Origin of the sequence: Serratia sp. AS12 (assembly GCF_000214195.1) — a bacterium.
GTDB lineage: Bacteria > Pseudomonadota > Gammaproteobacteria > Enterobacterales > Enterobacteriaceae > Serratia > Serratia plymuthica.
This window is the reverse complement of record NC_015566.1, coordinates 1,093,078-1,323,763: the sequence shown is the minus strand read 5'-3', so window position 1 is coordinate 1,323,763 and position 230,686 is coordinate 1,093,078. Positions and strand designations below refer to the sequence as shown.

General features: G+C 54.0%; 210 protein-coding genes, 7 tRNA genes, 1 other RNA gene, 7 pseudogenes, 1 riboswitch and 1 other annotated feature (2 of these 227 running past the window's edge). Of the genes and pseudogenes, 112 read left to right on the top strand and 113 right to left on the bottom strand.

The window, feature by feature from the left end:
- The 8 genes from SERAS12_RS06125 to nagE all read right to left on the bottom strand — a co-directional run.
- Nucleotides 1-323: the 5' end (the start) of a glycosyltransferase gene (locus SERAS12_RS06125; protein ID WP_013811899.1), read on the bottom strand. Its footprint begins 1,639 nt before the window's first position; 323 of the gene's 1,962 nt are visible here — the first part of the coding sequence; its start codon is at nt 321-323; its stop codon lies off the left edge, out of view.
- A 2-nt stretch (nt 324-325) separates the two neighbouring features.
- The gene (gene galE, locus SERAS12_RS06120; RefSeq protein ID WP_013811898.1) at nt 326-1,357 is read right to left on the bottom strand and encodes a UDP-glucose 4-epimerase GalE; all 1,032 of its coding nucleotides are present in this window, start codon (nt 1,355-1,357) and stop codon (nt 326-328) included.
- Between the two features lie 48 nt (nt 1,358-1,405).
- A complete protein-coding gene (locus tag SERAS12_RS06115; protein ID WP_013811897.1) occupies nt 1,406-2,560 on the bottom strand; it encodes an MFS transporter in 1,155 nt (384 codons plus the stop codon).
- Between the two features lie 70 nt (nt 2,561-2,630).
- Entirely contained in the window at nt 2,631-5,288 is a 2,658-nt protein-coding gene (locus tag SERAS12_RS06110) for a beta-N-acetylhexosaminidase (RefSeq protein ID WP_013811896.1), read from the bottom strand.
- Between the two features lie 18 nt (nt 5,289-5,306).
- Entirely contained in the window at nt 5,307-5,633 is a 327-nt protein-coding gene (gene chiQ, locus SERAS12_RS06105; RefSeq protein ID WP_013811895.1) for a ChiQ/YbfN family lipoprotein, read from the bottom strand.
- Nucleotides 5,634-5,681: 48 nt separating this feature from the next.
- Nucleotides 5,682-7,085: an OprD family outer membrane porin gene (locus SERAS12_RS06100; RefSeq protein WP_013811894.1), complete on the bottom strand. Its 1,404-nt coding sequence runs from the start codon at nt 7,083-7,085 to the stop codon at nt 5,682-5,684.
- A 577-nt stretch (nt 7,086-7,662) separates the two neighbouring features.
- On the bottom strand, nt 7,663-9,327 hold the full coding sequence (gene glnS / locus SERAS12_RS06095; RefSeq protein ID WP_013811893.1) for a glutamine--tRNA ligase: 1,665 nt from the start codon (nt 9,325-9,327) through the stop codon (nt 7,663-7,665).
- A 242-nt stretch (nt 9,328-9,569) separates the two neighbouring features.
- A complete protein-coding gene (gene nagE / locus SERAS12_RS06090) occupies nt 9,570-11,606 on the bottom strand; it encodes an N-acetylglucosamine-specific PTS transporter subunit IIBC (protein ID WP_013811892.1) in 2,037 nt (678 codons plus the stop codon).
- A gap of 334 nt (nt 11,607-11,940) precedes the next feature.
- Between nagE and nagB the strand changes: the two genes are divergently transcribed.
- The 12 genes from nagB (at nt 11,941) to SERAS12_RS06030 (ending at nt 20,392) form a co-directional block, all read left to right on the top strand.
- The gene (gene nagB / locus SERAS12_RS06085; protein WP_013811891.1) at nt 11,941-12,741 is read left to right on the top strand and encodes a glucosamine-6-phosphate deaminase; all 801 of its coding nucleotides are present in this window, start codon (nt 11,941-11,943) and stop codon (nt 12,739-12,741) included.
- An 18-nt stretch (nt 12,742-12,759) separates the two neighbouring features.
- Nucleotides 12,760-13,899, top strand: a complete 1,140-nt coding sequence (gene nagA, locus SERAS12_RS06080; protein ID WP_013811890.1) for an N-acetylglucosamine-6-phosphate deacetylase — start codon at nt 12,760-12,762, stop codon at nt 13,897-13,899.
- Between the two features lie 27 nt (nt 13,900-13,926).
- The gene (locus SERAS12_RS06075) at nt 13,927-15,147 is read left to right on the top strand and encodes an N-acetylglucosamine repressor (RefSeq protein ID WP_013811889.1); all 1,221 of its coding nucleotides are present in this window, start codon (nt 13,927-13,929) and stop codon (nt 15,145-15,147) included.
- A gap of 67 nt (nt 15,148-15,214) precedes the next feature.
- Entirely contained in the window at nt 15,215-15,967 is a 753-nt protein-coding gene (locus tag SERAS12_RS06070; RefSeq protein ID WP_013811888.1) for an HAD-IIA family hydrolase, read from the top strand.
- 201 nt (nt 15,968-16,168) lie between these two features.
- Nucleotides 16,169-17,614 (top strand): carbohydrate-binding protein, encoded by a 1,446-nt coding sequence (locus SERAS12_RS06065; protein ID WP_013811887.1) that lies wholly within the window; start codon nt 16,169-16,171, stop codon nt 17,612-17,614.
- 288 nt (nt 17,615-17,902) lie between these two features.
- Nucleotides 17,903-19,567 (top strand): asparagine synthase B, encoded by a 1,665-nt coding sequence (gene asnB, locus SERAS12_RS06060; RefSeq protein ID WP_013811886.1) that lies wholly within the window; start codon nt 17,903-17,905, stop codon nt 19,565-19,567.
- A 220-nt stretch (nt 19,568-19,787) separates the two neighbouring features.
- Nucleotides 19,788-19,864, top strand: a tRNA-Met gene (locus tag SERAS12_RS06055).
- A gap of 8 nt (nt 19,865-19,872) precedes the next feature.
- Nucleotides 19,873-19,957: transfer RNA gene (locus SERAS12_RS06050), tRNA-Leu, on the top strand.
- A gap of 29 nt (nt 19,958-19,986) precedes the next feature.
- A tRNA-Gln gene (locus SERAS12_RS06045) sits at nt 19,987-20,061 on the top strand.
- A 47-nt stretch (nt 20,062-20,108) separates the two neighbouring features.
- A tRNA-Gln gene (locus tag SERAS12_RS06040) sits at nt 20,109-20,183 on the top strand.
- 38 nt (nt 20,184-20,221) lie between these two features.
- Nucleotides 20,222-20,298 (top strand) — tRNA-Met (locus SERAS12_RS06035).
- A gap of 19 nt (nt 20,299-20,317) precedes the next feature.
- Nucleotides 20,318-20,392 (top strand) — tRNA-Gln (locus SERAS12_RS06030).
- 108 nt (nt 20,393-20,500) lie between these two features.
- Here the strand turns inward: SERAS12_RS06030 and ubiF are convergent.
- Entirely contained in the window at nt 20,501-21,682 is a 1,182-nt protein-coding gene (gene ubiF, locus SERAS12_RS06025; RefSeq protein ID WP_041416540.1) for a 3-demethoxyubiquinol 3-hydroxylase, read from the bottom strand.
- Nucleotides 21,683-21,879: 197 nt separating this feature from the next.
- Between ubiF and miaB the strand changes: the two genes are divergently transcribed.
- The 12 genes from miaB (at nt 21,880) to SERAS12_RS05965 (ending at nt 33,632) form a co-directional block, all read left to right on the top strand.
- A complete protein-coding gene (gene miaB / locus SERAS12_RS06020; RefSeq protein WP_013811884.1) occupies nt 21,880-23,304 on the top strand; it encodes a tRNA (N6-isopentenyl adenosine(37)-C2)-methylthiotransferase MiaB in 1,425 nt (474 codons plus the stop codon).
- Nucleotides 23,305-23,434: 130 nt separating this feature from the next.
- Nucleotides 23,435-23,770 (top strand): zinc ribbon domain-containing protein YjdM, encoded by a 336-nt coding sequence (locus tag SERAS12_RS06015; protein WP_013811883.1) that lies wholly within the window; start codon nt 23,435-23,437, stop codon nt 23,768-23,770.
- Nucleotides 23,771-23,972: 202 nt separating this feature from the next.
- Complete coding sequence (locus SERAS12_RS06010; RefSeq protein ID WP_004949638.1) at nt 23,973-25,028, top strand: PhoH family protein; 1,056 nt, start codon at nt 23,973-23,975, stop codon at nt 25,026-25,028.
- Complete coding sequence (ybeY, locus tag SERAS12_RS06005) at nt 25,025-25,498, top strand: rRNA maturation RNase YbeY (RefSeq protein ID WP_004949634.1); 474 nt, start codon at nt 25,025-25,027, stop codon at nt 25,496-25,498. Before SERAS12_RS06010 ends, ybeY begins: the two co-directional genes overlap by 4 nt.
- A gap of 83 nt (nt 25,499-25,581) precedes the next feature.
- Nucleotides 25,582-26,460: a CNNM family magnesium/cobalt transport protein CorC gene (gene corC, locus SERAS12_RS06000; protein WP_006319913.1), complete on the top strand. Its 879-nt coding sequence runs from the start codon at nt 25,582-25,584 to the stop codon at nt 26,458-26,460.
- A 7-nt stretch (nt 26,461-26,467) separates the two neighbouring features.
- Nucleotides 26,468-27,997 carry an apolipoprotein N-acyltransferase gene (gene lnt / locus SERAS12_RS05995; RefSeq protein WP_013811882.1) on the top strand — a complete coding sequence of 510 codons (1,530 nt, stop codon included), beginning with the start codon at nt 26,468-26,470 and terminating at the stop codon, nt 27,995-27,997.
- Between the two features lie 385 nt (nt 27,998-28,382).
- A complete protein-coding gene (locus SERAS12_RS05990; RefSeq protein WP_013811881.1) occupies nt 28,383-29,279 on the top strand; it encodes an amino acid ABC transporter substrate-binding protein in 897 nt (298 codons plus the stop codon).
- Between the two features lie 211 nt (nt 29,280-29,490).
- Complete coding sequence (locus SERAS12_RS05985) at nt 29,491-30,231, top strand: amino acid ABC transporter permease (RefSeq protein ID WP_013811880.1); 741 nt, start codon at nt 29,491-29,493, stop codon at nt 30,229-30,231.
- Nucleotides 30,231-30,905, top strand: a complete 675-nt coding sequence (gene gltK / locus SERAS12_RS05980) for a glutamate/aspartate ABC transporter permease GltK (RefSeq protein ID WP_013811879.1) — start codon at nt 30,231-30,233, stop codon at nt 30,903-30,905. The genes SERAS12_RS05985 and gltK overlap by 1 nt, the downstream gene beginning before the upstream one ends.
- The gene (locus SERAS12_RS05975) at nt 30,905-31,630 is read left to right on the top strand and encodes an amino acid ABC transporter ATP-binding protein (protein ID WP_006319906.1); all 726 of its coding nucleotides are present in this window, start codon (nt 30,905-30,907) and stop codon (nt 31,628-31,630) included. Before gltK ends, SERAS12_RS05975 begins: the two co-directional genes overlap by 1 nt.
- A 307-nt stretch (nt 31,631-31,937) precedes the next feature.
- Entirely contained in the window at nt 31,938-32,870 is a 933-nt protein-coding gene (rihA, locus tag SERAS12_RS05970) for a pyrimidine-specific ribonucleoside hydrolase RihA (RefSeq protein WP_013811878.1), read from the top strand.
- Nucleotides 32,871-33,017: 147 nt separating this feature from the next.
- Nucleotides 33,018-33,632 carry an FMN-dependent NADH-azoreductase gene (locus tag SERAS12_RS05965; protein ID WP_013811877.1) on the top strand — a complete coding sequence of 205 codons (615 nt, stop codon included), beginning with the start codon at nt 33,018-33,020 and terminating at the stop codon, nt 33,630-33,632.
- Between the two features lie 130 nt (nt 33,633-33,762).
- On the opposite strand, the gene SERAS12_RS05960 is transcribed toward SERAS12_RS05965, so the two are convergent.
- Nucleotides 33,763-34,245, bottom strand: a complete 483-nt coding sequence (locus SERAS12_RS05960) for a zinc ribbon-containing protein (protein WP_004949608.1) — start codon at nt 34,243-34,245, stop codon at nt 33,763-33,765.
- A gap of 266 nt (nt 34,246-34,511) precedes the next feature.
- On the opposite strand from SERAS12_RS05960, the gene leuS reads away from it, so the two are divergent.
- The 13 genes from leuS (at nt 34,512) to lipA (ending at nt 48,072) form a co-directional block, all read left to right on the top strand.
- Nucleotides 34,512-37,094 (top strand): leucine--tRNA ligase, encoded by a 2,583-nt coding sequence (leuS, locus tag SERAS12_RS05955; RefSeq protein WP_013811876.1) that lies wholly within the window; start codon nt 34,512-34,514, stop codon nt 37,092-37,094.
- 14 nt (nt 37,095-37,108) lie between these two features.
- On the top strand, nt 37,109-37,669 hold the full coding sequence (gene lptE / locus SERAS12_RS05950) for an LPS assembly lipoprotein LptE (RefSeq protein WP_013811875.1): 561 nt from the start codon (nt 37,109-37,111) through the stop codon (nt 37,667-37,669).
- Nucleotides 37,666-38,700, top strand: coding sequence for a DNA polymerase III subunit delta (gene holA / locus SERAS12_RS05945; RefSeq protein WP_004949603.1), 1,035 nt, complete (start codon nt 37,666-37,668; stop codon nt 38,698-38,700). The genes lptE and holA overlap by 4 nt, the downstream gene beginning before the upstream one ends.
- A complete protein-coding gene (gene nadD, locus SERAS12_RS05940; protein WP_013811874.1) occupies nt 38,690-39,352 on the top strand; it encodes a nicotinate-nucleotide adenylyltransferase in 663 nt (220 codons plus the stop codon). Before holA ends, nadD begins: the two co-directional genes overlap by 11 nt.
- A 188-nt stretch (nt 39,353-39,540) precedes the next feature.
- On the top strand, nt 39,541-39,858 hold the full coding sequence (rsfS, locus tag SERAS12_RS05935) for a ribosome silencing factor (protein WP_013811873.1): 318 nt from the start codon (nt 39,541-39,543) through the stop codon (nt 39,856-39,858).
- A gap of 3 nt (nt 39,859-39,861) precedes the next feature.
- Entirely contained in the window at nt 39,862-40,332 is a 471-nt protein-coding gene (gene rlmH / locus SERAS12_RS05930) for a 23S rRNA (pseudouridine(1915)-N(3))-methyltransferase RlmH (RefSeq protein WP_004949595.1), read from the top strand.
- 38 nt (nt 40,333-40,370) lie between these two features.
- Nucleotides 40,371-42,266 (top strand): peptidoglycan DD-transpeptidase MrdA, encoded by a 1,896-nt coding sequence (gene mrdA, locus SERAS12_RS05925; RefSeq protein WP_013811872.1) that lies wholly within the window; start codon nt 40,371-40,373, stop codon nt 42,264-42,266.
- An 8-nt stretch (nt 42,267-42,274) separates the two neighbouring features.
- A complete protein-coding gene (gene mrdB / locus SERAS12_RS05920) occupies nt 42,275-43,387 on the top strand; it encodes a peptidoglycan glycosyltransferase MrdB (RefSeq protein ID WP_013811871.1) in 1,113 nt (370 codons plus the stop codon).
- A gap of 10 nt (nt 43,388-43,397) precedes the next feature.
- Complete coding sequence (gene rlpA, locus SERAS12_RS05915) at nt 43,398-44,483, top strand: endolytic peptidoglycan transglycosylase RlpA (RefSeq protein WP_013811870.1); 1,086 nt, start codon at nt 43,398-43,400, stop codon at nt 44,481-44,483.
- A 241-nt stretch (nt 44,484-44,724) separates the two neighbouring features.
- Nucleotides 44,725-45,936 (top strand): D-alanyl-D-alanine carboxypeptidase DacA, encoded by a 1,212-nt coding sequence (dacA, locus tag SERAS12_RS05910; RefSeq protein ID WP_041415955.1) that lies wholly within the window; start codon nt 44,725-44,727, stop codon nt 45,934-45,936.
- Between the two features lie 111 nt (nt 45,937-46,047).
- The gene (gene ybeD, locus SERAS12_RS05905; protein ID WP_004949579.1) at nt 46,048-46,311 is read left to right on the top strand and encodes a DUF493 family protein YbeD; all 264 of its coding nucleotides are present in this window, start codon (nt 46,048-46,050) and stop codon (nt 46,309-46,311) included.
- Nucleotides 46,312-46,445: 134 nt separating this feature from the next.
- Nucleotides 46,446-47,114 carry a lipoyl(octanoyl) transferase LipB gene (lipB, locus tag SERAS12_RS05900; protein ID WP_013811868.1) on the top strand — a complete coding sequence of 223 codons (669 nt, stop codon included), beginning with the start codon at nt 46,446-46,448 and terminating at the stop codon, nt 47,112-47,114.
- Entirely contained in the window at nt 47,107-48,072 is a 966-nt protein-coding gene (lipA, locus tag SERAS12_RS05895; protein ID WP_004949576.1) for a lipoyl synthase, read from the top strand. The genes lipB and lipA overlap by 8 nt, the downstream gene beginning before the upstream one ends.
- Nucleotides 48,073-48,167: 95 nt before the next feature.
- On the opposite strand, the gene tatA is transcribed toward lipA, so the two are convergent.
- Entirely contained in the window at nt 48,168-48,377 is a 210-nt protein-coding gene (tatA, locus tag SERAS12_RS05890; RefSeq protein WP_006324068.1) for a Sec-independent protein translocase subunit TatA, read from the bottom strand.
- A 219-nt stretch (nt 48,378-48,596) separates the two neighbouring features.
- Between tatA and SERAS12_RS05885 the strand changes: the two genes are divergently transcribed.
- Nucleotides 48,597-49,658, top strand: coding sequence for a diguanylate cyclase (locus SERAS12_RS05885; protein ID WP_013811867.1), 1,062 nt, complete (start codon nt 48,597-48,599; stop codon nt 49,656-49,658).
- Here SERAS12_RS05885 and SERAS12_RS05880 read toward each other — a convergent pair.
- The gene (locus SERAS12_RS05880; RefSeq protein ID WP_013811866.1) at nt 49,655-50,086 is read right to left on the bottom strand and encodes a GNAT family N-acetyltransferase; all 432 of its coding nucleotides are present in this window, start codon (nt 50,084-50,086) and stop codon (nt 49,655-49,657) included. The genes SERAS12_RS05885 and SERAS12_RS05880 overlap by 4 nt on opposite strands.
- A gap of 82 nt (nt 50,087-50,168) precedes the next feature.
- Nucleotides 50,169-50,231: riboswitch (Fluoride riboswitch) on the top strand.
- 77 nt (nt 50,232-50,308) lie between these two features.
- Here SERAS12_RS05880 and crcB point away from each other — a divergent pair.
- The 3 genes from crcB (at nt 50,309) to SERAS12_RS05865 (ending at nt 52,780) form a co-directional block, all read left to right on the top strand.
- Nucleotides 50,309-50,692, top strand: coding sequence for a fluoride efflux transporter CrcB (gene crcB, locus SERAS12_RS05875; protein ID WP_013811865.1), 384 nt, complete (start codon nt 50,309-50,311; stop codon nt 50,690-50,692).
- Nucleotides 50,693-50,986: 294 nt separating this feature from the next.
- Complete coding sequence (locus SERAS12_RS05870; RefSeq protein WP_013811864.1) at nt 50,987-51,583, top strand: TetR/AcrR family transcriptional regulator; 597 nt, start codon at nt 50,987-50,989, stop codon at nt 51,581-51,583.
- 6 nt (nt 51,584-51,589) lie between these two features.
- Nucleotides 51,590-52,780: a multidrug effflux MFS transporter gene (locus SERAS12_RS05865; RefSeq protein ID WP_013811863.1), complete on the top strand. Its 1,191-nt coding sequence runs from the start codon at nt 51,590-51,592 to the stop codon at nt 52,778-52,780.
- A gap of 68 nt (nt 52,781-52,848) precedes the next feature.
- Here SERAS12_RS05865 and cspE read toward each other — a convergent pair whose 3' ends face one another.
- Nucleotides 52,849-53,058 (bottom strand): transcription antiterminator/RNA stability regulator CspE, encoded by a 210-nt coding sequence (cspE, locus tag SERAS12_RS05860; RefSeq protein WP_002210315.1) that lies wholly within the window; start codon nt 53,056-53,058, stop codon nt 52,849-52,851.
- 345 nt (nt 53,059-53,403) lie between these two features.
- Here cspE and SERAS12_RS05855 point away from each other — a divergent pair, with 345 nt between their 5' ends.
- The 5 genes from SERAS12_RS05855 to SERAS12_RS26530 all read left to right on the top strand — a co-directional run bounded on the left by SERAS12_RS05855 (nt 53,404) and on the right by SERAS12_RS26530 (nt 58,516).
- The gene (locus SERAS12_RS05855) at nt 53,404-54,567 is read left to right on the top strand and encodes a M20 peptidase aminoacylase family protein (RefSeq protein WP_013811862.1); all 1,164 of its coding nucleotides are present in this window, start codon (nt 53,404-53,406) and stop codon (nt 54,565-54,567) included.
- Nucleotides 54,568-54,764: 197 nt separating this feature from the next.
- Nucleotides 54,765-56,090 (top strand): LLM class flavin-dependent oxidoreductase, encoded by a 1,326-nt coding sequence (locus SERAS12_RS05850; protein ID WP_013811861.1) that lies wholly within the window; start codon nt 54,765-54,767, stop codon nt 56,088-56,090.
- Between the two features lie 132 nt (nt 56,091-56,222).
- Nucleotides 56,223-56,750, top strand: a complete 528-nt coding sequence (locus SERAS12_RS05845) for a GNAT family N-acetyltransferase (RefSeq protein ID WP_013811859.1) — start codon at nt 56,223-56,225, stop codon at nt 56,748-56,750.
- A 41-nt stretch (nt 56,751-56,791) separates the two neighbouring features.
- A complete protein-coding gene (locus SERAS12_RS26535) occupies nt 56,792-57,679 on the top strand; it encodes an amino acid ABC transporter permease (RefSeq protein WP_013811858.1) in 888 nt (295 codons plus the stop codon).
- A gap of 9 nt (nt 57,680-57,688) precedes the next feature.
- Nucleotides 57,689-58,516, top strand: coding sequence for an amino acid ABC transporter ATP-binding protein (locus tag SERAS12_RS26530; protein WP_004949541.1), 828 nt, complete (start codon nt 57,689-57,691; stop codon nt 58,514-58,516).
- A gap of 34 nt (nt 58,517-58,550) precedes the next feature.
- Here the strand turns inward: SERAS12_RS26530 and SERAS12_RS05830 are convergent, their stop codons facing one another.
- Entirely contained in the window at nt 58,551-59,063 is a 513-nt protein-coding gene (locus tag SERAS12_RS05830) for a VOC family protein (protein ID WP_006324061.1), read from the bottom strand.
- Nucleotides 59,064-59,352: 289 nt separating this feature from the next.
- Between SERAS12_RS05830 and SERAS12_RS05825 the strand changes: the two genes are divergently transcribed.
- Nucleotides 59,353-59,832: a cold-shock protein gene (locus SERAS12_RS05825; RefSeq protein WP_013811857.1), complete on the top strand. Its 480-nt coding sequence runs from the start codon at nt 59,353-59,355 to the stop codon at nt 59,830-59,832.
- 172 nt (nt 59,833-60,004) lie between these two features.
- Nucleotides 60,005-60,166, top strand: coding sequence for a YnfU family zinc-binding protein (locus SERAS12_RS26410; RefSeq protein ID WP_013811856.1), 162 nt, complete (start codon nt 60,005-60,007; stop codon nt 60,164-60,166).
- Between the two features lie 5 nt (nt 60,167-60,171).
- Here SERAS12_RS26410 and SERAS12_RS05820 read toward each other — a convergent pair whose 3' ends face one another.
- From SERAS12_RS05820 to SERAS12_RS05810, 3 genes are all read right to left on the bottom strand, one after another.
- Nucleotides 60,172-61,620: a GGDEF domain-containing protein gene (locus SERAS12_RS05820; protein ID WP_041416537.1), complete on the bottom strand. Its 1,449-nt coding sequence runs from the start codon at nt 61,618-61,620 to the stop codon at nt 60,172-60,174.
- 631 nt (nt 61,621-62,251) lie between these two features.
- Nucleotides 62,252-62,803, bottom strand: a complete 552-nt coding sequence (locus SERAS12_RS05815) for a flavodoxin family protein (RefSeq protein ID WP_013811854.1) — start codon at nt 62,801-62,803, stop codon at nt 62,252-62,254.
- 130 nt (nt 62,804-62,933) lie between these two features.
- Nucleotides 62,934-63,845: a LysR family transcriptional regulator gene (locus SERAS12_RS05810; protein ID WP_013811853.1), complete on the bottom strand. Its 912-nt coding sequence runs from the start codon at nt 63,843-63,845 to the stop codon at nt 62,934-62,936.
- 97 nt (nt 63,846-63,942) lie between these two features.
- Between SERAS12_RS05810 and SERAS12_RS05805 the strand changes: the two genes are divergently transcribed.
- Nucleotides 63,943-65,007 carry an aldo/keto reductase gene (locus tag SERAS12_RS05805; protein ID WP_013811852.1) on the top strand — a complete coding sequence of 355 codons (1,065 nt, stop codon included), beginning with the start codon at nt 63,943-63,945 and terminating at the stop codon, nt 65,005-65,007.
- Between the two features lie 168 nt (nt 65,008-65,175).
- Entirely contained in the window at nt 65,176-65,481 is a 306-nt protein-coding gene (locus tag SERAS12_RS05800) for a YnfU family zinc-binding protein (RefSeq protein WP_013811851.1), read from the top strand.
- 71 nt (nt 65,482-65,552) lie between these two features.
- Here SERAS12_RS05800 and SERAS12_RS05795 read toward each other — a convergent pair whose 3' ends face one another.
- From SERAS12_RS05795 to SERAS12_RS05750, 10 genes are all read right to left on the bottom strand, one after another.
- A complete protein-coding gene (locus SERAS12_RS05795; RefSeq protein WP_013811850.1) occupies nt 65,553-67,097 on the bottom strand; it encodes a glycosyltransferase family 39 protein in 1,545 nt (514 codons plus the stop codon).
- A 256-nt stretch (nt 67,098-67,353) separates the two neighbouring features.
- Entirely contained in the window at nt 67,354-68,250 is an 897-nt protein-coding gene (locus SERAS12_RS05790; protein WP_013811849.1) for a PhzF family phenazine biosynthesis protein, read from the bottom strand.
- A gap of 181 nt (nt 68,251-68,431) precedes the next feature.
- On the bottom strand, nt 68,432-69,349 hold the full coding sequence (locus tag SERAS12_RS05785) for an alpha/beta fold hydrolase (RefSeq protein ID WP_013811848.1): 918 nt from the start codon (nt 69,347-69,349) through the stop codon (nt 68,432-68,434).
- A gap of 26 nt (nt 69,350-69,375) precedes the next feature.
- Nucleotides 69,376-70,530, bottom strand: a complete 1,155-nt coding sequence (locus SERAS12_RS05780) for an alkane 1-monooxygenase (protein WP_013811847.1) — start codon at nt 70,528-70,530, stop codon at nt 69,376-69,378.
- The gene (locus SERAS12_RS05775) at nt 70,524-71,594 is read right to left on the bottom strand and encodes a 2Fe-2S iron-sulfur cluster binding domain-containing protein (protein ID WP_013811846.1); all 1,071 of its coding nucleotides are present in this window, start codon (nt 71,592-71,594) and stop codon (nt 70,524-70,526) included. The genes SERAS12_RS05780 and SERAS12_RS05775 overlap by 7 nt, the downstream gene beginning before the upstream one ends.
- A 1-nt stretch (nt 71,595) precedes the next feature.
- The gene (locus SERAS12_RS05770) at nt 71,596-72,612 is read right to left on the bottom strand and encodes an arylesterase (RefSeq protein ID WP_013811845.1); all 1,017 of its coding nucleotides are present in this window, start codon (nt 72,610-72,612) and stop codon (nt 71,596-71,598) included.
- Nucleotides 72,612-80,450 carry a type I polyketide synthase gene (locus SERAS12_RS05765; RefSeq protein WP_013811844.1) on the bottom strand — a complete coding sequence of 2,613 codons (7,839 nt, stop codon included), beginning with the start codon at nt 80,448-80,450 and terminating at the stop codon, nt 72,612-72,614. Before SERAS12_RS05765 ends, SERAS12_RS05770 begins: the two co-directional genes overlap by 1 nt.
- Before the next feature lie 55 nt (nt 80,451-80,505).
- The gene (locus SERAS12_RS05760; RefSeq protein ID WP_233527631.1) at nt 80,506-81,180 is read right to left on the bottom strand and encodes a hypothetical protein; all 675 of its coding nucleotides are present in this window, start codon (nt 81,178-81,180) and stop codon (nt 80,506-80,508) included.
- A 192-nt stretch (nt 81,181-81,372) separates the two neighbouring features.
- Nucleotides 81,373-81,783: a hypothetical protein gene (locus tag SERAS12_RS05755; protein ID WP_013811842.1), complete on the bottom strand. Its 411-nt coding sequence runs from the start codon at nt 81,781-81,783 to the stop codon at nt 81,373-81,375.
- 121 nt (nt 81,784-81,904) lie between these two features.
- The gene (locus SERAS12_RS05750) at nt 81,905-83,803 is read right to left on the bottom strand and encodes a beta-ketoacyl synthase (protein ID WP_013811841.1); all 1,899 of its coding nucleotides are present in this window, start codon (nt 83,801-83,803) and stop codon (nt 81,905-81,907) included.
- A 181-nt stretch (nt 83,804-83,984) separates the two neighbouring features.
- Between SERAS12_RS05750 and SERAS12_RS05745 the strand changes: the two genes are divergently transcribed.
- On the top strand, nt 83,985-85,049 hold the full coding sequence (locus SERAS12_RS05745) for a GlxA family transcriptional regulator (RefSeq protein WP_041415948.1): 1,065 nt from the start codon (nt 83,985-83,987) through the stop codon (nt 85,047-85,049).
- Nucleotides 85,050-85,099: 50 nt separating this feature from the next.
- Here SERAS12_RS05745 and SERAS12_RS05740 read toward each other — a convergent pair.
- Nucleotides 85,100-85,379, bottom strand: a pseudogene (locus SERAS12_RS05740) (transposase); the annotation flags it as partial.
- A 497-nt stretch (nt 85,380-85,876) separates the two neighbouring features.
- Here SERAS12_RS05740 and SERAS12_RS05735 point away from each other — a divergent pair.
- The 4 genes from SERAS12_RS05735 (at nt 85,877) to SERAS12_RS05720 (ending at nt 90,522) form a co-directional block, all read left to right on the top strand.
- Nucleotides 85,877-86,956, top strand: a complete 1,080-nt coding sequence (locus SERAS12_RS05735) for a PAS domain-containing sensor histidine kinase (RefSeq protein WP_239440979.1) — start codon at nt 85,877-85,879, stop codon at nt 86,954-86,956.
- On the top strand, nt 86,941-88,278 hold the full coding sequence (locus SERAS12_RS05730; protein WP_013811838.1) for a sigma-54 dependent transcriptional regulator: 1,338 nt from the start codon (nt 86,941-86,943) through the stop codon (nt 88,276-88,278). Before SERAS12_RS05735 ends, SERAS12_RS05730 begins: the two co-directional genes overlap by 16 nt.
- A 150-nt stretch (nt 88,279-88,428) precedes the next feature.
- Nucleotides 88,429-89,115, top strand: a complete 687-nt coding sequence (locus SERAS12_RS05725; RefSeq protein ID WP_013811837.1) for a hypothetical protein — start codon at nt 88,429-88,431, stop codon at nt 89,113-89,115.
- A gap of 174 nt (nt 89,116-89,289) precedes the next feature.
- Complete coding sequence (locus tag SERAS12_RS05720) at nt 89,290-90,522, top strand: MFS transporter (protein ID WP_013811836.1); 1,233 nt, start codon at nt 89,290-89,292, stop codon at nt 90,520-90,522.
- A gap of 87 nt (nt 90,523-90,609) precedes the next feature.
- On the opposite strand, the gene SERAS12_RS26405 is transcribed toward SERAS12_RS05720, so the two are convergent.
- Both SERAS12_RS26405 and SERAS12_RS05710 read right to left on the bottom strand, forming a co-directional pair.
- Complete coding sequence (locus SERAS12_RS26405) at nt 90,610-90,786, bottom strand: hypothetical protein (protein WP_168157927.1); 177 nt, start codon at nt 90,784-90,786, stop codon at nt 90,610-90,612.
- Between the two features lie 664 nt (nt 90,787-91,450).
- Nucleotides 91,451-92,026, bottom strand: a complete 576-nt coding sequence (locus SERAS12_RS05710) for a hypothetical protein (RefSeq protein WP_013811835.1) — start codon at nt 92,024-92,026, stop codon at nt 91,451-91,453.
- Between the two features lie 757 nt (nt 92,027-92,783).
- On the opposite strand from SERAS12_RS05710, the gene SERAS12_RS05705 reads away from it, so the two are divergent.
- Nucleotides 92,784-93,053: a hypothetical protein gene (locus tag SERAS12_RS05705; RefSeq protein WP_013811834.1), complete on the top strand. Its 270-nt coding sequence runs from the start codon at nt 92,784-92,786 to the stop codon at nt 93,051-93,053.
- A 324-nt stretch (nt 93,054-93,377) separates the two neighbouring features.
- Here the strand turns inward: SERAS12_RS05705 and SERAS12_RS26170 are convergent.
- Nucleotides 93,378-93,516: pseudogene (locus SERAS12_RS26170) on the bottom strand (integrase); the annotation flags it as partial.
- A 224-nt stretch (nt 93,517-93,740) separates the two neighbouring features.
- Here SERAS12_RS26170 and SERAS12_RS26575 point away from each other — a divergent pair.
- Nucleotides 93,741-93,863: pseudogene (locus SERAS12_RS26575) on the top strand (DUF4400 domain-containing protein); the annotation flags it as partial.
- A 109-nt stretch (nt 93,864-93,972) separates the two neighbouring features.
- Here SERAS12_RS26575 and SERAS12_RS05700 read toward each other — a convergent pair.
- The 16 genes and pseudogenes from SERAS12_RS05700 to SERAS12_RS26565 form a co-directional block, all read right to left on the bottom strand.
- A complete protein-coding gene (locus tag SERAS12_RS05700) occupies nt 93,973-94,668 on the bottom strand; it encodes a lactate utilization protein C (RefSeq protein ID WP_013811833.1) in 696 nt (231 codons plus the stop codon).
- Nucleotides 94,668-96,089 carry a LutB/LldF family L-lactate oxidation iron-sulfur protein gene (locus tag SERAS12_RS05695; RefSeq protein ID WP_013811832.1) on the bottom strand — a complete coding sequence of 474 codons (1,422 nt, stop codon included), beginning with the start codon at nt 96,087-96,089 and terminating at the stop codon, nt 94,668-94,670. The genes SERAS12_RS05700 and SERAS12_RS05695 overlap by 1 nt, the downstream gene beginning before the upstream one ends.
- Nucleotides 96,090-96,099: 10 nt before the next feature.
- Nucleotides 96,100-96,819 carry a (Fe-S)-binding protein gene (locus tag SERAS12_RS25370; RefSeq protein ID WP_013811831.1) on the bottom strand — a complete coding sequence of 240 codons (720 nt, stop codon included), beginning with the start codon at nt 96,817-96,819 and terminating at the stop codon, nt 96,100-96,102.
- Nucleotides 96,820-96,872: 53 nt separating this feature from the next.
- Nucleotides 96,873-98,429 carry an L-lactate permease gene (locus SERAS12_RS05685; RefSeq protein ID WP_013811830.1) on the bottom strand — a complete coding sequence of 519 codons (1,557 nt, stop codon included), beginning with the start codon at nt 98,427-98,429 and terminating at the stop codon, nt 96,873-96,875.
- 546 nt (nt 98,430-98,975) lie between these two features.
- The gene (locus SERAS12_RS25360) at nt 98,976-99,605 is read right to left on the bottom strand and encodes a ParB/RepB/Spo0J family partition protein (RefSeq protein WP_071880440.1); all 630 of its coding nucleotides are present in this window, start codon (nt 99,603-99,605) and stop codon (nt 98,976-98,978) included.
- Nucleotides 99,590-100,816 carry a phosphoadenosine phosphosulfate reductase gene (locus SERAS12_RS25355; RefSeq protein WP_013811827.1) on the bottom strand — a complete coding sequence of 409 codons (1,227 nt, stop codon included), beginning with the start codon at nt 100,814-100,816 and terminating at the stop codon, nt 99,590-99,592. Before SERAS12_RS25355 ends, SERAS12_RS25360 begins: the two co-directional genes overlap by 16 nt.
- Before the next feature lie 340 nt (nt 100,817-101,156).
- Nucleotides 101,157-102,113: a fimbrial protein gene (locus SERAS12_RS05680; RefSeq protein ID WP_013811826.1), complete on the bottom strand. Its 957-nt coding sequence runs from the start codon at nt 102,111-102,113 to the stop codon at nt 101,157-101,159.
- Nucleotides 102,106-102,591: a fimbrial protein gene (locus SERAS12_RS05675; RefSeq protein WP_013811825.1), complete on the bottom strand. Its 486-nt coding sequence runs from the start codon at nt 102,589-102,591 to the stop codon at nt 102,106-102,108. Before SERAS12_RS05675 ends, SERAS12_RS05680 begins: the two co-directional genes overlap by 8 nt.
- Before the next feature lie 8 nt (nt 102,592-102,599).
- The gene (locus SERAS12_RS05670; protein WP_239440978.1) at nt 102,600-103,073 is read right to left on the bottom strand and encodes a fimbrial protein; all 474 of its coding nucleotides are present in this window, start codon (nt 103,071-103,073) and stop codon (nt 102,600-102,602) included.
- A gap of 72 nt (nt 103,074-103,145) precedes the next feature.
- A complete protein-coding gene (locus SERAS12_RS05665) occupies nt 103,146-105,731 on the bottom strand; it encodes a fimbrial biogenesis usher protein (RefSeq protein ID WP_256377445.1) in 2,586 nt (861 codons plus the stop codon).
- Nucleotides 105,732-105,821: 90 nt separating this feature from the next.
- A complete protein-coding gene (locus SERAS12_RS05660) occupies nt 105,822-106,520 on the bottom strand; it encodes a fimbria/pilus periplasmic chaperone (protein ID WP_013811822.1) in 699 nt (232 codons plus the stop codon).
- Nucleotides 106,521-106,588: 68 nt separating this feature from the next.
- A complete protein-coding gene (locus tag SERAS12_RS05655) occupies nt 106,589-107,131 on the bottom strand; it encodes a fimbrial protein (RefSeq protein ID WP_013811821.1) in 543 nt (180 codons plus the stop codon).
- A gap of 75 nt (nt 107,132-107,206) precedes the next feature.
- Nucleotides 107,207-107,752: a type 1 fimbrial major subunit FimA gene (gene fimA, locus SERAS12_RS05650; protein ID WP_013811820.1), complete on the bottom strand. Its 546-nt coding sequence runs from the start codon at nt 107,750-107,752 to the stop codon at nt 107,207-107,209.
- A gap of 123 nt (nt 107,753-107,875) precedes the next feature.
- Nucleotides 107,876-108,163: an adhesin biosynthesis transcription regulatory family protein gene (locus tag SERAS12_RS25350; protein ID WP_311196266.1), complete on the bottom strand. Its 288-nt coding sequence runs from the start codon at nt 108,161-108,163 to the stop codon at nt 107,876-107,878.
- 561 nt (nt 108,164-108,724) lie between these two features.
- Nucleotides 108,725-109,038: pseudogene (locus tag SERAS12_RS25345) on the bottom strand (transposase); the annotation flags it as partial.
- Nucleotides 109,039-109,187: 149 nt separating this feature from the next.
- Nucleotides 109,188-109,283: pseudogene (locus SERAS12_RS26565) on the bottom strand (DUF1016 domain-containing protein); the annotation flags it as partial.
- 6 nt (nt 109,284-109,289) lie between these two features.
- Between SERAS12_RS26565 and SERAS12_RS25340 the strand changes: the two are divergent.
- The 6 genes and pseudogenes from SERAS12_RS25340 to SERAS12_RS05620 all read left to right on the top strand — a co-directional run.
- Nucleotides 109,290-109,469, top strand: coding sequence for a hypothetical protein (locus SERAS12_RS25340; protein WP_013811819.1), 180 nt, complete (start codon nt 109,290-109,292; stop codon nt 109,467-109,469).
- A 119-nt stretch (nt 109,470-109,588) separates the two neighbouring features.
- Nucleotides 109,589-110,206, top strand: coding sequence for a TetR/AcrR family transcriptional regulator (locus SERAS12_RS05640; RefSeq protein WP_013811818.1), 618 nt, complete (start codon nt 109,589-109,591; stop codon nt 110,204-110,206).
- A 37-nt stretch (nt 110,207-110,243) separates the two neighbouring features.
- Nucleotides 110,244-111,173 carry an amidohydrolase family protein gene (locus SERAS12_RS05635; protein ID WP_013811817.1) on the top strand — a complete coding sequence of 310 codons (930 nt, stop codon included), beginning with the start codon at nt 110,244-110,246 and terminating at the stop codon, nt 111,171-111,173.
- Between the two features lie 156 nt (nt 111,174-111,329).
- On the top strand, nt 111,330-111,650 hold the full coding sequence (locus SERAS12_RS25335) for a LysR substrate-binding domain-containing protein (RefSeq protein ID WP_071880437.1): 321 nt from the start codon (nt 111,330-111,332) through the stop codon (nt 111,648-111,650).
- 426 nt (nt 111,651-112,076) lie between these two features.
- The gene (locus tag SERAS12_RS05625) at nt 112,077-113,000 is read left to right on the top strand and encodes an alpha/beta hydrolase (protein WP_013811816.1); all 924 of its coding nucleotides are present in this window, start codon (nt 112,077-112,079) and stop codon (nt 112,998-113,000) included.
- Between the two features lie 339 nt (nt 113,001-113,339).
- Nucleotides 113,340-113,744, top strand: a pseudogene (locus SERAS12_RS05620) (tyrosine-type recombinase/integrase); the annotation flags it as partial.
- A 15-nt stretch (nt 113,745-113,759) separates the two neighbouring features.
- Here SERAS12_RS05620 and SERAS12_RS05615 read toward each other — a convergent pair.
- The 3 genes from SERAS12_RS05615 to SERAS12_RS26560 form a co-directional block, all read right to left on the bottom strand.
- A tRNA-Arg gene (locus SERAS12_RS05615) sits at nt 113,760-113,836 on the bottom strand.
- A 146-nt stretch (nt 113,837-113,982) separates the two neighbouring features.
- The gene (locus tag SERAS12_RS05610) at nt 113,983-114,279 is read right to left on the bottom strand and encodes a hypothetical protein (RefSeq protein ID WP_041415932.1); all 297 of its coding nucleotides are present in this window, start codon (nt 114,277-114,279) and stop codon (nt 113,983-113,985) included.
- The gene (locus tag SERAS12_RS26560; protein WP_237402099.1) at nt 114,276-114,650 is read right to left on the bottom strand and encodes a hypothetical protein; all 375 of its coding nucleotides are present in this window, start codon (nt 114,648-114,650) and stop codon (nt 114,276-114,278) included. Before SERAS12_RS26560 ends, SERAS12_RS05610 begins: the two co-directional genes overlap by 4 nt.
- Before the next feature lie 35 nt (nt 114,651-114,685).
- Here SERAS12_RS26560 and folD point away from each other — a divergent pair, with 35 nt between their 5' ends.
- Both folD and ybcJ read left to right on the top strand, forming a co-directional pair.
- On the top strand, nt 114,686-115,552 hold the full coding sequence (folD, locus tag SERAS12_RS05600) for a bifunctional methylenetetrahydrofolate dehydrogenase/methenyltetrahydrofolate cyclohydrolase FolD (protein WP_006324012.1): 867 nt from the start codon (nt 114,686-114,688) through the stop codon (nt 115,550-115,552).
- A gap of 10 nt (nt 115,553-115,562) precedes the next feature.
- Nucleotides 115,563-115,775 carry a ribosome-associated protein YbcJ gene (gene ybcJ / locus SERAS12_RS05595; RefSeq protein ID WP_006322341.1) on the top strand — a complete coding sequence of 71 codons (213 nt, stop codon included), beginning with the start codon at nt 115,563-115,565 and terminating at the stop codon, nt 115,773-115,775.
- Between the two features lie 61 nt (nt 115,776-115,836).
- Here ybcJ and cysS read toward each other — a convergent pair whose 3' ends face one another.
- The gene (cysS, locus tag SERAS12_RS05590; RefSeq protein ID WP_013811813.1) at nt 115,837-117,222 is read right to left on the bottom strand and encodes a cysteine--tRNA ligase; all 1,386 of its coding nucleotides are present in this window, start codon (nt 117,220-117,222) and stop codon (nt 115,837-115,839) included.
- A gap of 302 nt (nt 117,223-117,524) precedes the next feature.
- Between cysS and ppiB the strand changes: the two genes are divergently transcribed.
- The 4 genes from ppiB to purK all read left to right on the top strand — a co-directional run bounded on the left by ppiB (nt 117,525) and on the right by purK (nt 120,507).
- A complete protein-coding gene (gene ppiB, locus SERAS12_RS05585) occupies nt 117,525-118,019 on the top strand; it encodes a peptidylprolyl isomerase B (RefSeq protein WP_006322339.1) in 495 nt (164 codons plus the stop codon).
- Nucleotides 118,020-118,029: 10 nt separating this feature from the next.
- Nucleotides 118,030-118,752 (top strand): UDP-2,3-diacylglucosamine diphosphatase, encoded by a 723-nt coding sequence (locus tag SERAS12_RS05580; protein ID WP_013811812.1) that lies wholly within the window; start codon nt 118,030-118,032, stop codon nt 118,750-118,752.
- Between the two features lie 166 nt (nt 118,753-118,918).
- A complete protein-coding gene (gene purE / locus SERAS12_RS05575) occupies nt 118,919-119,443 on the top strand; it encodes a 5-(carboxyamino)imidazole ribonucleotide mutase (RefSeq protein ID WP_013811811.1) in 525 nt (174 codons plus the stop codon).
- The gene (gene purK / locus SERAS12_RS05570; RefSeq protein ID WP_004949418.1) at nt 119,440-120,507 is read left to right on the top strand and encodes a 5-(carboxyamino)imidazole ribonucleotide synthase; all 1,068 of its coding nucleotides are present in this window, start codon (nt 119,440-119,442) and stop codon (nt 120,505-120,507) included. Before purE ends, purK begins: the two co-directional genes overlap by 4 nt.
- 65 nt (nt 120,508-120,572) lie before the next feature.
- On the opposite strand, the pseudogene galE (SERAS12_RS05565) reads toward purK, so the two are convergent.
- Nucleotides 120,573-121,528, bottom strand: a pseudogene (gene galE, locus SERAS12_RS05565) (UDP-glucose 4-epimerase GalE).
- Here galE (SERAS12_RS05565) and SERAS12_RS26555 point away from each other — a divergent pair.
- Nucleotides 121,485-121,634 (top strand): hypothetical protein, encoded by a 150-nt coding sequence (locus SERAS12_RS26555; RefSeq protein WP_239441017.1) that lies wholly within the window; start codon nt 121,485-121,487, stop codon nt 121,632-121,634. The pseudogene galE (SERAS12_RS05565) and the gene SERAS12_RS26555 overlap by 44 nt on opposite strands.
- 27 nt (nt 121,635-121,661) lie before the next feature.
- On the opposite strand, the gene SERAS12_RS05560 is transcribed toward SERAS12_RS26555, so the two are convergent.
- The 3 genes from SERAS12_RS05560 to ybbA form a co-directional block, all read right to left on the bottom strand.
- Nucleotides 121,662-123,068: a sugar porter family MFS transporter gene (locus tag SERAS12_RS05560; RefSeq protein ID WP_013811810.1), complete on the bottom strand. Its 1,407-nt coding sequence runs from the start codon at nt 123,066-123,068 to the stop codon at nt 121,662-121,664.
- Between the two features lie 419 nt (nt 123,069-123,487).
- Nucleotides 123,488-125,920 (bottom strand): putative ABC transporter permease subunit YbbP, encoded by a 2,433-nt coding sequence (gene ybbP / locus SERAS12_RS05555; protein ID WP_013811809.1) that lies wholly within the window; start codon nt 125,918-125,920, stop codon nt 123,488-123,490.
- A complete protein-coding gene (gene ybbA, locus SERAS12_RS05550; RefSeq protein WP_013811808.1) occupies nt 125,917-126,603 on the bottom strand; it encodes a putative ABC transporter ATP-binding protein YbbA in 687 nt (228 codons plus the stop codon). Before ybbA ends, ybbP begins: the two co-directional genes overlap by 4 nt.
- On the opposite strand from ybbA, the gene tesA reads away from it, so the two are divergent.
- The 3 genes from tesA (at nt 126,574) to SERAS12_RS05535 (ending at nt 128,948) form a co-directional block, all read left to right on the top strand.
- Nucleotides 126,574-127,212 (top strand): multifunctional acyl-CoA thioesterase I/protease I/lysophospholipase L1, encoded by a 639-nt coding sequence (gene tesA / locus SERAS12_RS05545; protein ID WP_042437248.1) that lies wholly within the window; start codon nt 126,574-126,576, stop codon nt 127,210-127,212. The two genes, ybbA and tesA, sit on opposite strands and share 30 nt — an antisense overlap.
- 25 nt (nt 127,213-127,237) lie before the next feature.
- The gene (locus SERAS12_RS05540) at nt 127,238-128,014 is read left to right on the top strand and encodes an SDR family oxidoreductase (RefSeq protein ID WP_004949412.1); all 777 of its coding nucleotides are present in this window, start codon (nt 127,238-127,240) and stop codon (nt 128,012-128,014) included.
- 79 nt (nt 128,015-128,093) lie between these two features.
- Nucleotides 128,094-128,948 carry a co-chaperone YbbN gene (locus tag SERAS12_RS05535; protein WP_041415927.1) on the top strand — a complete coding sequence of 285 codons (855 nt, stop codon included), beginning with the start codon at nt 128,094-128,096 and terminating at the stop codon, nt 128,946-128,948.
- 129 nt (nt 128,949-129,077) lie between these two features.
- Here SERAS12_RS05535 and cfa read toward each other — a convergent pair whose 3' ends face one another.
- The gene (cfa, locus tag SERAS12_RS05530; protein ID WP_013811805.1) at nt 129,078-130,229 is read right to left on the bottom strand and encodes a cyclopropane fatty acyl phospholipid synthase; all 1,152 of its coding nucleotides are present in this window, start codon (nt 130,227-130,229) and stop codon (nt 129,078-129,080) included.
- Nucleotides 130,230-130,491: 262 nt separating this feature from the next.
- Here cfa and SERAS12_RS05525 point away from each other — a divergent pair, with 262 nt between their 5' ends.
- Together SERAS12_RS05525 and SERAS12_RS05520 are read left to right on the top strand one after the other, a co-directional pair.
- A complete protein-coding gene (locus tag SERAS12_RS05525; protein ID WP_013811804.1) occupies nt 130,492-131,397 on the top strand; it encodes an SPFH domain-containing protein in 906 nt (301 codons plus the stop codon).
- 2 nt (nt 131,398-131,399) lie between these two features.
- The gene (locus SERAS12_RS05520) at nt 131,400-131,870 is read left to right on the top strand and encodes an NfeD family protein (RefSeq protein ID WP_013811803.1); all 471 of its coding nucleotides are present in this window, start codon (nt 131,400-131,402) and stop codon (nt 131,868-131,870) included.
- Nucleotides 131,871-131,902: 32 nt separating this feature from the next.
- On the opposite strand, the gene SERAS12_RS05515 is transcribed toward SERAS12_RS05520, so the two are convergent.
- The gene (locus tag SERAS12_RS05515; protein ID WP_013811802.1) at nt 131,903-133,672 is read right to left on the bottom strand and encodes a hypothetical protein; all 1,770 of its coding nucleotides are present in this window, start codon (nt 133,670-133,672) and stop codon (nt 131,903-131,905) included.
- 135 nt (nt 133,673-133,807) lie between these two features.
- Complete coding sequence (gene cueR, locus SERAS12_RS05510; RefSeq protein ID WP_013811801.1) at nt 133,808-134,215, bottom strand: Cu(I)-responsive transcriptional regulator; 408 nt, start codon at nt 134,213-134,215, stop codon at nt 133,808-133,810.
- Between the two features lie 107 nt (nt 134,216-134,322).
- Between cueR and copA the strand changes: the two genes are divergently transcribed.
- The 3 genes from copA to ybaK all read left to right on the top strand — a co-directional run bounded on the left by copA (nt 134,323) and on the right by ybaK (nt 138,724).
- Nucleotides 134,323-137,043 carry a copper-exporting P-type ATPase CopA gene (copA, locus tag SERAS12_RS05505; RefSeq protein WP_013811800.1) on the top strand — a complete coding sequence of 907 codons (2,721 nt, stop codon included), beginning with the start codon at nt 134,323-134,325 and terminating at the stop codon, nt 137,041-137,043.
- A 169-nt stretch (nt 137,044-137,212) separates the two neighbouring features.
- Nucleotides 137,213-138,016, top strand: coding sequence for a TraB/GumN family protein (locus SERAS12_RS05500; protein ID WP_013811799.1), 804 nt, complete (start codon nt 137,213-137,215; stop codon nt 138,014-138,016).
- A gap of 228 nt (nt 138,017-138,244) precedes the next feature.
- A complete protein-coding gene (ybaK, locus tag SERAS12_RS05495) occupies nt 138,245-138,724 on the top strand; it encodes a Cys-tRNA(Pro)/Cys-tRNA(Cys) deacylase YbaK (RefSeq protein WP_004949396.1) in 480 nt (159 codons plus the stop codon).
- A gap of 35 nt (nt 138,725-138,759) precedes the next feature.
- On the opposite strand, the gene ushA is transcribed toward ybaK, so the two are convergent.
- Nucleotides 138,760-140,412 carry a bifunctional UDP-sugar hydrolase/5'-nucleotidase UshA gene (gene ushA, locus SERAS12_RS05490; RefSeq protein WP_013811798.1) on the bottom strand — a complete coding sequence of 551 codons (1,653 nt, stop codon included), beginning with the start codon at nt 140,410-140,412 and terminating at the stop codon, nt 138,760-138,762.
- A gap of 184 nt (nt 140,413-140,596) precedes the next feature.
- Here ushA and SERAS12_RS05485 point away from each other — a divergent pair, with 184 nt between their 5' ends.
- Entirely contained in the window at nt 140,597-141,811 is a 1,215-nt protein-coding gene (locus SERAS12_RS05485) for an MFS transporter (RefSeq protein ID WP_013811797.1), read from the top strand.
- Nucleotides 141,812-142,061: 250 nt separating this feature from the next.
- On the top strand, nt 142,062-143,753 hold the full coding sequence (gene ybaL / locus SERAS12_RS05480) for a YbaL family putative K(+) efflux transporter (protein ID WP_013811796.1): 1,692 nt from the start codon (nt 142,062-142,064) through the stop codon (nt 143,751-143,753).
- Nucleotides 143,754-143,804: 51 nt separating this feature from the next.
- Here ybaL and SERAS12_RS05475 read toward each other — a convergent pair whose 3' ends face one another.
- The 12 genes from SERAS12_RS05475 to SERAS12_RS05420 form a co-directional block, all read right to left on the bottom strand.
- On the bottom strand, nt 143,805-145,109 hold the full coding sequence (locus SERAS12_RS05475) for an inosine/guanosine kinase (protein ID WP_013811795.1): 1,305 nt from the start codon (nt 145,107-145,109) through the stop codon (nt 143,805-143,807).
- Nucleotides 145,110-145,185: 76 nt separating this feature from the next.
- Complete coding sequence (hemH, locus tag SERAS12_RS05470) at nt 145,186-146,148, bottom strand: ferrochelatase (protein ID WP_013811794.1); 963 nt, start codon at nt 146,146-146,148, stop codon at nt 145,186-145,188.
- Between the two features lie 134 nt (nt 146,149-146,282).
- Nucleotides 146,283-147,431: a glycerate kinase gene (locus SERAS12_RS05465; RefSeq protein ID WP_013811793.1), complete on the bottom strand. Its 1,149-nt coding sequence runs from the start codon at nt 147,429-147,431 to the stop codon at nt 146,283-146,285.
- A 9-nt stretch (nt 147,432-147,440) separates the two neighbouring features.
- A complete protein-coding gene (locus tag SERAS12_RS05460; protein WP_013811792.1) occupies nt 147,441-148,706 on the bottom strand; it encodes a GntP family permease in 1,266 nt (421 codons plus the stop codon).
- A gap of 118 nt (nt 148,707-148,824) precedes the next feature.
- Nucleotides 148,825-149,958 carry a sugar diacid recognition domain-containing protein gene (locus SERAS12_RS05455; RefSeq protein ID WP_013811791.1) on the bottom strand — a complete coding sequence of 378 codons (1,134 nt, stop codon included), beginning with the start codon at nt 149,956-149,958 and terminating at the stop codon, nt 148,825-148,827.
- Between the two features lie 167 nt (nt 149,959-150,125).
- Nucleotides 150,126-150,770: an adenylate kinase gene (gene adk / locus SERAS12_RS05450; RefSeq protein WP_013811790.1), complete on the bottom strand. Its 645-nt coding sequence runs from the start codon at nt 150,768-150,770 to the stop codon at nt 150,126-150,128.
- A gap of 202 nt (nt 150,771-150,972) precedes the next feature.
- Entirely contained in the window at nt 150,973-152,838 is a 1,866-nt protein-coding gene (gene htpG, locus SERAS12_RS05445; protein WP_013811789.1) for a molecular chaperone HtpG, read from the bottom strand.
- Nucleotides 152,839-152,979: 141 nt separating this feature from the next.
- Nucleotides 152,980-153,585, bottom strand: coding sequence for a recombination mediator RecR (gene recR, locus SERAS12_RS05440; protein ID WP_004949381.1), 606 nt, complete (start codon nt 153,583-153,585; stop codon nt 152,980-152,982).
- A complete protein-coding gene (locus SERAS12_RS05435; protein WP_004949379.1) occupies nt 153,585-153,914 on the bottom strand; it encodes a YbaB/EbfC family nucleoid-associated protein in 330 nt (109 codons plus the stop codon). Before SERAS12_RS05435 ends, recR begins: the two co-directional genes overlap by 1 nt.
- A 41-nt stretch (nt 153,915-153,955) precedes the next feature.
- Entirely contained in the window at nt 153,956-155,905 is a 1,950-nt protein-coding gene (gene dnaX / locus SERAS12_RS05430) for a DNA polymerase III subunit gamma/tau (protein WP_013811788.1), read from the bottom strand.
- Nucleotides 154,559-154,623 (bottom strand) — a sequence feature (DnaX frameshifting element). (Overlaps the previous gene by 65 nt.)
- A 92-nt stretch (nt 155,906-155,997) precedes the next feature.
- Nucleotides 155,998-156,549, bottom strand: a complete 552-nt coding sequence (apt, locus tag SERAS12_RS05425; RefSeq protein ID WP_013811787.1) for an adenine phosphoribosyltransferase — start codon at nt 156,547-156,549, stop codon at nt 155,998-156,000.
- Nucleotides 156,550-156,796: 247 nt separating this feature from the next.
- Entirely contained in the window at nt 156,797-157,177 is a 381-nt protein-coding gene (locus SERAS12_RS05420) for a DUF454 family protein (RefSeq protein WP_013811786.1), read from the bottom strand.
- 150 nt (nt 157,178-157,327) lie between these two features.
- Here SERAS12_RS05420 and priC point away from each other — a divergent pair, with 150 nt between their 5' ends.
- On the top strand, nt 157,328-157,864 hold the full coding sequence (gene priC / locus SERAS12_RS05415) for a primosomal replication protein PriC (RefSeq protein ID WP_013811785.1): 537 nt from the start codon (nt 157,328-157,330) through the stop codon (nt 157,862-157,864).
- A 109-nt stretch (nt 157,865-157,973) separates the two neighbouring features.
- Nucleotides 157,974-158,153 (top strand): pleiotropic regulatory protein RsmS, encoded by a 180-nt coding sequence (gene rsmS, locus SERAS12_RS05410; protein ID WP_013811784.1) that lies wholly within the window; start codon nt 157,974-157,976, stop codon nt 158,151-158,153.
- A 39-nt stretch (nt 158,154-158,192) separates the two neighbouring features.
- On the opposite strand, the gene mscK is transcribed toward rsmS, so the two are convergent.
- The 3 genes from mscK to acrR all read right to left on the bottom strand — a co-directional run bounded on the left by mscK (nt 158,193) and on the right by acrR (nt 162,727).
- The gene (gene mscK / locus SERAS12_RS05405) at nt 158,193-161,579 is read right to left on the bottom strand and encodes a mechanosensitive channel MscK (protein WP_013811783.1); all 3,387 of its coding nucleotides are present in this window, start codon (nt 161,577-161,579) and stop codon (nt 158,193-158,195) included.
- A 100-nt stretch (nt 161,580-161,679) separates the two neighbouring features.
- Complete coding sequence (locus tag SERAS12_RS05400; protein WP_006322283.1) at nt 161,680-162,033, bottom strand: DsrE/DsrF/TusD sulfur relay family protein; 354 nt, start codon at nt 162,031-162,033, stop codon at nt 161,680-161,682.
- Nucleotides 162,034-162,046: 13 nt separating this feature from the next.
- Nucleotides 162,047-162,727 carry a multidrug efflux transporter transcriptional repressor AcrR gene (gene acrR, locus SERAS12_RS05395; protein WP_013811782.1) on the bottom strand — a complete coding sequence of 227 codons (681 nt, stop codon included), beginning with the start codon at nt 162,725-162,727 and terminating at the stop codon, nt 162,047-162,049.
- 142 nt (nt 162,728-162,869) lie between these two features.
- Here acrR and sdeX point away from each other — a divergent pair, with 142 nt between their 5' ends.
- The 4 genes from sdeX (at nt 162,870) to ykgO (ending at nt 167,809) form a co-directional block, all read left to right on the top strand.
- Entirely contained in the window at nt 162,870-164,057 is a 1,188-nt protein-coding gene (gene sdeX / locus SERAS12_RS05390; protein ID WP_013811781.1) for a multidrug efflux RND transporter periplasmic adaptor subunit SdeX, read from the top strand.
- A gap of 17 nt (nt 164,058-164,074) precedes the next feature.
- Complete coding sequence (gene sdeY / locus SERAS12_RS05385; RefSeq protein WP_013811780.1) at nt 164,075-167,221, top strand: multidrug efflux RND transporter permease subunit SdeY; 3,147 nt, start codon at nt 164,075-164,077, stop codon at nt 167,219-167,221.
- Between the two features lie 180 nt (nt 167,222-167,401).
- Nucleotides 167,402-167,656 (top strand): type B 50S ribosomal protein L31, encoded by a 255-nt coding sequence (locus SERAS12_RS05380; protein ID WP_004949355.1) that lies wholly within the window; start codon nt 167,402-167,404, stop codon nt 167,654-167,656.
- 12 nt (nt 167,657-167,668) lie between these two features.
- The gene (gene ykgO / locus SERAS12_RS05375) at nt 167,669-167,809 is read left to right on the top strand and encodes a type B 50S ribosomal protein L36 (protein ID WP_013811779.1); all 141 of its coding nucleotides are present in this window, start codon (nt 167,669-167,671) and stop codon (nt 167,807-167,809) included.
- Nucleotides 167,810-167,924: 115 nt separating this feature from the next.
- Here the strand turns inward: ykgO and SERAS12_RS05370 are convergent, their stop codons facing one another.
- The 4 genes from SERAS12_RS05370 to SERAS12_RS26400 are packed head-to-tail and all read right to left on the bottom strand — an operon-like array spanning nt 167,925 to nt 170,542.
- Nucleotides 167,925-168,803, bottom strand: coding sequence for a metal ABC transporter substrate-binding protein (locus SERAS12_RS05370; RefSeq protein ID WP_013811778.1), 879 nt, complete (start codon nt 168,801-168,803; stop codon nt 167,925-167,927).
- Nucleotides 168,804-168,828: 25 nt separating this feature from the next.
- Nucleotides 168,829-169,686 carry a metal ABC transporter permease gene (locus tag SERAS12_RS05365; protein WP_013811777.1) on the bottom strand — a complete coding sequence of 286 codons (858 nt, stop codon included), beginning with the start codon at nt 169,684-169,686 and terminating at the stop codon, nt 168,829-168,831.
- Nucleotides 169,683-170,396: a metal ABC transporter ATP-binding protein gene (locus SERAS12_RS05360; protein ID WP_013811776.1), complete on the bottom strand. Its 714-nt coding sequence runs from the start codon at nt 170,394-170,396 to the stop codon at nt 169,683-169,685. Before SERAS12_RS05360 ends, SERAS12_RS05365 begins: the two co-directional genes overlap by 4 nt.
- Nucleotides 170,393-170,542: a hypothetical protein gene (locus tag SERAS12_RS26400; RefSeq protein ID WP_168157926.1), complete on the bottom strand. Its 150-nt coding sequence runs from the start codon at nt 170,540-170,542 to the stop codon at nt 170,393-170,395. Before SERAS12_RS26400 ends, SERAS12_RS05360 begins: the two co-directional genes overlap by 4 nt.
- 333 nt (nt 170,543-170,875) lie before the next feature.
- Here SERAS12_RS26400 and SERAS12_RS05350 point away from each other — a divergent pair, with 333 nt between their 5' ends.
- The 5 genes from SERAS12_RS05350 to SERAS12_RS25330 all read left to right on the top strand — a co-directional run bounded on the left by SERAS12_RS05350 (nt 170,876) and on the right by SERAS12_RS25330 (nt 175,618).
- On the top strand, nt 170,876-171,202 hold the full coding sequence (locus SERAS12_RS05350) for a hypothetical protein (protein WP_013811775.1): 327 nt from the start codon (nt 170,876-170,878) through the stop codon (nt 171,200-171,202).
- A gap of 159 nt (nt 171,203-171,361) precedes the next feature.
- Nucleotides 171,362-171,730, top strand: a complete 369-nt coding sequence (tomB, locus tag SERAS12_RS05345) for an Hha toxicity modulator TomB (RefSeq protein ID WP_004949348.1) — start codon at nt 171,362-171,364, stop codon at nt 171,728-171,730.
- A 50-nt stretch (nt 171,731-171,780) separates the two neighbouring features.
- A complete protein-coding gene (locus tag SERAS12_RS05340; protein ID WP_006322256.1) occupies nt 171,781-171,984 on the top strand; it encodes an HHA domain-containing protein in 204 nt (67 codons plus the stop codon).
- Between the two features lie 710 nt (nt 171,985-172,694).
- Nucleotides 172,695-174,704 carry a right-handed parallel beta-helix repeat-containing protein gene (locus tag SERAS12_RS05335; RefSeq protein ID WP_013811774.1) on the top strand — a complete coding sequence of 670 codons (2,010 nt, stop codon included), beginning with the start codon at nt 172,695-172,697 and terminating at the stop codon, nt 174,702-174,704.
- Between the two features lie 239 nt (nt 174,705-174,943).
- Nucleotides 174,944-175,618: a DNA N-6-adenine-methyltransferase gene (locus SERAS12_RS25330; RefSeq protein ID WP_013811773.1), complete on the top strand. Its 675-nt coding sequence runs from the start codon at nt 174,944-174,946 to the stop codon at nt 175,616-175,618.
- Nucleotides 175,619-175,710: 92 nt separating this feature from the next.
- On the opposite strand, the gene SERAS12_RS05330 is transcribed toward SERAS12_RS25330, so the two are convergent.
- The 11 genes from SERAS12_RS05330 to SERAS12_RS05280 all read right to left on the bottom strand — a co-directional run bounded on the left by SERAS12_RS05330 (nt 175,711) and on the right by SERAS12_RS05280 (nt 183,717).
- Nucleotides 175,711-177,594, bottom strand: a complete 1,884-nt coding sequence (locus SERAS12_RS05330; protein WP_013811772.1) for a hypothetical protein — start codon at nt 177,592-177,594, stop codon at nt 175,711-175,713.
- A gap of 294 nt (nt 177,595-177,888) precedes the next feature.
- Complete coding sequence (locus SERAS12_RS05320) at nt 177,889-178,920, bottom strand: major capsid protein (protein ID WP_013811770.1); 1,032 nt, start codon at nt 178,918-178,920, stop codon at nt 177,889-177,891.
- Between the two features lie 30 nt (nt 178,921-178,950).
- A complete protein-coding gene (locus tag SERAS12_RS05315) occupies nt 178,951-179,331 on the bottom strand; it encodes a hypothetical protein (RefSeq protein WP_013811769.1) in 381 nt (126 codons plus the stop codon).
- Between the two features lie 8 nt (nt 179,332-179,339).
- A complete protein-coding gene (locus tag SERAS12_RS05310; protein ID WP_013811768.1) occupies nt 179,340-179,567 on the bottom strand; it encodes a hypothetical protein in 228 nt (75 codons plus the stop codon).
- A 562-nt stretch (nt 179,568-180,129) separates the two neighbouring features.
- Entirely contained in the window at nt 180,130-180,474 is a 345-nt protein-coding gene (locus SERAS12_RS05305; protein WP_041415922.1) for a hypothetical protein, read from the bottom strand.
- Nucleotides 180,467-180,823 carry a hypothetical protein gene (locus SERAS12_RS05300; RefSeq protein ID WP_013811767.1) on the bottom strand — a complete coding sequence of 119 codons (357 nt, stop codon included), beginning with the start codon at nt 180,821-180,823 and terminating at the stop codon, nt 180,467-180,469. Before SERAS12_RS05300 ends, SERAS12_RS05305 begins: the two co-directional genes overlap by 8 nt.
- Before the next feature lie 138 nt (nt 180,824-180,961).
- A complete protein-coding gene (locus tag SERAS12_RS05295) occupies nt 180,962-181,489 on the bottom strand; it encodes a helix-turn-helix domain-containing protein (protein WP_013811766.1) in 528 nt (175 codons plus the stop codon).
- Nucleotides 181,440-181,619 (bottom strand): hypothetical protein, encoded by a 180-nt coding sequence (locus SERAS12_RS25325; protein WP_013811765.1) that lies wholly within the window; start codon nt 181,617-181,619, stop codon nt 181,440-181,442. Before SERAS12_RS25325 ends, SERAS12_RS05295 begins: the two co-directional genes overlap by 50 nt.
- A gap of 41 nt (nt 181,620-181,660) precedes the next feature.
- Entirely contained in the window at nt 181,661-181,840 is a 180-nt protein-coding gene (locus SERAS12_RS05290) for a hypothetical protein (RefSeq protein ID WP_013811764.1), read from the bottom strand.
- A 169-nt stretch (nt 181,841-182,009) separates the two neighbouring features.
- On the bottom strand, nt 182,010-182,222 hold the full coding sequence (locus SERAS12_RS05285; protein ID WP_013811762.1) for a hypothetical protein: 213 nt from the start codon (nt 182,220-182,222) through the stop codon (nt 182,010-182,012).
- Nucleotides 182,223-183,285: 1,063 nt separating this feature from the next.
- A complete protein-coding gene (locus tag SERAS12_RS05280) occupies nt 183,286-183,717 on the bottom strand; it encodes a hypothetical protein (RefSeq protein WP_013811761.1) in 432 nt (143 codons plus the stop codon).
- A 744-nt stretch (nt 183,718-184,461) separates the two neighbouring features.
- Here SERAS12_RS05280 and SERAS12_RS05275 point away from each other — a divergent pair.
- Entirely contained in the window at nt 184,462-185,013 is a 552-nt protein-coding gene (locus tag SERAS12_RS05275) for a tyrosine-type recombinase/integrase (RefSeq protein ID WP_013811760.1), read from the top strand.
- Between the two features lie 22 nt (nt 185,014-185,035).
- Nucleotides 185,036-185,392, top strand: a complete 357-nt coding sequence (locus SERAS12_RS05270) for a hypothetical protein (protein ID WP_013811759.1) — start codon at nt 185,036-185,038, stop codon at nt 185,390-185,392.
- Between the two features lie 205 nt (nt 185,393-185,597).
- On the opposite strand, the gene SERAS12_RS05265 is transcribed toward SERAS12_RS05270, so the two are convergent.
- From SERAS12_RS05265 to ffs, 4 genes are all read right to left on the bottom strand, one after another.
- A complete protein-coding gene (locus SERAS12_RS05265; protein WP_013811758.1) occupies nt 185,598-186,176 on the bottom strand; it encodes a hypothetical protein in 579 nt (192 codons plus the stop codon).
- Between the two features lie 59 nt (nt 186,177-186,235).
- On the bottom strand, nt 186,236-187,045 hold the full coding sequence (locus SERAS12_RS05260; protein WP_013811757.1) for a DUF4393 domain-containing protein: 810 nt from the start codon (nt 187,043-187,045) through the stop codon (nt 186,236-186,238).
- Between the two features lie 132 nt (nt 187,046-187,177).
- Nucleotides 187,178-188,257, bottom strand: a complete 1,080-nt coding sequence (locus SERAS12_RS05255) for a site-specific integrase (RefSeq protein WP_013811756.1) — start codon at nt 188,255-188,257, stop codon at nt 187,178-187,180.
- 106 nt (nt 188,258-188,363) lie between these two features.
- An RNA gene (gene ffs, locus SERAS12_RS25180) (signal recognition particle sRNA small type) lies at nt 188,364-188,460 on the bottom strand.
- A gap of 158 nt (nt 188,461-188,618) precedes the next feature.
- Between ffs and SERAS12_RS05250 the strand changes: the two genes are divergently transcribed.
- On the top strand, nt 188,619-188,933 hold the full coding sequence (locus tag SERAS12_RS05250; protein WP_013811755.1) for an MGMT family protein: 315 nt from the start codon (nt 188,619-188,621) through the stop codon (nt 188,931-188,933).
- 55 nt (nt 188,934-188,988) lie between these two features.
- Here the strand turns inward: SERAS12_RS05250 and SERAS12_RS05245 are convergent, their stop codons facing one another.
- A complete protein-coding gene (locus tag SERAS12_RS05245) occupies nt 188,989-189,480 on the bottom strand; it encodes a YbaY family lipoprotein (RefSeq protein ID WP_004949342.1) in 492 nt (163 codons plus the stop codon).
- Between the two features lie 230 nt (nt 189,481-189,710).
- Between SERAS12_RS05245 and tesB the strand changes: the two genes are divergently transcribed.
- Nucleotides 189,711-190,574 carry an acyl-CoA thioesterase II gene (gene tesB, locus SERAS12_RS05240; protein ID WP_013811754.1) on the top strand — a complete coding sequence of 288 codons (864 nt, stop codon included), beginning with the start codon at nt 189,711-189,713 and terminating at the stop codon, nt 190,572-190,574.
- An 87-nt stretch (nt 190,575-190,661) separates the two neighbouring features.
- Here tesB and amtB read toward each other — a convergent pair whose 3' ends face one another.
- The 5 genes from amtB to SERAS12_RS05215 form a co-directional block, all read right to left on the bottom strand.
- The gene (gene amtB / locus SERAS12_RS05235) at nt 190,662-191,948 is read right to left on the bottom strand and encodes an ammonium transporter AmtB (protein WP_013811753.1); all 1,287 of its coding nucleotides are present in this window, start codon (nt 191,946-191,948) and stop codon (nt 190,662-190,664) included.
- Nucleotides 191,949-191,984: 36 nt separating this feature from the next.
- A complete protein-coding gene (gene glnK / locus SERAS12_RS05230) occupies nt 191,985-192,323 on the bottom strand; it encodes a P-II family nitrogen regulator (protein WP_004949337.1) in 339 nt (112 codons plus the stop codon).
- 299 nt (nt 192,324-192,622) lie between these two features.
- Nucleotides 192,623-194,401 carry a SmdB family multidrug efflux ABC transporter permease/ATP-binding protein gene (locus tag SERAS12_RS05225; RefSeq protein ID WP_013811752.1) on the bottom strand — a complete coding sequence of 593 codons (1,779 nt, stop codon included), beginning with the start codon at nt 194,399-194,401 and terminating at the stop codon, nt 192,623-192,625.
- A complete protein-coding gene (locus SERAS12_RS05220; protein WP_013811751.1) occupies nt 194,394-196,169 on the bottom strand; it encodes a SmdA family multidrug ABC transporter permease/ATP-binding protein in 1,776 nt (591 codons plus the stop codon). Before SERAS12_RS05220 ends, SERAS12_RS05225 begins: the two co-directional genes overlap by 8 nt.
- 94 nt (nt 196,170-196,263) lie before the next feature.
- Nucleotides 196,264-196,725, bottom strand: coding sequence for an Lrp/AsnC family transcriptional regulator (locus SERAS12_RS05215; RefSeq protein ID WP_013811750.1), 462 nt, complete (start codon nt 196,723-196,725; stop codon nt 196,264-196,266).
- Between the two features lie 123 nt (nt 196,726-196,848).
- On the opposite strand from SERAS12_RS05215, the gene SERAS12_RS05210 reads away from it, so the two are divergent.
- On the top strand, nt 196,849-197,889 hold the full coding sequence (locus tag SERAS12_RS05210) for a PLP-dependent cysteine synthase family protein (RefSeq protein ID WP_013811749.1): 1,041 nt from the start codon (nt 196,849-196,851) through the stop codon (nt 197,887-197,889).
- A 58-nt stretch (nt 197,890-197,947) separates the two neighbouring features.
- Here SERAS12_RS05210 and cof read toward each other — a convergent pair whose 3' ends face one another.
- Nucleotides 197,948-198,772, bottom strand: coding sequence for an HMP-PP phosphatase (cof, locus tag SERAS12_RS05205; protein WP_013811748.1), 825 nt, complete (start codon nt 198,770-198,772; stop codon nt 197,948-197,950).
- Nucleotides 198,773-198,875: 103 nt separating this feature from the next.
- On the opposite strand from cof, the gene SERAS12_RS05200 reads away from it, so the two are divergent.
- Complete coding sequence (locus SERAS12_RS05200) at nt 198,876-200,600, top strand: SgrR family transcriptional regulator (protein WP_013811747.1); 1,725 nt, start codon at nt 198,876-198,878, stop codon at nt 200,598-200,600.
- Nucleotides 200,601-200,722: 122 nt separating this feature from the next.
- The gene (gene queC / locus SERAS12_RS05195; RefSeq protein WP_013811746.1) at nt 200,723-201,421 is read left to right on the top strand and encodes a 7-cyano-7-deazaguanine synthase QueC; all 699 of its coding nucleotides are present in this window, start codon (nt 200,723-200,725) and stop codon (nt 201,419-201,421) included.
- A 150-nt stretch (nt 201,422-201,571) separates the two neighbouring features.
- Here queC and SERAS12_RS05190 read toward each other — a convergent pair whose 3' ends face one another.
- The 9 genes from SERAS12_RS05190 to bolA form a co-directional block, all read right to left on the bottom strand.
- Nucleotides 201,572-201,985 carry a thioesterase family protein gene (locus tag SERAS12_RS05190; protein WP_013811745.1) on the bottom strand — a complete coding sequence of 138 codons (414 nt, stop codon included), beginning with the start codon at nt 201,983-201,985 and terminating at the stop codon, nt 201,572-201,574.
- A 157-nt stretch (nt 201,986-202,142) separates the two neighbouring features.
- Nucleotides 202,143-202,532: a helix-hairpin-helix domain-containing protein gene (locus SERAS12_RS05185; RefSeq protein ID WP_013811744.1), complete on the bottom strand. Its 390-nt coding sequence runs from the start codon at nt 202,530-202,532 to the stop codon at nt 202,143-202,145.
- 138 nt (nt 202,533-202,670) lie between these two features.
- Nucleotides 202,671-204,554 (bottom strand): peptidylprolyl isomerase, encoded by a 1,884-nt coding sequence (gene ppiD, locus SERAS12_RS05180; protein ID WP_013811743.1) that lies wholly within the window; start codon nt 204,552-204,554, stop codon nt 202,671-202,673.
- Nucleotides 204,555-204,736: 182 nt separating this feature from the next.
- On the bottom strand, nt 204,737-205,009 hold the full coding sequence (gene hupB / locus SERAS12_RS05175; protein WP_006323936.1) for a nucleoid-associated protein HU-beta: 273 nt from the start codon (nt 205,007-205,009) through the stop codon (nt 204,737-204,739).
- 216 nt (nt 205,010-205,225) lie between these two features.
- Nucleotides 205,226-207,580, bottom strand: a complete 2,355-nt coding sequence (gene lon / locus SERAS12_RS05170; protein ID WP_006323935.1) for an endopeptidase La — start codon at nt 207,578-207,580, stop codon at nt 205,226-205,228.
- Nucleotides 207,581-207,773: 193 nt separating this feature from the next.
- Complete coding sequence (clpX, locus tag SERAS12_RS05165; protein ID WP_004949303.1) at nt 207,774-209,045, bottom strand: ATP-dependent protease ATP-binding subunit ClpX; 1,272 nt, start codon at nt 209,043-209,045, stop codon at nt 207,774-207,776.
- A gap of 162 nt (nt 209,046-209,207) precedes the next feature.
- The gene (gene clpP, locus SERAS12_RS05160; RefSeq protein ID WP_004949301.1) at nt 209,208-209,831 is read right to left on the bottom strand and encodes an ATP-dependent Clp endopeptidase proteolytic subunit ClpP; all 624 of its coding nucleotides are present in this window, start codon (nt 209,829-209,831) and stop codon (nt 209,208-209,210) included.
- Between the two features lie 438 nt (nt 209,832-210,269).
- The gene (gene tig / locus SERAS12_RS05155; RefSeq protein ID WP_013811742.1) at nt 210,270-211,574 is read right to left on the bottom strand and encodes a trigger factor; all 1,305 of its coding nucleotides are present in this window, start codon (nt 211,572-211,574) and stop codon (nt 210,270-210,272) included.
- Between the two features lie 366 nt (nt 211,575-211,940).
- Nucleotides 211,941-212,255: a transcriptional regulator BolA gene (bolA, locus tag SERAS12_RS05150; RefSeq protein WP_004940361.1), complete on the bottom strand. Its 315-nt coding sequence runs from the start codon at nt 212,253-212,255 to the stop codon at nt 211,941-211,943.
- Nucleotides 212,256-212,620: 365 nt separating this feature from the next.
- On the opposite strand from bolA, the gene SERAS12_RS05145 reads away from it, so the two are divergent.
- The 8 genes from SERAS12_RS05145 to SERAS12_RS05110 all read left to right on the top strand — a co-directional run bounded on the left by SERAS12_RS05145 (nt 212,621) and on the right by SERAS12_RS05110 (nt 221,529).
- Entirely contained in the window at nt 212,621-213,199 is a 579-nt protein-coding gene (locus tag SERAS12_RS05145) for a lipoprotein (protein ID WP_006323933.1), read from the top strand.
- Nucleotides 213,200-213,250: 51 nt separating this feature from the next.
- Nucleotides 213,251-214,729 (top strand): muropeptide MFS transporter AmpG, encoded by a 1,479-nt coding sequence (ampG, locus tag SERAS12_RS05140; RefSeq protein WP_013811741.1) that lies wholly within the window; start codon nt 213,251-213,253, stop codon nt 214,727-214,729.
- 442 nt (nt 214,730-215,171) lie between these two features.
- A complete protein-coding gene (cyoA, locus tag SERAS12_RS05135) occupies nt 215,172-216,119 on the top strand; it encodes a cytochrome o ubiquinol oxidase subunit II (protein WP_004949290.1) in 948 nt (315 codons plus the stop codon).
- 4 nt (nt 216,120-216,123) lie between these two features.
- The gene (cyoB, locus tag SERAS12_RS05130) at nt 216,124-218,115 is read left to right on the top strand and encodes a cytochrome o ubiquinol oxidase subunit I (protein WP_013811740.1); all 1,992 of its coding nucleotides are present in this window, start codon (nt 216,124-216,126) and stop codon (nt 218,113-218,115) included.
- Nucleotides 218,105-218,722 (top strand): cytochrome o ubiquinol oxidase subunit III, encoded by a 618-nt coding sequence (locus tag SERAS12_RS05125; RefSeq protein ID WP_013811739.1) that lies wholly within the window; start codon nt 218,105-218,107, stop codon nt 218,720-218,722. The genes cyoB and SERAS12_RS05125 overlap by 11 nt, the downstream gene beginning before the upstream one ends.
- A complete protein-coding gene (locus tag SERAS12_RS05120) occupies nt 218,719-219,057 on the top strand; it encodes a cytochrome o ubiquinol oxidase subunit IV (RefSeq protein WP_004949284.1) in 339 nt (112 codons plus the stop codon). Before SERAS12_RS05125 ends, SERAS12_RS05120 begins: the two co-directional genes overlap by 4 nt.
- 18 nt (nt 219,058-219,075) lie before the next feature.
- Nucleotides 219,076-219,966 carry a heme o synthase gene (gene cyoE / locus SERAS12_RS05115; protein WP_004949283.1) on the top strand — a complete coding sequence of 297 codons (891 nt, stop codon included), beginning with the start codon at nt 219,076-219,078 and terminating at the stop codon, nt 219,964-219,966.
- A 198-nt stretch (nt 219,967-220,164) separates the two neighbouring features.
- On the top strand, nt 220,165-221,529 hold the full coding sequence (locus SERAS12_RS05110) for an MFS transporter (RefSeq protein ID WP_013811738.1): 1,365 nt from the start codon (nt 220,165-220,167) through the stop codon (nt 221,527-221,529).
- 203 nt (nt 221,530-221,732) lie between these two features.
- On the opposite strand, the gene SERAS12_RS05105 is transcribed toward SERAS12_RS05110, so the two are convergent.
- Nucleotides 221,733-222,224, bottom strand: a complete 492-nt coding sequence (locus SERAS12_RS05105; RefSeq protein WP_013811737.1) for a YajQ family cyclic di-GMP-binding protein — start codon at nt 222,222-222,224, stop codon at nt 221,733-221,735.
- 182 nt (nt 222,225-222,406) lie between these two features.
- On the opposite strand from SERAS12_RS05105, the gene panE reads away from it, so the two are divergent.
- Together panE and yajL are read left to right on the top strand one after the other, a co-directional pair.
- Nucleotides 222,407-223,318: a 2-dehydropantoate 2-reductase gene (gene panE / locus SERAS12_RS05100; protein ID WP_013811736.1), complete on the top strand. Its 912-nt coding sequence runs from the start codon at nt 222,407-222,409 to the stop codon at nt 223,316-223,318.
- A complete protein-coding gene (gene yajL / locus SERAS12_RS05095; protein WP_006323929.1) occupies nt 223,281-223,871 on the top strand; it encodes a protein deglycase YajL in 591 nt (196 codons plus the stop codon). Before panE ends, yajL begins: the two co-directional genes overlap by 38 nt.
- Nucleotides 223,872-223,948: 77 nt before the next feature.
- On the opposite strand, the gene thiI is transcribed toward yajL, so the two are convergent.
- Nucleotides 223,949-225,397: a tRNA uracil 4-sulfurtransferase ThiI gene (gene thiI / locus SERAS12_RS05090; RefSeq protein ID WP_013811735.1), complete on the bottom strand. Its 1,449-nt coding sequence runs from the start codon at nt 225,395-225,397 to the stop codon at nt 223,949-223,951.
- Nucleotides 225,398-225,629: 232 nt separating this feature from the next.
- On the opposite strand from thiI, the gene xseB reads away from it, so the two are divergent.
- The 4 genes from xseB to SERAS12_RS05070 all read left to right on the top strand — a co-directional run bounded on the left by xseB (nt 225,630) and on the right by SERAS12_RS05070 (nt 229,802).
- Nucleotides 225,630-225,893 carry an exodeoxyribonuclease VII small subunit gene (gene xseB, locus SERAS12_RS05085; protein ID WP_013811734.1) on the top strand — a complete coding sequence of 88 codons (264 nt, stop codon included), beginning with the start codon at nt 225,630-225,632 and terminating at the stop codon, nt 225,891-225,893.
- Nucleotides 225,894-225,898: 5 nt separating this feature from the next.
- Nucleotides 225,899-226,819, top strand: coding sequence for a (2E,6E)-farnesyl diphosphate synthase (gene ispA, locus SERAS12_RS05080; protein ID WP_013811733.1), 921 nt, complete (start codon nt 225,899-225,901; stop codon nt 226,817-226,819).
- Nucleotides 226,820-226,853: 34 nt separating this feature from the next.
- Nucleotides 226,854-228,719: a 1-deoxy-D-xylulose-5-phosphate synthase gene (dxs, locus tag SERAS12_RS05075; RefSeq protein WP_013811732.1), complete on the top strand. Its 1,866-nt coding sequence runs from the start codon at nt 226,854-226,856 to the stop codon at nt 228,717-228,719.
- A 108-nt stretch (nt 228,720-228,827) separates the two neighbouring features.
- A complete protein-coding gene (locus tag SERAS12_RS05070) occupies nt 228,828-229,802 on the top strand; it encodes an aldo/keto reductase (protein ID WP_013811731.1) in 975 nt (324 codons plus the stop codon).
- 46 nt (nt 229,803-229,848) lie between these two features.
- Here SERAS12_RS05070 and pgpA read toward each other — a convergent pair whose 3' ends face one another.
- Both pgpA and thiL read right to left on the bottom strand, forming a co-directional pair.
- On the bottom strand, nt 229,849-230,403 hold the full coding sequence (pgpA, locus tag SERAS12_RS05065) for a phosphatidylglycerophosphatase A (protein ID WP_174270190.1): 555 nt from the start codon (nt 230,401-230,403) through the stop codon (nt 229,849-229,851).
- Nucleotides 230,345-230,686 carry the final stretch of a thiamine-phosphate kinase gene (gene thiL / locus SERAS12_RS05060; RefSeq protein ID WP_013811730.1) on the bottom strand. The gene runs 642 nt beyond the window's last position, so the window shows 342 of its 984 coding nt (coding positions 643-984); the start codon falls outside the window, past its right edge; its stop codon occupies nt 230,345-230,347. Before thiL ends, pgpA begins: the two co-directional genes overlap by 59 nt.

Genomic DNA, 230,686 nt, shown 5'->3' with positions numbered 1-230,686 from the left:
CCCCATTGGGAGATAACCTCTCTGGCATCGTCGGGAATCGCACCGCCCAGCCAAATGCGGTGCAGCAATTTTTCCTGCGCGGCCAACGGATGAGTAGGAACGCAGAATAACGAGGAGCACTGCGCGGCATCGAATAAATGCCCTTGCTCAGCCAGCCACGCCCGCAGTTGGCTGACCCCTCGCTGGTACTGTTCCAGCAACGCCGGGGAACGCTGGCGCTGAAATTTCACGAACGCTAACTTCAGGTTATTAATCCAGGCCTCATAGTTGGCACGAAACAGGTGATGCTGCATGAATCTCAAATGCTCGTCATCAAGCTTCATCGTCAGCCTCCCACCAGCGGTGTGCAATGGCCGTATCCCTGTGGATTTTTGCTCTGCCAATGCCAGGCGTCGCGAACCATTTTTTCCAGGCTTCTTTTGGCTTTCCAGCCTAATTTTTCCGCCGCCAGCGTCGGGTCAGACCAGCACTCGGCAATATCTCCTGCACGGCGCGGATTAATTTGATAGGCGATTTTAAATCCGCAGGCGCGTTCAAATGCCTGGATAATCTCCAGCACCGAATAGCCTTTGCCGGTGCCCAGGTTATACACGTTAAAACCCGGCCGCAGATTATCCAGCGCTTTCAAATGCCCTTCGGCCAGATCCATAACGTGAATATAATCACGCACCCCGGTGCCATCGCTGGTGGGATAGTCGTTGCCATACACCGGCAACACCGCAAGTTTGCCAATAGCCACCTGTGCCAGATAAGCCAGAAGATTATTGGGAATGCCTGCGGGATCTTCACCGATCAAACCAGACTCGTGCGCCCCGGCCGGGTTAAAATAACGTAGCGCGGTGATCGCCATCTGCGGTGCGGTTCTGGCAAACTCCGCCAAAATCTGCTCCACAATAAACTTGGAGGTGCCATAAGGATTCGTCGTCTGCCCGACGCGGCAACTCTCCGTCAGCGGGGTATATTCCGCCGGCCCGTAAACGGTGGCGGAAGAGCTGAAAATAAATTTCCGAACACCGGCATGGCGCATTCTGTCCAGCACGATCAGCGAGCCGGAAATGTTATTTTGATAATATTTCAGCGGCTCTTCGGTGGACTCTCGAACCGACTTCAACCCGGCGAGATGAATAACCGCATGAATATCATGCTGGCGAAAGAGGTGATCCAGTAAATGATGTTCTTGAATATCCCCTTGATAGAAAATCACTTTTTTACCGGTCAGCCTCTCCACCCGAAACAGCGATTCTGGTGAACTGTTGGACAAATTGTCCAACACGACAACGTCCTCCCCCCTTTCCAACAGCGCCAACACCGTATGCGAACCGATATAACCGGCACCGCCCGTCACTAATATAGCCATCATGTATCCTTGTTTGTGTTTAAAAATAAACGACTCACTCAGAAACCACTAAACTTCCCGGACTTTCCCCCCCACGGGCAAAGCAATTAAAAGCAGTACTACGGCTAACAAATAAACGGAGAAATGCGGCCCATATTCGGTCAGAAACCCTTGTAATATTCCGGCCAGGATCACGCCGGTTGAAATACTGTTGGTAAACAACGTGGTGGCCATTCCCGCCCGATCCGGCATCAGATCCTGAAAATACAGCATGCCGACGGTGGCGATAATGCCGATAAATATCGCGTTAAACACCTGTAAAGCCAGCAACCCGCCGGCCGAGGTAAACCACAACATGCCGGCGTAAAACACGATGCCGGCCACCATGGCTCCCGCCATCATCGGGCGTTTGCCTATTGTGTTCACATAACGCCCGGCCAGAATCATGATCGGGATCTCGACTGCGGCGGCAACCCCCATGATCCAACCGGTCAGGCTATGCGGCAGCCCCAGCTCGGCTGTGATATACAGCGGCACGTCGATCAAATACATGGCGCTGCAGGTCCACATCAATACCGAGGCGCAAAACAGCAGGCCAACGTCTTTATCGAAGGCCCCTTTTTGCCGCAACGGCGGATCAATTCCGACGCTGCTCTCTTCGGCTCGCACCACCCCGGGCAATATCCGCCAGGCCAGCAACGTGACCAACAGGAATATCCCAGCGGCAAACAAAAACATGGCCGTAAAGCCGTAATTCACCACCAGCATAAAAGCCAATGGCGGACCAAAGACCCAGGCAAGCGAAAGCTGGGCGCGCATCATTGCGCTGAACATCGCCACGTTATGCGACGTTTTCTCTCCATACTCACGCGCAAGGGCAAATAATTGCGGTATCGCCGTATTGGCGATGGAGGTTAACAACACGCCCGCCGTAATTAACGTCAAATAATTGCGATTAAACGCAAACAGCAGGCAGTTGCCCGCCGCCAATAAATAACAGATTAAAATCAGATTGCGCCGATCACGCCGGCGATCTGATTTTTTTGCCAGCAAGAAACTGACAACAATGCCCGTACCGGCGTTAACCGCGTAAAAAAGCCCGACCCATAACGACGTGACCTGCACTTCAGTGGTAAGAAACAGGCTCAGCGTCGGTATTTGCAGTGCGCCGGCAATACCGGAGCAAAAAGCGACCACCAGAAACGTCAGCCGTATCGAATTCATGATTGATTACCGCCGAACGTTACCGTTGAAAAAATGGCCCACCTGCAATCAGACGGGCCACGGTTAAGCCTTACACTTTCTCTGCGCGGCTATAACGCTTGCCATCCGGGCTTACCGCCCGGATCTGCACTTCGCCGGCTACCGCAGGTTTGGCTGTGGCGTCATAACGCTGCCAATGTTTGCCGCCATCGATGGAATACTCAATGCCCAGGCCCGGCAGCGAGATATTGGCTTCGAGCTTGCCGCCCACCACGCGGGCGCCCGGCACCGGCAAGCGATAGCTCACCCCGCCCTTGTCCAGCTTCGCCAACTCGCGCTGCCCCAGGATATTGGCAAAGCGCAGCCAGTCCTGATCCAGTTTCTTGCCGTCGACAAAGTGAGTTTCCCCGCCTTTATACTCACGCCCCGCCTTGTAATCCTGTTCCCAGCCGGCGCGGTGCCATGCGCGTTCGGCCACAGACAGTGAGCGTGGGAAGATCATGTATTCCATTTGCGGATCGGTGCGTTGGGTTTCACTCCACATCTGCGCTGAGATGCCGTAAGCCCCCGGCCACGGCTTGTCGCTCTTGGCGGTAAAATGGTTGCCGTCGCGGTCAACCGAGGTTTCGGCGTTCTGCGGCAGGTTATTCGGCGCGAAGCTGAACATTTTCCGTTCGTCGCTGAAGCGAGTCCCCCAGTAGTAGCCGCGCTCGTCCGGGTTCACCTCATACGGGAAGTCCATGTAGACGTAATCCGGGTTGGAAAGGATAACTTCGTAACCTTTGTTCGCCCAATCGTTCGCGCTATCAAAACCGCCCCAATACAGGGTATCCCAGAAGTTCACCCCAACGCGTTGGGTAGCGAATGCCTTGGCGTCTTTCGCATCTTTCAGGCCATCCTGCCAGGCCTGCATTCTGTCAATGCCGTGCGCCTTCACCCGTTGACTGACTTCCAGCCCGAAGTAGCTTGGCAGGTGCTCCATATCGGCCACTTTGCCTTCTTTAATCATCGCTTGGCACACCTGAGATTTCGCCCAAGGTTTGTCTTCCTTGCTCTGATCGATGATGCCTTTGCCCGCCTCCGGCTTGGTCTGATTGGTATAGCCCGCGCCCAGACGAATATTTTTCGCCTCATCGCCGCCAAAGTGCCAGGTGCGCAGCGGCTGCCCGGCCTCTTTGTGCATCTGGGCAATCTCGCCAATCACCTTGTCGACAAAGCGCTTGGATGAGTCCAGGCACGGATTCAGGTAACTTTGACGGTTGAAGTACTGCACCGAGGTGGTATTTGAGGTATCGGTCGGATCCACCAGACGGAACTCGTCAGCCTCTTTCTCTTTCCCTGCGGCATGCAGCTTTTTGTAACGCGCCTCCATCGAAACCACCGCCGCACGGGCATGCGCCGGCATATCGATTTCCGGGATCACTTCAATCTGGCGCGCCTGGGCATATTTGATAATGTCGATGTAATCCTGGCGCGAGAAGAACCCGCCGTACACGTCAGGCCCCTGACCGTATTGCGGCAGCAGGCAGGTGGTTTCGCTCAGGTCATGACAACGTTGGCCCCCTACGCCGGTCAACTCCGGCAGGCCAGGGATCTCAATGCGCCAGCCTTCGTCATCGCTCAGGTGGAAGTGGAATTTATTGAGTTTGTAAGCCGCCATCTGATCGAGCAAACGCAGCACCGCATCCTTCTGGTGGAAGTTGCGCGCTACGTCGAGGAAAATGCCGCGATACTGGAAGCGCGGTGCATCTTTAGCGTCCAGCGTGGCAATATTGGCGCTGCCGTCTGTCGGGACAAGCGACAAAATAGACTGCAGGCCATAGAACACCCCGACCTGATCGAAGCCGATGACCCGCGCTTCCTTATTGCCAATCTTCAGCTCATAAGCGCCCGGCACCGCCAGCTCACCTTTAAATTTACCCGGCTGGATATCGGTTTTTATTGGGTAGCCGCCCGCATTATTGGTCACCCCCAGCAGCGCAAAGCGTTCAGCAGCCGCGTCGGCAGCAGGCTTGCTCAACGCGCTCAGTTCAAGCGCCACGCCTTTGCTCAGATCCACATCCTGCGGGTGCACTTTCACTTCCAGCGGCGTCGGCACGATTTGGCCACGCAGCGACGCTGCCGGTAAGGTTTTCAGTTCGGCGTTTTTAGTGAAACGAGAGGCCGGCGTCATCAGGATATTGTTGTCATCCTTGGTGCGCTTCCACTGGTCGCCGGTAAAAGGCGCGACGAACTGATTCAGATCTTCGGTATCGGTATTAACCAGAATTTTTGGCTTGGCATCACCGGAGGTCGCGTACCAGCGCGGCACGAAGTCGGTTTTAAACAGCTGCCAGTATTCCGCAATAATCGGAATGTCCACCGTTTTACCGGCTGGGAACCCGGTAAATTTATCGGTCGGCTCCAGTTTGTACAGATCCCCGGTCAAATGAGAGACAGTAAACTGGTCGTTATCCACTCTCATGGTCTGGCGAGCACTGTGAAAATAAATCGCCCAGTCTTGGCCTTTAATGTCCTGATTATCGTTGGTCAGGCTGATCACGACTTTATTGCAGGCCGCCCAGTCGGCGCCCAGCTTGCCACAATCCAGGCCGCTGTCGGCCGCACGGTTGTCCACCATCTTTAAATTCAGTTTTAACTGGCTCAGTTGATCCACCAGCTGTTGATCGGCCATTGCGTTCCCCACGCCGCCAAACAATCCAACGGTCGCCGTCAGGGCAGCAAGCGCGTTCAATTTAAATTTGTTCATCGTTAACATCATCCTTAATTAATTGTTATTTTGGCGGATCTCTTTCCAAATCTTGCCGCATTTGGCGTCGTAGGCCTGGCCGTTACCGCTGTGGGCTGCCTGAATGCAGCTTTGATAATCCATCACGCGCACCGTTTCCTGTGCGGCAAACTGTTGGTGCTGCTTTTCTTGCCGCAGCACGTTCAGTACCGCCTGGCACGACTGCAGTTTTTCCGGCGAACCTTCCGCAGTGTTAATGCAGGCGCTGTACGCCTGTTTCAATTTGGTATCTTCCGGCGGTGCGGCGGGCTGCACACAGGCATTCAGCGTGACCACGGCGGCCAACGTCAGCATCATTTTTTTCATCGTTATATTCCCTTTTAAGCATCCCCGGCGTCACCGCCGGGGAAGGCATCAGAAGATGGTGAATGGCGCGATAACCATGAATTTGACGTCTTTCTCGTCCTGGAAGATGTTGCCGTAACCCCCGCCCCAGCTTGGGATATTGGTGTGGTTGTCGTATTGGGTGTAGTGCAGTTTCAGCAGCGTGCCTTTGGCGCGACCTTCCTGAACGGTGTACATGGCGTCCAGGCTCCAGGCGCTCTCTTTCAGGCGCTGGCTCTGATCGTAGATCGGGTTGGTGCTTGGTTTGGCATCCCAGGCATACACGTAAGAACCGCCCACCGCCATGCCCGGCAGGTTCCAGTTGCTCAGGTCGTACATCACCCCGGCATAAACCGCTTTTTCGCCGTTGGCGTTAAAATCGGAACGGTTATCCCACCACACGTCGAGGCGGCCGTTAGAAGAAGCGTAGGTTGGCGTCATGCGCTGCAGGAAGTAGCCCTGGTTGCCTTCGGCCTTGACCATGGTCCCTTCCAGCCGCCAGTTGAACTGGCCAGTGGTATAACCAAAGGTCAGCGCCTGCAGCCAGGCCAGGCCGTCGTAAATACTGTTCGGGTCGTTCTTGTCGTTAATGCGGTCTTCCGTGCCGTAGAACTGATAGCTGGTGGTCAGCGGGTTGCCTACCAGATCGAATTTATAAGACGCCTTGGTGAAGTACTGATTCACATAGCCCTGGGCTTGGCCGAATGCCGCCTCCAGCACCAAATCGTTTTTGAAGTCGTATTTGGCACCCAGCGAGTGCAGATAGGAGACACCGGTTTTTTTATCGTTCTGACGGAAGTCGTCCATCTCGATATGCCATGGCGCTTTATATTTATTGGTCCACATATAAGAGAAGCTCAACTCACCGGCATCGCCGTAGTCAAACTTGGCACCGGCCTCTGCACCCTGATAGGTACCTGGCATAAAGCTCCAATGCGGCGCCAACAGAGTTTGGCCACTTGGCTGGATATAACCGCCACGTGCCCAGACGGGGCCATATTTGAATTTACCGGCGGCTTTATACAGGCTGATGCCGCCTTTGTCGCCGGAGTAGTCTTCATCGTAGGTACGGTTTTTGGAAGAGAACGCGATTTCATTCGGGTGGCCGCTGGCGCTGGATTCAGCCAGCTCGATGGCGGTAAAGGCGCCGACGTCCAGGCCGAACATATCCCAGGCATAGCCCGAAGCGAAATCCAGGCTCAGGTTAGCCGTCGAGTGCGACAGGTTGGTGGTGTATTTATTGTAATCATCACTGGTCGGATTGAGATCTTTACGGTCGCGCTCACGTTGCCAGTAATAAATGCCGCCGGTCAGCGTGGAATCATCGACAAACCCTGCGGCTTTCGCCTCAGGGGCCATGGCAAACCCTGTTCCCAACAACGCACCCGCTATAGCGAGCGCCAGCGTTTTACGCTGAGCACCGTGCGTACCCATAATGAAATTCCTCTTTGACTTAACTTTAAAAGTTGCAGCCGCCCGTGTTCACCACTGCCCTGCACGACTGCCAATAAAAACCCAATCGGGTAAAAAAATATTGCGGCAGGGTGAAATCCCCGCAGCACTTATTGCTACAGACAGACTATTTTTCGCGACGCGAATTATCAAATGAAAAATGAGAGAGATTTGTCAAAGTATGACAAAGAGCACATATCGATGAGATATCGTTACGTCGCTATGCAATGAGGGTGTCGAATAAAAAATTCAATAAAATCAGAATAAATACTGATACGAGGTCAATCAGAGACGATTAATGGTTTCAGCTTAATAAAAACCGTCAGCCAGAAAGGAAACTATGAGAGCGCTCTCCAAATGACATTAATTCGCATCACGAATATATAAGATAATATTAACTGAAGGATGCTTTATATCAAGGAATTGATGATTAACCGCTGTGATGAAAGTTTACAATCAGATTGATGAAATGAGGCATGAACCGAGGGGGGAAAAGAGGGGAACACCAAAAAAAAGCGCAACCGACGTTGCGCTTTCATCCATCAGCGGTGTATCACGCTCAGGCGTCGATTTTCGCCCAGGTGTCACGCAAGCCAACGGTGCGGTTAAACACCAGATGCTCAGCCGAAGAGTAACGGCTGTCGGCGCAGAAATAGCCTTCACGTTCGAACTGGTGGGCTTTTTCCGGCTGTGTGGTAGCCAGGCTTGGTTCCACGAAGCCATGCTTGATAACCAGCGACTCCGGGTTGATGGTAGCGAGGAAGTCCTCTGCCGCCGCCGGGTTCGGTACGTTGAACAGGCGATCGTACAAGCGGATTTCCGCCGGCAGCGCATGTGCAGCGGAGACCCAGTGGATCACGCCTTTCACCTTGCGGCCATCGGCAGGATCCTTGCTCAGCGTGTCCGCATCGTAGCTGCAGAAGATGGTGGTGATCTCACCCTCGGCATCCTTCTCAACGCGTTCAGCCTTGATCACATACGCATTGCGCAGACGCACTTCCTTGCCCAGCACCAGACGCTTGTATTGCTTGTTGGCTTCTTCGCGGAAGTCGGCACGATCGATATAAATCTCACTGCTGAACGGCACTTCGCGGCTGCCCATTTCCGGCTTGTTCGGGTGGTTTGGCATGGTGACCATTTCCACACCTTCCGCCCGGTTCTCGATGATCACTTTCACCGGATCCAGCACGGCCATCGCACGCGGCGCGTTCTCGTTCAGATCCTCACGAATGCAAGCCTCCAGCGCCACCATTTCAACGTTGTTATCCTGCTTGGTCACACCGATGCGCTGGCAAAACTCACGGATTGAAGCCGCGGTATAACCACGGCGACGCAGACCAGACACGGTCGGCATACGCGGGTCATCCCAGCCTTCAACGATGTTCTCGGTCACCAACTGGTTCAGTTTGCGCTTCGACATGATGGCGTACTCAAGATTGAGGCGCGAGAACTCGTACTGACGCGGATGACAAGGGATGGTGATGTTATCCAGCACCCAGTCATACAGACGGCGGTTGTCCTGGAACTCCAGCGTACACAGCGAATGGGTGATCCCTTCCAGCGCATCGGAAATGCAGTGGGTGAAATCGTACATCGGGTAGATGCACCACTTGTTGCCGGTCTGATGGTGTTCCGCAAATTTAATGCGGTACAGCACCGGATCGCGCATCACGATGAACGGTGAAGCCATGTCAATTTTGGCTCGCAGGCAGGCAGCGCCTTCGGCAAACTCGCCCTTGCGCATTTTCTCAAACAGCGCCAGATTCTCTTCCACGCTGCGGCCGCGATACGGGCTGTCTTTGCCAGGCGCCGTCAGGCTGCCGCGATATTCGCGGATCTGCTCAGGCGACAGTTCGTCGACATAGGCCAGACCTTTGTTGATCAGCTCAACCGCATAGTGGTGCAATTGATCGAAGTAATCCGAGGAGTAACGGACGTTGCCGCTCCACTCAAAGCCCAGCCACTCCACGTCGTGCTTGATTGACTCAACGAATTCGATGTCTTCTTTTACCGGGTTGGTGTCATCGAAACGCAGGTTGCACTGCCCCTGATAATCCTGGGCGATGCCGAAGTTCAGGCAGATGGATTTGGCATGGCCGATATGCAGATAGCCATTTGGCTCCGGCGGGAAACGGGTATGTACCGACGCGTGTTTCCCTGACGCCAGATCTTCATCGACGATCTGACGGATAAAATTGGTTGGGCGGGCTTCAGCCTCACTCATTTGACTATTCCTCAATGCAAAGCGCTACACATAACCGCCTATGATCCAACAAGCCACGCCCGGAAACAACCGTTTGTTTCACGAAAAATGCGCCGCGCTGCACCGCAATAGACCACAGCACCACAACGGGGCAAATTGCGCCCATAAAAAAGCGGGAAGAGATCGCTCTCTTCCCGCCAAAGGTAGGGTGTGCTCCGTCATGACTCGTTAAACACCCTGGGTACTACTCAGGTAAAAACACTTTACTTCTGGATGTCGAACAGCTTGGTCTGGCCGGCCACCACGGAACCGGTCGCCAGCGCCGCCAGACCTGCGTAGTCGTCAGAGTTGCTGACCACCACCGGGCTTATCATCGAACGGGCATTGGCGTTCAGGTAGTCCAGATCCAGCTCAAGAATCGGCTGGCCGGCTTTCACCTCAGCGCCCTCTTCTACCAGACGTTTGAAGCCCTGACCGTTCAGCGCTACGGTATCGATACCCATGTGCACCACGATCTCCGCGCCCTTGTCGGTTTCCAGGCAGAAGGCGTGGTTGGTGTTGAAGATTTTCACGATGGTGCCGTCAGCCGGCGCCACGACGGTTTTATCCGTTGGGCGAATCGCCAGGCCATCGCCTACCGCTTTGCTGGCAAAGGCTTCGTCAGGTACCTGATCCAGGGCCACGACTTCACCGGTCACCGGGGCCACCAGCGTCTCAAAAGCCACCTTCGGCGCATTAGGCACTGCTTGCGGCTTGGCTTCAGCAACAGGCGCGGCAGCCGGCGCTACAGTGGCAGCTATCGGACCTGCGGCGACCACGTTGCGCATGGCGCTGGCAATCAGCTCCGCACGGGTGCCGACAATCACTTGCACACTTTGTTTGTTCAGGCGGATCACCCCGGAAGCGCCCAGACGTTTCGCCACCGCGTCGTTCACCAGCGCAGAGTCTTTCACGTTCAGACGCAGACGGGTGATACAAGCGTCGATGCCGGTCAGGTTGTCAGAACCGCCGATGGCGCCCACGTAACGGCGTGCCAGGGTAGTGGTTTCGTTTTCGTCTTTACCGCCGTCGGTACCGACGTTGACGTCATAACCGTCGGTTTCGTCACCGGCAACCGCCAGTTCGCGCCCTGGGGTCATCAGGTTGAACTTGTTGATGGTGAAGCGGAACACCACGTAGTAAATGGCGAAGAACACCAGGCCCTGCGGGATCAGCATGTACCAGTGGGTCGCCAATGGGTTACGTGACGACAGCACCATATCCACCAGACCGGCGCTGAAGCCGAAACCGGCAATCCAGTGCATGCTGGCGGCGATGTATACCGAAATACCGGTCAGTATCGCGTGGATCACATACAACACTGGAGCCACGAACATGAAGGAGAATTCCAGCGGTTCGGTGATCCCGGTGAAGAAGGCGGCAAAGGCGCCCGCCATCATGATACCCAGCACTTTGGCTTTGTTTTCCGGACGTGCGCAGTGATAGATAGCCAGCGCCGCACCCGGCAGACCGAACATCATGATAGGGAAGAAGCCCGCCTGATAACGGCCGGTGATGCCGACAACCGCTTTACCGGATTCGATAGACTGCTGGCCGCCAAGGAAGTTAGGGATGTCGTTAATGCCGGCTACGTCGAACCAGAACACCGAGTTCAACGCATGATGCAGGCCGACCGGGATCAGCAGACGGTTAAAGAACGCATAAATACCTGCACCGGCGGAGCCCAACTTCTGAATGTGTTCACCGAAGTTAACCAGACCACCGAAGATCATCGGCCAGAGATACATCAGGATGAAGGCCACCAGGATCATCAGGAAGGAGATCAGGATAGGCACCAGACGGCGGCCGCTGAAGAACGACAGCGCCTTCGGCAGCTCAACGCTGCTAAAGCGGTTGTAGACTTCGGCGGAGATGATACCCACCAGAATACCGACGAACTGGTTCTCAATCTTGCCAAACGCGGCAGGCACCTGGTCGAGGGGAATTTTCTGAATCATCGACACGGCGGCCGGTGAACACAGGGTGGTTAATACCAGGAAGCCGACAAAGCCGGTCAGCGCAGCGGCGCCGTCCTTGTCTTTGGACATGCCGTAAGCCACACCGACGGCGAACAGCACCGACATGTGTTCGATAATGGCAGAACCGGATTTAATAAAGAAAGCAGCGAGAGCGTTAGAGGCGCCCCAACCAGTAGGGTCAATCCAATACCCGACGCCCATCAAGATCGCGGCGGCGGGCAGCGTGGCGACCGGCACCATCAAGGCGCGGCCCACTTTTTGCAAATAACTAAGAATGTTCACCTTTTCCCCCTATGTTGTCCGCGGACGGACCCTATTAGTAGTTTATTTAACTCTCTCACTACCTTTTAGAAATAACGCATGGCACGTATCACTCATGCGGAGTGTAAAAAAATTATTTCGTATCGCAAATTAAAAGCTCCTTTTTTGTGATTTATATCACCAAAAAGTAGTCTTAAGCTGCCACATTGCTAGCCATCACACAAAACTTATTTTATCATTCGAAAAATCATCGGGACTGACGCTTCACGTGAGAATCATAAAGTTGGATTACGCTTAGACTCTTATTCAGGCCCGTACAGTATAGCTTTAGTTTACTTACCCAAAGAGGTGTTAGATGAGACTTATCCCACTGAAAGATACCGCACAAGTCGGCAAATGGGCCGCCCGCCATATCGTCCAGCGCATCAACGCATTCAAGCCCACTGCGGAGCGTCCCTTTGTGCTCGGCCTGCCAACCGGCGGTACTCCGCTCGAAGCCTACAAACATCTGATTGCGATGCACAAAGCAGGTGAAGTAAGCTTTAAGCATGTTGTGACTTTCAACATGGATGAATACGTTGGCCTGCCGCAGGAGCACCCGGAAAGCTATCATACCTTCATGTACCGTAATTTCTTTGATCACGTTGATATTCCAAGTGAAAACATCAACCTGCTGAATGGCAATGCACCGGACGTTGACGTCGAATGCCGTAAGTACGAAGAAAAAATCAAATCTTACGGTAAAATCCACCTGTTTATGGGCGGCGTCGGCGTTGACGGTCATATCGCGTTTAACGAGCCGGCTTCATCACTGGCGTCGCGTACCCGCATCAAAACGCTGACTGAAGATACCCGCATCGCCAACTCTCGCTTCTTCGGCGGGGATGTTAGCCTGGTGCCGAAATACGCGCTGACCGTGGGCGTGGGTACGTTGCTTGACGCAGAAGAAGTGATGATCCTGGTGACCGGCCATGCCAAGGCACAGGCGTTGGAAGCCGCAGTGGAAGGCAATATCAACCATATGTGGACCATCAGTTGCCTGCAGCTGCACGCCAAGGCGGTTGTGGTGTGCGATGAACCTTCCACCATGGAACTGAAAGTCAAAACCGTTAAATACTTCCGCGAATTAGAAGCGGAAAGCGTTAAGAGTCTTTAATTTTTACAGGGGGCTACGATGTTCGCTTTAACCCAATGCCGGATTTTCACCGGCCACGACGTGCTTGACGACCATGCGGTAATCATCGCTGATGGACTGATTGAACGAGTCTGTCCGCTGGCTGAACTGCCGGCCGGCATGGAAACGCGCGATCTGGGTGGCGCTATCCTGGCCCCCGGATTGATCGACGTGCAGCTTAACGGCTGTGGCGGCGTACAATTTAACGATTCGCTGGAGGCCATTTCGGAAGAAACGCTGGAGATCATGCAGCGCGCCAACGAAAAATCCGGCTGCACCAGCTATCTGCCGACGCTGATCACCAGCAGCGACGAGTTTATGAAGCACAGCATCGAGGTGATGCGTACTTATCTGAAAAAACACCCGAATCAGGCGCTGGGTCTGCATCTGGAAGGGCCGTACCTCAGCCCGCTGAAAAAAGGCACCCACAACCCGGCGTTTATCCGCAAACCGACCCGCGAGATGATCGATTATCTGTGCGCCAACGCCGATGTGATCACCAAAGTCACGCTGGCACCGGAGATGGTGGAGCCGCACTTTATCAAACAGCTGACCGCGGCGGGCATCGTGGTCTCCGCCGGCCACTCGAACGCCACTTACGAGCAGGCCCGTACCGGCTTTGCCGCCGGCGTGACCTTCGCGACCCATCTGTATAACGCCATGCCGTATATCACCGGGCGCGAACCAGGGCTGATGGGGGCGATTTTCGATACGCCTGAAGTGTATACCGGCATCATTGCCGACGGGCATCACGTGGCCTGGGCGAGTATCCGTAACGCCAAGCGCATGAAAGGTGATAAATTGGTGCTGGTCACCGATGCCACCGCCCCGGCGGGCGCAGAGATTGACCAATTTATTTTTGCCGGTAAAACAATATACTATCGCGACGGGCTGTGCGTGGATGAGAACGGCACCCTGAGCGGCTCTGCGCTAACCATGATCGACGCGGTGAAAAATAGCGTAGAACATGTCGGCATTGCGCTGGACGAAGCGCTGCGGATGGCAACGTTGTATCCGGCGCGCGCCATCGGCGTAGACCACCTGTTAGGCACAATCGAAGCCGGCAAGGTGGCAAACCTGACCGCATTTACCCGTGATTTTAATATCACCAAAACGCTCGTTAACGGTAACGAGGTTTAACTTAATGAACAGCGAGTAAAATTATTGATGAGTACTGGCGGACAGGCACAAATAGGGAACGTTGACTTAGTCAAGCAACTCAACGGCGCAGCAGTGTACCGCCTGATCGACCAGCAGGGTCCGATCTCGCGCATTCAGATAGCCGAACTCAGCCAGCTAGCGCCCGCCAGTGTCACCAAGATTACTCGCCAGCTGTTGGAGCGCGGGCTGATCAAGGAAGTCGATCAGCAAGCCTCCACCGGCGGCCGTCGCGCCATTTCCATTGTCTCCGAAACTCGGCACTTCCACACCGTGGCGGTGCGTCTTGGGCGTCACGACGCCACCATCACCCTGTACGACATGAGCGGAAAATCGCTCGGTGAAGAACACTACCCGCTGCCGGAACGTACCCAGGAGACGCTGGAAAATGCGCTGTTCAACGCCATTGCGCAGTTTATCGAAAGCTACCAGCGCAAGCTGCGCGAACTGATCGCCATCGCGGTGATCCTGCCGGGCCTGGTTGATCCTGCGCTGGGCGTGGTGCGCTATATGCCGCACATCAGCGTCAACCACTGGCCGTTGGTAGATAACCTGCAGCAACGTTTCAACGTCACCAGCTTTGTCGGGCACGATATCCGCAGCCTGGCGCTGGCGGAGCATTATTTTGGCGCCACCCGTGACTGCGAAGACTCTATTCTGGTCCGTCTGCACCGGGGTACCGGTGCCGGCATTATCGTCAATGGCCAGATTTTCCTCGGCAATAACGGCAACGTCGGTGAAATCGGGCACATTCAGATCGATCCCTTGGGCGAACGCTGCCACTGCGGCAACTTCGGCTGCCTGGAAACCGTGGCCGCCAACGCCGCGATTGAACACCGCGTGCGCCATTTGCTGACCCAGGGTTATCCAAGCAAGCTGACGCTCGACGATTGCAGCATCACCGCCATCTGCAAAGCCGCCAACCGTGGCGATCTGCTGGCCAGCGAAGTGATCGAACACGTTGGCCGCTACCTCGGCAAAGCGGTGGCTATCGCCATTAACCTGTTTAATCCGCAAAAAGTGGTGATCGCCGGGGAAATTACCGAAGCCGAAAAAGTGCTGCTGCCGGCGATCCAAAGCTGCATCAATACTCAGGTACTGAAGGACTTCCGCAAAAATCTGCCGGTGGTCACTTCCGAACTCAATCATCGCTCGGCGATCGGCGCTTTCGCCCTGGCCAAGCGGGCGATGCTCAACGGCGTGCTATTGCAGCGATTGCTGGAAAGTTGAACCGCCGCTTCAGGCAGGTGTGCATCTTCGCTTTTTTGCCTGCCGTAAATCATGAGAAACAGCAACGATGACAATCAAGAACGTTATATGTGATATCGATGGCGTGCTGCTGCATGACAACACGCCGGTTCCCGGTGCCGATCTTTTTCTGGCGCGCATTCAGGAACAGGGCATGCCGCTGGTGGTGCTGACCAACTACCCGTCGCAGACCGCGCAGGACCTGGCGAACCGCTTTGCCGCCGCCGGGCTGGAAGTGCCTGAGAACGCGTTTTATACCTCCGCGATGGCCACCGCCGATTTTCTGCGCCGCCAGGAAGGCAAAAAAGCCTACGTGGTCGGTGAAGGCGCGTTGATTCACGAACTGTATAAGGCCGGTTTTACCATTACCGACATCAACCCGGACTTCGTGATTGTCGGCGAAACCCGCTCCTACAACTGGGATATGATGCACAAGGCCGCCTACTTCGTGAACAACGGTGCGCGCTTTATCGCCACCAACCCGGATAGCCATGGTCATGGCTTCACGCCGGCCTGTGGTGCGCTGTGCGCGCCTATCGAAAAGATCACCGGCCGCAAGCCGTTTTACGTCGGCAAGCCAAGCCCGTGGATCATTCGCGCTGCGCTGAACAAGATGCAGGCGCACTCGGAAGAAACGGTGATCGTGGGCGACAACCTGCGCACCGACATTCTGGCGGGCTTCCAGGCGGGTCTGGAAACCGTGCTGGTGCTGTCCGGCGTCTCGACGCTTAACGATGTCGAAACCATGCCGTTCCGTCCAAGCTATATTTTCCCCTCCGTAGCCGACATCACTATTTTTTAATGCCTGCGGCGGCCTCAATGGCCGCCTCTGCCCCATTACCTCAATAATAAAACCTTCGCCAGCGTGAATTTAATTTATTCATGAGCGCAAAAGGTTTCAGCCTGCCCTCGTTAAAAATCCGCACTATGTATTTACACCCCGCCAATCACTGAATTGCCGGCGAGTGAAAATACCCTTACTCAAAAAGATAACGAGGCCACAATGAGCACGAATAACATTATCAACGTACAAGCCGCAGACGCTGCTGCCGCAATGCCAGACCTGACCGGTAAAAAAATCCTGATGGGTTTTTGGCATAACTGGCTCGCCGGCGCCAGCGATGGTTACAAGCAAGGCAAATTCGTCAATATGGATCTGACCGATATTCCGCCTGAATATAATGTGGTGGCGGTCGCCTTTATGAAGGGTGAAGGCATTCCTACCTTCAAGCCTTACAACCTGTCCGACGCCGAGTTCCGCCGCCAGGTTGGCGTGCTGAACAGTCAGGGCCGGGCGGTGCTGATTTCACTGGGCGGCGCAGACGCGCACATCGAGTTGAAAACCGGCGATGAAGATAAGCTGAAAGATGAAATTATTCGTCTGGTAGAAACCTATGGCTTTGATGGCCTGGATATTGACCTGGAACAAGCAGCGATTGGCACAGCCAATAATAAAACCGTATTGCCCGCCGCGCTGAAAAAAGTTAAGGATTATTATGCTGCACAAGGCAAAAAATTCATTATCAGCATGGCGCCGGAATTCCCTTATTTGCGTACCAACGGCAGCTATCTGGATTATATTACCGCGCTCGAAGGCTATTATGACTTTATCGCGCCGCAGTTTTATAACCAGGGCGGCGATGGTATTTGGGTTGACGAACTCAATGCCTGGATCACCCAGGTTGACGATGCCAAAAAAGAAGAGTTTCTTTATTACCTGACCGAAAGCCTGGTTACCGGCACTCGCGGTTATACCAAGATCCCGGCGGCCAAGTTTGTGATCGGCCTGCCAAGTAACGTGGACGCAGCAGGAAGCGGCTATGTGATCAATCCGCAGGCGGTGTTCAACGCTTTCAAACGTCTGGATGCCAAAGGGCTGTCGATCAAGGGGCTGATGACCTGGTCAGTCAACTGGGACAACGGCAAAAGCAGCGCCGGCGTTGCCTATAACTGGGAATTCAAAACGCGCTATGCGCCGTTGATCCAGGGCGGCGTCACCCCGCCGCAGCCGGGAAAGCCTGATGCACCCACGGCGCTGACAGCCTCAGAACTGGCGGCTACCTCGCTGACACTGAGCTGGCGCGCTGCAACCGGCACCGCGCCGATAGCCAGTTACAGCGTTTACCGCAACGGCAACGCCATCGGCCAGACCGGCGGCCTTTCGCTGCAGGACAGCGGTCTGACCCCATCCACTCAATACAGCTATTTTGTCACCGCAACCGACAACCAGGGAAATACCTCACTGCCAAGCAGCGCGCTGGCGGTGAAAACCGCCGACGGCGGTACACCGCCTGAACCGGGCGTGACCGAGTGGCAGAGCAACCACAACTACAAGGCGGGCGATATAGTGACCTATAAAGGCAAAAAATACGCCTGCCTCCAGGCACACACCTCGAATCCCGGTTGGACGCCGGATGCCGCCTTCACCCTGTGGCAGTTGACCGCCTGATAGTCGGCAACGAGTCGCCGGTAAAATTGGCCGGCGACTCACTCATCCACCAAAAAAATGAACATTCTCTAATTAAAAACGATAAAAACTGAACATCCGCTAAAAATCGACATACCCCAAACAACTATTTTTCTGCGTAACGCTAAAACGCTTGCATCCCCTGCCGGTTTTGACGCATTTTCATAAACACAACGCAGCAAAACCGCGTCATCACTGATGAACCGGCCGCGCCGCCCATAACAGCAAATCAACATCACAGTCTAAAAAAGTCGTTAGGAGAGTCGTTATATGTGTTCTATTTTCGGTGTGCTCGATCTGAAGTCCGATCCCGTTGAACTGCGTAAGAAAGCGCTGGAGCTGTCTCGTCTGATGCGCCACCGCGGCCCGGACTGGTCCGGCGTTTACGCCAGCGATAAAGCCATTCTGGTGCATGAGCGCCTGTCGATTGTCGACGTCAACAATGGCGCCCAACCGCTGTACAACGCTGCGCACACCCACGTTTTGGCCGTAAACGGTGAGATCTATAACCACCAGTCACTGCGTCAAGAACTGGGCGAGCGCTACGAGTTCCAGACCGCTTCCGACTGTGAAGTGATCCTGGCGCTGTATCAGGAAAAAGGCATCGATTTCCTCGACGATTTGCAGGGCATGTTTGCCTTCGCCCTTTATGATTCAGAGAAGGACGCTTACCTGATTGGCCGCGATCACTTGGGCATTATCCCGCTCTACATGGGTCATGACGAATTCGGCAACCTGTATGTCGCCTCCGAAATGAAAGCGCTGGTGCCGGTCTGCCGCACCATCAAAGAATTCCCGGCGGGCAGCTATCTGTGGAGCCAGGACGGTGAGATCCGCGAATATTACCAGCGCGACTGGTTCGACTACGACAATGTCAAAGACAACGTGACCGATGCCAACGCATTGCGCAACGCGCTGGAAGATTCGGTGAAAAGCCACCTGATGTCCGACGTGCCGTACGGCGTACTGCTGTCTGGCGGCCTGGATTCTTCCGTGATCTCCGCCATTACCAAAAAATACGCCGCACGTCGTGTGGAAGATCAAGAGCGCAGCGAAGCCTGGTGGCCACAACTGCACTCCTTCGCCGTCGGCCTAGAAGGTTCACCGGATCTGCGCGCCGCGCAGGAAGTGGCCAACCATTTAGGCACCGTGCACCATGAAATTCATTTCACCGTGCAGGAAGGCCTGGATGCCATCCGCGACGTGATTTATCACATCGAAACCTACGACGTCACCACCATTCGCGCCTCCACGCCAATGTACTTGATGTCGCGTAAAATCAAAGCGATGGGCATCAAGATGGTGCTGTCCGGCGAAGGTGCGGACGAAGTATTCGGCGGTTATCTGTACTTCCATAAGGCGCCGGATGCGCGTGAGTTCCACGACGAGACCGTGCGTAAGCTGCTGGCGCTGCATATGTTTGACTGCGCACGCGCCAACAAGGCGATGTCCGCCTGGGGCGTGGAAGCCCGCGTACCCTTCCTGGATAAAAAATTCCTCGACGTGGCGATGCGCATCAACCCGAAAGATAAAATGTGCGGTAACGGCAAAATGGAAAAACACATCCTGCGCGAGTGTTTTGAATCCTATCTGCCGGCCAGCGTAGCCTGGCGCCAGAAAGAACAGTTCTCCGACGGCGTGGGCTACAGCTGGATCGACACGCTGAAAGAAGTCGCAGCGAAGCAAATCAGCGATCAACAGCTCGAAACCGCACGTTTCCGTTTCCCGTACAACACGCCGAGCTCAAAAGAAGGCTACCTGTATCGCGAAATCTTCGAAGAGCTGTTCCCACTGCCAAGCGCGGCCGAATGCGTACCTGGCGGCCCGTCAGTGGCTTGCTCTTCAGCGAAAGCCATCGAATGGGATGAATCCTTCAAAAAGATGGACGATCCTTCTGGTCGTGCAGTCGGCGTTCACCAGGCCGCCTATAAATAATCACTGTGAGTTTTATACCCAAGGCGGGCCTTCTGGCCCGCCTTTTTGTTGATGTTTTCAACCATTAATTGCCTGAATTGATGATTTTATCGCCATACTGTTCACAACCCAAACAAACGACGCATCCGGTCGCTTTTTCGGGAAAAAAATTGTTGACGCAAAACGGCCATATACGCATAATGCGCCCCGCAACGCCGATGAAGGTTGCGCGAAAAAAGATGGCTACGTAGCTCAGCTGGTTAGAGCACATCACTCATAATGATGGGGTCACAGGTTCAAATCCCGTCGTAGCCACCATCTTTTTTGCGGGAGTGGCGAAATTGGTAGACGCACTAGATTTAGGTTCTAGCGCCGCAAGGTGTGCGAGTTCAAGTCTCGCCTCCCGCACCATTTCTTTTCATCGAGTTGCAGGCATTAGATGGGGTATCGCCAAGCGGTAAGGCACTGGTTTTTGATACCAGCATTCCCTGGTTCGAATCCAGGTACCCCAGCCATTTTTTAAATGGTTTGATGCAGTAAGAAGAGGTTGAAAATTTGTTGATGGGGTATCGCCAAGCGGTAAGGCACTGGTTTTTGATACCAGCATTCCCTGGTTCGAATCCAGGTACCCCAGCCATCAACACTGTTGACTTTTAAGGTAAAATATCGAAAAATGGCTACGTAGCTCAGCTGGTTAGAGCACATCACTCATAATGATGGGGTCACAGGTTCAAATCCCGTCGTAGCCACCATATTTTACTGTTATACCATTGGGGTGTCGCCAAGCGGTAAGGCTCTGGTTTCTGATACCAGCATACCCAGGTTCGAATCCTGGCACCCCAGCCACATTTAGAAAAGCCCGCTTCGGCGGGCTTTTTGCTATCCTGCGTTCGTTGAAATCTCGTTAATGCGGGCGCAGCCTGTTGCGCCCGTACCAAGAAAATACCCCCTCGGCTACAGCCCCAATGCGTATTTCAGCGCATGTTCCTTCAGTTTGCCTGCCCGCTGGGCCGCCATCAGCGCAACATTACGCACCACGCTCAACGGTGCCAAATTATTGCTGAACGCGGTATAAAACAGATCCATGCCGCTTTGCATCAGCAGGTTATCGGTACGACGACGGCGCTGGTAGCGCATCAGGACCACTTCACTGCTCCAGTCCTCACCCTGCTCCCGGGCATCACTCAGTACCGCCAGCAACGCTTCCACATCGCGATAGCCCAGGTTCACCCCCTGCCCCGCTAACGGGTTGATGGTGTGTGCTGCATCACCGAGCAACGCCAACCCCGGAAGTACATAGCGCTGTGCGTGGCGGCGCACCAGCGGAAAGGCCCCGGCGGCATGTACTTTTACCGCTCCCAGGCGCGCCGGAAATGCTTCGGCAATTTCCCTCTCAAGCTGCGCCGGCGGCATCGCTTGCAACTGGCGGATGCGTTGCGGGCTGTCATACCACACCAGAGAAGCCCATTGATCATACAACGGCAGGAAAGCGCGCGGCCCGGAAGGGAAAAACTGCTGCCAGGTCACATCCTGTTGCGGCGCGCCGGTATCTACGGTGATCAACATGCAGGACTGGCGATATTGCCAACCGCTGGTACCGATGGCCGCCAAATTACGCACCTGCGAATTCGCACCGTCGGCACCCACCACCAACCGCGCCTGCAGCCTCTCAGAAGAGTCCAGCTCCAATTGCCAGTGGTGACCTTCCCGTTGCAGAGAACGCAGCCTGGCGGGGCAACAGAGTGTCAAATTGTCGCACTGTTCCATTTGCTGCCACAGCGCCAATTGCAAAATCCGATTTTCCACCATAAAGCCCAGTTCAGGCAGCCCCAGCGAAGCCGCGTCAAACGCCACGCGTGAAGACGCCCATTCCCAGGTTTCCAATCGGCGATACGGTGCCACGCGCATACCCGCCACCGCTTGCCAGACGCCAAGCTGCTTGAGCAACCCTACCGAAGTGCAGCCAATGGCTGAAATACGCAGATCCGGCGGGCTTTGGGCATCGAATGCCTGCGGCGGCTGATGTTCCAGCAACGCCACCGACCAACCGGCCTGCGCCAATCCCAGCGCCGCCGCCGCGCCGACCATCCCGCCGCCTACCACTACGGCGTCATACCTTTTTTGAGATGTGTTCATTTTGGCCATGTTTTCTTAGTGAATTATCGCCATCCCAACGGGCACGGCGTTTGGCATCAGTGTACCGGATTTTTAATTGCGCATCAGGTCGCATACCGTTTTCCCCGCGCTGGTCACAACGGCGCCAAATGATTACAATACGCCCCCTGCATGTCGCGTATCGCAACTTTCGCTCCGCACTGAATAATGGCAAGTCAATGACCAAAAAACTGCATATCAAAACCTGGGGCTGCCAGATGAATGAATATGATTCATCAAAAATGGCAGACTTACTGGGAAGCACACACGGTTTCGAATGGACCGACAACGCTGAAGAAGCGGATGTACTGTTGCTGAATACCTGCTCAATCCGTGAAAAAGCGCAGGAAAAAGTTTTCGCCATGTTAGGGCGCTGGAAACTGCTGAAAGAAAAGAACCCGGCGTTGATCATCGGCGTTGGCGGCTGCGTGGCTTCTCAGGAAGGCGAACACATTCGCAGCCGAGCACCTTGCGTCGACGTTGTGTTTGGCCCGCAGACCTTGCACCGCCTGCCGGAAATGATCAACCACGTGCGCGGCACCCGCAGCCCAATCGTCGACATCAGCTTCCCGGAGATCGAGAAGTTCGACCGCCTGCCGGAACCGCGCGCCGAAGGCCCAACCGCCTTTGTCTCCATTATGGAAGGCTGCAACAAATACTGTACTTTCTGCGTGGTGCCTTACACCCGCGGCGAGGAAGTGAGTCGCCCAAGCGATGACGTGCTGTTCGAGATCGCCCAACTGGCGGCGCAGGGCGTGCGTGAAGTGAACCTGCTCGGCCAGAACGTCAACGCCTACCGTGGTGCCACCTACGACGGCGGCATCTGTTCGTTTGCCGAACTGCTGCGTTTGGTGGCAGCGATTGACGGCATCGACCGTATCCGTTTCACCACCAGCCATCCGATCGAATTCACCGACGACATCATCGCGGTGTATCAAGACACGCCAGAACTGGTCAGCTTCCTGCATCTCCCGGTACAGAGCGGCTCAGATCGCATACTGACCATGATGAAACGCGCACACACCGCATTGGAATACAAAGCGATCATTCGCAAGCTGCGCAAAGCGCGCCCGGCTATCCAACTCAGCTCTGACTTTATCATCGGCTTCCCGGGGGAAACCCAGGCCGACTTCGAACAAACCATGAACCTTGTCGCCGAAATTAACTTCGACGCCAGCTTCAGTTTTATCTATTCGTCACGCCCGGGCACCCCGGCGGCCGATATGGTGGACGACGTCAGCGAAGACGAAAAGAAACAGCGCCTGTATATCCTGCAGGATCGCATCAACCAGCAGGTGATGCAGTTCAGCCGCCGCATGCTCGGTACCGTGCAGCGTATTCTGGTTGAAGGCACCTCACGCAAAAGCGTGATGGAGCTGGCCGGTCGTACCGAATGCAACCGTATGGTGAACTTTGAAGGCACACCGGATATGATCGGCCAATTCGTTGATGTGGAAATCACCGAGGTAATGACCAACACACTGCGTGGCGCAGTGGTGCGTACCGAACAGCAGATGGATCTGCGCGTACATGAATCCCCGCAGTCGGTGATCGCCCGTACCCGCAAAGAAAATGCGCTGGGTGTCGGCACTTACCAGCCCTGACGCCGTTTCGGCATTGCCGTAAGCCGTGGCGCCCGTCGCCACGTTAACGTTTATCCTTATTATTTCTCCGCCGGGCGCTTGCGTCCGGTGATGTTCTTTTTTGTTTTTTATTATTAAGAGGCGACATAGCATGCAACTCCCACACTGCCCGAAGTGCAACTCCGAATACACCTATCAGGACAATGCGATGTTTATCTGCCCTGAATGTGCCCATGAGTGGAGCGACAGCGCGCCTGCAGCGGACAGCGATACCTTGATTGTCAAAGACGCCAACGGCAACCTGCTGGCCGACGGCGATGCCGTGACCGTAGTGAAAGATCTGAAGGTCAAAGGCAGTTCCTCGATGCTGAAAATTGGTACCAAGGTGAAGAACATTCGCCTGGTGGAAGGCGACCACAACATTGACTGTAAAATCGATGGTTTTGGCCCGATGAAGCTGAAATCCGAATTCGTGAAAAAGAACTGATCCCCACACAATTACGCGGCTGTTTTTGCCGCGTTTTTTCCTCTCCCGGCCCTTGAATTACGCCGCCGGCGCACAGATAGATCATGGGTAAACTTGCGCCAGTGCGGCGCACCATGAATAATTCAAGGTAGAAACGTCAGGGTTTGCCCTGAATGCGCGTACCGAAAATCAACCAGGCCCGATGTGAGCCTTGAGGAATAGTTTGAACGTCGCAACACAAGAAATTTTGTTAGAGCCGGCAGACAATAAGCGATTGCTCAGCCTGTGCGGCCCATTTGATGACAATATCAAACAGATCGAACGCCGGTTGGGGATCGAGATCAACCGCCGTGACAACCGTTTTAAATTGGTTGGCAAAAACCCGTGCGTGGTTGCCGCCGCCGATATCTTGCGCCACCTGTACGTGGACACCGCGCCCATTCGCGGCGTGATCCCGGATATCGACCCGGAACAGATCCATCTGGCGATCAAAGAAAGCCGGGTGCTTGAGCAGGTAGCCGACAGCGTACCGGATTACGGCAAAGCGGTGACTATCAAAACCAAGCGCGGCATGGTGAAACCGCGCACGCCGAATCAGGCGCAGTACATCGCCAATATTCTCGATCACGACATCACTTTCGGGATTGGGCCGGCGGGTACCGGGAAAACCTATCTGGCCGTCGCCGCTGCGGTAGACGCCCTGGAGCGCCAGGAGATTCGCCGCATTCTGCTGACGCGCCCGGCGGTTGAAGCCGGTGAAAAACTGGGCTTCCTGCCGGGGGATCTGAGTCAGAAGGTCGATCCTTACCTGCGCCCACTGTACGACGCCCTGTTCGAAATGCTGGGCTTTGAGCGCGTGGAGAAGTTGATCGAACGCAACGTGATTGAGGTTGCGCCGCTGGCATACATGCGCGGCCGCACCCTGAACGATGCGTTTATCATTCTCGATGAGAGCCAGAACACCACCATCGAACAGATGAAGATGTTCCTGACGCGCATCGGCTTCAACTCGAAGGCGGTGATTACCGGTGACGTGACGCAGATTGACCTGCCGCGTAACCAGAAATCCGGCCTTCGCCATGCGATAGAAGTCCTGTCGGATGTCGAAGAACTGAGCTTCAACTTCTTCCATAGCGAAGACGTGGTGCGCCACCCGGTGGTAGCACGCGTGGTTATCGCCTATGAAGCCTGGGAAGCCGCCGAACAAAAACGCAAAGACGCGATTGCCGAACAACGTAAGCACGAGGCCATCATCGCCTCCGGGCAGGAGACACTATGAGCCAGGTGATTTTGGATCTGCAGATTGCCTGTGCAGACAGCAACGGCCTGCCGGACGAAGCCACCTTCCAGCGTTGGCTGGAAGGCGTGCTGCCGCAGTTTCAGGAAGAGGCCGAGGTCACCATTCGCCTGGTGGACGAAGCCGAAAGCAACGAACTGAACCTGACCTACCGCGGGAAGGACAAACCGACCAACGTGCTGTCCTTCCCGTTCGAAGCCCCACCGGGTATCGAGCTGCCGCTGCTCGGCGATCTGATCATCTGCCGTCAGGTCGTTGAACAGGAAGCGGTTGAGCAAGACAAGGCGCTGGAGGCCCACTGGGCGCATATGGTTGTCCATGGCAGCCTTCATCTGCTAGGGTATGACCACATCGAAGACGATGAAGCCGAAGAAATGGAGTCTTTGGAAACCGAAATCATGCACGGCCTGGGCTATCCGGACCCGTACCTGGCGGAAAAAGACCCCCTCTGACGTCAGCTGATTCCCCGCAGCCCCTGTAAGGGGCTGTCGCTGACGCCCCTAACTCTTACATGAGTGATATTAACTAAAACGCCATGAGCGACGACCATTCACAAAGCAATGACAGCCCCAGTCCCAAGAAGGGGTTCTTTACTCTCATCCTTAACCAGCTGTTCCACGGCGAACCGAAAAACCGTGGCGATCTGGTAGAGCTGATCCGTGATTCCGAGCAAAACGACCTGATCGATCCCGATACCCGAGACATGCTGGAAGGCGTGATGGATATCGCCGAGCAGCGCGTGCGCGATATCATGATCCCGCGTTCCCAGATGGTCACGCTCAAGCGTAACCAGACTCTGGAAGAGTGCCTGGACGTGATTATTGAATCCGCCCACTCGCGCTTCCCGGTGATCAGCGAAGATAAAGATCACATCGAAGGCATTCTGATGGCCAAGGATCTGCTGCCGTTTATGCGCGCAGAGTCTGAGCCGTTCAGCATCGATAAGGTGCTGCGCACCGCGGTGGTGGTGCCCGAAAGCAAGCGGGTTGATCGGATGCTGAAGGAGTTCCGCTCCCAGCGCTATCATATGGCGATTGTCATTGACGAATTCGGCGGCGTTTCCGGCCTGGTCACCATCGAAGACATTCTGGAACTGATTGTCGGCGAAATCGAAGACGAATATGACGACGAGGAAGATCTGGATATCCGCCAGCTTAGCCGCCATATGTATACCGTGCGGGCATTGGCACCGATTGAAGACTTCAACGAGGCCTTTAATACGCACTTCAGCGACGACGAGGTCGACACCATCGGCGGCCTGGTGATGCAGGCCTTCGGGCACCTGCCTGCGCGCGGGGAAACCATTGAAATCGAAGGTTACCTGTTTAAGGTTGCGATGGCCGACAGTCGACGTATCATCCAGGTTCATGTAAAAATTCCGGACGACTCTCCGCAACCGAAACTGGAAGACTAAATCAAACATGGCTAAAGCCTCTTTCCTTGAACGCCAGCGGGTTCGCGCCCTGCTGGCGCTGTTGTCTGGTGCCGGCGGCGCGCTGGCGTTTTCCCCTTACGATATTTGGCCTGCGGCCATTGCCTCCCTGTTCGGCCTGCTGGCCGTTACCCTGAACCGCACCACCAGACAATCCGCCCTGCTCGGCTTCTGCTGGGGATTCGGTCTGTTTGGCGCCGGCGTCAACTGGGTTTACGTCAGCATTGCCGACTTCGGCGGCATGCCGTTCGCCGTCAATATTTTCCTGGTCGCGCTGCTGGCCGCTTACCTGGCGTTGTATACCGGGCTGTTCGCCGGGTTGCTGGCGCGTCTGTGGCCAACCACCAGTTGGTACCGTCTGGCGATTGCCGCGCCGGTGTTGTGGCAAGTGACCGAGTTTCTGCGCGGCTGGGTGTTGACCGGTTTCCCCTGGTTGCAGTTCGGCTACACCCAGCTCAACGGCCCGCTGAAAGGCGTCGCACCGCTGCTGGGGGTTGATGCCATCACCTTCATGCTGATGGCGATCGCCGGGTTGCTGGTCTATGCCATCAATCAACGCCGCGTTGCCGCAGCGGCCATTGCCGTCGCGCTGCTGCTCTTGCCCTGGCCGCTGCGTCAGTTGCAGTGGTTTACCCCGCAGCCGGAGAAAGCGGTGAATGTCGCCATGGTGCAAGGCAACATCGCCCAATCGATGAAGTGGGATCCCAAAGCGCTGGTCAGCACGCTGCAAACCTATCTGGATGAAACCCGTCCTTACATGGGCAAGGCGCCGATCATCATCTGGCCGGAATCCGCCATCCCGGATTACGAAGCCAGCCAGAACGGTTTCCTGACCATGATGGACGACCTGATGCGCGCCAAAAACAGCAGCCTGATCACCGGCATTGTCGATGTGCGGGCTACCCCACAGGGCCAGCAAATCTATAACAGCGCCATTGTATTGGGTGAACAGACACCGTACGTCTACCCGGCTAAAGACCGCTATAACAAGCATCATCTGGTGCCGTTCGGTGAGTTTGTGCCGCTGGAGACGCTGTTGCGGCCACTGGCGCCGTTCTTCGATCTGCCGATGTCGTCCTTCAGCCGCGGCGATTACGTTCAACCACAACTGAGCGTGAAGGGCTATAACCTGACGGCAGCGATCTGTTATGAGATTGTTCTCGGCCAGCAGGTGCGCGATAACTTCCGCCCGGACACCAATTTCCTGCTAACCCTCTCCAATGACGCCTGGTTCGGCCATTCCATCGGCCCTTGGCAGCACTTCCAGATGGCGCGCATGCGTGCGCTGGAGTTGGGGCGCCCGCTGTTGCGCAGCACCAACAATGGCGTAACCGCCGCCGTTGACGCCAACGGCGAGGTGATTGCCGAGATCCCGCAGTTCACCCGCAGCGTGCTCGAGGTGAAAGTCACCCCGACCACCGGCATTACGCCATACGCCCGTTTTGGCGCCACACCGCTGTGGATCATCACCCTGCTGCTTGGCGGCATGGCGTTGATGCTCGGCCTGCGTCGCAGGTAATCTCACGCGGTGCGCAGTTCAGTGAACTGCGCACCGCGCTCCTGTCCCCATCTCAAATACCCATCAAATCAACGCTTCTGGCACACTCCTTGCTTTAATTACTTTGTGATTTAAGACCGATTTACTTTTACTGACGTTTTGTCGCACTTATGCACAACTTGAGAGCACCACTGGCACCGGAAAGGTGCATCAGGGTTTTGTTGCATTAATTTGGTGCGCGTGGCGTCTCAAAAAATGAAACATTTTAGTTTCATTGTGTTCACAATCGGCTATTTTCTAACGGTTATCTGTTCCAAGACTATCTTTATATCTTGAGTAAGAGATCCCCCGTTTTAAACCTGACGCTCTTGAGTCAGAACCACGACAACAGCAAAGGAGCTGGACCATGCAAATGCGTAAATTGGCGTTATCGTTACTGCTGATCGGTATGGCGGGTAACGTAGCCCATGCGGAAGAACTGACCGGTACGCTGAAGAAAATCAAAGACAACGGCGTGATCGTTGTCGGCCACCGCGAATCGTCAGTGCCGTTCTCCTACTACGACAACCAGCAGAAAGTTGTGGGCTACTCCCAGGACTACTCCAACCAAATCGTTGATGCTGTTAAGAAAAAACTGAACATGCCCGATCTGCAGATAAAAATGCTGCCGATCACCTCGCAGAACCGTATCCCGCTGCTGCAGAACGGCACCTTTGATTTTGAATGCGGTTCAACCACCAACAACGTTGAGCGTCAAAAACAGGCGGCCTTCTCCGACACCATCTTCGTGGTCGGTACCCGCTTGCTGGTGAAAAAAGGTTCTGACGTCAAAGACTTCAAAGACCTGGCCGGCAAACCGGTAGTGGTCACCTCCGGCACAACGTCAGAAGTGCTGCTGAACAAACTGAACGACAGCGGCAAGATGAACATGCGCATCATCAGCGCCAAAGACCACGGTGACTCATTCCGTACCCTGGAAAGCGGCCGCGCCGTAGCCTTTATGATGGATGACGCGCTGCTGGCGGGCGAACGTGCCAAAGCGAAGAAGCCGGATCAATGGGAAATTCTCGGCACGCCGCAGTCGAAAGAAGCTTACGGCTGTATGCTGCGTAAAGACGACGCCGAGTTCAAAAAACTGGTCGATGACACCATCGCTCAGGCCCAAACCTCCGGTGAAGCGGCAAAATGGTTTGATAAATGGTTCAACCAGCCAATTCCACCAAAGAACCTCAACATGAACTTCGCCCTGTCAGACGACATGAAGCAGCTGTTCAAAGAGCCTAACGATAAAGCACTGAACTAATAGAAAGAGAGCTGGTGCGGCCATCAGGCCAAACCAGCCCTGTTGATGGCTGGGACAGACAGGAATGAGGGGGGCCGTTCCCCTCCCTCATTTTCCCCCTAACGCACAACCGATATCCGCCCACATAAGCCAGCCTGACTGGCCGCGATGCGATCGGCGCTGAATAGTCATCAATCTTTAGGCGCTCTGCGCCCGCTTAACGGAGTTTGTTATGTCAATAGATTGGAACTGGGGTATCTTCCTGCAGCAGGCCCCGTTTGGGAATACCACCTACCTCGGCTGGATTTGGTCCGGCTTCCAGGTCACGGTAGCCCTCTCCGTCTGTGCATGGATTATCGCTTTCTTTGTCGGTTCGCTGTTCGGTATTTTACGTACCGTGCCAAACCGTTTTCTTTCCACTCTCGGCACCTGCTACGTCGAACTGTTCCGTAATGTACCGCTGATTGTACAATTCTTTACCTGGTATCTGGTGATGCCGGAGCTGCTGCCGGCCAATCTTGGCATGTGGTTCAAAACCGAACTCGATCCTAACGTCCAGTTCTTTATCTCCTCCATGCTGTGCCTCGGACTGTTTACCGCCGCCCGTGTATGCGAGCAAGTACGCGCCGCGATTCAGTCCCTGCCGCGTGGCCAACGCGCCGCCGGGCTGGCCATGGGCCTGACGCTGCCGCAAACCTATCGCTATGTGCTGTTACCGAACGCCTACCGGGTGATTGTGCCGCCGATGACCTCGGAAATGCTCAACCTGGTCAAAAACTCCGCCATCGCTTCAACCATTGGCCTGGTGGATATGGCGGCTCAGGCCGGTAAGCTGCTGGATTACTCCGCACATGCCTATGAATCCTTTACCGCCATTACGCTGGCCTATATCGGCATCAATGCCGTGATCATGCTGTTTATGCGTCTGGTAGAGAAGAAAGTGCAGTTGCCTGGCAATATGGGGAGTAAATAATGTACGAATTTGACTGGGCATCCATTGTCCCAAGCTTCCCTTACCTGCTGCAAGGGTTGGTCATCACGCTGAAGATCACCGTGACCGCCATCGTTTTCGGTATCCTCTGGGGCACTATTTTGGCGGTCATGCGACTGTCACCCATCAAGCCTATCAGCTGGTTTGCCACACTCTACGTCAACCTTTTCCGTTCCGTGCCACTGGTGATGGTGCTGCTGTGGTTCTACCTGGTGGTTCCAAGCTTATTACAACAAGTTCTGGGGTTGTCGCCGAAAACCGATATTCGCCTGATCTCAGCTATGGTAGCCTTTTCCCTGTTTGAAGCGGCCTATTACTCGGAAATTATCCGCGCAGGCATTATCAGTATTTCCCGCGGCCAGTCTTCCGCCGCGCTGGCGCTGGGCATGACCCACTGGCAGTCGATGAAACTGGTGATCCTGCCGCAGGCGTTCCGCGCCATGGTTCCGCTGCTGCTGACTCAGGGCATCGTACTGTTCCAGGATACTTCGCTGGTCTACGTGCTGAGCCTGGCCGACTTCTTCCGTACCGCCTCAACCATCGGCGAGCGCGACGGCACACAGGTTGAAATGATCCTGTTCGCCGGCTTTGTTTATTTTGTTATCAGTATCGCCGCCTCGGCGCTGGTAAGCTATTTGAAGAAAAGGACTGTTTGATGATATCCCTGAAAAATGTTTCTAAGTGGTACGGTCACTTTCAGGTTCTGACCGATTGCACCACAGAAGTAAAAAAAGGCGAGGTGGTGGTAGTCTGTGGTCCTTCAGGCTCGGGCAAATCTACCCTGATCAAAACCGTCAACGGTCTGGAGCCGATTCAGCAAGGCGATATCCTGGTGAACGGCACCGCAGTCAACAACAAGAGCACCAACCTGGCGCAGCTGCGTTCCAAAGTGGGCATGGTATTCCAGCACTTTGAGCTGTTCCCGCATCTGTCGATCATCGATAATCTGACGCTGGCGCAGGTAAAAGTACTCAAACGCGATAAAGCCGCCTCCCGAGAGAAAGGCCTGAAGTTGCTGGAGCGCGTCGGCCTGACTGCCCATGCCAACAAGTTCCCTGGGCAACTTTCCGGTGGCCAGCAGCAGCGTGTGGCTATCGCCCGCGCGCTGTGCATGGACCCGATCGCCATGCTGTTCGATGAACCGACCTCCGCGCTTGATCCGGAAATGATCAACGAAGTGCTGGACGTCATGGTCGAGCTGGCGCAAGAAGGCATGACCATGATGGTGGTGACCCACGAAATGGGCTTTGCCCGTAAGGTGGCCCACCGGGTGATCTTTATGGACGAAGGCAAAATTGTCGAAGACCGCAACAAAGACGACTTCTTCAACAACCCGGAGTCCGAACGCGCAAAAGACTTCCTGGCCAAGATCCTGCATTGATTCATTGACACTATGCGCCCCACCCGGGGCGCATCCCCCCTTTCCCGGCACTAAAATCGCTTGTTTCTCCCCTGTTTTGATCCGATGCTCACAGCATAACTCTACCCTATGGCTTTCAAGTTGGCCGCTCAAGCCGCATCCATGCGCTCGCGGCATTTGTACATCTCTGTACAGCACAGCCAGGCGACCAGCTCGCTCATCCCCAGGCGCTGACTAAAGTCAAGTCACTGGGGTGAGCGACAAATCTGTCGGGAACAGATTTGAACGCTGCGGCTTGAAAGACGACGGGTAAACAAAGGAGATAAACATGCCCCGCCCTATCATTATCGACTGCGACCCCGGCCTGGACGACGCCATTGCCCTTGCCATGGCGCTACGCTCGCCGGAACTGGACATCAAGGCCATCACCACTTCCGCCGGCAACCAGACGCCGGAGAAAACCCTGCATAACGCGCTTGGCCTGCTGACGCTGATGAAACGCGAAGATATTCCCGTCGCTGCCGGTGCCGCAGCACCGCTGATGCGCGCGCTGGTGATTGCCGAACATGTCCACGGCAAAACCGGTATGGGTAATACCCATCTGCCAACGCCAACGATAAAACCGGTCACGCAAACCGCCGTGGAACTGATAGCCGGCCTGCTGCGCACCAGCCCGCAACCGATCACCCTGGTGGTCACCGGCCCTATGACCAATATCGCCCTGTTACTGGCCCAGCATGCTGAGCTGAAAGGCAACATCGAGCGCATTGTATTTATGGGCGGCGGAATGAATGCCGGCAACGCCACGCCGGTGGCGGAATTCAATATCTTTGTCGATCCCGAAGCCGCAGAAACAGTGCTGAAGTCCGGCGTGCCGCTGACCATGGCCGGGTTGAACGTCACCCATCAGGCGCTGGTGCTGCCGCAGGATATCGAACGTATCCGCCAGATTAGCAATCCGGTGGCACAGGCGGTTGCAGAGATGCTCGATTTCTATCTGCCGCTGTACCTCAGCCACCCACGCGGGTTGCCGGGTGCCGCAATGCACGATCCCTGCACCATCGCCTGGCTGCTGGCACCGCAGCTGTTTACCGGCATCGAACGCTGGGTCGGCGTGGAAACCAAAGGGGAATATACCCTCGGCATGACGGTGGTGGATGATTTCCAGCAGAGCGGTAAACCGGCCAACGTTGAAGTGCTGACCGGTATTGATCGCGAAGGATTTATCGAACTGCTGATTGAACGCGTGGCGCGTTACTGATTGGTCGGGGCGCTCACTGCGCCCCGTTACATTCAATTTTTTTGATTTAACTCAGCGAATTTTTACGCTATCACTGACTGCGGCTTGCCTCTAAGATGCCTCATACACCGCACACTAACACCTTAGAGCAAGTCTGGAGATAGCCCAATGAGTCGTATACTGGTCCTGAAATCAAGTATTCTGGGCGATTATTCCCAGTCTGGAAAATTAGTCGATTTTTTTGTTGAACAGTGGCGTAAAGCACATCCGAATGACACATTTACCGTTCGTGATCTGGCCAACCCAACCCTGCCCGAGCTGGATGGCGAAGTGGTTGGCGGTTTTAACGCCGGTGATAAACCCTTGACGCAGCACCAAAAAGAGACGCTGGCGCTTTCCGATGAGCTGATTGCTGAATTGAAATCGCACGACACTGTCATCATCGGTGCCCCAATGTACAATTTCAATATTCCTACCCAACTGAAAATTTATTTCGATCTGGTGGCGCGCGCCGGCCAAACCTTCCGTTACACCTCTGAAGGCGCGGAAGGCCTGGTTACCGGGAAAAAAGCGATCGTGATCTCCAGCCGCGGCGGTATCCACGCCGATACGCCAACCGATCTGATCACCCCTTATCTGAAGCTGTTCCTCGGGTTTATCGGCATCGCCGACGTAGAGTTCGTGCTGGCGGAAGGTTTTGCCTATGGGCCGGAAGTCGCTGAAAAAGCCGCGCAAGACAGCCGCATTGCCGTGACGCAAAAGGTGCCGGCCAAGGCGCAATAGCCCCGACAGCCCAGCCTACGGCGCTGCAAACCCCGGCGAGCGGCGGTTTTCTGAGTAATCTGGTGAAAAAGCTCTTCGGCTGATCGCCTCCCCTCATCCTGATTTGCCAAGAAGGATGAGGGGGTAACACTCAAGGTTCGAAGGGGCGACGCTGGAACTGGTCATGGCCGCACTTAGGGCACAGCGGCAGCACTTCCGGCGTGTAAAACGCCAAATGATGGTGGCACTGCTCGCACACCAGATTGCCCAACCCGACCACCTCACCACTGTGGTAGACGCCGTGATGGCTGACGTCTTTAAACACTTCTCGCCATTCCAACTGGGTTTTGTCCGTAATATCCGCCAACTCCTGCCACAGGCTCTCCTTGATGACCCGCATAAAGACGCTGTCGGTAAACTCGCCCTTGCTTTCCTGGTAACTGCGGGCGAACTCTTCCAGGTCGCGCCGTACCGCCTGGATAACCTGTTCCACCTCACCGCGCGTCAATTCACCCGCTTCGTTCAACCGTTTTTCGGCGCCGGCGACCAATTCGTCAATATCACGCTCTCCATTTTTCAGGCGTTCGGTCAGAGATGCCACCAATTCGCGGTAATACTGAGCAACCTTGTTCATATTCTCTCCTCGATGAACTTACGTGACAGGGCTTATCTCCTAAAACTATCTCTTATCATTTTAGTCGTAAATTGCTGATGTCACTTGGCAAGGCACGGGATCCCCAAGATGTGAGTCATATCATGGCGGGGATTTTTTAAATGCGCCGAGTCGGGCGCTTGGTGTTGTTGCCGGGAGGTCTTATCAGCTATGCTATGCGGATCTATAAGTACTCAACAGAATGCTACGGATGTAGCTGTTTTACACCTACAGGACCACCAGCCGCCATGCAAGAGCAATACCGTCCAGAAGACATAGAATCGAACGTACAGCTTCACTGGCAAGAGAAGCAAACTTTCAAGGTTACCGAAGACGCGAGCAAGGAAAAGTACTACTGCCTATCCATGCTGCCCTATCCATCAGGCCGTCTGCACATGGGACACGTTCGTAACTACACTATCGGCGACGTGATCTCGCGCTATCAACGCATGCTGGGCAAAAACGTGCTGCAGCCGATCGGCTGGGATGCGTTCGGCCTGCCAGCGGAAGGCGCTGCGGTTAAAAACAACACCGCACCGGCTCCGTGGACCTACGACAACATCGAATACATGAAGAACCAGCTGAAACTGCTGGGCTTCGGCTATGACTGGGATCGCGAGATCGCCACCTGCGATCCGGATTACTACCGTTGGGAACAGTGGTTCTTCACCAAGCTGTACGAAAAAGGCCTGGTCTACAAGAAAACCTCCGCCGTCAACTGGTGCCCGCACGATCTGACCGTGCTGGCCAACGAACAGGTTATCGACGGCTGCTGCTGGCGCTGCGACACCAAGGTCGAGCGTAAAGAGATCCCGCAGTGGTTCATCAAAATTACCGACTACGCCGATCAGTTGCTCAACGATCTGGATACGCTGGAAAGCTGGCCAGAACAGGTGAAAACCATGCAGCGCAACTGGATTGGCCGCTCCGAAGGGGTGGACATCACCTTTGACGTGGCGGGCAGCGACGAGAAGCTGACCGTTTATACCACCCGTCCGGATACCTTCATGGGCGCCACCTATGTGGCCGTCGCGGCGGGCCACCCGCTGGCGCAACAGGGTGCGGTGAATAACCCGGCGCTGGCTGAATTTATCGAAGAGTGCCGCAATACCAAAGTGGCCGAAGCCGACATGGCGACGATGGAGAAGAAAGGCATGCCGACCGGCCTGTTCGCCATTCATCCGCTGTCCGGCGAGAAGGTGCCGGTTTGGGTTGCCAACTTCGTCTTGATGGAATACGGCACCGGCGCAGTGATGGCGGTTCCGGCTCACGACCAGCGCGACTGGGAGTTCGCCACCAAATATGGTCTGCCGATCAAACCGGTCGTGCTGACGCTCGACGGCAGCCAGCCGGACGTACACGCTGAAGCGATGACCGAAAAAGGCGCGCTGTTCAACTCCGGCGAGTTCGATGGTCTGGATCACGAAGCCGGTTTCAACGCCATTGCCGACAAACTGGTCGCCAAGGGCGTGGGCCAACGCAAGGTCAACTACCGTCTGCGCGACTGGGGTGTGTCTCGTCAACGTTACTGGGGCGCACCGATCCCGATGGTGACGCTGGAAGACGGCACAGTAATGCCAACCCCGGAAGACCAACTGCCGGTGATCCTGCCGGAAGACGTAGTGATGGACGGCATTACCAGCCCGATCAAAGCCGATCCCGAGTGGGCGAAAACCACCGTTAACGGCCAGCCAGCGCTGCGTGAAACCGACACCTTTGACACCTTTATGGAATCCTCCTGGTACTACGCGCGCTACACTTGCCCGCAGTACGACCAGGGCATGCTGGATCCGGCCGCCGCCAACTACTGGCTGCCGGTGGACCAGTATGTCGGCGGTATCGAACACGCCATCATGCACCTGATGTATTTCCGCTTCTTCCACAAACTGCTGCGTGACGCAGGCATGGTTGATTCCGACGAGCCGGCAAAACGCCTGCTGTGCCAGGGCATGGTACTGGCGGATGCCTTCTATTACACCGGCAACAGCGGCGAGCGCGTGTGGGTTTCCCCGGTCGACGCCACCGTTGAACGCGACGACAAAGGCCGCATTGTTAAAGCCACCGATCCACAAGGTCGCGAACTGGTCTATGCTGGCATGAGCAAAATGTCGAAGTCGAAAAACAACGGCATCGACCCGCAGGTGATGGTCGAGAAATACGGCGCGGATACCGTACGTCTGTTCATGATGTTCGCCTCGCCGGCGGAAATGACGCTGGAATGGCAGGAATCCGGTGTGGAAGGGGCAAACCGCTTCCTGAAACGCGTTTGGAAACTGGCCTACGAACACCTTGAGAAAGGCGCTGTCCAGCCGCTGAACGTCGCGGCGCTGAACGAAGATCAGAAAGCGCTGCGCCGTGATCTGCATAAGACCATCGCCAAAGTGACCGATGATATTGGCCGTCGTCAGACCTTCAACACCGCCATTGCGGCCGTGATGGAGCTGATGAACAAACTGGCCCGCGCGCCGCAGGAAAGCGAGCAGGATCGCGCTCTGCTGCAGGAAGCGTTGCTGTCCGTCGTTCGTATGCTGTATCCGTTTACCCCGCACGTTTGCTTCTCACTGTGGCAGGCGTTGGGCGGCGAAGGCGATGTGGATACCGCAGCCTGGCCACAGGCTGACGAGCAGGCGATGGTCGAAGACTCCAAGCTGGTCGTGGTACAGGTAAACGGCAAAGTTCGCGCTAAAATCACTGTGGCAGCAGATGCAACCGAAGAGCAGGTACGTGCGCGTGCCGCCGAGGAACATCTGGTCGCTAAATATCTGGACGGGGTTACGGTTCGTAAAGTGATCTATGTTCCGGGCAAATTGCTTAACCTGGTTGTGGGTTAACACAAGGAGGAGTTGTGCGACATCGTATTCTGACGCTGTTGCTGGGGTTGGCGGTGCTGGTCACCGCCGGCTGCGGTTTTCACCTGCGTGGCACCACGCAGGTCCCCTCGGAAATGAAAACGCTGATACTGGACAGTGGGGATCCTTATGGTCCGCTGACCCGCGCAGTGCGTGAGCAATTGCGTCTGAACGACGTGACTATCGTCAAAGATCCGAAACGTAAGGACATTCCTTCCTTGCGTCTCGTCGGTTCCAGCGAAAGCCAGGACACCGCCTCGATCTTCCAGGACGGCAAAACCGCTGAGTATCAGATGGTGCTGACCGTTCAAGCGCAGGTCCTGATCCCGGGTCATGATCTGTATCCGCTGAACGTGAAAGTCTTCCGTTCGTTCTTCGACAACCCGCTGACCGCGCTGGCAAAAGATTCCGAACAGGATATCATTCGCCAGGAAATGCGTGAGCAGGCCGCCCAGCAACTGGTGCGCAAACTGCTGACCGTGCATGCGGCGGAAGAACAAGCTCAGCAAAAAGCTGCCGCCGCCGGTGAAAAAGCGGAAATTCTCTCAGCGCAATGATCCGTATTTATCCTGAACAACTTGCCGCGCAGCTCCGAGAGGGGCTGCGCGCTTGTTATTTATTGAGTGGCAATGAGCCGTTATTGCTGCAGGAAAGCCAGGATCTGATCCGGCAGGCCGCGCAACAACAGCAGTTCACCGAGCACTACAGCATTTCTCTCGACGCCCATACCGACTGGGACGCCATTTTCAGCATCTGTCAGGCCATGAGCCTGTTCGCCAGCCGCCAGACCCTGCTGCTGATCTTCCCGGATAACGGCCCGACGGCCCCACTCGGCGAGCAACTGATCAAGCTGGCGGCGCTGCTGCATGACGACATTTTGCTGATGCTGCGCGGCCCTCGCCTGACCAAAGCGCAGGAAAACAGCGCCTGGTTCAAAGCGCTTAGCCCAAATGGCGCTTACGTCAGTTGCCAGACGCCGGAACAAGCGCAGTTACCCCGCTGGGTAGCACAGCGCGCCAAAACCATGAAACTGGAACTGGACGATGCCGCCAACCAGCTGCTGTGTTACTGCTACGAAGGTAACCTGCTTGCGCTGTCGCAGGCGCTGGAAAGGCTGTCGCTGTTGCATCCGGACGGTAAGCTCACGCTGCCACGCGTTGAACTGGCGGTGAACGACGCCGCTCACTTTACGCCGTTTCACTGGCTGGACGCCCTGCTGGCGGGCAAAAGCAAACGCGCCTGGCATATTCTGCAGCAAATGCAGCAGGAAGATGTCGAACCGGTGATCCTGTTGCGCACCCTGCAACGCGAGCTGCTGCAACTGCTCAACCTGCAACGCCGCATGGCATCCGTGCCGCTGCGCACGCTGTTCGATCAATACAAGGTCTGGCAAAACCGCCGCAACCTGGTGACACAGGCCCTGCAGCGGCTGTCCGGCGCTCAGTTGCAGCAGGCGGTTCATCTGCTGACGCAGATTGAGATCACCCTGAAGCAGGATTACGGTCAGTCGGTATGGCCGGAACTGGAAACCCTGTCGATGCTGCTGTGCGGCAAACCCCTGGCCACGAGTTTTTCAGATGCCCACTAATCCGCAAAGCGCGACAATCCTGCATGCCCTGTTCGGCGGCACCTTTGATCCTATCCATTACGGCCATTTGCGGCCGGTGGAAGCGCTGGCCGCAGAAGTCGGTCTGAACCAGGTCACGCTGCTGCCAAACCACGTTCCCCCACACCGTCCGCAGCCTGAGGCCAATGCCCAACAACGGCTGAAGATGGTTGAGCTGGCGATCGCCAATAACCCGCTGTTCGCCGTTGACGATCGTGAACTGCACCGCACTACACCGTCCTATACCATTGAGACGCTGGAAACTCTTCGTAAAGAACGTGGCTCCGCGTTGCCATTGGCCTTTATTATTGGTCAGGATTCGCTGCTGACGCTGCACAAGTGGCACCGCTGGCAGGCATTGCTGGATGTCTGCCATCTGTTGGTGTTGGCCCGCCCTGGCTACAATGACCAAATGGATACGCCGGAACTGCAACAGTGGCTGGAGCGTCATCGGGTCACCGACGCCGCGCTGCTCAGCCAACGGCCGCAGGGACATATTTACCTGGCCGACACGCCGCAGTTGGAAATTTCCGCCACGGAAATCCGCCAGCGCCGCCATCAGGGCCTCAGCTGTGACGACCTGTTGCCGCGTTCGGTACAGCGCTATATCGAGTTACAGGGTTTATATCGCTAGCCGGAGTCGCGTGATATACTGCGCCGCTATTTTTCAGGTATTCGCTGAAAACCCCGGAAACCTTAGCTGGCCGGGCAATTACCAGCTGGCTTTCAGCGGCATCCTGCCGACATTATCATTGATTCAGGCCGCATGCGGGCATTTGCCCACCGCAGTCGAACAAACAGAACACACCCGAGGGGGAACCTTTGCAAGGTAAAGCGCTCCAAGATTTCGTCATCGATAAAATTGATGACCTGAAAGGCCAAGACATTATCGCTCTGGATGTACAGGGCAAATCCAGCATCACCGATTGCATGATCATCTGCACCGGGACCTCTACCCGCCACGTGATGTCGATCGCCAACCACGTAGTGCAGGAAGCCCGCTCCGCAGGCATGGAACTGTATGGCATGAAAGGTCAGGAAGCCTCCGACTGGGTAGTGGTCGATTTGGGCGATGTGATCGTACATGTCATGCAGGAAGAAAGCCGTCAGCTGTATGAGCTGGAAAAACTCTGGAGCTAAGCGGTGAAACTGCAACTGGTCGCGGTCGGCACTAAGATGCCAGACTGGGTGCAGACCGGCTTTATGGATTATCTGCATCGTTTTCCGAAAGACATGCCGTTTGAACTGACCGAAATCCCGGCAGGCAAGCGCGGCAAGAATGCCGACATCAAACGCATACTGGAAAAGGAAGGCGAGCAGATGCTGGCTGCGGTGGGCAAAGGCAACCGCATTGTCACGCTGGATATCCCCGGTACGCCGTGGGAAACGCCGCAGTTGGCGCAACAGCTCGAACGCTGGAAGCAGGATGGCCGCAACGTCAGCCTGCTGATTGGCGGCCCTGAAGGGCTGGCACCGGCCTGCAAAGCCGCTGCCGAACAAAGCTGGTCGCTCTCGCCATTGACATTGCCGCATCCTTTAGTGCGCGTCCTGGTGGCTGAAAGCCTCTATCGCGCCTGGAGTATTACAACAAATCATCCTTACCACCGGGAATAACCGGTGGTGACAGTGACAGAGTGAAATAAAGCAGCGGGATGAAAATAGAACGTAACCCTTTTCGCGACTATACGGCTGAATCTGCCCTGTTTGTACGCCGCGCCCTGGTGGCGTTTTTGGTCATTCTGGTGCTGAGCGGCACCCTGATCGCCAATCTGTATAATCTGCAAATTGTCCGCGTCGAGGATTACCGCACCCGTTCCAACGAAAACCGCATCAAGCTGGTGCCCATCGCCCCCAGCCGCGGCATTATTTACGATCGTAACGGCACCCCGCTGGCGCTCAACCGCACTATCTATCAGTTGGAACTGATGCCGGAAAAGATCGACGATCTGAAAGCGACGCTGCAAGCGCTGCGACCGGTGGTCGATCTGACCGACGACGACATCAGCAACTTCGAGAAAGAGCGCAAGCGCTCACGCCGTTTCGTCTCCATCCCGGTGAAAACCGCGCTGAACGAAGTGCAGGTCGCCCGCTTTGCGGTCAATCAGTTCCGCTTCCCCGGTGTGGAAGTGAAAGGTTACCAGCGCCGCTATTATCCCTATGGTTCCGCCCTCACTCACGTCACCGGTTACGTCTCGAAGATCAACGATCGCGACGTCGAACGGCTGGACAAAGACGGTAAGCTGGCGAACTACGCCGCCACCCACGATATCGGCAAGCTGGGTATCGAGCGCTATTACGAAGACACCCTGCACGGCAAAACCGGCTACGAAGAGGTCGAGGTCAACAACCGCGGTCGGGTCATCCGTCAGTTGCACGAGCAGCCGCCTTCCGCCGGCCAGGATGTTTACCTGACGCTGGATCTCAACCTGCAACGCTATATCGAGCAATTGCTGGTGGGCAGTCGGGCGGCAGTGGTGGTGAGTGATCCGCGCACCGGCGGCATTCTGGCGATGGTCTCCAACCCCAGCTATGACCCGAACCTGTTCGTGGACGGCATCTCCAGCAAAGAGTATCAGGGGCTGCTGAACGATCCGAACCGGCCACTGATCAACCGTGCCACGCAAGGGGTTTACCCACCTGCGTCAACGGTGAAACCCTATATTTCCGTCTCGGCGCTCAGCGCCGGGGTGATCACCAAAAACACCATCGTGTTCGATCCCGGCTGGTGGCAGTTGCCCGGTTCGGAAAAACGCTTTCGCGACTGGAAAAAATGGGGCCACGGCCGCCTGAACGTCACCAAAGCGCTGGAAGAATCGGCGGATACCTTCTTCTATCAGGTGGCGTACGACATGGGCATCGATCGCCTGTCGACCTGGTTGACCAAGTTTGGCTATGGCCAGTACACCGGCATCGATCTTTCCGAAGAACGTTCCGGCCTGATGCCGACCCGCGACTGGAAATTCAAACGCTATAAAAAACCCTGGTACCAGGGCGATACCATCCCGGTGGGCATCGGTCAGGGCTACTGGACCGCAACGCCGATCCAGATGTCCAAGGCGCTGAATACCCTGATTAACGACGGCAACGTCAAAACGCCGCATCTGATGCAGAGCACCCGAATCAACGGTGTGCTGGTGCCTTTCCGTCAGGAAGAGAGCACGCAGATCGGCGATATTCATTCCGGCTTCTGGGAAATTGCCAAAGACGGCATGTATGGTGTCGCCAACCGCCCTAACGGGACGGCGCGTAAGTACTTCGCGGATGCCCCCTACAAAGCCGCGGCAAAATCGGGTACCGCACAGGTATTCGGCTACGAAACCTATAACGCCCACAAACTCGCAGAGCATCTGCGTGACCACAAACTGATGACCGCCTTTGCGCCGTACAACAATCCAACGGTGTCGGTCGCCATCATTTTGGAAAACGGCGGTTCCGGTCCGGCTGTCGGGACGATTACCCGTCAGATCCTCGACCATATCCTGCTGGGCGACAACAATACGCAATTACCAGCCGAGGCCCCACTGCCGCCTGGTGTAGAAGGTGATTAAGGTAGAACATGACTGAAAGCCAACAAAAAGGCTCGCTCTGGACCAAAATCCATATCGACCCCACTTTCCTGTTATTCATTCTGGCCCTGCTGGTCTACAGCGCATTCGTGATGTGGAGTGCCAGCGGCCAGGATATCGGCATGATGGAACGCAAAATCGGCCAGATCGTCATGGGCCTGATCGTGATGGGCGTAATGGCTCAGATCCCGCCGCGGGTCTATGAAAGCTGGGCGCCCTATCTGTACATTTTCTGCGTGATCCTGTTGATCATGGTGGACGCGTTCGGGCAGATCAGTAAAGGTGCTCAGCGCTGGCTGGATCTCGGCTTTGTGCGCTTCCAGCCGTCAGAAATCGCTAAAATCGCCGTTCCGCTGATGGTGGCGCGCTTTATGAACCGCGACGTCTGCCCGCCTTCGCTGAAGAATACCGCCATTGCGCTGGTGCTGATTTTCCTGCCGACCCTACTGGTTGCTGCGCAGCCGGACCTGGGCACGTCGATTCTTATCGCCGCCTCCGGCCTGTTCGTGCTGTTCCTGTCCGGCATGAGCTGGAAGCTGATCGCCGTTGCCGCCGTGATGCTGGCGGCCTTTATTCCCGTGCTGTGGTTCTTCCTGATGCACGGCTATCAACGCGACCGCGTCATGATGCTGCTCGATCCGGAAAGCGATCCGCTCGGTGCCGGCTACCATATTATTCAGTCGAAAATCGCCATAGGTTCTGGCGGCCTGTCCGGCAAGGGCTGGCTGCATGGCACCCAGTCGCAGCTGGAGTTCTTGCCGGAGCGCCATACCGACTTCATCTTCGCGGTATTGGCCGAGGAACTCGGGCTGATTGGGGTGCTAGTGCTGCTGGCGCTGTACCTGCTGGTGATTATCCGCGGGCTGATGATCGCCGCCAAGGCGCAGACGACCTTCGGCCGCGTCATGGTCGGCGGCCTGATGCTGATTCTGTTCGTTTATGTGTTTGTTAACATTGGTATGGTCAGTGGTATTTTACCGGTAGTTGGCGTACCTTTGCCTCTGGTCAGTTACGGGGGTTCGGCGCTGATCGTACTTATGGCTGGGTTCGGCATTATCATGTCGATCCACACGCATCGGAAAATGCTGTCTAAAAGTTTATAAGAGGTGAGTAATGCGTAAGGAATGGCTTTGGGTCGGCGTAGTGGCTGTGTTGCTTTCCGCCTGTACCTCCCCGACCACGGAACAGCAGGCGCCGCCGCCGCAGCCGTATAACGGGCCGGTGGTGGAAATCGGCGGCGTTGAGCCTCAATATGAACCCTATAACCCTGGCACCCTGCAGGATTATAAGGTTAATGGCGATACTTACCGCATCGTGAAGGACCCGCAGAACTTCTCGCAGACCGGTCTGGCCAGCTCCTATGGTGAAGAAGCCCGGGGCAACACCACCGCGCTGGGCGAGCAGTTCGATCCTAACGGCCTCACCGCCGCGCACCCTACGCTACCGATCCCAAGCTACGTGCGCGTGACCAACCTCGCCAACGGCCGCCAACTGGTGGTTCGCGTGAACGATCGCGGGCCTTACACCAATGGCCGCATTATCGATCTGTCGAAAGCCGTTGCCGACCGTCTGAACCTGTCCAACAACACCAAGGTTAAAGTTGATTTCATCAACGTGGCGCCGGATGGCACCCTGAGCGGCCCCGGCACCATAGGGACGATCGTCGCCAAACAAAGCTACGCCCTGCCCTCGCGCCCCGATCTTGGCTCGAGCAGCATGGGAACTCCCGTGCAGCAGGAAGCCCCCATCGCCAGCGGCGCCGCAGTACGTCCAATAGATAACAACAGCCTGGATACCGGTGACAACGCCCCAGCCGCCGCTGCCGGCAGCAGCCGCACCGGTTTCCTCGGCGCACCAAGCCAGGTTCCCGCCGGCGTGTTGGAAGGTTCAGAACCTGAACCGGCCGTCAGCGCCGCCGCCATTGCAGCCCCCGTCGCCGCCACCGCAGCCGTTGCTGTCGGCGCCTCTTCCGCCGGGAGCTATGTCGTCCAGGTTGGCGCACTCAGCAGCGCTGAACGCGCACAAACCTGGCAACAGAGCCTGAGCCAGCAGTTTGGCGTGCCAGGCAAGGTTGCCGCCAGCGGCGGTGTCTACCGCGTACAGTTAGGCCCGTTCAGCGATCGCCAGCAGGCGGCACAGTTGCAACAGCGCCTGGCTTCGGAAGCGCAACAACAATCTTTTGTCACTGCCGCCCCCTAAACAGAGATACCCGACCAATTTCAAGTTGCAGCCGACACTGCTGCAGCTTGAAAGGTCAAAAGCATGAAGCCCCGGCGGGCGATCGCGACTGATAAGCGTTTCTCTAGCTGAAACATTTTCTTTCAGCAAAATGCCGGTAAAGCGCTATTAGTCAGATGAATGGATAATGCCTGCCGGAATCTCATCTGTTATAGTGTGGCTCGTTTTTAACTTTACCCTCATGGATGTTGTCCTCTCGATCATGAAACAAGTAACTTCTTTTCGTTTAATCAAGAGCATAGCGCTCGGCTCCGTTATCGCGATGAGTGCAGCTTCCGTTGCGCAAGCCGATGACGTTAATATCAAGACCATGATCCCAGGAGTGCCGCAAATCGATGCGGAAGCCTACGTCCTGATTGATTACAACTCCGGTAAAGTTTTGGCGGAAATGAATGCCGACGCGCGCCGCGATCCGGCCAGCCTGACAAAAATGATGACCAGCTACGTCATCGGCCAGGCGCTGAAAGCGGGTAAAATCGGCCCGGAAGACATGGTTACCGTGGGGCAAGATGCCTGGGCAACCGGCAACCCGGTATTCAAAGGGTCTTCGCTGATGTTCCTGAAGCCAGGCGATCGCGTGCCGGTTTCCAAACTGACCCGCGGCATCAACCTGCAATCCGGTAACGACGCCTGTGTGGCGATGGCCGATTACGTGGCCGGCAGCCAGGACGCATTCGTTAACCTGATGAACACCTACGTCAGCAAGCTGGGCCTGCAGAACACCCACTTCCAGACGGTACACGGCCTCGACGCACAGGGCCAGTACAGCTCGGCGCGCGATATGGCGTTGATCGGCCAGGCGCTGATCCGCGACGTGCCGGACGAATACGCGATTTATAAAGAAAAAGAGTTCACCTTCAACAATATCCGTCAGATGAACCGTAACGGTCTGCTGTGGGATACCAGCCTGAACGTGGACGGCATCAAAACCGGCCATACCGATGCGGCAGGCTACAACCTGGTGGCTTCCGCCACCGAAGGCCAGATGCGCCTGATCTCTGCGGTACTGGGCGGCCGGACTTATAAAGGCCGTGAAACCGAAAGCAAGAAACTGCTGACCTGGGGCTTCCGCTTCTTCGAAACCGTTGCGCCGCTGAAAGTGGGCAAAGAGTTTGCGTCTGAACCGGTCTGGTTCGGCGATGCGGATCGCGTTGAGCTGGGCGTGGACAAAGACGTCTACCTGACCATCCCACGCGGCCGGATGAAAGATCTTAAAGCCAGCTACGTGCTGAACACACCGGAGATTCATGCGCCACTGGCTAAAAACCAGGTTGTCGGCAGCATCAACTTCCAGCTGGATGGCAAAACCATCGATCAGCGTCCTCTGGTGGTGATGAACGAAGTGAAAGAAGGCGGTTTCTTCAGCCGCATCGTGGATTATATCAAACTGATGTTCCACCACTGGTTCGGTTAACAGTTGAAACGGGCAAAATTGCCCCCATATACTGATTAACATTAACTCCCGCTCCGGCGGGAGTTATAATTTATAGATTCGCTATGTTGATAGCAGCACTCTGGAGCGCACATGAAAACTAAACTGAACGAACTGCTCGAATTCCCTTGCTCGTTTACCTACAAGGTAATGGGCCTGGCACAACCAGAGCTGGTGGACCAGGTGGTTGAAGTGGTGCAGCGCCATGCTCCCGGGGATTACAATCCTGAAGTTAAACCGAGCAGCAAAGGCAATTACCACTCCGTTTCCATCACCATCAACGCTACCCATATCGACCAGGTGGAGACGTTATATGATGAATTGGGCAACATTGAAATTGTCCGCATGGTACTGTAATTCCAGCACAAAACCCTGCTAACTAACCCGGGCCAGAGGATCGTCTGCCCGGGTTGCGCATTTTTGGTCAGCTAAATGCTGGTCGCCGGCCAGAGCGCCCGGTATAATGGCATTACCACTTCTGTAACCTGACGATGACTCTTTTGCAACCAGACAAGATCATTTTGCGTCAGCTGGGGTTGCAGCCCTATGAGCCTGTATCCCAAGCCATGCACAACTTCACCGATCGCAGAACCGATGCCACGCCCGATGAGCTGTGGTTGGTTCAGCATCAGCCCGTGTTTACTCAGGGCCAGGCCGGTAAAGCGGAGCATCTGTTAATGCCGGGTGATATTCCGGTGGTCCAGAGCGATCGCGGCGGCCAGGTGACCTACCACGGTCCGGGGCAGCAGGTGATGTACGTGATGGTCGATCTAAAACGCAACAAGGTTGGCGTTCGCCAACTGGTCACGGCTATCGAAGATACCGTTATTAATACCCTCGCCCACTTTCATATCGAATCGCGCGCCCGCCCGGATGCGCCCGGTGTTTACGTGGGGGAGCAAAAAATCTGTTCGTTGGGTCTGCGGATCCGCAAAGGCAGTTCATTCCATGGCCTGGCGCTGAATGTGGCCATGGATCTCAGCCCCTTCCAACGTATCAACCCTTGCGGTTACGCCGGCATGCAAATGGCGCAGGTCAGCGCGCTGGTGCCCGGCGTAGGCATAGAAGACGTACACCCAATCCTGGTACAGGAATTTGTTCATTTACTCGGCTACCCGAAGGTCGAGCTTCGTAACTGGAACCTGCACGATTATGAGTAAACCAATTCAGATGGAACGCGGCGTTAAATACCGCGATGCAGACAAAATGGCGTTGATCCCGGTTAAAACGGTGGTCACCGAACGGCAGGAGCTGTTACGTAAACCCGAGTGGATGAAGATCAAACTCCCTGCCGACTCTACGCGCATTCAGGGCATTAAAGCCGCCATGCGTAAAAACGGTCTGCATTCGGTGTGCGAAGAAGCTTCCTGTCCGAACCTGTCTGAATGCTTTAACCACGGCACCGCCACCTTTATGATCCTGGGCGCTATCTGTACCCGCCGTTGCCCGTTCTGCGACGTGGCCCACGGCCGCCCGGTCGCCCCGGATGCCAACGAGCCGGAAAAACTGGCGCAGACCATCGCCGACATGGGCCTGCGCTATGTGGTGATCACTTCGGTTGACCGCGACGATCTGCGTGACGGCGGTGCTCAGCACTTTGCCGACTGTATCGCCGCCATCCGCGTGAAAAACCCGACCATCAAAATTGAAACGCTGGTGCCGGATTTCCGTGGCCGTATGGATCGCGCGCTGGAAATTCTGACAGCGACACCGCCGGACGTGTTCAACCACAATCTGGAAAACGTGCCGCGCGTCTACCGCCAGGTTCGTCCGGGCGCCAACTACGAATGGTCGTTGAAGCTGCTTGAGCGGTTCAAAGAAGCGCATCCGCACATCCCAACCAAATCCGGTCTGATGGTCGGCTTGGGGGAAACCAATGCGGAAATCGTTGAAGTCATGCGCGACCTGCGCCGCCACGGCGTCACCATGCTGACCCTGGGCCAATACCTGCAGCCAAGCCGTCATCACCTGCCGGTACAGCGCTATGTCAGCCCGGCCGAATTCGATGAAATGAAAGAAGAAGCGATGGCGATGGGCTTTACCCATGCGGCCTGCGGCCCGTTTGTCCGTTCCTCTTACCATGCCGATTTGCAGGCAAAAGGGATGGAAGTGAAGTAAGCGCGGTAATAATTTGTTACGCTTAAGCTTGCGGAAACGCCAAAAAACGGATGTCCTTGCGGCATCCGTTTTTTATTGCCAAACAGAAAACGTGATTACACGTCTTTCTTTTCGACGCTCTGCGGGTTGGATTGGCTTTCTGCCGTGTTTGCCGGCGGCGGAGTCGTGTCATCGCCCACGGCCTTTTTAAAGCCCTTCAGCGCAGCGCCCAGATCGGCACCCAGGGTGCGCAGTTTGCTGGTACCGAACAGCAAGATGATCAACACCGCAATCACCAGAAGTTTGGTAATACTGATACCTTCCATACTCACCTTCTTATTCATATAGCGCTGCAGAGGCAGCGAAAAAACAAACCTTGCCTAGGGTTATTTACCTACTTTCGCTAAGCCAATACAACAGCAACATGTAACAGAGTGAGATCCTCGCGCCGAGACCTCTTTTAAATGCATTGCGCATTAATCAGACTATTCTGAGTTATCACACTGCATGGTACCCTGTCGTTACACCTATCAGGGAGCCGCAGGATGTATGCACCATCAGTTATCGATACCCGGCGATCCGGTCTCAGCTTCGCCAGACGTACCTATCTGCCACGCATCGTCGGCCTGGGGATTGGTTTTCTGTGCGTATTTTCAGTGCTCCATTCCCAGCCGTCGGCCCCCTGGGTGTGGGGGCTGCTGATTTTTCATGGTTTTATTTGGCCGCATGTCGCCTACCAATGGGCGCGCCGCTCTGCCATGCCCTTCAAGGCGGAAACCCGCAACCTGCTGATCGATTCGTTTTTTGGCGGTCTGTGGGCAGCGATGATGGCCTTCAATGCATTGCCGTCGGTGGTCATTCTGTCGATGATGGGCATGAACAATATTGCCGCCGCCGGCAAGACCCTGTTCTTTAAAGGGCTGGTGGCACAGCTGGCCGGTGCCCTGACGGTCAGTGCCCTGTTGGGTTTTCCCTTCCAGCCGCAAAGCACGCCGCTGCAGATCTACCTCTGCCTGCCGATGATCTATCTCTACCCGGCCCTGCTGGGGTTAGTCACCTACCGCACCGCCAAGCGATTGGCGCAGAAAAAACAGGAGCTGCTGCGTATCAGCATGCGTGACGGCCTGACCGGGCTGTACAATCGCCGCCATTGGGAACATTTACTGCATCACCAATTCGACAGTTGCCGCCGTTACCAACACACTGCGACCCTGATCCTGATGGATGTCGATCGTTTTAAAACCATCAATGACACCTTCGGCCATGCGCTGGGTGACGAGGCGCTGGCGGTGCTGGCGGAAGAGTTGTTAATCGGCCTGCGTGCCGTGGATATTGTCGGGCGCTACGGCGGGGACGAGTTTGGCGCCGTGCTGCCGAACACCAGCGCCGAACAGGCCAGCATTGCGTTGCAACGCATTCAGGAACGGTTGAACGGCATTATTTTCCGTGAAGCGCCGCAGCTGCGGCTGAACATCAGCGCCGGCATAGCCGATTATCACGGCGAGATGGGCGGCTATCTGGACTGGCTGAAAGCTGCCGACAACGCGTTGTACCGGGCAAAAAACAATGGCCGCAATCGGCTGGAACTGGCAGTGCCCGGCAACTAGCTTAATAACTTGGCAAAGTATTTAGGGGCTTCAAAAAAGCCCTCCCGCTCATAGAACGCATGAGCCCGCTCACGGCGGCTGTGACAATGCACTTCAAGGCGGTCACAGCCGCGCTGGCGGGCCAATGCTTCTCCTTCAGCCAACAAGAACTGACCGACGCCCTGGCCACGTGCATGGCTATCAACGCAAAAATAGCTGATACGGCAAATATCTCCGGCCAACGCCAACTGCGGCAAGAAATGCAGCGACAAAACCCCCAGCACCTCATTATCATCATCGTCGGTCGCGACCAGCAACGCTTCATCGGGATGTGCCAATAGCTGCGCCAGGCGCGCATCAATAAATGCCTCGGTTCCGGCGTAATCCAGCGCAACCATTAACGCCACAATGGCTTTTTTATCTGCCTGCACCGCTGTTCTCACTTTCATTTCGATTGCCCCTGTCGTCACAGATACTACAAAATAGGCGGCACCGGGTGTAAGATCCAGCCTGCGCGGCAAAAAAGCGGCGCCGAACAACGGAGATGACATTCCTCCATAACCGCCTTCACAGGCTGATGATGTCTACGTAACCTCTCAAAGGGGTGCGTAGCGTTGCGCCAGCCCCTTTCTGAGCCTTGGTTTCCCCTTTTAGTGAAAGGTATTTCAACCATGTTGAGTTCTTTACTGGCAGTCTTTATTGGCGGTGGTGTCGGCAGCGTGCTGCGTTGGGTTATCAGCATGAAGATGAACCCGCTTAACGCGCATATCCCTCTGGGCACATTGGCGGTTAATCTGGTGGGCGGTTTTATCATCGGGTTGGCCATCGCCACCTTTACTCGCATGGCGCACCTGGATCCCACCTGGAAACTGCTGATTACCACCGGTTTCTGCGGCGGTTTAACCACCTTCTCCACGTTTTCGCTAGAGGTGGTGTATTTGCTGCAGGATGGCCGTTTTGCCTGGGCGTTGGCCAATATGCTGCTCAATCTGGCCGGCTCTCTGGCGATGACCTTGCTGGCGTTTATGCTGGTCATCTGGGTTAACGGGCAGTAGCTGATTTCGTTCTCTTAATGTTTCCTTAATCAGCCATGCGCATAATCTCATCCAGTGTCCCAAACTGGATGAGAACCAAAATGTTTAGCCTGCCCAAAACCGCCGCTGAAGTGACTGCCACCCTGCTGTGCCTGCTGATTGTCGCCGCCTTCATCAAGGTCTATCTGTTTGCCTGACGCTTCGCCCCCACAGGATCCCCCCTTTATAGTTCCCCTGCTGCCGTTATTGCATTACAATTGAGAATGAACGTTCGCACCCAAAATGCAAACCCCTCTATTGGCAAAGGATCGGGAAATGATATCCACCAGCGACAGCAGGCAAGCCAAAGCGCAGGCCCGCCGCGATCAAATCGTCGATGCGGCGAAAGTCTGTTTTCGTCGGCATGGTTTTCACGCCGCCAGCATGGCGGAAATCGCCCAGGCTTCACAGCTCAGCGTCGGTCAAATCTACCGTTATTTCGCCAATAAAGACGCGATCATCGAAGAAATCGTCAACCGTATTATCGCCCGTAAAATGCAGCGCCTGGAGGATCTTGGCGATCACATTAACCTGATCGCCGGCACCCTGTCGGCGCGCGCGCTGTTCCAACAACCCGGTGAAAACGAAACTGACCATATGCTGATGCTGGAAGTCACCGCCGAAGCCACGCGCAACCCGGTGGTGGCGAAAATGCTCAGCGACGCGGAAACACGGTTGTTCCATCATGTCTGCCAAAACCTGCAGCGGATGTACCCACATTTCACCGAACAAGAAATCGCCGCCCGGGTGGAATTTATCGCCGTCTTAAGCGAAGGCACGGGTTATCGCATCCTTACCACGCAAAAAGCCGATGTCAGCTTGCTGAACGGCCTGTATCAACAAGCTATCTCTCACCTATTCAGGAAACCCTAATTCCCCATGACCAGACACTTATCCAGACAACGTCTGGTGTACGCGGTGGTGCTTGGCCTGCTGGCCGCACTGGGGCCGCTGTGCACCGATCTCTACCTGCCCGCTCTGCCGGAAATGGCCGGCGAGTTGAATACGTCCACCGCCACGGCGCAGCTCAGCCTGACTGCCGGCCTGCTTGGGCTGGGCGTCGGCCAACTGATTTTTGGTCCCTTCAGCGACAAGCTCGGCCGCATGCGACCGCTGCTGCTGTCGCTGGTGCTGTTGTTGGTCGCCTCTGTGTGGTGCGCGCTGGCGCCGAATATCGACCAGTTGCTGATCGCCCGTCTGTTACAGGGGCTGGCCGGTGCAGGCGGTGCGGTGATCTCCCGCGCCATCGCGCGCGATCTCTATGCCGGGCATGAACTGACGCGCTTCTTCGCTCTGCTGATGCTGGTTAACGGCCTGGCGCCGATTATTGCGCCGGTGCTAGGTGGTGCCATGCTGCAATTGATGGACTGGCGCGGGATTTTTGGCGTACTGGCGGCCATTGCCGTGCTGCTGTTTACCCTTTCAAGCCTGAAGCTGCGTGAATCGCTGCCCGTGGAACGCCGCAGCCAGGGCGGCATTTTGGCAATGCTGATGTCGCTGGGCGGATTACTGACCCAGCGCCAGTTTATGGGCCTGTGCCTGACGCAGGGTTTCGTCATGGCCGGGATGTTCGCCTACATCGGCGCTTCGCCCTTCGTATTGCAGCAGATTTATGGCCTCAGTCCGCAGATGTTCAGCCTGTGTTTTGCCGTTAACGGCGTCGGTTTGATTATTTCTGCGCAACTTGCCAGCCGTCTGAGCGCGCGCTGGGGGGAAAGGCAAGTGCTGAAAGGCGGCTTAACATTGGCGGCCGTCGCCTCGCTGCTGTTGCTGCTGGCGGGTAGCCTCCACGCACCGTTGGCGCTGCTGATGATACCGCTGTTCTTCTCAGTGGCCGTAATCGGCATTGTCGGCCCTACGGCGTCATCATTGGCGATGCAAAGCCAGGGCGACAAAGCCGGCAGCGCCTCGGCGTTGATCGGCGTGTGCATGTTCGCGCTCGGCGCGTGCAGCGTGCCTATCACCGGGCTGGGCGGCACTTCCAGCGTGTCGATGGCGCTGACCATTGTCGGCTGTTACGCCATTGCCATCGTGCTGTTCACCCTGCTGGTGCGCAAACCGCAGGTGTGAGCCACCGTAAAAAAGGCAATAAAAAACCCGCTCAGGGAGCGGGTTTTAAGAATTTTGGCTACTGTAGCTTAGATAGCGATAACGTTAGCAGCAGATGGCCCTTTGGCACCGTTCGTGATTTCAAATTCTACACGCTGGCCTTCAGCAAGAGTTTTGAAACCATTGCTAGCGATGGCAGAGAAGTGAACGAAAACGTCCTTGCTACCATCTTCCGGAGTAATGAAGCCGAAGCCTTTGGATTCATTAAACCACTTAACGCTACCTTTAATCTTAGACATCAAACTTACCTTTAACGTGAATGTAAGACACTGAACCTGTGTCCAGTACAGTACAGCAATTAGACCGGATTTTGTCCACAACCTGGATCACATAAAACCGATAAAAAGTGAAAAAATCGGTATCGTCCACTGTAAATCTCTTGCACCGCTTGTTATAGCCAGCCTTGACAGCTCAATGCTCTTTAATCTCCATCGAACAACGGCCGAACGCCTGTTTCAGCCCCGGCAGCGCTCGTTGCCAGTGTGATGCAGACATAATCGCTATGAAATATAACCAGATAGTCTTTTTGCTTCCGGCCGCCCTGCACTAGGGTTAGAGCTTATCAACCACAGTGAGCCAAGACTATGACCAGCCAACTGGCCGAGAAGATCGTCGCCTACCGCCGTGAACTGCATCAGAACCCTGAGCTGTCCAACCACGAGTTTGCCACTACCGCCCGCCTCACCCGCTGGCTGGAAGAGGCCGGTATCCGTATTCTGCCGCTGGGGCTGAAGACCGGCGTGGTCGCCGAAATCGGCAGCGGCAAAGGCCCGATCATTGCGCTGCGCGGCGATATTGACGCCCTGCCGATAGAAGAAACCTCCGGCGTTCCCTTCAGTTCGCAAAATAGCGGCGTCATGCACGCCTGCGGGCATGATTTTCATACCTCGGTGATGCTCGGCGCAGCGCATTTGCTGAAAGCGCGCGAGGCCACCCTGCCCGGCACGGTACGTATTTTCTTCCAACCGGCAGAGGAAACCTTTAACGGTGCCCAGCATCTGATCGACGCCGGTGCGCTGGATAACGTGGCCGCGGTATTCGGTCTGCATAATGCGCCGGAGCTGCCGACCGGTACCTTCGCCACTCGCGCGGGGGCGTTTTACGCCAACGTCGATCGCTTCCAGATCCTGATCGCCGGTAAAGGCGCACACGCCGCCAAACCGGAGCAAGGCGTAGACACCATTGTCACCGCCAGCCAAATTGTCAACGCGTTGCAAACCCTGCCCAGCCGCAGCTTTAGCTCGCTGGAGTCGCTGGTGGTGAGCGTGACGCGCATCGAAGGCGGCAACACCTGGAACGTGTTGCCGCAGACCGTGGAACTGGAAGGTACGGTGCGTACTCACAACGAGAAAGTCCGCCTTCAGGTCCCGGACAAAATCCGCCAGGTGATTAACGGCGTAGCCGCATCGCTTGGCGCGCAGGCAGAACTGCGCTGGCAACCTGGCCCACCGGCGGTGGTCAATGACGCGCGCTGGGCAGCCTTCAGCAAAACCGTCGCCGCCGAAGCCGGTTATCGGGTAGAAGAAGCGGATCTGCAAATGGGCGGCGAGGATTTTGCGCTTTATCTGCACCACGTGCCGGGTGCTTTCGTCAGTATCGGTTCAGCCAGTGAGTTCGGCTTGCACCATCCACGCTTTAACCCGGATGAACAGGCGATCTTCCCGGCCTCGCAATATTTCGAACTGCTCGCTGAGCGCACGCTGCAACAATTAGCCACCGCGCCGGAAAAAATCACCAGCAAGGCGTAAAACTCACCTCATTATTATTTCGCGGCGCAGCGTCTTCTGCGCTGCGATTTATTATTTTCCCGTTATCCATACCCACCGCGATATTTGCTATTTCAACATTTGAATATGCTGTTTTGTTGTTTTACATCCTGAGGACGCTCATCAATAGTGGGAACTCGACAGATAGCGCCACAGCGGCACTTAACAGGGTGAAAGCAATGAGCAACAGTGCGAAAAACAAACGGCAATTGCGTCTTGGCGCCATTTTGCATGGCGCATCGGGAAATATGTCTGCCTGGCGGCATCCGGACGCCACCGCCGACGCCAGCATTAATCTCGATTTTAATATTGCCACGGCGAAAAAAGCCGAGCAGGGTAAATTGGATTTCGTGTTTGTTGCCGACGGCTTATATATCAATGAGAAATCCATTCCGCATTTCCTTAATCGTTTTGAACCCCTGACCCTGCTTGCCGCCCTGTCCGCCGCCACCGACAAAATCGGGCTGGTGGGCACGCTGTCCACCTCATACAGCGATCCCTTTACCGTCGCGCGCCAGTTCGCCAGCCTGGATCACCTGAGCAAAGGTCGGGCGGGCTGGAACGTGGTGACGTCGCCGCTGGAAGGGTCGGCAAAGAATTTCTCGCGCACCGAGCACCCGGAGCACAGCCTGCGATATCGCATCGCCAGTGAATATCTCGATGTCACCAAAGGGCTGTGGGACTCGTGGGAAAGTGACGCCTTTGTGCGGAACAAAAACAGCGGCGAATTTTTCAGCGCCGGTAAGCTGCATACCCTGAACCACCAGGGGGAATTCTTCTCGGTACAAGGGCCGCTGAATATCGGCCGCACGCCGCAGGGCCGCCCAATCTTGTTCCAGGCCGGTGCGTCGGAAGACGGAAAACAACTGGCAGCCAAACACGCCGATGCCATTTTCACCCACCATGAAACCCAGCAGTTGGCGCAGGCGTTTTATCAGGACGTAAAAAACCAACTGGTGGAACAGGGCCGCGAGCCGGACGATCTGAAAATTTTCCAGGGCGTCAGCGTGATCGTCGGCGACGACAATGAAGACGTGGAACGCCAATATTGGGAAACAGCACGTCTGGTCAGCATCGAGAACGCGCTCAACTACCTTGGCCGCTATTTCGAGCATTATGACTTTTCCCGCCATCCGCTGGATGAGCCCTTCCCGGACATCGGCAACCTCGGGCAAAACAGCTTCCGCAGCACCACCGATGCCATCAAGCACAACGCCCGCGAGCGTAATCTGACGCTGCGCGAAGTGGCGCTGGAAGCCGCTTCGCCGCGCCCGGTGTTCGGCGGCACGCCGGAGGCGGTAGCGGACGGTCTGCAAAACTGGTTCGACACCCAGGCCGCCGACGGTTTCATCATCAGCGGCGGCACACCGAACTCCTTCGGCCACTTTATTGACCGCGTGGTGCCCATCCTGCAGCAACGTGGCCTGTTCCGTAGCGATTACAGCGGCGACACGCTGCGCGACCACCTTGGCCTGAAGCAACCGCTGAACCAATTTACCCAATAACAATAATACTTGTTCAGGGATATTCCGCTATGCAAAACACCTTTACCGGCTCCGGCATCCATGTAAAAGCCATCCAAACCCGTCGCCACGTGGCGAAAAATCAGCAAGGTCTGGGCGACTAGGAGCATACCGATGGCAAACGACGTCTTTATCCAAACGCTGCCGGACGACCCGTTGGTCGAGCCGGTGATTGAAGGGCTGTTCGGCGAATATCGTCAGCGCTACGGCGATTATTTTGGTGAACAGGAACAAGAAACGCTGGATCTGTACGCCCCACCACAGGGCGCGTTTATCGTGCTGCTGCGCGCCGGGGAGCCGATCGCCATGGGCGCGTTCAAACGCTACGATCCGCACACCGCAGAGCTGAAACGCATCTGGACGCGAACCGACCTGCGTCGCCAGGGGTTGGCGCAAAAGGTCTTGCAGCAACTGGAGACGCTGGCATGGGAGCAGGGTTACCGCCAACTCTACCTGACCACCGGCTTTCGCCAGCCCGAAGCGGTGGGCCTGTATCTGAGCAACGGCTATCAGCCACAGTTCGATCCCACCGTCGACAGTGAAGTTTACAGCCGTCCGCCCTATGACGGCAGGTTGCCGTTTCGCAAAAGCCTGATAACAGCGGGCGCACTCTGTTGCGCGCAGGAAAGGAAGATTGCCTAGAGGCCGGTCCCCCTCCCTTTATCTGTTTCAGGAGCAATACGATGTCCAAACAAGAAGTGTTAAAAGTGGTTCCCGCACGCTATCCGCTGCGGCTGGTGGGCGCACTGTTTTCGGTGTTTATTCTGGCGGCGATAGTCCAGTCGGTGGCGGCCAACGAGCGCTGGGAGTGGGGGGTATTTGCCGAGTGGTTCTTTGCGCCGGCGGTGCTTTCCGGCCTGGGGCAAACCCTGCTGCTGACGCTGCTCGGCACGCTGTTCAGCATTATTTTCGGTACCTTGCTGGCGCTGGCGCGGCTGTCGCGCTCTTATCTGTTGGCTTCGCTGGCCTGGGGCTATATCTGGCTGTTCCGTTCGCTGCCGCTGATTCTGGTTCTGATCATCTTGTATAACTTCTCTTACCTGTACGATTCCATCTCGCTGGGCATTCCCTTTACCTCACTGGTGTTCGCCAGCTACCCGACCATCGATATCCTCAGCCAGTTTTCCGTCGCGGTGCTGGGGCTGACCCTGGTGCAATCGGCCTATACCGCAGAAATCATCCGCGGCGGCATTCTCGGGGTGGAATACGGCCAGCATGAGGCCGCAGCGGCGCTCGGTCTGCCGGGCTATCGCCGCACTTTCCGCATCATTCTGCCGCAGGCGCTGCGCTCCATCGTTCCGACCGGTTTCAACGAGATCATCAGCCTGGCAAAGGGCACCTCGATCGTTTACGTGCTGGCGTTGCCGGAGCTGTTTTACACCATTCAGGTCATCTATAACCGCACGCAGCAGGTAATACCGCTGCTGATGGTCGCGACCGTCTGGTACCTGTTCATCACCACCGCGCTGTCGGTGATCCAATACTACATTGAGCGCTATTTTGCCCGAGGCGCAGTACGCGAGTTGCCGCCTTCACCCTGGCAGAAACTGGCCGGCTGGATAAAACGTTAGGAGGATTTTATGTCCGAAGCTATTGATTACTATGCCCTGCGCGAAGCGCCGGTGCGCAACATCGTTCCGGTTCCGGCGCGCGGCCTGATTGAAATCAGCAACGTGAGCAAATTTTTCGGCAAGCACAAGGCGCTCGACGACGTCAGCCTGACGCTGCGGCCCGGCACGGTCACAGTGATCCTCGGGCCGTCCGGCTCGGGCAAATCCACCCTGCTGCGCGCCATCAACCACCTGGAGCGCGTCGATGAAGGCTTTATCCGCATCGACGGCGACTACGTCGGCTACCGGCGTAAAGGCGACAAACTGTATGAGCTGAAAGAGAACGCCATTCTCAAGCAGCGTATCAACGTCGGCTACGTGTTCCAAAACTTTAACCTGTTCCCGCATTTGACGGTGCTGGAGAACATCATTGAAGCACCGGTGGTGCATAAAATTTATTCGCGCACTCAGGCAAAAGAAGTCGCTTATCAGTTGCTGGATACCGTCGGCCTGCGCCACAAGGCCGACGCTTATCCGCGCCACCTGTCCGGCGGCCAGCAGCAACGCATTGCCATTGCGCGTGCGCTGGCGTTGAACCCTAAGGTCATTTTGTTTGACGAACCCACTTCGGCGCTCGATCCGGAGCTGGTCGGCGAAGTGCTGGACGTGATCAAAGGGTTGGCGGACTTGGGCGTGACGTTGGTGGTGGTCACCCATGAGATTGGCTTTGCGCGTGAAGCGGCGGATCAGATCGTGTTTATGGTCGACGGCCAGGTCGTCGAACAGGGCAACGCCCGGCAGGTGCTGAACCATCCGCAGCACCAGCGCACCATTAACTTCCTCAACAAAGTTCTGTGACTCACGGGGCGCAACCGCGCCCCGCCCGATAATCTTAAGCCTCAGCAGCGAAGCGGCGTTTCTCGGCGGCGAAATCCAGCGGCTTGATGCCGCGCTGATTGCGATCCTGCTCGGTCAGCAGCGCCGGCGGGATAAACCAGGTCACTTCAAACAAGAGCCCATCCGGATCGTGGCCATAGATGCTCTTATGCACACCGTGATCCTCCTCCAGCCCGAGAATGCCGCGCTGCGCCAATTGATCGCGAATGCGTTCGAGCTCATCCAGGCTATCGACTTCCCAAGCCAGATGGTACAGCCCGGCCGGTGGTTCGTTTTCCGCCGGCGGTTCGCCGTTGGCGCGAAACACCCCGGCGCGCTGTTGTCCGAGATTTTTGCTGAACAGCGCCAGATCGTGATCGTTATCCGAATCGGCCGCCTGGGTAAACACCGCTTTGTCGGGGCTGCCCGAAGGTTTTAGCTTGAACCCCAGCACCTGATGATAAAACTCCGCGCTTTGCTGCACATCGCTGACATACAGCACCGCGTGGTTAAGCCGTTTAATTCCCATCGATTTTCCCTTTCCGCATTGAATAAAGTCAGCTTGAAAATAGCATGTGACCGGAAACTCGCTAAATGCCGTTATCGCATTATCAAAACCGGAGCACGTACCTGTCACTGCAAGGCATTCCGCGCTATCATATCCTTGTCGCCTTTCAAGACGCAGCGTTGTTGTCTGCACTCGCGCCCCCCAGTGACTTACTTAAGTAAGCGCCTGGCGTGAGCGAGCTGGCCGCCTAGCCGCAACTTGAAATTTATAGGGGATAAATACTGTATTGAACGAATTAATGAGAATGATGATGAACGGCAAGATAACGACTTTTTTTGAAGACAAAGGCTTCGGCTTTATTACCGATGAGAACGGGGAAAATCGTTATTTTCACGTGATTAAAGTGCAAAACCCGGAGCTGATTAAGAAAAACGCGACCGTGACTTTCGAACCGACCAACAACACCAAAGGCCCTTCGGCGTATGCGGTCAAGGTCCAGGCGGCAAGCAAATACATCATCATCGCCAACGAAAGAATCAAGATCACCAGCATCAAATCTTTCAACACCTTCACCAAAGAAGTGCCGGTAAAAGCGGACGTGGACAAAGAAAATACCGTGCTGTCGGTGGGCCTGCTGATGAACCGCATCCGTCCGCAGTCCGAAGACGCGCCGCAAACCATGCAGACGCTGCGTATGCTGACCATCACCACTTTCCAGAACGCGACCCATACCTTCTCCGAGCAGGAGATCGACATGGATGAAACGCTGAAAGTGTTGAAAAGCCTATAATCACGGCCCAACGCCTATCCCTGCCCCTTGTCGGGGGGCTATCTGCTTCGCCCGCCTTCGTCGGGACGAATATATTCGCGCCCTACTAATAGCGGCGCGTATAAAAAACATTCGAAGCAATTTTATATCACCTGTGTTAGCGTGGGTTTTCACCTGACACAGGCCGTGCTATATGACTGATTCCAGCAGCGTTAAAGGCTTTATCAATCGCTCCACCAACATCGCCTGCCCCAAATGCGCCTACGTCACCAGCCAAAAATGCGCGACGCTACAGCAAAACGTTCTGCTTATCTGCCCGAACTGCGGTACCCGGTTTGAACCCAGGCAGAACTGAAACGCTTATTTGAACATGATGTGCCCAACGCTATTGCCACTCACCGCGTTAAACGACTCCACGCGATTGCGCCCCTGTGACTTGGCGCGATAAAGCGCGATATCCGCCATATTCATCAGCTGTGCCAGCGATTTCACTTCGTTCATCGCCAGACTGGCGACGCCCACGCTGATGGTCATTTTCAGCGGCGCTTTGCCACCGGGATACAGGTCGGTTTTTTGCACCAACTGCCGTAAATGCTCCGCTAGAGCCACCCCCTGCGCAGCCAGCGCACGCGGCAGCATAATCGCAAACTCTTCCCCGCCCAGGCGACCAAACAGCTGATCGTGGCGCAGTTCGCGCCGGACAATATGAGCGAAGGTAGCCAGTGCCTGATCGCCGGCCTCGTGGCCGTGAGTGTCGTTAATGAGTTTAAAATGATCGATATCAATCAGCAGCAGCGATACCGCCTCTTTCGATTTATATTTGTGCTCCAGCAGTTCACCGGCCTTTCGCGTCAGCGCACTGCGCGCCAGCACCCCGGTCAGGAAATCGTGATTGGCGCTGTGCTCCAGCCGGCGCATCAGCTTGCGGTTAACGGCTATCGAACTGGCGAGGATCAGCGGCCCCATGACCAGCATGGCAATCCCCAACCGGGCCGACATCAGGGTATCGAGGAACGCGTTGTGGTTGTTCGGCGTTTCATACAACATCAGATTGGCGGAGATGCTGCTGATTTCGGTCATGCCGGTCAACAGCGTCAGCAAGGTCACGGTGAACAGCTGGTAGCGGACCGCACACCACAGCAGCGCCGGGATCGGGAAGGCAATCGCCCCCGGGCCGCCGATGTACACGCTGAATACCAGGGAAAACAGCAGCGCCAGCAGCGGCATACCGGTACGCAGCGGCCAGTGGATCTGCATGCGCAACAGCTGCTTCAGCCGCGGTGCCGCCAGAAACACCGGCAACAGCAACAGGTTGGTGGAGAACTGTTCACTGAACCACGCCAGCCAGGCGGTGATCACCGTATTATTGTACAGGCTGTCATTGCGCAGTATCGACAGGGTCGACGCCACCGCCGCACCACTCAGGCTGGCGGTAAACATATAGAGTATCGCCTGAGGTTTGCCCATTCTGCGCTGCGACTGCGGTAACAGCAGCATCACGCCATAACCGGTGGCAATCAGCGACATATTGCAGGCGTTCAACCACATGGCCAAAGGCAGCGCTTCGCCGGTCGTCAAATCGGCAGCAATCATGCCAAGGTAGGTGGTTAGCCAGCCCAGCGGCGTGGCATAGGCAGGTTTGCGCAATAGCAGGCCGAGTAAAATCGCATTCACCGGCCAAAACAAGGAAAGGGATCCGATCGGACGAGTAAATATACCCAGCAAGGAAAGTAAAAACGCCAGCAGAAAAAGCGTGATCAGCTGGAGGGTAACAGGCAGGCCATGTTTGGCGTTTATTCTGGCGTTCATCACCTTACCCATAAATTCGTAATAACCAGAGCAATTATCTGCATATTCCCTCGCCCGGCATGATAAGGAGGACAAAAAATCCGTTCTCAACCAGTAAATACCGATGATTCAGAAACAAAGAGACATTCATTTTTATTTAGCAGAACGTTCTTAACTCCACAGCTCGTCGCCGCAACTCAGAGTGAACGCATTCACGCCAAACCGAAGAAAAATGTTCAGCGATATCTATCAGCATAGCGTAAACCGTTACTGATCCGCACAAGCACAAACCCATAATAATAAAGTGGGTATTATTTCGTTTACCCTATTGTGCCTGCGATTATTTTCCAGCAAGTCATCCGCAAGCGCAATTAGAACCGGAAACATAAAAAAAGCCCGCAGAGCGGGCTCGCTTGAAGAGCAGCAAATTGACAGTTACGACACAGCCATTGCATGCCTGTGCTGCTGTTCATGATATCGACGGAAGCTTAAGCGGACCTTAGCAACAAAAAACCCGGTCTAGGAACCGGGAATATTTGTACGAAATGCAGTGTTAGCCCAAGCAGGCTAATAACACTCCGCAGTTTACACGCCAAATGTGCAGGAAAAATGAACGACGCGATATCCCCACCGAACGCGATGGGGAGCAGGATCACGCCAGTTTGGCGGCAATGCTCGCGACGCGCTGGCCATACAATTTGGCGGTTTCCAAATCCCCCGACAGCATTTCATCTACGCCGGCATCGGCAGGCGTCTGGACCAGCAGGCCAACAGAGCCCCCCAGATTGTTCACATCGGTACGCTGCGCCGCTTTGCTGTTGGCCGGTGGCAGCCCCAGGCTGACCCACAGGCCGCCGTGCTGTGAAGCCAGCGTTTGCAGGGCGATCAGCGTGACCTGCTTGTCGCCGTTCAGGCTGGCGCTGTTGGTGAAACCGCCGAACACCTTGTCTTGCCATTTGCGAGTGAACCAGGCTTTTGAGCTGGCGTCGGCAAATTTCTTGAACTGCCATGATGGGCCGCCCATGTAGGTTGGCGAACCAAAGATGATGGCGTCGGCCTCATCCAGTTTCTGCCAGGCTTCTTCGCTGATATTGCCGTCTTGATCGATAGCGATCAGCTCAGCCTCTGCGCCTTCGGCAACAATGCTCGCCAAACGCTCGGTGTGGCCGTAGCCGGAATGAAAAATCACCACTGTCTTCGCCATAAGAAACTCCCAGGTAGTTGCATCGGGGTGCCGGCGGCCCCCTTAAATACGCTAATCCAATCTACTCAAGCGGCCCCAAGGTGAATACCCAATTTATCTGACGGAGTTATTCAAAAAAACCGGGTGGCATTCACGCCCCGGCCGCCTGCACGCCCTGCTGCCGGGCGAAATCAATAAACGCGCGCAGTGGGCGCGGCATTTGTCGGTTGGCGGGGTAGTAAAGATAAAAACCGGGAAAAGGCGGTGTCCAGGCATCCAACAGCGGCACCAGCCGGCCATCGGCCAGCGCGGCGGCCACCTGATGCTCAAACAGGTAAGCGATGCCCACGCCGTCCAGCGCCGCCCGCACCAGGATCTCCGGTTCGTCGACGATCACCGGCCCTTCCACCGCGATATCCAGCGTTTCACCGTCGCGCTCAAATTCCCAGCGGTAAAGATTGCCATTGGTTGGCCAGCGAAAATTCAGGCAAAGGTGTTGGCGCAGCTCGCGTGGCGCCTGCGGTTGGCCATGACGAGCCAGATACGCCGGGGAGGCGACTACCCGCATCCGAAGATCTCCGCCAAGCTTGATCGCCACCATGTCCTTTTCCAGCTTCTCGTGCAGACGCACGCCGGCATCGAAACCGCCGGCGACAATGTCCACCAGCCGGTCTTCCACATTGAGATCGAGGAGGATATCCGGGTACTGCCGGTGAAACGGCGCGATCAACGGCGCCAGAAAATGCATGGCGGCGATCCGCGTAATATTAAGACGCAAACGCCCGGTGGGCTGCTGGCGTTGGTTGACCGCCTGCTCCACCGCCGCATCGATTTCGGCGATAGCCGGCAACAAGCGCGCCAACATCTGCGCCCCCGCGTCGGTGGGCGCCACGCTGCGAGTGGTGCGGTTCAGCAGCCGCAACCCCAGGCGGCTTTCCAGATTGCGCAGCGTCTGACTCAGCGCTGAAGCGGTCATGCCCAGGTGCACGGCGGCGCGGGCGAAGCTTCCGTGTTCAACAATGGCGGCAAAAGCGCGCAACTCCGCAAATTCACTTCCTCTCATTATGCCTCCATCGCTTAATAATTCATGAAGATTATAGCGTATTCCGTGAATAGCTCGCCGGGTCTATCTTGAAATCAACATCAACAGGAGAACGCCCATGAACACATCCTTATCGCTGGACAGTTACCGCCTGCTGGGCCGCTCCGGCCTGCGCGTCTCGCCGCTGGCGCTCGGCACCATGACTTTCGGCGCCGACTGGGGCTGGGGAGCGGAACAGGCCGAGGCCCGCCGCCTGTTCGACGCCTATGTCGACCACGGCGGCAACTTTATCGATACCGCCAACCGCTATACCGAAGGCAGCGCCGAACGCTTTGTCGGCGAATTCGCCACCGGGCGCCGCGATCGTCTGGTGATCGCCACCAAATACACCTTGCCGATGCAGCCCGATAACCCGAACTCCGGCGGCAATCACCGTAAAAGCATGGTTCGCTCGGTGGAGGATAGCCTGCGGCGCCTGAACACCGACTATATCGATTTACTCTATTTGCACGCCTGGGACTACACCACGCCGGTGGAAGAAATCATGCGCGCGATGGACGATCTGGTGCGCGCCGGCAAGGTGCTGTACCTGGCGGTATCGGATCTCCCGGCCTGGCAGGCCGCCAGAATGCAGATGCTGGCGGATTTACGTGGCTGGTCGCCTCTTATCGGCCTGCAGATCGAATACAGCTTGCTGGAACGCACGGTGGAGCGTGAATTGATCCCGATGGCGCAAGAGCTGGGGCTGGGCGTGATCCCCTGGTCGCCGCTCGCGGGCGGTGTGCTGAGCGGCAAATACCGGCGGCAGGATCTGCAACCGGAGGGGGATGAAACAGGTACCCGACGCGAAGTCGTGCGCACCAAAGGAACGCTGACCGCCCACAACCTCGACATTGCCGATGCCGTGAGCGATATCGCCCACGAGGCCGGTTACACGCCCGCTCAAGTGGCGCTGGCCTGGACGCTGCGCAATCCGGCGGTGAGCGCGCCGATTATCGGCGCACGCACGCTGACGCAACTGGATGACAACCTCGGTGCGCTGGAGGTCAGGTTGGCGGAAGATCGGTGGCAACGTCTGGATGCGCTCAGCGCAATAGAATTGGGTTTCCCACATGATTTTCTGACGCTGTCGACCACCCGTAACATCATGTTCGGCGGCCTGAATATCGTCGGACGCAGATAAAAAAAATCCCGCACGAGGCGGGATAAACTTAACAGGGATGGGGTAATACACTACAGGGACTAACACACAACATCATCGGGTAGGACTACCTTACCAATCCCAATGTATAGAACTGTCATTTCTGCGTAAGGTTGCTCCGGCAGATGTAACGCCGGATGGAAATGTGACATGTTGACCGTGGCGCCGGCGCTCAGGGATGGGCATAGCGCCTTACCTATCTCACACAACCGATTAATAAATAATCGATTCAGGGCTATTGAAAGCGCCGGGTGGTATACTGATAACCCCTACATCTACCCGGTGAAAGATATGTCTATCTTTGATGCCCTTAAGATGTTCAGCGCCACATCCGTGAAAGTGACTTGCCCAAAATGCGCTTACGTCTCCGAACAAAGCAGCAGCAAGATGCGCAAAAATATCACCATGATCTGCCCTAAATGCGGGCATTATTTCCGCCCTGGAGAAGAAAAGTAACACCTCCCGTCAATGCGCCCGCGGAGTGGTGTCGTTGGCGGCTATCAAAGGGCCGCCGCTGCCCTCGGCTTTCACCTGCCTGATTTCACGACAAACAGCCGCGATTCGAACCCGCCGCTTTTAAAGGTGCTGGTGTTGGCCCATCCCGGCGGCAACCGCCCAAAATCCTGATTAAAATCGCCGCCGCTGACTAACCACACCCGACGATGGGGCCCCACCAGGGCGTTGAGATTATCGACATAGGTCTGCGCCGCGCGATCGTGGAAAAAAGTGCCAAAACCATAGGCATTGGGTTTTCCGGAAAGACCGTTGGGCTTGACCGGCGTATACAGCAACGCGCGATGCCCTTTTTCGTTGTAATAAACATAACTCAGATAATTAAACATATTGCTGACGACAACGGCATCATCAGGTTGATAGCCACTGTTGATATAGCGCACCATCTCCTTAAACTCATCTTTCTCCGGTGGATAATCATTCCGCAGCCCGCTGCCAAACAACAGGCTAACCAGCAGCAACAATAAAAACCTGTGCGCCTTTTTTTCGTTTTCAGTAATTAACAGGGCCAGGATGATCGGAATGCCTAATGAGGAGAAAAATAAATAACGGTCGACGAACAACGGCGTGCGGAACGAAATAATAAACAGCAGAGTAACAGGGATAAATACGCTGCAAAGCAACAACAAAAGGTATTTTCTTTCCCCTCCCCGCCCCATCAGCCACAGGCATGACAACCCGGTGAAGCACACCGGCAACAACCAAAAAATGATCGCGGGATAACCTCTGCCATCATTCCCGGTGAATAACCGCCAATACATGGCAGGAAGATCGCTCCACACCACCTGGGGGATCCAGCCGACATCCCCGCCCACTTTCAGCTCCGCAATATGATCCAGCAAGTTCACCAACACCAGCAGCCAGGGGATATAGGCCAACCCTATAGCCAGATTGGCCAGCCACCATGCAGGTTGTTTGAGATAACGCTGGGGTTCGTCACGCCGGCAGGACAGCGCCAACAGCACTATCCAGTGAGTCATTAAGGCAAAAATGGTGAAGTAATGCGTGTAAAAACTCAACGCCATCAATAACGTATAAACCGCCAAATAACGACGGCTAGCAGGCGCCTTTAGCCACATCACCAGAGCCAGGGTAGCGGCGATCGTCAACATTCCCATCAGCGCATACATACGCGCCTCCTGGCTGTAACGCACCGCCATCGGCATGATCGCCATCAGGCTGCCGGCCAGCAGTGCCGCCCGTTCATTGGCGACCTTGCGCGTCAGCTTTATGGCCAGCGCGACCGTAATAACGCCAAACAGCAGGCTGAGAGAACGGACAGCCAAAATGCTATCGCCGAACAGCAGCATCCAGCCACGCAGCAGCAGATAATAAAGCGGAGGATGGACATCAAAAGAAGCATGGTACAACAGTGCCGAGACGTCATAACGGCTGGTCAGCACGCTGGAGGCCTCGTCACACCAAAAGTATCTGCCGGTTAAAGAAATAAACCGGATCCCGGCGGCAAACATCAGGATCAGATAGACGTAATGCCGGTAGCCAATGCCTTTTAGCGCCTTGCCGGCCAGGGGTTTAGTAGATATCTGTTGCAGAGACATAACCGCATTCCGCCGGATTGTTCCACACAGTGTGGAGACGTGGCGATCATCATTACCGAGCTCAGGTAAATGGCAGCTCAATCATCACCAAATAAGCCAACGTCGCTTTAACCGCCGCAAGGGAGACTTCATTTTGAGGGGGACTTTTCAATGCACACCCATTCCTCTGCACAAAAGGGGACGGGGATCGTAGTATCGCTTTGCCATGAATAACGTGGCAGCCGGTAGCGGATAACGTTAGGGAACAAATTCCCCCCTAAATGTGCAGCCAGCCATTAATCAGCGTGCAACTCTGTCCACCAATCCATGGCTCATCGTGAATAAAACGAACGCTAACCCGGCCTTCTCGATGCAGTTGGGTACCTTGTCGAACCTGATACCCTTGTGCCGTCAAACCACCGTCGGGGAAGTTATTGACCTTCAACCAACGGGCCAGGCACGCATTAGCACTGCCGGTCACAGGATCTTCAACCAGCTTATCCCATTCAACCAGAAACGCTCGCATCTCATAATCAGCCGGACCACCAGATGAATGGGCACCATAAATCACCACGCCATCAACATGACAAGCCATTTGCAGCTTTTTAATCATGGCCTGATCCGGCGTCATCGCCAGGCAGGATTGAGCGTTTGGCATACGTACCATCAGCCAGCGAATGCCCATATCGGCAATCACCGGCATCGCATCTGTTTCAATAACCGCAGGCTGAAATGCGGCCGTTAGCCATTCCCTTTCCTCAACGGTAAGCATTCGAAACGTTACTTCAGGTGCGGCAAACGCCAGTGTTCCGTCAGGCAGGATATTGACTGCAATCAGACCAACCCCGCATTCTTGCACAACAACCCCCGGCTGTTTGGCCACCAACCCTGCCTCCAATAATGCATGGGCCGTACCCAACGTCGGATGTCCGGCAAAGGGCAACTCTTTTTCGGGGGTAAAAATGCGCACCTGATAATCTGCAACCGGATTAGTCGGTTTGAAGACAAACGTCGTTTCCGAAAGGTTGGTCCAGCGAGCTAATGAAAGCATCTGCATTTCATTCAACCCCTCCGCCTCCAGGATCACCGCCAAAGGATTCCCCTGCAATGGCGAGGTGGTAAAGACATCCACCTGTTTGTAGGCGCGTGGTATCACATTATCTCTTCTGAACATTTGCCATAGTCCGTTATATATAAGGCTTGATGATAGCTCGATTAAATCACTTGCATCAATTTATCAGCCTGTAGCTATTGCATGCTCTTGGCTTCTCACCTTATGACAGTAAGAGTAATTTTGCCCGATAGCCATTATCCCTGACTATCGGGCAATCCCGCCCCGGCAAGAATAGCGCCGGTTAAGGTTGAAGCGGAGCCAGATGCGCCAACACCAGATCTATGCCCTCCCCCGGGCGGCGCAACGGGTTATGCCCCAGCCCCCGGGTTTTCACCAGACGGGCGGCGGGCCAGGCTTGGGCCAGGCATTCTGCTTCCACTTCCAGGACGATATCGTCAGCGTTGTCGTGGATGATTAACGCCGGTTGTTCAATCTGCCGCAACCCTTCATAGGCGTTAAAGCGCTGCCAAACGGCATCTCCAATGCCAAAGTAACGCTCAATGTAACCCCGTAAACGTTGCTGCTGGCGCGCCGGCAAATTGAGGATAGAAGCATACTTGGTCACCAGGCCGCTAAAGTGCGTAGGCGCGCCGACAATCACCAAGGCTTTGGTACGCAGCCCGGCTTTCACCGCGTTGATCGCCGACAGGCCACCGAAGGAGTGGGCCACAATCGCGTCAAACCCGCCCTCTTGCCGCTCCAGTCGCTGAATGATTTCGATAAACTCGACAATGCTGCTCTGGTCGCCTTCCGCATCCCCGTGTGCCGGTGCGTCAAAACCGACAACCTGGAAACCCCGTTCCACCAATACCTGGATCAAACGCGAGAAATGCGATGCCCGCGACTCCCAACCGTGCGCCAACAGCACCTTTGGCCCCTGTTGCCCCCAGTGGTACACCACCGCCTGCTTATCGTTGCTCAGGGTGATGTACGTAATGCTGCTCGCCATCCCCATCGTCTGTTTATCGCTTTCACGCGTCGGGACGCGGCGTGGGGTGAAAAAGCGTTTGCCAAGGTAGGCGGCCGTTGGGCCAGGCACCACAAAATCCATTAACCGGATACCCACTTTAATGCAGGATACGGCCGGTGAGCGCATATAAGCCGGCCCACGATACTGCCGGTAGGCTTGTTCGATAAGTTGGTCAAAATGTTCACTCATTGTACTCTCCAGAATCGCGGGTGACGTTAGACTTGCGCGGACGCCTCTTGCGCCGCTTGACGCTTATCGAGCTGCCGAATAAGGGCCCTTTCCGCCTCCGTGGCGACATGCCGATCCCAATACGCCAGCTTTGCTTCCATGCGTTTAAACCACAGAGGCGGTACCAACGCATACAGGATATGCGCCACGTAACCATGATCGATCCCCACCGCATAGCTGTGCGCTTGCAGCCGCCAGAACTCCCGACGCGGATTCGTATGGTGATCCGAGTGGCGCGTCAGATTCAACAGGCCGGCAGAAGATGCCTGGTTGTTGCAATCCCAGCTGTGGCGTGGCTCAACGCGGGTATTGGGCACCCGGATTAAACCGTAATGCTGGATATAGTTGACGGTTTCAAACAAGAACTTGGAGACCAGCATGGCCGCCAGGCAAGCGAGTAATCCACGCCCCCCTGCCGCTGCATAACAGGCGGCCAGGATCGTCAGGCTCATGATAACGCTGCGAATCACTCTATTGCCCAGCGTAATACTCCGCTTGCCCTGGCCTTTTAGCCGTTGCTGTTCCACCTGCCACGACTCGCGGTACTGCGACAGCGACGAGCGGATAAAGAAACGGTAAACATGCTCGCCACGGCGTGCCGTCGCCCCATCGGCGTACGTCGCCACATTGGGGTGATGCGAGTACACATGGGAGATAGAAAACTGCGCATCCGCGACCAATGCCAGTAACCAGCGCCCGACGATCATCGCCAACCAGCTCTGGGTTTTGTGGATAAGCTCATGAGCCACCACCGTGTTGGTACTCAGCGTATAGCCGGTGGACACGGCGGCCAGCAGCAATTCTGGCATGCGCATACCGTGCAAGGCAGGTACATCCCACCCCGTCGCCGCCGAGATCCCGGCCCCAAACCCCAGCACATCGCCCGGCGCCGCCTGCCAGATCAACGTAAATAGCGCCAGCAGGGCCGCGGGAAGTTGCAGATAGGGGATCAGCGCCAGAAGAGCGGTGAAACGATAGTGGTGATCGGCAGTATCTACCGGGGTCACATTATCAAAGATCAAATAACTCAAGGATACGCACAGCATGGCGGCCAGTATCCACCCGCCACCGAGCAAGTTGGCCGCCGCCGTCAGGGGTAAAAACACCAGTGGCACCAGGGCGAATCTTAGGTAACTCAACATACTAACTCCTTATTATTCGAGATTTTTTCCTCGGCGCCGGCAGGAGAAAAACAGTCTGTTTGGATATGTCGCGCCATCACCCCGCTCGCAAGCAGCCCCCGTTGGCACGCCTGCGCCAGCCCTGGGTTACCGCAGATCACCGCCCGCCAGTCGCGAGCCTCCAGCCCGTATTTTTGGTACGGATAGAGGCTGCGCCACTCCTCCAGCCAGGATGTAAAGCGCCCCGCAAGCTCGTGCTGTTTTCCTTCATTCTCCTGCGACAACGCATGCAAGTAATGGAAGCCTTCATGCTGTTGTTGCAACCGCTGCAGTTCGGCAACGTCAAACTTGTCCTGCCGCTTGCGAATGGCATGCACCAGCATCACCGCCCGATAGGGATTACGCGCCAGAGCCGCACGAACCAGCCCCAGCGTGGTCCCCAAACCTGAGCCGCTGGCTATGGCCAGTAATGGCCCTTTCCCGTCATCGGCTTGCCCAAACCGTCCGCTACAACCAGACACCCACAGGGTGCGCCCGACGCTGTCCTGATCGCATAAAAGGGGAGAAACTCGCCCCTGCTCTCTCAGCGTGACATCCACGACAATCTCCCGCGCGTTACTGGACCAACTCACCGAGTAACTGCGGACATCGGTGCCCGGCTGGTGGCACAGCTGCAAAAATTGCCCGGGCAGGAAAGGCATAGCCTGCTCAGGCGACAGGGTGATTCGCCACACCCGGCTTGAGAGAGGAGTTGCCTGTTTTATCTGAGCCGGCACCCAGTTTGTCGCTACCGCAGCCGACATCAGGGTTAAATCAGACTGGGGCAAGCACTGGCAGGCCAACACATGGCCGGCCGCAATTTCTTCGGCACTGAGCAAATAGCCGAGATCCACCAGCGAACGCACTTCACCGCTGACCACCCGGCACAGGCAGGATTTGCAAGACCCCACCTGGCAGTTATAAGACAACGCCACGCCGGCTTTCAGCGCGCTTTCCAGCACCGTTTCCCCCGCATCCAAGGTGAAGACTTTCCCCTCCAGCACTCCCTGAAAGGTGCTGCGGCGCGAGAACCATCTCTTCAGCATGTTATTGCTCTCCGCACGTCAGCAGGCCATCGTCAAATACGCTGCCCATCAGGATCCGCCCGCCGAGCGGTGCCGCCACGCTGATCGCCGCCAGCGCCTGGCCATGGCTCTGGTAATAAATCTGCGAACGCTCAACCGCACCCTGTGTGCCCAGCGACAGTTGCCAAACCAGCGACGGCGAACGCGCTTGCGCATCCTTTTGAAATGCGGCCAGCTTTAACAGTTGCGGATGCGCGGCCACCAGCAGCCCATCCCCGTCAGGCATGATATTGTCGACACCGTGCAACCCGGTGAACCGCCCCAGCAAGACGGGGGACGCCTCGCCCGGCCGCCATGCCCAACTGCTCACGGTGCCGTTGGTGGTTTCCGCCACGTACAGCCGCCCTCGTTGCGGGTTGTAGTAAATGCCGTTGGCAAAATGCAACCCATCAAGCAGCGTATGCTCCCCCGCGTCGTCTACCAGCAAGACCAGCGAGAGTGGCAGCCGCAGATAGTCTTCAACGCGCCCCAACATGCCGGAAAAAGCGTGATCGCGCGTCAACAGCCAACGGGATTTATCAATGACGCTGATGTCATTGATATTCTTACCGACGCTGCGCGACAGCTCAGGCTGATAAACCAGCCGCATCGCCGCCCGTTCAAAACGGAACGTCTCAATGCGATCCCCACGAGAGCCGTGGCTCACTGCGTAAACCCACGTCTCTGTGCCCTTTTGCCACACATCGATACCGTGCGGGTAAAACTCAGCCGGATAGTCGCCGGGTAAACGCAGGGGCGCTTGCCCCTGTTGGAAGTAATAGAGCGCCCCCGGCGCGTTATCGTGGCGATTCAGGCTGCTGATCAATGCGCCCCCTTCCTTCAGCGGTGCAATATCCTCCGCCCCGCTGATCCCCGGTATTTTTTGGCATTGCTGCAGGTTAATATCCTGAACGCGGTAGAACACGCCGGCGTCAAACAGCAGATTGATTGCATACGCCAGCACAGCGACAGCCAGTGCTATACCCATCAACTTTTTCATCATACTTCCACGGCAACCTGTGAATAAAACTGCTGATTTACGACGCTCACACCTTGCTCAGCCAGAACCGCGATCGCAGCCAGATACTGCTCCAGCAGCGCTGAAGCGGTTTGCTCGGTGAAATAACGCGCCTGATAATCCAACTCAATCGACAGCTCATCGGCCATTTCCACCACGTTGATCATCAAGGGGAACTCGACCGCGTTGACCGGCAGCATCGACAGGCTGGCCTGCCACTGGCGCATTTCCGCCAACGGAACGGACGGCTCAACATTGAACGTGGCAAGCAGAGGCAGTGGCGCTTGCTCGCCATGGAAACACCGTGACGGCAATACCGGCGCATCACGCTGCGCCAAAATGGCCTGATGCACCTTGGCCACAAACTCCGGCAACGAAGCGCTCGCGGCGCTGTTGAAACACAACGGCATCAGGCTGACGCATTGGCCGACCACCCCTTCGCTGTTCTCGAAGTCACGCCCGGCATTCGGCACAGCGACAGGCAACAGAGAGTGGCCGATAAACTTCTCGAGCGTCAGTGCAAACAGGGCGTTCAACATCACAAAGCGGGTCGTGCGCAGTTCGGCGGCCACTTTACGCAGTTGGGCCGACAAGTTCGGGTAAGCCAGCCCTTGCTTCAAACGCTGGCCTTGATACGGCGCGGCCTGCAGGACAACCGGCAGCGCGCTGGCGGGATCGAAACGACGCGCGGGGATAGCGGCCAGCCGTTGAGCAACCTCTGCATCATTGGCCGTCTTTTCCGCACGCATAAAATGCAAATAGCTCGGCGCCGCCGACAGCTCAGGGCTAAACCCTGCCGCCAGCGCATCATAGATATGCAGCAGTTCACGCAGCATCACCATAAATGACCAGCCATCCGCCACCGTATGGTGCGCCGTCAACGCCAGGGCCGTTTGGCCAGGCTGGCTCAGCAACAAGAGGCGCGCCAACGGCGCCGCCGTCAAGACGAAGGGTTTAGCGGCAAACTCGGCCAAGCGGGCAGCAGGGTCCGTGGACTCACTGCGCTCCTCAATAAAATCAACGTTGACCACGCCCGACGCCACCTGCAACTCCCCCGCCCCATTGAACTGCATACGCAAGGATTCATGACGTTCGCTCAGCAGCGCCCACGCCTCAGCCAGGGTTGCTCCGTCAATCTCACGCGCCGTCTCAACCACGCAGCCAATGTTGCCCGCACACAGCCCGCTTTCGTCTTTGGCGGCCAGCAGCATAAAACGTTGCTGGCTGTCAGCTGCCGGGTAAGGCGTATCGGGAGACAAACCGGCTTCACCGAAGAAACCATCGACGCGCATGGCATTAACGCTCTCTTTTACCGCCGCGATAAAGAGCTCTATATCTTGCGAAGAGTGCGCGGTGGACACGAAGCAGTTGCGGCCCTCCCAAATAAATATGCCGCGCAGCATGAGGTGATGGAACAAAATGTCGTAGTTACCGCTGAATTTGAAACGGAACAAACTGCCCGCCGAGACGATCTCGATCGGCGTCCCCGTCGTGACAAACCAGGTGTTGAGCGTCTGCGCGAGGTAATGCGTCTTTTGGTTGATGTCGTCATAGAGACCGGGGTGGCTCTTGATATAGTCGAGCACCGCTTTACTGGCCGCCATGGTCAGAGGGTGTTTGGAGAAGGTCCCGGCAAAGAAAATCAGTTCGGACTGCGGCCAGGATTCATCGCCGTATTGCCAGAAACCGCCATCAATACTGTCCATAAAACGCGCCGACCCCGCAATGGCGCCGATCGGCATGCCGCCGCCGACAATCTTGCCGTAGGTGGCAATATCGGCCTGGACACCGTAATACGCCTGCGCGCCGCCGGCCGCCAGGCGGAAGCCGGTAATCACTTCATCGAACATCAAGGCGATATTGCGCTCGGCCGTCAGCTTACGCAGCGCATGCAAATAGTCGCGCGGCTGATGGTCGGGATAGCGGCTTTGAATCGGCTCCACAATGACCGCGGCCAGTTGATCGGCATACCGGGCAATCAAAGCCAGGCTCTCTTCGCTGCCGTAGTCGAGCACCAGCAGATCCTCGACCAGGGACGCCGTTGTCCCTGCGGCAATCGGCACTGCCCGCTCCGGGGTTTCACCCCCCTGCTGACGCCCCAGGATGCCATCGAAAACGCCGTGATAAGAGCCGCTGAACAGCGCCACTTTGTTCTTGCCCGTTACGGCACGCGCCAGGCGTACCGCGCTCATGACGGCTTCAGAACCGGAGTTGCAGAACGCCACGCGGTGCTGGCCCGTCAGCTCTGCAATCAATGTTGCAACCTCACCGGCCAGCGCGCTCTGCGGCCCGATTTGCATGCCTTGCGCCAGCTGTGCGGCAACGGCCTGTTGCACGCACTCCGGTGCATGGCCCAACAGGTTGGCGCCAAACCCCATGGTGAAATCAATGTACTCGTTACCGTCGGCATCCCAAATACGGGAGCCTTGTGAACGCACGCCCACCAGGGGATACAGCATTTCCTTCGTGGATAAACGGAAACCCGCCGATGCCCGGTTATCCGCCAGCACGGCGCGGTACTGCTGCGCATTGTGCTTGGAGCTCGGGGTTTTGCTGACAAACTGCTGCGTCAATCGCTGTATGTGTTTATCGCGCTCGGCCCCTAATGAGGCTTTCTTGGTTTCCTTTTTAAACCAGCTAGTGTGTGCGCCGGCTTTGGCCGGTGCAGCGGTAGCCGGCGCGTTGCTCGCCACTGCCGGTGCAGGAAGTGCGGCTACCGGTGCGCTTGCCGGTACCGAAGGCAGCGCGGGTGCGGAAAGCGGTTGAGCATGGCCGCCGCTTAACAGGCGCAACTGTTGCGACATGACCTCTAATTGCCGCGCAATCACGCCTTGCAACTCGGCCGGGGCCGTTGCCGGTATTCCCCATTCCTGTTCGAACTGGGGGGACGACGCAGGTATCACTGAAGCGTCGGCTTGCGGCATTGCCGTCACAACCCGGCTTTCACTGGCCAGCGCGACGGGTTCCGCCACTTGCGCACGCTCCACGACGTAATGGATCACCGCATCCAGCGTATTCAACTCTTCAAACAGCGATCTCAGCGGGATCACCACGCCATAGCGATCTTTGATGGTATTGATCGCATCCAGCAAGACCAGCGAGTCGGCCCCCATTTCCAGGAAGGGCAGATCATCATCCAGAGCTTCGGGCGATGCCCCCAAATACCCGGCAATGATCGCTTTGATTTCGGCGTGTAATTGATGTTGTTTTGACATAGCGTCCTCATGTGAAGATGGTGGCAGCGTTGGCGTTTCATCGGCCAGCCAATAAGTTTTCCGACAGAATTGAATGGCCGGCAGCGTCAACGCTTCACGACTTGTTGCGCGATACAACCTGGACCAGTCGATGTCATGCCCTTGCTGCCACAACGAACCCAGCAGCGTCAGCAGTGATTGGTATTCATGGCGATGATCCGCGGCCGCCAAAATCGGTTGGCTGCGATCGGTGGCGGCGACAAACTTGCCCAGCGAACTGTCGGCGCTCAGATCCACAAAGGTATATTTCCCTTCCTCCCGCAGCGCCTGTATGCCTTGCAGGAAATGAACGGGTTGCCGGATTTGTTGGCTCCAGTAGTCGGCATCGGTGTGCCGGCGTGGCAGAGCGTCCAGATTGCTGTAGAAAGGGATATTCCCCTCAGCAAAATCAATATGCTGCGTCAACCAAAGGCGATACGCCGGCAAGATGGGATCCATCAGGTGAGAATGAAAGGCGTTGGTGGTTTTAATCCGGCGGGCATGGCCGCCTTGCGCTGAAACCGCCTGCAGACAAGCATCAATCGCCGGCGAACTGCCGGTGATGGTGGTCAGCGTCGGCGTATTGAACGCGGCAATATCGATATCATCGGCCCAGGGAGCGATACTGCGGCGAACCTCGTTTTCGCCGCTGAACACCACCGCCATCGCGCCCTGCTGCTCCAGGCTGTCCATCAGGAGTGCGCGCTGATGAACCATCGCCAACCCCTGATCCAGCGAAATCTGGCCGGCGACAACCGCAGCGCAATACTCGCCCAGGCTATGGCCAATCACCGCCGCCGGGCGTAGCCCGAACTGCAACAAGCTGTCCGCCGTGGCATAGCTGCAGGCAAACAGGGCCAACTGGCAGGTTTTGGCGCAATGCTGCCAACGGTCGTCCTGCGCATGCAGCGCTTGCCGAATATCAATTTGATACCGTTCCTGAACCCGCTCTGCCAGGCTATCGAAGCACGTGCGGTAGTGCGGCAGGTGTTGGTATAGGGCCGCCCCCATACCGATTTGCTGCGTTCCCTGCCCCGGGAAGAGCCAGACCTGCGGGCGCGGTTTCTCCACTTTATTCGCGGTGAGTTGCGCCAGGTTTTCTGCCAATTGCCGGCGGTTGTCGCCATAGGCAAACCCACGATAGCGCGGGTGGTCATAACGGGTATTTACCAGGCGACACCATGCCGGGACGTCAACGTCGTGTTGCATTTGCAAGGTGTTATAAATGCCGTCACGCTGCGCGTTGAAACCCTGTTCTTCGTGCGAGGCCACCAGCAACAGCGCCAGCGGCTGGGCCGTCTCATCGCGCTTCGCGGCCTGCGGACAATCACGCAGTATCACGTGGCTGTTCGTCCCGCCGAAGCCAAAACTGCTGACACCGGCATAACGTTGGCCCGCCGCAGACTCCCAGGCGCAAGAGTGGTTGCCTGCTACCGCCACCCGGCGGCTAATGGCGGCGATATGCGGATTTTTCTGTTGGAAATTCAAATGAGGCACGCGCTGTTGGCTATGCAACATCAACGCGGTCTTCACCACCCCAAGCACGCCGGCTGCGGCTTCGAGATGGCCAATATTGGTCTTGACGGATCCCACCTGAACCGGTGCCGATTGGCTCCGCTCGGCAAACACCGCTTCCAGCGCCTGGTACTCGATCAGGTCACCCAGCGCCGTCCCGGTGCCATGCGCTTCCACATAGTCGATGTGATTGCTGTCGATGCCCGCCTCGGCCAGCGCCCGCGCGATCACCGCCTGCTGCGATGGCCCGTTAGGTGCCGTGATGCCGTTGCTGCGGCCATCCTGATTGATAGCGCTGGCAACCAAGGTGGCATAAACCCGATCGCCATCGGCCAATGCCTGCGCCAGGGGTTTCAAAACAACGATGCCGCACCCCTCGCCACGCACATAGCCATCGGCGCGCGCGTCAAAGGTTTTGCACTGGCCGTCCGGCGCCAACATCTGCGCCTCGGTGAAGACCTTTTGCAAATGCGGCGTCAACGCCAGATTCACGCCGCCGGCAATAGCCAGCGAACTGCGTCCTGAGCGCAGGCTTTGCATGGCCCCGTCGATGGCCACCAGCGAAGATGAGCAGGCCGTATCAATGGCGACGCTTGGCCCTTTAAAATCATAAAGATAAGATATCCGGTTGGCGGCAATGCTGTGTGCATTGCCCAACCCGCTATACGCGGAAACCCGGTCGCCCGAGACCAGGGCATAATCACTGGCGCTGATGCCGATAAACACCGCGGTGTCGCTGCCCCGCAGCGCCGAAGCCTGTAACCCCGCATCGGTCAGCGCCTGTTGCACGGTTTCCAACAGCAGGCGATGTTGCGGATCGATATACTCCGCCTCGCGCGGCGAAATACCAAAGTAACCGGCGTCAAAATCACTCACGCGGTCAAAGAAACTGCCCTTGCGGTTAAAACCGCTGAGTGAAGAGCCCGCCCAACGGTGAGCGGGTATTTCCCCCGTGGTGCTTTGCCCCTGCTGCAACATCGCCCACAGCGCCTGCACGCCACTGTGGCCTGGCAGTTCAACCCCGATACCAATCACGGCGATATCCTGGCTGGCCACGGCCGTGCTGGCGGCTTCTGGTCGCGCAACGGGTTGCAACAGACCCGCAGCCAGCTTATTGATCGTCGGATAATCGTAAATCAGCGCTGGCGACAACTCACGCCCCAAATGGTGCTCTAACTCGCCGATCACGCCAACGGCCTGTAACGAGTTCAGGCCAAAGGCGGTAAAAGCCTCATCCCACTGTTCTTCACCGACCGCGCCGTTGACCGCAGTGCCGATGATACCGGCGATAAGCGCGGCCAGGGCAGGCACGCTGTATGAGGCAACATCGGCAACCTGGGCCGCTTGCGGTTGCTCGGCCCGGCTACGCCATTGCACCGCCAGCTCATTTTGCCGGTACATTTCTCTGGCGCGGGTACGTTGCAATTTGCCACTGGTGGTGCGTGGAATGGCCCGGCGGCCGACCCATACCCATTCCCCCAGGGTTATGCCGTGCCGCTCGGCCACCGCGGCATTCAAACGCCGGTTCAACGCTGCAGTATCCAGGGTCTCTTTGAGACGTTCCGGGATCTCCAGCAAGGCCACCGCCTGTTCAGTTTGGGCAATCTCGGCGGCGAAGACGCAAACGGTTGCGTCTGCCAGCAAAATATCTGCTCCTATGATCGTTTCCTCGATATCCGTCGGGTAATGGTTTTGCCCATTGACGATCAGAAGTTCTTTCACACGTCCGGTGACGTACAGCGCCCCCGCTTGCAGGAAACCCAAATCGCCGCTGCGTAACCAATGCGCCTGATCAGGCTCGATGCACGCCTGGAAGGTGGCCTCTGTCGCCGCCGGGTTATCCCAATAGCCGGCCGCAATGCTGGGCCCACGTAACCAAATCTCGCCGGTTTGCCCGGCCGCAAGCGGTTGTAGAGTATCAGGATCGACAATGCGGACATCGGTGCCGGGCAACGCCTCGCCACAGTTGACGACATCCCCCGATTTTTCTTCGGCGACCGCCATCCCCTGGCCTTTCTCCCTGCCGGTAACAATCAGCGTGGTTTCCGCCATGCCATAGCAGGGTAAAAACGCCTGCCCCCGGAAGCCGGCCGGGGCAAAGTGTTCACTGAACTGGCGCAGCGTAGCTGGGCGGATAGGCTCCGCACCGCAAAACGCCACATCCCAGTTGGAAAGATCCAGGCCTTCGGCCTGCTGCGGGCTGATTTTGCGCACGCAGAGGTCATAGGCGAAATTAGGGCCACCCGACGTCGTCGCACGGAACTCTGACACCTGCTTTAGCCAGTTAAGCGGGTTTTTCATCAGCATCATCGGCGACATCACCCGGCAAGGGAATGCCCCGAATACCGGCTGGAGCAGGCCGCCGATCAGCCCCATATCATGGAAATGCGGCAGCCATATCATGCCGCGGCTTTCATTGTGGTGACCGAAATAGCGATGGATGGCTTGAGAGTTGGCCCACAGGTTGCCATGAGTGACCATGACCCCCTTTGGCGTACCGGTTGAACCCGAGGTATATTGCAAAAAAGCCACATCGTCGTCGCTCACCGGCGCAGGATTAAACGCCCCTGAAAAATGGCTATCGAGATGCTGAAGGCGATACCCCGCCGGCAATGCCACGGCGGGCAGTTGATCAAAGGTAAAAATTAGCGGCGCCAGCGGTAAACTGAGCGATATTAAGGTTTCAGCGCCTTTCCCTGTGGTGACAATAAATTCCGTTTGCGCATTGCGTAAAACCCCAATAAAGCGCTCCCACGCGCTGCCTGAGGCCTTGGCCGGCATAGGAACAGGCACGGCAATCATGCCGGCATAAAGACACCCGAAAAAAGCGCCAATAAAATCTTCGCCGTCGGGATAAAGTAAAATAACCCTGTCGCCCCGATGACCGTATTGCTGAAGTGCGCTAGCCAGAGAGGCGGCGCGCTGATGCAATTGTCTGTAACTTTGATTCTTTATTTCTTTGGCACTTCGCAAAAACTCAAATGCCGTCTTGTCGGTATGTTGAACAGCAAGTTCGGGCAATAGTTGGTTGAAGGAATTAAATCCCCTGTTAAACAACTGATGAGACGGCATAATGATTAGCTCTTTATTCTCAATATAAAATATGAAAAGTTAAATTAGCCTGAAATTATTTTGCGGCGCGGCCGGCAAGCAGATCGTTGCAGAAGTCATTCCATACCTTCAGCCACAGATCCACACGTTGTACCATTTCCTCGAAACGATCTTCCGTTATCGCCTGGCAGAATAAAATCCAGGCGTCTTCAGAGTGACCGTCTTCAATCGACTCGCCGGTTTCCGCTTCGACGTGAATGCTGTGATAACCGCGGGAAACGTCAATGTCGGTCGCCACGTCCACGCTCTTCGCCCAAGGCGTCGCAAAATCATGGAACACCGTTTCCGCAACGGCCAACAGCGCTACCAGCTGCGGGTAATCGCCGTAGGCGTTTTCAAAGGTTGCGCGACAAGCCACAGAGCTGGACATCGGCAACCAGGCTTTCACCTCGTCCTCACTCATACCCAGCTGTTCAATGGTATTGAAGAATTGCACATAGTGCGCCAATGCAGGCTGCCCGTTATAGCTGCCGTCACTGCCGGTCCCCGGGTGGAAACCCAATTCGTCCAGCAGGTTGATCTGCAGCAGGAAACGCGCGGCCATTTTTGCCCGGGCGCCCAGGCGGCCTTCCAACTGTTTTGCCGAGCTCAGCGCTTCGATCACCGCATCGGTAAAGACCTGGGCGAAGGCATGATAAAACTCCAGATGGAAGACTTTCATCTGGTTGAGGTCAAATTCACCGCTATTCATTTTTGACAAGATAGGGTTTCTCATCAACGGATGCGATTCAACGCGATCAATTAATCTCTTTGCAAATTTATGATTACGTTGATAGTTATTCTTTTCTACCGTTGCAGCAATAGCGTCTCTGCCGAGTTGGCGTGCACTCAGTAACGTTTCCATTATTAGGATCTCAATATAAAAATTACGATTAATAGAAGATTACAAGGCGGATACCTTGCCTACGGCCATAACAACCAAAGCAAACATCCCACAGCTAAAAGGAATGGCCTGAATATATTTGAAGGGTAAATAAAAACAGGAGGCAATCAGTAATACAGGAATACCCACGGAAAGAATGACCATGCATATCGCCGCATAATACTTGTAAACGTAGGGAACCTGTAAGGTGTCAAGGCACATCCCATAAAGCATTGATATCAATGGCAGCATAATAAAAGCGATATGCGCCAATCTCAACATCCTGCGATTTAAATCGGTGTAATTCTCATGCCCTTTAGGTGCCCGAAAAGGCCCCTTAAAGGCGTACATCCCCATTAAGCCCCCCATCATAATACCCACAACAATACCGCCCCAACCAAAGGCAATCAGCATTTCACTGAGATTAACCACTTTACTTCTCCTGATTATTACAGCCACACAGATAAGGTGCTTGCGGAATCGCAAACACCCTTATAAATAAAAAATAGTTTTCTGAATAACCTCAACGCTATAAAGTTATAAATCCGTATAATTAAAAATCTGTAAATTTTTTAACTTTGGAATAATGAATCGGTTGTTCAAATCCCGGCATCGTGATGCCGTTCATGTCGATCTTAACCTCATCCTCATTCATGTCATGCTGCCCAAAAAGATAGATAACGTTCAATTCACCGCGCGATGCCGCCGCATCATAAGCCGCCACCTGTTGCTCGACCTGCCGCCTACGCTGCTGGTAGTCGGCAAAGACCTGTTCGCCATGCCGTTTGCGCAACCACTGCGCCGTCAGTTGCGGTGAGTAGACCACGCCGGTAGCATTATTTCCGCCAAACCCTTTCGAGTTGATAAAAGCGATCTGCGCCTGGTCGGCAGACAAAGGCCGATCCTGGGTTGGGATCAGCAAGCGAGCATCATTTACCTGCGGCGATATCTGATCCACGCTCTTGATTCCCGGCAAGATGCCGTACTTAAAGGTGCCCAGACAGCTAATCAACTGATCGCCACTCGCCGGCCCCAATGAGTGCCCCAGATAGGATTTCACCGCCGTGACGGGCCATGCGTTAATGGAAAAGGCTTCGGCGACCCGGTCAAAGATCTCGGCTTCGGACACGCAGTTTTTTGGCGTGCTGGAACCGTGCGCCTGGATAAAAGAGCCTTTCTGCACGCATGTCAACCCGGCCATCGTGACGGCAGAGGCTACGGCCTTCGCCATGGTGATGTAATTGCCCGGCCCCGGCGAGGCGATAGAACGTTTATATCCGTCGGCGTTAATGAAAACATCGCTCACCGAGCCATGAATCTCCGCCCCCAGCTGCAACGCCAGTTCATCATCCATCAGCACAATATATTGGCTGGACTCGGCAATCACAAAACCGCAGCTGTTGCCAAACGGGCGGCTGCTGTTGCGCCAGTCTGCCGTTTCGGTTTCATCGATACGCTTGAGCTTGCTCTCCGTCGCCAGCGCCCCCATCGCATCAAAGCCCTCGATCACTTCCGAGGTGATCGGCGCCTCCGCGCTCCCTACGATGGCCACGCGGATCCTGCCCGCCTTGATATCTTCTACTGCGGCATTCAGGTTGTAGAGGAAGGTGGCGCAGGCGCCCAGGGTAGCGCTGGTGTGCCCCACACTGCCCAGCACATAGGCATTCAAAAAATCGGCGCACATGCTGTTCAGGCCCAACGGGCACTGTTTGGCGCTGACACGGTTGCCTTTCAGCCGCGATTGCAGCATACCGCCAAACCCTTGATCGTCGAGCTGCCCCAGAATATTGCCGGAATACACCCCCAGTTGGTCTGGCGCAATCAGCGCACGGATTTCACGCCACGGGATCCCCAGAGCATTGATGGCATCGGAGGCCGCGACGATCGCCATCTGCAACGCACGGGGATGAAACTGCGAGCTGTAGTGGTCACCCGGCCTAAATCCCTGCGGCAATTGCCCGGCGGCTTGCGCCTCAGTGCGCAGCGTGACGTCAATTTTGCAGTCCATTTCACCCCGAACGGTGATACGCACCCGGTCGTCCGTGAGCGGCTCAGCCAGCCACCCCTGCGGCAAAGGATGAGGCACCTGCCGGGTGGGTATATCAAAACTCAAAGGTTCGGCACCCGCCGCCATATTCAATTTGGCATGGCTGGCCACGGCATCAACGTCAAAATACTCTTTGGCGATCTTCCTGATCAGTGTGCCTTGCAACACGGCTTCTTTTATTTCAGCCGCTGCCTGTGCGGCTGAGCGTATATTCCCTTCTGCGTTACGGTAGCCGTCATCCTGATATTTAAGCAATCCCATCAGCACTGCTAATGATAATAGCGTTTCTTGCTGCTGATCTTCCGGCAAAGAGTCTATGACCATGCGACGAAACGCTTGGTGCGAAGAGCTCCGACCTGCGGGACCGTAGCCACCGAATGCGGTTATGACAGGTAACTTGACCATAGAGTGTCCTAGCCTTTCTGCGGCATCGTTATGCCTTCACTTACTTTAGATAATTTACAGATATCAGTTTACAAAGCGTGGGCAAAAGCTATTATGAAAATCCGGCCAAAATGCAGACTTTTTTGGCCAAGACAGGTGTGAAAAGCAATAACCAAATAATAAATCAGGTATTGACCGGAAAATGAGAAATACAAAGATAGGATTTGTATTGTGTGAACACATGCTGAGTTCAGGCCTCAGCCTACCGATAGAAATGTGGAAATCAGCAGCAAGCAGTTATTTCGCGGAACAAAGAAACAATCAGAAAAATCAAGATAAATACACACTTACCCTATGCAGACCCGAAAATATCCTCAATATTAGTACGATAAGTATTAATAAAAATCCCATACCTACACACAGCGGTTTTAGCCTGATTGCCGATGACGTACTGGAAGACGATGCCGATTACGATATCATCTATCTGCCCGCAATCTGGCGCAATCCACGCCCTATCGTAAGACAGAACACGGCCATCACCCGGTGGCTGACAATGCAGGCGGCAAAAGGCACGCGGATAGCCGCCGTCGGGACGGGGTGCTGCTTTTTGGCCGAAGCCCGACTGCTGGATGCTCAACCGGCAACCACCCACTGGCACTATTTCGAACAGTTCGCACATGATTATCCCGAGGTGAATTTAAAAACAAAATACTTCATCACCCAGTCCGAGAATATTTTCTGTGCTGCCAGCGTTAAGGCCCTTTCCGATCTCACTATTCATTTTATTGAGACCATCTACGGTAAAAAAGTGGCAAACCATACGCAACGTACCTTCTTCCACGAGATCCGTAGCCACTTTGAACGCCAGTGTTACAGAGAAGAAAATAAGCCTCATCCTGATGAGGATATAATCCAGATCCAAACCTGGATAAAAGATAATTGCATGACAGATTTACCGATGCAAAAACTCGCCGATATGGTAGGAATGAGTTTGCGCAACTTTAACCGCCGCTTTAAAAATGCGACCGATATTTCGCCCTTGCAATATCTATTAAAGGCTCGGATTGAGTCCGCAATCAATATGTTACAAACGACCAATTTGAGTATTCAAGAAATTGCCGGTCTGGTGGGTTACCAGGATATTGCGCACTTTAACCGCCAGTTCAAACGCATCTCCAGCGTTTCGCCCGGTGATTATCGCAAAACCGTTCGTGCCAAGATGTTCCGCACGGAACACTCCACCGCCGAGGCTGAATCAAGGCTTTAACCTGAAGGGGCTCCGCAAGGGGCCCCAATCACCTCTCATGCTCAATCAATAAGCTTTCTGAACTGATGATGCACCGATTCAATGGAGTTTATGGTGTAAATTACCTTACGGATCATTGCCGGATACGACAAATTGCCCCATTTTCGCCTCCAAGACTGAGTCACCACCGGATATTGTGCCCCCTGTTTATCCCCCAGCTCGTCCAGCGTGGTTTCCGCTGCCTCTTTGGATATTTCAGCCATAAACGCCTTGTTGTGCTTCGACGCGACATAGTTAATTGAGTTGCCGCTCTGACGGATGGCCGCAGAGCTGGACTTCAGTATCAGGGTAAGCGGGAGGCTTACAAAGAATGTTAGAATTCGCTGATTCAAAAACGTATGAACTGCTCACAACAAAAAGGAAAAATGATGCCCCTGCGACGCGGGTTATTGTTCATATGGTTAAGTTTCGCGGCGGTCTCAATAACGCTAGGGTGGCTTATCTTCGAGCTTGGCCGACAGGGGGCGGATGAGCAGATTAGGCGCGTTCGCCAGGAAACAGCCACAAGCTGTGAAACTTTACGGGCTTCCGCCTCGCGGGCGGGCATTCGCGCTGTCCCTGGCAATATGAGCACAAGCCCGCAGTGGGTTTCCACAGCGCAGGCGGTCATCGATTTAACTCTGCGAGACAGGCCTGGAATTGAAGGTGGATTGTGGAGTGCCCACTCGGGGGTCGTGGCCTACGCCTTCCCCACTTATGACGGAAGTGGGATCAAACAGGACCCGCCAAGTGCTGAATTGGAGCGAATTGAGTCAACAAGCCGTCGCGCATTTGAAGGGCGGCGTTCCGTGACCGATTTGCGTCCAGGTCTGCGTGAAGCCGTCGTTTTTTCAGCCTGCCCGATGGAGGCTAATACGGGGCTGGTTGCGTGGACATTATCTCGCGTTCCGACAATTACCGGTGATGCGCTTGATAAGTTGGTATTGGCAATGGGGCTTTTGCTGGGGTTTGTACTCTTATCCGGCGGTTGGTTGGGTTGGGCACTCACTCGCTGGTCACGCGGCGTACGTCATCTGGCTGAGGTCCTGGACAAATCGCGGACTAATATCGACTCACCGGCCCTCGCCGAACTATCAGGGCTGCCTGAGCTTGATCGGGTGACGGTGGCGCTGAATGACTATGCGCAACGCCTGGCTGATGCCCAACGTGAATCTACACGCCTGTCGGCTGAATTGGCACAGGCAGAAAAACTGGCGGCGCTAGGTGAGCTTTCCGCCGGGCTGGCGCATGAAATTCGCAATCCGCTCGCCACTATGCAAATGAAGGCCGAAAATGCGTTGCTCGCCCCCGAAGCGATCAGGCTGGTACGGGCAGAAAGTGCCTTGCAGGCAGTGTTAGAGCAAACGGGACGGCTAAACCGGTTGGTTTCCAGCCTGCTGGCCTTGACACAGCCCTTTCGCGTTGAACGCCACGCAGTCAACATTGAGGCATGGTTACAGGAAAGGAGAAGCGTGCATGTTGAGACTGCCCAGAAGCGGCAGATTGAACTGGTGCTGACGATTGCCCCTGAGTTGCATTCCCAGATGCACGGCATCGCATTGTTCGACCCGTCACAAATGGCGCGAGCGCTGGATAATCTGATATTAAACGCGCTGGCCCATGTTTCCGACCTTGGGCGCATTGAGATGGGGGCCAGACGTAATGATAACGGTAACTTGTTATTGTGGGTGGCCGATGATGGCCCCGGCGTATCCGAAGAGCTGCGGGCTCAGCTGTTCAAGCCGTTTATCACAGGTCGGCATGGCGGCACCGGGCTAGGTCTGGCGCTGGTACGTGAAATTGTTCATGCCCACGGTGGACATATTTACTTGGTCGATTGCGCACGAGGGGCGCGTTTTGAAATGGAGCTGACATGGCCTGTGTGTTGATTGTTGATGACGATGGCGCTTTCCGTGCCAGCCTGGCTGAAGCCGTGACCGATTTGCATCATCACGCGATAGAGGCGGACGGTACATTGGCCGGACTGGAACAGCTTCGCGCAGGTCATGTCGCTGTCGCTATTGTGGATTTACGCATGCCGGGTGATGACGGACTGGTCTTCCTGCGTCAGGCCCGCAGGCTCGCACCCGGCGTGCCCTGCATTATGTTAACGGCGCATGCCAGCGGGGGTAATACCATTGAGGCAATGCGGATGGGTGCCTTTGATCACCTGACGAAACCCATTGGCCGGGCTGCGCTGCAAGAGGTGCTAATGCGTGCCCTGAGGCAGAGCGAGGAAGATCAGAGCGCGTCAAAACCGTCTGCCGAGAGGCCATCCCCTGACGATGATCTGGTCGGGAGTAGCGAGGCCATGCGACAGGTTTTTAAACGTATTGGCCAGGTGGCAAACAGTGATGTCACCGTACTGGTTATGGGGGAGACAGGAACAGGGAAAGAATTGGTGGCCCGCGAGCTACATCGTAACAGTTCGTACTCCACCGGGCCTTTCATCGCGGTAAATTGCTCGGCAATCCCGACGGATCTGATAGAAAGCGAATTGTTTGGGCATGTAAAGGGGGCGTTTTCCGGTGCCATATCGGATCGTATTGGGCGATTCCGAGAGGCTGAGGGGGGTACCCTGTTTTTGGATGAAATCGGTGATATGCCGTTGCCGACACAAGCGAAAATTTTACGAACATTGCAGGAGCGAGAGGTCACTCCCGTCGGGGGAGCTCGCACTTATCCGGTGAAGGTGCGCATCGTTGCCGCTACGCATCATGATCTGCCTTTGGCGGTGCGGGAAGGCAGTTTCCGTGAAGATTTATGGTATCGGCTACAGGTCATCACCATTACGTTGCCCCCGCTGCGTGAACGCCTGGGAGACGTGATTTTACTGGCGGAACATTTTTTACGACGTTCGGGGGGCGATACACCCAAACGTCTTTCCCATCAGGCCGCTCAGGTGTTGCTGGCGCATCTGTGGCCGGGGAACGTGCGTGAGTTGCAGAATGCCATAAAAAGGGCATCAGTGCTCAGTCAGGGTTCGATTATTGACCCTAACCAACTGGGGTTGTGTGCCTCTCCGGTAGAGAGCCCGGGACCGGTGCTGAACTGGGATGGTACGCTGGAAGAGACCATGGCGGCCATTGAGCGGGAGATGATTATGCGGGCATTGGCGGCAACCGGAGACAACCGGGCTCAAGCGGCCCGTCGGCTTGGCCTTTCGCGTCAGCAGCTTTATCGTAGGCTTGAACATTTTGGCATTAAATAGCAGAGGTGTCCGTATTCCGGACATCAACCTGTCCGGTTTTCGGACACTTTATAAAAGACACTTAACCTAACAGACTGAATAATTTAATTTTTTATTTGGCACACTCCTTGCTGTAGGAAAAGACATGGCTGTTTTTTCTCGGGAGTTATCATGAACGTGTCTGTTACGGTTTTATCTTTGTTCTCTATATTGGGTGGAATAGCGCCGGCTATAGCACAGATCCCACCCAATCCTCCTCTTGTGTCTCTTGAACCCTTGCCTCTGCCCCCGGTTAACACTGCCTCGAACGGTCTGGCGGCGATAGCGGAAGGCAAGGTACAGCGTCTTCTCATCAATCCTTTCGGGGAAGTCGATGGTTTGCGGCTGGAGAACGGCATTGTCGTCGCCTTTCCACCCCATATGGGGGACATATTAGCCGTGGTCGCCTCGCCGGGTCAGTCCGTTCGTATCATGGGGTATCGGGAAACGGCGGAACGAGTAAAAGCCGACAGCATAGTCAATGTTGCGACAGGCCGTGTTCTGGTTGATCAACCACCGGCTATCGGTAATGGAGGGGTTCCTCCCCATCTGCGTGCGAATAATTTGCAGCAACTGGAAGTTGAAGGTGCTATCGAGACGCTCCTGACAGGACCCCGCGGTGAGACCAATGGCGTGATCCTCAACGACGGAAGTATCGTGCGTTTCCCCCCCAATGGTATGCAAATACCCATTAAAGCCGGAATGCCGTTTGCCGCGTCGGGGCTGGGGACACGTAATAATTATGGGCAGTCGCTTGAAGCCGTTAGTGTGGGAGCCCATCTCTCGGCACTTCAACCTCTGTATCGCGGCGTTCCCTGATGGGGGCAAGCCTATGGATTTGGCTTGTTACCGGTTCGCTGTCCACTATTTTGTGGCTAAGCGCATTACGCCGAGAAGGGTTACATGTCGGCATGATTCAGTTTTTCAAACTGGGCCGTTGGTGATGCCGCCTGCGCTGTTGCTCTCGCTCTTGGTACTACATGGAATGTCATAATGACCATGCTAAGTGATCTACATACCCATATTCGAACCCGAACGCTCGTTTCGCTGGCGACACTTAACTTCTTTCTTGCCGATGCCCGTGATGGAATGGGGCCATTTCTTGACGCCTGGTTGGTTACCCAAGGTTGGACGCCGTTTCAATTGGGATTATTGGCAACCTCCGGGGGAATTATCGGGCTGCTTGGGGGGATTCCTGCGGGGGCATTGGTCGATGCAACCCGCTTCAAACGCAGTTTGATCATCGTGCCGGTAATATTGACCACCTTGTTGGCTTTTGCCTGCATTTTGTGGCCAACCAAACCTGTGGTTTTTGCTACTCAGGCATTAACAGCTCTGGCAGGACTGCTTATCGGCCCCGCAATGGTTGCTATCTCACTGGGGCTGGTCGGGCGCAAGGACTTTGGTCAACAGGTCAGCCATAATGAGGCCTGGAGCCACACCGGCAATATTGTCCTGTTAATCGGCACCTGGTGGATCAGTAGTGAAATAGGGTTATCCGGGGTAGCAACGCTGATGATCCTGACCACCGCAGTCACTGTACTCGCAACATTATCGATCAATGCCGATCACATTGATCATGAAGTGGCTCGCGGGCAAGGTGAAGCGCAACAAAAGGGGCAGCCCAATCCCCCCTCCCAATTACACGTTCTATGGTCTAACCGCGTTTTGCTGGTTTTTGCATTAACACTGATGCTGTTCCATTTTGGTAATGCGCCGATCTCTCGCTTGTTGATTCAACAATTTGCATTGAATCTGGAGCAACCTTTTAAAACAACGGCAATTATCATGATTGTCGGGCAAGTCTCGGCCATCGCAGGGGCATTATTGGCGCCTGCCGCAGCCCGGCGCTTTGGGTTACGTCATATGGTGTTGTTTGCATTGGCCACATTACCGGTACGCGGCGTGATTGCAGCCCAGGCGCAAAGTTTTGACGTGATTTATCCGGTACAAATTCTTGATGGCTTGGGTGCCGGCTTACTGGGTATTTTGACGCCGTTGATGCTAGAAAAATTGTTGGCAGGGACGGGACATTTTAACCTCGGATTCGCAGCCGTACTGACCGTGCAAGGTATTGGCGCCACGCTAAGCAGTGTGGTGGCGGGGATGGTTGTTCAGGAATCGGGTTATGGTGCTGCATTTTTATTTCATGGCTTGATTGCCCTGTTGGCACTGCTGCTATTTGGTTTAGCGGGTCGGGAACAGAGCCGACCGCCTCTGATTTAAACGCTGTGAATCGCCACGGGTATACGCTTGGAAATCCATAAAATCTTACCTTGTAGTTATAATGATGTCATTGGTAAGCAGCCAGCCTCATGCCTTTACCTTACTAAGCTCAAGAGCCTGCCGAATCAAGCCTCGTGCAATCTCATGAATTCTTGGTGAAATACCAAGCGGAGACTGAGCTTTATATTCCGCTTGAAGTTGAATAATTGCGGAGATCTGTTCACCCGATAGGAGAACCGGTTTAACACCGGATTTCTCTTCCATAACCACTTCATTGATTATTTATACAGAAATCGTTATTTCACATGTGTGGGGTGATTAAAATTTATATTGCGTTTTTTTGAAATGATATTTTTCGATCGTAACGATTGAGATTACTGGTGGCCTCTGGAGTTAACCAGGCGGAAGAAAAGAAAAATACACTACTTAAGTACAAGCCAAATCTTGGTGTTAAAGATTCTATAGATGAGATGAGCGGAAAAGCCATCTCTAAGGCCGTCATGGCAAAGCGAAAAGCTCTGGAGCGACTTTTTTACTTGAACCTGGTAAAGGTCGGGTAGAAGCAAACTAGATATAGGGGGAGTGTACATAAATACCCGACCATCATGGAAATGATCGGGCCTTTGTCAAAGCGGGTTACTTGTTAAAATTACTGAGTACCTTGTACCGAATAGACTGATTAATAGCCTCTAATACTTCTAAATAGCTGCGCCGAATAGCGCTACAGGCGGGGGGGCATGCAGAATGACGACACGCGTGAACCCATCCCTGGGGCTCGTATCGCGTATCTCTGCGCTCAACGGTCGGCTAACCTGCCATCCACCAACATCAAGTTTAAGGTGTAGCGGTATTAAACGCAGCTATTTAGCATTCCGCCCTGCTACTGTTGTGCGGCCAGCAGGGCAACTGCTCCTTCAACATTACGCCATCAGGCCGGCACAAACTCACCGTTGCCGACACCGAAGAACTGTCCGTTAATGCTACCCGCATACCCCGACGGATGGACCAGAGAGGCCAATACCCGCCCGTTTTCAAGCAAAGTCAGGTTGAGCGAGCCGGGATTGATGACCAGTTGTAGCGTCAGCGGAACTCTGATCAAATTTTCCGCGTCGGGCACGGTGCCTTGCAGGTAAAGCGTTGAGATATTGATATTGTCTCCAGAGCCGGAACCGGTCACCTGGCCGATGAAATTTACCAACGTACCTTGCGATGGCGCGTCAGGGCCAATATTCGCCAACTGCGCAGAAATTTGCACGGTTTCTGCGTGAGGAGCACAGCCGCAACCGCAGCCACATCCCTGGAAGCTGAAGTATCCGCAAATATTTTGTTGGCATCCGCATCCGCACAAGGATTGCGGATGTACCTGTTGGTTGAACGCCGGCTTCAACTGCGGATTTTTGCTGACTAGCGCCTCGCGGCTCTGAACCTCCGCGTTATAGGCATCACGCGACTGTTTATTAAGGGCATTGACCTGCTCAGGTTTTATATCTTGCAATGAAGTCATGGCTAAACTCCTATGTCTTTTGTTGGGTAAGTGTGAAAATACATGTTGCTATCCGGATGTCGGTCGGATTAGCGAGGTTGCATCTGAGTGTAAATATTCATTCGCGATCAGTTAGAGCACCTGCATAACAAACAGCCAATCAACATAATACCCTCTCTAACTAATAATATTTTCCATATGAAATAAATATATGGAATTACCATGCACTCAATTATTTTAAATAAAACAATAAACCTAACTAACAATATCACTGCAAGGTTTAAAATCCATTCACCCCAAGTCATTTGAATGTAGTTACTGGTGTTATAAACATCAAGTTAATTTATCAATCGTCATGTTTTAAAATAAAATTTTATTTTATTAGTTATTTATAACTATTTGTTTTAAATCATAAAACAATATTCATTTCATGATTTTTATTGGGAATTTATTTTATTTCAACCCTGCCTAAAATAATTTTCAGTTAAATAATTCAACTTGTAACGGGAGGATACTGATTAATATATTCATGTTAATCATATCTATAGTGTAAAATACATTCACCATGCTTGACTTTTTTATTTTTATCTTCAAACCTATAAATGAATTTCAATCGCTAGGTATCGGTTTTCTTATCTGAGCATTGACTATGTGAGATATCAACCTCAAAAACTCGCGATCAAGCCAATGCTTAAATTTGAAAATATCATTCTCCATGCTTAGCTAAAATTCAAAAGGGTATTGTTCAGAAAAACAAAACGAAAAGATAGAGGTACATATGTCTAATGGGCCGTTTTATACCAATCCGATCGTAGTAATCGATTTGAATAATGATTGCGTGCATGTAGAAATGAATATCGACGGGGGGTTATACGATAACATTTTTCCGTTGTCGGTAGTCGCTAGTGCCCCCTATCCTAATCTATTGGTAAATATGGCGATCCAAGCGCAAGCAAGTGGGAAACCGCTGATGGTTTGGGGAGAACCAGGACCGGAACCGGCGGAAGGGTTGCCACTGTTCGGCATCACGACCGTTAATATCAAATAGTGGGCAGCCCATCACCGATAATGAAGTCAGCGATGCCGCCATAGCTGGCATAACCCAGTCCGCCGTGGGAGAGCGTCAGTTTATCCGGGCTGACCAAACGTCTCACCACGGCCTCCTTAAAGTCCGCATCGGGTTGTTGGCCCTAAAGGGCTGGGCCTCAAAGCCTGCCTGCCGTAGGTTCGACCGGCACGGCATGTAAGCTACGACCGCCGAGGTAGATACCTTTTGAGAGTTTGTTAGCCACCCTACCCTAGGACCTTCGCCGTCTGGCCGTTCATGCTCGAGATGATCTTAGCGTAGTAAGTTTCATCCAGCTTTTTTCGGTATCCGGATAGCCAAAAGCTTCTCTTTGCCGGCAACACGGTATTTCAAGCGCCAATAGCGGGCGTCCACCGCCATCAGAGAGCTTGTAAGACTTATCCTTCAGCTTGGCAGTATCGACTTGCCGGGCATTGAGCTTCATCTGGGGGTATCTCACTTTATTGAACCTGCGAATACCCCCACTTGAGTGTAGATTTCAATAGACGTCATGACTGGCTGAGGCAGCACCTGTTTTCCTCGCTGGACGAATTGCAGGGCTATGTATGCCACGCGGTGGCAATGGTTTTATAATCACGAACACTGAATGGCTTCACGCCGATGCAGCATATTCAACGCATGGCCTGATTCTACTTATCATCTCCGTTCCCCTGCATTCTCTACCTGTCCTGACCGACAGCGGTGTACCCGAACCTGCTGATATGGCCGGCGGCCATGTTGCTGGAACTGGCCATTACCGTGACCATGGCATCGTTCAAAAAGTATTTATAGCCTGCAGATGCTGACACCCCGGTACAAAACTGGTTTTGTGCCGGGGTTCAGCAGACAAGCGATATATCAACAGTCAGTGCGCGTCAGATAATACAGCGTGACTTACGTGTCAGCAGTCATCGATGATCAGATAGGCTGCGTGCATGGGACCATGAACCCCCACTACTTTGATCAGTTCTATGTCGGCCGTAGAACTGGGGCCACCAATCAGGTTGATGCAGGAAGGCATTCGTTGTCCCTGTTGAGCCATTTCATGCAGTTTTTGTGCGAGCTGAGCCACTCGGGGCAAAATGCTGCTTTTACGCAGAACGAACACTGACGCTTCGGGTAAAAGACTGACTGAACGTCCACGCCCGGGGGCCGAGAATAAGACTACTCCACCGGATTCTGTCAGCCCATATTCGGCGAAAACGACCCCTGTTTTTGCTTTTTCTGCAAGGTGGATATTTTTCTCACCCAGCTCAGGATCCCACAGAGCAGCCCCACACTCTTTTATCAGTAAGGGGGTTATACCTGTTTCAACCAGTCGCTGATCGTCGCTGATAATGACAGGACCTGAACCGTATTTCCGGCACAGGTCCAGAGCTGCAGTTGGCGCGTCATCAGGTGAGACCAAGGTACAGTGTGCAAGCATAACCTCTGATGCAAACTGAATGAAAGCTTCACAACGTTGTTGCATTGTCAGCTCTGTCAGACGTGTTGCGGCCAGCGTATTCACGGGCTCTGGCATCTGTTCGGGAGTATATCTGACGGTTCTGCCTAACTTGCGGGCAATTTCAGCGAGAAATATTTCCCTGTTTTCCATTAAATAGACTCCCCTGCTTTATGTTTTTTGAACCAACTGCGGAAACTCTCCCCATCTGCTGATGGTAGATCACGGGCCTCAGTCCACTCTCTGAGTGCATCAACAGTAACCGGTGTTTTTCCCTGTTTGATTAACAGGCAGGCGGTTCTGGCGCCGGCAATCATGCCCACTTTCCACAGTCCCGGATGACTGTTCACATAATTGAAAATTCTTGTTATACGCCGTTCAGTTGATGGTGTCATACCGGACTCAGCCATAACCTGACGATGTTTCTGTATTAACTGTGCCAGAGGAATTTTTACCGGGCATACGCCATTGCAGGCTGTACACAGCGAGCAGGCATAAGGTAAATCTTTGAAGTCTTCATAACCCCCAAGCAGTGGAGAAATAACCGCACCGATAGGCCCCGGGTAGATAGAGCCGTAGCCATGTCCGCCTATCTGGCGATATGCCGGGCAGGTATTGATACATGCACCGCAGCGAATACAGCGTAAAACATCACGAAATTCAGAACCCAGCACATCTGAACGGCCATTATCAACGATGACCAGATGAAACTCCTCCGGGCCGTCAACATGTCCTTCTTCTCTGGGGCCGGTAAGCCAGGTGTTATAACCCGTTAGTCGGGCACCCACGGCACTCCTAGCAAGCATGGTAATAAGGACATCAACTTCTTCAAAGGTCGGGGCAATACGCTCCATTCCCATGACAGCAATATGTGTTTTAGGTAACGTCGTACACATACGCGCATTACCTTCGTTTGTTACGAGGCATACCGAGCCTGTTTCAGCAACGGCAAAATTACAGCCCGTCACGCCGACTTCTGCACTCAGAAAGTCTTTTCTTATTTTTTCTCTGATGAACAGCGTCATGGCTTCCGGTGTTTCCGGTCCGTCATAGCCCAGGTGTTCATGCAGAACACGGCGGATCTGATGACGGTCTTTATGTATTGCCGGAACGACAACATGTGACGGGGGCTCATGCGCCAGTTGAAGAATGTATTCACCCAGGTCTGTTTCAATGACAGGGATCCCGGCTTCCTGGAGAACGGCATTCATACCAATTTCTTCAGTTACCATGGACTTGGATTTTACTACCTTCCGGGCATTTTTTTCTTTGGCAACGTTCAGAATGTAGCGGGTCGCGTCTTCTCTGGTACGGGCAAAGAATACATGGCCACCGTTCTGCGTCACTTTTTCAGACAACTGATACAGATAGGCATCCAGATTATCCAGAATATGCTGACGTATCTGCTCTGCACGGGCACGCCATTCTTCCCAGTGTCCCAGTTCGTCAGCCATCTTCTGTCGGTTTGTACCTATACGCTCCTGAGCGCCGGCCACTGCCTTGCGCATTACGGGATCCTGAATCTGAATACGGATACGCTCTTTAAACTTAATATCACTTGTTTTTAAGTACATGGCGTTTCCCTCATCTGCGCATCAGGACTTCAGCGATATGCATTGCTTTTACCTGATGTCCTTCACGGCTCAGTCGACCGGCGATGTTTATCAGGCAACTGACATCTGCCCCTATCAGATAGTCAGGCTGACAGTCCATAATATGGCTGACTTTCTCCTTCACCATCTCACCGGAAATCTCTGCCATTTTGACGGAAAAGGTTCCGCCAAATCCGCAGCATGTATCCTGAGCATGGAAAGGAAGCAGCTCCAGTCCTCGTACATTTTCAAGGAGCAAAAGAGGTTCTTTTGTCACGCCCAGTTTACGGGAGAGACTGCAGGATGGATGGTAAACGGCACGACCTTGAAGGGTGGCTCCGACATCCGCGATGCCAAGATGATTGACAATAAAGGACGTCAGATCATGCATTCGTTCTGCCACTTTTTCCGCCCGGAGCGCCCACTCAGGTTGTTCAGCGAGATAGCGGGCGTAATTTTTGATTGTATAGGTACAGGAGCCTGCCGGGGATACAATGGGCCAGTCATTCTCCTCCAGTGCTGTGATGATGTTTTTCATTCCGGGAATGGCATCGCGGATATAGCCGCCATTAATGGCTGGCTGTCCGCAACATCCCTGTTTTTCCGGGAAATGGACATTGCAACCGAGTTGCTCCAGTAACAGCACGCTGTCACGTGCCATTCGGGATTTAAGTGCATCACCAATGCAGGTGACGAAAAAGTTAACATTCAAGGATTATTTCTCCTGTTGATTAATATTGCTCTTCCTTTGTGTCGGTGTTGTTTTTAAGCCATGAACAGGTAATAGACCAAACCGATTTTCAGACCAAGAATGACAATATAAGCAAAACAATACTTCAGTGTCCCTGACATGATGACACTGCCCTGACCATCCATTCGGGTGGCAGAAACGGCAATGGCTATACTCTGGGGAGAAATCATTTTTCCACCGGTTGCACCGGAAGTGTTGGCAGCGGCCAGCCAGAGAGGGTCAACATTCAGTTTCTCCGCTGCAGTGGTCTGTAATTTACCGAACAGAATATTGGAGTTTGTGTCACTGCCTGTGACAAAAGTGCCAAGAGCACCGATGACCGGAGCGATGAAGAGATAAGAGCCACCAGTCAGATCAACCAGACTCTGCGCCAAAGTGCCTATCAGTCCGCTAACATCCATGACAGTGGCCATGGCAACAATAGCTGTAATGGCAATAATGGAGTTCTTGAGTTGTTTGACCGTACTCAGGAATACTTTTAACAGGCATGACAGTGAGGCTCCCTGCATCAGACCGCCCAGAACAGTTGCGATGATAATCAGAACGCCCGGAGTGGCGATCCATTCTATTTTCAGGGACAGTGCACTGCCGTTAGTCAGCGGAAAACTGAACGATGAAGCAATCTGAGATAACGCATTTTTGAATAACGGAAACAGTGGGGAGCAGAGAAGAATAAATGAAAAGATCAGAATATAGATTGAGCATGCGCGAAGTAACTGTGTGCCGGTATATACGCTGGTTGTCACATTCTGTGCTGCATTTTCAATGAGAAATTCCGGTTCTGTTTTTTCTTTACGGGCTTTCGCCATAAAGACAATAACGATCAGGCTGACAAGACTTCCTGCGAAGGCCGGCAGTTCTGCACCAAGATTAACTGCAACCAGGTACTGTGGGATTAGCGTGCTAATGCCACACATCAGGGTGATGAACCATACTCCCCGGATTGCCTTAAGTCCTTCACCGATAATTGCCACCATAACAAAGGGAAGCAGAATATTGAACATAGCCAGTTGAGCAATGATTGTCCCGCTGAGTGAGGTAACGGGCAGATTCACCTGTTCTGCAAGGACGGATACCGGGATGCCGACTGCACCAAACGCAGTAGGAACGGTATTGGCGACCAGTGACGCAATAGCAGCTTTAAGTGGGTTAAGTCCCAGAGCAATGAGTATACCAATGGGGATGGCTACGGCAGTACCGTATCCTGCAGCGGCTTCCAGAAAACCGCCGAAGCACCATGCAATAAGAAGAACCTGGATCCGTTTATCGTTACTGACACTGGCCAGAACATTACGCAGGACGTCCATGCTGTTTGTGGTGTTCATCAAATTATAGCTGTAGATGGCTGCCAGGATCACAATGACAATTGGCCACAGACCTTTAACAGCACCGTATCCGACCGCTGCTCTCAGGTTCTGAAGCGGGGTATGCCAGATAAATGCACTCAGAAAAAGCGTGAGGAGCAGGGTGGCGAGGACAGCGTAATGTATAGGCATTTTGATCTTCAGAATCAAAATAATCATTACCAGAAGAGGGGTAAGACCCAGTAAAAAAAGCAGATAACCGTGCATATCACTCCCTTAATGAAAATAAATGAAGAGACTGTAAACGATATTGTGTAATTGCCTGTTTTTGATATGTTCACTCCAACAATGGAGATAGGTAATATGCTCCAAACCCTTTATCGTTTATAACGATGTTTGCATTTTTGGGCTCTTTCGCGAGAGAACATTTGCCAGCGTGACTGAGGTGCTATCCGAGCTGCATAGTTCCATGTTTCATTAGCTTCAATCCACTGTTCGTTAATCTCAAAACGTATAGCCAGACTTGCAGCTCGCTGGTAACGCAAGATCTGCCCGTTTCGTGAATACCTATTTAACATGTTCAAATTTACCTCGTATTGGCTGGTGCTATCTTAATTCCAGGCAAAGTTATTGTATTAATCATTCTTCCCGCCGAATTTAAGTCTATAATGAAATTTACTTATAATAACCCGTTTGGATAAATAATTTAGTGGACTGTGTTTTTAAGTTGTCACGCACGACTTGATAGAAGGTAGTATTAATTCCGTGCTTAACAATATATATTCAAGAGGAAATTATAATATGCTGGTCATATCACTTTACAGTCCAGGCTTCACTAAAGTTATCTTGTCTAAACAATTCTGCCAGGCCACTTATTTGTTTTAGTCTTAATACCTCATCTGCATCCATGCCTAACTCATTACTTATCCGCTCATCGCTCCATCCTAATCGCGAGAGCTCGCGTACTATATCACACATTGGCTCAACATAATGTTTTCCCCGGGCCCTGTTGTGTCGGATTGTGGCAGCAACGCGGCATGTTTTCACACCCTGCTCAGGTGTCACACACGTAATAGGTAAATATTTTTTTAATCTTGGGATCTTATTTCCTGTTACATATCTATGAAAACCATCAACAACTGTATACCTCCCATTTTCTTCATGCACAACAATTGGCTGTGTAAATCCATTGGTATTAAGAGAATGTTTCAGGAGTTTTTTTTCCGATGGGGCCATTCTGTTAGGGTTGTAATCATTAGCGACTATCTGGTTTGTTTTGACCCATAAAACACAGTCTACTGGCTCTTTTGCAAAAGGGCTAAATTCATGTAATGTGCTTTTTAATTGGTTGATTGAATTAATTTTTTCATCATCAGATGTTATTTCATTTAAATATGTGCTGATGACATTCTTTATTTCACTTAAAGTCATATAATTCCCCATTCTTTTCTTTTTTCTTTCATTTTTTCAAGATAATTCTTGTAATGCTGTGTTTTTGTTGGGCTAAATGACAACATACGGCACCAGTAATCATTTTTTATCAAGGCTTTGCATATTCTTCGCCACGATGGAATATCCTTACTCCCTAAATCGGTTTCCTGCTCATCCGGTATATCTGCCGGATATCCATGTGTTTTGTACCAGCGGAGATATACAGCTATTTTGTTTTTATAATGCTCAGCAGTGCTCTTTGGCATTACATCCAAAAGGAACATAGCATACTCACGCCATGAAAGGTGTTCTGGTTTTGATATCTGCTTCCTGCGTGCATAAAAAGAGCTACTTTCATTTGCATAAATGGCTCCGCATTGTGCACCAGAAACACGGGAGCATAGTATGTTCCATGTATCAGGTTCCAGTATGTGATAAAGCCATAGCCCCTGTCGTTGTTCTGGACCAAAAGGCTCACAAACCCTCATGAATTTTATCGGAACGCCAGCTCTGTACATTAGGTCATAAAGAGAATTATATGGTTTTTTTGTTTTGGCGTGATATAGCCATATATCTTTAGCTTTCCAGTCATATAGGGGGTAAGCTGTATAATAAAAACCGTCTATAGAAGCGGTGGTCCATGGTTTATCATCAGCATATCTAAGTTTTCTACTGGAGGTTAGTCCCAGCATTCGATTTAATGATTCATCCGCTCGTACCCCAGTGAGTATAACGGATATTTTATTTCCCCCTGAAAACCATAAAGAGAATTCCGGAATAAATTCTTCAAATGTCATACCGTAACGGTAGAATGGAAAATAACGCTCATCCATTATTGCATCTTTAGGGGGATAGCGTACCCATGATTTATTTTTTTCCCAGCACGTCCATTCTGGATGAATTTGTGATACACCGTTAACTGTTGTTAATGGCAGTGAAATCCAGAAAAATTTTTCGGTTACATCTTTATATAACACTCTCATTTTTTCAATATGCTGGATCGTATGTTGGTATTGTGCTTCCCAGTCTATAAATATAACAGAAAAACGCCGGCTACGTTTTCGGGCGACTTCTGCCGTCAAATGGTAGAGAACGGTCGAATCTTTACCCCCAGAGAATGATAGACAAATATTCTCAAAGGTATCAAAAACCCATGATAACCTTCTCTTTGCTTCGGATAAAACATCATTTTGGATGTATATTTTTGCGTATCTATTACTCATAATTCATTTACAAATAGGATAAGCAGATAGACTTAAAAGGCAATGCAGGCCCCACCCTAGTAATAAGACCTGCATTGCAAGGTGGCAATGGATTTAATAGAGGTATAATTATCGTGACACTTAACGTGTCGTATATAAATATATCGTGGCAACTGTGTTGGGTCAATAAAAAATGGTGTTTTTGTCATCGATTTTTTGGGGGTGATATTAATTTATCTAACTGTGTTGCGGGGGCATCGGTAAGATATAACCTTGGAGGGCGCGAAAGCGGAGAACAGCAATCAGGACTGTTTTTACAGTCCTGATTGTCGTCACCATTTAAGATGGATGTTATGTCGTATTAGTGGATAGTATAGGTGACTGTAACAAGTGATTGAACCTTTCCTGACGTAATATTTTGCCCAGGAATTTGTGCATAACGTGCCGTCAGGCCCATGTTGCTCTTAGTGGAATCTACTGTTTTCATTTTCCCATATCCCGCCTCTATCGGAGAGCCGTTTTCATCAATAAATTGAATGCCAACACCCGTTGCCGGACTGGTTGATGCTATATTGGAAAAAATGGTTCTGTCATTCGTCGTTGTTGTACCGTCAAGTGTATACCTTACTGGCGTTGGGGCCCTGCAAGATATAAATGGAGGGAGTGGAGCACTCCCAGGAAAATCAGGTAAAGCGACGTTCACATAAGGTTGCGCTTCACAAACCCCCTGGATAATCAGGTCATTCTTGGCAATAAACCGTAGTTCGAATGACTTATGATCAGCTGCTCCCCCAATGGTAGATTCTTTTAAAAATCTAAGCGTACCAACTACGTCTCCTTGACGAATAAATGCCCCTACATAAGGAACTTGTAGGGTAGCAAACAAGCGACCGGGTATGGGTTGCCATACTCCTGGTTTGTAGACGGAATAATAAAAAGTATCTTGCAACAATGGGAAACTAAGACCTTTCCATCTATCAAAATCAAGGCCTGCAATGGCATATTGCTGTAATTTTGGGGTGGTAGTACTACCATCCCTTAACACTTTGACATAGTCAAAGTTTCTTCCCGAACTATCCTCATTCATACATTGAAGAACATTTTCTATATTAACAAGCGTAAATGTTTGTCTATCACCTACGAGCTGCGTAGGGAGATCAACATAAACGTCATAGCTTCCCTGATGGAATTCCTGCCCGGTCTGACGGTTCTGGCAAAGCAGTGCCTGAGATTCTACCGCATACATTAGTAAAAATAATGTAAACAGAAAATAGCTCAGGATATTTATACTCTTGAAGTTACGTAGAATATTATGCATAAGTATAGGTCACAGTAATTTGTGTGTTTATACTCCCCGCACCAGCATTACCTTGACTTACAGCACGGGCTTTAAGATTGAACGTTGCATTGCCATTCGTTACCGTTGCTTGCCCTTGCGAGCCTGGTTTTACTTGGTTGTTAGAATTCGCATCCATAAGTTCAATCATAACATTACTGGCATCCCCATTGTTCTTGTAGTAATCGGTTTGCTCAGCAGTGCCATTATAAGTAGCCGTAACCGTGGTCATGTTCTGACAGTTTTGCAGTGTCAAATCGAATGTTTTCCAGTTGGAATAACTATTGTTGTTAATCAAATCTGATGTGTACAACGTACCAAGGTCAACAGTTGCATTTGTGGGTACAGTACATGAACGCTGCACAACTTGTCCGGTTACAGTAATCGTTGTTTGTGCGTGAGCCACAACTGAATTTGTTAGCATTCCAGTCACAAGTAATATTTTCAACGCAGTTTTCATTTTTTATCCTATTGGTAGTTAAGTACGAAATTCACGACGGCATCCACATCTCCTGCAGTTACAGGAATATCGGTTGATTTTAATTGTGCATAGAACTTAAATGTTTGGTCCCCCGGTGTTAATGGGGTGTTAAATGGCGTATTTAATGCCAACTCATTTTTGTTGTTATCCAATAGTTGGATGCCTAAACCTTTTGTTCCGGTGTGGCTGTCAATTTTTACCAGTGCCGGGTTTTGATTGTCGGCTACACCTTCAAATGTAATGTCTACCGACCGAACGGCATTCCCACAGTTTACCAGACTAATATCAAATCCAACGGGGACGGTTTTCTCGCCAACAATATTGAACTGTCGGGCGCTATATACTCCAAGATTTACAACCCTCCCTATTGAATCCACAGATACATTGCAGGTGTTGTTCTGTATGTTTCCTGTGATATTGACAAGAGCGCTGGCTGCATACCCCATATTAATGGTTGTCAAGCCAGCGATCATGCAACAGGTGAGTATGGAAAACTTTAAATATATTAACCCAGTTCTCATTTATGCATCCCTTCACCTGCAATTAACCGTAATGTTGCTTAATATCTCTTTTTGACTACTTTTAGGCAGTTTATAACTGGCATGGCACTGATCTTTAAGCCCGTTGCCCCATTTTACGTTGACTTTTCCGGATAGTGGCATTCCACTCAGATAAACCTGCCCATTGTCTCCGACAATACTCCCCCCTGAGTTTTCTGTTGCGACAACAGCGCCAAACGGAACGGGTTTTCCATTCCTTTTCAGCGTCATCAAGACTTTCACACCTACGCGGGTCTTGTAATCTGCCCTGACAACAGCGCCGCGTGTAGGCACAACGGTAACCACCGAGTTTTCAATATCTACATTTGGAGCCAGTGTATTTGTATCCAGAGCAACCCGATTTTCACGATAATCTATTGCATAAGGCACGACAGAATACCCTCTCCAGTCTGTTGATATACCGGTCTGGTTTTCTATTCGAGTGTTAGCAGCTCCCGGCGCTTTTACGAGGATCATTGTATCCCCCATCGGTTGGCTCAGTGTCACGCCATTAGCATGAGCAAGGAGCCCACCACTCAGGCCATAATGGAATTGCTTAAAATCGCTTCCATGACTGTACCCGACATTCACATTGCCATATCCTCCACGATAATTCATCGAGGCATAGCCTGTCTGATGACTGTCTTGGTACCCATTATGGGTATATCCACTTTGGACACTGTATCCCAGGTTATTATCCGGGAGTAATGTTCCGTACAGTCCGGCCATACTGGTTGCCTGCCCGTCTTGCTGCCATGACTGGCTGAAACGGGCATTTGCTGTCCTCCATTCGGATGTATTGTCTGAGCGCATCCATCGACTGAATGGAATATTCACATCAAACGATAACATTCTGTCAGTTCCGTCCTGCCAGGCGTTCTTCGTTAGACTGTAATTCAGGGACCAGTTGATATTACCTACCGAAGAATTGAATCCGGCGTTCAATTGACGATCAGTTTTCTTCGATCCCCAGTATGTTTGATGACTGCCACTTAAATATAGTGTTGATGATGCCCCCGCCTGTTGACTGATGCTGAGTTGTAATCGGCCACGCTTTTTATAAGCAAGGTTATAATAGTCAGTGTATTTGGGACGGATCTGGATGTCCCCGTCCTGGGTGGCGACACTATAACCACTCATTTTCTGATGTGCGGTATCAGAAAAATTGAAATATCCTTGCGTAGAGTACCGATATCCGATCAACTGTACACTGGTCCCCGTTTCTGGTAGTGCTTTGTTGTAAAGAAAACGGTAGGACTGACCATTATTATGGCTATCATCAGGCAATACGGCATTAGCCTGAGTGGCATCCAGAGACATTGCCCCCATTCGTCCCATATTTTTAGCGACGCCCAGGTTAAAAGCCCGATAACGCTCCGCTAAATGCAGACCGCCATAGGCTGTCCAACCGTCAGGAAAACCGTAGCTAAGCGTCCCCTGAGCAAAACCGGGTGTGTCCAGTTGAGTATTGCCACTTCGGAATTCGCCTGCATTGAGGGAATACTTTGCCTGCCCCTCGCGCTGCAGAAGAGGTACCGATGCCCACGGAACACTAAATTGCTGAATACTTCCGTCAGTTTCTTTTACCATAACCTGTAAATCACCGCCGCTGCTTGCCGGATAGAGGTCACTGATGACAAACGGCCCTGGCGGTACAGTGGTTTGATAGATTTCATATCCGTTCTGTTTTATGCTCACCTGCGCAGTGCCTCGCGCAATACCGCGTATTGTTGGCGCAAATCCTCGTTGGCTGTCAGGAAGCATATTCAGGTTTGACTCCAGCTTGATCCCTCTAAAATTGAAACCATCAAAAATATCACCTGACGTGTAACTATCTCCCACAGTCAAGTGGGAACGGAGCGGAATGACATCTCTTTCTATATAAGAGTTGACATGCTGCCATCGGCTTTGGGTTCCTGCCCGTCCATTGTTGTAACTCCAGTTTCTGTTATCGCGAAGACGCCAGGCACCAATATTAAAGCCGCTTTGCAGGCTAAGATAAGCACTCTCACCGCTACCTATATGACCATTACGGGAACGACTCCCGTTAAAATCATAATTAATCATGGCCGCTGTTATGCCATTGTCCCAGAATTCCGGCGCGATATATCCCCGGGCCTTATTCGACATAAATACCTGAGGGACCGTTATATTTAATCTCTGTAGGCCAACATCAAAATTATATGTTGAACCGTTTATCATCGAGGTCAGCAACATGCATACATCAGGCTCCAGCTTATCCATTCCCGGAACTGAATACTTGTTTACCCCCATCGATTCAATTTGGGTGGGGGTAAGGCACGGCATGAGTTTCCCTTCCTTTGACGGCTGAAATTCAATATCCTGGGTTGAGATGTATACGTCGTTCATATAAACATCTACCCGATATGTGCCGGGTGGGATCTCTTGACCACGTGAAAATGCAGATAAATCAGCAACGACGTCCGGATCGTCAGACAAAAAACGTGGATTAAAATATAATTCTGCACGCGCGGCAGATATGCTCATACCAATAAAATAGGCTAATGAGATAATGCGAGCCGTTACTCTCTTTTTATGCAATATACGGGCGTGCCGGATTTTTTTGGAATGAAACAAAACCCACTTACGACTGTACAAAATAAATCTCCCTAGCGTGCTTATAGTTTGTTTGGGCTAACAGGAGCGCACTTACTCTATTAGCCCTTTTCGCGCTGATGTAATGGCACCATAATCGTTGATGGTTTTATAGGTAATATCGCCTCCTGCACCTACCCCGGAAGGGATGGAAACGGAGGTTTTGCCCATTGGAGGCACAATTGTGTGCTCTAAGGCTTTACCGTCAATTTTCAAATCCGTAACAGTTAAATAATATGGCGTAGGATTATTTAACACCAACTTGTCCTTTTGGATAGAAAAACGAAGCTTCTCAGACGCTTGCTCTGGTGCAATAGCCAACCCTTTTGGGCGATAATAAAGTTTAATTCTGCTGACAATGGCAAACTGCAGATAATTTTCATTTTCTTTGGCTTTATCAAGAGCGGGTATCGCTTTTACATTGATCCAGAATAAGCTCTCGCGATCTTTGGGGAGCGTATCATTTGAGGAATCAATGATCCTCAGTGTATTCTCCTTCTTTCCCATCATTGAAAATAACGGGGGTGTAATAACAAAACGGTTATCTTTTTTCCCTTCGGCATTTTCAATCCACGACTGAATAAGGTAATTGCCTTTGTCGTCATTATTCGTGACGGCCAGCTGTACCTGCTTTTGTTCTGCCGGGTAGATAACTCTGGTTGCACCAAGTGCAACACCTGCATGACTTTGAGGTATCGAAAGGAAAACAAAAAAAGTTGCCACGATGGCCTTTATATTTATAGCTCTAATCATTTTTATCTTTACCTTAATAATTGTCCGGTCATTACACTGTTTTATTCACGAAAAATGTATTCTATTTGTTACTCGTAAGTTAAAAAGAACCATAATTGACCGTTCGCTTTCCCTCCCATAACAGGATACTGAATAGCTTTGTACCGGGCTAAAAGATGTAACGTAACCGGACCGTCGACTATCCTTTTCCAGAATTTTGGAGGATGGTTTAGCTTTATTGGTCGTTCATGTTCATCAAAAAAGGCTATTGCGATATTATTTGAATAATCTTGCTCGTTATTAACCGCCAGTAAGTCTGGCTCCCGGCTGTCAGCAACCCCATGAAGTGAAATCCCCACATGTTGACTAACAGAGGTACTACAGTTCTGCAAATGTATATCAAAATGTACGGGTTCGGAAAATGCACCGGCAGCATGGAAATTATTACTACTAATTTGCCCCATTGACACAGTCATTTGTTTATTTTCTAAGGCAATACTGCATGCTTCCTCGATGACTTCCCCCTGAAACTGCATATTCCCACCGGGAAGTATGACATGCCAGCGGTTTCCTGCTTGTGCAGTCGCAGATAATAACAACAACATCAGCAGGCGTGATATGAATATATTCATTCAATAGCTTCCATCTCGTGATGGACGGATTAGAGATCGTCCCTGATCCGAAAACGTCCCTGTTTATTCATTTACTTACTGATACTCAACTTTAAAGGCCGCATCAGCGTTTGCAGCACCTGCTGTTGCCTGACCAGTTGCATAATAAGCAGCCTGGAATGGAATTTTATTGGTTCCATCACTTAGTGTATATGCTGTGCTTGCAGCACTGCCATCAACCATTACAGGAGTTCCGGTACTATCCAGGATCTGAACCCCAACATTTGTTGCACTACCCGCAGCAGAACTCTGCAATGCCAGTACAGTCGGTTTACCTGAGACAGACACACCGTCAAATAGAATTGAAGCGGTACTTGAGACGGTAGTATCACAGTCATTCAGTTCAATATTAAACCCAACAGGAGTGCTTTTATCGCCATCTTTTGCTAGTTTGGCTGTGCGAACTTGCCCAAGATGAACAGTTTGATCAAACGAGTTCGTATTTACAGCACAAGCGGCATTGACCACATCACCTTTAAAATGAACGGTACCACCATTGACGGTAGCGGCAGAAGCATTCATTGCAGCGCCAAGAGTTAATGCCGAAATCAAACCTGCTAAGGGGATCAATTTAAAGTTCATACAAAATCCTTTCTAATTAAATGATTTTAGGTCAAAAGAAAATAAAACATGGTAAATTATTGAATGCACAAACAAATTACCATGGGGTTATTCTCCCAATAAGATCTTTATGTTAATGTATTGTTAGTTGTTCGAAACGGTAAATCCTCCTTGGTTCTTGTTATGTGATTCTTGGTAATATGGAATTAGCTTCAATACTACCTTATTGACATTGACTAACCGGGCTAAACTCAGACTAAAGTAACCATTATTAACACCGTATCGTTCTACAACATGTTTCCTCGTGAAGCCGAAAACAAGATAATCCCTTAGCGCCAGGATTACCTTTTCACTATGCATTGATGATATTTCTATCAATAGCCAGAAATGTTCTTCTGTTAACTTACCGGGTTTTAACTTTGCGTTCCTCAATTGATATGGCAACGCATGATCCTCCTATAAGATTAGTTGTGGTTGCTTATATCCCCTGCGTTTAGCATTCCGATTTTTCCCAAAAATTATAATCATATTTTTCATCTTTTAAACCCCTGAATAATACTTTTTTACGCCTGTTTTTGTTGGTTTTATATCCTCTAACTCAAGAATAAAATAGAAATATATACCATTAATTGCTATTTTTATGGTTTTTAAGTTCGCGTTATTATTTTTTTTTGGACTTAATTGTTGTTTGTTGTTTTGTTGTTTTTTTTATGGAAGTTTATATATAACGTAAAGAATATAAAATATATAAAGACAACGCCCGCAATTATTATGAGATGTTCTAACTCTGCCTTCGCCAGAAAGAGTGCAGCGCGTGAATCACCACGCCGCCCCCCAGCGTTTCGGGGTAAATAGTGCTGTATGCCGGGTTCATAGGCGCCAGCTACAACTGATCATCATGATGATGGCATACCCGGTTTCATCCGCCTTTTTGGGTGTCCAGGTATCGGGCTGGTAAAAATAGACTGTCCTGCTCAGCGATAGCGTCCTTCATGCCTGGCGGATGCTCATGGCAAATTGTGCGGTCAGATAGCCAACAAGCTCACGCTTTATCGCTGGTTTTAAAGCTTTTTTTCGATGACATCTTTCAGTGCCCGGCATTCAAGACTGAGATCGGCAAACATTTGTTTGAGACGGCGGTTTTCGTCCTCAAGGTCTTTCATCTTTTTGATATCAGAGGCTTCCATCCCGCCGTACTTTGCTTTCCAGTTGTAGTACGAGGCCTCAGATATGCCCGCTTCGCGGCAGACATCCTTGACGGTGCGTCCGGCTTCAACGGACTTCAGAACGGCGATGCTCTGGTGTATCGGGCTTTACACATAGAGATCTCCTCAGGGGACATAATCAGTATGTCGGAAGATCTCTAAAAGTGAATGGTTCGGTTAAGCGGGATGCTTACAACCCATTGAAGACATGACAGTGACACTCTTCGCGTGCTGAGTGACCCAGTCGGGAACATGTATAACTCCATCTGCCTCTTGTAGACCACCTCGAACTCGCCGACGTTCAACTCCACCGCCGCCAGCCGCCGCAGCTTGCGATTGTTGAAGAGCGTTCGATGTCCCTCAACACCACAGAGACACAATCACGCTCCGGCGCTTCACTGCCGACCCATATGCCCCTCTCCCCTGGGGGGCGATTGCGTTCCCTCGATGGCGGCAACGATGACCTGCTCCCCGGTGATGAGTTCATCGATGACGTGCTCGCCACAAGGCAATTGCTGGATACGGAACTCTGAGGCTCTTGATATATCTCTCGCGCCCATATATCTTCATCTGTAGATATAAATGAATTGGATGCGAACCCTAGATGGATGATGAGTTGGGTCAAAAAAGGCGGGGCCGGAGGCGGCGAGATATGCCCGATGGTCGGGCGGCCCTTATCAGCGCCGCGACCTTCGCCTTCGCCGAGCATGGCTATGAGGCTGCCGACTTAAGAAGCATTGCCTGCGCTGCCGATGTCGATCCGGGGCTTGTCCGTATCCATTTCGGTAGCAAGGCGGGGCTTTGGGATGCTTGCGTCGATGCGATCATCACGCAAAGGGAGCCGATGGTCGCGGAAATCAGGCGGATAACAACAGACAAAAGCGCAACGGTTGCCGAGCGGTTGACCGCCTTGGTCCGGCACTATGTCAGCTTCACTTTTGCTCATCCAGAAGTTCGCCAGTTCGTCGTCCGCCACGCCTTCGAGAGCAGTGAACGAATGATTCTCCTCACGGAGCGGCTGGTCCGACCATCCTATGAGGCCACTCTTCCCCTCATAGAGGAAGGGATTGACGTCGGCATCATCCGCGTGCGCCACCCGACTGCATTCTTCGCGCTGCTAAATAATGCTGTGAATCAGCCGCGCGCCGCGCCGGTCCTGCTCCATTATCTCTCACCGGATATTGACCCGGAGAGCGTTCAAGAACTGCTGACGACCAGCATCTTGGAAGCTTTTCTGCACCTTCCGACATTTTCGCCAAAAAAGGCGTAAGTCACGAACTAACCTTTACACCTACTGGGCTATCATCATGACATCAGCAGCTCGGATTGATACCCATCAGCATTTGATTCCACCAACCTATCGCAAGCTGCTTGACGAGCGTGGCTTGACTGCGGGAGGGTGGCCCACCCCTAATTGGGACCCGCAAGCGGCCATCGCCCTTATGGACAGGGAGTCGATTGCGACCGGCATCCTTTCCCTGAGCGCGCCCGGTGTTCACTTAGCGGACGATGCAGAAGGACGCATGTTGGCGCGACAGGTGAACGAATATCATGCGGAGTTGGTCAAGGGTCGTCCCGATCGATTTGGTCAATTCGCCTGCATTCCGTTGCCTGATGTCGATGGAGCGATTGCCGAAGCCGTTTACGCCCTGGATGTGCTGCGTGCCGATGGCGTCGTTCTTCTGTCCAATGCAGACGGGAAATATCTGGGGGACCCCGACTACGAACCGCTCTGGGCCGAACTCGACGCCCGTTCGGCCGTCGTATTCATCCATCCGACCGAACCGCCGATCCAGATGCTCAAGGGATTGCCCAGTCCGCTGCTCGACTATCCGTTCGACACCACGCGCACTGCGGTTCACATGGTCGCGAACGGTGTCATGAGCCGACACTCACGAATTAAGGTAATCCTGTCGCACGGTGGGGGCTTCCTTCCCTATGCGGCCTATCGCTTCGTCGGTGCCGCGCAGTTCAATCCTGACACGACACCCGAGCAGATCATGGCGGACATGAAACGTTTCTACTTCGATACCGCCCTGTCCTCAAGCCCGACTGCACTGCCATCTCTGCTGGCCTTTGCTGATCCGACCCATATCACCTTCGGGAGTGACTTCCCATTTGCATTGTCCAGCCAGTTCACCGCCATTCTGGACGCTTATCCCCTGGATGAGAAACTGCGGCATGCGATCAACCGCGGCAATGCGGAAAAACTGTTTCCACGACTCGCGGTGGCCTGAATATGAAGGTCCTAGGATTTAATAGATATAGTCACATCCAACCCATGGATTGAAATTGAAGGTAGCCATCCTGCTCTATATCAACGCTGTAACCCCTTGGCTAGGCGGGGCAATGGCTCGCCGGGTTTTATCGTCATACTGGCACTACATCAGTGCGTGTTCGGCGAATGGCCGCGTGTTGTTGCACGCGACAAAAATGAGATCCAGCATGTGCACCTCGATCAGCGCCAGCGCTTTCCTGAGAGTGTGTTCGCTTTCGACGACCTGACGCGGCTGGCCGATATCGACATTCGTGTGGTTGCAACAGAAAGGCTCATGATTGCTCTGCCTGAACATCATCCTCTGGCCGCTGAACCCGCAGTGGCACTTAAGGACCTGTCGGGGATAGCGTTTGATAAAGTGCCTCATCTTCATTCGAAACTGCTTATGGCCTGTGATGAAGCCGGTTTCAGCCCACAGGTTGTGACCGAACCTTAGCTTGGCAGATTGCCAGTATTCTCAGTCTGATCAGTTCAGGGATGGGGATTGCGTTATTACCGGCTCAGGCGCGCAACAGCCATTACCGTGGCGCGGTTTTCCGGTGGGTTGCAGACAAGTCACCGCATCTTGAACTTAAAATTGCCGCAGCCTGCCGCAGTGGTGACTGTTCCTTTACCGTGAGCGCCATGACTTCTGTTATCAGCAAAACAGGGGAGCAGCTATCGCTGCACTTAAGAATAATGAACGCCTTAAACTGGTAATACATTTATGATATTGAAATCCAGATAATTAATATTATACACATTACCCGTCAGAGGTTTACATTGAAGTCTCAATCCATATATCTTCCTGGCAATCTAAAAAGTGGCGTCTGTGCTGCAGCACTACAATCAGCACTGATACCTGAATTGTGAGACCACGCTAATGAGCCGTGAGCAACGTAAAAAACTGAACGCTAAATTTGGTCTACCCAATCCGAATGCGGACACGGCGCACAGCATTGAACAAATCAGGGCCGGATTCGCGGCCTTGATGGGAACGATGCAGGTACCTGAAGGTACCACCATGACAACAACGCAACTCGGCAGTCAGCGCACACTTGTCATTGAAGCCTGTGAACAAAAAAAAGAAGGGATTATCCTCTATTTCCACGGGGGCTCAGGCTCTATAGGATCGCCGGAAACGGCTATGTCCCTGACGTCCAGCCTGGTTGTCAGAACGGGGCTGACAGCTTATTCACTTGATTATCGTCTAGCCCCGGAAAACCCATTCCCGGCGGGGCTTGAGGACTGTACTGCCGCGTACCGTGAATTACTGGAGCAGGGTATCAACCCAAAATCCATAGTCTTTGCCGGTGACTCCGCCGGGGGGGGACTATGTGTCACCACCTGCCTGAATGCCCGCAAGCAGGGACTGCCACTACCTGGCGCACTGGTCACGTTCTCAGCGGGTTTTGATGCCACGCGCTCAGGGGAGAGTGTGGATACCAAAGACGGGATCGACCCTTTCTTCACGAAAGCTGAATTCCGTAACCCAAATGGTTTTTTCAGTATGTATATCGGTCAGAGTGACCCACATCAGGAGCTACTTTCTCCGGTCCTGTATGCAGATCTGCATGGTTTTCCGCCAATGTTGCTTCAGGTGGGAACTAATGAACTGCTGCTTGATGACTCCACCCGGATGGCAAAAAGGGCCCGGGATGCCGAGGTGGATGTTATTCTGGATGTGACCGCTGATGTGCCCCATGTATTCCAGGCATTTACAGGAAAACTGGAAGAAGCAGATTTTGCGCTGGACAGAGCAGCAATGTTTATAACTCAGCAAATCTGCCGATCTGTTAAAAAATAGGCTAACCAGCGTAAGACAATATTTCTTTGCGCTGACATAACTGATTCATATAACGCAAGTTGTGTATAGAAGGGCGTCAGTTCCTTACTAGCCATGGTTATCAGGGGCGACATTAGTTCGCCCCTTCATTGATATCGTCGCTTTTGATTTCGATGTGAATAATCATGTTTTGCGGGTTATCAGTAAAGAATGGGCTGATATGAAGCTGACCTGCCCCCCGTTGATTAGTACACCCCGATATTAGTCATGTCTTCATAAGCCACATGAGGACATCCCCATGAAGAAGCGTTTTTCCGACCAACAGATCATCAGTATTCTCCGCGAGGCTGAAGCCGGGGTACCGCCTGCAAAACGCTGAGGGATCAGATTGGTCGTCACTCCCGGTATGTGTTTGTGCATACGACCGCGCGAAAACGTCCCGGCGGAGGTATGACACCAGCCGTCAGGAAAATGCGTGTTGACGATAACTCAGCCTGGAATACAGGAAAGCGTCGCGCTGGCATTACTGATTTCCGATTTCACGATCTGAGACATACCTGGGCAAGCTGGTTGGTTCAGGCGGGAGTACCACTGTCAGCACTGCAAGAAATGGGAGGTTGGGAGAGCATAGAGATGGTTCAGCGTTACGCTCACCTTTCCCCTTCCCATTTAACCGAACATGCGAGAAAAATTGACGAAGTCTTGGCGGGCAATGTCACTAATCTGGCACTTTTGGAAAATGTAGTTGTTGGAGAGCAGAGGTAAGTCATTGAAATTTAATGGTACGCCCTACAGGGCTCGAACCTGTGACCTACGGCTTAGAAGGCCGTTGCTCTATCCAACTGAGCTAAGGGCGCATTGGGATGCGGCAACCGGGGGTTGCGGGTTGGGATTATACGGTCAGAGGTCACTGAGTCAATGCCTTTTCATGACGTTACGGCGGCAGCCGTGCTTTATGGCGATTTTTCACCCATCCCCCGTGCCGCCCATTGGGCCAACGCCTTCATTTATCTTGGGTGAGATCCGGCAGCAGGCTGCTGCTGCGCTGGGCCAGGCCGCGATCCGGCGCAATGGGAAAGCGTTCGGATTGCTCTTGCCCTGCCGGGCGTTGCAGGCAAACGCGTGCCGAACGCACCACCGCGTTGATATTCCCCCAGTCCGCGTGTTGCGCCGTCAGCAGGTTGCAGGCCGCCGTTAGCTGTTGGCTTAGCGCGGCGCTGGCAGGTGCAGCATTTAACGAGGCGTGGCCCAACGGCATCCACGCCAGCAGCATAAAACCTATGCCCACGAGTTTTCTCATGCTCTCAGCCCCCGGTACAACGCGTTCAGCCGCGCTCTCCATGAAGGCTGCGCCTTGTGTACGGCGAGTTGGTGCAACGCAATCAGCTGCGCCACATCCGCCGGGTGCAAAGAAGAGTCGAACACCGTTTCACCGACGTGTTTCGGTTGGCTATCAATCGGGTGGTGCAATGAGTGCAACCGGGCGATGACCATCATGATTTTTACTCCCGTACCGCAGTATGAATAATGCCAGCTTACGCAGCAGCCGGTAAAAAAGGCGTAGAGGATCATTCCGTTGGCATAAAAAAAACGTAAATCCCCACCGGCAAACGCCGGCGATCGCGATTCAACGCCTGACAGCGCGCTCAGCTTCTGACAAAATAGCGCCATCCCCCGCTTTTCTTAATTGATGGATTTCCTCACTGATGGCAGCAAAGATTATTGATGGTAAAACGATTGCGCAGCAGGTTAGAAACGAAGTGGCTGAGCAAGTTAAACAACGTCTGGCGGCCGGCAAACGCGCCCCGGGCCTGGCGGTCGTGCTGGTTGGCGTGAACCCGGCGTCACAGATTTACGTCGCCAGCAAGCGCCGCGCCTGTGATGAAGTGGGCTTCCTTTCCCGCTCTTACGATCTGCCTGCCACCACCAGTGAGGCCGAACTGCTGGCACTGATCGACAAGCTGAACGCCGACGGCGAAATCGACGGCATTCTGGTGCAGTTGCCGCTGCCGGCCGGCATCGATAACGTCAAAGTGCTGGAACGTATCCATCCGGATAAAGACGTCGACGGTTTCCATCCATACAACGTCGGTCGCCTGTGCCAGCGCGCGCCGAAGCTGCGCCCCTGCACCCCACGCGGCATCGTCACCCTGCTCGAGCGTTATAACATCGACACCTACGGCCTAAATGCCGTGGTGGTTGGCGCATCCAACATCGTTGGCCGCCCGATGAGCATGGAGCTGCTGCTGGCCGGTTGCACCACCACCGTGACCCACCGTTTCACCAAGAACCTGCGTCATCATATCGAAAATGCGGATCTGCTGGTGGTGGCGGTCGGTAAACCGGGCTTTATTCCGGGCGACTGGATCAAACCGGGCGCGATCGTGGTCGATGTCGGCATTAACCGTCTGGAAAGTGGTAAAGTGGTCGGTGACGTGGATTTCGATGCCGCCAGTGAGCGTGCAGCCTACATTACCCCGGTTCCGGGTGGCGTTGGCCCGATGACCGTTGCTACACTGATCCAAAATACCTTGCAGGCCTGCGAGGAATATCACGACGTTCAACCTAAATAAGTAAGGCAGTATGGAAACTTTTAATCTGGATAATCACCCGCACGTCGAACTGTGCGACCTGCTCAAGTTCCAGGGCTGGTGTGAAAGCGGCGGTGCCGCCAAAGAAGTCATCGCCGAAGGGTTGGTGAAAGTGAACGGCAAAGTCGAAACGCGCAAACGCTGCAAAATCGTCGCCGATCAGGTGGTGGAGTTTAACGGCGGCCAGGTTGTAGTTAAGCCCTAAGCCCCGCTCCATAGAAAAAGGCGCTGATAATCAGCGCCTTTTTTGTTTGCGGCTGCGCCTGTTACTTACGGCGCCAGGTGGTCCCCTGCGGGCCGTCTTCCAGCACGATACTCATCTCGTTCAACCGATCGCGAGCGGCATCCGCCAGCGCCCAGTCTTTGGCTTTGCGCGCGTCGTTACGCTGCTTGATTAACGCCTCGATCTCCGCCACTTCAGCGTCGTCAGCCTGTGCGCCGCTTTGCAGGAACTGTTCCGGCTCCTGTTGCAGCAGGCCCAGCACCTTCGCCAGCTTGCGCAGTTCCGCCGCCAGCCCGTTGGCCGCCGCCATGTCTTCGCCTTTCAGGCGGTTAACGTCACGTGCCAGATCGAACAGCGCCGAGTAGGCTTCCGGGGTATTGAAATCGTCGTCCATCGCTTCGCGGAAGCGGGCTTCGAAGGCTTCGCCGCCGGCCGGTTGCGCGTTGGCGTCGGTGCCGCGCAGTGCGGTGTACAAACGCTCCAGCGCGGTGCGCGCCTGCTTGAGGTTCTCTTCGCTGTAGTTCAGCTGGCTGCGATAGTGGCCGGACATCAGGAAGTAACGCACCGTCTCGGCATCGTAATGGCCGAGCACGTCGCGGATAGTGAAGAAGTTATCCAGCGATTTCGACATCTTCTCGCGGTCGATCATCACCATGCCGGAGTGCATCCAGTAGTTGACGTACGGGCCGTCGTGGGCGCAGCTGGACTGGGCAATCTCGTTCTCGTGATGCGGGAACATCAGATCCGAACCGCCGCCATGGATGTCGAAATGGGTGCCAAGCTGCTTGCAGTTCATGGCGGAACATTCAATGTGCCAGCCTGGGCGGCCCGCGCCCCACGGCGATTGCCAGCTCGGTTCGCCCGGTTTGGACATCTTCCACAGCACGAAGTCCATCGGGTTGCGCTTCACGTCGTCAATCTCAACGCGCGCGCCGGCCTGCAACTGATCCAGATCCTGGCGTGACAGCAGGCCGTATTGCGGATCGCTATCAATCGAGAACATCACGTCGCCATTGCTGGCTACGTAGGCGTGATCGCGATCGATCAGGCGTTGGGTGATCTCGATGATCTCGGCGATATGCTGGGTGGCGCGCGGCTCTTGATCCGGGCGTTCGATCAGCAGCGAATCGAAGTCCGCGTGCATCTCCGCCAGCATGCGTGCGGTCAGTTGATCGCAGCTTTCGCCGTTTTCTGTCGCGCGGCGGATAATTTTGTCGTCAACGTCGGTCACATTGCGCACATAGTTCAGCGAATAGCCGAGATAACGCAGGTAACGCGCCACCACGTCGAAAGCGACAAAGGTACGCCCGTGGCCGATATGACACAGGTCATAGATGGTTACCCCGCACACGTACATGCCCACTTTACCGGCATGAATGGGTTTGAATTCCTCTTTTTGACGACTCAGGGTATTAAAAATCTTTAGCATCGGGACATTCCGTGGTGTGCGTGATAACAAAAATGATAATTAGGCTGTTCATCCAGCAACGTATTGAAACCCGAAGCCTGATCTAATGCAAGGTTAAGCCCGCGCTTTGCTGCGCCGGGTTGCGCAAATCGGTGAAAAATCAGCGCCCGCCATCATTGTTATAATATAACAATACCCGATTTACCACAGAGCCTGCGCGGTTCAGCCGCTGCTGACTCGTTAAAAGAGATATGTTATAAGGTCGGTCTGAATGTTCACTCGCTCTACGTGACGTCTCACTTCATCTTGTTAGGACTAAAACTATGGTTACTTTCCACACTAATCACGGCGACATCGTTATCAATACCTTTGCTGACAAAGCGCCGGTTACCGTTGAAAACTTCCTGAACTACTGCCGTGCAGGTTTCTACGACAACACTATCTTCCACCGTGTTATCAATGGTTTCATGATTCAGGGCGGCGGTTTTGAGCCAGGCATGAACCAGAAAGACACCAAAGCGACCATCAAGAACGAAGCCAACAACGGTCTGAAAAACACCGTGGGCACCCTGGCGATGGCGCGTACCAACGATCCGCACTCCGCTACCGCTCAGTTCTTCATCAACGTGGCTGACAACGACTTCCTGAACTTCCGCGCTGAGAACGCGCAAGGCTGGGGTTACTGCGTATTTGCCGAAGTGGTTGAAGGCATGGACGTGGTCAACAAGATCAAAGCCGTGAAAACTGGCCGCAGCGGCATGCACCAGGACGTTCCGGTAGAAGACGTGATCGTCACCAGCGTTACCGTCGGCGAGTAATCGCGGCTGCATGAACACGCTGTTCATCGCGGATCTGCACCTATGCGCACAGGAACCGGCAATCACTGCCGGTTTTCTGCGTTTTTTGCGGCACGATGCGATCCACGCCGAAGCCCTGTACATTCTTGGCGATCTGTTCGAAGCCTGGATCGGCGATGACGATCCCGAACCCTTGCACGCGGAGATTGCCGCCGCGCTGAAGACGCTGCAACAAGCCGGCGTGCCCTGCTACTTTATCCACGGCAACCGCGATTTCCTGCTCGGCAAGCGCTTTGCCCGCGCCAGCGGCATGCATCTGCTGCCGGAAGAAAAAGTGCTGGAGCTGTACGGCCGCAAAATCCTGATCCTGCACGGCGACACGCTGTGTACCGACGATCAGGCTTACCAGCGGTTCCGCCGCAAGGTGCACAATCCGTTAATCCAGAAGCTGTTTTTGGCCATGCCACTGCGCTGGCGCCTGAAGATCGCCGCCAAGATGCGCGCTCGCAGCCGGCAGAGCAATCAGGGCAAATCGCAAGCCATTATGGACGTCAACCCGCAGGCGGTTGAGCAGGCGATGCTGAGCCATAACGTTCACTGGATGATCCATGGCCACACCCACCGCCCGGCGGTGCATGAGCTGGAATTGAGCAACGGCAAGGCTCACCGCGTGGTATTGGGCGCCTGGCACACTGAAGGTTCGATGATCAAAGTCAGCGCAGACGCCGTCGAACTGATCCAATTCCCTTTCTAACCCCCTGACTTGCCACGCGAGTGAAAAAATTCGCGTTTTCGACGGTGAAAACCGGCGACGCAACCGTTTTCCTCGCCGTGCGCTCATGGTATGATCTGCGCCCTCATTCGGCCTCCCGCCGCAGGCAACCGGCCGTCGTTTGTACACTTACAGGAGCCTTACACCCATGGGAGCCAACGCCGCTTCAGCCACCAACGCTGGGGTTAAAATCGCAATTGTAATGGGATCGAAAAGTGACTGGGCCACCATGCAGTTCGCGGCCGAAATCCTGACCCAACTCGATGTCCCGTTCCATGTCGAAGTCGTTTCCGCTCATCGCACGCCAGACAAGCTGTTCAGTTTCGCCGAACAGGCAGGCGCCAACGGCTTTGACGTGATCATTGCCGGTGCGGGCGGTGCTGCGCACCTGCCGGGCATGCTGGCGGCGAAAACGCTGGTTCCGGTGCTGGGTGTTCCGGTACAAAGCGCCGCGCTGAGCGGTGTAGACAGCCTGTATTCTATCGTGCAAATGCCACGCGGCATTCCGGTCGGCACCCTGGCGATCGGCAAAGCCGGTGCGGCCAACGCCGCGCTGCTGGCGGCGCAAATTCTGGCGCTGCACGACACCGCGCTGGCGCAACGTCTGGCCGACTGGCGCCAGGCACAGACCGAAGACGTGCTGAACAACCCGGATCCGCGGGAGGAAGCATGAAGCCGGTTTGCGTACTGGGCAACGGCCAACTGGGGCGCATGCTGCGCCAGGCCGGTGAACCGCTGGGCATCGCCGTTTACCCGGTCGGCATCGACGCCGAACCGGAAGCTGTGCCCTATCAAAACAGCGTGATCACCGCCGAAATCGAACGCTGGCCGGAAACCGCGCTGACGCGTGAACTGGCGACCCACAACAGCTTCGTCAATCGCGATATTTTCCCCCGTCTGGCGGACCGCCTGACGCAAAAACAGCTGCTCGATCAGCTCGGCCTGGCCACCGCGCCGTGGCAATTGCTGGCCGATGCCGCCGAGTGGCCGCAGGTGTTCGCCACCCTCGGTGAACTGGCGATCGTCAAACGTCGCGTTGGCGGTTACGACGGCCGCGGTCAATGGCGCTTGCGCCCGGGCCAGGAAGCGGAACTGCCGGCGGATGCCTACGGCGAGTGCATCGTCGAGCAGGGGATTAACTTTTCCGGCGAGGTTTCGCTGGTGGGCGCGCGCGGGCACGACGGTAAGTCGGTGTTCTATCCGCTGACCCATAACCTGCATGAAGAAGGCATTCTGCGCACCAGCGTGGCGCTGCCGCAGCCTGACCCCGCTCTACAACGGCAGGCTGAGCAGATGCTGGCGGCGATCCTCGACGAGCTGAACTACGTCGGCGTGATGGCGATGGAGTGCTTTATCGTTGGCGACAGCCTGCTGATTAACGAGCTGGCACCACGGGTGCACAACAGCGGCCACTGGACGCAAAACGGCGCCTCCATCAGCCAGTTCGAACTACACCTGCGCGCTATTCTCGCTCTGCCGCTGCCGAAACCGGTAGTGAGCACGCCGTCGGTGATGGTCAATCTGATCGGCACCGCAGTGAATCAACAGTGGCTGGCGCTGCCGTTGGTGCATTTGCACTGGTATGAGAAAGAAGTGCGTGAAGGCCGCAAGGTCGGCCACCTCAACCTGAACGATCCTAGCGCCACCGTGCTGCAACAGGCGTTGCAGGCACTGGCACCGCTGCTGCCGGCCGAATACCAGAGCGGCCTGGCCTGGGCACGGCAAAAGCTGGCTTAAGATTTACTCCGCAATAAAATCAAAGGGTTCAGCAAGCTGAACCCTTTTTTACTGCCAATGAAAAACTATCGGGTATAGCCCTGCGGATTTTTGCTTTGCCAGTTCCAGGTATCGCGCATCATCGCATCGAGCCCGCGCTGCACCTCCCAGCCCAGGTCGCGTTTAGCCAGGCTGACATCGGCCCAGAAAGCGGGCAAATCCCCGGGACGGCGCGGTAAAATCTGATAAGGCACGGCAACGCCGGCAGCTTTCTCAAACGCATGCACCATCTCCAGCACCGAATGCCCCACCCCGGACCCCAGGTTATAAGCTTTAAAACCGGCGATCTGCTTTAGGTGATCCATCGCCGCCAGGTGACCCTGCGCAAGATCCATCACGTGAATGTAATCGCGCACGCCGGTTCCGTCTTTGGTGGGATAGTCCCCGCCGAACACGCTCAGATGCTCCCGTTTACCGACGGCCACCTGAGCAATATAAGGCAACAGATTATTCGGGATGCCGCTGGGATCTTCCCCCATCAATCCAGACTCATGGGCGCCCACCGGGTTGAAGTAGCGCAGAGAAACAATGGAAAAGGCCGGTTCAGCCTTGGCGAAATCCTGCAGGATCTGCTCCACCATCCACTTGGAGGTGCCGTAAGGGCTGGTCGTGCCGCCGATCGGCATGTCTTCCCGGTAAGGCACCGGCGCATCTTCGCCGTACACCGTCGCCGAAGAGCTGAAGATAAACTGATGAACCCGGCGTCGCGCATGGCTTCCAGCAATACCAGCGTGCCCGCTACGTTGTTCTGGTAGTATTCCAGCGGTTTGCGGGTCGATTCTCCCACCGCTTTCAGGCCGGCGAAATGGATCACCGAAGCGATCTGGTACTCGCCGAAGATCCGGCTCAGGCACGCCGCGTCCCGCACATCCCCCTGATAGAACACCGCCGCTTTACCGGTCAGTTGCTCCGCACGGCGTAAGGACTCTTCGGAGGCGTTGACCAAATTATCCAACACCACCACCTCTTCACCGCGCTCCAACAGCGCCAGTACCGTATGTGAACCTATGTATCCGGCGCCGCCGGTCACTAAAATCGCCATCATGCTCCCCTTTCATCAGCATCGGGCGCTAACACCCGATGCCTAAGTCTGTTTCATGCGCGCAGCCAGACGACTAGCGCGTACCGATGTTGCGTAATGGCTTGCCGGCCATCAGATTGCGTTCGATATGTTCCAGAGAGATATTTTTGGTCTCAGGGATCAACGCCAGCGTAATAAAGATAAACACTACGTTGAGCGCCGCGTAGACCCAAAAGGTATAGGCGCTGCCCAGCGAATTGAGCATGGTCAGGAAAGTCGCCCCGACGATCATGTTGGCGATCCAGTTGGTGGCGGTGGAACAGGTGATGCCAAAATCACGGCCCTTAAGCGGCTGGATCTCTGAACACAGCACCCAAATCAACGGGCCGGCGCTCATGGCGAAACCGACAATAAACATCAACAACATGATGACGGCGAAATATTGCGTCGCCGGCGTACTCATGCCGATACCCATCATTGTTCCCAGTGCCCCCATGCCCACTGCCATCACGATAAAACCGAGGATCAGCGTCGGTTTGCGGCCCCAGCGATCCACCAGCCCAATGGCGATAAAGGTGGCCAGCACGTTAACCAACCCGACAATCACCGTGCCCCACATCTGCTGTTCGGTACTGGCAAAACCCGCCAGGCCAAAAATCTTCGGCGCGTAATACATAGTGACGTTCATGCCGGTAAACTGCTGCATAACCTGCAACAGAATGCCGAGGAAAACGGCGCGGCGGAAATTTTTATTATCCTTGAACAGCGCCCAGCCACTCTGCTTCAGCTTGAGGCTTTCACGGATTTCGTTCAGTTCATGCTGCGCCTGGGCGCTGCTGTCGCGCAGCTTTTCCAGCACCTGACGCGCCTGTTCATGGCGATTGCGCGAGGCAAGCCAGCGCGGGCTGTCCGGCAGGAAGAACACGCCAACCAGCAGCAAGCCGGCTGGAATGGTGATAACCCCCAGCATCCAGCGCCAGGCGCCGGTGTAACTGAACGCGGTATCAGACAGGTAGGCAGCCAAAATCCCGATGGTGATCATCAATTGATACATCGAGATCATGCTGCCGCGAATTTTTTCCGGCGCGATTTCAGACAGGTAAATCGGCGCGGTATAGGAAGCGATGCCCACCGCCAGCCCCAGCAGAATGCGCGAGAGTATCAATATGTCCACATTGGGCGCTGCTGCGGAACACAACGACCCCGCCACGAACAGGATCGCGCCGATCATCAGGCTGTATTTGCGCCCGATGCGGAAATTCATCCAACCGCTGCCCACGGCGCCGACCGCCGCGCCGAACATCATCGAGCTGACCACCCACTCCTGTTGGGAGCTGGTGATGTGAAAAGAGTCGGCAATAAACGGCAAAGCGCCCGCAATCACGCCGATATCCAGACCAAACAGCAGCCCGGCTAACGCAGCCAGAAAACAGACGAAAAAAGTCATACCGGCATTCGTCTGGCTTTTCTCAGCCGACGCAATTTTGACGGTAACACTCATACAGCCTCCAGTAGATAACATTGAATCAGTTAGCCGTCATGATAGGAGGCAATCCGCAGGCGGTAAGTGAGTGAGATCACATTAGTGGAAACGGTTACATTATTTCCATTTTGTAAGCCCTACGTATCGCCGTGAAAAATTAAACATATATCATTGATTATAATTACAAATAATATCACTCCACCTGCTGGCACTCTCAAGATAAAAAACACCGCTTATCAGATTTCAATATTAACTTTGAATGGCAGTCATTTATTTGTAATCGATTTCACTTGGATTACATACTCAACGAAGGATCAAGGTGGGAGGAAAAAGGCATTTTCCAGGCAGGCGGTCATGAAGGGGAATCTGTGGGATTTCAATACAAAAGGTATCGGCCCGGCTCCCGATAACAGGGGCCGGGCCGACTTTGCAGCGGTTTAACCGTCGTAACTGCGGAACAATGCCTGGCCGCGCAACAGCCGCACGCCCAGCCAGCCGCCACACAGGGACAACAGCAGCGCACTGAGCAACGGCAACGCCCACCACAGCACCGGCGTGGACGCCCACGGGAAATCGAATACCTGGCTTTGCAGCAACCATAGCGCCGCTTCCGCCCCCACCGCCGCCGCGATGCCCGCCACCAGCCCCAGCAAAGCAAACTCACACCACAGCGTGCTGCGCAACAAGCGCTTGCCGGCCCCCAGAGTACGGTACACCACCAGTTCCTGGCGCCGTTGCCGCATGCCCACCTGCACCTGCGCCATCAGCAACAAGCCACCGCAGAGCACCACCAGCACCACCATCACCTCCAGCGCGCGGCTGACCTGTTGCAGCACGCCGCCGACCTGTTTGAGGATTGACCCGATGTCCAGCAGGCTGAGCGTCGGGAATTGCCGGTTGAGCTGGGTCAGCATCTGGCCGTCCCCGTCATAGCGGAAACTGGTAAGCCAGGTCTGCGGTTGACCGTCCAGCGCCCCCGGCGGGAAGATGAAGTAAAAGTTCGGCTTCAGGCTTTCCCAGTCCACCTGCCGCAGGCTGGTGACCTTGGCGCTGAACGACTGGGTATCGCCGCTGAAGGTCAGCGTGTCGCCCAGCTTAACCTTGAGCCGCCCGGCAATGCCCTGATCCATCGACACCTCACCGGCCTTCGGCGGCCAACTGCCCGCCAGTAGCGGATTGTGCGCCGGCAGGCTCGCCAGCCAGGTCAGGTTCAGCTCGCGGTTAACCGCCTCGCCACCCGGATCGTCCTCGTGTACCCGCTCGGTCGCCACCTGCTGATTAATCTCGGTCAGGCGCACACGCACAATCGGATAATACGTTTCCGGCTTGACCTGATGCTGCTGCAGGAAGGTTTTCACCTGCGGCACTTGCGCTTCGGTCAGGTTCAGCAGGAAGTAGTTCGGGCTGTCCGGTGGCAGTTGCTGTTGCCAGCGGTCGAGCAGATCGCCACGCAGCACCAGTAACAGCGCCAGCAGCATAAACGACAGCGAAAACGCCGCCAGTTGGCTGACCGTTACCCAGGGCTGATGCAGCAGACGATTGACCGCCAACCGCAGCGCCAGATTCTTCAGCGTAATGCGGCGCAGCAGCAGCAGGCTGCCCCAGCCGATAGCCCCCAACAGCAGCGCCAACACCAGAATACCGGCGAGAATCGACCACAGCAGCGTACTGGCTCCCATCAATGCAGTCAGCAGCGCCACCACAATCACCGCCGTTACCGGCAGGAAATAGCGCAGCGGCCAAACGTTAGCCACCACGTCACGTCGCAATACCCGCAGCGGTTGGGTCGCCAGCAACTGCCGGTACGGCCGCAGCCCCACCAGCAGCGAAATCATCAGCAAAGCGCCGACTGCCCACAACCACGGCCAGGCACCGGCGGCTGGCAGTTCCGCCGGCAGCACCGGTGCCAGCAGCCGAATCAGCACCGCTTCAAACCCCAGGCCGATAATCCCACCGCACGCTGCCGCCAGCAAAATGACCGCCAGCCACTGGCCGACAATCAGCTTGCGCAAGGCGTTGCGACCGGCACCCAGCGTTTTCAGCACCGCAATGAGATCATAACGGCTACGGCAATAGTGACTCATGGCCACCGCCACGGCGGCAATCGACAGCAGCAAGGTCAGCAATGCCGACAGCAACAGGAACTGCTGCGATCGTTGCAGCGATTTGCCCAGCGCGCTGCCGGACTCCTGCAACCCAAACCAACGCTGGTCGGGCTGGAGTTGCGGTGTCAGGCGCGTTTCGTAACGCTGAATGTCCTCCGGCGAACCGGCGAACATATAGCGGTAGCTCAGGCGGCTACCCGGTTGCACCGCCCCGGTTTTATCCACATCCGCCAGGTTGATCATGATGCGCGGCGCAGTCTGGAACGGATTGAAGCCAGAGTCCGGCTCCTGAAGGATTTCACCGGCAATGCGCAGGCGGGTGTCGCCCACGTCCAGCGAGTCCCCCACTTTCACATTCAGCAACGCCAGCAAACGCGGCGCCACCAGTACCGACCCCGGAGCAAGCTTGACGTTGGGCGGGCGCGTCTCCAGCTTGCCGTACAGCGGATAGGCCAGATCGGTGGCCTTCACGTCCGCCAACTGCGGCCGGTCACCGGCGTAGGTCATGGTGGTGAACGACAGCTGGCGACTCACTTTCAGCCCTTCCTGTTGCGCATCCAGCAGCCAGCCTTCCGGTACTGGCCGCGCGCTGCGCAGCACCCGGTCACCGGCGATAAAATCACGGCTTTGCTGGCTCAGCCCCTTGTCCATGCGATCGCTGATGCTCCCCAGCGCCAGTACGCAGGCCATTGACAGCGTCAGCGCCAGCCAAACGATCAGCAGTGACGGCGAACGCCATTCCCGCCAAAACCAACGCCAGATCATGCTTCCTCCCACAGCTTGCCTTCACGCAGGCGCAACCGCCGCTGGCAGCGCGCCGCCAGGGTTTCGTCATGGGTGACCAGGATCAGGGTGGTGGCGAAATCGCGGTTGAGGGAGAACAGTAAATCGGCGATGCGTTCGCCAGTCTGGCGATCGAGGTTACCGGTCGGTTCATCGGCAAACAGCACCCGCGGCCGGCCGCTGAACGCACGCGCCAACGCGACCCGCTGCTGCTCGCCGCCCGATAGTTGCGCCGGCAGGTGATCGAGCCGTTTGCCCAGCCCCAACTGCTCCAACAATTGGACCGCCTGCTCGCGGCTCTGCCTGTCGCTTTCGCCGCGCAGCAGCGCCGGCAATTGCACGTTCTCCAGCGCGTTGAGCGTCGGTACCAGCATGAATGACTGAAATACAAAGCCGACGTTTTTGGCGCGCAGGGCCGCGCGCCCTTCTTCGTCCAGCGCGGTCAGCGATTCCCCCAACAAATGCACGTCCCCTTCACTGCCGTCGTCCAACCCGGCGAGGATCCCCAGCAGCGTCGATTTGCCCGAGCCGGATTCGCCAATCAGGGCAATTGTCTGTGCGGGTTTGACAACCAGCTCGACTCCGGTAAGGATGGAGAGCTGATGCTCACCCTGACCAACGTGTTTACTAAGATGATGAACTTCAAGAACGTTTTCCGCTGGCATCTTCCCTTCCTTTTGCTGTTGGGATTATTCAGTTTACGCGCTGTCGCCGCCGATACCTTATTGATTTTAGGCGACAGTTTAAGCGCCGGTTACCGCTTGCCGGTGGCGCAGGCCTGGCCGACGCTGCTGGCCGACCAATGGCAGAAAAAACCGGGCGATCCGCAGTTGGTGAACGCCAGCATCAGCGGCGACACCGCCGCACAAGGGCTGGCGCGCTTGCCCGCCCTGCTGAAACAACACCAACCGCGCTGGGTGCTGATCGAACTGGGCGCCAACGACGGTCTGCGCGGTTTTCCGGCGCAGGACGTACAACGCGATCTCAGCCAGATCATTACCCTGGTGCAGCAGGCCGGTGCGCAGCCGCTGCTGATGCAAATCCACATTCCGCCCAACTATGGCCGCCGCTATACCGAGGCTTTCAGCGCGATTTATCCGCAGCTTGCCAGGCAATTCAACATTCCGCTGCTGCCGTTCTACATGGAACAGGTGGTGATCAAAGCGGAATGGATGCAGGATGACGGATTGCATCCCAATAAGGACGCCCAACCGTTTATCGCCACCTGGATGGCGGAACGCCTGGAACCTCTAGTAAAACATGAGTCTAACTAAATAGGGTTGTACACTAGGTAAAGTTATGCAAAAAGCGGTATTGATAACCGGCTGTTCCAGCGGGATAGGACTGATTGCAGCGCAAGATCTGCGTAATCGCGGCTACCGGGTGCTGGCCGCCTGCCGCAAGCCGCAGGACGTGGAAAACATGCGTCAACTGGGGCTGGAAGGCATTGAGTTGGATCTGGACGACAGCGACAGTGTCGAACGCGCCGCGGCGCAGGTGATCGCGCTGACCGGCGGCCGGCTGTATGGCCTGTTCAACAATGGCGGCTTCGGCGTGTACGGCCCGCTGAGCAGCATTTCCCGTCAACAGCTGGAGCGGCAATTCTCCACCAACCTGTTTGGCACCCACCAGTTGACCCAGTTGCTGTTGCCGGCGATGCTGCCGCACGGCGAAGGGCGCATTATTCAAACCAGTTCGGTGATGGGGCTGGTCTCCAGCGCCGGACGCGGCGCCTATGCCGCCAGCAAATTTGCGCTGGAAGCCTGGTCCGACGCGCTGCGCATGGAGCTGCACGGCACCGGCATTCAGGTCAGCCTGATTGAACCCGGCCCGATTTCGACCCACTTTACCCAGAACGTGAACCAGGCGCAGAGCGATAATCCGGTGCATAACCCCGGCATCGCCAAACGCTTGACGCTGCCGCCGGAGGCCATTTTGCCCAAGCTACGCCACGCGCTGGAAAACCCGCGCGCCAGGCTGCGCTATCCGGTGACCCTGCTGGCGCACGCGCTGAGCGTATTGCGCCGCATTCTGCCCGGCCGCTGCCTGGACTGGCTGCTGCGCAGCAACGGTTAATTTGGGTGCCGGGGTTGAAGAATGTCGCCCCGCCCCCATTTAAGAGCCAATGGCTCCGCAAGATCAGAGAGAGAATCACATGCTAGCTCAAGCTGTTGTTGATATTAACGAAACAAACCTGCACCAAACGCTGGAACAATCGATGTCCCTGCCGGTGCTGTTCTACTTCTGGTCAGATCGCAGCCAACACTGCCTGCAGCTCACCCCGATCCTGGATAAGCTGGCGGCGGAATATGCCGGTCAGTTCGTGTTGGCCAAAGTGGACTGCGACGTAGAACAAGCGATCGCCGCACAGTTCGGGCTGCGCTCCCTCCCTACGGTTTACCTGTTCAAAGACGGCCAACCGGTCGACGGCTTCCAGGGCCCGCAGCCGGAAGAAGTCATCCGCGAATTCCTGCAGCGCTTCCTGCCGAAGGCAGAAGATCTGAAACTGGCACAGGCAACCGACCTGCTGGCCGAAGGCAACGCGGCTGAAGCGCTGCCGCTGTTGAAAGACGCCTGGCAAGCCAGCCAGCAACGCAGTGATATCGGCCTGACGCTGGCAGAAACCCAGATCGCGCTGAACCGCACTGAAGAGGCCGAAACGGTGCTGGCGACTATTCCTTTACAGGATCGCGATACCCGTTATCAGGGCCTGGTGGCGCAAATTGAATTGCTGAAGCAGGCGGCCGATACGCCGGAAATCCAGCTGTTGCAGCAACAGGTGCAACAACAGCCGGAGAACGTCGATTTGGCCGTGCAACTGGCGCTGCAATTGCATCAGGTGGGGCGCAACGAAGAAGCGCTGGAACTGCTGATGGGGCATTTGAAGAAAGATCTGGCCGCCGCCAACGGCAGCGCGCGCAAGACGCTGATGGATATTCTGGCCGCACTGGGCACCGGTGACGCATTAGCGGCTAAATACCGTCGTCAGCTGTACTCTCTGCTCTACTAAATACCCTTCGTCTTTCCAGCCGCATCTGTGTTGGCGGCAAGTTTGCAAGTCCCCAGGAGCTTACTCAAGCCAGTGACTGGGGCGCACAAACGCAGCCAACACAGATGCAGCATGAAATATGACGGGGATTTAGCGGTAAACCCGCACCCCACCTTCAACGCCTTTCGGGCTGAACAACACTTGCCACAGCTGAATATCGCGCGAACGGAACGCGCCGGCGCAGGCATTCAGGTAATAAGTGAACATCCGCTCGAAACGTTCAGAGTAATTTTCTGACAACGCCGGCCACGCCCGTTTGAAATTCTCATACCAGGCCATCAGCGTGCGATCGTAATCGGCGCCAATATTGTGCCAATCCTCCATCACAAAACGCTTTTCGCTGGCTTCGGCGATGTGGCGCACCGAGGGCAGACAGCCGTTGGGGAAGATGTATTTATCAATCCAGGCATCGACATGGAGATTGGTTTGGTTGGCGCCAATGGTGTGCAGCAGGAACAGGCCATCGGGCTTCAGATTACGCGCCGCGACGCTAAAATAGGTGTCGTAGTTTTTCGGCCCGACATGTTCAAACATGCCGACGGAAACAATGCGGTCAAACTGGCGGTTCAAATCGCGGTAATCCTGCAGCAGGATCTCTACGTCCAGTCCCTGACAGCGCTCCTGCGCCAGCTTTTGCTGCTCGGCGGAAATGGTCACGCCGTACACCGATACGCCGTAATTTTCCGCCGCATACTGTGCCAGTCCGCCCCAGCCACAGCCGATGTCCAGCAGCGACATGCCCGGTTTCAGTTGCAGCTTCTCGCAGATCATTTTCAGCTTGGCCAGTTGCGCCTGTTCCAGCGTTTCAGCATCCTTCCAGTAACCACAGGAATATTGCATATAGGGATCTAGCATCGCACGAAACAGATCGTTGCCGATGTCGTAATGCTCTTTCCCTACCTGCCAGGCGCGTTTGCGCGATTGCCGGTTAAACAGCCGCGCACAGGCGATCCGCGTAATGTCCGCCAGGCTTTTGGGCAGGCGTTCATCAACGCCGAAATGCAGGATGCGGGTAAATAACGCATCCAGTCTTTCGCAATCCCACCAGCCGTCCATATAGCTTTCGCCAAACCCAAGCGAGCCTTCCTGCAGAATGCGTTTAAATAAGCCCGGATTGTGCACCTGAAGATCAAATGCATTATTCCCGTTGATGGTAATACCGGCCGCAGCCAGCATTTCTTCCACGATGAGATACCAGCGATCTTTTTTCTGGGCGAGTTCATCGACACTGATTGAGTCCATAACGATCCTTGGCGCAAGATGTCACTTCAAAAAGCATAGTCGCAAATAGAAATGACAAAAGTTTGAAGATAAGCGCAGCGACAGGTTCCACTCTAGCCAAGGCAGACAACGTCATGAAATGAATTAAAATTATTGGAAACATGCCAATTTGGAATGTTATCGATCCCTTATGCTGATTTATCTCCTGAAACGACGGGGATATTAGGCTTTCCCCCCGCTCTGGCGTAAAATCTTCTTACATATGTCTGACAGGAGGTTTGCCATGTTTACCCTTATCCCCATCGTGATTGTCGTCGCGCTGATCATCGTCTTCGCCGGCGTCAAAATTGTTCCGCAAGGGTTCCAATGGACGGTGGAACGCTTCGGTCGCTACACCAAAACGCTGATGCCCGGTTTGAATCTGGTCGTGCCCTTTATGGATCGCATCGGCAGAAAAATTAATATGATGGAACAAGTGCTGGATATTCCCTCGCAGGAAATCATCTCGCGCGATAATGCCAACGTGGCCATCGATGCGGTGTGCTTTATCCAGGTGGTCGATCCGGCGCGCGCCGCCTATGAGGTCAGTAACCTTGAGCGGGCGATCGTCAACCTGACCATGACCAACTTCCGTACCGTGCTCGGCTCAATGGAGCTGGACGAAATCCTGTCGCAGCGCGACAGCATCAACAGCCGCCTGCTGCATATCGTCGACGAAGCCACCAACCCATGGGGCGTCAAGATCACCCGTATCGAGATCCGTGATGTACGTCCGCCGGCAGAGCTGATCTCGGCAATGAACGCCCAGATGAAGGCCGAACGAACCAAGCGTGCGGACATTCTGGAGGCCGAAGGCGTACGTCAGGCGGCCATCCTGCGTGCCGAAGGTGACAAGCAGTCGCAAATCCTCAAGGCGGAGGGGGAACGCCAGTCGGCATTCCTGCAGGCCGAAGCGCGTGAACGTGCCGCTGAAGCGGAGGCGCGGGCCACTCAGTTGGTTTCCGACGCTATCGCCAGCGGTAATATCCAGGCGGTGAACTATTTTGTGGCGCAGAAATACACCGATGCGCTGCAGAAGATCGGTTCCGCCAACAACAGTAAAGTCATCATGATGCCGCTGGATGCCAGCAGCCTGCTTGGTTCAATTGGTGGCATTGCCGAACTGTTGAAAGACAACAAAGGCAAGTAATCATGCTCGAACAAATTGCAGCAAACCCGCACTGGTTCTGGCTTTCCCTTGGCGGGCTGCTGTTGGCGGCAGAAATGCTCGGCGCCAGCGGTTACCTGTTATGGAGCGGCGTGTCGGCGGTGGTGGTCGGCGCGATGGTCTGGCTACTGCCGCAGTTGGCCTGGGAGTGGCAGGGGGTGATTTTTGCCGTCCTGACCATTGTCGTGGCCTATCTGTGGTGGTACTGGCTGCGCCAGCGGCCAGCGGCGGCAACCAGCGGTTCGCAAGTGCTGAACCAGCGCAACCGCCAGTTGATCGGCACCCGCGCAACGCTGACCGAAGCCATGCACAACGGCATGGGCCGCATTAACATCGGCGACAGCAGTTGGCGCGCACAGGCCAGTGAAGATCTGGCGATAGGAACCGAAGTGGAAGTGATCGCCGTCGAGGGCGTCACCCTGGTGATCCGTGCGTTGCCGCAACAAGTGCATTAACGAATCAAGCCGGGTTCCCCCGGCTTGTCTTATTATGAGATCAATGTTGAGTCGAGAATAATGACTTTCGACTTATCCGGATACTTCACGTTCCACGGCAGACTGTCCGCAGGGTAGTGCTCGAGGGTTAATTGTGCGTCCGTGCCTCGAATACTCGGCAGAACCGTTGTATTTCCTTTTATCTGCCAGGTTTTAACGTGAGATTCACCCTCACCAAATAATTTAACTGCAGAATCGATGGCATCAGACGTTTGTTGAATAGTCAGATTCTGCGGCAGCAGAGTAACGGCAGCTGTAGTTTGCAAGCAAACGGCCTTGCTGTTATTCACCTCCAGATTTTCAATGGAGGCGTTAGCACTCATCAGCACTACCGGCAGAATGTTATTTGCCAACGGGCTGTTAAAAACCAAACTGCCGATTGTCGCTGGTTTTGCAATGGAGCAGAGGCTTCCACCGTTGCCAAAGGCACTGGCATATTCATTAACCGTAATTTTATCGATAACCAGCCCGCTCATATCAATATCCAGAGCCTTATTACCGATCAGACGTCCAAAGGTTACTTTGCCGACACGGCTATCCGACTGAACACCCGATGCGCTTAACCCCGGATGAACACGGCATGATGCAATGGAAATATTATCGATGAAGGTGCCTTCTGAACCGGAATGTACCTCAATCCCTCGAATACAGTGGCCCACAGTAACATTATTGACCCGATGTTTTTTGCCGCCAGTATACACTGCCGGTGCCCCATTCAAGATCGCGGAAGCATTGGTTTGTTCAAGGTAATAACAGTCGCCGGCTTCAATATTTTCACAAAAATTATTTACGCCGGCAACGATAACACCGCCACCGCCCCACACTCCGCATTTGACATCAATGACATAACAATCACTGGTTGTTCCATCTAACTGTTGATCCTGGCCTACAGCGATAATGGAACCGGAAACATAGCCTGGTTCGAAGGTACTTGCGGGGATCCCGGCGCCGGCAATAGTGACTTTAGTGACAATATTTTTACTGCCCTTCACCAAAATACCATCACCAAGACAATAGCCGCCGGTAATATTACTGACCACATTGTCATTATTTTTTACGACGAGTAAATTATCACGGCATTCATCAATATTCACATCGAAGGCAACAGATTCGCCCATCAACACCATACCATCACAGAAACCACGTACGGTCATATGATAAAAATAACTTTTATTTCCGGCGACGAACCCATTATGTGAGGAAACCTGATGATAAACGCTTTCCCGCTTAACCCAGCCATAGAGCCTGCCACCAAACATTTCTACACCGCGTAAGTAATCATATATTTCTGCTGTTGGGGTTTTATTGGCGAAGAAGGGTTTCAGATGACCAGCCTTGGCTTTGATTGTCGCGCCATTCAGGTTAATCACCTTCCTGGCATCTGTACCGTCTTTGATCCGCACGGTGTCAGACGTCATATAGGTCGCGCCCTGCTGGCAGACCGTGCTGTAAGGTGTTACAAAGGCCGCCGTCAGCGCGGCCGTATCGTCTGATACGCCATCGCCACGTGCGCCAAACATATTCGGCGAGACGAATGAATTCATGTCGAGGACGCGTACCCATGTCCATTGCGTGTCAGGTTTTATATAAATGCCGCCGTCATCGATAAGGCCGGTATCGCCTGAAGCCTTAAAAGTGCCGCCGCCAGATTGCAGCCGGTCATTTCCACTCCATCCGGAGTAATAGGCCGTAACCTCAATCAGATCGCCTGCAAAAGCCGGGATGATGGTGCGTAATGTTGCGATATCTGGACAAGTATTCATAATAAACGCCTCTTGGTTGTGATCTCTCAATGGAGAGAGCCACTTTAAAAGACGATTCGTTCAGCAAGAAAAGGTCCCGGTTGTGCCAGGCATCAATGGGTATAGCCCTTATCAATCGGGGTCCGGCCTCTATTACTATGCTTTGGCATGATGGCAGCAACCGGCCAGGTTATTAATGATCGGGCATTCCGCCCCGTCATCGCCCGGGCATTCGTTAGCCAGCGCCAGCAGACGCTGGCGCATCTCGCCCAACTCACTGATGTGCTTTTCAATATCCACCACTTTTTGCAGCGTGCGCGCTTTGACATCGGCGCTATGCCGGGCCGGATCGTTGAACAGCGCCACCAGCTCACGGCACTCGTCCAGGTTAAAGCCCACCAGCCGCGCCTGGCGCAGCAGCGTCAGCTCTTCGATATGCTTCGGGTTATAGCTGCGGTAACCGTTATCGGTACGGATCGGCGCGGTAACCAGCCCTTTCTCTTCATAAAAGCGGATCGCCTTGCTGGTTAAACCGGTTTTTTTCGCCACGTCGCTGATATTCATTTTCACTCCTTGACCTTCCCCTTGCTGGAAGGTTTAACCTTCATTCTTAGTGAAAATAGGCTAAGCGGTCAACCTTTAAACACCGCACTTGAGCGAGGAACCGAATCATGTCACAAACCACCGTGCTGGCGTTGCAGGGGCTAACCTGCATGAACTGCGCGCAACGGGTGAAAAAAGCCCTGGAAAGCCGCAACGATGTCGAACAGGCAGAGGTCAACATCCATTACGCCAGAGTCACCGGCGATGCGCCGAGCCAGGCGCTGATCGACAGCGTGTTCGCCGCCGGTTACCAGGCTACCGTAGCGCAACGGCCGGATACCGAACTGCAGCTGAGCGGCCTGAGCTGCATGCACTGCGCCGCCAGCACCCGTAAAGCGCTGGAGGCGGTACCGGGCGTGATCGCCGCCGACGTCGGCATCGAGTCGGCCAAGGTCTATGGCGATGCCGCTCCCGAGGCATTGATCGCCGCAGTAGAGGAAGCCGGTTATCACGCCAGCGCCAATGGAGCCGCCGTTCTCCCAAAAACTGAGCCGTTGACTGAATCAGCCCCTGATTTGCCGGAACCCCAGGCAGCGGCCCCCTCTTCCCTTCCGGTAACTCGCCACAGCGACGATGATGACAGCGTTCAACTGCTGCTCAGCGGCATGAGTTGCGCAAGCTGTGTCAGTAAAGTCCAAACCGCGTTGCAAAGCGTGCCCGGCGTCGAACAGGCGCGGGTCAATCTGGCGGAACGCAGCGCGTTGATTACCGGCGGTGCCGATCCGCAGGCGCTGGTGGCGGCGGTGGAGAAAGCCGGCTACGGCGCGGAAATGATTCAGGACGAAACCGAACGCCGCGAGCGCCAACAGCAAACCGCACAGGCCAACATGAAGCGCTTCCGCTGGCAGGCGGCGCTCGGCCTGGCACTGGGTATTCCGCTGATGGCCTGGGGGCTGTTTGGCGGCAGTATGTCGCTGACACCGGAAACCCAACGCCCGTGGCTGTGGGTTGGTCTGATCACGCTGGCGGTGATGGTGTTCGCCGGCGGGCATTTTTACCGCAACGCCTGGCGCGCACTGCGCAACGGCAGCGCCACCATGGATACGCTGGTCGCACTCGGCACCGGCGCCGCCTGGTTGTATTCGATCAGCGTCAACCTGTGGCCGGATTTCTTCCCGATGGAGGCACGGCACCTGTATTACGAGGCCAGCGCCATGATCATCGGCCTGATCAACCTCGGCCATGCGCTGGAGCAGCGGGCGCGCCAGCGTTCGTCACAGGCGCTGGAGCGGCTGCTGGACCTGACGCCGCCGACGGCGCGGCTGGTGACCGACGACGGCGAAAAAACCATTGCGCTGGCGCAGGTGCAGCTTGGCATGACGCTGCGCCTGACCACCGGCGATCGTATTCCGGTGGACGGTGAAATTGTGCAGGGCGAAGTGTGGCTGGACGAAGCCATGCTGACCGGCGAAGCCGTGCCGCAGCAGAAAGGCGTTGGCGATACGGTGCACGCCGGTACGGTGGTGGATGACGGCAGCGTGCTGTTTCGCGCCGGCGCTATCGGCAGCAAAACCACGCTGGCGCGAATCATCAAACTGGTGCGCCAGGCGCAGAGCAGCAAGCCGGAGATTGGCAAACTGGCGGACCGCATTTCTGCGGTGTTCGTGCCGGTGGTGGTGGCCATCGCCCTGTTCAGCGCGGCGATCTGGTATTTCTTCGGCCCGCAGCCGCAGTTGGTTTACACGCTGGTGATCGCCACTACGGTATTGATCATTGCCTGCCCTTGCGCGCTGGGCCTGGCAACGCCGATGTCGATCATCTCCGGCGTTGGTCGTGCGGCCGAGTTCGGCGTGCTGGTGCGCGACGCCGATGCGTTGCAGCAGGCCAGCACCCTGGATACGTTGGTGTTCGATAAAACCGGCACCCTGACCGAGGGGCAGCCGCGCGTAGTGGAGATTTTCACCTTCAATCAGATCGGCGAGCAGCAGGCGCTGCGCTGGGCCGCGGCGCTGGAACAAGGTGCCAGCCACCCCTTGGCGCGTGCCATCGTTGAGCACGCCGCCGGGCAAGCGCTACCGCCGGTTGAACAGTTCCGGACCCTGCGCGGTGCCGGCGTCAGCGGCGAAGTGGACGGCGTGAAGCTGCTGCTGGGCAACGCCGCACTGTTGCAACAGCATCAGGTGGCAACCGCAGCGCTGGAAGCGCAGATGCAGCAACAGGCCGAGCGCGGCATTACGCCGGTGCTGCTGGCAGCCAACGGGCAGCCAGCTGCGCTGATCGCCATCCGTGATCCGCTGCGCAGCGACAGCATTGAAGCACTGCAGCGTTTGCATCGTCAGGGCTATCAACTGGTGATGCTGACCGGCGACAACCCGGTGACCGCCAACGCCATTGCCAAAGAGGCCGGCATCGACCGGGTCATCGCCGGCGTACTGCCGGACGGCAAGGCCGAGGCGATCAAACAGCTGCAGGCGCAGGGCCACCGCGTGGCAATGGTTGGCGATGGCATCAACGACGCCCCGGCACTGGCGCAAGCCGACGTGGGCATCGCGATGGGCGGCGGCAGCGATATCTCTATCGAAACCGCCGCCATCACCCTGATGCGCCACAGCCTGAACGGCGTCGCCGACGCGCTGGAACTGTCGAAGGCCACGCTGCGCAACATGAAGCAGAACCTGCTCGGGGCATTCATTTACAACACGCTCGGCATTCCCATCGCCGCCGGGGTGCTGTATCCGTTGACCGGCACTCTGCTCAGCCCGGTAGTGGCGGGCGCGGCAATGGCACTGTCTTCCATTACCGTAGTCAGTAACGCCAACCGGCTGCTGCGTTTTAAACCGAAACGCTGAATGCCACAGCGGGGCGTAAATCCTTACGCCCCGCTTCCTTTGGGATAATTCCTTCACTCTTCAGGCTTTCTTGTGCGCCGGATAGCGTTTAGCATGGCATAAACGCGCTACCCGCCAGAGGCCAGACCATCGTCTGCAAACTCGCGGGGAAAATAAGGAACCACGCTGTATGGGTAAGCTATTACGCCGCCTGGCCGCCTTTCTCGGCATTATTTCTCCGATGACCTACGCCTACCCGGCGCTGGATATCCGGCTGCCCGGCGATCGTCAATTCCATCTGGTGGGCAGCATTCATATGGGCACGGTGGATATGTCGCCGCTGCCGGCCACGCTGGCGACCCGCCTGAAACAGGCTGATGCCCTGATTGTCGAAGCCGATATCACCGGCTCCGCCTCGCCGTTTGGCCACGCCGACCCACAGCCCGGCCTGGCGGAGCGCCTTTCCGATACCGAGTTTCAGCAGTTATTGGTCCTGTGCCAGGAACTGGGCACCGACGCAGAGGTGTTCTCGACCCTCCCCGGCTGGCAGGTGGCGCTGACGATGCAGGCTCGTCAGGCTCAGCGACTGGGGCTGCGCGCCGAGTACGGCGTGGACTACCAACTGTTGCAGGCTGCCAGGCAACAACACAAAAAGGTGATTGAGCTGGAAGGCGCGGAACAGCAGATGGCGATGCTGGAACAGTTGCCGGAAGGCGGTATGGCGCTGCTGCGCGATACACTGGAGCACTGGCACACCAACGCGCGGCTGCTGCAAACCATGGTGAGCTGGTGGCTTGACGCGAAACCCAACGGCGCGCTGGAAACCCTGCCCGCCACCTTCAGCGCCGATCTGTACGACGTGCTGATGCATCGGCGCAACCGGGACTGGCAGCAGAAACTGGAGGCCTTACCGGCCGGTAACTACGTGGTGGCGGTGGGCGCACTGCATCTGTACGGCGAAGATAATCTGCCGGCGATGCTTCAGGCGCAGTAAAAAAAGTGGCCAATATCGCTACTGGCCAGTCAAAGAGGAATTTCTTGTATTTTAGTTATACGCATAGCAACCGTGTTAACGGTTACAATAGACAGGGTAGCAACCCAGTGAACACCTTGGCAACCCGCTTTATGTAACAGTGGCCCAGGTTGCTGCCGCCGTTAGATTTTTGTAATTTTGTTGCTTCGCGTTGCAACTTCCCGTGCAAAGGGGAAATAGGAAAACAGTATGACGCCCGCAGTGATCCTGCTTGAAAAACAAAAAATCGCGTTTACCCTTCATCCCTATCATCACGACAGTGCGGAAACCCACTTCGGTGATGAAGCGGTACAGAAACTTGGGCTCGATGCCGACCGCGTCTATAAAACGCTGTTGGTGGCGCTGAACGGCGACGCCAAACATCTGGCGGTGGCGGTAACGCCTGTCGCGACCCAGCTGGATCTGAAAAAGGTCGCCCGCGCCTTGGGCGCAAAGAAAGCGGAAATGGCCGACCCGCAACTGGCGCAGCGCGTAACCGGTTATCTGGTCGGCGGCATTAGCCCGCTGGGGCAGAAAAAGCGGCTGCCGACGGTGATCGACAGCCCGGCGCAGCAGTTCGCCACCATTTACGTCTCCGGCGGCAAACGCGGGCTGGATATCGAACTGGCCGCCGGCGATTTATGCCGCCTGCTGGCCGGCAGCTTCGCCGATATCGCCAAGCGCGATTAAGCTGATGGGGAGCCTTCCGGCTCCCCGATTAACGCTTACTGATAAACAATCTCGCCCTTCGGCTCATAGGCCGCCGCATCCAGCGGAGAGTGCTTCTCGATATACTGTTTCAGCACTTCGGCATCGATAAAACCGGTATTGACGTAGCCTGGCAGGGTATCCAGCTTCGGATAACCGTCGCCGCCCAACGCATTGAAGTTCAGTGTCGCCATACGGTAGGTTTTGTCCGCCTGCAATGGCTCGCCCTTGATCTTCACGTTGCTGACGCCCTTGCCGTCCGCCGTCAGGCTGACGTTGGCAAACTGCGCGTAAGCGCCGGAATCCACCTTCATGTTGGCGACCACCGCCAGGTATTTTTCTACCTCGCTGCCTTTCATCTCGGCATAGACCAGCGTGTTGCCAAACGGCTGCACCTTGAGCACGTTTTTATAGGTAATGTCGCCGGATTCGATCGAATCACGCACCCCGCCGCCGCTCATCACCGCAAAATCGGCTTCGGCACGCTCCATTTGCGCCGCCAGCAGCACGCGCGACAAGTTGGTCTGAACGAAGCGCACCTTGCTGCGATCGCCTTCCAGCTTGCCGTTCACGCTGCCGATTTTAACGTCAAGCTGCGCCTTGCCCTTGTCCTGGAATGGCGTCAGCAGTTTCATCATGGAAGGATCTTCCTGAATTTGCCGGGTGTAATACACTCGCTCGCTGGTGCCGTCGGCTTTTTCCACCTTCTTCTTCAGGTTGACCGGGATCAGTTGATAATGCACCAGCTTCAGCTCGCCGTTGCGGAACTGGAAGTCGGCACGACCGACGTATTTGCCCCACTCATGCGCCTGGACGATCCATGTGCCGTTTTGACGATCCGGCGAGCACGGGGTACCCGGCACGTAATCCACCTGTTTGTGGTTTTCGCCGGCCATACAGACCGGATCCTGCGAGTGGCCGCCGACGATCATATCCAGATAACCGGCAGGCAGGCTGCGCGCCATCTCGACGTCGCCCGGCGCGTTGGAGCCGTGGTTGCCGTCATCGTAATGGCCCATGTGAGTGGCGGCGATGATCACGTCCGGCTTTTCATCCTTGCGCAGTTGCTCAACCACTTGTTTCGCTTCCTGCGCCGGCACGCGGAACTCGATATCGGTAAAGTATTCCGGGTTGCCGATCTTGGCGGTGTCGTCGGTGGTCAGGCCGATAACCGCAATCTTGATGCCCTGCTTGTCAAATAAGGCGTAGGGTTTGAACAGACGCTGTTGAGTGCTTTTCTGATAGATATTGGCCGACAGCAGCGGGAAGGTCGCCCATTTCTCCTGCTGACGCAGCACGCTGAGCGGATTGTCGAACTCATGGTTGCCGATCGCCATCGCATCGTAACCCACCAGGTTCATGCCGCGAAAATCCGGTTCGGCATCCTGCAGGTCGGACTCCGGCACACCGGTATTGATATCGCCGCCGGACAGCAGCAGCAAACTACCGCCCTTGGCCGCCACTTCCTGGCGAATGCTGTCTACCAGGGTTTTCTGCGCGCCCAGACCATACTCACCGTGATCGTTCTGCCAGAAATGGCCATGGTGATCGTTGGTATGCAGGATGGTGATGTCGTAAGTTTTATCCTTTTCCCAGGCGCTGGCGGCTCCCGACAGGAAAGTCAGGGACACGGCCAAGGCGCATGCGGTGGTTTTTAACGAAAAACGCATGGCGGCTCTCCATGATGAAAAATGAACTGTTTTTTTGAGGTGGCCGAAATTGTAGCGCGAAACAAAGGCGAGTGATTTCAAATTTTTGCGATGTACGTCAAATTATGTCGGATATGGTAAAAATTGAACAACTTGCCTAAGATAATCTGCTCTGAACTCTAAAACTTACCAGGCTAATAATAAAATGACCGACCGTAGCGAAACCGCCATGCCGCCGGCCAAGGGCAGTGCGGTTAAAGGCACCGCTTTCTCGATCCTCGGCGCCATCAGCGTATCCCACTTGCTGAACGACATGATCCAGTCGCTGATCCTGGCGATTTACCCGATCCTGCAGGCCGATTTCAATCTCAGCTTTGTGCAGATCGGCATGATCACCCTGACTTATCAATTGACCGCCTCGCTGTTGCAACCGCTAATCGGCCACTTCACCGATAAACACCCGCAGCCTTATTCGCTACCGATCGGCATGGGTTTTACCCTGTGTGGCCTGCTGCTGCTGTCGGTAGCCAATACCTTCCCGCTGGTGTTGCTGGCTGCGGCGTTGGTCGGTACCGGCTCTTCGGTCTTCCACCCGGAATCGTCCCGCGTGGCGCGCATGGCTTCCGGCGGCCGGCATGGTCTGGCGCAGTCGTTGTTCCAGGTCGGCGGCAACTTTGGCAGTTCTCTGGGCCCCCTATTGGCGGCGCTGATTATCGCGCCTTACGGTAAGGGCAACGTCGCCTGGTTCTCACTGGCGGCGCTGCTGGCTATCGTGGTGCTGTTGCAAGTCAGCAAGTGGTATCAGCAACAGCATCGGGCAACAAAAGGTCTGCCCAAAACCGCCGCTGCGCGACAACCGCTGTCAAAACGTACCGTTACTTACGCTATCGGCATCCTGCTGGTACTGATTTTCTCAAAATACTTCTACTTGGCTAGCATCAGCAGCTATTACACCTTTTATTTGATACATAAGTTCGGTGTTTCGGTACAAAACGCTCAGATACATCTGTTTGCCTTTCTGTTCGCGGTAGCCGCCGGAACCATTATCGGCGGGCCATTGGGCGACAAGATAGGCCGAAAATATGTTATTTGGGGCTCTATACTTGGTGCAGCGCCTTTCACGCTTGTTTTACCCTATGCATCTTTATACTGGACCGGTATTTTGACGGTGATCATAGGGGTAATTCTCGCCTCAGCGTTTTCGGCCATTTTGGTCTACGCTCAGGAGCTGATCCCCGGAAAAGTGGGCATGGTTTCCGGTTTATTCTTCGGTTTTGCTTTTGGTATGGGGGGGTTAGGTGCGGCAGTTCTTGGTTATGTCGCAGATTTGACCAGCATCGAATTAGTCTATCAAATTTGTGCTTTCTTGCCCTTGATCGGCATTATTACCGCACTACTGCCTAATATGGATCATAACTAGCAATAACCCTGCTACAGCCCGGTTGATAAATATCATTCAGCCGGGTTATCTCCCACATAAATCAATGTTATTTGACTTATTCATTGTTAAATCCCCTCACTGGCCTGCCCAAAGTGGAATCCTCTGCTTTTTTGCAAAAAAGCCAAATTTAGCTAAGCAAGGCACGCACAAATGCAATAAACTAAATGTATCTTTTCGTAACTTCGTTGCGTTTTCCCTCTGCCGCCATGCATAGCTAGAAGGAGTCTGGATGCATAATTCAACACCGTTAATCACCACCATTGTCGGAGGGTTAGTACTCGCCTTCCTCCTCGGTATGCTGGCGAATCGCCTGCGCATCTCCCCACTGGTAGGATACCTTGCAGCAGGCGTGCTCGCCGGCCCCTTTACCCCCGGATTTGTTGCCGACACCTCGCTGGCACCGGAACTGGCGGAAATTGGCGTGATTTTGTTGATGTTCGGTGTTGGCCTCCATTTCTCTCTTAAAGACCTCCTCGCAGTAAAACATATCGCCATTCCCGGCGCAGTGGCACAAATTGCCGTCGCCACCTTGCTGGGTATGGGGTTGTCCAAGTTGCTCGGTTGGGATTTGATTTCCGGTCTGGTGTTCGGGCTGTGTCTGTCCACCGCCAGTACCGTGGTGCTGCTGCGCGCACTGGAAGAGCGCCAGTTGATCGACAGCCAGCGCGGGCAAATCGCCATCGGCTGGCTGATCGTGGAAGATCTGGCGATGGTGCTGACGTTGGTGCTGCTGCCGGCCTTCGGCAACATGATGGGCAATGACAATGCCAGCAGCAGCCAGTTGCTGATTGATCTGGCGCTCACCATCGGCAAGGTCATCGCCTTTATCGCGCTGATGATTGTGGTTGGCCGCCGCCTGGTGCCGTGGATCCTGGCGAAAACCGCCAGCACCGGCTCCCGCGAACTGTTTACCCTGGCGGTGTTGGCGCTGGCGCTCGGCATTGCCTATGGCGCAGTGAAGCTGTTCGACGTTTCCTTCGCTCTGGGGGCGTTCTTCGCCGGCATGGTGCTGAACGAGTCGGAGTTGAGCCACCGCGCAGCTCACGACACGCTGCCGCTGCGCGATGCTTTTGCGGTGCTGTTCTTTGTCTCGGTCGGCATGCTGTTTGATCCGATGATCCTGATCAACGAGCCGCTGGCAGTGCTGGCAACGCTGGCGATTATCGTGTTCGGTAAATCGGCGGCGGCGTTCCTGCTGGTGAAAATGTTCGGCCACTCAAAACGCACCGCGCTGACCATTTCCGCCAGCCTGGCGCAGATCGGCGAGTTCGCCTTCATTTTGGCCGGCCTTGGCATCTCGCTCGGTATGATGTCGGAGCACGGCCGCAATCTGGTGCTGGCCGGCGCCATCCTGTCGATCATGCTTAATCCGCTGCTGTTCACCCTGCTTGAACGTTATCTGGCCAAGACCGAAACCATGGAAGACCAGATTCTGGAAGAAGCCGTGGAAGAAGAGAAGCAGATCCCGTTCGATATGTGCAATCACGCCCTGCTGGTCGGCTATGGCCGCGTTGGCAGCCTGCTGGGCGCTAAATTGGCCGAAGCCGGCATTCCGCTGGTGGTGATCGAGAACTCTCGCCCTCGGGTCGAAGCGCTGCGTGAACAGGGTATCAAAACGGTGCTGGGCAACGCCGCCAATCCGGAGGTGATGGATTTGGCGCGGCTCGACTGCGCACGCTGGCTGTTGCTGACCATTCCAAACGGCTACGAAGCCGGGGAGATCGTTGCCTCTGCGCGCAACAAGCGGCCAAACATCGAGATCATCGCCCGCGCGCATTACGATGACGAGGTGTCATACATCTCCGATCGCGGTGCCGATCAGGTGGTGATGGGCGAACGGGAAATCGCCAACAGCATGTTGAATATCCTTAAGTTGGATACGCTGAGCGAAGAAGAGAAAATGGGCGCCTGCCCGATTTGACGTGAAAACCGGTATTCAAAAAAGGTCCGGCTTGCCGGACCTTTTGCTTTTTTATCGTTCCCAGTAAGACTCTTCCAGGCTGTCTTCCCGTTCCGGCAGGCCACGCGTCAGGCGTGGTGAATGCTGGTTCAGCACCTGATAGCTGACGCGGTTGGCGTATTTGCATACCTGCGCCAACGAGGAGTAAGTCAGGTAGCTGCGCACATGCTTGCTGGAGTTCGGCACGTTATTGCGGTGAAAACCGTTGGCGGCGATATCATGCAACAACGCCGACAGCGCGCCGTCGCCGGCACCGTTGGTGTTCATGATTTTCTCCGGCCCGCCCATGTATGGCGCGATATGCGAATAGATGCGGAACGGATTTTCACAGCTTTCACGGCGCATGGCGCGGCTGAACTCATAACGGTTGAACTCGGCAATATGTCCCGGTAACAGCGGATGCTGGGTTTCCCGCTTATTCGATTCTTCGGTATAACCCGCCATATACAGACCATTTGGCCCGGCGGTGCACAGCACCAGATCCACCCACTCGAGCGCCATATCAGAGGCGGTCAAGGGATCGCTCAGCCCGGTCAGTTCCAGCGCTTCATCTTCGTTCATCGCCAGAATCGATACATGTTGCTTCAGGAAGTCGCGCCACCACTGCGGGTTATCGGCAATCACATACTTGGTGCCCAGCGTCAGCACCACCGGCACGTCGTATTTTTTGGCAAATTCTATTGCCTGCATGGTGGCGGCAGGCATCGGTTCCCCTGCCTTGCAGCGCACCAGATACGACGTCAGCACCAACGCCGAAGCGCCTGCGATCACCTCTTCCGGCACGCTCTCCGGCCGCAACTGGTTCATCTGACCAGGGCTGATGGCGAAAGTGCGTTCGCCGCTTTCGGTGATCAACGTAAAGCAGCGGCCAATAGCGCCGTCAACCGCCTGCAGGTGGTTGAGATCGGTGCGGCTCGAGGTATTGCACAAATAACGGTAGGCGTAGCTGCCGATTTTGATGTTGCTGCACATGACGCCGAGCAGGACCGAGCGGTCATCCGCCAGCACCGAATAGTTGTGCAGGGTATTGCCGATGGTGCCGCCGGCGAACTGATGGTCGATCTGATTGTTTTCGCTTAGCTCCTGGTACAGCGCCTCGGCGACGTCATCCTCAATCACCAGGGAATGTCCCAGGCTCAAACCGTAGCGCTGGACAAACGCGTCATCCACTTTTGCTTCGATATCCACCAGCGTCTGGTCGATGCCGACGATATAAGAGGTGCTGACTTCATTTTCAGGCTGAACTTGCTGCAAGAGCGGATCGCGAGCGTTCACCGGAAAATAGTGTTTGGACTTACGTTTACCAGGAAATTTCATGTGATTGGCGGCAGTGGCTATTATCAGGCAGAAAATGTTAGCACATTTCTGCCTGATGGAGGGGGTTGTATGACGATCAGAAGCGCTGCGCCACCAGTTGCTGCATCATATCAATATGCGCCGGTTCGTCGTTCAGCGCGGCTATATACTCGAACTTCTCACCGCCGGCCTTGAGGAAGATCTCGCGGTTCTGCTCTTTGATTTCTTCCAGCGTTTCCAGGCAGTCCGCCGAGAAACCGGGGCAAATCAGCTGAATATGCTTGATGCCCTGCGCCGGCAAGCTTTTCAGGGTTTCATCGGTATAAGGCGTCAGCCAAGGTTCGCGGCCAAAGCGCGACTGGTAGGTCATCATGACCCTGTCCGGTGCCAGCGGCAGCGTGGCGGCCAGGGCACGCTGCGTGTCTTCACAGCGCTGCGGATAATCGTCGCCGAGGCGGGCATAACGCTTGGGAATGCCGTGGAAAGACATCACCAGACGATCAGGCTGACCATGCTCGGCGAACGAGCGCTCAACGCTCTGGCGCAGCGCGGCAATGTAGGCCGGGTGCTCGGCGTAGTCACGGATAAAGCTTATCGACGGCAGGCGGCGGTAGCCTTTCAGTACGCGAGCCACGCCATCCCACACCGCCGCACTGGTCGAGCAGGAGTATTGCGGATACAGCGGCAGCACCACCAGATTGGTTACGCCTTGCGCCAACAGCTTGTCTATCGCTTCCGCCAGGCTAGGCGAGCCGTAGCTCATGCCCAGCTCCACCGGAGTGTTCGGCATGCGGGCGGCCAGCGCGCGCTGCTGGCGGCGGCTGTAGACCAACAGCGGCGAGCCTTCGTCCATCCATACCGACTGATACAGCTTGGCGACGCGCGGCGATCGGAGCGGCAAGATCACGCCATTAAGGATCGGCCACCAGATCAACGGTGAAGTATCGACTACGCGGTCGTCACTGAGGAATTCCTTCAGATAGCGTTTTACCGCCGACGAGGTCGGAGCATCCGGTGTGCCCAGGTTCACCAGCAATACCCCGTGTTTCTCTTGCTTCATCTCAGCTCCCCTTGATGCCTTACAGGCTAACCCCCCGTTCTGGGTCAGGGGGTTAACGTCAATTAATGGCGTCTATTGTAGCGGAAAAGTGTTTCACCGGAACCGATATCAGCAACAGGTAAAGGATATGAACGTCAGGATTGCGCCAGCTTCCAGAGCGCCGCTACATTGCGGGCCGTGACCTCAAGATTATCGGCCGCGTCCGTCAGGGCTTCTTCCAGCGTGACGACACGGTCAAGCACCGAAAAAGCAGCGTCAATGCCATGCTGGTGCACCACCTGATAATCTTTCGACAGGCTGCCGGCGATGCCGATCACCGGTAAGCCATGGCGTTTGGCTACCCTTGCCACGCCAATCGGCGTTTTGCCGTGGATCGACTGGCTGTCCAGTCGCCCTTCTCCGGTGATCACCAGATCGGCGTCACGAAGCGCCTCTTCCAGCCGCAAAGTTTCAATCACGATCTCAATTCCCGGCCGTAAGCGAGCGTTGAGCATGCCGAGCAAGGCCGCCCCCATTCCGCCCGCTGCACCGGCACCCGGTGCATTGAGCACCTCACGGCCGGTGGCCTGCTGCAGCAAACTGCCGAAATGGCTTAGTGCCGCATCCAACTGCGTCACCATCTCCGACGTGGCTCCCTTCTGCGGGCCAAACACCGCCGAAGCCCCCTGAGGGCCACATAAAGGGTTATCCACGTCACAGGCAGCCGTCACGCTCACCTGCTGCAGGCGTGGGTCTACCGCTGAAAGATCAATTTGCGCTAACCGGGTCAGTGCCGCGCCACCTGGCGGCAACGGTTGCTGTTGGTCATCCAGCAGCCTGGCACCCAGCGCCTGCATCATACCGGCACCACCGTCGTTGGTGGCGCTACCGCCGATGCCCAGAATAATCGCCTTCACGCCGCGTTCCAGCGCCGCCAGGATCAGCTCACCGGTACCGTAACTGGTGGTAATACGCGGATCGCGCTGTCCCTTGGGCGCCAAATGCAGACCGGAAGCGGCCGCCATCTCGATAACGGCAGTTTCCCCCTCCCCCAGCAAGCCGTAAAAGGCAGATACTGGCTGGCCCAACGGGCCGGTGACCTCAACCCTGACAATTTCTCCGCCGGTGGCCGCCACCATCGAATCCACCGTGCCTTCGCCGCCGTCCGCCATCGGCAATTTCACATACTGCACCTGCGGGTAAATCTGGCGGAATCCGCGCTCGATGGCCTCAGCCACCGCCATCGCGCTCAGGCTCTCTTTAAACGAGTCTGGGGCAATTACCACTTTTTTCAGCGTTTTCATCAGTATTCCTTATCCTGTCAGATTAAATACGCCAAACATCAACGCCGAGACGGCGGCAATGGTAAAGCCGATCAGGGTTTCATACGGCATTAACTTCAGCCGTTGATGAACAACCATATTGACGCTACCGCTGGTGGCGTGGAAAAAACTGCCGTGTGGCAGGTGATCCAGCACCGTGGCACCGGCATGGATCATCGCGGCTCCTGCCAACCCACTGACGCCCAGTTCCAGCAAGGTGCTGCTGAATACGCCGGATGCCACGGCGGTACCGGCGGTGGTGGAAGCGGTAGCCATCGACATCAATGCCCCGGAGAGCGGGGCCAGCAGCCAGGCCGGCATACCGGTGTGGGTCAATCCGTTAATCAACGCGTCTTTCAGCGCCGAGTTGGCGATAATGCCCGCCAGCGTCCCCGTGCCGAGCAGCATAATGGCCACCGGTGCCATGCGGCTCAGGCCAGAAACCATAAACTGATTACACTGACGAATACGTCCCATCAATAACGCTCCCACCAATCCGCCGGCCGGTAACGCAATCAGCGGATCGACGGCGATACCGGCGATCGGCCGCAGCGACAACAGCACAATGGCAACCAACGGTGCGCTGATCGCCGCCGCAAAGCCTGGGTGAGAACCCTCAGCATGCTGCGTCAGTTCCTCTGCCAGCACCTTGTCACCCTTGTTGCTCAAGCGTCGGGCCAGCAGATAGGCCACCACCAGCCCACACAGGCCAGGCACAATGCCGGCCATCATCACCGAGGTCAGCGGTACGTGAAAGTTATCGGCGGCCGCAATGGTGTTCGGGTTGGGTGACATCACGTTACCGGCCTTGCCGCCACCGATCATTGCCAACAGGATGGCACCGCGCGAGATCCCGGCCTTCTGAGCAATGGAGAGAGCGATCGGCGCTACGGTGATCACCGCCACGTCGATAAATACCCCAACTGCCGTAAGGATCAGTGTAGCTATCGCCAGCGCCAGCAGCGCACGGGTTTCCCCGACCTTGCGGACAATGGTTTCAGCAATGGTATGCGCCGCGCCTGACTCAATTAGCACCCCGGCCAATACCCCCGCAGCCAGAATGCGCATCACGGCGTTGGTGATACCCTGAGCGCCGGTGATCATCAGCGTCACGGTCTGTACCAGATCGGCGCCGCCGCACAACCCACCGGCCAGCGCGCCTGCAATCATGCCGTAGGCTGGCGGAACCTTGCGTAAAATCAGAACGATAGCGACGACCAATGCCACCAGCGCCCCAAGTGTGGATACCGTTGTCATTATTGTTTTCCCCGTTGTTGGTGTGGGGAAAACATATCCTGAGCGTCGAACATTAGCGTGAGAGGAAGCCACAAAAACCCACCGCATGGCGCACTGGAAAGTTGTGGTTTTACACAACTCAGTCGTGCATCAGCATGCCAATATACAACTGCAAGGCATCAGTTAACTGATTGATTTTCAATCCGGTAATCGCCTCAATGCGCTGCAGGCGATAGCGCAGAGTATTGACGTGGATATGCAGCTCAGTGGCGGTCTGCGTCTGATCACAATTCCGCGAAAAATAGTGCCGCAGGGTACTGCGCAGTACGCCTTTTTCATCACTGGCCCCCAGGATCTGCCAGGGGCGTGAAAGCTCCTGCGCACGCCAGTCTTCCCCCAAATCGCACAGCAATGACGGCAGCGGATAATCTGGGTAGAACAGCGTCTTGTGGCGCAGCTTCAACCGCTGCGCCATCGCCTGCGTGGCGCGGGCGGTCAGGTTAGAACGATGCAGCCCCGCCTCACCGCTAAAGAAGCCACCGATAATCAAACGCAGGTTGAAACGCGACTGGAGCTGGCTTTGCAACTGCTGTGCCTGCTTGCGCTCCTGCTTCAAGTTCCATTCCCCCTGCACCAGGCTGGCGGGCCGCAGCAGGACCATTTCGTTAAGGCCGGTAATGGCGAGCAGCGCTTCACGCTGGGTGTGTTCCAGTTCCGCCAGCAGTTCACGCAACAAATTCGGCTGGGGATCCTGTAACTCCAGGATCCAGACGATACGTGGCAGTTGCAGATCCAGGCCCAGATAGGCAGCCATCGCCTCCAGCGAGGCTGATGCCGGCTGCGACTGCAGCAACTGATTCGCCAGTTCCTCGCGATAACGCTTTTCCCACTGGTTTTGGCTCAACAATGCCGCCTGCTCCACCATCAGCTCAGCCGCCATTTTTACCAGTTCGGCATAGGCACGCACCTGAGTGGGCTCGCCGGAAATGCCGATCACCCCCACCTGTTGACTACGAAAGCTAAATGGCAGGTTAATGCCTGGCCGTACACCTTTAAGATGCGCTGCGGTCACCGCATCGATTTCCACTACCCGGTTCTCGGTTAGCGCCAGCACCGCGCCCTCATGGCGCTGGAACAGGCGTGAGGGGTTACCGGAGGCGATGATGACACCGTTGCTGTCCATAACGTTGACAGAATGGTTGATGATGCCCATCGCCCGCTGCACTATCTGGCGCGCGGTGGATTCTGCCAGCAAATGGGTGGATCTGAGCATCAGGAAAGTCCCCATGGGTTATTATGGAGGCAGTTATACGTTATTTATCGTGGGTGATTAAAGCGCACTGGCTCAACAAGCCACGGCGATCACAGTTCGGCTGGAAAATGGCGAAAAAAAACGCCAGACCGATAAGGCCTGGCGCTATGCACAGCAATAAAAATCGATCAGCCGAGGATGGTCGCCAGTTCAGCGCTCACTTCGGTCACTTTACGGGTGCCGTCGATTTTACGGTATTGGGTGTGGCCTGCTTCCGCTTCTTTGCTGTAGTAGGAAATCAGCGGTGCGGTCATCTGATGGTATTCCACCAGGCGCTTGCGCACGGTTTCTTCCTGATCGTCTTTACGGGTGGTCAGCTCTTCGCCGGTCACGTCGTCTTTGCCTTCCACCTGCGGCGGATTGAATTTAACGTGATACACGCGGCCAGACGGCGCATGCACGCGGCGGCCAACGATGCGATCGACGATCAGTTCGTCCGGCACGGCGAATTCCAGCACGTAGTCCACGTTGATACCGGCTTCTTTCATCGCATCAGCCTGTGGAATGGTGCGCGGGAAACCGTCCAGCAGGAAGCCGTTACGGCAATCTTCCTGAGTGATGCGTTCTTTGACCAGTGCAATTACCAGCTCATCGGTCACCAGCTTGCCGGCGTCCATGATTTCTTTCGCCTGTTTGCCCAGTTCACTGCCGGCCTTCACGGCTGCGCGCAACATATCACCGGTGGAGATTTGCGGAATACCGTATTTCTCCATGATGAATTGAGCCTGAGTACCTTTACCAGCGCCCGGAGCGCCCAGCAGAATGATACGCATTGCGTAAATCCCCTTGCTATGTAGTTTTTATAAAATTGCGAAAACGCTCAACCATACCATTTCCGGGGGGGCTGGCTCAAGGTACGCAAGGAAATCGATTGCGGAACAGCACGGGCAACAGAGTGGGTAAAACGGGGGATATCAGGCAGAAAAGCGAAAAATGCGCCCCTAACCGAACGGCTAAGGGCGCATAAACCCGGGATTAGACCGACAACAACTTATTCATACGGCGGATAAACTGGTTTGGATCTTCCAGCGTACCGCGTTCGGCCAGCAGTGCCTGATCCATTAACAGATCGATCCATTCGGCGAATTGTTCGTTATCACCCACATCGGATGCGCGTTTGACCAACGCATGCTCCGGATTTAACTCGAAAATGTATTTCACTTCCGGCGCTTCCTGGCCCGCAGCGGCAAACAGTTTTGCCATCTGGGTGCTCATTTCATCGGCGCCGGTGGTGACAATGGCCGGCGTATCGGTCAGGCGGTGCGTCAGACGCACGTCCTTCACGCGATCGCCCAGCAGCGTCTTCACACGGTCGACAAACGGCTCAAGCTGCTTCTCGGCGGCCTTCTGCTCTTCGGTTTCATCTGCCAGCTTGTCCAGCGCTTCGTCCGCCTTGCTGACCGACTGGAATGGCTTGCCGTCGAATTCGGTCAGGTAGCTCATCATCCATTCGTCGATGCGATCGGAAAGCAGCAGCACTTCGATGCCTTTCTTGCGGAACAGCTCCAGGTGCGGGCTGCTCTTGGCGGCGGCATAGCTGTCGGCAGTGATGTAATAAATTTTATCCTGCCCTTCCGCCATACGCCCTACGTACTCTTCCAGCGAGACGGTTTGCACCGAGCTGTCACCCTGGGTAGAAGCGAAGCGCAGCAGCTTGGCGATGGCCTCTTTGTTGCCGCCGTCTTCTGCCGGGCCTTCTTTCAGCACCAGGCCGAACTGCTGCCAGAACTTCTGGTAGCCTTCAGCATCGTCTTTAGCCAGTTTTTCCAGCATCTGCAGTACGCGCTTGGTCAACGCACCGCGCAGGTTTTGCGTCACGCGGCTGTCTTGCAGGATTTCACGCGAGACGTTCAACGGCAGATCGTTGGAATCTATCAGGCCACGCACAAAGCGCAGGTAGTTCGGCATGAACTGCTCGGCGTCGTCCATGATAAACACGCGCTGCACGTACAGCTTCAGGCCGTGTTTGTGATCGCGGTTCCACATGTCCCACGGAGCCTGCGCCGGGATATACAGCAGGCTGGTGTATTCCTGCTTGCCTTCTACCCGGTTGTGGCTCCAGCTCAGCGGATCGGTAAAGTCGTGAGCGATGTGTTTGTAGAACTCTTTGTACTCTTCGTCGGTGACGTCCGCCTTGCTGCGGGTCCACAGGGCCTGCGCCTTGTTGATTTTTTCCCAGGTGACGGTGCCGTCTTCTTCGTTTTTGCTTTCAATTTCAACCGGCAGCGCGATGTGATCGGAGTATTTGCCAATCACCGAGCGCAGACGCCAGGCATCGAGGTATTCATCTTCGCCTTCGCGCAGATGCAAGGTGATCTCGGTGCCGCGATCTTCTTTGGTGTCATCGGCAATAGTGTAATCGCCTTCGCCGACAGACTCCCAGAACACGCCCTGATCCACCGCTGCGCCAGCGGCACGGGTGCGCACGGTGACTTTATCCGCCACGATGAACGCCGAATAGAAACCGACGCCGAACTGGCCGATCAACTGGCTGTCTTTGGCCTGGTCGGAACCGATAGATTCCAGGAATGATTTAGTGCCTGATTTGGCGATGGTGCCGAGGTTCTCGATCACTTCATCGCGGCTCATGCCGATGCCGTTATCGGCGATGGTCAGCGTGCGCTGATCTTTATCGAAGGATAGGCGCACACGCAGCTCGCCGTCGCCTTCATACAACTCAGGCGCAGACAGCGCGCGGAAGCGCAACTTGTCGGCGGCGTCTGAGGCATTGGAGATCAGCTCGCGCAGGAAAATTTCTTTATTGGAGTACAGCGAATGAATCATCAAATGAAGCAGTTGTTTTACTTCAGACTGGAAACCGCGGGTTTCTTGACCTTTCATACTCAGATTACCTCAAAGACAGTGGCTACCAAAATCGGACAATGAGGAGTAAGTGGGGACAAGCGTGTTGTTTTTCAAGCGGCTGGCGGGAAATTTTTGCGGGGGAATAACGGGGCCGCATGGACCCCGTCAGGGAAAAAATTAAAACTTGATGACGTTGCGGCCGGCCAGCGAATGCGACAGCGTGGTGCCGTCGACCATCTCCAACTCGCCGCCTACCGGCACGCCGTGGGCAATGCGGCTGGCGACCACGCCATACTGGCCGCACATCTCGGCGATGTAGTTGGCGGTTGCGTCGCCTTCCACCGTCGGGTTAGTGGCCAGGATCACTTCGGTAATGCTTTCCTTTTCCAGCCGTTGCTCCAACCGATCCAGACCGATATCGCCAGGCCCGATGCCGTCCATCGGCGACAGGTGGCCCATCAGCACAAAGTAGCGCCCGGCGAACTGACCGGTCTGCTCAATGGCGTGAATATCAGCCGGGCTTTCCACCACGCAGATCTGGCCGTTTTGCAGACGGCGTGGATTGGCGCAAATGGTGCAGATATCCTGCTCGGTGAAAGTGCGGCAATCGGCACAGTGGCCAATTTCCGACATGGCTCGGGTCAGCGCCTGCGCCAAGCGCATTCCGCCGCTGCGATCGCGCTGCAGCAGCTGGAACGCCATGCGCTGGGCTGACTTCGGGCCAACGCCCGGCAGGCAGCGCAACGCCTCCATTAATGTTTCAAGGAGCGGGCTGGTTTGCATCAGAACGGCATCTTAAAGCCAGGTGGCAATTGCATGCCGCTGGAAACAGACGCCATCTTCTCTTTCTGGGTTTCGTCGATGCGGCGCGCAGCGTCGTTAAACGCAGCGGCGATCAGGTCTTCCAGCATCTCTTTATCGTCTTCCATCAGGCTTTGATCGATCTCCACGCGACGGCAGTTGTGCGCGCCGTTAATGGTGACTTTCACCAGGCCAGCACCAGATTCGCCAGTCACTTCCAATTTGGCGACTTCTTCCTGCATCTGTTGCATTTTTTCTTGCATTTGCTGGGCTTGCTTCATCAGGTTGCCCAGACCGCCTTTACCAAACATAGTCGTCTCTCGTCGCTAGGGCCGCGCACTTTGCGCAGCGTTTAAAGGGGGCGAATACTCTCTTCATCCAGATCCGCGTCGAAGAACCGGCGCAGTGTCTGGATATTGGTATCCGCAACGATGGACTGACGCGCCTGCGCCAGTTTTTCTTCATAAATGGCTTGCCGCCACTCCAGCGGAGTCCGCTCCGCCGGATTATCATCTTCCACCACGGTTAACTCAACCGGGCTGCCGTGCAACTCGCTGAGCGCGTCAGTCAGCACCTTCTGCGCCGAAGGCGAATTCAGATGGCGCTGCGAAGACCGCAGGCGGAGACAAATTTTGCCTGGTTCCAGCTGTTGTTTCACGGCGTTCAACGCCAGTTGCTGCACCAGTTTCGGGATTTTCAGCTTATCGATCTCTGCCGCCCAGGGGTCACGCTCGAGCGACTCAACCACCAGTTTGGCCGACAGCTCGGGCGTTTTCTCATGCTCAAGTGCGGTGCGCAACGCTTTCGGCGTCGCCAGCGGTTCCGGCTCCGGTTCCGGCTCGGTCAACGCCCGCCAACGGTAGGCTTCCGGTTTGGCCGGTTTTTCCTGCACCTGTTTTTCCGCCAGGCGCTGCTGGCTGCGCTCAGTCACTGAAGCCAAGCGCTCCAGTGCTGAGTTTGCCGGCCGCGCTTTTCCAGGCGCCGCCGGCTCATTCTTTTTTGGTGTGGATGCTCCCTGCCGCAGCAGTTGGGTGCGCGCTTTTAATAACTGCGCGGTGGCATCCGGTAAATTCGCCGGTTGATTGTTTTGCGGTACGGCCTGCCCTAACGGCGGTGGCACGTCCTGAAACTGTGGCGGCTGGGCAGAAGGGGCCCGCGGCTGCGCTATCTGCGCAGGGGCCATTTGCACCGGCGCCACCGGCTCCGGGATCACCGCTTTCGGGTGAAACGCCAACGCACGCAGCAGGGTCATCTCAACCCCCATGCGGCGATCCGGCGCAAAAGCCAGCTCTTTGCGCCCTACCAGCAACGTTTGGTAATAAAGCTGTACGTCTGTCGGCGGCAAGGTGCGCGCCAGTTCACGCAGCCTTTGTTCAATAGCGGCGTAATGATTATCCAGTACCGACGGCAGCAATTGCACCATCGCAATGCGGTGCAACAGCGCCAGCGTCTCGATCAGCAAATTCTCCCAATCTACGCCGCGAGAAGCCGCCTGCGCGACCTGCGCCATGACCTTTTCGCCGTCTGCGCTCACCAGCGCCTCAAGGATGGCCAGCGGCTGTTCGTCGTCCAGCGTGCCCAGCATCTGACTGACGGTGACGGTCGTCACCTGACCTTGCCCCATGGCAATCGCCTGGTCGGTCAGGCTGAGCGCGTCGCGCATACTGCCGTCGGCGGCGCGCGCCAACAGTTGCAATGCACGCTGATCGCTGGTGATTTTCTCCGCCTGCAGCACCGTTTCCAGTTGGTTGCGGATCTGATCGACATCCAGCGCTTTGAGATGGAATTGCAGGCAGCGTGACAGAATGGTCACCGGCAGCTTTTGCGGATCGGTGGTCGCGAGCAGGAACTTCACGTGCGAAGGCGGCTCTTCCAGCGTTTTCAACAGCGCATTGAAGCTGTGACGCGAGAGCATGTGCACTTCGTCAATCAGGTAAACTTTGAAACGGCCGCGGGCGGGCGCGTATTGGACGTTATCCAGCAGATCGCGGGTGTCTTCCACCTTGGTTCTGGACGCGGCGTCGATCTCGATCAGATCGACAAAGCGCCCCTGCTCAATCTCGCGGCAGTTATCGCATTGGCCGCACGGGGTCGCGGTGATGCCGGTTTCACAGTTCAGGCCTTTGGCCAGCAGGCGCGCAATGGTGGTTTTACCCACGCCGCGCGTGCCTGAAAACAGATAGGCGTGATGAATCCGCCCCAGCGAGAGGCCGTTAGCCAGCGCCGTCAGGACGTGTTCTTGTCCGACAACATCTGCAAACGTTTGAGGGCGCCACTTACGGGCAAGAACCTGATAGCTCATTAATACCGGAGAAGTCGAGGAATCTAGAGGGTCATGCTAACACAGCCCCGCGGCGATCCGCGAGGCCGTTGTGGCATTGGGACAATGCAGGATCAGTGGCCTGCGAAGCAGACCAGGCTGTAGCATTCGATGCCCTGCTTATTTAAACGCCCTTCGCCGCCGAGCTCCGGCAGATTGATGATGAAAGCGGCGTCTTTAACTTCCCCGCCCAGGCGGCGGATCAGTTTCGCGGTGGCCTCAATGGTACCACCGGTCGCCAGCAGATCGTCAACCACCAGCACTTTATCGCCGGCCACGATGGCGTCGGTGTGGATTTCCAACTGATCGGTGCCGTATTCCAGCTCATAGCTCTCGCTGAGGGTCGCGCGCGGCAGCTTGCCCGGCTTGCGTACCGGCACAAAACCCACGCCCAACGCCAACGCCACCGGGGCGCCAAACAGGAAACCGCGCGCTTCGGTGCCAACCACTTTGGTCACACCCGCATCGCGATAGCGCTCAACCAGCAATTCAATGCTGGCCGCGTAAGCCAGCGGGTTTTCCAGCAGGCTGGTGACGTCACGGAACAGTATGCCCGGCTTCGGGTAATCCGGAATGGTTTTGATACTGTCTTTAATAAACTGAAGCTGCTGCGCAGTAGCGGTCATAATTATTGCCTGATAAAACTACCTGAAGACTTGCGCGCAAACCGCGTCACCCAGCCCAGTATAAAGAAGGAATGGGAAGCAGCCCGCGCACGAAAACGCCCAAATCTATGCAAACTGGCGGACAAATGCAACCATCCCCGTCATCTTTCAAGTTACAGCGTTGTTGTACAGGGATGCACAAATGCCGCGAGCGCATGAATGCGCCGGAGCGGCCAACTCGAAAGCTCCGGGGTATAATAAGACAGGATCAGCGCTGTTTTTGTTGCGACAGATCAACAACCGGCAGACGCAGCATAAAGGTAAGCAGAATAGCCAGCATCAGCAACAACAATCCGCGTACCCACCAGAGTTTAACCAGCCACAGCGAAACCGCAAACGTCAGCACAATCACCGCTACCGCCTTCCCTTTGGCCCCTGGCGGCAACGCACGATGCTGTTGCCAATGGCGCAGATAAGGGCCGAACCAGGAACGATACAGCAGCCAATGGTGAAAGCGCGGCGATGAACGAGCAAAACACCAGGCGGCCAGCAGCAGAAATGGCGTGGTCGGCAGCAGCGGCAGCACCACGCCCAGCGTCGCCAGTACCACCGCCAACCAACCGAGGATAATCAATAACCAACGCGTCATGCGAGCCCTTGTCCGCTAGTCTGTCTGGCGTTACTTTATCACCGTCATCCCCTGCGCCACCAGCCGCAACGGCCGGAATATGCGCGCCGCGCTTGTTTAACGGCGGGATCGCGGGCAAGCTGAGCCCTGTGAAATTTTAATGGAGCCAACGTGAGCACTCACCGTCTATTACAGGTGTTAGAACAGCAGATCGCGGCATTGGCCGCCGAAGTGACGCCGCGTGGCGACGCCCCTATCCCTCAGGCGCGCTTTGACGCCGCGCTGTTTTCCAATCGCGGCACCCGGCTGCGTGATTATCTGGCGGAAGTGCAAAGGAACTTCGCCCAGTTGCAGACGGCAGCCAACGACAGCCGCATCAGTCAGGTCGCCTTTCTGGCAGAGAAGCTGGTGGCCCAGATCACCGCTCTGCAGCGCGAGCTGGCGACACAGGCGTTGCGCCGTAAAAATCAGCCGAAAGAAGTGGTGGCGGTCGATTTGTATCACAAGCTGGCCGAGCACCAGGGTTATGAACGCCGGTTAATGTCGATGATTCAGGATCGGGAAAGCCTGCTGGGCAGGCAAACCACATTCGCAGCGCAGCAAAAATTGCAGCACGAATTGGCGGCATTGGAAGGCAGGCTGGTGCGTTGCCGACAGGCGCTGGCGCGTATTGAGCGCAGCATCGAGCGTAAAGAAAACGGTTTTTGAAGATTTATCACAATACTTTAATGATTATTCCCTGCCGCGCGCCTTGTTCACTATACTCAGCCGAAGCGACACCTTATTCATTCACCTACTAAACAAAAACGTTGGTTTTATGTCTCTAGATAATGCCTCACCAGAATTGCAGCTGGCGGTAGACCTGATTTACCTGCTGGAATGTAACGAGATCGATCCAGCCATCGCGCTGGCGGCGCTGGATATTGTCAAACGGGACTATCAGGAAAAACTGCAACGCAACGGCGTCACCACGCCCTACCTGCCCGTCGAGCAGTAAAAAGGGTTCAGCCTGCGCTGATCCCTCACTTTCATCCCATTATCCTGCCGACGGGCTGCCCTCATCCTGCGACAGCGTCCGTTTCACTTCCTGTACCTCGTTACCCTGCTGGTTGTGCAAATACACCTCAAGCTGGTTGAAGGCGATATTAATGTCGTTTTCCCGGCACAGGCGATCGATCGAGCGGTTCAGTTCATCGACGGTATAGCTGCGATCACGCAATTCACGAACATAAAGACGCAATTCGTGATCCAGCGTGCTAGCGCCAAAGTTAAGGAAGAAAACCTGCGGTTCCGGATCGGTCATCACCCGCGGGTTATCATGCGCTGCCTGCAACAGCACCGCTTTCACTTTGTCCAGATCGGAACCGTACGCCACCCCAACCTTGATCAATACCCGGGTAATGGTGTCTGACAGCGACCAGTTGATCAGCCGCTCGGTAACGAACGCCTTGTTCGGGATAATCACCTCTTTACGGTCGAAATCGGTAATGGTGGTGGCGCGAATGCGGATTTTGCTGACCGAGCCGGAGAAGGTGCCGATAGTAATGGTGTCGCCGATGCGGATCGGCCGCTCGAACAAAATGATCAGACCAGAAACAAAGTTGGCGAAAATCTCCTGCAGGCCGAAGCCCAGACCGACGGTCAACCCGGCGGCCAGCCATTGCAGCTTATCCCAGGACACCCCCAGCGATCCGAGCGCGGTAACGGCGCCCACGGTGGTGATCAGATAGGTCAGTATGGTGGTGATGGCGTAAGAGGCCCCTTGCCGCAGTTGCAGCCGCGACAGCACCACCACCTCCAGCAGGCCGGGCAGGTTGCGCGTCATGACATAGGCGACGATCACCGCCGCGATGGCCACCATCATGTTGCCCAGCGTCACCGCCTGCGGCACGCTGCCGCCGGCAACGGTCGTGGTGTAATGCCACAGCGTGATGCTGTCCAAATACGAAATCACCGTCACCAGATCTGACCAAATGCCGTAGAAGGCGCAGGCAAAGATGATGAACAGCGCCATGGTGGTCAGACGCAGCGATTGCTGGTTGATCTGATCCAGCGCCAAAGGCGCCTCCTCTATCGGCTCCCCGCCTTCTGCCCCCTCTTTCGCCAGGCTCTGGCGACGCGCCAGCGCGCGGCGGTAAGCCAAGCGACGTGCCGCAACGCCAAGGCCGCGAATGGCGGTCAGATAAACGATGTTCCACAGGAAGAACAGATACAGGCTGTCGATCCAGCGGCCGGCCAGACGCAACGTGGTGTAGAAATAACCGGCGAACATCAGGCCGAGCAGAATTAGCGGCGTGGCGGCAATGGCGGTGATGATCACCAGTTGCACCGCGTGCGAACCTTTCTCGCGCCAGCTGTCGCGGCACAGCGGAAACACCAGCACGGCAAGCAGCGCCAGCGTCAGCATTACCACCACCTGGCCAATAACGTCCTCGACCAGTCGCAGCGGCGCTTTCTCGCCCAGCACCGACCAGAAGATCAGCGGCAGCAGCGCCAACCCCAGGCGCAGGGTCTGCCGGCGATAGTGCGCGCACAGTCCGGTGGAAAAGTTGAAGTGGCGCTCGGTAACGCCGCCCGGCGCCAGCGTACGGTAGGTAAAACCGAAAATCAGCCAGAACAGCGCCAGCTGTTGCGACAGTGCCCACAGAAAATCGCTGAGGCCGATTTCCGCGCGGTAACACCAGAAACCGGCACCAAGCAGCAGCGCCGAGCCGGGCAGCACTTTCAGCAAGGTCAGTATAATGGCCTTCGGCGTGTGCAGTTGGCTGTCGCGTTTTAGCTGCCCGACATCATTAGCCAGCTTTTGCAGGAGTGTATCGATCAGCCTGTAGCGCCAGCGCAGCAGGGCTATCAGAATCAGCATCGGGATGAGGAACACCAGCGCATTCAACCCGCCCTGCAGCATTTTGCCGGTGTCCAGTTTAAAATCGAATGCGGCAATCTGATCTTTGACCGCGCCCGGCAAGGCTTTCAACCACGCCAGATCGATCGGTTTGTTGCTGTTAACCCAGAATATTTGCTGGGTCAGCGTATCTTGCAACGAACTGTAAACGCTGGTCAGTTGCTGCTGGTTAATCTGCAAGCTGATCGACTGCGCAAGCTGGTTGCTGAGCTGCTTATTCAACTGATCCAACAGCTCACGGCGCATATCGACGATTTCGTTCAGCGCATCGAGCACGTCCGCACTGGCTTTCTCTTTGCTGTCCACAAGCAGCTTATTGATGTAGTCGTCGCCCTTGAACAGGTCGTCGCGCTGCTGGTTGATATCAAACTGATCCAGGCGTAAATCGGCGATTCGCGTGCCCATATCCGCCACCAACGTGCCCTGCGGCAAGTTTTGCTGCTGCTGGTAGAGAATACGCGACAGCACCAGGCTGCCTTTCAGCACCTGGATCTGCTCCTTCAGGTTACGCTCCGACTGCAGACCGCGATCGAGCCAGTTCTTTACCCGGATATTCTGTTGAAACAGTATGTTGCTCTCTTCCGTGGCGGCAATCAGCCGCTGGCTGAGTTGGCGATTGACGTCCAGCTCTTTACTGACCAGCTTATCCTGTTGGATGTCCGTGGCGTCTTCCGGATTCTGCGCCTCTTTGGCGGTTTTTTCAGACAGCGTCAGGCGTTTGCTGTTAACCACTTCTTGCAGCAACTGCACCGATCGGTCCAGAGCGTCGATGTGCCCGGTGGTGTAATCGCGCTGTTTCTGCAACAGGTCCTGCAGGGCGGTGTTGGCCTCCAGGCTCCTGCGCTGCAGATCAATCTGCGCATTGAGCAGCACCTGCTCCGTTGCCAGCATCACCTGCTGGCTGTCGCGCAGCGAGTTTTGGCCCGGCGTCTGGTCGTTGAGCTGGTTACGGATCTCCTGCAGACGCTGTGACGCGGTATACATGCTGCTTTGCACCCGTTCCGGCTGGGTCTGCAGCGAAACCAGCTGGCTGTTATAGGTGGAGAGGTTTTCCTGAGCGGTTTGCAGTTCGTCCAGCGTCTGATAAAGGCGGGTTTCCAGTTGGCGCAGGGAGAGCGGCAGCAGATCGGCTCTGGCGGCCGCGCTATCCACAGGGAGTTTCAGCGCATCCAGATCCTCGGTCACCTGGCGTAGCTTGCCCGGTGCCAACTGCAACTGCTGTTTAAGCTCAGCGCCATCCTGTTTGACGCGTTCGATGGCGTCCAGCAGTTCGAGCGTGCGGGTCAGATCCTGCTGGGCGAGCTTATTGACCGGCGTCAGCGTCTTCTGCTTATTCAGCACATCAAACTGGTTTTGAATTTCACTGCGCGACGGCGCATCGCCGTTCAACGCCGCATGGGCAACGGGCTGGCAGACCGCACACATGGCGATCAATAAACACAGTGCGAGGGCGCGGGAGATATCCCCCCCGAAGAACGAGGGTAACGTCAGAAAAGGACGTTTAGCTAACCTGCGATGCATGAGTTGACTTCGAATCAATAATGAAGCCGAAAGATTATCACGATCGCAGATAGCCAACGAATAAGAAAAGCGTTGCTGGTGATGTACGGATGTAGCGGAATCAGAACGTCAGTACTTTCCCGGCGGCCAGAGTCCATTGCGCCAGTTCCACCAGCGTACCGATTTCTACCCCGTCTGCCAGCGGCAACCGGCTGACGCCACGCGCGTCGGCGCAGGTTTTGCACAGTTTTACCGGCACTTGCTGCGCGGTGAGGATCTCCAGCATCTGCTGCAAATGGTAGCCTTCGTGCGGCTGTTGCCCGGCGAGGCCGGCCACTACCGCGTCCGACATCAAAAACAGTTTCAGATTGAGATCGGCCTGCTGCTCTTTCAGCGCAATGCCCAGACGCAGGGCGTTAAACAGTGATTCCTGGCCATAGGCCGCGCCACTGGCAATCAACACAACGGATGACATGGTGCATCTCCTTTTAAGGATGACAGTCGGCACTGTGCGGCTCGGCCGCCTGCTCTTCCGGTTTTACCCGTAAGGTCGGGCAGAATTGAGTCATTTCGAGGAATGAATCGACCAGGGCTGCCGCTTCGGCTTTCAGATCAAAACTTTCCGGCATAAAAAGCCAGTTTTCCATCAGGCCGGTAATATAAGCGCGCAGGATAATCGCCGCCCGGCGGGTATTGAGATCGGCGGGAAGCTGGCCGTGACGCATGCTGTTGCGCAGCACCGACTCGATGCGCTCGTAGCCTTCCAAACTAAGCACTTTACGCGCGTCCTGCAGCGGCATCATTTCGCCGACAAATTCGCACTTGTGGAATACGATTTCCATCAGCGCTCGCCGGCGGCCGTCATCGACCGTCGCCGTCAGTATATAAATTAGTATTTCACGTAAAATACGCAGTGGATTATCAGGGTACTTTGCCTGATACTCTATTTCGAGATCGCCTATTTTCGACTCTGACAATTCCCAAACTTCGTTAAACAGGTCTACCTTATTCTTGAAGTGCCAATAAATAGCACCACGCGTAACACCGGCAGCGGTGGCAATATCTGTCAGTGACGTTGCAGAAACGCCACGTTCAGAAAATTCCTGCACCGCAGCATCAAGAATGTGCTGTCGAGTTTCTAGCGCCTGCTGTTTGGTTTTTCGTGCCATGGCGTTGTTTTTTAGGGGGAGTGTGATTTACATACATTCGCGTATGTATGTACCATAGCACGCACATATAATTAACGCAGCAATGGGTTTTAAAGCTTGTGATCCATTGATCATTTTGAAATCGGACACTTGAGGTTTTTCTATGAACAAAAACAGAGGGTTAACGCCTCTGGCGGCAGTTCTGATGCTTTCAGGCAGCTTAGTACTTACAGGATGTAACGATAAGGAAACCCAACAACAAGGCGCCCAACCACCGGCTCCCGAAGTGGGCGTAGTGACATTGAAGGCCGAGCCTCTCAACATTACTACCGATCTTCCTGGCCGCACTGCTGCGTATCGTATCGCCGAAGTTCGCCCTCAGGTCAGCGGCATCATCCTGAAGCGCAATTTTGTTGAAGGCAGTGACATCAAGGCAGGATTTTCCCTGTATCAGATCGATCCCGCCACCTATCAGGCAACCTATGACAGCGCCAAAGGCGACCTGGCCAAATCTCAAGCCAGCGCTTCGATCGCGCGCGTAACGGTGAACCGCTACAAACCCTTGCTGGGCACCAACTACATCAGTAAGCAGGATTACGACACCGCAGTTTCCACGCTGCAGCAGGCAGAAGCCGCCGTAGTGGCCTCGAAAGCCGCAGTGGAAACCGCACGCATCAACCTGGCTTACACCAAAGTAACTTCACCGATCTCCGGCCGCATCGGCAAATCCGCCGTGACAGAAGGCGCGCTGGTTTCCAACGGTCAAGCCACCGCGCTGTCTACCGTGCAACAGCTGGATCCGATGTACGTGGACGTGACTCAGTCAAGCAACGATTTCCTGCGTCTGAAGCAAGAACTGGCCAGCGGTGCGCTGAAACAGGAAAACGGCAAAGCCAAGGTGAAATTGCTGCTGGAAAACGGCTCGGAATACGCTCAGGAAGGCACACTGGAATTCTCTGACGTTACCGTTGATGAAACCACCGGCTCCATCACCATTCGCGCATTGTTCCCTAACCCGAACGATACGCTGTTGCCGGGGATGTTCGTTCGCGCCCGTCTGGACGAAGGCGTACGCAGCGATGCATTGCTGGTGCCGCAACAAGGCGTGACGCGTAACCCGCGCGGCGAAGCTACCGCGATGGTGGTGGGCGCTGACGATAAAGTCGAGTTGCGTACGCTGAAAGCGGATCAGGCCATCGGCGACAAATGGCTGGTTACCGACGGTTTGAAAGCCGGCGATCGCGTGATTGTCACCGGCCTGATGAAAGTCCGCCCGGGCGCTCAGGTAAAAGTGCAGGAAGTTGACACTCAGGCGCAAAAACAGCCGCAGTCTGAAGCGCAGAAGTCATAAAAAGGAGCCGGTAAGACATGGCTAAGTTCTTTATAGATCGCCCGATTTTCGCCTGGGTAATCGCCATCATCGTCATGTTGGCGGGGGTGCTTGCAATAATGAAACTGCCGATCGCGCAGTATCCCACTATTGCACCACCGGCGGTGAGTATTTCCGCCAACTATCCAGGCGCGGATGCAAAAACGGTGCAGGACACCGTGACCCAGATTATCGAACAGAACATGAACGGTATCGATAATCTGATGTACATGTCCTCCACCAGTGATTCCTCTGGTAGCGTCACCATTACGCTGACGTTTAACTCCGGTACCGACCCTGACATCGCGCAGGTTCAGGTCCAGAACAAACTGTCGCTGGCTACGCCGCTGTTACCGCAAGAAGTGCAGCAGCAAGGCCTGAAAGTAGAAAAATCCAGCAGCAGCTTCCTGATGGTAGCCGGCTTCATTTCCGACGATCCGAACATGACTCAGGACGACATCGCGGACTATGTAGCCTCAAATATCAAGGATCCTATCAGCCGTTCACAGGGTGTGGGTGAGGTGCAACTGTTTGGTGCACAGTACGCCATGCGCATCTGGCTGGATCCGGGCAAGCTGAACAATTTCCAACTGACCACGACGGATGTGACGTCCGCCATCACCGAGCAGAACAACCAGATCGCCGCAGGGCAATTGGGTGGGATGCCACCGGTACCGGGCCAGCAGCTTAACGCCTCAATCATCGCGCAGACCCGTCTGACCTCTCCTGAAGAGTTCGGCAAAATTCTGCTTAAGGTGAATACGGACGGCTCCCAGGTTCGCCTGAAAGACGTAGCGCGTATTGAGCGTGGCGGCGAAAGCTATGCCGTAACCGCACGTTACAACGGCAAACCGGCGGCGGGCCTGGGTATCAAACTGGCTACCGGCGCCAACGCCCTGAACACCGCCAAAGCGGTAAAAGACGCGTTAACCAAGATGCAGCCGTTCTTCCCTCAGGGGATGAAAGTGGTTTATCCGTACGACACCACCCCGTTCGTCAAGATTTCGATCAACGAAGTGGTGAAAACGCTGTTCGAAGCGATCGTGCTGGTATTCCTGGTCATGTATCTGTTCCTGCAGAACTTCCGCGCGACGCTGATCCCAACCATCGCGGTACCGGTCGTCTTGCTGGGCACCTTTGCGATACTGGCGGCCTTTGGCTTCTCGATAAACACCCTGACGATGTTCGGCATGGTGCTGGCGATAGGCTTGCTGGTGGATGACGCCATCGTGGTGGTAGAGAACGTCGAGCGCGTAATGTCCGAAGAGGGACTGCCGCCGAAAGAAGCGACCAAGAAATCGATGGAGCAGATCCAGGGTGCATTGGTCGGTATCGCCATGGTGCTGTCAGCGGTATTCGTACCTATGGCATTCTTCGGCGGTTCAACCGGCGCGATCTACCGTCAGTTCTCCATCACCATCGTTTCCGCGATGGCACTGTCGGTGCTGGTGGCGTTGATTCTGACGCCGGCGCTGTGCGCCACCCTGCTGAAACCGGTGCAGAAAGGCGATCACGGGGCTAAAACCGGCTTCTTCGGCTGGTTTAACCGCATGTTCGAAAAGAGCACCCACCACTACACCGACAGCGTAGCCAGTATCCTGCGCAGCACCGGTCGCTATCTGGTGATCTACCTGCTAATCGTCGTCGGTATGGGCCTGCTGTTCCTGCGCCTGCCGTCCTCGTTCCTGCCGGAAGAAGACCAGGGCATCCTGCTGACCATGGTGCAGTTGCCTGCGGGCGCCACCGAGGCTCGAACCTCGAAGGTGCTGGAAGAAGTCACCGACTACTTCCTGACCAAAGAAAAAGACAACGTGGTGTCGGTATTTACCGTTGCGGGCTTCGGCTTTAACGGTAACGGCCAAAACAACGGTCTGTCGTTCGTCAGCCTGAAAGACTGGTCCGAGCGTAGCGGAGAACAGAATAAAGTGCCGGCAATTGCAGGCCGCGCCATGGGCGCGTTCTCGCAAATTAAAGACGGCCTGGTATTCCCGTTCAACCTGCCTGCGATTATCGAACTGGGTACCGCTACCGGTTTTGACTTCCAGCTGATTGACCAGGGTGGCCTGGGGCATGAGAAACTGACCGAAGCGCGTAACCAGCTGCTGGGCATGGCAGCCCAGCATCCGGACCTGCTGGTCGGCATGCGTCCTAACGGCCTGGAAGATACGCCGCAGTTCAAACTGATTATCGATCAGGAAAAAGCCAAGGCGTTGGGTGTCAGCATCACCACCATCAACAGCACGCTGACCACCGCGTTGGGTGGCTCGTACGTGAACGACTTCATCGACCGCGGTCGTGTGAAGAAGGTTTACGTGCAGGCTGAAGCCCCGTTCCGTATGTTGCCTGAGGACATCAACAAGTGGTTTGTCCGTGGCACCAGTGGCCAGATGGTTCCGTTCTCCGCATTCTCTTCAGCGAAATGGGAATACGGTTCACCGCGTCTGGAACGTTATAACGGCCTGCCTTCCATGGAAATTCTGGGTCAGGCGGCACCGGGTAAAAGCACCGGTGAAGCAATGAACATGATGGAAGAGCTGTCCTCCAAGCTGCCGAGCGGCATCGGTTACGACTGGACCGGTATGTCCTACCAGGAACGTCTGTCCGGTAACCAGGCCCCTGCCCTTTACGCCATCTCGATTCTGGTGGTGTTCTTGTGCCTGGCCGCGCTGTATGAAAGCTGGTCGATTCCGTTCTCGGTCATGTTGGTTCTGCCTCTGGGGGTTATCGGTGCGTTGCTGGCGGCCACCATGCGTGGCTTGAACAACGACGTTTACTTCCAGGTGGGGCTGCTGACCACCATCGGCCTGTCGGCGAAGAACGCCATCTTGATAGTGGAATTCGCCAAAGACCTGATGGATAAAGAAGGTAAAGGCCTGATAGAAGCCACGCTGGAAGCGGTGCGCATGCGTTTGCGCCCGATTCTGATGACTTCACTGGCATTCATCCTCGGGGTACTGCCGCTGGTTATCAGCAGCGGTGCGGGCTCCGGCGCGCAGAACGCGGTAGGTACCGGCGTTATGGGCGGGATGATTACCGCTACCGTGCTGGCCATCTTCTTCGTTCCTGTCTTCTTCGTGGTGGTTCGCCGCCGCTTCAGCAAGAAGTCTGAGGATGTGGAACACAGCCATCCGGTTGAGCATCACTGATAACCCAGTGAACGCTTACCGCTGAACACAAAGGCCGCTTATGCGGCCTTTTTCTTTGGCTTCATTCGCTTAATGCAAACCACTCTCATTAATTCGCCTGTCGCTGCATTTTGTACTTGATCCGCTCTGCCGTGCGGCGCATAATTATTGTTATAGTATAACATTACATGAGAGGGCATCATGAAAGCAGGCATCCATCCAAACTACCGTACCGTGGTGTTCCACGATCTGAGTGCCAACACCTATTTTAAAGTGGGTTCGACCATTAATACCGATCGCACCATCGAACTCGATGGCGAAAATTGGCCGTACGTCACTATCGACGTCTCTTCTGCGTCGCATCCGTATTACACCGGCAAGCAGAAAGAGTTCTCCAAAGAAGGCAGCACCGCGCGCTTCCAGCAGCGTTTTGGCCGTTTTCTTGGCAGCAAATAAAAGGGAATCAACATGCAGGTTTTAAGTTCGTTGCGGTCGGCGAAGAAGCGCCATCCGGATTGCAAAGTCGTACGCCGCAATGGCCGTATCTATGTGATTTGTAAAACCAACCCGCGCTTCAAAGCGGTGCAGGGACGCAAGAAAAAACGTTAACGTCTGAAGTGTCATCTGTCGCAAAGCCCCGTTGCTGCTCAACGGGGCTTTTTTATGGAGAAAGGAAACTGAAACGCAACCAGCGGCCCTGCCTTACCAGCAGGGCCGCTACGGCTTATTTCATGCTGCCTAACAACGTATCGACGTTGTGCTGGAATGCCTGTACATAGGTCGCTGCCGGCCCTTGCGGTTTGGACAGTGCCTCTGGATACAGTTCACCGCCGGCTTTCGCTCCGGTGGCGGCGGCAATCTGTTTCACCAACCGCGGATCGGTCTGGTTTTCAATAAAGTAAGCATTAACCTTCTCCTGTTTGATCTGTTTTATCAAACCGGCCACGTCGCTGGCGCTGGCTTCAGCCTCGGTAGAGAAACCGACCGGGGCAAGGAAGGTGACGCCATATTCTTGCCCAAAGTAACCAAAAGCATCGTGACTGGTCAGCACCTTGCGTTTTTGTTGCGGTACCGCGGCAAATTGGGTCTTGGCCCAGAGATCCAGTTTCTGCAACTGCTGGATATATTCCGAACCGCGTTGGCGAAAATAATTGGCGTCTTGCGGATCGGCGGCAATCAGCGCATTCATCACGTTGGTTGCGTACTGCACCCCGTTTTTCATGCTGTTCCAGGCATGGGGATCGGTGACCGCCTTGCCATCCTCGCTCATCTGGCGGGTGTCGATCCCCTGCGATGCAGTAGCCACCTGCCCTTTATACCCCGAGGCACCGACCAGGCGATCGATCCAGCCCTCCAGCCCCAGGCCGCTGACGAACACCACGTCAGCCTGCGACAACACCTTGCTGTCTTTCGGCGAAGGTTCGAAGCTGTGCGGATCGCCGTCCGGCCCCACTAACGTGGTGACCCTGACGTGTTCTCCCCCCACCTGCTTCACGATATCGCCGAGGATCGAAAAGCTGGCGACGGCATCAACGGTTTTCGCCATCGCCAGTGGGCTGGACAGCAGAGCAGCGACCGCCAGCGAAATAGGTAAACGTTTCATACTTTCTCCTTGAACTTGGCACTTCTCAACGGCGCGAGAGAGAATAGATTCCCCCACGCGTCCCAAACAAAATCGACCCAAAAAAGATCACGCTGGCGCTGAGCACAATCGCCGGGCCGGCGGGCAATGACGCGTAATAAGACCATTCGAGGCCAATCAGGCTTGAGAGCATGCCAATCCCCATCGCCACCGCCAACGTCTGCGGCAGGTTACGCGCCCAAAAACGCGCGCTGGCGGCGGGCAGCATCATCAACCCCACCGACATCAGCGTGCCGAGGATCTGGAACCCCGCCACCAGGTTTATCACCACCAGAGCCAGAAACAGCCCGTGTATCAGCGCAAGCCAGCGCGGCGCACTGACTCGCAAAAAGGTGGCGTCGAAAGATTCAATCACCAGGGCGCGATACAGCACCGCCAGTGCCAACAGCGAAAAACTGGCTATCGCACCCACCATCAAAATGGCATTCGTGTCCACCGCCAGGATAGAACCGAACAGCACATGCAGCAGATCGACGCTGGAACCGCGCAGTGAGACCAGCGTCACCCCCAGCGCCAGCGAACCCAGATAAAAACCGGCGAAACTGGCGTCTTCTTTCAGCGGCGTCCGGCGGCTGACCAGCCCGGATAGCATCGCCACCGCCAGCCCGGCGATAAACCCGCCGACACCCATCGCCACCAGCGACATGCCTGAAATCAGGTAGCCTATCGCCGCCCCAGGCAGCACCGCATGGGACAGCGCATCACCAACCAGACTCATGCGCCGCAGCAACAGAAACACCCCCAACGGCGCAGCGCTGAGCGACAGCGCAAAGCAGGCCACCAGCGCACGGCGCATAAAGCCGAATGAGGCAAAGGGATCGATGAGAGGATCAAGCAGCATCATGGCGCTACCGCACTCAGGCACTGGGGCCGGCTGGCGACGTTCAGCGCCGGAATATGTTCCAGCACCCGATCTGCCGCTCCCCAGTGGCAACACTGTGACGTCAATAACAAGGCCTGTGGAAAATGGTTCGCCACCATCGACATGTCATGCAGCACCGCGATGACCGTCTTGCCTTGTCGATGCAACTGAGCAATCACTTGCAGCAATAGCTGGATAGTGGCGCTGTCGATACCGGTAAAAGGTTCATCCAATAAAATCAGCGGTGCCTGCTGGACCAGCAGACGAGCAAACAGCACGCGTTGCATCTGGCCACCTGAAAGTTCGCCTACCGGGGTTCTCGCCATCGGCGCCATACCTACGGCATCCAGCGCCTCGACAATCTGCAACCCCGCGCGCTTGTTCAGCCCACCGAACATGCCGCACTGCGGCCAGCTTCCCATAGCCACCAGATCGCTCACTACGATCGGAAACTGACGATCCAGCTCAGCCTGCTGCGGCAGATACGCCATGCGCGGCAACTTGTTGCCATTGAAAAGCAGGCTTCCGCTCTGCAAGGGTAAAAGCCCAGCCAAGGTTTTCAGCAACGTGGACTTGCCGGCACCGTTAACACCAACCACCGCCGTCAGAGAGCCGGCAGCGAAATGTCCGCTAAGCGGTGGAAACAACGGAGTGCCGCCGTAACCAACCACAGCCTGTTGCAACGTAATCATGGCAGCAATACCGCCCAGCGAATGCCCAGCCACAACAGGGCCAACAATGCTGCCGCAATGCCGCAGCGTAGTCCCGCCGATGCGGTGAACAGGGAATGCAGTGACGACTCAGCGTCATTTTGATCGGGTGTGGATGTCAGTTTCATAGCCAGAGAGAAGAAAGATGTTTTGTTATAGTATAACATCACAAAAGCATCAACACCTCAAGCGCTCCACCGCTGATTTATGTAACGGAACTTAACAACGAAAGTTATGCTTACACCGATAATTAGCAGATTAACGAATAACGGGGCGACGCCTTTTGAGATATACCGAATAACATCAGGGTTATTAAGCAGTAAACAACGTTGAGAAACTGTAAAAAAGCCCCCCGGTAAACGAAAAGTTTACCGACGAGGTGATGAAAAAGGAGTAAGATAAATAGATTGGATAGCTGTACGGCCAGACATTAAATGCATGTAACTCTTCGTTGCGACACAATGACGGAAGCACTTTCCGTTAAAAAACTAAAGAAAATGATTAACGATAAAATTTCAGAGTTGGTGCCGGCATTGACCAGCGGCCTGAGTTTTTATTCAGAAAGTGCACGTTACGCCGAGGGCTCATTAGAAATACTTGATATTCAAAATGTGAGCAGCAACCAGTATTCAATGAGTTATCGCTATAAATGGACAATTTTCAACGCCTGTCTGGATATCAGCGCCGAGGAATACATCAGCGACAGCGTGGCCTTTAGCGTTGTCGAAACGGGATTAACCTTTGACATCATTGATAACTCCCGCCCCTCTACCGCAGATGAATTGTAAGTTTACGTAATAACAGCAGGCCAAATGCGAAAAAATGATTTATATTCATTATACGGAAAGTTTATTTTGTCACCGTTAAGCTGCCTCCGTCCATGATGTAAATCAGCTTACTCACAGAGTGTTATCAACACCGAAATTAAGACTTACGGAGGGGATGATATGGATGAGTATTCGCCTAAAAGGCACGATATTGCTCAGCTCAAATTCTTGTGCGAAAATTTGTATGATGAAGGTATCGCCACGCTGGGCGACAGCCACCACGGCTGGGTGAACGATCCAACGTCTTCCGTCAACCTCCAGCTTAACGAGTTGATTGAACATATTGCTTCGTTTGTGATGAGTTATAAAATTAAATACATGGACGAAAGTGATTTATCGGAGTTAGTCGAAGAGTATCTCGACGATACCTACACGCTGTTTAGCAGTTATGGTATTAATGATTCCGATTTGCGCCGCTGGCAAAAAACCAAAGCGCGATTATTCAGAATGTTCTCAGGAGAGGGCATCTGTACGACAATGAAAACTTAGGGGATAATTATCCCCAAATTACTCTACGGTTTATAAAACTAAAGGCTATCATGACTAAAATTGACTATCTGATGCGTTTACGTAAATGCACCACGATTGACACCCTGGAACGCGTTATTGAAAAAAATAAGTATGAGCTTTCGGATGACGAACTAGAGCTGTTCTACTCTGCTGCCGACCACCGTTTGGCCGAGCTCACCATGAATAAGCTGTACGATAAGATCCCTGTTGCCGTTTGGAAATTCGTACGATAATCCAGGTGATAAATGCGTTGAGCCGATACCTTTATCGGCTTCAATGTTTACGGTAAGTGCGCTTTTATCTTATTGACTTACAGTGATTTTCATTCACGACCGAAATCCTGCAATATAGTCGGAAGCTATCCTCAATTAACGCGGGGCGGCACTGAACAGTAACCCAGGACGCGGCTAAGTAAGCGGCCCCGGTTGTGCCACAGCCCGTTCAATATCATTCAAGCGACAGTAAATAAAATAGCTACCGGCAATTTCTAACGAACCACTCCATGCGCAATGAAACGCACCACTAAAGCAATACAATACCCTCACCGACACAGCGGAGTACTTTTACCGATTCTGCTGCTCATACCGGCTGTGCTGATGCCCCCACAGTCTAGATGCCGAACCTGATTGGCCTGAACATATACAGCGGCCAGGACTGACCTGGCAAACCTCATATACGGATTGCCGGGTTGTATGTACTGATCAATACCTGCATCTGCTCACCATTCCGCAAGCATATTTCCTCAGTACTAGCAGGTACATCTCTGATATAGCTCCCCCTATAGCGCGGGGATATCCCCTCTCACAAGGTTACTCGCATGTCTGCTGAGAGATAACCAAACATCAGACTCTTGTCGTCAACGTAAAGTATCTATAATTTTAACATTATAACGGCCATCTTAAAGCTATGAAATTAATCACACCATGTCAGAAGGACATTAAGTATGGATAACAACAGCAATATTATTAATGTTAAAGACTACTATGAAAATAAAAATGCTATCGGTGATGGTATAACTGATGACACTGCAGCGATAAGAAGAGCGATTAAAATCGCCAAAGCCAGTGGTAAAGCGGTTTATTTTCCAGCGGGAATCTATCGATATTTTCCTCAAGCGGGCCTCATTGAACCAATCGATGATCCGGAAAATCCTCAACAATACAGTAAAGAAGGCCCAGCCTTACCCATTTCCGGAAATGTCACATTACTGGGTGACGGTATGTTGAAGTCAGTACTTTACTTTGAAGATGAATATGGCACTGGTAGTGCAGGAATTGGCGGTGTTGATGTCTGCAATCTCACTATAAACGCGTTAGGATTTAATGGTTCATGGGGCAATAATGGCAACTGGAGCGGTGGCCGAGATAAAGCCAGGCATTTACTAGGGGTAACCATGCTGGATGGTGAACTAAGAATAACCGATTGCCGATTCTCTAACTCCAGATATATGATGGCCAGCATCTGGCGAGGGAAAACGGCGATCGTTACCGGTTGCCAGTTTGATCGTAGCGTTGCGGATGGTATCAGGCTAATTAACTTCAAACGAGTCATTGTCGCCAATAATAACTTTTCATTTATTAATGATGATTGCATTGCGGTTCATGTTACCGATGATATCAATCCTGCCGTTGTCGACCATTCTATCTGTATCAGCAACAACACGATCACCGACAGTCAGGGCATCTGTGCGCTTGGTGCTAAAAACACCGTGATAGAAGGCAATACCTTGGTCAGACCCCATGCTCGGGCTATCGCTGTCGGCATGGATACGCCGGCGATCAGCGGCGCAGCACAGGAAGGTTCTCAGGTTCCAATGAACATAATTATAAAAGGAAATACAGTCAGTGATGTTTTCCGAGGGAAAGTGTTTGCACCTGATACTGGGAATATACAGCAGTACATTTATATTGGTGGCATTAACCTTCATACAGGTTCAACAACAATTCCTGGCAAGCCGATCAATGGGAAAATCACACCTATTGAACCTTACCTCTACGAGTCAAATCTGGATATCAATGGAAGTATCTATCCGGGTGCATTTTCAATAACCATTACTGAAAATATATTAACCCGAACATTGCCAGCCAGCTCTACATTAGAAAATAATAATTCCGATTTTTTTTACGCCGACTATCATTATGGCAACCGGTATGCCAGAAATGGACCTGTATCACCAAAAATACTTCATTCCGATCTAAATTGTACTGGGATAAACGTCATAGGTACACTGACCAACCTGTTAATCAGTGGTAATCAATTAACTAATATGGGCACAAGTATAAGCGTCGCAGTTACCGGTTCATTGAGTTTAAACTCTGATTCATGGAACATTAAAATCTCAAACAATATTCTTCATGGTTTCTCTGAAAAAGGAGTTTATCTTAACTCAAAAATGGCAGTGGAGATACAAAACTGTATATTCAATGGAGATCCCTACTTCAAAAAAAGCAACAGATTAGCGAATGGCCGCTGGGTAGCAGGGACTGGCGCAGAACACACCTGTATCCACAACAATAATACCGGAAACTCTGTTGTCCATGCAGCGGGTAACCTGTTTAAAAATGCAGCTTCAATTAGTCAGGGAAGCGCATTTATTTGGGGGGCAGATAATAAAATGATGTGCCTGCCCGCTTTTTCCGGCGGAGAGGCGATGAATCAGGGTATTATGAACTTCCCATCTGGCTGGTTTTCATCAGTAGGCGTGATTATTCCTACGGACTGCGATCCATCCTCAGAAAACTTTGATGCAATCAAAAGTGTGCCGGGTACCAGCGGAGCATCAATCCCATCATCTGGGATCTATTATCGCGGATTTTATCGCCGAAATCTGGTTATTTCGCCTATCACCGCTAATGGCCAGAGCTACTACGTACGAGGATGGTTGAGGGTGACAAATGGTGAAAACCATGTTTTAGGTACTGACTGGATTGAAGATCGGATCTCCATTCAGTAAAGCGTGCGACGGACAGAAAGCGGCATAATATCGCCAAATTAGGTCGGTAGCTTTTGCAGGAGGCTGAAATTGGTGGAGGCCCTGCCAGCTTGCGCTGAAAGATAAAAACCCTTTTGATTCAATGCATTGCATGTAGGTGTCATACTATTATTGTGACACCTGTAGGGAGGGAAATCAACGTCGTTTACGCTACGTGATATTCTGAGAGTTGTTGAATCTGTTGAGTCGGTGAATGTTGAATGAAATATGCACAAAACGGTACAAAGCACGGAGGTAGCGATGAGTGGAGAACTCCCCAACGTGCCTACAGCAACCTCGATCGGGAATTTAATTTCACCGTAGACGCAGCAGCATCCGAGGAAAACACCCTACATCCTACCTACTGGAGTGCCGACAATGATGCATTGAGCAAATGTTGGGAGGGTCATACTGTTTTCTGTAACCCGCCATATTCCATGTGTGGGGAATTCCTAGCGAAAGCTTCAGAAGCTGATTGCAGCGTGATGATTGTTCCAGCCCGGACGCAGGCAACATATTTCCTAGATCATGTATTCGCCAATCCCTATTGCCACGAAATCCGATGGTGTCATAGGGGGATGCGGTTTGTCCCCGCCACCGGCGTTACCCAGACCAGACAATTCAACCGTGCCCCTCTGCCTGTTTGTGTCGTGGTGTATCGCAAAGAATCCCGAACTGGGGAAATCCGCCAAACGTCAATTTGTGCAGATACCCTACTGCCGTTGCATGTAATCAATGCTGGCTCGAGACGTGGACGTCCTACCGTTTATGATTGGAAAACGCTGGATGCAGTCATTAGGTTGTGGGACAACCGCGAGGCGCGAACAATAGCAGAGCTAGCAGACAAAACAGGGCTACCACGGTCAACTCTGCATAGAATTATCAAGCGACTATAATGCATACGATAAATCCCAATAACCCATGCATTTATGGGATTTTTTGTGCAATAAAAAGCCCGGTGCAAACCCGGGATTATTTTATAAAAAACTTAATTAAAATTGTTGCCCATTGTCGCCTGCATTCCTAACGTCATATTCCTAAACTCATCACCTACCGCCTGCGCGGTCTTCGCTTGGATAATATTCCCAAAGTCTGGATCTGGACTGACATTAACTTGTGTATTAAGTGTTGGAGTTAGGTTTACATTGATAGTCGGGTTTTGATATTGAATAGCAGAATACAAAAGATTGTCTTTATCTGAGAAGTTCAACGTTGGCGTTGGTAACATAGTTGGAGCTGTACTTGATTTACCACTAAATACATTTCCAATGCTATCAGCAATCGAACCACCAAAGATAAATTTATTCAACTCATCATTAGCAGATGTATACCAACTCTTCGGGCTGCTCTCAGATGCACTTTTCATTAGGTTATCGAAAGTAAATCCATTCAGGAACTTGGATATTCCGTCCAGTTCATTAATAGTGTTACCCAGTAAAGAACCCAACTTGTAAACAGGCTCTTGCAGTAGTTTAAATGCCGAATCTAAATCCTTGGTGCTCCCAATTGCATCAGCAATACCCAATGAGAATTTATCTTGCAACGCGGTTGTTTGCATATCAATAGCAATTCCGAATAAATTAAGCTTCTGGGATGCTACAATCATCTCTGGCGTCAGCATTGTTCCCGCATCTTTCATATCCTTCAGGGATTGAATAAGTGCTTCACCATCATTTTCGAACAACGGACGGTAATAAAGAAGGTCATCCCCCAACCCTTCAAAAAGGTTGTTAATCTGATTGACTGATAATCCTAATTGCTTGCCTTGGTTCTGGATGAGATTCAGAAACTCAACTGGCCTGTCCTTGTAGGAATCGATTGTCTTCTTATCAAGTCCCAACTGGTTAGCTACATCACCTACAGCACCACCACCTGACCATTCATTTTTCTTCGCATTCCACGTAGCATTATTTTGGAAATCACCAATCTTCTCGGATACATCTTTAAAATTATCGGCTATTTTTTCAGGGTTGGCAGAATCAACACCCTGTTCCCGACCATATTTAACCATTGCCTGTATAACGGAAGCATAGGTATTACTGTTTTTCGCAGCCAAGCTGTATTGCATATTGCGGTTGGTTGATTGTTTAGCCGCATTCAGCCCCGCATAACCAGCACCTGCAACACCTGCTAATGCTGCACCACCTGCAAGATAAGCGCCTGCGCCAGTAGCAAGTCCGCCAAGACCAAAACCGCTCCTACCTACCGCATTATGTGGTTTTTGGGCGCTCTGGAGCCTACGCGCTGCCACTGCTGCGTCTCGCGTCTTCTGGGTTAAAAGCGACATCTGATGATTCATTGATCTGAGGTCAGACTCACCACGGCGATATTGATTTACGATTTCCTGAGCCGCTTTAGCTGCCTGATATTTCTGGGCTGCATCCAATCCCTGCATGCGTTGGATATTATATAAAGCGCGTTCCTGCTTCAGGGTTGCATTCAAATCCACTCGGGTAGCTACCGCCCTTTTCTTTGCTGCATCAGCCTGCTGCTTAGCTAATAGTTTTGCATCAGCTTGTTGTTGGTGCATAGCCTGAATTTGGCGTTTAACCGTTGCAGGGTCGCCAACGGCAGTCCCAACCATTCCCGTTCCTGAACCATTTCTTCCCTGATTCGGTAAAGTAATCTTATATCGTTTCTGCGCATTCTGCATTTCACGCTGAACCTGTTTATTAGCCTGCCTAACTGCCGCTACTGCCTGTTTCGCCTCTCGCTGAACTTGCTTCGTATTAAACACATTTCCCATTGCTGATTTGGCAGTCATGGCTTTTTTCAAGTCTTCCATTTGTTTTTTAACTTTTCGGAAGCTTTGCATATCTGTGTCATATCTGACGGTATTAATGAGCGTTGCCGCATTTACTTTTACTGCCATTCAACCTCCTATTATTTTATTCTCTGATCTTCAATAGTCAATGCTGTTGCTAAATCCATGCCCTGTTCCATTCTGGAAATAACCGTGCTACGAGCTATCCCAAAAGCCCGGCACAATGCATTCAAGTTAACAATCTTTTTATTTAATGCTTCATCTAAACTCAGATTCATGAATTTTGTGTGATTACTCTTCTCGATTACAAATCGCATAATGATAAATTACCTCTATCGATAAATATAACGAACGTTCTTAAAAATAAAGGAGCCGTTACGCCCCTTATCTTTAATCAATAAATTATGCTGCTGTGATTTTCATGCTCAGGTTAAATGCATGGTTAACCGGGAGTAGACCAGCCTCAAATCGAATTGAGAGATCATTCCAGTCATTGGATTTACGCAGTGTCATATAGTATTCAGCTGTTTCACCCAGTGCTAAATCGAGGTCGCGTGATGCAGGACCAGCGATGCGCTGATATGCACCAGTCCCATCAACGAATATAGGGAGGAGAATACCCTCATCAGCACCGATATAAGCACTCAAAATAGGGTCAGCCACTTTCACAACATCAATATTTGTTCCTGGAATTGTAAAGGTCTGAACGTTAGGGAGAACCTCACGAACATTAAACACAACGTTGCCAGCATCCAAAGGATTGACGTATTGGAAAGCTGATTTCATAGATGCATGGAAGCGGATCTTAGAGAACATAGACGCGCCAGCGAATAGAACGTAACGACGCACAGAGCTAACCAAGGATTGCCCATCAACAGCAAGTTCATTCACAAAGCCGTCGAATGCTTGCATCACATCAAGGGACGCGTCCGAGAGCGCTAGAGTTTCCACCTTTTGAGCCGTGCCAAACTGGGTTGAATAATCAATTAGCTGATCGTCTGTCTTTGGCGTGTTAACTTTTGCATTGAACAAACAATTCGCCAGATATGCCTCTACGGTTCGACTGTGCGCCAGTTTATGGCGAGCCACATATTCAGTCGAGATATCCAGTAATATTTCCTCACGGTCAGCACGAAGAGATTTTCGCCCTTGGAAGTCTTGAGAGCTGATCTGATCAATACGCGCAAAATGCGGAATTTCGACAAGGTAACCCGTAGCCGTTGGTAGCTGGGTAGTATTATGCTCAGAACCATAACGTTTTACATTGTCATTCATTAGAGTGGCGTTATCATTCATGATTCGGTCTATTTCGATTTTCGGTGTATCCGAGGTGCCGTAATCAAAAACATTCAGAGCTTGAAGCAAGAAATTATTAACAGGCGAAACCTCAAATAGAGGTGCTAAATCTACAATTTCATAACCATAATTTGCCATAGTTTTATATTCCTTTTATTATTTTTATTCTTAGGTCGTTGGGATGTTAACGGTGAACATTACCTGAACACCCGGTTGTGCATCGAGTAGAGCAATTGCCGCCGTCAGCCCAGCAGCATCAGCGGCTTTGAGACCTTCAGCTTTGAAAAACAGACCGGCTGCACCCGTTTCATGCACCACTATATATTTATTAGAACCAGCACTCACAAAAGGCTCCAACACTACGTATGGATTAGTATCAGATGAGGTAAACAATGCTCCGCTTGCGTTTACAATGCTGCCCGCCTCGACATCTTGAGGGAGATTAGCAAACAGGCGAGTACGTTTGACAGTCATAAAATCACCTACGTAGGAGACTACGTTAGTCATAGTGCGGTGGGGGTCACCATACAGTTGATTTAAATTGATCATAATTTTAATTACTCCTTATTAATTGTTTTTTGTTTTTGTTCTACTTTTTCTTTTAAAAGCGTTTCAAACGTTGATTTAATTTCTTCTTGATGCTCTGTTAAAGCACCCGGTTCAAGGCTTACTTCGATGCCTTTCTCTTTCGCGAGAAGGTACATCTCATTAGCAATATCCGGATCACAGATGAGAGTAACCCCAACCTTTCCTTCAGTTGCCTTTTTAATTTCAATAGATTTCATTTTCTACATCCTTATTAAATAACTTTGAAAGTTACTTTTAACTTTTATTTATTGATTTATAATATATTTTCTCATTGTTAAATCTCACTTTAAATGTGACTTTCATTAAGTTTCACGGATGCGGATAAAAATATAGCCCTCATGCAAGGGCATATATTAACTAAAAGCAATCAAAGTAAAATATCAACAAGGAGAATTGTTAATTAGGGAAGAGTTCACCCGCCGACACAGGGTAAAAGGCCCAAAGCGCGTAAACTCTAGTTTGGTTTGCTCTCTATCCGGAATGTGTCATCAAATAGACAAGCTGTAAATAGGTGAGGAAATCGATGCCAGTCATATTTCCTCGGAGCGCAGCGCCTACGCTACATAACGGTGTCTTACTCATTTTTTCAGTGATAAACCCGTCAGTAACAAATTCAACACTATACGTATTAACACCCGCCCAGAACTGGTTAGAACATAAAGCGGCGTTATTTAACGTAAGAGGATAAAAAACATATCCTCTCTAATACTATTTTAACAGTTTTCATTGTATTTGTCAATTAATAGCATTGACTCATCATTATTTCCGTGATAAAGACTCAACCAACTCTCCCGCCGACTTCATATATTCCATTATGGAAACACTTAGGAACGAGGGGGTAATTATATCTTGATATCCTTCTAACTCTTCGTATATCTTCAGCAGCCTATCGTTGGCCTCACAATATGCGTTTAGCACCATTTCCACCTGCTCTGGGTAAACTACTTCCCTGCCTACCAAAGTTGAAATTTGTTGCTGTAGGTTAGTTAGATAAATAGCTTGAAATTTTTGCAGCTTAGTTTGAAATATATTATTGATTTTATCTGGTGTAGTTTTAGTATTTTTAAATGTAAATAGTTTAATGCTACCTTCAATGTTATTCATTTTTACCGCCCACTGTCATCCCCACGATATCCACCTCATTTCCTGCCCACTCCTCGTTGCTCAAACGGTGCAGGTAGTTGTATGTCTCGTAGTGGTAGAGAGAGGTAAACCCCATGACCTCCCAACGTTCCACATCATCAAGGTGTTTATAACCAATCAGGCGCGGACGGGGTTTAAAATAGACACCTTCCATAGATGAAATTATTTCTTTTTCTTCTTCTGATAGAGCTGGAGACAATTTATAATGCGGTTTCGGTTCACGACGAACCTTTACTTTTTCTTCACCCTGCTTATTGCGCGTCGATTTTCTTTTTCTTTTTACATTGTTGAATATGACCAACTCATCCATTGGGTCTGAGTCACGCTGATTGTATAATCCTGAAATAACACCTCCATTATTTTTTAGTTTTAACTTTGATATTGTGAATGGAAAAACCGATGTACATCACTGATAAAATATTTATGTAAAGCATAATCATGTTTACCCTCAAAACGCTATATCGTCATCATCCCATCCATTGAAATAATCCGGCTCATCCTCTGGTTCCTCAGGACTGCCCCCAGGAACTTCTGGAGGTTCGGGTGCTGGTTGAACTGCCAGATTTTGCATAGCGCGATCAGTCGCCTCGTGGCGGGTGCCTTTCCATTGGCTCTCTGCCGGGCCTCCAGAAGTTAGGGATAAAACCTCATCAATGGGGAGCACGACGTAACTGTTAGAGTATCCAATATTTTTTATTTTTTTGAGTAATCCGAGTTCTTCCAAATTGGTTATGGATTTTTCCAAAGTACCCTTTGATACACCTAAATCATCAACCATCCGTTTTAGGCTGGGGTGCGCTTCTTTATCTCTTCCGTATACCTGCCAATGCAATAAATAGGAGTAAACGGATTTTTCTCGTAGGTTAAAGCCTTCCTTTTTCCCGTTAACATAAAAATAGCTTATCGCATAAATTGGGTTGTAACTGTTAAAACTGTGATGCTGGTGATTTTTCTCTTGGTTTTTCTTCTCGGTCATTGTCCCTCATACGTAGGTCATTTGCTAATTCTCTTAAAGTGTGGCGGATATAAGTGCCTATTGCTATCCCGTTAGAATCCGCATCCGCCTTTAATGTTTCAAATGTCACTTTGTCCAATTTAATGTCCATAGTCGCCTTCCTCTTTTTATAGGATATTTAGTATTTTCTTCTTACTGACTCTGATAAATCTCAATTGCCCGGTATGCTGCGGCATGGGCATATTCTGGATATGTGGGAATCCGTAACAGCATTTCATCAACGGTTAATACTTTATCCCTGAGAACACCTAAAAATATATCGCGGCGGGTTGGCATTGTATGATTTTTTTCGTAGTTAATTTCTGCTGTCATTATTCCTCATTGGTGATTTTATTAAATCGTTTATTGTACCATTCGATGAAAAGGCAAATTTCCTTCTTTAATACATGAGTTACAAACTGGTCTCTTGTCATGCCTGACATATCTGCCATAGCTTCCAGAGCGTCTACCTGCCCTTCAGTGAGGTTAATATTAAAATCTCTCATTCACCCCCACTGTTTTTCAATGCATCAAGTTTTCGGGCGCTTTCCTGTACTCTAAACAGCGCAATCCCGAGACGGATTAGATCTTTATACTCGGTCGATGTTGCACTGCTCGGGGATAATTTATTAATCAGTCGGCGGAGGTTCTTAGATCCATCATGGATGGCATTTGCAATATCCTGCGCGGTTTTAAATTTTCTACGTTTATTCATATTTCTCCTGTTTTGGGTGTAAAAAGGCCCACCGAGTGAAAACCCGGCAAGCTATATATAAAGGTTGGTTTTATTTGCTACCTAAAGTTAATATAACACATATAAGTGGCAATGTCAATATATTACAATAAATAAATAACCTATTTTATAATAAATATTATTTACACAAATTGCAAGTTAATTTATAAATCTCCCTAAAAGCTCCTGTAAGACATTCTGGGGCGTTTTAATAGAATGGATATACATCGGCCTACCCAATGCACTAAAAAACGCTTACGGAGGCGTACAGAGACTGTCAGGCCGATATAGGGATATTGGCGGCTACCCTTCTAGGTTAATAATACCCTCGCCGCGCAAAAGCTGAAGGGCTGGCTGGCGCCGCCATGCCGGAGACACATCATCTATATTGTATAGAATACCGGTTTATCTAGTTTATGACCAAATGGTCAAGTACTGTTTATGACCATATGGTCCTACAAGACTAACTTAGATCTTATTTATACTAATTTATAATAATTTATTAACTACTTATAATTATCAAAATAAAAGATCTTGTTTTATGGTCGTACCGACCATAAGTTTTAGTGCACACTGTGCACTGATATTTATGCCTGTGGCACATGAGTACATCAAACACGAATCACTTACTTAGAAATGTAATGGATAAGTAAGGGTTAATGAGTGTTAAGGGTAAGCCGGTTGAGCTGTTAAGCGATAACCTGCTGAACCTGTTACATAGTCGTGGTGCGGAGCACAATAGATCATCATCGGCGTGGAGAATCCACCTTGTGAAACCGTTCTACGCCGATAAATATTCATGCATGGATCATAGACTATTAATTAACCAACTATAAAGTATATAATAATTATTAGATTAATAGTAATAGATTAATAATAGATTAGTGGTTACATGGGTAGTCACCCCCTGCACACCCATATAGTCACCCCCATGCATATATGGGTGGTCACCCATATACTCTGTCAGAATTATAATCAGGGTTCTGCGAGGTCTTTGGTTATGGTTCCCGCAGAACTTTTGAGAAAGATCGCAATTACAATAAGATCAGTTGTGCACGTCTTTAATGAATGTAGATAAGACGCTCATAAAGTGAAGAGTCCCATGCCCCATACCATTTTGGAAAACATATTCATACCCATCCCATGTACTACTCCCTTCACTTTTTAATGTATAGAAAGGTTCTCTGTCTTCTTTACCTGAATCAACAACGTAATAGTTTATGTAAGCATTTAAAACTCTATTAACAAATTCGATTTTTATCTTCATAACGTCTGCAAACAACACCGTGAACTCATTTTCTTTCTTATCAATAAGTCTTATTCCAATATTGGGATTACTCATAATACTCAGCCAGTTAGTAACTTCCTCAACATAAGCATCCCATTGTTCCTGATATACTTTAGATTTGCTCATTGATTTATTAAGAAAATGAATAAATGCGTCTTCATTCGTTACTTCCAACTTGTTAATGCTCATTTACAATGACTCCAATCAGAATTTAAACCAAGTGAAATACGCTCTAACATCGCTAAAAAGACGCTTTAATTACTACATATTAACTATCGGTTTGTCACTCTGAAATGGTGGTGTCCTCCATATCTACATCAATACAACACCTTATCTAGTAAGCATCCGTACAATATGATGTTGGAATACCAACCAAACAAAATTATCTCTTTTTGAATTATTCAATTTAATGTTAATTTTCACTTACAAAATGAATGATAATTGATCGCATTTGTAGTGATATTGATTCTCAATTCCAAAGATTGAATCGGCACGCCTATGCCCTCACCGCCCTATGCGACAATATGACAAATTGGAAGTTAGAGACTAGCAACACTGCAATATCAGTGAGTTACGTACATTCTGATTGTTGTGTCTAAGGCGCAGCCATTCTATTCACTGCTTATTCACGTTTTATGCAGAATTCTTTCGAAGGATATTTTGAAATCATGAAGGAATTTTTTTGGGTGTCGCGCTGGCGCACTAAGCACTGCGATATCTACAATAAAACCTTTAATATCAAATTGTTATGTGATTATTCACTTGGTAGTTTAAATAGCCTTTAAATACCCCTTAATTACCTTTAATTCCTTTCTAATAGTTACCCTGCTAACCTTGATCATTTTGTGCTGAATGCAACTAGTAACTCATTGAAAATGATCATTATTTTGATCAATAATAACTCTATAGAAATGTAAGTTAGGGGAGTGACAAATGAGAGTTGAGGCGTTACGCAGTAAAGAGGAGATCGGGGAGTTCAAAACGTTGTTGGTTGATATGAACAATGGCAATACTCTTTACCGTGACCTGTTCGTATTCTTATCTCATACTGGCTATCGCATATCCGATGCATTACCGGTTGAGTACTCACATATCAAAGGTGATGAGCTGGAAGTGAGAGAGCAAAAGACGGGCAAAATTCGCCGTGTTAAATTGCACCCTGCTGTTCTAGGCATGATTGCAGAACGTAAGGAGACACACCCCCACCACGTCTACCTGTTTGAGGTTGAGACTAACAGGGCAAAAGGTAAGGCAGTATCACGCCAATCTGTTAGCAAGGCGTTCAGAGAGGCCGGTGAGAGATTAGGGAAGAAGATCGGAACACATACCGGGAGGAAAACTCTGGGGTATGCTGTATACAAGAAGACTAAAGATATTGGATTAACCATGAAAATGTTGAACCACAGCAGCGCCGCCACAACACAAGCCTACATTGGGATAACAGATAGTGATGTATCCAAAGCCATGATGGAAGTTGATTTTTAAAAGTTAGTAATAGGAATAAACCATGAAAAATTTATTGATGATTGTAGCTCTGTTAGCTTCTTTTGGTGTTAAAGCTGATCAGGTGTTTGAGTGTGATATGTATGTCAGTAAGCTAATGGAAGGAACGCCAGATATTCTTCCCGGCACTACTGTTAAAAAGGGCAAGGTTCAAATGTATAACAAAGCTACTGAGTTTGCACTCCTTGGAAAAACTAAAGAAGATACAATCTCATCAGGTAAATTAGATAGTGAAGGTGCCTCAGTTAGGTTTGCAGGAAAGGATAAAGTTGTCTTTGCTCGTGCAGGGGGAGCGTATGCAATAATTATGGGCACCAATTTGCTTAACTTTCATAACTGTGTCTTAACTGCTGAGAATTAGCCTGATAGGGGTTGATATGAAAAATCTGTTTGTTGTTCTCGCAATCACGCTGATTCTATCTGATGTAGTAGAGACAGATAACGGAAAAACCATTTGTATCTATTCCAATTCACAGAGGGAGGAATCCGTAACTATAGATAGTGGAAAATGTAAACACACAATGACATTTGAGGAATACTAAAAAACAGAACTATAATTAAATTATTTAGACTCGCAGTTGCTTTTCAAGCTCATCTAATAGCTCCCATAGATCACCAGAATTTATGAAGGCTTCACCATACGCATTCAGAACCTTCAGTCCCTCAAGTTGCTTTGATATCACCAATCCGTTGAACTCGGCTAACTGCGATGGTTCTTTTTTGTTGAAAGTAAATGTATTACCATGAGCGACCCCGTTCCTTATATGTCGGAAAAACTGAAACTCTTTACTAATATTATACAAGCCTGCTTCAGCAAAAACCTGTCCTATAGCCACAATAATTCCATAATCAAATGCTTCTAAGGCGTCAAATCGTTTCAATAAGTTATCACTGTGTGTCTTTATCGACTCCTTTAGGTTAAAAGAATACCAATCCCCACTGAGAGTACGAGTTGCACTGTTGAATACACAGTTTCCGTATCTTTTTTTCAAAGTAAATCTGTCTTTTTCCTCTACATCTCGTCCAATGTACATTTTCAATAGAGGTACTAACCCTTGATCGGGCGGAAACATCATAGCCATTTTTACGCAGGCATAATTTCTTTTAAAAAACAAAATATAGTCTGCAATTTCTTCTCGTGTCATACCATCCCCTTGATTTAGTACTATAGTGTTCAAGTATCAGTATAGTATGCCCACCACCTCTATTTTCTTAAACAGGCTCGAATAAACTGATGGCCGAAATCAGTTACATAAATACCGCCTTTTTCGAAAGAGAAAAAGGCACCTGTGTATTCAATTTCATTTTTAATATTTAATACATCATTGCTATTTAGTAGTTCATCATAAAAACTTTGCTCAGCAAAATGCTTCCCCTCAGGTATATAGCAAATCCCCAATCGGCAAAGGTTGTCTAAATACTCAGGGATAGCATCTAATCGTTCGCATTCCGCCTTTACGCCAACATGGGAATAGTTTCGATAATAATCTATATATCTTGAGCCATTTTCATTTCCCTTTCGGATTGTAACTAACGGAAATTCATGTTGTTTATCAAAAATTGAAACTATTTTTGCCTCATCAGAAGTTAGCTGCTTAATAATCTCAACAAAAGCTGGATGAGCTATTTTTGCTGTATTTCTATCCATGGATGTAGCCAATAAACTTGCATATAGATCTGCTAATCTATCATCATATCCTGTGTATCTTAGAGCCTCTATCGCTGGTACTGCTATATTAGGCTGAGGCGAAACGATATCTTCAGGTGTAATATTCTTAAGCTTTTGCGCAACCTTAGTAGCTGTAAATTCGCGAATCTGATCATATCCCCAAACAAATGCACTGACCGGAGCCAAGACAACATTAACAAGCTTAGCTACTGTCCCAAGGGCTTTCCCGATCTCTTGGGCCGCTGGCTGAAGTGCATCTTGGTAAATTGGGACTTCTTTTGCCACTGCCGCCACAGCATTCGCAACATCAGCAACTTTACTATTTGTCGATTCTTCTTCAGACATGTTAATCACCAGTGTAACCAGAAAGTTTCATAATATTATACAACCACGGTTTACTATGGGTAATCTCAGAATTTCAAAAATTTGATCGATAGAAGCCATAAATCCCCGTTGCTGGTAATACGCACAGAGGGGTTACAACATCTCGACCAACCCTACCAACTGGCCTACATCGACATTCTTCCCATAACGGTTATAGGTTATCGTCCCGTTACTATGGCCCAATAGCTGGCTTGCAAACTGTTCAGCTACGCCATTCTCTTTTAAACGTGTTGCCGCATAGTGCCTGATACTGTGAAATTCCGGCAATCCGTGGGGCTTACGGAAACTCCCAAACCATTTGCTGAACTGATGTGCATAAATGCCCAAATGGGGTGACAGTTTAGGGAACAATCGAATCTCCTGTTTTTCAACATAGGCCAGCAACCCCGCCTCCAACAGCTTCGAACTGATAGGAACGAAACGCCTCGAACTGGATGTTTTCAGACTCTGCCCCTCGTTCAGATCATCGATGCGGAAACACCACGTACCGTTAACCTGCATTACGTCGTTTTTGTAGAGTTGGCAAGCCTCGTTTTGCCTCATACCAGAGTAGCGACAGATGAGAATGATCCACCGCCGCCACTCAACCACACCCTGAATTGCACTGTGTAACTGTTTCAGGTCATACGCCGTGTAGGCAGGTCGCCTATCCATTGGCGCGGTCGAATCTTTAACATTCATCCCCTCAAATGGATTTTTAATCTCATCATCCGTTCGCATGTTAAGCCACCGGAAGAACCCTGCGTTTTTCTTGATATATCGGTTTCTAGTTGATGCTGAACCTTCTAACGTATCCACATAATCAGCCGCACACCGTTTGCTGAATGGTTGTACTGTAGTCGCCAGATAGGCGTTAACGCAGCGCTCTATGGTGAGCAACTCACGCTCCCCCACCGCATCTTTCTTTGATGCTATGTAAGCTTGCAATTCGTTCTTGAGATTGATTTTGGGTTGTTGGAGTTGTTGTGTTGCAGCCGCAGCAGGTGACGTATGTGCCGGGATGCCCTCGGAGAGGGGGAAATGACGGGAAACAAGATAGCGCTGAACGCGTTCCAGAGCTTCGCGCTTTGAACGGGTGCGGAGTGATACGCGGGTTTCCCGACGTTTTCGAGCTGTCAGGTAAATTCGGCGGTAGTACCAAATGCCATGACGGGAGAGAACGAGGTGAGACATAGTTAGCATCCTAAGTGATACACAAAAAGTGTGACACCTACGAAATCAATGCACTAAATCTCAATTAATAACTGATAAATCAATCAGTTACTTAAATTGGTGGAGGCCCTGCCAGCTACATCCCGGCACACACGTCACCTGCTGCGGCTGCTTCCTTCCGGATCTGACCGAGTTCACAAGTTAGTGTTGCGGGAGAACCAACAGGGCCCCCATTGACGGCTTCTATGACTGCGAAGCGGTGGGCATTATCGGCGATGACCAGCCAAATAGCAAGCCAACCGGGGCCAACCGCTGTTTTCTTACCCACCCTGGCTGTGGCACACTTCTATCCTTGGCTTTTTGCCGCAGCAGGAAAACATAAATGGAACCAGAAGACGCCACATTCAGCCAGCGCGTGTTCCACGTGGTAGCCGCCATTCCCTATGGCAAGGTCACGACCTATGGTGAGGTAGCGCGGCTGGCAGGCTCACCGCGTGCCGCACGTCAGGTCGGCGGCGTATTGAGGCGTCTGCCGGAAGGCAGCAACCTGCCCTGGCACCGGGTGATTAACCGTCACGGCCAGATTTCGCAGCAGGGGGAGGACTTTCAACGTCAGCGTCAGGCGCTGCTGAGTGAGGGGATCATCTTCGGCGCACACAGCACGGTCGATCTGCTGATTTACGGCTGGCGCTGGTAGCAAAAAAACAGCCTTTGGCCGGAGCGCAAAGGCTGTTGATTTCAGGTTTGCCGGTTTACGGCATGGCTGTTGGCGTCGCCTGAACTGCAATGCCCTGCACCGGAACCAACTGCAGGTCGGCACGGGTGCCGTTGCGGTTCACTACTTCCTGGATAGTATCGGTGATAAAGGTCATCCGGCCGTTTACCGTAATGGCCGCGCTCAGGATAATGCGCGCATTAGGCTGAATATCTGCCGGGTTATAAGGCAGGACAAAATTAAACGGCGCCTGCTTGCCTTCAGTGCGCACCGCACGCTGGGCAATCACTTTCGACGGCGCATCCGCCAATGAGGCATCAGAGAGCGTAACCGTCAGTACCGCATCCGGTGGCAGCGCAATACGCTGGCGAATGTTAACCGAACCAGTTACCGCCGGGCCCTGAATCTGCGTTTGCGCAATCGCTGGGTTTCCCGCCGCCGGCACAGGCACATTTGCGCTCTTTTGAGCACAACCCGCCAGGGTGATCGTCAATGCTGCTGCTCCACCTACGATTTGCCAGAGTTTCATGGATCGGTCTCCTTTTTTATTATCAATACCTTGGTGGCTTTCACCACCCCACTCATTAAACTTAGCACAAAATACTGAAAAATCTACTTAGCACTGCCTATTAATCACTTAGCCGTCTAATAACACTCAGTATTCAGGCAATTTCCCCTGTGCCGTAACGCAACATATTGACGTCTTGCCGTGATATTCCGCACACTGCGCAAAATGATTATTAAAAGGGTAATAACTTTATGAGCCAGGCACTGCAAAACCTCCTCGATCTGCTGGATCTGGAGAAAATCGAAGAAGGGTTGTTCCGCGGACAAAGCGAAGATCTGGGACTGCGTCAGGTATTCGGCGGACAGGTGGTCGGCCAGGCGCTGTATGCCGCCAAACAAACCGTACCGCCAGAACGCAGCGTACACTCGTTCCACAGCTATTTCTTGCGCCCGGGCGACAGCAGCAAGCCGATTATTTATGACGTGGAAATCCTGCGCGACGGCAATAGCTTCAGCGCCCGTCGCGTCAGCGCCATTCAGCACGGTAAACCGATCTTCTATATGACGGCCTCTTTCCAAAGCCCGGAAGCAGGGTTTGAACACCAGAACACCATGCCGGACGTGCCGCCGCCAGAAGGACTGATGTCCGAATCAGACATTGCCCAGAAGTTGGCGCATATGCTGCCGGACAAGGTTCGCGAAAAGTTTATCGGCCAAAAGCCGATTGAAATGCGCCCGGTCAAATTCCACAACCCGCTGAAAGGCACGGTGGAAGAACCGCACCGTTACGTGTGGTTCCGCGCCAACGGCACCATGCCGGACGATCAGCGTATCCACCAATATCTGCTGGGCTATGCGTCAGATTTCAACTTCCTGCCGACGGCGCTACAGCCGCACGGCGTCGGCTTCCTTGAGCCGGGCATGCAGGTGGCGACTATCGATCATTCGATGTGGTTCCACCGGCCGTTCCGCATGGACGACTGGTTGCTGTACGTGGTGGAAAGCTCCTCCGCCTCTGGCGCACGCGGCTTTGTGCGCGGCCAGTTCTACACCCGTGAAGGCGTACTGGTCGCCACCACGGTACAAGAAGGCGTGATTCGCCAGCGCGAAGCCTAAAAAAGAAAAAAAGGGCGATGTCACCATCGCCCTTTTCGCATCATCATTATTTTTCGTGTTATTTAGCGCACTGCCCTTCTTCAAGGCTTATTGGTTATAGGCACTCTCGCCATGGCTGTTGACGTCCAGACCTTCGCGCTCCTGCTCTTCCGGTACGCGCAGACCGACGATGGCGCCCGCCACTTTAAAGGCGATGAAAGCAGCCACACCGGACCAGACCAGGGTGATTGCCACGCTCATCAGCTGGATCAGCACCTGATGGCTCATGGTAACGCCTTCTGCGTACCCGGTACCGCCCAGTGAGGCAGAAGTGAACACACCGGTCAGCAGACAGCCGACGATGCCGCACACGCCATGCACGCCGAACACGTCACAGGTATCATCCACATTCAGCCATTTCTTCAGCGTGACCACGCCCCACAAACCGGCAACGCCGCCCACCAGGCCGATAATCAGCCCCCCGCCGATACCCACGGTACCCGCAGCCGGCGTGATAGCGACCAGCCCGGCGATACAACCGGAGCACGCACCCAGCAGTGAAGGTTTGCCGCGCACAATCCACTCGGCAAAGGTCCAGGAGAGGATCGCGCCGGCGGTAGCAACCACGGTGTTCAGGAACGCCAGTGCCGCAATGCCGTTAGCCGCGCTGGCAGAACCGGCGTTGAAGCCAAACCAGCCGACATACAGGATTGAAGCGCCGGTAAACACCATCGGCAGGTTGTGCGGCTTGAAGGCCTCTTTGCCGAAGCCGGCACGTTTACCCAACAGGTAGGCGCCAATCAGCCCGGCGCTTGCCGCGTTGATGTGCACTACGGTGCCGCCGGCAAAGTCCAGCGCGCCGTCAGCGGCCAGGAAACCGCCGCCCCATACCATGTGTGCAATCGGCAGGTAGGAAATGGTGAACCAGATGGCCGCAAAAATCACTACCGCAGAGAAGCGGATACGCTCGGCAAAGCCGCCCACCACCAGCGCAACGGTAATACAGGCAAAGGAAGCCTGGAATGCCACGTGGATCATCTGGCTAAAGGTGCCAGTGACGCTATCGATGCCAATGCCTTTCAGCATCGCCGTCTGGAATCCGCCGAAGAACGCATTGCCCTCGCTGAAAGCCAGGCTGTAGCCATAAAGCACCCACAGCACGCACACCATTGCGAAGGTGACAGTGACCTGAGTCAACATGGAGAGCACGTTCTTGGAACGCAACAAACCACCGTAAAACAGAGCTACGCCCGGCAAGGTCATGAACAGCACCAAAGCGGTGCAAATCATCATGAACGCGTTGTCAGCCTTGTCTGCGACCGCCGGAGCGGCCAGGGCCAAAGAAGGAACCATGGTTACCGTACTCAGGCCCAACATGGATAAAAGTTTTTTCATTATCAATCCATCCCCATTACTTTACTGAGCCTGTGATTACAGTGCTGCTTCGTCTGTTTCGCCGGTGCGAATGCGAATGACACGTTGCAATTCGGCAACGAAAATTTTGCCGTCACCGATTTTACCGGTGTAGGCCGCTTTACTAATGACATCAACCACTTCGTCTAACTGATCGTCGGCGATAGCAATGTCGATTTTGACTTTAGGTAAGAAGTTGACGCTGTATTCCGCTCCGCGATAGAGCTCAGCATGTCCCTTCTGGCGACCAAACCCTTTCACTTCGGTTACGGTCAGCCCCTGAATACCTACAGAGGATAGGGCTTCACGCACGTCCTCCAGCTTGAATGGTTTAATCACCACGGTAACCAGCTTCATATTGCCCCTCCACGAATTAAGCCCAAATTCCCCCTTGGTACGAGTCTTATAAAGCAAAGGCTATGCCACAAATGGTTTTGTACGCGAATTCAGCAAATTAACCGACGGGGTGGCGATGCGACGAACCACGGCTACCCGGCAACCAGTTCCCGCGAAGGGAATTGATTAAATATTGCGCACCATTTTGGTGCGCGACGCGTCTAAAAAGTGCAGAGAAAGGGATTTGAAAAGAAGGGATGCCTGTTTGTGGTGCGTGGCGGGAAAAAGAAAGGGCCGGTTTTGATGACCGGCCCCTGGGATTATGCGATTTGCGTTTCTTCGCGGCTGGCGGCGGCCAGTTCCTCGCCCACCAGTTGCAGTTGATACATCTGGTAGTAACGCCCCTGTTGCGCCAGCAGTTGCTGATGATTACCCTGCTCGACTGCCTGACCGCGGTGCAACACAAGAATCGAGTCGGCATCGACAATGGTCGACAAACGGTGAGCGATCACCACCAACGTGGTGTGTTCACGGATCAAACGCAGCGCGCGCTGGATCGCCTGCTCGGTTCCAGAGTCAATATTGGCGGTCGCCTCGTCGAGGATCAGGATCTGCGGCGCCTGCACCAACACTCTGGCCATTGCCAACAGCTGTTTCTGGCCCACCGACAGGTTGTTGCCCTGCTCGCCCAGACGGGTATGGATGCCTTGCGGGAAGGTCCGTACCAGCTCAGCCAACTGCACCGTTTCCAGCGCCTGCCAGACCGCCTCTTCGCTGATGTTGCGCCCCAGAGTCACGTTGGCCAGCACCGATTCGGCTATCACCACCGGATCTTGCTGCACCATTGCCACGCCCTGGCGCAGCGTGCGGTGCGACAGGTTGGACAGCGGACGGCCGTCAAGGCGCACTTCACCTTCGTTGACCGGGTAATAGCCCATCAGCAAATTAGCCAAGGTGCTCTTGCCGCTGCCGGTATGGCCAACCAGCGCCACGAAACCGCGCGAAGGCACCGACAGCGAAATATGTTGCAGCACCTTTTTATCTTCACGGTAAGCGAAACTCAGGTTGTCGATGTCGATACGGCCGCTTTCCAGCGGGCGATCGTCCGTCCCGTAGCTTTGCTGGCTGCGGTCCATCAGCTCGAAAATGCGCTCGCCTGCCACCACCGCCTGTTGCAGGATCGACTGTTGCGACGTCAGTTCGATTAACGGCTCATTCAAACGCCCCAGGTAATTGATAAAGGCATACAGCACGCCGACGCCTATCGACCCTTCGCCGCTGAAACCAAACAGCATCAGCAGGCCGCACAACACCAGCGCCGAAAACAGGCTGAGCAGCGGCCGCAGCAGAAAACCGTCCAGGCGCAGCGTCTGCATACGCGCGGAATAGTGTGAACGACTGGCTGCGCTCATGCGTTCGCCAAAGCGGATCTGCTGACGGAACTGCTGGATCACGCCCATGCCACTGATCACTTCATTAAAACCGTCATTGATGTCCGCCAGGTAGCCGCGCATCCGGCGCACGACCGGCGTGCTGTAGTACTGGTAAATGCCCATCACCACAAATACCGCCGGGAAGATGCAAATCGCCACCAGCGCCATGCGCCAGTCGAGGCTAAACATCGCCACCAGCATGGCACCAATCAACGCGGCACTTTTCAGCACGGTGGAAACCACCATCACGTACAGATCTTTAATCACTTCGGTGTCATTGGTCACCCGTGAGATTAACTGCCCGACCGGTTGCGTGTCGAAGGCGCTGAGCGGCTGACGCAGTGCAGCGTCCATCACATCGGTACGCAGACGTTGAACCACCCCCACCGCAGCCTGATTGAACAGCAGCGCCTGAAAATAGTGCAGCGCCGCCGCCAACAGCTCCAATAGAATGTAGGCCGCCGCCAGCCCGCAGACGATCATTAACGGCAATTGGCCTTTGGCGACGTAATTATCGATAAAGTAACTGACCAGAATCGGCCCGGCGACTTCCGCCGCTGCCGCTACCCACAGCATCAACACCGCCAGCCCCAGCGGTTTGCGGTAGGGCGAGCCATAAGCCAGCAGCCGTTTCAGCGTCGGCCACAGCTTTTGCATTTTATTCATTGGCTAACATCTCCTCGCCGACTTGCGGAGCTTCATCCAGCGCCGCCTCCAGTTGCTGATAGCGATACATATCGCGATACCAGCCTGGCTGAGCCGCCAGCGACGCATGCTGGCCGCGCTGCGCCACGCCGCCGTGCTGTATCACCAGGATCTCGCTGGCTTCGGTCAACGCCGAAAGCCGGTGCGCGCTGATAATCACCGTACGGTTCTGCCCCCAACTGCGTAAATTGTGCAGGATCTGATGTTCAGTACGACCATCCACCGCCGAGAGCGCGTCGTCGAGGATCAGGATCTCCGCATCCAGCAACAGGGCACGTGCAATGGAAATACGCTGCTTCTGCCCACCGGAGAGCATTACGCCGCGCTCACCCACTTCGGTTTCATAGCCCTGCGGCAACCGCAAGATATCCTCATGCACGCTGGCCAGGCGGGCTGCGCGCTCAATCTGCTCCTGCGTCGCCCCCGGATTACCCAGTGCGATATTGTTGGCAACGCTGTCCGAAAACAGGAACGGCGTCTGGCTGACCACGGACAGCCTTGAGCGCCAATCGTCAAGCTTCACCTGGGTCAGCGGCATCCCCTGATAGCTAACCTGGCCATCATCAATGTCAAACTGACGCTGGATCAACGACAACAGCGTCGACTTCCCGGCGCCGGTTGGCCCGCACAGGCCGAGCATCTGCCCCGGCTCCAGCTTCAGCGCCACATCGTGCAGCGCCGCGTGCGAATTGCCCGGGTAATGGAACGCCCGGATGTCGACCTCCAGGCTGCCGCGCCCGGCCGGCAATATGTTCTCGCCGTCCGTCACCGCCGGCGCTTCCTCCAGCAGGCTGCGAATACGGCCATAGGCTGCGCTGCCGCGCTCCACGATGTTGAACATCCAGGCCAGCGCCAGCATCGGCCAAATCATCAGGCCAAGGTACATCACGAAGCTGGTCAGTTGGCCAAGCGTCAGCGAACCGTTGACCACCATCCAGCTGCCGCCGCCGATCGCCAACAGATTAGAGGCGCCGATGGCGATATAAATCGTCGGATCAAAACGGGCGTCTATTCGCGCCACATGCATGTTTTTGGCGCCGGTTTGGGCGGCGACTTCCGCAAACTGGTTGGACTGATGATCTTCCAGGCCGAATGCCTTGATCATGCGGATGCTGGTCATGCTTTCCTGAGCCTGATCGTTCAGGCTGGAAAACGCTGCCTGCGCCGATTTAAAGCGCTGATGCAACTGATCGCCGTAATACTTAATCACAATCGCCATGATCGGCATCGGGATCAGCGACAGCAGGGTCAGTTGCCAGCTGATTTGGGTACTCATCACCACCAGCACCGCCAACCCCATCACCAGTGAATCCACCAGCGTCAGCACCCCTTCACCGGCGGCGAAAACCACCCGATCCACATCATTGGTCGCACGCGCCATCAGATCACCGGTGCGGTGACGCAGATAAAAGGCCGGGTTCTGCCGGCTGAGCTGGCGATAAAAATTCTCGCGCAGTTCAACGGCGAGTTGGTAGGAGGCACCAAACAGCAGCACCCGCCACACGTAGCGCAGCAGGTAAACAATCACGGCAGTCCCGAGCATCAGCCCCAGCCAGGCCATCAACACGCCGGCGGACATCTGTTTCTCGGTGACGCCGTCGACAATGATGCCCACCAGCTTGGGCGGCAACAGTTGCAGTATGGCGATGACGATCAGCAGCACCACCGCCCCCAGGTAGCGGCGCCACTCGCGGCGGAAATACCAGCCGATTTGAGCAAATAATCTCACGCAGTTTTATTCCAGGATAATGTAGTCGATTTTACTCTCGCTCTGACTCAGCAGAGTAGAATACCACCGTTACTTTGCCAGTTTGGTGAACATTTCACTCGGGAACCGGCAGCGCGGTGGTGTATTTGATTTTTTCCATCGCGAAGCTGGAGGTGACGTCAATCAGCCCCGGCACGCCGTTCACCAGGCGCTTGTAAAAGTTGTCGTAACTCTTCATGTCCGCCACTTCCACCTGCATCAGGTAATCGTACTCGCCCGCCATGCGATAGAACGCCAGCACTTCCGGCATCTGCTTGGTCAGTTGCACGAACTTCTGATACCACTCGCTGCTGTGCTGCTGGGTTTTGATCAGCACAAACGCCGTCAACCCCAGGCCCAGCTTTTCGTTATCCAGCAGCGCGACGCGCCCCCGGATGTAGCCTTCATCTTCCAGCCGCTTTAGCCTTTTCCAACAGGGTGTCGACGTCAGATTGACCGCGTCGGCCAGCGCCTGCAGCGACTGCGTGCAGTCCTGTTGCAGCATGCACAGTAATTTACGGTCTGTTTTATCTAACATATCATCAACCAGGAGAAAAATTTTCTCCTATTAGGCGATTAAACAGGGAAAATGGCAATCCTTTTTTCCCTGCGACAGGCTATGCTACGCGGTAAACAAGCCCCCCTATTCTGAGGCCAGACGATGACAAATTCTTGGGTAAAATATGCGATCGGTGAAATAGAAGCGGATTTCCAACGCTCCGCCGACACGCACCTGATCCGCCTGAACCTGCCTGAATTTCCCGGTATCTGCCTGTACCTGAAAGATGAAAGCACTCACCCGACCGGCAGCCTGAAGCACCGGTTGGCCCGTTCCCTGTTCCTGTACGGTTTGTGCAACGGTTGGATCACCGAAAACACCACGATTATCGAAGCGTCTTCCGGCAGTACCGCGGTATCAGAGGCCTACTTCGCCCGGCTGATTGGTTTGCCGTTTATCGCCGTAATGCCGTCGTGTACCGCGCGCCGCAAAGTTGAGCAAATCGCCTTCTACGGCGGCCGCTGCCACTTTGTCGATCATGCAGCGCAAATTTACGCCGTCTCCGAACAGTTGGCGAAAGAGCTGAGCGGCCACTATATGGATCAGTTTACCTACGCCGAGCGTGCGACAGACTGGCGCGGTAACAACAACATCGCCGACAGCATCTTCCGCCAGATGGCGCGCGAGCCGTTCCCGGTTCCCAAACATATTGTGATGAGCGCCGGTACCGGCGGCACCTCTGCAACTCTGGGGCGCTATATTCGCTATCAAGGGCACGACACGCGCCTGACGGTAGTCGATCCGGAAAACTCGGTGTTCTACGATTGTTTCCACCAGCGCGACCGCACCATTATCGGCAGCTGCGGCAGCCGGATCGAAGGCATTGGCCGCCCACGCGCCGAGCCTTCATTTATTCCGTCGGTGGTCGACGCTATGCTGCGCGTACCGGATGCGGCCAGCGTCGCCACTATCCACTGGCTGGAAAAGGTTCTGGGGCGCAAAGTGGGTGCCTCCACCGGCACCAACGTGTGGGGCGCGCTGCAATTGGCGAAACAAATGCGTGAAAAGGGTGAGCAGGGGTCGATCGTTACCCTGTTGTGCGACAGCGGCGAACGCTATCTGGACACTTATTACAACCCAGAATGGGTGAGCAGCACTATCGGTGACCTGACGCCCTGGCTGGCGCAACTGGAAGATTTGTAGGCTTCGAGAACAAAAAAAGCCGGGTAAGTCATACCCGGCCGGCTGTAAAAGTAAAACCTCATAATTCGGGGGAATAGGTGAGGTAAGGTGAACGCAGCCAATGTTGCAAATAGTGAGCCACCGCCTGCTGTTCACAGTGGCCGATAACCGGTAGCCGGGGCAGCAGCGACTTCAACTGCGGCAAGGCATTGCCCATTACTACGCCGTGCCCCACCGTCGCCAGCATCTCCTTGTCGTTCATCGCATCGCCAAACGCCATGCAGTCCGCCATCGTTATCCCCAGGTGGCGGCTCAACATATCCAACGCCGTGCCCTTGTTGCAGCCGAGCGGCAGTACTTCCAGGCACTCGTAGGCGGAAAAACAGAGATCGGCCCTATCGCCCAGATGCGCCTGCAATTGCAGCTGCAACGCCAGTAACGCCTCGTGCGGCGCGATAAAACACACTTTACTGTTGCCGAACGCCGGCAACCGGCGCAGTTCCGCCAGTTGGAAACGAAAACCGCTCAGGTGGTGTGCCCTTAGCATCTCGTCCGGTACCGCAAATTCCGTTATCCAGCCTTCATCACGAAAAACGTGCATGCTGGCCTCGGTGCGCCAGTGGGTATGCAGCACCTCTTCGGCAATATCGGCAGGCAAATCGGTGGCATGCAGCTGCTGCCCCTGATTGTCATAAACCCGGGTGCCGTTGCCGGTAATCAGATAGCCCTGCAGGCCGAGTTGCGCCATGATCGGCTGAGCATCAAGGTAGTGGCGCCCGGTGGCGAAGGTCACGATCATGTCCCGTTCAACCAGTTGCTTCAGCACCGCCAGGGTTTCCGATCCGACCCGGTGATCCGGCGTCAGCAAAGTGCCATCCATATCAAAAGCCGCCAGACGATACATAAAGACCTCGTGAATGTGAACGCGATTACAATCACTGCAGTATGGGATGGCATTTGCGGAAGTAATAGTGAACAATTCTGCAAAACTGTTCCGGATTTCTATCATGCGCCTGACTCACCGTCTCAGCCAATATCAACGCCTGTACCAGCAGATCGGCGGCGCGCCGGTGGCGATCACCATCGGCGAGCTGGCGGCGCTGTTCTATTGCAGCGAACGCCATGCCCGCACGCTGGTGCAGCAGTTGCAGGATCAAGGCTGGCTGAGCTGGCATTCACAGGCCGGGCGCGGCAAACGTGCCCGCCTTCACTGCCTGAAAACCCCGGATGAACTGCGGGCCGCTCATCTGCAAAGGTTGTTGCATAATGGCGATCATCAGGGCGCGCTGGAAATGGCGCAGTTGGATCCGCAGCATCTGCAAGAGTTGCTCAGCCCGCACCTCGGCGGCCAATGGCAGGCGGGCAGCCCGACGCTGCGTATCCCCTACTACCGCACGTTGGAAACCCTGGATCCGCTGACCCTCACCGGCCGTGCCGAGCAGCATCTGGTCGCCACCCTGCACGCCGGATTGACGCGCTTTATGACCGGCAACCCCGAGCCGCAACCGGATCTGGCTCATCACTGGCAAATCAGCGAGGATGGCCTGCGCTGGCAGTTTTTCCTGCGCAGCCAGTTGCGTTGGCATAACGGCGAACCTCTGACCGGGCAACAGCTGCTGCAAACGCTGAAGAAATTGTTCCAGCACCCGCGCAGCCAGCCAAGCCTGGCCAGCGTTGCCGCCATCAGCCTGCCTCATGCGCTGTGCATCCAGTTTGATCTGCAGCGCCCAGACTACTGGCTGGCACACCGGCTGGCAGAGTTGCCCTGTCTTTTGACTCACCCAGATTCACCGGGCATTGGCGCCGGCCCCTTTAAGCTGATGTTAAATGAGCCGCATCTGGTTCGCCTGGAGCAGCATTCGTTTTATCATTTGCAGCATCCTTATCTGGAGAGCATTGAGTATTGGATCACCCCGGAACTGCATGTCGGCAGCGCCTACACCAGTTGCCAGCACCCGGTGCGTATTACCATCGGCCCTCAGGAAGAGCTGGCGCTGGCCCGGCCGGTGCAACGCAGCATGAGCCTGGGCTGGTGCTATCTGGCGATTAACCTGAAGCATGGCGTGCTAAGTGAAGCGCAGGGGCAGAAACTGCTGATGCTAATCCAGCAATCCGGCCTGCTGGCCAATCTGCCGGTACCCAACAGCGTCATCACTCCCAGCCGCGAGATGCTGCCTGGCTGGGCGATCCCGCAGCATCAAGCCAGCAAAGATATTGCCCTGCCCGCCAGGCTGACGCTGTTGTACCGGCCGCCGGTTGAGCTGGAGACGGTCACGGTGGCGCTGCAACAGTTATTGGCACGCCATGGCTGTGAGCTGGAGGTGCGTTACTATGCGGGCAAACGCTGGCAAAGCGCGGAGCAAATCGAGCAGGCCGATCTCCTGCTGGCGGATAACCTGATCGGCGAGTCGCCAGAGGCCACGCTGGAAAGCTGGTTGCGGCAAGATACGCTGTGGCGTGGCATTTTGCCTGACTCACGCTGGCAACATCAGCAACAAACGTTGCAACGGATCCAGCAACTTCCCGCGCAGCAACCGCGTTTTGAGCAATTGAAAACTTACTATCAGCAGTTGATGGCAGCGGCGATCATCACCCCGCTGTTTCACTACCAATATCAAATCAGCGCACCACCGCGCATTCATGGCGTTACCCTGACCGCCTATGGCTGGTTTGATTTCTGCCAGGCCTGGCTGCCACCCCCGGTGGAGAATCAACCAGAGCCTCCTCAGTGATAAATAGAAGCGGCGGCTACGACATGCAGCCATTTCTGCTACCCTAGTTGCCGCACGCATTTTTTATTCGGCCGCCCGGGCATGTATCGGGTCTGGCTTCAGCCATAAAATAAGGTGATTTTATGAAACGCGCGGTTGTCGTTTTCAGCGGTGGACAAGATTCCACGACCTGCTTGATTCAGGCATTGCAGCAGTACGATGAAGTGCATTGCATCACGTTCGATTACGGCCAGCGTCACCGCGCCGAAATCGAAGTCGCTCAGGCGCTGTCGGTGGCGCTTAGCGCCAAAGCGCATAAGGTACTGGACGTGGGCTTGCTCAACGAGCTGGCTATCAGCAGCCTGACCCGTGACAACATTCCGGTGCCTGTTTATGACAGCGAGCAGAAAGACGGGCTGCCAAGCACTTTCGTGCCGGGCCGTAATATCCTGTTCCTGACGCTGGCCGCTATCTATGCCTACCAGGTGGAAGCCGAAGCCGTGATCACCGGCGTTTGTGAAACCGACTTTTCCGGTTACCCGGATTGCCGCGACGAGTTTGTCAAAGCGCTGAATCACGCAGTGGTGCTCGGTATCGCCCGCGATATTCGCTTCGAAACGCCGTTGATGTGGCTGAATAAGGCAGAGACCTGGGCGCTGGCGGATTACTATCAGCAGTTGGATCGGGTACGTCAGGATACCCTGACCTGCTACAACGGTATTCAGGGCGATGGCTGCGGCGAATGCGCTGCCTGCCACCTGCGCGCCAACGGCCTGAAGCAATATCAAATCAACAAAGCCGAAGTGATGGCTAGCCTGAAACAGAAAACCGGCCTGGCCTGAGTGTACATACCCTAAATAATTCGAGTGGCATCGAGGCGGCAAGCAAACGCATCCCGATGAGCTTACTCAAGTAAGTGATTCGAATAGCCAACAAGGATGCCGCTTGAAATATGACGGATATAACGGCGGCAAAGATTGCCGCGCGTTGCTTTACTGATTCTCCGGCTGCGTGAGCACCTGCAGGTGTTCGCGCAGTTGCCCCTCAATCGGCAACGCCCGTTGGGTTTTCAGATCGATACAGACGAAGGTCAGTAGCGCATCCGCAACCAGCGTGCCCGTTGCATCCTGCGTCACCTTCTGGCTTAGCACACCGCTTTTGCCGTTAAGCTGCACCATCTGGCTGTCGATGCGCAGTTTGTCCCCCAACACCGCCGGAGTGCGGTAATTGATATTGATGTTCACCACGATAAAGGCGATGTTGTTTTCCGTCATCCAACGGAAGCCTTCATGATTCTCCAGCCAATCCCAGCGCGCCTCCTCCAGAAACTCCAGATAGCGGGCATTATTAACGTGTTGATAAACATCAAGATGATAACCACGGACTTTAATAAAGGTATGATGCATAGGGAACCGCTGCTCCTGCCTGGTGATTACAGAATAAAGCGGGGACGGCGTACTGCCCCCACACCCGTTTGGTCAACATGCCAAACTGGTAAGACCTGTAAAATGTAGCAGAGGAAAAAGGCTGCAATGGCACTTTGCCACGCAGCCGTGAACAGCATCACATTTTGAGTCGTGCACGATTCCTTTCAAACAGTGCGGACCCAATGCCCGGTACTTCCTGAAGTTGTTCTATCTGTGTAAACGGACCGTTCTGCTCGCGGTAGCGCACGATGTTTTCCGCTTTCTTAAGCCCTACGCCCTTCAACACGCTGGCCAGTTGCTCGGCATCGGCCTGATTGATGCTGACTGAGGCTTCATCATCGACGGCGACCACAGCCTCACTTCCCTGCCCCGCCTTAACCGCCGGCGCAGATAATACCGGCGGAGCAGCCCCCGCTTTTTCCACTGCGGCCATCGACGGCCCCGTCAGGCAAATCAGGGCCGCCGTCAGCAGCACTTTGAGGCTGAAACCATAACCATTAACTGCTTTTATTTCTGTAAGTTGCATGCTGTATCCTCCTTGTGTTTAACAGCATGGCTACCTTGCCGCAGCGGGTGACGATCGGCAATTGGCGGATTTCAGATATGGAAAAGGCCGCGAAAGCGGCCTTTGGTTATTACATTGCGTTGCACAAAAATGCGGGGCTTACTGAGGCTGTTGCTGCTCAGCGGCACCCATTTTGATCTTGGCTTCTTTACGCAGGCTGGCCAGCAGAGAGTCGAAGGACACACCGGTCGCCCCTTCTTCCATCTTGCCAACGAAAGTTTTCATTTCTTCTGCCGGTAAGGTGCCCGGATTCACCGCATCAAGCGCAATCAGCACCACGTTGTCCTGGCGATCTTGCGACATGCCGTAAACCAGTTTGCCTTCCTGCGGATGCGGCAGCGCAAACACGCTCTGCACCAGTTGGCTGTCTTCCGGCGCACGCGCCATCTTCTGCACACTGCCAAAGCTCAGGCCGGCCGCTTTCATCGCTTCGTCGCCCTTGCCCTGTTTCAGCTCAACCAGCAGCTTCTCGCCCTGCAGTTTGGCTTCTTGCTCAGCCTTGTTGCGCTTAACCAGCTCAGCCACACGATCTTTAACCTGGTCGAACGGCTCAATGCCTTCCGGCTTGTGACCAGACACGCGGATCACGAAGGCGCGGTCGCCATCAACGGTGATCACGTCGGAGTTGCTGCCCGGAGAGCCGCCCTCGCCAATCAGCGAACCGTCGAAAATCGACTGGATGACCGGTTTAAAGTTCAGCGCTGCCGGAACGTTGTCGCGGGTGAACCATTCGGTTTGTGCCGCTTTCACGCCAGCGGCCCCTTCAGCTGACGCCAGAGACTCGTTATCGCTGGTAGCGGCTTCGCTCACCTTCTGCTGCAGCGCGTAATAAGCGTCTACCGCTTTCTCTTGCTTGACCTGTTTAGCGATGTCGTCACGCACTTCGCTCAACGGCTTCACTTTCTCCGGAGCGATGTCGTTCAAACGCACCACCAGATAACCTACGGAGGATTTCACTACGCCGGAAAGCTGGCCTTTTTCGGTCAGGTTAGCCTGCTTTAGCTCATCTGCGGTCGTTTCCGGCTCCAGCCAGCCCAGCTCACCGCCGGTGCGGCGTGAGATGATGTCAGTGGATTTTTCTTTCGCCAGAGTGGCGAAATCGCCGCCTTTTTTCAGCTCATCCAACACCTCATTGGCTTCCGCCTCGGTTTTCAGCTGGATCACACTGTAATTTTTGCGCTCAGGCTGGCCGTAGCTGCTTTTGTGCTGGTCGTAGTAGGCGCTGATATCCGCATCTGCCACCGTCACCTTGTCTTGCATCGAGGCGGCGTCCATCGGGATGTAGCTCACTTTGACCTGTTCCGGCGCAATGAAGCTGTTCTTGTTTTGGCTGTAGTAGTCTTTCAGCTCATCGTCGGTCACGGTCTGTTTAGCCTGCAACGCTTTCAGGTCCAGGGTCGCCAGACGCACGTTGCGCTCCTGCAGCACCAGAGCCGCCATGCCTTGGGACTCGGATGGCAACACGAAGCCTGATTGACCGAAAGCCTGGATCACCTGCTGATTAACCAGTTGCTGGCGCATCGACTGCGCGAAGTTATCGGCGGTGTACCCCATGCGACTAATCAGATCGAGATACTTGGCATTATCGAACTGGCCGTTGGTCTGGAAGTAAGGCGCCTTACGGATGGCGTCTTTTACCTGATCGTCGCTGACGCTCAGGCCTAATTTTTTGGCGTATTGATCCAGCAGCATGTTGTCGATCAACTGTGACAGTGCCTGATGGCGCATCTGCTGCATATAGCCTTCGTTGCCCGCCAGTGCGGAGAACTGGTCACCCAGCTGTTGCTGCATCCGGCTGCGTTCGCTTTGGAAAGCCTGTTCCAGCTGAGCACGCTCGATCACCTGGCCATTGACCTTCGCTGCATAATCACCGGCACTCCCCTGATAGCTGACCACCCCTGTCAAAAGGAATGACAAAATGATCAGGCCCAGGATGATTTTGAGCACGACGTGATTAGCTGCCGCGCGTAAATTGTCCATCATAGTGTGACAACACTCCGCTGTGATGTGGATTAAAAACACCCTTGCGCAGGCGCGTTCCCTGCGACAAAAATAAAAAAAGCGCATCAATCTGATGCGCCTTATATCTTACCTTACCAGCACCGTTGCGTCAGGTGATTGTTTATTACAAAACCCTGTAACGCTAACCGGTTAGACGCAAACGATCAGTTTACTGCGTCTTTCAGCGCTTTCCCTGCACGGAAGGCCGGAACTTTGGCTGCCGCGATATTGATCTCTTTACCTGTTTGCGGATTGCGGCCAGTACGGGCCGAACGCTCACGCACCGTAAAAGAACCGAAACCAACCAGGGCCACGTCATCCCCTTCCTTCAAGGATTCGGTAACAGAAGCAATTACTGCATCTAAAGCACGTCCAGCTGCCGCTTTGGAAATATCAGCACCTGCGGCAATTTTGTCGATCAGTTGTGACTTATTCACTCTATCATCCCCTCTAGAATTCAATCGTCGCACCGAAAAATCCCTACGGTGGCGACAGCGCAGCTGTTATATCAATCCCATCGAACCTTGGCAAGCCACCGAAAGCGTGGCAAAACGCGGGCCGACAGCTGTCTAACTTAGCGGTACAAAAAAAGACTGGCAAGTCCGAAATGACTTGCCAGCATAAGTTTTATCAATGGTTTTTGCTATTCGTCACTATTTTGCCGCTACCGGCAGTGCGCCGAACGCCGGGTTTTGCAACGCAAGGTTCAAAACTTCATCAATTCGCTGCACCGGATGAATATCCAGATCGGCGATGACATTATCTGGGATCTCTTCCAGATCGCGCTTGTTCTCATACGGGATCAGCACGGTTTTGATACCGCCGCGGTGCGCCGCCAGCAGTTTTTCTTTCAGACCGCCAATCGGCAATACCAGGCCACGCAGCGTGATCTCGCCGGTCATCGCCACGTCGGCGCGAACCGGGTTGCCCGTCAGGCAGGAAACCAACGCAGTGCACATGGCAATACCGGCGCTTGGGCCATCTTTCGGCGTCGCACCTTCCGGCACATGCACGTGGATGTCACGCTTCTCGTAAAAATCAGCGTTGATGCCCAGCTTGTCCGCGCGCGCGCGGACCACGGTCAGCGCCGCCTGAATCGATTCCTGCATAACTTCACCCAAAGAACCGGTGTAAGTCAGCTTGCCTTTGCCCGGCACGCAAGCGGTTTCAATGGTCAGCAGATCGCCGCCCACTTCTGTCCATGCCAGACCGGTGACCTGGCCCACGCGGTTTTCGGTGTCCGCACGGCCGTAGTCAACGCGCTGCACGCCCAGGTAATCTTTCAGGTTGTCGCCGTTGATCTCGATATGCTTGATCTTTTTGTCCATCAGCAGCGTTTTCACCGCTTTACGGCACAGTTTGGAGATTTCACGCTCCAGGCTACGCACCCCGGCTTCGCGGGTGTAATAGCGGATAATGCCGGTGATGGCGCTGTCGTCGACCGTCAGCTCACCTTTTTTCAGGGCGTTACGCTCAAGTTGCTTCGGCAACAGGTGCTGCTTGGCGATGTTGAGCTTCTCGTCCTCGGTGTATCCAGACAGGCGGATAACTTCCATACGGTCCAGCAGCGGCGCAGGAATGTTCATCGAGTTCGAGGTGGCAACGAACATCACGTCGGACAGATCGTAATCCACTTCCAGATAATGATCGTTAAACGCCACGTTCTGTTCCGGATCCAGCACCTCAAGCAATGCAGACGCGGGATCGCCACGCATGTCGGAAGACATCTTGTCGATCTCGTCCAGCAGGAACAGTGGGTTTTTCACCCCAACCTTGGCCATTTTCTGGATCAGCTTGCCCGGCATCGAACCGATATAGGTACGGCGGTGACCGCGGATTTCCGCTTCGTCACGCACGCCCCCCAGCGCCATACGCACGTACTGGCGGCCGGTCGCTTTGGCGATCGACTGGCCAAGCGAGGTTTTACCCACGCCCGGAGGCCCTACCAGGCACAGGATAGGCCCTTTGATTTTGCTGACGCGGCTCTGTACTGCGAGATACTCAAGAATGCGGTCTTTGACGCGTTCCAGGCCGTAGTGATCGATATCGAGCACTTCCTGCGCCTTGATCAGGTCCTTTTTCACCTTGCTGCGCGCATTCCAGGGTACCTGCAGCATCCAATCGATGTAACCGCGCACCACCGTCGCTTCCGCAGACATCGGTGACATCATTTTCAGCTTTTGCAGTTCCGCTTCGGTTTTTTCACGTGCGTCTTTCGGCATTTTCGCCGCTTCGATCTTGCGCTTCAGCGCTTCGTGCTCGTCCGGCGCGTCGTCCATCTCGCCCAGTTCTTTCTGAATCGCTTTCATTTGCTCATTCAGATAGTACTCGCGCTGGCTTTTTTCCATCTGTTTCTTGACGCGGTTACGGATACGTTTCTCAACCTGCAGCAGGTCGATTTCCGATTCCATCATCGCCATCAGATATTCCAAACGCTCGGTGATGTCGAACATCTCGAGTACCGACTGCTTGTCGCTGAGTTTCAGCGGCATGTGCGCGGCGATGGTATCCGCCAGGCGTGCAGCGTCGTCGATGCTGTTCAATGACGTCAGCACCTCCGGTGGAATTTTCTTGTTCAGTTTGATGTAGCCTTCAAACTGATTGATTGCCGTGCGCACCAGGACTTCTTGTTCACGCTCGTCGATCGCCGGTGATTCAAGATATTCTGCCTGGGCGGCAAAATGCTCTCCGCTATCGGAAAGCGTAGTAATACGTGCCCGCTGCAAGCCTTCCACCAGCACTTTTACCGTGCCGTCTGGCAGTTTCAGCATCTGCAAGATAGAAGCGACTGTGCCGACAGAGAACAAATCGTTAATGCCAGGTTCATCCGTTGAGGCCTCTTTCTGTGCCACCAGCATGATCTTTTTATCATGATCCATTGCTGCTTCGAGGCACCGAATTGATTTTTCCCGGCCAACAAATAACGGGATCACCATGTGCGGATAAACCACCACGTCGCGCAAAGGCAAGACGGGGATTTCAATGCGTTCGGAACGCTCAGGGTTCATAGAGCTCTCTCTTAGTTTAGTTTCCGCCAGGTTGAGGGGAATCTCATGAGACGCAAGCATCAAACGTTTCATAAAATCTGGTTAATGAGTATATGGGGATGAATCTCTGACATTCAACGGCCAGAACGCAGGAAAAAGAAATGGGGGATAAAATCCCCCATTTTGGTATTAACTTTCTGGTTTGACTGGCTAATTATTCGCCTGAAGCCTGTGCTTCCGGTTTGCCGTAAATCAACAGAGGTTTGGACTGGCCGGCGATGACCGATTCGTCGATCACTACTTTATCGACGCTGTCCATTGACGGCAGGTCGTACATGGTGTCCAGCAACGCACCTTCAACGATAGAGCGCAGGCCGCGCGCACCGGTTTTACGCGTCATGGCCTTCTTGGCGATAGCGTTCAGCGCTTCATCACGGAACTCCAGCTCCACACCTTCCAGATTGAACAATGCCTGATACTGTTTGGTCAGGGCATTTTTCGGCTCTTTCAGGATCTGAATCAACGCATCTTCGCTCAGTTCGCTCAGCGTCGCGACCACTGGCAGACGACCGATGAACTCAGGGATCAGGCCAAACTTGATCAGATCTTCCGGTTCGGCCTGCAGCAACAGTTCACCTTCGGTCGCTTTCTCGGACTCGCCCTTCACGGTCGCACCGAAGCCGATACCGGAACCGGTATTGACGCGCTGGCCGATCACTTTATCCAGACCGGCAAAGGCGCCGCCACAGATAAACAGGATTTTCGAGGTATCAACCTGCAGGAATTCCTGCTGCGGATGCTTGCGGCCACCCTGTGGCGGAACGGCGGCGATGGTGCCTTCGATCAGTTTCAACAGCGCTTGCTGCACGCCCTCGCCCGACACGTCACGGGTAATGGACGGGTTGTCTGACTTACGGGAAATCTTATCGATTTCATCGATATAGACAATACCGCGCTGCGCTTTTTGCACGTCGTAGTCACACTTCTGCAACAGCTTCTGGATAATATTCTCCACGTCCTCGCCCACATAACCGGCTTCGGTCAGCGTGGTGGCATCGGCCATGGTGAAAGGCACATCCAGGAAACGCGCCAGCGTTTCCGCCAGCAGGGTTTTACCGCTACCGGTCGGGCCAATCAGCAGAATGTTGCTTTTCCCCAACTCGATACCATTGCTGCTATCGCCGTTGCGCAGGCGTTTGTAGTGGTTGTATACCGCTACCGCGAGCACTTTCTTCGCCTGTTCCTGACCGATGACATAGTCATCCAGGTGGTGTCGGATCTCATGCGGCGTCGGCAGCGCGCTACGCTCACGATGCGGGGAAACTTCTTTAATCTCTTCGCGAATAATGTCGTTACACAGGTCAACACATTCATCGCAGATATACACTGACGGACCGGCAATCAGCTTACGCACTTCATGCTGGCTTTTGCCGCAGAAAGAGCAATACAGCAGCTTTCCTGAACCGTCTTTGCGCTTATCTGTCATCAGTAAACCTCTTCTTTAGTCTTTTTCCCGCAGGAAAATCACGGCGGCAGTGCGCCCAAAACTCATACCGGGAACGCCGATAATGCTCATCAGAGCGAGCCGCGCCCACTCTGATTACTATAGTCTATCGGCTCGCACATATACCTCGCCAGCCGCGTGGTTCTAGCTGCGGTGCGTCAGAATGCCGTCAACCAGACCGTATTCTACTGCTTCTTCCGCGGTCATAAAGCGATCGCGCTCGGTATCGCGTTCGATCTGCTCCAGCGTCTGGCCGGTATGTTCCGCCATCAACTCGTTCATGCGCGCCTTCACCTTCAGGATTTCACGCGCATGGATTTCGATATCCGTCGCCTGCCCCTGATAGCCGCCCAACGGCTGGTGAATCATCACGCGTGAGTTCGGCAGACAGAAACGCTTGCCCTTCGCACCTGCAGTCAGCAGGAAAGAGCCCATCGAGCACGCCTGGCCCATACAAATGGTGCTGACGTCCGGCTTGATGAACTTCATGGTGTCATAGATTGACATGCCTGCGGTGATCACACCACCCGGAGAGTTGATGTAGAGGTAAATGTCTTTTTCCGGGCTTTCCGCTTCCAGGAACAGCATCTGCGCCACAATCAGGTTGGCCATGTGATCTTCTACCTGGCCGGTCAGGAAAATAATGCGCTCTTTCAGCAGGCGGGAATAGATGTCGTAAGAACGCTCCCCGCGTGAAGTCTGCTCTACCACCATCGGCACCAGGGCCATGTTAGGTGCAAATTGATCTCGTTCGCCACTGTATGACATTACCGTCTCCTAATAGAAATTGCCTTGGCGGCCAGGGTTACACCCTATTGCACCGATTCTACTTGAGAACGGTCATGATGACTATGCTCAAGCATTCGACCGCGCCACACGTACCCGACGGTTATAATCATCCCGCGCACTCTGGCAAACAGCACATATATATACATTTTACAGATTGGGGCCATTGGCAGAATTTCAAGCCCGGCGCAGTATTTTTACCGGCCTGACCGATGCGTCGGGCTAACGGTAATGACCATAATGCCAGACTGCCCCAAGCGCAACAGGGTAAATATAGTGCATATTGGCACGCTTAACCTGAGATTAATCAGCAACGTGGCAAAAAGAAAAGCCCGCAACCGAAGTTACGGGCTTTTTATCACGCAGGAACCGGCATGCCAGCCCTGAGGGCGCAACAGGTTGCGCCCCTGCGTACAGACATTACGCCTGTTGAGTCTGGTTCATCAGCTCGCTGAAAGTAGTGGCTTTCTCAGTCACTTTCGCTTTCGCCAGCAGAGCTTCAACCGCTTGTTCTTCCAGAGCAACGTTGCGCATATTGTTCATCAGCTCTTTGTTTTTGCTGTAGAACTCAACAACTTCACTTGGATCTTCGTAAGCGGAGGCCATTTCTTCGATCAGGGTCTTGACGCGATCTTCGTCAGCTTTCAGATCGTGAGTACTGATCACTTCGCCCAGCAGCAGGCCAACAACAACGCGACGTTTTGCCTGCTCTTCGAACAATTCACGTGGCAGTTCCAGCGCTTGCTTCTCGTTGCCGCCGAAACGTTGTGCAGCCTGACGACGCAGAACGTCAACTTCGCCGTCGATCAGCGCAGCAGGAACGTCAATGTCGTTAGCGCTGACCAGGCCGTCGATTGCCTGAGTCTTAATACGGTTACGCACTGCGCCTTTCAGCTCGCGCTCCATGTTTTTACGCACTTCAGCACGCAGGCCTTCAATAGAACCATCAGCCACGCCGAAACGCTTGATGAATTCTTCAGTCAGCTCTGGCAGTTCACGCTCTTCAACTTTCTTCAGAACGATAACGAATTTAGCCGCTTTGCCCTTCAGGTTTTCAGCGTGATAGTCTTCCGGGAAGTTAACGTCGATGGTGAATTCTTCACCGGCTTTATGACCAACCAGACCTTCTTCGAAGCCTGGGATCATGCGGCCCTGGCCCATGGCCAGTACGAAGTCAGAGGCTTTACCACCTTCGAACTCTTCACCGTCGATAGAACCGGTGAAGTCAACGGTTACGCGGTCTTCAGCCTGCGCTGCACGATCGCTGTCTTTCCAGGTCGCCTGCTGCTTGCGCAGAGTGTCCAGCATGGTGTCAACGTCAGCATCGTTAACGTCAACCACTGGCTTCTCAACTTCGATGGCATCCAGGCCTTTCAGCTCAACTTCAGGATACACTTCGAATTCAACCGCGAAAGTGAAGTCTTCACCTTCTTTATACTCGCCCGGCACGTAGTTTGGTGCGCCAGCCGGGTTAATCTTTTCTTTGATGATCGCGTCAACAAAGCTGCGCTGCATCGCTTCGCCCAGCACGTCCTGGCGAACGGAAGCGCCATAGCGCTGCTCAACGATGTTCATCGGCACATGGCCTTTACGGAAACCGTCGATACGAACGCTTTTCGCTGCCTTGATCAGCTCTTTTTTAACAGCCTGATTAATAGTATCAGCGGGTACAGTAATAGAGAGACGGCGCCCAAGGCCTTGAGTGGTTTCTACAGAAACTTGCATCTTGTTACCTCAAAAAAATCACAGTGCTCGGTCAACTCCGTTCCAAGAACCAGGACGGCTACATTACAGAACCGAATTCCCTGATGACTGAAGCGTCCCGAAACCATTCCGGAAAAATAAGACGCGACATTATAGCGGCGCAAGCGAAGCGAGTCGAGGAAAGCAAGGCGGCGCCGGCGCGCTAAAACTCACACTTTTGCCGATTTGATCGCCAAAAGACCGCCGAAACCGACCTGGCCTTAACTGCATTGCGCATCGGCTGTGTCGTCGTCAAAAACAGAAACGGCCCGCAGGCCGTCCCAAAATTCGTCAGTAGTAATACCCTAAATCGTGGTTAAAGTTCCACTGATACTGCAAATTTACCCGTCAGGCCAACGTGCCGGCCCCGCGACAAGGGGGGGAAGCCGGCACGGTATCCTGCAGCCCTTCCCACTCTTTCAGCGTGTAAGTATGTAACGCCAAGGCGTGTACGCCATCGGCCAACTCCTCCGACAGCACGCCGTAAATCGAACGGTGACGCGTCAGGAAACGTTCTCCGACAAAGCGATCGCTGACCAACACCACCTTAAAATGGCTTTCTGAACCCGCCGGAACGTTATGACGATAGCTTTCATCAACGACTTCCAGATACGCGGGCTCAAATGCCGCCCTTAACTTTGCTTCTATTTGCTCGCGAATCATAGGATCTCCTTACTACACCGGCAGAGGACCGTACCCATCTATTTCAATATTAGCCGGTTTCGCCCCTTTTAGACTATTCATCACGTAAATTTCTCTTCGCCACCCGCCAAAAATCGCCAACATCCGCTATCGCTTGAGGTTTATCTGATTGAGATGGTCAAAAAAGCATGTTTTTATCAACGGCAGGTAAAAATTTGTCACTCCGGTGCGTTCTGCACTTCCCCCGGCCGGCGGCGATGCTATGATGTCGACAATTCGTTGTTGGCTATCCCGCTCTGATTATTACAGAAAGTTTACTCAAACCGGCCTCTCTATCAGCAGCAGTTTGAGTCGGCTTAAAATCCATCGAGAATGAGACAGTAACTATGTTAAAAAAACTTTGCCTTCCACTGTTGGCCGCTCTGATGCTGGCCGGCTGTGCTACCAGCAGCAACACCCTGAACGTCACGCCCAAGATCGTACTGCCGCAGCAGGATCCAACGCTGCAGGGCGTAACTGTCAGCATTAACGGTGCAGATCAGCGCCAGGACCAGGCGCTGGCAAAAGTGAATCGCGACGGCCAGCTTGTTACCCTTACGCCATCGCGCGATCTACGCTTCCTGCTGCAAGAAGTGCTGGAGAAACAAATGGGCGCGCGCGGTTACATGATCGGCGCCGATGGTGCGGTTGATCTGCAAATCGTGGTGAACAACCTGTATGCGGACGTATCCGAAGGTAACCTGCGTTATAACATCACCACCAAGGCCGATATTTCGATCACCGCTCAAGCGAAAAACGGCAACAAGCAGGTGAAAAACTACCGCTCCACTTATAACGTGCAGGGTGCTTTCACTGCGACCAACGAGAAAATCACCAACGCGGTTAACACCGTATTGGGCGACGTTATTGCCGATATGGCGCAAGACACCAGCGTCAACGACTTCATCAAGCAGAACGCGCGTTAATCCGCGAATACTTTGCCGCCTGAGCCATCGGGCGGCACAGACAGGGAACTCATGTCGAAACAGTATCTGAATATCTTCACCCAGCGTAACTCCGCCATTCTCCTGCTGCTGGGCTTTGCCTCGGGTTTGCCGCTGGCGCTGACCTCCGGCACGCTGCAAGCCTGGATGACCGTCGAAAACATCGATCTGAAAACCATCGGTATTTTTTCACTGGTCGGTCAAGCCTATGTATTCAAATTTCTGTGGTCGCCCTTTATGGACCGCTACACCCCGCCATTCCTTGGGCGGCGTCGTGGTTGGTTGCTGATCAGTCAGTTGCTGCTGGTCGTGTCGATTGTGGCCATGGGCTTCATGCAGCCGGCACAACATCTGTGGTGGCTGGCGGCATTGGCGGTGCTGGTGGCGTTCTGTTCTGCCTCGCAGGATATTGTTTTTGATGCGTATAAAACCGACCTGCTAAGCGCCGAAGAACGCGGCGCGGGGGCGGCGATCTCCGTTCTCGGCTACCGGCTGGCGATGCTGGTTTCCGGCGGCTTGGCGCTGTGGCTGGCGGATCGCTATTTCGGTTGGCAATCAACCTATTGGCTGATGGCCGGGCTGATGCTGATTGGCATCGTCGCCACCCTGCTGGCACCCGAGCCGGACGATGGCATTCCGGCACCGCGCTCTATGGAGCAGGCGGTCGTCGCCCCGCTGCGCGATTTCTTTGCACGGAACAATGCCTGGCTGATTTTATTGCTGATAGTCATGTACAAGATGGGCGACGCCTTTGCCGGCAGCCTGAGCACTACGTTCCTGATCCGCGGTGTGGGCTTTGACGCCGGGGAGGTCGGACTGGTAAACAAGACTCTCGGTTTGTTCGCCACCATCGTCGGCGCGCTGTTTGGCGGCGTGCTGATGCAACGCCTTAGTCTGTTCCGCGCCCTGATGCTGTTCGGCATTCTCCAGGCAGTTTCCAATCTCGGTTACTGGATCCTGGCGGTCACCGACAAGAACATCATGACGATGGGCAGCGCCATCTTCCTGGAAAATCTGTGCGGCGGCATGGGCACTGCGGCCTTCGTCGCGCTGCTGATGACGTTGTGCAACAAGTCGTTTTCCGCCACCCAGTTCGCCCTGTTGTCGGCTCTGTCCGCCGTCGGCCGCGTCTATGTTGGCCCGATTGCCGGTTGGTTCGTTGAGGCACACGGCTGGCCGCTGTTTTATTTATTCTCGATCGCCGCCGCCCTGCCAGGCCTGCTGCTGTTGCGCCTGTGCCGCCAAACGCTGGAATATACCCAGCGTACCGACAATTTCATGCCGCGTACCGAGTTCCGTCAACTTTACCGTTGGGCGCTGCGTCTGCTGACGTTGGGCTGCTTGCTGCTGGGGGTCTGGCTGATTCTGTTGATTACCAACGCGCTCGACTGGAGTGCCTTGCCGAACCTGGCTGACCTCCTGCTGCAAACTGGCGCCGCACTGAGCCTGGCGGGCATCGCGATGGGCAGCCTGCTCGACTACCTGGCGCTGCGCCGCACCAAGCTGGCCTGATATTGCCGGCCGGTCATAGCACCGGTCGGCAAAAATGCATCAACGTGATGAGTTTATTTTTCTTAAAAAAACATAATTGCCGTTAAAATTATTTTTTTATCCGAGCGAAACGCTCGGAAATAAAATTACCGTCACTTTAAATAAACAATTATTTTACATTATATAAACCTTTCCTTCGTATTTAAAATACGGCAGGTTAATGTGCCAAAATCAGCATACCGTTAGTTTTCCTTAACATAGAGCTTGCCCGGCACGATTCAGCTCGCCAACGCGTTGTTGCCATTGGTAAATTGTCACGCAAGGTTACATCTGTGACCCCCTTAACAGAAAGTGTCAACAAGGCGCTGACACTCCCTTAAGCATGTTTACAGTACTGCAACCTTCCCGTAAAATGCCCGCACACATGAAACGACAATAGAGCCTTTGTAATTGAGGTCGTTAGATGAGACTTAAGAAATACAATAAAAGTATTGGGATGATGTCATTAATTGCATCTACTGTAATGCTCAGTGGTTGCAATATGGTATTGATGAACCCCAAAGGAGCAATTGGTGTTGAGCAACGGACACTGATTATCACTGCAATCGCGCTGATGTTGATCGTGGTGATACCGGTTATCTTTATGGCGTTCGCTTTTGCCTGGAAGTACCGTGCTTCCAACAAAGACGCCAAGTACAGTCCGAACTGGTCACATTCCAACAAGATCGAAGCGGTCGTCTGGACCATTCCTATCATTATCATCGCCATCCTTGGCACCATTACCTGGAAGACTACCCACGAACTTGATCCGTTCAAGCCAATTGTCACTGACAAGAAGCCGATGACGATCGAAGTGGTGTCGCTCGACTGGAAATGGTTGTTTATCTATCCAGAACAAGGCATCGCAACCGTTAATGAATTGGCTTTCCCGAAAGATGTTCCAGTCGAATTCAAGATCACCTCTAACTCGGTAATGAACTCGTTCTTTATTCCTCAGTTAGGTGGGCAGATTTATGCGATGGCCGGGATGCAGACCAAACTGCACCTGATCGGCAACGAAGCAGGCAAATACGACGGTATTTCCAGTAGCTTCAGCGGTCGCGGGTTCTCCGGCATGAAATTCACCGCTATTGTCACCCCAACCGAAGGCGACTTCGATCAGTGGGTTGCCAAGGTGAAAGCATCGTCGAATAACCTTAACGCCACCAGCGACTTTAACAAACTGGCAGAGCCGAGTGAAAACAACCCGGTCGAGTACTTCTCCAGTGTCAAACCGAATTTGTTCAAAGAAACTATTGGCAAATTCATGGGTGACATGAACATGCACAAAGGCGCTACTGCGCATGAAGGCATGGACATGAGCCAGGGTATGGACATGAGTGAGCATGCTCACGCCGGAGCCGAGGAATAATCTGATGTTGGGAAAATTAACACTTGATGCGGTTCCGTACCACGAACCGATCATCATGATCACCGTTGCTGCGATTGTTATTGGGGGCCTGGCTCTGCTGGCTCTCATAACCTATTTCGGCAAATGGAAGTGGCTGTGGAGCGATTGGCTGACTTCAGTCGATCACAAAAAAATTGGTATCATGTACATCATCGTGGCAATGGTTATGCTGCTGCGTGGTTTCGCCGATGCCATCATGATGCGTAGCCAGCAGGCGCTTGCGTCCGCCGGCGAGGCCGGGTTCCTGCCGCCGCACCACTACGACCAAATCTTTACCGCTCACGGCGTAATCATGATCTTCTTCATGGCGATGCCTTTCGTGGTGGGTCTGATGAACGTCGTGGTTCCGTTGCAAATCGGCGCCCGTGACGTTGCCTTCCCGTTCCTGAACTCCCTGAGCTTCTGGTTCTTCGTGGTGGGCGTAGTGCTGATCAACATCTCTCTGGGGGTTGGTGAGTTCGCGCAGACCGGTTGGCTGGCTTATCCGCCGCTGTCGGGCAAGGAATACAGTCCTGGCGTAGGGGTCGATTACTGGATCTGGAGTCTGCAGATTTCCGGTCTGGGCACCCTGTTGACCGGTGTGAACTTCTTCGCCACCATCATGAAGATGCGTGCTCCTGGCATGCCTCTGATGAAGATGCCGGTGTTCACCTGGGCGGCGCTGTGTACTAACGTCCTGATCATCGTTTCTTTCCCAATTCTGACCGTCACCATCGCGTTGCTGACCCTGGATCGCTATCTGGGCACCCATTTCTTTACCAATGATATGGGCGGCAACATGATGATGTACATCAACCTGATTTGGGCCTGGGGTCACCCAGAGGTGTATATTCTGGTTCTGCCGGTGTTCGGTGTGTTCTCCGAAGTGACCGCAACCTTCTCCAGAAAACGCCTGTTCGGCTATACCTCACTGGTATGGGCAACCATCGCGATTACCGTTCTGTCGTTCATCGTATGGCTGCACCACTTCTTTACCATGGGGTCTGGCGCGAACGTTAACGCCTTCTTCGGTATCGCCACCATGATCATTTCCATCCCTACCGGGGTGAAAATCTTCAACTGGCTGTTCACCATGTACCAGGGCCGCATTCAGCTCAACTCGGCAATGCTGTGGACCATCGGCTTCATCATCACCTTCTCCGTGGGTGGGATGACCGGCGTGCTGCTGGCAGTTCCGGGCGCGAACTTCGTGCTGCACAACAGTCTGTTCCTGATTGCCCACTTCCATAACGTTATCATCGGTGGTGTGGTGTTCGGTTGCTTCGCTGGCTTGACTTACTGGTTCCCTAAATCCTTCGGCTTCACGCTGAACGAAAAATGGGGTATCCGTGCGTTCTGGTTCTGGATCATCGGTTTCTTCGTGGCCTTTATGCCGCTGTATGCTCTGGGCTTTATGGGTATGACCCGTCGTATCAGCCAGAACATCAACCCTGAGTTCCACCCACTGCTGCTGGTAGCGGCCAGTGGTGCAGCTCTGATTGCCTGCGGTATTCTGTGCCAACTGATCCAGATCTTCGTCAGCGTGCGTGACCGCGAGCAGAACCGCGATCTGACCGGTGACCCATGGGGTGCTCGTACGTTGGAGTGGTCTACCTCGTCTCCACCGCCGTTCTATAACTTTGCCGTAGTGCCGCAGATTCACGACCGTGATGAATTCTGGGACATGAAAGAAAAAGGCGAAGCCTATAAGAAACCGGCTAAGTACGAGCCGATTCATATGCCGAAAAATACCGGTGCCGGTGTGATTATTGCTGGCTTCAGCCTGGTATTTGGTTTCGCGATGATCTGGGACATCTGGTGGATGGCGATCGCTGCCTTCGTAGGTATGATCGTGACCTGGATTGCCAAGAGCTTCGATGAAGATGTTGATTACTATGTGCAGGTTGATGAAATCGAGCGCATTGAGAACCAACACTATGAACAAATCAGCAAAGCAGGCGTGAAACATGTCAACTGATACTCTGACTAACCATAACGCAGCCCATGCAGAGCATGGGCACCATGACGCAGGCGAGACCAAAGTCTTCGGATTCTGGATCTACCTGATGAGCGACTGTATTTTGTTTGCGAGCTTGTTCGCGACTTATGCAGTACTGGTGAACGGGACCGCCGGCGGTCCCTCTGGCAAAGACATCTTCGATCTGAAGTTTGTCCTGGTTGAAACCTTCCTGCTGTTGTTCAGCTCCATCACCTACGGTATGGCGATGATCGGCATGAACAAAGGCAAGGTTGGCAGCGTTAATACCTGGCTGTTCCTGACCTTCCTGTTCGGTCTGGGCTTCGTAGCGATGGAAATCTATGAGTTCCATCATTTGATCGCCGAAGGCTTCGGTCCGGATCGCAGTGCGTTCCTGTCCGGCTTCTTCGCACTGGTTGCTACTCACGGTCTGCACGTGTCTACCGGTCTGGTTTGGATCGTCATTATGATGATTCAGGTGAGCAAGCGCGGCCTGACTTCAACCAACAAAACCCGTCTGATGTGTCTGAGCCTGTTCTGGCACTTCCTCGACGTGGTCTGGATCTGCGTATTTACCGTTGTTTACCTGCTGGGGGTTATGTCATGAGCCATTCATCCCATGAAACTTCTCACGGCGGCGCAAGCCACGGTAGCGTTAAGTCATATCTGATCGGCTTTATCCTGTCGATCATCCTGACGGTGATTCCATTTGCGATGGTGATGAGCGGCACAGCTTCTCACTCAACCATCCTGGCGGTTGTAGTTGGCATGGCAGTCATTCAGGTGATTGTTCACCTGATTTACTTCCTGCACATGAATACCTCATCGGAAGAGCGCTGGAACCTAGTGGCATTGCTGTTCACCGCTATGATCATCGGTATCGTTGTTGTGGGTTCACTCTGGATTATGTACAACCTCAACATCAATATGATGGTCAGTTAAAGAGTCGAGCTGCACGTGATGATTAAGCAATACCTGCAAGTAACTAAACCAGGAATTATTTTCGGCAATTTAATTTCTGTCGTAGGGGGATTCCTGCTCGCTTCCAAAGGAAGCATCGACTATCCCCTGTTTCTCGCCACCCTGGTGGGTGTCTCGTTGGTTGTCGCTTCGGGCTGTGTGTTTAACAACTACATTGACCGCGACATCGACAAGAAAATGGAGAGAACGAAGAACCGGGTGCTGGTGAAAGGCCTGATCGCGCCGAGTGTGACCCTGGTTTATGCTACCGTTTTGGGTATTGCGGGCTTTGTGTTGCTGTATATCGGCGCCAACCCGCTGGCCATGTGGCTGGCGGTGATGGGCTTCGTGGTTTATGTCGGCGTTTATAGCCTGTACATGAAACGCCACTCGGTATACGGTACGCTGATCGGCAGCCTGTCGGGCGCTGCGCCACCGGTTATCGGTTATTGCGCGGTGACCAACGAGTTTGATGCCGGTGCGTTGATCCTGCTGGCTATCTTTAGCCTGTGGCAGATGCCGCATTCCTACGCGATTGCCATCTTCCGCTTTAAAGATTACCAGGCGGCCAACATTCCGGTTCTACCGGTGGTCAAAGGCATTTCCGTGGCGAAGAACCACATCACGGTCTACATCTTGGCGTTTATGATTGCTACGCTGATGCTGACCCTGAGCGGCTACGCCGGCTACAAATACCTGATCGTCGCTGCGGCGGTAAGCGTATGGTGGCTGGGTATGGCGCTGCGTGGTTACAAAACAGAAAATGACAGCATCTGGGCGCGCAAGCTGTTTGTGTTCTCCATTGTTGCCATCACTTCGTTGAGCGTAATGATGTCTATCGACTTCAGCGCCACGGCATCGCCAGAAACGCTGATGACTTACGTCTGGTAAGCCAAATCGTCTGTGAATGGGCCGCTTAGCGGCCCATTTTATTTGTCTCGCCGAAAAGCCGCCGAACTGTAATATCTGTTAAACAACATTCGATTTACCCCCCCTGCCCTTCACACTAAAATGACGCAGCTTTTCAGAAGCTATCCCACCAGACGTTATCGCCGATAACCTGCTGGAATGGTTTTTAATGAGGTTTTAATGAACGACAATGCAATGACCCCGCAGGAACGACGGGCGACCTGGGGGCTAGGGACGGTATTTTCACTGCGCATGCTTGGCATGTTTATGGTGCTGCCGGTTCTGACCACCTACGGTATGGCGTTAAACGGCGCCAGCGAAACGCTGATCGGTATCGCCATCGGCATTTACGGCCTGGCACAAGCGGTGTTTCAGATCCCCTTCGGCCTGATTTCCGACCGCATCGGCCGCAAGCCGCTGATCGTCGGCGGGCTATTGATCTTTGCGCTGGGCAGCGTGATTGCCGCAGTCACAGACTCCATTTGGGGCGTCATCCTCGGCCGGGCATTGCAGGGCTCCGGCGCTATCGCGGCGGCAGTGATGGCGTTGCTGTCGGACCTGACCCGCGAGCAGAACCGCACCAAGGCGATGGCGTTTATCGGTGTCAGCTTCGGCATCACCTTTGCCATTGCCATGGTGGTCGGCCCGATCGTCACCCACGCTTTCGGCCTGCATGCGCTATTTTGGATGATTGCCGTGCTGGCCTTGGCCGGTATCGTGATTACCCTGGCAGTAGTGCCTTCGGCAGACAGCCACGTGCTGAACCGTGAATCGAGCATCGTGAGCGGCAGTTTCAGCAAGGTGCTGAGCAACTCCCGTCTGCTGAAGCTGAATTTCGGTATCATGTGTCTGCATATCCTGCTGATGTCCAGCTTCGTGGCGCTGCCGCTGGCGATGGAAAAAGCCGGCCTGGCGCCGAGCCAGCATTGGATCGTCTATTTGGTCACCATGCTGGTCTCTTTCGCCGCCGTGGTGCCGTTTATCATTTATGCCGAAATGAAACGCCGCATGAAGCAGGTGTTTATGGGCTGCGTGGCGGTTCTGTTCTGCGCCGAAGTGCTGTTGTGGCTGTCCGGCGCCCACCTGTGGGGCATCATTGCCGGCGTGCAGCTGTTCTTCATGGCGTTTAACGTGATGGAAGCGATTCTGCCTTCGCTGATCAGCAAAGAATCGCCGGCCGGCTACAAAGGTACCGCTATGGGGGTTTACTCCACCAGCCAGTTTATCGGCGTGGCGATTGGCGGCAGCCTGGGCGGCTTGTTGTATGGTCTGCAGGGTGCCGGGTTGGTGTTTATCGCCGGTGCGGTTATCGCCGCCGTTTGGTTCCTGGTCAGCAGCACCATGCAAGAACCCCCGTACGTCAGCAGCCTGCGCATTACGTTGTCGGAACTGGCGGTGAAGGATTCTGCGCTGGAAAGCCGTCTCAAGGCCCAGCCAGGCGTGGCGGAGGCGATTGTAGTGCCCGAAGAGCGCAGCGCCTATGTGAAGGTCGATACCAAACAGACCAACCGCGGCCAACTGGAAGCTCTGGTAAATTCGCTGTAATAGAAAGGGCCAGCTTGCTGGCCCTTCAGACGGCTGACAAAGCCCATTATTAGGGAGAGCGTGCCGAAGGGGTCGTAGCGGCTTGCCCGCCGGAGTGCCCCTCGGTGCGCTAGGCCCGAGTATCTCGGGCTCAAAGACAACTTTGTCATCTAACCCAAGGGCCAGCAAGCTGGCCCTTCAAGATCGTCACCTTCGCAAAAACCTTAATCGCGGAAGTTCTTGAACTGGAACGGCTGTCCGAGATCGGCGCCGCGCACCAGCGCCATCACCCCTTGCAGATCGTCGCGTGACTTGCCGGTAACGCGGACTTCATCACCCTGAATTTGTGCCTGCACCTTCAGCTTGCTGTCTTTGATCAGCTTGACGATTTTCTTCGCCTGCGAGCTTTCAATCCCCTGCTTCAGCTTGGCATCCACGCTGTAGGTTTTACCGCTGTGGGTCAGTTCTTCCGGGATCTCCAGCGCGCCGCCGTCGATACTGCGCTTGCTCAGTTTCTCACGCAGAATATCGAGCAGTTGCTGCACCTGGAAATCAGATTCGCTGGCGACTTTGATGCTTTCGTCTTTTTCGTTCAGCTCAAAACTGGCCGGCACGTTGCGGAAATCCCAACGGGTGCCGAGATCGCGCGTAGCGTTCTCAACGGCGTTACGCACTTCCTGCATATCAATTTCGGAAACAATGTCGAAAGATGGCATACTTCTTCCTCCTGAATTAGAGCCTAATGCGATAGGCGATTTCGATGCCGAGCATGATAACCGCTTTAGCGCCTCAGGCAAAATCTGCTGAACCTACCGACAGATATCTCGCCGAATAGCAGAAAAGTCTATAATTATACGACAGTAATTGAGCGGTATTCCCGTTACCCCAAGGAGACTGAATGAAAATAACTATTCTTGGTTGCGGTGCGCTCGGACAACTGTGGCTCTCCAGGCTTTATCAGCAGGGCCACGACGTACAAGGATGGCTGCGGGTACCGCAACCCTTCTGCGCAGTGAACGTGATTGAGCCTGAGGGCGCCTCGTTCAACCGTAATTTGCCCACCAACGATCCCGAACATCTGGCCCAAAGCGAACTGTTGTTGGTCACGCTGAAAGCCTGGCAGGTTTCCAGCGCCGTCAGCGCGCTGCTGCCCAAGCTGAACCCGCGTTGCGCCATACTGCTGCTGCATAACGGTATGGGCACCCAGGATGAACTGCCGGCAAACAGCCAGCCTATATTGCAGGGCACCACGACCCACGCGGCAAGACGCGAAGGCAGCACCATTATCCATGTTGCCGGCGGCACCACCCATATCGGTCCGACATCGCCGTCGGCGATACATCTCAGCCATCTGGCGGAAATGTTGCATCAGGCTTTGCCCGATGTGGCCTGGCACAACAACATTGCGTCAGCAAACTGGCGCAAGCTGGCGGTCAACTGCGTGATTAACCCCCTAACGGCGTTGTATGACTGCCGTAACGGCGAGCTCCAGCGTTACCCGGAGCAAATCGAAACCCTGTGCCGCGAAGTCTCCGGCGTGATGGAAATGGAAGGTTACCACACCTCATGCGAAGGGCTGCGGCAGTACGTGATGGAGGTGATTCAGAGCACGGCGGATAACATCTCTTCGATGCTGCAGGATGTCCGCACCCAGCGGCATACCGAGATCGACTACATTACCGGCTATCTGCTGCGCCGCGCGCGCAGCCACGGCATGATTCTGCCGGAGAACGCGCGGTTGTTTGAACTGATTAAGCGAAAGGAAAATGAATATGAGCGTATCGGCGCTGGTCTGCCTGGCACCTGGTAGCGAAGAAACCGAGGCCGTCACTACCATCGATCTTCTGGTACGAGCGGGCGTGAAAGTCACTACCGCCAGCGTGGCCGGCGACGGTGACCTGACTATCGTCTGTTCACGCGGCGTAAAGCTGCTGGCGGACGCGCCGCTGGTGTCGATTGTGGACGATCCCTTCGATGCCATCGTGCTGCCCGGCGGCCTGAAAGGCGCCGAGTGTTTTCGCGACAGCCCGCTGTTGGTAGAGAAAGTGCGTCAGATGCATCTGCAGGGCAACATCGTCGCCGCCATCTGTGCGGCGCCGGCCCTGGTATTGCAACACCACGATCTGTTCCCCATCGGCAATATGACCGGCTTCCCCGGATTGAAAGATCAGATCCCGGCAGACAAATGGATGGAGCGGCGCGTGGTATACGACGCACGCGTCAACCTGCTCACCAGCCAAGGGCCGGGAACGTCGATGGAGTTTGCGCTGAAGTTGATTGATTTGCTGCTGGGTAAGGCCAAAGCGGCGGAAATAGCAGCGCAGCTGGTGCTGATTCCGGGGATGTACGATTTCCGCGACTGAATCCCTTCATCTTTCGAGCTGTAGCCTTGTTGGCTACAGCTCGAAATCTATTGGGATCCCCGCGCAGCACAGAGGATTTAAGGGCGATAAACCTTCACATTGGTAAACCCCTGCTCCAACAGGTACAGCGCCTGCAGGCGGCTCATCACGCCACGATCGCAGTACAGCAAGTAAGTTTTGCTCTGATCCAGGGAGCCAAACTGCGTGCTGAGTTTGTAGAACGGCAGCGGTTTCACCTCAACCTGCTCCAGCTTCAGCGGCTTATCTTCCTGCTCGTCGTTAGAACGGATATCCAGGATCACGTCGTCAGCGCCAAAGGCCGCCACGGTTTCTACTTCAGCAACCTGTTCCTGCGCCTGTTCGGCGATGGTACGGATATCGACATTCTTCGCTTCGCTCACCACGCGCTCGAGAATGGAAAAATCGAAGTGACTTTCCTCTTCTTCAATTTTGGCTTTGATCGCTTTTACCGTCGGGCTTTTCGAGATTACACCACAGTATTCCGGCATGGTCTTGGCAAAGTCTTCGGTGCCGATCTCACGCGCCACTTTGATGATGTGTTCTTTGTCGTGCGAAATCAGCGGACGCAGGATCAGGGTATCGGACGCATTGTCGATCAAACGCAGATTAGTCAGCGTCTGGCTGGACACCTGGCCCAGCGCCTCGCCGGTGACCAGCGCCTGTACGCCATAACGTTCCGCAACTTGCGAGGCGGCGCGCACCATCATGCGTTTGAGCACCACGCCCATCTGGCCATCGTCGACCTTTTCCAGGATCTCGCCGACCACGGGTTCGAAATCGATGGCGACAAAGCGCACCTTGTGCGAGCTGGCAAAGCGGTTCCACAGATAATACGCCACCTGCTTGACGCCAATCTCATGCGCCGCACCGCCAAGATTGAAGAAACAGTAATGCACGCGGCAACCGCGACGCATCAGCATATAGCTGGAAACGCCCGAGTCGAAACCGCCGGAAATCAGCGACAGCACGTCTTCCTGAGTGCCCACCGGGTAACCGCCGATACCTTCGCGGCGCGCTTTTACCAGCATCAGCTTGTCGTCTTCAATTTCCAGGTTGACCGTCACCTGCGGGTGCGACAGCTTAACGCGCGCACTTTCGATGTGCTGGTTCAAACCGCCGCCAACGTAACGTTCCACGTCCTGCGAGTTGAAGTCTTGCTTGCCGCGGCGCTTAACGCGCACGCAGAAGGTTTTACCCTCCAACTGCTCGCGGTAGGCTTCCAGCGTCTGCTCGAAAATATGGTGGATATCAGTGTAGGCACGGTCTTCCACTTCCAGAATATGGTGGATGCCGGGAATGCGCGTCAGCGCGTCGGCAATCACCGGCCGCTGGTTTTCATCTTTGGCGCGAACTTCGATATGATCCCAATGACGGACAACCGCCAGCGTTTCATCATACTGCTTCAGGACGTTGCGGATATTGGTCGAGAGAATCTTGATGAAGCGCAAGCGCACAGATTGACTCTTGATGGTGATTTCCGGGAACAATTTAATGATAAACTTCATGGCGGTCTTTATTGTCAGAATTACGAGGGAAAAGGATTTACAATGTATATGCGATTGATAAAACCAACGGTACTGCCGAATGTTTTATCAATCGCATTTGCGGCGCAGAGTATATCACTATCTGGTGAAGCCCGGTGCACAAAACCACACATGCGCGCCATGATTTGCTAATCAAAATCCGCTAGGATAGGCTCTGGCGCTACTGTTCACATGATGATGTAAAAAGAAAATTATGCCGAAAAAACCTGCACAATCAGACAGTACAGAGCAAAGCATCAGCTTTGAACATTCCCTCAGCGAACTGGAAAACATCGTGACGCGTCTGGAATCGGGTGAGTTGCCGCTGGAAGACGCGCTGAATGAATTCGAACGCGGCGTTCAACTGGCGCGTCAGGGCCAACAGAAGCTGCAACAGGCCGAGCAGCGCGTGCAAATTTTACTTAACGACAGCGCCGATGACGCCGCGCTGGCGCCTTTCACCCCGGATGCAGAGTAATCGTCATGTCTGAGATCGCCCAACAGACCGCTTTTTCTGAGCAGTTACAGGCTTTACGCCAGCGGGCCGACCGTGCGCTGCTGGATTTTATCGCGCCGCTGCCGTTCAATGAAGGCAACATGGTAGCTGCCATGCGCCACGGCGCGCTGCTGGGCGGCAAACGTCTGCGCCCGTTCCTGGTGTATACCACCGGGCAGATGTTTGGCGTTTCACTGAATAATTTGGATGTGCCGGCCGCTGCGGTAGAATGCATTCATGCCTATTCGTTGATCCACGACGATCTACCGGCAATGGACGATGACGACCTGCGTCGCGGCCAGCCTACCTGCCATATCAAATTTGGTGAAGCCAGCGCGATCCTGGCGGGTGATGCGCTGCAGACGCTGGCATTTTCCATTCTGGCCGATGCCGACATGCCCGATGTAGCGCTGCGCGATCGGCTGGCCATGGTGTCCGAACTGGCGACTGCCAGCGGCGTTGCCGGCATGTGTGGCGGCCAGTCGTTGGATCTCGAGGCTGAAGGCCGGCAAATCGATCTGCCCGCGCTGGAACAGATACACCGCCACAAGACCGGCGCATTAATCCGCGCGGCGGTTCGCCTTGGGGCTTTGGCCGCCGGTGAACCTGGTCGTGCAGCGCTGCCGCAGCTTGACCGTTACGCTGCGGCGATCGGCTTGGCGTTTCAGGTGCAAGATGACATTTTGGACGTTGTCGGCGAAACCGAGAAAATCGGTAAACGCCAGGGAGCGGACCAGCAACACGGAAAGAGCACCTATCCAGCTTTGCTCGGGCTTGACAGCGCGAAAGCAAAAGCGTGGGATCTCTATCAGGAAGCTTTAGCTGCATTAGACATTTTGGCAGCGCAATCTTATAACACAGCGCCATTGCGAGCGTTAGCCAGCTTCATTATTGAACGCGACAATTAACGTGTGACGTTAACTCCTCTGATATGAGTATCGAATGAGTCTTGATATAGCCAAATACCCGACCTTGGCGCTAGTGGAAAATCCCGATGAACTCCGCTCGCTGCCAAAAGAGAGCCTGCCGAAGCTCTGTGACGAACTGCGGCAATACCTGCTGGACAGCGTCAGCCGCTCCAGTGGCCACTTTGCGTCCGGGCTGGGTACCGTCGAACTGACGGTGGCATTGCACTATGTTTACCACACACCGTTCGATCATCTGGTATGGGACGTTGGCCACCAGGCCTACCCGCATAAAATTCTGACCGGCCGTCGCGACAAGATTTCCACCATTCGTCAAAAAAATGGCCTGCACCCTTTTCCCTGGCGCGCTGAGAGTGAATATGACGTTCTGTCGGTTGGCCACTCATCAACCTCGATCAGCGCCGGCCTCGGCATGGCGGTCGCGGCGGAACGTGAAGGAAAAAATCGCCGCACGGTCTGCGTGATTGGCGACGGCGCGATCACCGCCGGCATGGCGTTTGAAGCCATGAACCACGCCGGGGACATCAACCCGGATATGCTGGTAGTGCTGAACGATAACGAAATGTCGATTTCCGAAAACGTGGGCGCGCTGAACAATCATCTGGCGCAACTGCTTTCAGGCAAACTCTATTCCACCCTGCGCGAAGGCGGCAAAAAAGTGCTGTCCGGCCTGCCGCCCATCAAAGAGTTGGTCAAACGCACCGAAGAACACCTGAAAGGCATGGTGGTGCCGGGCACGCTGTTCGAAGAGCTGGGCTTTAACTATATCGGCCCGGTTGACGGCCACGATGTCCAGGGGCTGGTCGCTACGCTGAAAAACATGCGTGATCTGAAAGGCCCGCAGTTGCTGCACATCATGACCAAAAAGGGCCGGGGCTACGCGCCGGCGGAAAAAGATCCGATCAGCTTCCACGCAGTGCCGAAATTCGATCCGGCCAGCGGCACCTTGCCGAAAAGCGCCGGCGGCCAACCGTCCTATTCAAAAATCTTCGGTGACTGGCTGTGTGAAACCGCCGCCAAAGACAGCTCGCTAATGGCCATTACCCCCGCGATGCGCGAAGGCTCCGGCATGGTGCAGTTCTCCCGTGACTATCCGCAGCAATACTTCGACGTCGCCATTGCCGAACAGCATGCGGTCACCTTTGCCGCCGGTCTGGCGATTGGCGGTTACAAGCCGGTGGTGGCGATTTACTCCACCTTCCTGCAGCGCGCTTACGATCAACTGATCCACGACGTGGCGATCCAAAAACTGCCGGTGATGTTTGCCATCGATCGCGGCGGTATCGTCGGCGCCGACGGCCAGACTCATCAGGGAGCGTTCGATCTGTCATTCATGCGCTGTATCCCAACCATGGTTATCATGACGCCAAGTGATGAGAACGAATGCCGCCAGATGCTGTACACCGGCTATCACTATAACGAAGGTCCAAGCGCCGTCCGCTACCCGCGTGGTAACGGCACGGGTGCGCCGCTGGAACCGCTTGGCGCGTTGCCAATCGGCAAAGGCGTGGTGCGCCGGGAAGGCGAAAAGGTCGCGATTCTGAACTTTGGCACCCTGCTGCCGGAAGCGGCTCAGGTGGCGGAAGCTCTCAATGCCACGCTGGTGGATATGCGTTTCGTGAAGCCGCTGGACGAACAGCTGGTGCTGGAACTGGCTGCCAGCCACGAGGTACTGGTCACGCTGGAAGAGAACGCCATTATGGGCGGCGCCGGCAGCGGCGTGAACGAACTGCTGATGGCCAAACGCCGCGCAGTGCCGGTACTGAATATCGGCCTGCCGGACAGCTTTGTGTCGCAAGGCAGCCAGGAAGAGGTCCGCGTCGATCTGGGCCTGGACGCCGCCGGCATACGGCGACAAATTGAAGCCTGGCTGGCGCAATAACCCCCGCGCCTGATTGACCGACGCCTCCGCTTTGCGGGGGCGTTTTCGTTTCAGTCATCCCGATAATCCACTACAGTTATAGATCTGTGCTGACACCCGGAGGCAAGCATGAAGTATCTGAAACTGGGCAACACCGATCTGAACGTCTCGCGCATCTGCCTGGGTTGTATGACCTACGGTGAACCCAACCGCGGCAACCACGCCTGGACGCTGCCGGAAGAAAGCAGCCGTCCGCTGCTGAAACAGGCACTGGACGCCGGCATCAATTTCTTCGACACCGCCAACAGCTACTCAGACGGCAGCAGCGAGGAGATCGTCGGCCGAGCGCTGCGGGATTACGCGCGCCGTGATGACGTAGTGATCGCCACTAAAGTCTATTTCCCCCTGAGCAATCTGGAACGCGGGTTGTCGCGCGCCAAAATCATGCAGTCTATCGACGACAGCCTGCAACGATTGGGCACCGACTATGTCGATCTGCTGCAAATCCACCGTTGGGATTATGAAACGCCCATTGAAGAAACGCTGGAAGCACTGCATGACGTGGTCAGGGCCGGTAAAGCGCGCTATATAGGCGCGTCGTCGATGTATGCCTGGCAGTTCGCCAAAGCGCTGTACACCGCCGATCTGCACGGCTGGACGCGGTTTGTCAGCATGCAGGACCAGTACAATCTGATTCAACGTGAGGAGGAGCGCGAAATGCATCCGCTGTGCGCCGCCGAAGGCATCGCGGTACTGCCGTGGAGCCCGCTGGCTCGCGGCCGTCTGACTCGCCCATGGGGTGAAACCACCGCACGGCTGGTGTCCGATCAGGTCGGCAAAAATCTGTATGACGAAACCGAAGGTATTGACGGCATCATCGCCGAACGCGTCGCCACCCTTGCTCAAGAACGCGGTGTATCGCGTGCACAGGTTGCGCTGGCCTGGCTGTTGAGCAAACCGGTGGTCAATGCTCCTATCATCGGCGCGTCGCGCCATGAACATCTGGAAGACGCCGTGGCCGCCGTCGATCTGGCATTAACGCCGGAAGAGATTGCCGAGCTGGAAACGGCCTATGTGCCGCATCACGTGACGGGGTTTGAATAACGCGGAGGTTTCAAGGGCGCAGCCGTGTTGAACTGCGCCCCTGTAATCAAAACAGCCCGAGCGGCCAGTGGTGGCCAATCAGGTAGATAATGCCGGCCGAAAGCACCCCGGCGACGATGTCGTCGACCATAATGCCCATACCGCCATGCACGTTGCGATCGAACCAGCGGATCGGCCAGGGTTTCCACATATCGAGAATACGGAAAATCACAAAACCTGCGGCTACCCACTGCCAGTCGTTAACCGGCAACGCCATCAGCGTGATCCACATGCCGACAAACTCGTCCCAGACGATGCTACCGTGATCGTGTACCCGCATATCTTTGGCTGTCTGGTGGCACAAATAGACGCCGATACAGATGCTGAACATCACCAGCAGCGAATAGAGCTGCCACGGCAGTTGGATCAGCAGCAGCCAGAACGGAATCGCCGCCAGCGATCCCATGGTGCCCGGCACCACCGGTGACAGGCCGCTGCCGAAACCGGTAGCCAGCAAGTGCCACGGATTGCTCATCCGCAGACGGCGTTTAGCTTCATCCATGTTACGCCTGCTCCGCGCTGAAATGATCGAAACCCTTCCACGGCAGCTCCACCGCTTCATCGTTGCGGTAGAACTTAATGCCTTCGGAAAGCGGACCAATCTGGCCAATACAGGTGTAATCCGCGCCCAGATGGCTCAGCGCCACTTCCAGCGCACCGCGATTGATTTCCGGCACCGTAAAGCACAGTTCGTAATCTTCACCACCAGTCAGCGCCCAGCGCAGCGCTTGTTCAGCGTCCGTATGGCTGCTCAATACCTGCGACAGCGGCAGCTCATCCAGAACGATGCGCGCCCCGCACTCGGAGGCTTTCAGCACGTGCTTCAGATCGGAGATCAGCCCGTC

What these genes read in the sequence shown, in the direction of transcription:
- SERAS12_RS05120 (WP_004949284.1), top strand. Translation starts at nt 218,719, where the DNA reads ATGAGCCATTCATCCCATGAAACTTCTCACGGCGGCGCAAGCCACGGT.
- SERAS12_RS26410 (WP_013811856.1), top strand. Translation starts at nt 60,005, where the DNA reads ATGACTGATTCCAGCAGCGTTAAAGGCTTTATCAATCGCTCCACCAAC.
- SERAS12_RS05775 (WP_013811846.1), bottom strand. Translation starts at nt 71,594, where the DNA reads ATGCTGAAGAGATGGTTCTCGCGCCGCAGCACCTTTCAGGGAGTGCTG.
- cfa (WP_013811805.1), bottom strand. Translation starts at nt 130,229, where the DNA reads ATGGACTCAATCAGTGTCGATGAACTCGCCCAGAAAAAAGATCGCTGG.
- SERAS12_RS05610 (WP_041415932.1), bottom strand. Translation starts at nt 114,279, where the DNA reads ATGAGAAAACTCGTGGGCATAGGTTTTATGCTGCTGGCGTGGATGCCG.
- cspE (WP_002210315.1), bottom strand. Translation starts at nt 53,058, where the DNA reads ATGTCTAAGATTAAAGGTAGCGTTAAGTGGTTTAATGAATCCAAAGGC.
- chiQ (WP_013811895.1), bottom strand. Translation starts at nt 5,633, where the DNA reads ATGAAAAAAATGATGCTGACGTTGGCCGCCGTGGTCACGCTGAATGCC.
- SERAS12_RS05830 (WP_006324061.1), bottom strand. Translation starts at nt 59,063, where the DNA reads ATGGGAATTAAACGGCTTAACCACGCGGTGCTGTATGTCAGCGATGTG.
- ybeY (WP_004949634.1), top strand. Translation starts at nt 25,025, where the DNA reads ATGAGCCAGGTGATTTTGGATCTGCAGATTGCCTGTGCAGACAGCAAC.
- sdeX (WP_013811781.1), top strand. Translation starts at nt 162,870, where the DNA reads ATGAACAAAAACAGAGGGTTAACGCCTCTGGCGGCAGTTCTGATGCTT.
- cyoE (WP_004949283.1), top strand. Translation starts at nt 219,076, where the DNA reads ATGATTAAGCAATACCTGCAAGTAACTAAACCAGGAATTATTTTCGGC.
- SERAS12_RS05270 (WP_013811759.1), top strand. Translation starts at nt 185,036, where the DNA reads ATGAAAAATTTATTGATGATTGTAGCTCTGTTAGCTTCTTTTGGTGTT.
- SERAS12_RS25325 (WP_013811765.1), bottom strand. Translation starts at nt 181,619, where the DNA reads ATGGACATTAAATTGGACAAAGTGACATTTGAAACATTAAAGGCGGAT.
- SERAS12_RS05975 (WP_006319906.1), top strand. Translation starts at nt 30,905, where the DNA reads ATGATATCCCTGAAAAATGTTTCTAAGTGGTACGGTCACTTTCAGGTT.
- miaB (WP_013811884.1), top strand. Translation starts at nt 21,880, where the DNA reads ATGACCAAAAAACTGCATATCAAAACCTGGGGCTGCCAGATGAATGAA.
- SERAS12_RS05520 (WP_013811803.1), top strand. Translation starts at nt 131,400, where the DNA reads ATGCTCGAACAAATTGCAGCAAACCCGCACTGGTTCTGGCTTTCCCTT.
- cyoB (WP_013811740.1), top strand. Translation starts at nt 216,124, where the DNA reads ATGTTGGGAAAATTAACACTTGATGCGGTTCCGTACCACGAACCGATC.
- SERAS12_RS05500 (WP_013811799.1), top strand. Translation starts at nt 137,213, where the DNA reads ATGGGTAAGCTATTACGCCGCCTGGCCGCCTTTCTCGGCATTATTTCT.
- SERAS12_RS05855 (WP_013811862.1), top strand. Translation starts at nt 53,404, where the DNA reads ATGACCAGCCAACTGGCCGAGAAGATCGTCGCCTACCGCCGTGAACTG.
- SERAS12_RS05680 (WP_013811826.1), bottom strand. Translation starts at nt 102,113, where the DNA reads ATGCATAATATTCTACGTAACTTCAAGAGTATAAATATCCTGAGCTAT.
- SERAS12_RS05265 (WP_013811758.1), bottom strand. Translation starts at nt 186,176, where the DNA reads ATGACACGAGAAGAAATTGCAGACTATATTTTGTTTTTTAAAAGAAAT.
- SERAS12_RS05845 (WP_013811859.1), top strand. Translation starts at nt 56,223, where the DNA reads ATGGCAAACGACGTCTTTATCCAAACGCTGCCGGACGACCCGTTGGTC.
- SERAS12_RS26530 (WP_004949541.1), top strand. Translation starts at nt 57,689, where the DNA reads ATGTCCGAAGCTATTGATTACTATGCCCTGCGCGAAGCGCCGGTGCGC.
- SERAS12_RS05760 (WP_233527631.1), bottom strand. Translation starts at nt 81,180, where the DNA reads ATGAATAGCGGTGAATTTGACCTCAACCAGATGAAAGTCTTCCATCTG.
- SERAS12_RS05720 (WP_013811836.1), top strand. Translation starts at nt 89,290, where the DNA reads ATGACCATGCTAAGTGATCTACATACCCATATTCGAACCCGAACGCTC.
- SERAS12_RS06015 (WP_013811883.1), top strand. Translation starts at nt 23,435, where the DNA reads ATGCAACTCCCACACTGCCCGAAGTGCAACTCCGAATACACCTATCAG.
- ppiB (WP_006322339.1), top strand. Translation starts at nt 117,525, where the DNA reads ATGGTTACTTTCCACACTAATCACGGCGACATCGTTATCAATACCTTT.
- SERAS12_RS05700 (WP_013811833.1), bottom strand. Translation starts at nt 94,668, where the DNA reads ATGGAAAACAGGGAAATATTTCTCGCTGAAATTGCCCGCAAGTTAGGC.
- SERAS12_RS05815 (WP_013811854.1), bottom strand. Translation starts at nt 62,803, where the DNA reads ATGGCGAAGACAGTGGTGATTTTTCATTCCGGCTACGGCCACACCGAG.
- SERAS12_RS05625 (WP_013811816.1), top strand. Translation starts at nt 112,077, where the DNA reads ATGAGCCGTGAGCAACGTAAAAAACTGAACGCTAAATTTGGTCTACCC.
- SERAS12_RS05525 (WP_013811804.1), top strand. Translation starts at nt 130,492, where the DNA reads ATGTTTACCCTTATCCCCATCGTGATTGTCGTCGCGCTGATCATCGTC.
- ubiF (WP_041416540.1), bottom strand. Translation starts at nt 21,682, where the DNA reads ATGAACACATCTCAAAAAAGGTATGACGCCGTAGTGGTAGGCGGCGGG.
- SERAS12_RS05315 (WP_013811769.1), bottom strand. Translation starts at nt 179,331, where the DNA reads ATGATCAATTTAAATCAACTGTATGGTGACCCCCACCGCACTATGACT.
- clpX (WP_004949303.1), bottom strand. Translation starts at nt 209,045, where the DNA reads ATGACAGATAAGCGCAAAGACGGTTCAGGAAAGCTGCTGTATTGCTCT.
- SERAS12_RS05805 (WP_013811852.1), top strand. Translation starts at nt 63,943, where the DNA reads ATGAACACATCCTTATCGCTGGACAGTTACCGCCTGCTGGGCCGCTCC.
- SERAS12_RS05400 (WP_006322283.1), bottom strand. Translation starts at nt 162,033, where the DNA reads ATGTCATCCGTTGTGTTGATTGCCAGTGGCGCGGCCTATGGCCAGGAA.
- SERAS12_RS05725 (WP_013811837.1), top strand. Translation starts at nt 88,429, where the DNA reads ATGAACGTGTCTGTTACGGTTTTATCTTTGTTCTCTATATTGGGTGGA.
- SERAS12_RS05765 (WP_013811844.1), bottom strand. Translation starts at nt 80,450, where the DNA reads ATGCCGTCTCATCAGTTGTTTAACAGGGGATTTAATTCCTTCAACCAA.
- SERAS12_RS05770 (WP_013811845.1), bottom strand. Translation starts at nt 72,612, where the DNA reads ATGAAAAAGTTGATGGGTATAGCACTGGCTGTCGCTGTGCTGGCGTAT.
- SERAS12_RS05825 (WP_013811857.1), top strand. Translation starts at nt 59,353, where the DNA reads ATGAACGGCAAGATAACGACTTTTTTTGAAGACAAAGGCTTCGGCTTT.
- htpG (WP_013811789.1), bottom strand. Translation starts at nt 152,838, where the DNA reads ATGAAAGGTCAAGAAACCCGCGGTTTCCAGTCTGAAGTAAAACAACTG.
- tomB (WP_004949348.1), top strand. Translation starts at nt 171,362, where the DNA reads ATGGATGAGTATTCGCCTAAAAGGCACGATATTGCTCAGCTCAAATTC.
- lnt (WP_013811882.1), top strand. Translation starts at nt 26,468, where the DNA reads ATGGCTAAAGCCTCTTTCCTTGAACGCCAGCGGGTTCGCGCCCTGCTG.
- SERAS12_RS05200 (WP_013811747.1), top strand. Translation starts at nt 198,876, where the DNA reads ATGCGCCTGACTCACCGTCTCAGCCAATATCAACGCCTGTACCAGCAG.
- ybbA (WP_013811808.1), bottom strand. Translation starts at nt 126,603, where the DNA reads ATGCCAGCGGAAAACGTTCTTGAAGTTCATCATCTTAGTAAACACGTT.
- SERAS12_RS05105 (WP_013811737.1), bottom strand. Translation starts at nt 222,224, where the DNA reads ATGCCATCTTTCGACATTGTTTCCGAAATTGATATGCAGGAAGTGCGT.
- SERAS12_RS05540 (WP_004949412.1), top strand. Translation starts at nt 127,238, where the DNA reads ATGCAAAAAGCGGTATTGATAACCGGCTGTTCCAGCGGGATAGGACTG.
- holA (WP_004949603.1), top strand. Translation starts at nt 37,666, where the DNA reads ATGATCCGTATTTATCCTGAACAACTTGCCGCGCAGCTCCGAGAGGGG.
- SERAS12_RS05335 (WP_013811774.1), top strand. Translation starts at nt 172,695, where the DNA reads ATGGATAACAACAGCAATATTATTAATGTTAAAGACTACTATGAAAAT.
- folD (WP_006324012.1), top strand. Translation starts at nt 114,686, where the DNA reads ATGGCAGCAAAGATTATTGATGGTAAAACGATTGCGCAGCAGGTTAGA.
- SERAS12_RS26560 (WP_237402099.1), bottom strand. Translation starts at nt 114,650, where the DNA reads ATGGCGCTATTTTGTCAGAAGCTGAGCGCGCTGTCAGGCGTTGAATCG.
- SERAS12_RS06100 (WP_013811894.1), bottom strand. Translation starts at nt 7,085, where the DNA reads ATGGGTACGCACGGTGCTCAGCGTAAAACGCTGGCGCTCGCTATAGCG.
- cyoA (WP_004949290.1), top strand. Translation starts at nt 215,172, where the DNA reads ATGAGACTTAAGAAATACAATAAAAGTATTGGGATGATGTCATTAATT.
- SERAS12_RS25340 (WP_013811819.1), top strand. Translation starts at nt 109,290, where the DNA reads ATGTCCCTCAACACCACAGAGACACAATCACGCTCCGGCGCTTCACTG.
- SERAS12_RS05300 (WP_013811767.1), bottom strand. Translation starts at nt 180,823, where the DNA reads ATGGATGAGTTGGTCATATTCAACAATGTAAAAAGAAAAAGAAAATCG.
- purK (WP_004949418.1), top strand. Translation starts at nt 119,440, where the DNA reads ATGAAGCCGGTTTGCGTACTGGGCAACGGCCAACTGGGGCGCATGCTG.
- adk (WP_013811790.1), bottom strand. Translation starts at nt 150,770, where the DNA reads ATGCGTATCATTCTGCTGGGCGCTCCGGGCGCTGGTAAAGGTACTCAG.
- SERAS12_RS05290 (WP_013811764.1), bottom strand. Translation starts at nt 181,840, where the DNA reads ATGACAGCAGAAATTAACTACGAAAAAAATCATACAATGCCAACCCGC.
- xseB (WP_013811734.1), top strand. Translation starts at nt 225,630, where the DNA reads ATGCCGAAAAAACCTGCACAATCAGACAGTACAGAGCAAAGCATCAGC.
- SERAS12_RS05310 (WP_013811768.1), bottom strand. Translation starts at nt 179,567, where the DNA reads ATGAAATCTATTGAAATTAAAAAGGCAACTGAAGGAAAGGTTGGGGTT.
- SERAS12_RS05475 (WP_013811795.1), bottom strand. Translation starts at nt 145,109, where the DNA reads ATGAAATTTCCTGGTAAACGTAAGTCCAAACACTATTTTCCGGTGAAC.
- SERAS12_RS05660 (WP_013811822.1), bottom strand. Translation starts at nt 106,520, where the DNA reads ATGATTAGAGCTATAAATATAAAGGCCATCGTGGCAACTTTTTTTGTT.
- SERAS12_RS05675 (WP_013811825.1), bottom strand. Translation starts at nt 102,591, where the DNA reads ATGAAAACTGCGTTGAAAATATTACTTGTGACTGGAATGCTAACAAAT.
- dxs (WP_013811732.1), top strand. Translation starts at nt 226,854, where the DNA reads ATGAGTCTTGATATAGCCAAATACCCGACCTTGGCGCTAGTGGAAAAT.
- SERAS12_RS05655 (WP_013811821.1), bottom strand. Translation starts at nt 107,131, where the DNA reads ATGAATATATTCATATCACGCCTGCTGATGTTGTTGTTATTATCTGCG.
- recR (WP_004949381.1), bottom strand. Translation starts at nt 153,585, where the DNA reads ATGCAAACCAGCCCGCTCCTTGAAACATTAATGGAGGCGTTGCGCTGC.
- SERAS12_RS05820 (WP_041416537.1), bottom strand. Translation starts at nt 61,620, where the DNA reads ATGAACGCCAGAATAAACGCCAAACATGGCCTGCCTGTTACCCTCCAG.
- SERAS12_RS05250 (WP_013811755.1), top strand. Translation starts at nt 188,619, where the DNA reads ATGGAACCAGAAGACGCCACATTCAGCCAGCGCGTGTTCCACGTGGTA.
- SERAS12_RS05420 (WP_013811786.1), bottom strand. Translation starts at nt 157,177, where the DNA reads ATGACGCGTTGGTTATTGATTATCCTCGGTTGGTTGGCGGTGGTACTG.
- SERAS12_RS05255 (WP_013811756.1), bottom strand. Translation starts at nt 188,257, where the DNA reads ATGTCTCACCTCGTTCTCTCCCGTCATGGCATTTGGTACTACCGCCGA.
- ybaK (WP_004949396.1), top strand. Translation starts at nt 138,245, where the DNA reads ATGACGCCCGCAGTGATCCTGCTTGAAAAACAAAAAATCGCGTTTACC.
- nagB (WP_013811891.1), top strand. Translation starts at nt 11,941, where the DNA reads ATGAGACTTATCCCACTGAAAGATACCGCACAAGTCGGCAAATGGGCC.
- SERAS12_RS05960 (WP_004949608.1), bottom strand. Translation starts at nt 34,245, where the DNA reads ATGAACAAGGTTGCTCAGTATTACCGCGAATTGGTGGCATCTCTGACC.
- ybaL (WP_013811796.1), top strand. Translation starts at nt 142,062, where the DNA reads ATGCATAATTCAACACCGTTAATCACCACCATTGTCGGAGGGTTAGTA.
- nagA (WP_013811890.1), top strand. Translation starts at nt 12,760, where the DNA reads ATGTTCGCTTTAACCCAATGCCGGATTTTCACCGGCCACGACGTGCTT.
- cysS (WP_013811813.1), bottom strand. Translation starts at nt 117,222, where the DNA reads ATGCTAAAGATTTTTAATACCCTGAGTCGTCAAAAAGAGGAATTCAAA.
- SERAS12_RS05370 (WP_013811778.1), bottom strand. Translation starts at nt 168,803, where the DNA reads ATGAAACGTTTACCTATTTCGCTGGCGGTCGCTGCTCTGCTGTCCAGC.
- SERAS12_RS05810 (WP_013811853.1), bottom strand. Translation starts at nt 63,845, where the DNA reads ATGAGAGGAAGTGAATTTGCGGAGTTGCGCGCTTTTGCCGCCATTGTT.
- panE (WP_013811736.1), top strand. Translation starts at nt 222,407, where the DNA reads ATGAAAATAACTATTCTTGGTTGCGGTGCGCTCGGACAACTGTGGCTC.
- SERAS12_RS05305 (WP_041415922.1), bottom strand. Translation starts at nt 180,474, where the DNA reads ATGAATAACATTGAAGGTAGCATTAAACTATTTACATTTAAAAATACT.
- pgpA (WP_174270190.1), bottom strand. Translation starts at nt 230,403, where the DNA reads ATGAAGCGGTGGAGCTGCCGTGGAAGGGTTTCGATCATTTCAGCGCGG.
- crcB (WP_013811865.1), top strand. Translation starts at nt 50,309, where the DNA reads ATGTTGAGTTCTTTACTGGCAGTCTTTATTGGCGGTGGTGTCGGCAGC.
- SERAS12_RS05185 (WP_013811744.1), bottom strand. Translation starts at nt 202,532, where the DNA reads ATGCAACTTACAGAAATAAAAGCAGTTAATGGTTATGGTTTCAGCCTC.
- ybbP (WP_013811809.1), bottom strand. Translation starts at nt 125,920, where the DNA reads ATGATCTGGCGTTGGTTTTGGCGGGAATGGCGTTCGCCGTCACTGCTG.
- ushA (WP_013811798.1), bottom strand. Translation starts at nt 140,412, where the DNA reads ATGCGTTTTTCGTTAAAAACCACCGCATGCGCCTTGGCCGTGTCCCTG.
- SERAS12_RS05785 (WP_013811848.1), bottom strand. Translation starts at nt 69,349, where the DNA reads ATGAGTGAACATTTTGACCAACTTATCGAACAAGCCTACCGGCAGTAT.
- SERAS12_RS05225 (WP_013811752.1), bottom strand. Translation starts at nt 194,401, where the DNA reads ATGAATAAAATGCAAAAGCTGTGGCCGACGCTGAAACGGCTGCTGGCT.
- tatA (WP_006324068.1), bottom strand. Translation starts at nt 48,377, where the DNA reads ATGGAAGGTATCAGTATTACCAAACTTCTGGTGATTGCGGTGTTGATC.
- ppiD (WP_013811743.1), bottom strand. Translation starts at nt 204,554, where the DNA reads ATGATGGACAATTTACGCGCGGCAGCTAATCACGTCGTGCTCAAAATC.
- SERAS12_RS05190 (WP_013811745.1), bottom strand. Translation starts at nt 201,985, where the DNA reads ATGCATCATACCTTTATTAAAGTCCGTGGTTATCATCTTGATGTTTAT.
- SERAS12_RS05435 (WP_004949379.1), bottom strand. Translation starts at nt 153,914, where the DNA reads ATGTTTGGTAAAGGCGGTCTGGGCAACCTGATGAAGCAAGCCCAGCAA.
- rlpA (WP_013811870.1), top strand. Translation starts at nt 43,398, where the DNA reads ATGCGTAAGGAATGGCTTTGGGTCGGCGTAGTGGCTGTGTTGCTTTCC.
- SERAS12_RS05360 (WP_013811776.1), bottom strand. Translation starts at nt 170,396, where the DNA reads ATGATTACGTTGCAACAGGCTGTGGTTGGTTACGGCGGCACTCCGTTG.
- queC (WP_013811746.1), top strand. Translation starts at nt 200,723, where the DNA reads ATGAAACGCGCGGTTGTCGTTTTCAGCGGTGGACAAGATTCCACGACC.
- SERAS12_RS05465 (WP_013811793.1), bottom strand. Translation starts at nt 147,431, where the DNA reads ATGAAAACGCTGAAAAAAGTGGTAATTGCCCCAGACTCGTTTAAAGAG.
- SERAS12_RS05275 (WP_013811760.1), top strand. Translation starts at nt 184,462, where the DNA reads ATGAGAGTTGAGGCGTTACGCAGTAAAGAGGAGATCGGGGAGTTCAAA.
- SERAS12_RS05985 (WP_013811880.1), top strand. Translation starts at nt 29,491, where the DNA reads ATGTCAATAGATTGGAACTGGGGTATCTTCCTGCAGCAGGCCCCGTTT.
- dnaX (WP_013811788.1), bottom strand. Translation starts at nt 155,905, where the DNA reads ATGAGCTATCAGGTTCTTGCCCGTAAGTGGCGCCCTCAAACGTTTGCA.
- SERAS12_RS05145 (WP_006323933.1), top strand. Translation starts at nt 212,621, where the DNA reads ATGTTAAAAAAACTTTGCCTTCCACTGTTGGCCGCTCTGATGCTGGCC.
- dacA (WP_041415955.1), top strand. Translation starts at nt 44,725, where the DNA reads ATGAAACAAGTAACTTCTTTTCGTTTAATCAAGAGCATAGCGCTCGGC.
- thiI (WP_013811735.1), bottom strand. Translation starts at nt 225,397, where the DNA reads ATGAAGTTTATCATTAAATTGTTCCCGGAAATCACCATCAAGAGTCAA.
- SERAS12_RS25330 (WP_013811773.1), top strand. Translation starts at nt 174,944, where the DNA reads ATGAAATATGCACAAAACGGTACAAAGCACGGAGGTAGCGATGAGTGG.
- mrdB (WP_013811871.1), top strand. Translation starts at nt 42,275, where the DNA reads ATGACTGAAAGCCAACAAAAAGGCTCGCTCTGGACCAAAATCCATATC.
- SERAS12_RS05215 (WP_013811750.1), bottom strand. Translation starts at nt 196,725, where the DNA reads ATGTTAGATAAAACAGACCGTAAATTACTGTGCATGCTGCAACAGGAC.
- tesA (WP_042437248.1), top strand. Translation starts at nt 126,574, where the DNA reads ATGAACTTCAAGAACGTTTTCCGCTGGCATCTTCCCTTCCTTTTGCTG.
- tig (WP_013811742.1), bottom strand. Translation starts at nt 211,574, where the DNA reads ATGCAAGTTTCTGTAGAAACCACTCAAGGCCTTGGGCGCCGTCTCTCT.
- SERAS12_RS05705 (WP_013811834.1), top strand. Translation starts at nt 92,784, where the DNA reads ATGTCTAATGGGCCGTTTTATACCAATCCGATCGTAGTAATCGATTTG.
- hemH (WP_013811794.1), bottom strand. Translation starts at nt 146,148, where the DNA reads ATGAAGCAAGAGAAACACGGGGTATTGCTGGTGAACCTGGGCACACCG.
- fimA (WP_013811820.1), bottom strand. Translation starts at nt 107,752, where the DNA reads ATGAACTTTAAATTGATCCCCTTAGCAGGTTTGATTTCGGCATTAACT.
- SERAS12_RS05070 (WP_013811731.1), top strand. Translation starts at nt 228,828, where the DNA reads ATGAAGTATCTGAAACTGGGCAACACCGATCTGAACGTCTCGCGCATC.
- SERAS12_RS25360 (WP_071880440.1), bottom strand. Translation starts at nt 99,605, where the DNA reads ATGGGGAATTATATGACTTTAAGTGAAATAAAGAATGTCATCAGCACA.
- SERAS12_RS05635 (WP_013811817.1), top strand. Translation starts at nt 110,244, where the DNA reads ATGACATCAGCAGCTCGGATTGATACCCATCAGCATTTGATTCCACCA.
- SERAS12_RS05710 (WP_013811835.1), bottom strand. Translation starts at nt 92,026, where the DNA reads ATGACTTCATTGCAAGATATAAAACCTGAGCAGGTCAATGCCCTTAAT.
- gltK (WP_013811879.1), top strand. Translation starts at nt 30,231, where the DNA reads ATGTACGAATTTGACTGGGCATCCATTGTCCCAAGCTTCCCTTACCTG.
- SERAS12_RS05745 (WP_041415948.1), top strand. Translation starts at nt 83,985, where the DNA reads ATGAGAAATACAAAGATAGGATTTGTATTGTGTGAACACATGCTGAGT.
- purE (WP_013811811.1), top strand. Translation starts at nt 118,919, where the DNA reads ATGGGAGCCAACGCCGCTTCAGCCACCAACGCTGGGGTTAAAATCGCA.
- sdeY (WP_013811780.1), top strand. Translation starts at nt 164,075, where the DNA reads ATGGCTAAGTTCTTTATAGATCGCCCGATTTTCGCCTGGGTAATCGCC.
- SERAS12_RS05350 (WP_013811775.1), top strand. Translation starts at nt 170,876, where the DNA reads ATGACGGAAGCACTTTCCGTTAAAAAACTAAAGAAAATGATTAACGAT.
- SERAS12_RS05965 (WP_013811877.1), top strand. Translation starts at nt 33,018, where the DNA reads ATGAGTCGTATACTGGTCCTGAAATCAAGTATTCTGGGCGATTATTCC.
- SERAS12_RS05730 (WP_013811838.1), top strand. Translation starts at nt 86,941, where the DNA reads ATGGCCTGTGTGTTGATTGTTGATGACGATGGCGCTTTCCGTGCCAGC.
- SERAS12_RS26400 (WP_168157926.1), bottom strand. Translation starts at nt 170,542, where the DNA reads ATGAAACTGACATCCACACCCGATCAAAATGACGCTGAGTCGTCACTG.
- mrdA (WP_013811872.1), top strand. Translation starts at nt 40,371, where the DNA reads ATGAAAATAGAACGTAACCCTTTTCGCGACTATACGGCTGAATCTGCC.
- cueR (WP_013811801.1), bottom strand. Translation starts at nt 134,215, where the DNA reads ATGAATATCAGCGACGTGGCGAAAAAAACCGGTTTAACCAGCAAGGCG.
- copA (WP_013811800.1), top strand. Translation starts at nt 134,323, where the DNA reads ATGTCACAAACCACCGTGCTGGCGTTGCAGGGGCTAACCTGCATGAAC.
- SERAS12_RS05280 (WP_013811761.1), bottom strand. Translation starts at nt 183,717, where the DNA reads ATGAGCATTAACAAGTTGGAAGTAACGAATGAAGACGCATTTATTCAT.
- SERAS12_RS05865 (WP_013811863.1), top strand. Translation starts at nt 51,590, where the DNA reads ATGACCAGACACTTATCCAGACAACGTCTGGTGTACGCGGTGGTGCTT.
- SERAS12_RS05750 (WP_013811841.1), bottom strand. Translation starts at nt 83,803, where the DNA reads ATGGTCAAGTTACCTGTCATAACCGCATTCGGTGGCTACGGTCCCGCA.
- SERAS12_RS05795 (WP_013811850.1), bottom strand. Translation starts at nt 67,097, where the DNA reads ATGTCTCTGCAACAGATATCTACTAAACCCCTGGCCGGCAAGGCGCTA.
- yajL (WP_006323929.1), top strand. Translation starts at nt 223,281, where the DNA reads ATGAGCGTATCGGCGCTGGTCTGCCTGGCACCTGGTAGCGAAGAAACC.
- nadD (WP_013811874.1), top strand. Translation starts at nt 38,690, where the DNA reads ATGCCCACTAATCCGCAAAGCGCGACAATCCTGCATGCCCTGTTCGGC.
- SERAS12_RS05210 (WP_013811749.1), top strand. Translation starts at nt 196,849, where the DNA reads ATGACAAATTCTTGGGTAAAATATGCGATCGGTGAAATAGAAGCGGAT.
- asnB (WP_013811886.1), top strand. Translation starts at nt 17,903, where the DNA reads ATGTGTTCTATTTTCGGTGTGCTCGATCTGAAGTCCGATCCCGTTGAA.
- lipB (WP_013811868.1), top strand. Translation starts at nt 46,446, where the DNA reads ATGACTCTTTTGCAACCAGACAAGATCATTTTGCGTCAGCTGGGGTTG.
- ykgO (WP_013811779.1), top strand. Translation starts at nt 167,669, where the DNA reads ATGCAGGTTTTAAGTTCGTTGCGGTCGGCGAAGAAGCGCCATCCGGAT.
- galE (WP_013811898.1), bottom strand. Translation starts at nt 1,357, where the DNA reads ATGGCTATATTAGTGACGGGCGGTGCCGGTTATATCGGTTCGCATACG.
- SERAS12_RS05790 (WP_013811849.1), bottom strand. Translation starts at nt 68,250, where the DNA reads ATGTTCAGAAGAGATAATGTGATACCACGCGCCTACAAACAGGTGGAT.
- SERAS12_RS06115 (WP_013811897.1), bottom strand. Translation starts at nt 2,560, where the DNA reads ATGAATTCGATACGGCTGACGTTTCTGGTGGTCGCTTTTTGCTCCGGT.
- glnS (WP_013811893.1), bottom strand. Translation starts at nt 9,327, where the DNA reads ATGAGTGAGGCTGAAGCCCGCCCAACCAATTTTATCCGTCAGATCGTC.
- rihA (WP_013811878.1), top strand. Translation starts at nt 31,938, where the DNA reads ATGCCCCGCCCTATCATTATCGACTGCGACCCCGGCCTGGACGACGCC.
- SERAS12_RS05850 (WP_013811861.1), top strand. Translation starts at nt 54,765, where the DNA reads ATGAGCAACAGTGCGAAAAACAAACGGCAATTGCGTCTTGGCGCCATT.
- tesB (WP_013811754.1), top strand. Translation starts at nt 189,711, where the DNA reads ATGAGCCAGGCACTGCAAAACCTCCTCGATCTGCTGGATCTGGAGAAA.
- SERAS12_RS05870 (WP_013811864.1), top strand. Translation starts at nt 50,987, where the DNA reads ATGATATCCACCAGCGACAGCAGGCAAGCCAAAGCGCAGGCCCGCCGC.
- SERAS12_RS05460 (WP_013811792.1), bottom strand. Translation starts at nt 148,706, where the DNA reads ATGACAACGGTATCCACACTTGGGGCGCTGGTGGCATTGGTCGTCGCT.
- ispA (WP_013811733.1), top strand. Translation starts at nt 225,899, where the DNA reads ATGTCTGAGATCGCCCAACAGACCGCTTTTTCTGAGCAGTTACAGGCT.
- SERAS12_RS06065 (WP_013811887.1), top strand. Translation starts at nt 16,169, where the DNA reads ATGAGCACGAATAACATTATCAACGTACAAGCCGCAGACGCTGCTGCC.
- SERAS12_RS05295 (WP_013811766.1), bottom strand. Translation starts at nt 181,489, where the DNA reads ATGACCGAGAAGAAAAACCAAGAGAAAAATCACCAGCATCACAGTTTT.
- SERAS12_RS05800 (WP_013811851.1), top strand. Translation starts at nt 65,176, where the DNA reads ATGTTGACCGTGGCGCCGGCGCTCAGGGATGGGCATAGCGCCTTACCT.
- SERAS12_RS05330 (WP_013811772.1), bottom strand. Translation starts at nt 177,594, where the DNA reads ATGGCAGTAAAAGTAAATGCGGCAACGCTCATTAATACCGTCAGATAT.
- SERAS12_RS05340 (WP_006322256.1), top strand. Translation starts at nt 171,781, where the DNA reads ATGACTAAAATTGACTATCTGATGCGTTTACGTAAATGCACCACGATT.
- mscK (WP_013811783.1), bottom strand. Translation starts at nt 161,579, where the DNA reads ATGCATCGCAGGTTAGCTAAACGTCCTTTTCTGACGTTACCCTCGTTC.
- SERAS12_RS05485 (WP_013811797.1), top strand. Translation starts at nt 140,597, where the DNA reads ATGACCGACCGTAGCGAAACCGCCATGCCGCCGGCCAAGGGCAGTGCG.
- clpP (WP_004949301.1), bottom strand. Translation starts at nt 209,831, where the DNA reads ATGTCATACAGTGGCGAACGAGATCAATTTGCACCTAACATGGCCCTG.
- SERAS12_RS05880 (WP_013811866.1), bottom strand. Translation starts at nt 50,086, where the DNA reads ATGAAAGTGAGAACAGCGGTGCAGGCAGATAAAAAAGCCATTGTGGCG.
- SERAS12_RS06075 (WP_013811889.1), top strand. Translation starts at nt 13,927, where the DNA reads ATGAGTACTGGCGGACAGGCACAAATAGGGAACGTTGACTTAGTCAAG.
- SERAS12_RS26405 (WP_168157927.1), bottom strand. Translation starts at nt 90,786, where the DNA reads ATGGAAGAGAAATCCGGTGTTAAACCGGTTCTCCTATCGGGTGAACAG.
- SERAS12_RS05260 (WP_013811757.1), bottom strand. Translation starts at nt 187,045, where the DNA reads ATGTCTGAAGAAGAATCGACAAATAGTAAAGTTGCTGATGTTGCGAAT.
- leuS (WP_013811876.1), top strand. Translation starts at nt 34,512, where the DNA reads ATGCAAGAGCAATACCGTCCAGAAGACATAGAATCGAACGTACAGCTT.
- ybcJ (WP_006322341.1), top strand. Translation starts at nt 115,563, where the DNA reads ATGGAAACTTTTAATCTGGATAATCACCCGCACGTCGAACTGTGCGAC.
- SERAS12_RS05640 (WP_013811818.1), top strand. Translation starts at nt 109,589, where the DNA reads ATGCCCGATGGTCGGGCGGCCCTTATCAGCGCCGCGACCTTCGCCTTC.
- glnK (WP_004949337.1), bottom strand. Translation starts at nt 192,323, where the DNA reads ATGAAGCTGGTTACCGTGGTGATTAAACCATTCAAGCTGGAGGACGTG.
- SERAS12_RS05580 (WP_013811812.1), top strand. Translation starts at nt 118,030, where the DNA reads ATGAACACGCTGTTCATCGCGGATCTGCACCTATGCGCACAGGAACCG.
- SERAS12_RS05695 (WP_013811832.1), bottom strand. Translation starts at nt 96,089, where the DNA reads ATGTACTTAAAAACAAGTGATATTAAGTTTAAAGAGCGTATCCGTATT.
- SERAS12_RS06070 (WP_013811888.1), top strand. Translation starts at nt 15,215, where the DNA reads ATGACAATCAAGAACGTTATATGTGATATCGATGGCGTGCTGCTGCAT.
- cof (WP_013811748.1), bottom strand. Translation starts at nt 198,772, where the DNA reads ATGTATCGTCTGGCGGCTTTTGATATGGATGGCACTTTGCTGACGCCG.
- SERAS12_RS05535 (WP_041415927.1), top strand. Translation starts at nt 128,094, where the DNA reads ATGCTAGCTCAAGCTGTTGTTGATATTAACGAAACAAACCTGCACCAA.
- SERAS12_RS25355 (WP_013811827.1), bottom strand. Translation starts at nt 100,816, where the DNA reads ATGAGTAATAGATACGCAAAAATATACATCCAAAATGATGTTTTATCC.
- SERAS12_RS05245 (WP_004949342.1), bottom strand. Translation starts at nt 189,480, where the DNA reads ATGAAACTCTGGCAAATCGTAGGTGGAGCAGCAGCATTGACGATCACC.
- SERAS12_RS05990 (WP_013811881.1), top strand. Translation starts at nt 28,383, where the DNA reads ATGCAAATGCGTAAATTGGCGTTATCGTTACTGCTGATCGGTATGGCG.
- SERAS12_RS05780 (WP_013811847.1), bottom strand. Translation starts at nt 70,530, where the DNA reads ATGTTGAGTTACCTAAGATTCGCCCTGGTGCCACTGGTGTTTTTACCC.
- rsmS (WP_013811784.1), top strand. Translation starts at nt 157,974, where the DNA reads ATGTCTCTAGATAATGCCTCACCAGAATTGCAGCTGGCGGTAGACCTG.
- SERAS12_RS05685 (WP_013811830.1), bottom strand. Translation starts at nt 98,429, where the DNA reads ATGCACGGTTATCTGCTTTTTTTACTGGGTCTTACCCCTCTTCTGGTA.
- apt (WP_013811787.1), bottom strand. Translation starts at nt 156,549, where the DNA reads ATGACCGCTACTGCGCAGCAGCTTCAGTTTATTAAAGACAGTATCAAA.
- SERAS12_RS05380 (WP_004949355.1), top strand. Translation starts at nt 167,402, where the DNA reads ATGAAAGCAGGCATCCATCCAAACTACCGTACCGTGGTGTTCCACGAT.
- ampG (WP_013811741.1), top strand. Translation starts at nt 213,251, where the DNA reads ATGTCGAAACAGTATCTGAATATCTTCACCCAGCGTAACTCCGCCATT.
- SERAS12_RS05110 (WP_013811738.1), top strand. Translation starts at nt 220,165, where the DNA reads ATGAACGACAATGCAATGACCCCGCAGGAACGACGGGCGACCTGGGGG.
- bolA (WP_004940361.1), bottom strand. Translation starts at nt 212,255, where the DNA reads ATGATTCGCGAGCAAATAGAAGCAAAGTTAAGGGCGGCATTTGAGCCC.
- amtB (WP_013811753.1), bottom strand. Translation starts at nt 191,948, where the DNA reads ATGAAAAAACTTTTATCCATGTTGGGCCTGAGTACGGTAACCATGGTT.
- ybeD (WP_004949579.1), top strand. Translation starts at nt 46,048, where the DNA reads ATGAAAACTAAACTGAACGAACTGCTCGAATTCCCTTGCTCGTTTACC.
- SERAS12_RS26535 (WP_013811858.1), top strand. Translation starts at nt 56,792, where the DNA reads ATGTCCAAACAAGAAGTGTTAAAAGTGGTTCCCGCACGCTATCCGCTG.
- SERAS12_RS05285 (WP_013811762.1), bottom strand. Translation starts at nt 182,222, where the DNA reads ATGAATAAACGTAGAAAATTTAAAACCGCGCAGGATATTGCAAATGCC.
- SERAS12_RS06110 (WP_013811896.1), bottom strand. Translation starts at nt 5,288, where the DNA reads ATGAACAAATTTAAATTGAACGCGCTTGCTGCCCTGACGGCGACCGTT.
- SERAS12_RS05885 (WP_013811867.1), top strand. Translation starts at nt 48,597, where the DNA reads ATGTATGCACCATCAGTTATCGATACCCGGCGATCCGGTCTCAGCTTC.
- SERAS12_RS05365 (WP_013811777.1), bottom strand. Translation starts at nt 169,686, where the DNA reads ATGATGCTGCTTGATCCTCTCATCGATCCCTTTGCCTCATTCGGCTTT.
- SERAS12_RS05455 (WP_013811791.1), bottom strand. Translation starts at nt 149,958, where the DNA reads ATGCTCAGATCCACCCATTTGCTGGCAGAATCCACCGCGCGCCAGATA.
- SERAS12_RS05320 (WP_013811770.1), bottom strand. Translation starts at nt 178,920, where the DNA reads ATGGCAAATTATGGTTATGAAATTGTAGATTTAGCACCTCTATTTGAG.
- corC (WP_006319913.1), top strand. Translation starts at nt 25,582, where the DNA reads ATGAGCGACGACCATTCACAAAGCAATGACAGCCCCAGTCCCAAGAAG.
- acrR (WP_013811782.1), bottom strand. Translation starts at nt 162,727, where the DNA reads ATGGCACGAAAAACCAAACAGCAGGCGCTAGAAACTCGACAGCACATT.
- lipA (WP_004949576.1), top strand. Translation starts at nt 47,107, where the DNA reads ATGAGTAAACCAATTCAGATGGAACGCGGCGTTAAATACCGCGATGCA.
- SERAS12_RS05125 (WP_013811739.1), top strand. Translation starts at nt 218,105, where the DNA reads ATGTCAACTGATACTCTGACTAACCATAACGCAGCCCATGCAGAGCAT.
- SERAS12_RS05560 (WP_013811810.1), bottom strand. Translation starts at nt 123,068, where the DNA reads ATGAGTGTTACCGTCAAAATTGCGTCGGCTGAGAAAAGCCAGACGAAT.
- SERAS12_RS05515 (WP_013811802.1), bottom strand. Translation starts at nt 133,672, where the DNA reads ATGAATACTTGTCCAGATATCGCAACATTACGCACCATCATCCCGGCT.
- lon (WP_006323935.1), bottom strand. Translation starts at nt 207,580, where the DNA reads ATGAACCCTGAGCGTTCCGAACGCATTGAAATCCCCGTCTTGCCTTTG.